The 230,686-nt window shown below is 44.2% G+C and carries 200 protein-coding genes, 1 pseudogene, 1 riboswitch and 2 other annotated features (1 of these 204 running past the window's edge); of the genes and pseudogenes, 41 read left to right on the top strand and 160 right to left on the bottom strand.

Translation table 11 applies throughout. The features are described from left to right. A protein-coding gene (locus IGJ25_RS03515; RefSeq protein ID WP_081117122.1) for a hypothetical protein crosses the window boundary here: on the bottom strand, positions 1-631 show its 5' portion. Its footprint begins 218 nt before the window's first position; only the first 631 of its 849 coding nucleotides appear in the window; the start codon lies at positions 629-631; the stop codon falls past the left edge of the window. Between the two features lie 169 nt (positions 632-800). On the opposite strand from IGJ25_RS03515, the gene IGJ25_RS03510 reads away from it, so the two are divergent. Next, positions 801-2,636 carry a DUF2264 domain-containing protein gene (locus tag IGJ25_RS03510; protein ID WP_081117123.1) on the top strand — a complete coding sequence of 612 codons (1,836 nt, stop codon included), beginning with the start codon at positions 801-803 and terminating at the stop codon, positions 2,634-2,636. Between the two features lie 244 nt (positions 2,637-2,880). On the opposite strand, the gene IGJ25_RS03505 is transcribed toward IGJ25_RS03510, so the two are convergent. Beyond that, entirely contained in the window at positions 2,881-3,366 is a 486-nt protein-coding gene (locus tag IGJ25_RS03505) for a hypothetical protein (protein ID WP_060792616.1), read from the bottom strand. A 91-nt stretch (positions 3,367-3,457) separates the two neighbouring features. Continuing rightward, a complete protein-coding gene (locus IGJ25_RS03500; RefSeq protein WP_225000886.1) occupies positions 3,458-4,225 on the bottom strand; it encodes an AraC family transcriptional regulator in 768 nt (255 codons plus the stop codon). A 101-nt stretch (positions 4,226-4,326) separates the two neighbouring features. Here IGJ25_RS03500 and arfA point away from each other — a divergent pair, with 101 nt between their 5' ends. Continuing rightward, a complete protein-coding gene (arfA, locus tag IGJ25_RS03495) occupies positions 4,327-5,859 on the top strand; it encodes an arabinosylfuranosidase ArfA (RefSeq protein WP_225000887.1) in 1,533 nt (510 codons plus the stop codon). A 241-nt stretch (positions 5,860-6,100) separates the two neighbouring features. On the opposite strand, the gene adhE is transcribed toward arfA, so the two are convergent. From adhE to IGJ25_RS03445, 10 genes and pseudogenes are all read right to left on the bottom strand, one after another. Then, a complete protein-coding gene (gene adhE, locus IGJ25_RS03490) occupies positions 6,101-8,692 on the bottom strand; it encodes a bifunctional acetaldehyde-CoA/alcohol dehydrogenase (RefSeq protein WP_010748754.1) in 2,592 nt (863 codons plus the stop codon). Positions 8,693-8,920: 228 nt separating this feature from the next. Beyond that, positions 8,921-9,422 (bottom strand): annotated as a pseudogene (locus IGJ25_RS03485) (NUDIX hydrolase). Between the two features lie 153 nt (positions 9,423-9,575). After that, positions 9,576-10,682 carry a M42 family metallopeptidase gene (locus tag IGJ25_RS03480; RefSeq protein WP_061053712.1) on the bottom strand — a complete coding sequence of 369 codons (1,107 nt, stop codon included), beginning with the start codon at positions 10,680-10,682 and terminating at the stop codon, positions 9,576-9,578. Positions 10,683-10,694: 12 nt separating this feature from the next. Then, entirely contained in the window at positions 10,695-11,765 is a 1,071-nt protein-coding gene (locus tag IGJ25_RS03475) for a M42 family metallopeptidase (RefSeq protein ID WP_225000889.1), read from the bottom strand. Positions 11,766-11,778: 13 nt separating this feature from the next. Next, positions 11,779-12,300: a GrdB-related putative oxidoreductase gene (locus IGJ25_RS03470; RefSeq protein WP_167822683.1), complete on the bottom strand. Its 522-nt coding sequence runs from the start codon at positions 12,298-12,300 to the stop codon at positions 11,779-11,781. A 13-nt stretch (positions 12,301-12,313) separates the two neighbouring features. Next, complete coding sequence (locus IGJ25_RS03465) at positions 12,314-13,660, bottom strand: PTS sugar transporter subunit IIC (protein ID WP_010748749.1); 1,347 nt, start codon at positions 13,658-13,660, stop codon at positions 12,314-12,316. 54 nt (positions 13,661-13,714) lie between these two features. Continuing rightward, positions 13,715-14,662 (bottom strand): N(4)-(beta-N-acetylglucosaminyl)-L-asparaginase, encoded by a 948-nt coding sequence (locus tag IGJ25_RS03460; protein WP_225000890.1) that lies wholly within the window; start codon positions 14,660-14,662, stop codon positions 13,715-13,717. Positions 14,663-14,786: 124 nt separating this feature from the next. Then, entirely contained in the window at positions 14,787-16,088 is a 1,302-nt protein-coding gene (locus IGJ25_RS03455; protein WP_225000891.1) for a Sapep family Mn(2+)-dependent dipeptidase, read from the bottom strand. A gap of 25 nt (positions 16,089-16,113) precedes the next feature. Beyond that, positions 16,114-16,842 carry a GntR family transcriptional regulator, LSA1692 subfamily gene (locus tag IGJ25_RS03450; RefSeq protein ID WP_016609636.1) on the bottom strand — a complete coding sequence of 243 codons (729 nt, stop codon included), beginning with the start codon at positions 16,840-16,842 and terminating at the stop codon, positions 16,114-16,116. A gap of 26 nt (positions 16,843-16,868) precedes the next feature. Further along, on the bottom strand, positions 16,869-17,711 hold the full coding sequence (locus IGJ25_RS03445; protein ID WP_225000892.1) for a YitT family protein: 843 nt from the start codon (positions 17,709-17,711) through the stop codon (positions 16,869-16,871). Positions 17,712-17,958: 247 nt separating this feature from the next. Here IGJ25_RS03445 and IGJ25_RS03440 point away from each other — a divergent pair, with 247 nt between their 5' ends. Continuing rightward, positions 17,959-18,390: an Hsp20/alpha crystallin family protein gene (locus IGJ25_RS03440; protein ID WP_005227339.1), complete on the top strand. Its 432-nt coding sequence runs from the start codon at positions 17,959-17,961 to the stop codon at positions 18,388-18,390. A gap of 131 nt (positions 18,391-18,521) precedes the next feature. On the opposite strand, the gene yajC is transcribed toward IGJ25_RS03440, so the two are convergent. Both yajC and tgt read right to left on the bottom strand, forming a co-directional pair. Continuing rightward, entirely contained in the window at positions 18,522-18,863 is a 342-nt protein-coding gene (yajC, locus tag IGJ25_RS03435) for a preprotein translocase subunit YajC (protein WP_005232170.1), read from the bottom strand. An 83-nt stretch (positions 18,864-18,946) separates the two neighbouring features. After that, the gene (gene tgt / locus IGJ25_RS03430) at positions 18,947-20,092 is read right to left on the bottom strand and encodes a tRNA guanosine(34) transglycosylase Tgt (RefSeq protein WP_005227333.1); all 1,146 of its coding nucleotides are present in this window, start codon (positions 20,090-20,092) and stop codon (positions 18,947-18,949) included. A 198-nt stretch (positions 20,093-20,290) separates the two neighbouring features. Between tgt and IGJ25_RS03425 the strand changes: the two genes are divergently transcribed. Further along, positions 20,291-21,001: a DUF975 family protein gene (locus IGJ25_RS03425; protein WP_010748743.1), complete on the top strand. Its 711-nt coding sequence runs from the start codon at positions 20,291-20,293 to the stop codon at positions 20,999-21,001. Positions 21,002-21,450: 449 nt separating this feature from the next. On the opposite strand, the gene queA is transcribed toward IGJ25_RS03425, so the two are convergent. After that, positions 21,451-22,482, bottom strand: coding sequence for a tRNA preQ1(34) S-adenosylmethionine ribosyltransferase-isomerase QueA (gene queA, locus IGJ25_RS03420; RefSeq protein WP_010748742.1), 1,032 nt, complete (start codon positions 22,480-22,482; stop codon positions 21,451-21,453). Between the two features lie 350 nt (positions 22,483-22,832). Between queA and IGJ25_RS03415 the strand changes: the two genes are divergently transcribed. From IGJ25_RS03415 to IGJ25_RS03400, 4 genes are read left to right on the top strand one after another with little or no spacing between them, the layout of a single operon-like run. Then, positions 22,833-24,008 (top strand): betaine/proline/choline family ABC transporter ATP-binding protein, encoded by a 1,176-nt coding sequence (locus tag IGJ25_RS03415; RefSeq protein WP_005227327.1) that lies wholly within the window; start codon positions 22,833-22,835, stop codon positions 24,006-24,008. A 3-nt stretch (positions 24,009-24,011) separates the two neighbouring features. After that, positions 24,012-24,647 (top strand): ABC transporter permease, encoded by a 636-nt coding sequence (locus IGJ25_RS03410; protein ID WP_005227319.1) that lies wholly within the window; start codon positions 24,012-24,014, stop codon positions 24,645-24,647. After that, entirely contained in the window at positions 24,647-25,567 is a 921-nt protein-coding gene (locus IGJ25_RS03405) for an osmoprotectant ABC transporter substrate-binding protein (RefSeq protein ID WP_016619676.1), read from the top strand. The genes IGJ25_RS03410 and IGJ25_RS03405 overlap by 1 nt, the downstream gene beginning before the upstream one ends. A gap of 4 nt (positions 25,568-25,571) precedes the next feature. After that, positions 25,572-26,234, top strand: a complete 663-nt coding sequence (locus IGJ25_RS03400; protein ID WP_005227316.1) for an ABC transporter permease — start codon at positions 25,572-25,574, stop codon at positions 26,232-26,234. Positions 26,235-26,364: 130 nt separating this feature from the next. On the opposite strand, the gene IGJ25_RS03395 is transcribed toward IGJ25_RS03400, so the two are convergent. From IGJ25_RS03395 to IGJ25_RS03355, 9 genes are all read right to left on the bottom strand, one after another. Then, the gene (locus IGJ25_RS03395; RefSeq protein ID WP_225000894.1) at positions 26,365-29,196 is read right to left on the bottom strand and encodes an endo-beta-N-acetylglucosaminidase; all 2,832 of its coding nucleotides are present in this window, start codon (positions 29,194-29,196) and stop codon (positions 26,365-26,367) included. A gap of 174 nt (positions 29,197-29,370) precedes the next feature. Next, a complete protein-coding gene (locus IGJ25_RS03390; RefSeq protein WP_225000895.1) occupies positions 29,371-31,311 on the bottom strand; it encodes a glycoside hydrolase family 127 protein in 1,941 nt (646 codons plus the stop codon). A gap of 49 nt (positions 31,312-31,360) precedes the next feature. After that, on the bottom strand, positions 31,361-31,993 hold the full coding sequence (locus IGJ25_RS03385) for a DUF624 domain-containing protein (protein ID WP_438779097.1): 633 nt from the start codon (positions 31,991-31,993) through the stop codon (positions 31,361-31,363). A 4-nt stretch (positions 31,994-31,997) separates the two neighbouring features. Next, on the bottom strand, positions 31,998-32,891 hold the full coding sequence (locus IGJ25_RS03380; protein WP_016609627.1) for a carbohydrate ABC transporter permease: 894 nt from the start codon (positions 32,889-32,891) through the stop codon (positions 31,998-32,000). A 12-nt stretch (positions 32,892-32,903) separates the two neighbouring features. Further along, complete coding sequence (locus IGJ25_RS03375) at positions 32,904-33,827, bottom strand: ABC transporter permease (protein ID WP_016609626.1); 924 nt, start codon at positions 33,825-33,827, stop codon at positions 32,904-32,906. Between the two features lie 102 nt (positions 33,828-33,929). Beyond that, complete coding sequence (locus IGJ25_RS03370; RefSeq protein WP_016609625.1) at positions 33,930-35,516, bottom strand: extracellular solute-binding protein; 1,587 nt, start codon at positions 35,514-35,516, stop codon at positions 33,930-33,932. A gap of 121 nt (positions 35,517-35,637) precedes the next feature. Further along, the gene (locus tag IGJ25_RS03365) at positions 35,638-37,188 is read right to left on the bottom strand and encodes a response regulator (RefSeq protein WP_225000896.1); all 1,551 of its coding nucleotides are present in this window, start codon (positions 37,186-37,188) and stop codon (positions 35,638-35,640) included. After that, entirely contained in the window at positions 37,163-38,806 is a 1,644-nt protein-coding gene (locus IGJ25_RS03360) for a sensor histidine kinase (RefSeq protein WP_153883003.1), read from the bottom strand. The genes IGJ25_RS03365 and IGJ25_RS03360 overlap by 26 nt, the downstream gene beginning before the upstream one ends. Before the next feature lie 40 nt (positions 38,807-38,846). Further along, entirely contained in the window at positions 38,847-39,746 is a 900-nt protein-coding gene (locus IGJ25_RS03355) for a helix-turn-helix domain-containing protein (RefSeq protein ID WP_225000897.1), read from the bottom strand. A gap of 120 nt (positions 39,747-39,866) precedes the next feature. Here IGJ25_RS03355 and IGJ25_RS03350 point away from each other — a divergent pair, with 120 nt between their 5' ends. Further along, on the top strand, positions 39,867-41,132 hold the full coding sequence (locus IGJ25_RS03350; protein ID WP_413118795.1) for an alpha-galactosidase: 1,266 nt from the start codon (positions 39,867-39,869) through the stop codon (positions 41,130-41,132). A gap of 123 nt (positions 41,133-41,255) precedes the next feature. On the opposite strand, the gene IGJ25_RS03345 is transcribed toward IGJ25_RS03350, so the two are convergent. The 10 genes from IGJ25_RS03345 to IGJ25_RS03300 all read right to left on the bottom strand — a co-directional run bounded on the left by IGJ25_RS03345 (position 41,256) and on the right by IGJ25_RS03300 (position 52,169). After that, on the bottom strand, positions 41,256-43,256 hold the full coding sequence (locus IGJ25_RS03345; RefSeq protein WP_225000899.1) for a glycoside hydrolase family 31 protein: 2,001 nt from the start codon (positions 43,254-43,256) through the stop codon (positions 41,256-41,258). Positions 43,257-43,289: 33 nt separating this feature from the next. Further along, the gene (locus tag IGJ25_RS03340; RefSeq protein ID WP_225000900.1) at positions 43,290-44,216 is read right to left on the bottom strand and encodes an AraC family transcriptional regulator; all 927 of its coding nucleotides are present in this window, start codon (positions 44,214-44,216) and stop codon (positions 43,290-43,292) included. Between the two features lie 136 nt (positions 44,217-44,352). Next, positions 44,353-44,619: a DUF6171 family protein gene (locus IGJ25_RS03335; protein ID WP_005232191.1), complete on the bottom strand. Its 267-nt coding sequence runs from the start codon at positions 44,617-44,619 to the stop codon at positions 44,353-44,355. Between the two features lie 4 nt (positions 44,620-44,623). Further along, positions 44,624-46,069 (bottom strand): alpha-N-arabinofuranosidase, encoded by a 1,446-nt coding sequence (locus IGJ25_RS03330; RefSeq protein ID WP_225000901.1) that lies wholly within the window; start codon positions 46,067-46,069, stop codon positions 44,624-44,626. A 10-nt stretch (positions 46,070-46,079) separates the two neighbouring features. Then, positions 46,080-47,702, bottom strand: coding sequence for a glycoside hydrolase family 43 protein (locus IGJ25_RS03325; protein WP_225000902.1), 1,623 nt, complete (start codon positions 47,700-47,702; stop codon positions 46,080-46,082). Positions 47,703-47,720: 18 nt separating this feature from the next. Beyond that, positions 47,721-48,677 (bottom strand): glycoside hydrolase family 43 protein, encoded by a 957-nt coding sequence (locus IGJ25_RS03320; protein ID WP_086299048.1) that lies wholly within the window; start codon positions 48,675-48,677, stop codon positions 47,721-47,723. A gap of 15 nt (positions 48,678-48,692) precedes the next feature. After that, the gene (locus tag IGJ25_RS03315; RefSeq protein ID WP_008376104.1) at positions 48,693-49,109 is read right to left on the bottom strand and encodes a hypothetical protein; all 417 of its coding nucleotides are present in this window, start codon (positions 49,107-49,109) and stop codon (positions 48,693-48,695) included. A gap of 8 nt (positions 49,110-49,117) precedes the next feature. Continuing rightward, entirely contained in the window at positions 49,118-49,969 is an 852-nt protein-coding gene (locus IGJ25_RS03310) for a carbohydrate ABC transporter permease (protein WP_005227285.1), read from the bottom strand. A 12-nt stretch (positions 49,970-49,981) separates the two neighbouring features. Then, positions 49,982-50,872, bottom strand: coding sequence for a carbohydrate ABC transporter permease (locus IGJ25_RS03305; protein ID WP_438779096.1), 891 nt, complete (start codon positions 50,870-50,872; stop codon positions 49,982-49,984). 46 nt (positions 50,873-50,918) lie between these two features. Then, positions 50,919-52,169 carry an extracellular solute-binding protein gene (locus IGJ25_RS03300; RefSeq protein WP_005227283.1) on the bottom strand — a complete coding sequence of 417 codons (1,251 nt, stop codon included), beginning with the start codon at positions 52,167-52,169 and terminating at the stop codon, positions 50,919-50,921. A 315-nt stretch (positions 52,170-52,484) separates the two neighbouring features. On the opposite strand from IGJ25_RS03300, the gene IGJ25_RS03295 reads away from it, so the two are divergent. Beyond that, positions 52,485-53,375 (top strand): ArsR/SmtB family transcription factor, encoded by an 891-nt coding sequence (locus tag IGJ25_RS03295; protein ID WP_005227282.1) that lies wholly within the window; start codon positions 52,485-52,487, stop codon positions 53,373-53,375. A 73-nt stretch (positions 53,376-53,448) separates the two neighbouring features. Here IGJ25_RS03295 and IGJ25_RS03290 read toward each other — a convergent pair whose 3' ends face one another. The 12 genes from IGJ25_RS03290 to IGJ25_RS03235 all read right to left on the bottom strand — a co-directional run bounded on the left by IGJ25_RS03290 (position 53,449) and on the right by IGJ25_RS03235 (position 68,247). Further along, positions 53,449-55,272, bottom strand: a complete 1,824-nt coding sequence (locus IGJ25_RS03290; protein ID WP_225000920.1) for an APC family permease — start codon at positions 55,270-55,272, stop codon at positions 53,449-53,451. Between the two features lie 217 nt (positions 55,273-55,489). Further along, entirely contained in the window at positions 55,490-58,195 is a 2,706-nt protein-coding gene (locus IGJ25_RS03285) for a YhgE/Pip domain-containing protein (protein ID WP_225000903.1), read from the bottom strand. A 287-nt stretch (positions 58,196-58,482) separates the two neighbouring features. Then, entirely contained in the window at positions 58,483-59,157 is a 675-nt protein-coding gene (locus tag IGJ25_RS03280) for an HAD family hydrolase (protein ID WP_225000904.1), read from the bottom strand. A 46-nt stretch (positions 59,158-59,203) separates the two neighbouring features. Then, positions 59,204-60,004, bottom strand: coding sequence for a pyrroline-5-carboxylate reductase (proC, locus tag IGJ25_RS03275; protein WP_010748724.1), 801 nt, complete (start codon positions 60,002-60,004; stop codon positions 59,204-59,206). Between the two features lie 61 nt (positions 60,005-60,065). After that, on the bottom strand, positions 60,066-60,767 hold the full coding sequence (locus tag IGJ25_RS03270; protein ID WP_005232219.1) for a GntR family transcriptional regulator: 702 nt from the start codon (positions 60,765-60,767) through the stop codon (positions 60,066-60,068). 41 nt (positions 60,768-60,808) lie between these two features. Further along, entirely contained in the window at positions 60,809-63,247 is a 2,439-nt protein-coding gene (locus tag IGJ25_RS03265) for an FtsK/SpoIIIE family DNA translocase (protein WP_010748722.1), read from the bottom strand. Positions 63,248-63,377: 130 nt separating this feature from the next. Then, entirely contained in the window at positions 63,378-63,815 is a 438-nt protein-coding gene (locus IGJ25_RS03260) for a type II toxin-antitoxin system VapC family toxin (RefSeq protein WP_010748721.1), read from the bottom strand. 7 nt (positions 63,816-63,822) lie between these two features. Beyond that, positions 63,823-64,140: an AbrB/MazE/SpoVT family DNA-binding domain-containing protein gene (locus IGJ25_RS03255; protein ID WP_010748720.1), complete on the bottom strand. Its 318-nt coding sequence runs from the start codon at positions 64,138-64,140 to the stop codon at positions 63,823-63,825. Positions 64,141-64,316: 176 nt separating this feature from the next. Then, positions 64,317-65,120 (bottom strand): amino acid ABC transporter substrate-binding protein, encoded by an 804-nt coding sequence (locus IGJ25_RS03250; RefSeq protein ID WP_010748719.1) that lies wholly within the window; start codon positions 65,118-65,120, stop codon positions 64,317-64,319. A gap of 13 nt (positions 65,121-65,133) precedes the next feature. Further along, a complete protein-coding gene (locus tag IGJ25_RS03245) occupies positions 65,134-65,766 on the bottom strand; it encodes an amino acid ABC transporter ATP-binding protein (RefSeq protein WP_438779095.1) in 633 nt (210 codons plus the stop codon). Between the two features lie 12 nt (positions 65,767-65,778). Beyond that, positions 65,779-66,423, bottom strand: a complete 645-nt coding sequence (locus IGJ25_RS03240; RefSeq protein ID WP_010748717.1) for an amino acid ABC transporter permease — start codon at positions 66,421-66,423, stop codon at positions 65,779-65,781. A 308-nt stretch (positions 66,424-66,731) separates the two neighbouring features. Then, positions 66,732-66,966, bottom strand: a binding site (T-box leader). 126 nt (positions 66,967-67,092) lie between these two features. Further along, positions 67,093-68,247, bottom strand: coding sequence for a cobalamin-independent methionine synthase II family protein (locus tag IGJ25_RS03235; protein WP_438779094.1), 1,155 nt, complete (start codon positions 68,245-68,247; stop codon positions 67,093-67,095). Positions 68,248-68,373: 126 nt separating this feature from the next. Between IGJ25_RS03235 and IGJ25_RS03230 the strand changes: the two genes are divergently transcribed. Next, positions 68,374-69,294, top strand: coding sequence for a LysR family transcriptional regulator (locus tag IGJ25_RS03230; protein WP_005227268.1), 921 nt, complete (start codon positions 68,374-68,376; stop codon positions 69,292-69,294). Positions 69,295-69,423: 129 nt separating this feature from the next. On the opposite strand, the gene IGJ25_RS03225 is transcribed toward IGJ25_RS03230, so the two are convergent. The 5 genes from IGJ25_RS03225 to IGJ25_RS03205 form a co-directional block, all read right to left on the bottom strand. After that, positions 69,424-71,790 (bottom strand): phosphoketolase family protein, encoded by a 2,367-nt coding sequence (locus IGJ25_RS03225; protein WP_438779093.1) that lies wholly within the window; start codon positions 71,788-71,790, stop codon positions 69,424-69,426. A gap of 197 nt (positions 71,791-71,987) precedes the next feature. Continuing rightward, complete coding sequence (araA, locus tag IGJ25_RS03220) at positions 71,988-73,412, bottom strand: L-arabinose isomerase (protein ID WP_225000907.1); 1,425 nt, start codon at positions 73,410-73,412, stop codon at positions 71,988-71,990. A 19-nt stretch (positions 73,413-73,431) separates the two neighbouring features. Beyond that, a complete protein-coding gene (locus IGJ25_RS03215) occupies positions 73,432-74,127 on the bottom strand; it encodes an L-ribulose-5-phosphate 4-epimerase (RefSeq protein ID WP_010748713.1) in 696 nt (231 codons plus the stop codon). Positions 74,128-74,146: 19 nt separating this feature from the next. Next, entirely contained in the window at positions 74,147-75,742 is a 1,596-nt protein-coding gene (locus tag IGJ25_RS03210) for a xylulokinase (RefSeq protein WP_081116183.1), read from the bottom strand. 4 nt (positions 75,743-75,746) lie between these two features. Next, positions 75,747-76,853, bottom strand: coding sequence for a GntR family transcriptional regulator (locus IGJ25_RS03205; protein WP_081116182.1), 1,107 nt, complete (start codon positions 76,851-76,853; stop codon positions 75,747-75,749). A 149-nt stretch (positions 76,854-77,002) separates the two neighbouring features. Here IGJ25_RS03205 and IGJ25_RS03200 point away from each other — a divergent pair, with 149 nt between their 5' ends. The 3 genes from IGJ25_RS03200 (at position 77,003) to IGJ25_RS03190 (ending at position 80,122) form a co-directional block, all read left to right on the top strand. Further along, positions 77,003-77,869: an SHOCT domain-containing protein gene (locus IGJ25_RS03200; RefSeq protein ID WP_081116181.1), complete on the top strand. Its 867-nt coding sequence runs from the start codon at positions 77,003-77,005 to the stop codon at positions 77,867-77,869. 205 nt (positions 77,870-78,074) lie between these two features. Beyond that, positions 78,075-78,905 carry a helix-turn-helix domain-containing protein gene (locus IGJ25_RS03195; protein WP_010748709.1) on the top strand — a complete coding sequence of 277 codons (831 nt, stop codon included), beginning with the start codon at positions 78,075-78,077 and terminating at the stop codon, positions 78,903-78,905. 107 nt (positions 78,906-79,012) lie between these two features. Next, entirely contained in the window at positions 79,013-80,122 is a 1,110-nt protein-coding gene (locus IGJ25_RS03190; protein WP_005227260.1) for an ABC transporter ATP-binding protein, read from the top strand. A gap of 512 nt (positions 80,123-80,634) precedes the next feature. Here IGJ25_RS03190 and IGJ25_RS03185 read toward each other — a convergent pair. From IGJ25_RS03185 to chvE, 4 genes are all read right to left on the bottom strand, one after another. Next, a complete protein-coding gene (locus IGJ25_RS03185; protein WP_010748708.1) occupies positions 80,635-80,970 on the bottom strand; it encodes a PTS sugar transporter subunit IIB in 336 nt (111 codons plus the stop codon). A 12-nt stretch (positions 80,971-80,982) separates the two neighbouring features. Continuing rightward, a complete protein-coding gene (mmsB, locus tag IGJ25_RS03180) occupies positions 80,983-82,179 on the bottom strand; it encodes a multiple monosaccharide ABC transporter permease (protein WP_005227258.1) in 1,197 nt (398 codons plus the stop codon). A 1-nt stretch (position 82,180) separates the two neighbouring features. After that, positions 82,181-83,710, bottom strand: a complete 1,530-nt coding sequence (gene mmsA / locus IGJ25_RS03175) for a multiple monosaccharide ABC transporter ATP-binding protein (protein WP_005231476.1) — start codon at positions 83,708-83,710, stop codon at positions 82,181-82,183. Positions 83,711-83,856: 146 nt separating this feature from the next. Continuing rightward, entirely contained in the window at positions 83,857-84,957 is a 1,101-nt protein-coding gene (gene chvE, locus IGJ25_RS03170) for a multiple monosaccharide ABC transporter substrate-binding protein (protein ID WP_005231478.1), read from the bottom strand. A 232-nt stretch (positions 84,958-85,189) separates the two neighbouring features. Between chvE and IGJ25_RS03165 the strand changes: the two genes are divergently transcribed. Genes IGJ25_RS03165 through IGJ25_RS03155 form a run of 3 tightly spaced genes read left to right on the top strand, consistent with a single transcriptional unit; the run spans position 85,190 to position 89,184 of the window. Then, positions 85,190-86,194 (top strand): ABC transporter substrate-binding protein, encoded by a 1,005-nt coding sequence (locus IGJ25_RS03165; RefSeq protein ID WP_016609598.1) that lies wholly within the window; start codon positions 85,190-85,192, stop codon positions 86,192-86,194. 10 nt (positions 86,195-86,204) lie between these two features. Next, positions 86,205-87,653 carry a sensor histidine kinase gene (locus IGJ25_RS03160; RefSeq protein ID WP_010748706.1) on the top strand — a complete coding sequence of 483 codons (1,449 nt, stop codon included), beginning with the start codon at positions 86,205-86,207 and terminating at the stop codon, positions 87,651-87,653. Next, the gene (locus IGJ25_RS03155; protein WP_010748705.1) at positions 87,631-89,184 is read left to right on the top strand and encodes a response regulator; all 1,554 of its coding nucleotides are present in this window, start codon (positions 87,631-87,633) and stop codon (positions 89,182-89,184) included. Before IGJ25_RS03160 ends, IGJ25_RS03155 begins: the two co-directional genes overlap by 23 nt. 81 nt (positions 89,185-89,265) lie before the next feature. Here the strand turns inward: IGJ25_RS03155 and IGJ25_RS03150 are convergent, their stop codons facing one another. After that, positions 89,266-91,338 (bottom strand): DNA topoisomerase III, encoded by a 2,073-nt coding sequence (locus tag IGJ25_RS03150; RefSeq protein ID WP_438779092.1) that lies wholly within the window; start codon positions 91,336-91,338, stop codon positions 89,266-89,268. Next, on the bottom strand, positions 91,271-91,648 hold the full coding sequence (locus IGJ25_RS03145) for a DUF1033 family protein (RefSeq protein ID WP_005227251.1): 378 nt from the start codon (positions 91,646-91,648) through the stop codon (positions 91,271-91,273). Before IGJ25_RS03145 ends, IGJ25_RS03150 begins: the two co-directional genes overlap by 68 nt. A 311-nt stretch (positions 91,649-91,959) precedes the next feature. Between IGJ25_RS03145 and IGJ25_RS03140 the strand changes: the two genes are divergently transcribed. Beyond that, a complete protein-coding gene (locus IGJ25_RS03140) occupies positions 91,960-92,820 on the top strand; it encodes an AAA family ATPase (protein ID WP_010748704.1) in 861 nt (286 codons plus the stop codon). 57 nt (positions 92,821-92,877) lie between these two features. On the opposite strand, the gene IGJ25_RS03135 is transcribed toward IGJ25_RS03140, so the two are convergent. The 6 genes from IGJ25_RS03135 to IGJ25_RS03110 form a co-directional block, all read right to left on the bottom strand. Then, positions 92,878-93,168, bottom strand: a complete 291-nt coding sequence (locus tag IGJ25_RS03135; RefSeq protein ID WP_010748703.1) for a hypothetical protein — start codon at positions 93,166-93,168, stop codon at positions 92,878-92,880. Positions 93,169-93,319: 151 nt separating this feature from the next. Then, the gene (locus IGJ25_RS03130) at positions 93,320-94,072 is read right to left on the bottom strand and encodes a class II aldolase/adducin family protein (protein WP_010748701.1); all 753 of its coding nucleotides are present in this window, start codon (positions 94,070-94,072) and stop codon (positions 93,320-93,322) included. A gap of 17 nt (positions 94,073-94,089) precedes the next feature. Beyond that, on the bottom strand, positions 94,090-94,341 hold the full coding sequence (locus tag IGJ25_RS03125; RefSeq protein ID WP_008376154.1) for a hypothetical protein: 252 nt from the start codon (positions 94,339-94,341) through the stop codon (positions 94,090-94,092). A gap of 28 nt (positions 94,342-94,369) precedes the next feature. Then, positions 94,370-95,761, bottom strand: coding sequence for a PTS galactitol transporter subunit IIC (locus IGJ25_RS03120; RefSeq protein WP_010748700.1), 1,392 nt, complete (start codon positions 95,759-95,761; stop codon positions 94,370-94,372). Positions 95,762-95,797: 36 nt separating this feature from the next. Then, positions 95,798-96,097: a PTS sugar transporter subunit IIB gene (locus tag IGJ25_RS03115; RefSeq protein WP_005227245.1), complete on the bottom strand. Its 300-nt coding sequence runs from the start codon at positions 96,095-96,097 to the stop codon at positions 95,798-95,800. A gap of 20 nt (positions 96,098-96,117) precedes the next feature. Further along, positions 96,118-96,579, bottom strand: a complete 462-nt coding sequence (locus tag IGJ25_RS03110; RefSeq protein ID WP_005227244.1) for a PTS sugar transporter subunit IIA — start codon at positions 96,577-96,579, stop codon at positions 96,118-96,120. 281 nt (positions 96,580-96,860) lie between these two features. Between IGJ25_RS03110 and IGJ25_RS03105 the strand changes: the two genes are divergently transcribed. Further along, on the top strand, positions 96,861-97,622 hold the full coding sequence (locus tag IGJ25_RS03105) for a DeoR/GlpR family DNA-binding transcription regulator (RefSeq protein ID WP_005227243.1): 762 nt from the start codon (positions 96,861-96,863) through the stop codon (positions 97,620-97,622). Continuing rightward, positions 97,619-98,575, top strand: a complete 957-nt coding sequence (locus tag IGJ25_RS03100; protein ID WP_010748699.1) for a 1-phosphofructokinase family hexose kinase — start codon at positions 97,619-97,621, stop codon at positions 98,573-98,575. The genes IGJ25_RS03105 and IGJ25_RS03100 overlap by 4 nt, the downstream gene beginning before the upstream one ends. A 123-nt stretch (positions 98,576-98,698) precedes the next feature. Here IGJ25_RS03100 and mnmA read toward each other — a convergent pair whose 3' ends face one another. Then, positions 98,699-99,817 carry a tRNA 2-thiouridine(34) synthase MnmA gene (mnmA, locus tag IGJ25_RS03095; protein WP_034695311.1) on the bottom strand — a complete coding sequence of 373 codons (1,119 nt, stop codon included), beginning with the start codon at positions 99,815-99,817 and terminating at the stop codon, positions 98,699-98,701. A 412-nt stretch (positions 99,818-100,229) separates the two neighbouring features. Between mnmA and IGJ25_RS03090 the strand changes: the two genes are divergently transcribed. After that, entirely contained in the window at positions 100,230-100,943 is a 714-nt protein-coding gene (locus IGJ25_RS03090) for a C39 family peptidase (protein WP_010748697.1), read from the top strand. Positions 100,944-101,028: 85 nt separating this feature from the next. Here IGJ25_RS03090 and IGJ25_RS03085 read toward each other — a convergent pair whose 3' ends face one another. The 21 genes from IGJ25_RS03085 to IGJ25_RS02985 all read right to left on the bottom strand — a co-directional run bounded on the left by IGJ25_RS03085 (position 101,029) and on the right by IGJ25_RS02985 (position 123,462). After that, positions 101,029-101,547 carry an Asp23/Gls24 family envelope stress response protein gene (locus IGJ25_RS03085; RefSeq protein WP_005227237.1) on the bottom strand — a complete coding sequence of 173 codons (519 nt, stop codon included), beginning with the start codon at positions 101,545-101,547 and terminating at the stop codon, positions 101,029-101,031. Between the two features lie 56 nt (positions 101,548-101,603). After that, complete coding sequence (locus IGJ25_RS03080; protein WP_005227236.1) at positions 101,604-101,798, bottom strand: DUF2273 domain-containing protein; 195 nt, start codon at positions 101,796-101,798, stop codon at positions 101,604-101,606. A gap of 11 nt (positions 101,799-101,809) precedes the next feature. After that, entirely contained in the window at positions 101,810-102,373 is a 564-nt protein-coding gene (gene amaP, locus IGJ25_RS03075; RefSeq protein WP_060792382.1) for an alkaline shock response membrane anchor protein AmaP, read from the bottom strand. Between the two features lie 205 nt (positions 102,374-102,578). Beyond that, positions 102,579-103,184 (bottom strand): metallophosphoesterase, encoded by a 606-nt coding sequence (locus tag IGJ25_RS03070; protein WP_005227234.1) that lies wholly within the window; start codon positions 103,182-103,184, stop codon positions 102,579-102,581. A 41-nt stretch (positions 103,185-103,225) separates the two neighbouring features. After that, positions 103,226-104,071 (bottom strand): aldo/keto reductase, encoded by an 846-nt coding sequence (locus IGJ25_RS03065; protein ID WP_010748695.1) that lies wholly within the window; start codon positions 104,069-104,071, stop codon positions 103,226-103,228. Positions 104,072-104,248: 177 nt separating this feature from the next. After that, entirely contained in the window at positions 104,249-104,590 is a 342-nt protein-coding gene (locus tag IGJ25_RS03060; RefSeq protein WP_005232263.1) for a DUF1831 domain-containing protein, read from the bottom strand. A 68-nt stretch (positions 104,591-104,658) separates the two neighbouring features. Then, complete coding sequence (locus IGJ25_RS03055) at positions 104,659-105,798, bottom strand: cysteine desulfurase family protein (RefSeq protein ID WP_015508865.1); 1,140 nt, start codon at positions 105,796-105,798, stop codon at positions 104,659-104,661. Positions 105,799-105,997: 199 nt separating this feature from the next. Further along, positions 105,998-106,951: a mannose-6-phosphate isomerase, class I gene (gene manA, locus IGJ25_RS03050; protein WP_170920124.1), complete on the bottom strand. Its 954-nt coding sequence runs from the start codon at positions 106,949-106,951 to the stop codon at positions 105,998-106,000. A gap of 45 nt (positions 106,952-106,996) precedes the next feature. Beyond that, positions 106,997-108,013 (bottom strand): serine hydrolase domain-containing protein, encoded by a 1,017-nt coding sequence (locus tag IGJ25_RS03045; protein WP_225000908.1) that lies wholly within the window; start codon positions 108,011-108,013, stop codon positions 106,997-106,999. Positions 108,014-108,212: 199 nt separating this feature from the next. Next, positions 108,213-109,034, bottom strand: a complete 822-nt coding sequence (locus tag IGJ25_RS03040; protein WP_010748692.1) for a VOC family protein — start codon at positions 109,032-109,034, stop codon at positions 108,213-108,215. Between the two features lie 175 nt (positions 109,035-109,209). Continuing rightward, a complete protein-coding gene (gene argB, locus IGJ25_RS03035) occupies positions 109,210-109,971 on the bottom strand; it encodes an acetylglutamate kinase (protein ID WP_015508861.1) in 762 nt (253 codons plus the stop codon). A 35-nt stretch (positions 109,972-110,006) separates the two neighbouring features. Next, complete coding sequence (gene argJ, locus IGJ25_RS03030) at positions 110,007-111,197, bottom strand: bifunctional glutamate N-acetyltransferase/amino-acid acetyltransferase ArgJ (protein ID WP_010748690.1); 1,191 nt, start codon at positions 111,195-111,197, stop codon at positions 110,007-110,009. Between the two features lie 77 nt (positions 111,198-111,274). Continuing rightward, positions 111,275-112,297, bottom strand: coding sequence for an N-acetyl-gamma-glutamyl-phosphate reductase (argC, locus tag IGJ25_RS03025; RefSeq protein ID WP_438779091.1), 1,023 nt, complete (start codon positions 112,295-112,297; stop codon positions 111,275-111,277). A gap of 146 nt (positions 112,298-112,443) precedes the next feature. After that, positions 112,444-113,589 (bottom strand): acetylornithine transaminase, encoded by a 1,146-nt coding sequence (locus IGJ25_RS03020; protein WP_081116173.1) that lies wholly within the window; start codon positions 113,587-113,589, stop codon positions 112,444-112,446. Between the two features lie 203 nt (positions 113,590-113,792). Beyond that, positions 113,793-115,673: an ABC transporter ATP-binding protein gene (locus tag IGJ25_RS03015; RefSeq protein ID WP_225000910.1), complete on the bottom strand. Its 1,881-nt coding sequence runs from the start codon at positions 115,671-115,673 to the stop codon at positions 113,793-113,795. Next, on the bottom strand, positions 115,670-117,397 hold the full coding sequence (locus IGJ25_RS03010; protein WP_005227218.1) for an ABC transporter ATP-binding protein: 1,728 nt from the start codon (positions 117,395-117,397) through the stop codon (positions 115,670-115,672). The genes IGJ25_RS03015 and IGJ25_RS03010 overlap by 4 nt, the downstream gene beginning before the upstream one ends. Next, entirely contained in the window at positions 117,390-118,058 is a 669-nt protein-coding gene (locus tag IGJ25_RS03005; RefSeq protein ID WP_005227217.1) for a TetR/AcrR family transcriptional regulator, read from the bottom strand. Before IGJ25_RS03005 ends, IGJ25_RS03010 begins: the two co-directional genes overlap by 8 nt. A gap of 266 nt (positions 118,059-118,324) precedes the next feature. Next, positions 118,325-119,356: an LPXTG cell wall anchor domain-containing protein gene (locus tag IGJ25_RS03000; RefSeq protein ID WP_010748686.1), complete on the bottom strand. Its 1,032-nt coding sequence runs from the start codon at positions 119,354-119,356 to the stop codon at positions 118,325-118,327. 128 nt (positions 119,357-119,484) lie between these two features. Next, positions 119,485-121,497, bottom strand: a complete 2,013-nt coding sequence (locus tag IGJ25_RS02995; protein WP_010748685.1) for a glucose PTS transporter subunit IIA — start codon at positions 121,495-121,497, stop codon at positions 119,485-119,487. Continuing rightward, a complete protein-coding gene (gene murQ / locus IGJ25_RS02990; protein WP_010748684.1) occupies positions 121,497-122,405 on the bottom strand; it encodes an N-acetylmuramic acid 6-phosphate etherase in 909 nt (302 codons plus the stop codon). Before murQ ends, IGJ25_RS02995 begins: the two co-directional genes overlap by 1 nt. After that, the gene (locus IGJ25_RS02985; RefSeq protein ID WP_438779090.1) at positions 122,398-123,462 is read right to left on the bottom strand and encodes a DUF871 domain-containing protein; all 1,065 of its coding nucleotides are present in this window, start codon (positions 123,460-123,462) and stop codon (positions 122,398-122,400) included. Before IGJ25_RS02985 ends, murQ begins: the two co-directional genes overlap by 8 nt. A 246-nt stretch (positions 123,463-123,708) precedes the next feature. On the opposite strand from IGJ25_RS02985, the gene def reads away from it, so the two are divergent. Continuing rightward, positions 123,709-124,272 (top strand): peptide deformylase, encoded by a 564-nt coding sequence (def, locus tag IGJ25_RS02980; RefSeq protein ID WP_005227211.1) that lies wholly within the window; start codon positions 123,709-123,711, stop codon positions 124,270-124,272. A 78-nt stretch (positions 124,273-124,350) separates the two neighbouring features. Here def and IGJ25_RS02975 read toward each other — a convergent pair whose 3' ends face one another. The 7 genes from IGJ25_RS02975 to IGJ25_RS02945 form a co-directional block, all read right to left on the bottom strand. After that, on the bottom strand, positions 124,351-125,559 hold the full coding sequence (locus IGJ25_RS02975; protein ID WP_010748682.1) for a M20 family metallopeptidase: 1,209 nt from the start codon (positions 125,557-125,559) through the stop codon (positions 124,351-124,353). Between the two features lie 59 nt (positions 125,560-125,618). Further along, the gene (locus IGJ25_RS02970; protein WP_010748681.1) at positions 125,619-126,458 is read right to left on the bottom strand and encodes a MetQ/NlpA family ABC transporter substrate-binding protein; all 840 of its coding nucleotides are present in this window, start codon (positions 126,456-126,458) and stop codon (positions 125,619-125,621) included. A gap of 52 nt (positions 126,459-126,510) precedes the next feature. Beyond that, complete coding sequence (locus IGJ25_RS02965; RefSeq protein ID WP_010748680.1) at positions 126,511-127,191, bottom strand: methionine ABC transporter permease; 681 nt, start codon at positions 127,189-127,191, stop codon at positions 126,511-126,513. After that, complete coding sequence (locus tag IGJ25_RS02960; RefSeq protein ID WP_438779089.1) at positions 127,192-128,268, bottom strand: methionine ABC transporter ATP-binding protein; 1,077 nt, start codon at positions 128,266-128,268, stop codon at positions 127,192-127,194. It abuts the gene before it with no gap. 360 nt (positions 128,269-128,628) lie between these two features. Then, positions 128,629-128,867, bottom strand: a binding site (T-box leader). Positions 128,868-128,988: 121 nt separating this feature from the next. Then, complete coding sequence (locus IGJ25_RS02955) at positions 128,989-129,513, bottom strand: transcription repressor NadR (protein ID WP_005227206.1); 525 nt, start codon at positions 129,511-129,513, stop codon at positions 128,989-128,991. Further along, complete coding sequence (locus IGJ25_RS02950; protein WP_005227205.1) at positions 129,510-130,358, bottom strand: chorismate mutase; 849 nt, start codon at positions 130,356-130,358, stop codon at positions 129,510-129,512. The genes IGJ25_RS02955 and IGJ25_RS02950 overlap by 4 nt, the downstream gene beginning before the upstream one ends. Positions 130,359-130,371: 13 nt before the next feature. Next, the gene (locus tag IGJ25_RS02945) at positions 130,372-131,064 is read right to left on the bottom strand and encodes an NAD-dependent protein deacylase (RefSeq protein WP_081116171.1); all 693 of its coding nucleotides are present in this window, start codon (positions 131,062-131,064) and stop codon (positions 130,372-130,374) included. Between the two features lie 157 nt (positions 131,065-131,221). On the opposite strand from IGJ25_RS02945, the gene IGJ25_RS02940 reads away from it, so the two are divergent. Continuing rightward, positions 131,222-131,890 carry a response regulator transcription factor gene (locus tag IGJ25_RS02940; RefSeq protein WP_015508850.1) on the top strand — a complete coding sequence of 223 codons (669 nt, stop codon included), beginning with the start codon at positions 131,222-131,224 and terminating at the stop codon, positions 131,888-131,890. 13 nt (positions 131,891-131,903) lie between these two features. Further along, a complete protein-coding gene (locus IGJ25_RS02935; protein ID WP_015508849.1) occupies positions 131,904-132,809 on the top strand; it encodes a sensor histidine kinase in 906 nt (301 codons plus the stop codon). A gap of 75 nt (positions 132,810-132,884) precedes the next feature. Here the strand turns inward: IGJ25_RS02935 and IGJ25_RS02930 are convergent, their stop codons facing one another. Together IGJ25_RS02930 and IGJ25_RS02925 are read right to left on the bottom strand one after the other, a co-directional pair. Continuing rightward, a complete protein-coding gene (locus IGJ25_RS02930; protein ID WP_010748673.1) occupies positions 132,885-133,646 on the bottom strand; it encodes an ABC transporter permease in 762 nt (253 codons plus the stop codon). A 1-nt stretch (position 133,647) separates the two neighbouring features. Beyond that, complete coding sequence (locus IGJ25_RS02925) at positions 133,648-134,565, bottom strand: ABC transporter ATP-binding protein (protein WP_010748672.1); 918 nt, start codon at positions 134,563-134,565, stop codon at positions 133,648-133,650. Positions 134,566-134,881: 316 nt separating this feature from the next. On the opposite strand from IGJ25_RS02925, the gene IGJ25_RS02920 reads away from it, so the two are divergent. From IGJ25_RS02920 to IGJ25_RS02895, 6 genes are all read left to right on the top strand, one after another. Next, the gene (locus tag IGJ25_RS02920; RefSeq protein WP_005227198.1) at positions 134,882-135,184 is read left to right on the top strand and encodes a hypothetical protein; all 303 of its coding nucleotides are present in this window, start codon (positions 134,882-134,884) and stop codon (positions 135,182-135,184) included. Positions 135,185-135,331: 147 nt separating this feature from the next. Continuing rightward, positions 135,332-135,505: riboswitch (Lysine riboswitch) on the top strand. A gap of 115 nt (positions 135,506-135,620) precedes the next feature. Then, positions 135,621-137,210, top strand: coding sequence for an ABC transporter permease subunit (locus tag IGJ25_RS02915; protein WP_016609561.1), 1,590 nt, complete (start codon positions 135,621-135,623; stop codon positions 137,208-137,210). Positions 137,211-137,221: 11 nt separating this feature from the next. Then, the gene (locus IGJ25_RS02910; protein ID WP_005227196.1) at positions 137,222-137,956 is read left to right on the top strand and encodes an amino acid ABC transporter ATP-binding protein; all 735 of its coding nucleotides are present in this window, start codon (positions 137,222-137,224) and stop codon (positions 137,954-137,956) included. A 204-nt stretch (positions 137,957-138,160) separates the two neighbouring features. Then, positions 138,161-139,513: a branched-chain amino acid transport system II carrier protein gene (gene brnQ, locus IGJ25_RS02905; RefSeq protein ID WP_081116168.1), complete on the top strand. Its 1,353-nt coding sequence runs from the start codon at positions 138,161-138,163 to the stop codon at positions 139,511-139,513. A gap of 118 nt (positions 139,514-139,631) precedes the next feature. Beyond that, positions 139,632-141,137, top strand: coding sequence for a helix-turn-helix domain-containing protein (locus IGJ25_RS02900; protein WP_005227194.1), 1,506 nt, complete (start codon positions 139,632-139,634; stop codon positions 141,135-141,137). Positions 141,138-141,497: 360 nt separating this feature from the next. Continuing rightward, positions 141,498-141,857 (top strand): iron chaperone, encoded by a 360-nt coding sequence (locus IGJ25_RS02895; RefSeq protein WP_010748669.1) that lies wholly within the window; start codon positions 141,498-141,500, stop codon positions 141,855-141,857. 63 nt (positions 141,858-141,920) lie between these two features. Here IGJ25_RS02895 and IGJ25_RS02890 read toward each other — a convergent pair whose 3' ends face one another. From IGJ25_RS02890 to IGJ25_RS02725, 34 genes are all read right to left on the bottom strand, one after another. Continuing rightward, positions 141,921-142,274, bottom strand: a complete 354-nt coding sequence (locus IGJ25_RS02890) for a hypothetical protein (protein WP_005227192.1) — start codon at positions 142,272-142,274, stop codon at positions 141,921-141,923. A gap of 108 nt (positions 142,275-142,382) precedes the next feature. Further along, positions 142,383-142,841, bottom strand: coding sequence for a low molecular weight protein-tyrosine-phosphatase (locus tag IGJ25_RS02885; RefSeq protein WP_438779088.1), 459 nt, complete (start codon positions 142,839-142,841; stop codon positions 142,383-142,385). A gap of 3 nt (positions 142,842-142,844) precedes the next feature. Next, positions 142,845-143,414 carry a TetR/AcrR family transcriptional regulator gene (locus tag IGJ25_RS02880; protein ID WP_005227190.1) on the bottom strand — a complete coding sequence of 190 codons (570 nt, stop codon included), beginning with the start codon at positions 143,412-143,414 and terminating at the stop codon, positions 142,845-142,847. A gap of 208 nt (positions 143,415-143,622) precedes the next feature. Continuing rightward, positions 143,623-145,083: a helix-turn-helix domain-containing protein gene (locus IGJ25_RS02875; protein WP_010748665.1), complete on the bottom strand. Its 1,461-nt coding sequence runs from the start codon at positions 145,081-145,083 to the stop codon at positions 143,623-143,625. Then, positions 145,061-145,552, bottom strand: a complete 492-nt coding sequence (locus IGJ25_RS02870) for a hypothetical protein (protein ID WP_015508844.1) — start codon at positions 145,550-145,552, stop codon at positions 145,061-145,063. Before IGJ25_RS02870 ends, IGJ25_RS02875 begins: the two co-directional genes overlap by 23 nt. A 44-nt stretch (positions 145,553-145,596) precedes the next feature. After that, positions 145,597-146,397 (bottom strand): class A sortase, encoded by an 801-nt coding sequence (locus IGJ25_RS02865; protein WP_074934425.1) that lies wholly within the window; start codon positions 146,395-146,397, stop codon positions 145,597-145,599. After that, on the bottom strand, positions 146,387-147,469 hold the full coding sequence (locus IGJ25_RS02860; protein WP_225000912.1) for a DUF916 and DUF3324 domain-containing protein: 1,083 nt from the start codon (positions 147,467-147,469) through the stop codon (positions 146,387-146,389). The genes IGJ25_RS02865 and IGJ25_RS02860 overlap by 11 nt, the downstream gene beginning before the upstream one ends. A gap of 67 nt (positions 147,470-147,536) precedes the next feature. Next, positions 147,537-148,277, bottom strand: coding sequence for a WxL domain-containing protein (locus tag IGJ25_RS02855; RefSeq protein ID WP_010748661.1), 741 nt, complete (start codon positions 148,275-148,277; stop codon positions 147,537-147,539). Between the two features lie 11 nt (positions 148,278-148,288). Further along, positions 148,289-149,089 (bottom strand): WxL domain-containing protein, encoded by an 801-nt coding sequence (locus tag IGJ25_RS02850; protein WP_010748660.1) that lies wholly within the window; start codon positions 149,087-149,089, stop codon positions 148,289-148,291. Positions 149,090-149,134: 45 nt separating this feature from the next. Continuing rightward, positions 149,135-149,848 carry a WxL domain-containing protein gene (locus IGJ25_RS02845; RefSeq protein WP_404850171.1) on the bottom strand — a complete coding sequence of 238 codons (714 nt, stop codon included), beginning with the start codon at positions 149,846-149,848 and terminating at the stop codon, positions 149,135-149,137. Continuing rightward, complete coding sequence (locus IGJ25_RS02840) at positions 149,781-150,149, bottom strand: LPXTG cell wall anchor domain-containing protein (protein WP_010748658.1); 369 nt, start codon at positions 150,147-150,149, stop codon at positions 149,781-149,783. The genes IGJ25_RS02845 and IGJ25_RS02840 overlap by 68 nt, the downstream gene beginning before the upstream one ends. A gap of 14 nt (positions 150,150-150,163) precedes the next feature. Next, entirely contained in the window at positions 150,164-155,032 is a 4,869-nt protein-coding gene (locus IGJ25_RS02835) for a hypothetical protein (protein WP_317725919.1), read from the bottom strand. Positions 155,033-155,665: 633 nt separating this feature from the next. Further along, the gene (locus IGJ25_RS02830; protein ID WP_010748656.1) at positions 155,666-156,625 is read right to left on the bottom strand and encodes a LacI family DNA-binding transcriptional regulator; all 960 of its coding nucleotides are present in this window, start codon (positions 156,623-156,625) and stop codon (positions 155,666-155,668) included. Between the two features lie 13 nt (positions 156,626-156,638). After that, positions 156,639-159,929: a GH36-type glycosyl hydrolase domain-containing protein gene (locus tag IGJ25_RS02825; protein WP_010748655.1), complete on the bottom strand. Its 3,291-nt coding sequence runs from the start codon at positions 159,927-159,929 to the stop codon at positions 156,639-156,641. A 15-nt stretch (positions 159,930-159,944) separates the two neighbouring features. Continuing rightward, entirely contained in the window at positions 159,945-162,095 is a 2,151-nt protein-coding gene (locus IGJ25_RS02820; RefSeq protein WP_010748654.1) for a glycoside hydrolase family 3 N-terminal domain-containing protein, read from the bottom strand. A gap of 6 nt (positions 162,096-162,101) precedes the next feature. Next, positions 162,102-162,881 (bottom strand): endonuclease/exonuclease/phosphatase family protein, encoded by a 780-nt coding sequence (locus IGJ25_RS02815; protein WP_225000915.1) that lies wholly within the window; start codon positions 162,879-162,881, stop codon positions 162,102-162,104. Further along, complete coding sequence (locus IGJ25_RS02810; protein WP_413118802.1) at positions 162,872-163,792, bottom strand: acetylxylan esterase; 921 nt, start codon at positions 163,790-163,792, stop codon at positions 162,872-162,874. Before IGJ25_RS02810 ends, IGJ25_RS02815 begins: the two co-directional genes overlap by 10 nt. Then, the gene (locus tag IGJ25_RS02805) at positions 163,785-164,387 is read right to left on the bottom strand and encodes a DUF624 domain-containing protein (RefSeq protein WP_010748651.1); all 603 of its coding nucleotides are present in this window, start codon (positions 164,385-164,387) and stop codon (positions 163,785-163,787) included. The genes IGJ25_RS02810 and IGJ25_RS02805 overlap by 8 nt, the downstream gene beginning before the upstream one ends. Before the next feature lie 298 nt (positions 164,388-164,685). Then, positions 164,686-166,287 carry a sugar ABC transporter substrate-binding protein gene (locus tag IGJ25_RS02800; RefSeq protein ID WP_010748650.1) on the bottom strand — a complete coding sequence of 534 codons (1,602 nt, stop codon included), beginning with the start codon at positions 166,285-166,287 and terminating at the stop codon, positions 164,686-164,688. A 14-nt stretch (positions 166,288-166,301) separates the two neighbouring features. Beyond that, positions 166,302-167,183, bottom strand: coding sequence for a carbohydrate ABC transporter permease (locus IGJ25_RS02795; protein WP_005227173.1), 882 nt, complete (start codon positions 167,181-167,183; stop codon positions 166,302-166,304). Between the two features lie 11 nt (positions 167,184-167,194). Further along, complete coding sequence (locus IGJ25_RS02790; protein WP_005232388.1) at positions 167,195-168,106, bottom strand: ABC transporter permease; 912 nt, start codon at positions 168,104-168,106, stop codon at positions 167,195-167,197. A 353-nt stretch (positions 168,107-168,459) separates the two neighbouring features. After that, entirely contained in the window at positions 168,460-169,461 is a 1,002-nt protein-coding gene (gene ruvB, locus IGJ25_RS02785) for a Holliday junction branch migration DNA helicase RuvB (RefSeq protein ID WP_010748648.1), read from the bottom strand. 14 nt (positions 169,462-169,475) lie between these two features. Then, positions 169,476-170,066 carry a Holliday junction branch migration protein RuvA gene (gene ruvA / locus IGJ25_RS02780; protein WP_005232405.1) on the bottom strand — a complete coding sequence of 197 codons (591 nt, stop codon included), beginning with the start codon at positions 170,064-170,066 and terminating at the stop codon, positions 169,476-169,478. 181 nt (positions 170,067-170,247) lie between these two features. Next, the gene (gene msrB / locus IGJ25_RS02775) at positions 170,248-170,679 is read right to left on the bottom strand and encodes a peptide-methionine (R)-S-oxide reductase MsrB (RefSeq protein WP_008376288.1); all 432 of its coding nucleotides are present in this window, start codon (positions 170,677-170,679) and stop codon (positions 170,248-170,250) included. An 88-nt stretch (positions 170,680-170,767) separates the two neighbouring features. Further along, a complete protein-coding gene (locus IGJ25_RS02770; RefSeq protein WP_010748647.1) occupies positions 170,768-171,166 on the bottom strand; it encodes a GFA family protein in 399 nt (132 codons plus the stop codon). A 2-nt stretch (positions 171,167-171,168) separates the two neighbouring features. Continuing rightward, a complete protein-coding gene (locus IGJ25_RS02765) occupies positions 171,169-171,729 on the bottom strand; it encodes a Maf family protein (protein WP_081116165.1) in 561 nt (186 codons plus the stop codon). After that, a complete protein-coding gene (gene mutL / locus IGJ25_RS02760; protein WP_010748645.1) occupies positions 171,726-173,834 on the bottom strand; it encodes a DNA mismatch repair endonuclease MutL in 2,109 nt (702 codons plus the stop codon). The genes IGJ25_RS02765 and mutL overlap by 4 nt, the downstream gene beginning before the upstream one ends. Before the next feature lie 15 nt (positions 173,835-173,849). Further along, positions 173,850-176,402, bottom strand: a complete 2,553-nt coding sequence (gene mutS / locus IGJ25_RS02755; protein WP_225000917.1) for a DNA mismatch repair protein MutS — start codon at positions 176,400-176,402, stop codon at positions 173,850-173,852. Continuing rightward, positions 176,386-176,775 (bottom strand): YlbF family regulator, encoded by a 390-nt coding sequence (locus tag IGJ25_RS02750; RefSeq protein ID WP_010748643.1) that lies wholly within the window; start codon positions 176,773-176,775, stop codon positions 176,386-176,388. Before IGJ25_RS02750 ends, mutS begins: the two co-directional genes overlap by 17 nt. Before the next feature lie 7 nt (positions 176,776-176,782). Then, on the bottom strand, positions 176,783-177,580 hold the full coding sequence (locus tag IGJ25_RS02745; protein WP_010748642.1) for a TIGR00282 family metallophosphoesterase: 798 nt from the start codon (positions 177,578-177,580) through the stop codon (positions 176,783-176,785). A 150-nt stretch (positions 177,581-177,730) separates the two neighbouring features. Further along, complete coding sequence (pepT, locus tag IGJ25_RS02740; protein ID WP_005227162.1) at positions 177,731-178,966, bottom strand: peptidase T; 1,236 nt, start codon at positions 178,964-178,966, stop codon at positions 177,731-177,733. 37 nt (positions 178,967-179,003) lie between these two features. Further along, positions 179,004-179,426, bottom strand: coding sequence for a methylglyoxal synthase (locus IGJ25_RS02735; protein ID WP_008376307.1), 423 nt, complete (start codon positions 179,424-179,426; stop codon positions 179,004-179,006). A 118-nt stretch (positions 179,427-179,544) separates the two neighbouring features. After that, on the bottom strand, positions 179,545-180,321 hold the full coding sequence (locus IGJ25_RS02730; protein WP_005227160.1) for a Cof-type HAD-IIB family hydrolase: 777 nt from the start codon (positions 180,319-180,321) through the stop codon (positions 179,545-179,547). Positions 180,322-180,538: 217 nt separating this feature from the next. Continuing rightward, positions 180,539-181,336 carry a formate/nitrite transporter family protein gene (locus IGJ25_RS02725; RefSeq protein ID WP_005227159.1) on the bottom strand — a complete coding sequence of 266 codons (798 nt, stop codon included), beginning with the start codon at positions 181,334-181,336 and terminating at the stop codon, positions 180,539-180,541. Positions 181,337-181,703: 367 nt separating this feature from the next. On the opposite strand from IGJ25_RS02725, the gene rpsD reads away from it, so the two are divergent. Further along, complete coding sequence (gene rpsD / locus IGJ25_RS02720) at positions 181,704-182,315, top strand: 30S ribosomal protein S4 (RefSeq protein ID WP_005227158.1); 612 nt, start codon at positions 181,704-181,706, stop codon at positions 182,313-182,315. A gap of 147 nt (positions 182,316-182,462) precedes the next feature. Here rpsD and spx read toward each other — a convergent pair whose 3' ends face one another. The 4 genes from spx to IGJ25_RS02700 all read right to left on the bottom strand — a co-directional run bounded on the left by spx (position 182,463) and on the right by IGJ25_RS02700 (position 186,692). Further along, on the bottom strand, positions 182,463-182,912 hold the full coding sequence (gene spx, locus IGJ25_RS02715; protein ID WP_010748641.1) for a transcriptional regulator Spx: 450 nt from the start codon (positions 182,910-182,912) through the stop codon (positions 182,463-182,465). 50 nt (positions 182,913-182,962) lie between these two features. Beyond that, complete coding sequence (locus IGJ25_RS02710; RefSeq protein ID WP_005227156.1) at positions 182,963-183,364, bottom strand: Asp23/Gls24 family envelope stress response protein; 402 nt, start codon at positions 183,362-183,364, stop codon at positions 182,963-182,965. Between the two features lie 286 nt (positions 183,365-183,650). Continuing rightward, entirely contained in the window at positions 183,651-185,096 is a 1,446-nt protein-coding gene (locus IGJ25_RS02705; protein WP_270286655.1) for a peptidoglycan DD-metalloendopeptidase family protein, read from the bottom strand. A gap of 234 nt (positions 185,097-185,330) precedes the next feature. After that, positions 185,331-186,692, bottom strand: a complete 1,362-nt coding sequence (locus IGJ25_RS02700; protein ID WP_010748638.1) for a citrate/2-methylcitrate synthase — start codon at positions 186,690-186,692, stop codon at positions 185,331-185,333. 235 nt (positions 186,693-186,927) lie between these two features. Between IGJ25_RS02700 and acnA the strand changes: the two genes are divergently transcribed. From acnA to IGJ25_RS02680, 4 genes are all read left to right on the top strand, one after another. Next, on the top strand, positions 186,928-189,624 hold the full coding sequence (gene acnA, locus IGJ25_RS02695; protein ID WP_081116163.1) for an aconitate hydratase AcnA: 2,697 nt from the start codon (positions 186,928-186,930) through the stop codon (positions 189,622-189,624). Beyond that, on the top strand, positions 189,617-190,867 hold the full coding sequence (gene icd, locus IGJ25_RS02690; protein WP_010748636.1) for an NADP-dependent isocitrate dehydrogenase: 1,251 nt from the start codon (positions 189,617-189,619) through the stop codon (positions 190,865-190,867). The genes acnA and icd overlap by 8 nt, the downstream gene beginning before the upstream one ends. Before the next feature lie 104 nt (positions 190,868-190,971). Beyond that, positions 190,972-191,826, top strand: a complete 855-nt coding sequence (locus tag IGJ25_RS02685; protein WP_010748635.1) for a helix-turn-helix domain-containing protein — start codon at positions 190,972-190,974, stop codon at positions 191,824-191,826. Positions 191,827-191,931: 105 nt separating this feature from the next. Next, positions 191,932-192,471, top strand: a complete 540-nt coding sequence (locus IGJ25_RS02680) for a biotin transporter BioY (protein WP_005227150.1) — start codon at positions 191,932-191,934, stop codon at positions 192,469-192,471. Between the two features lie 91 nt (positions 192,472-192,562). Here IGJ25_RS02680 and IGJ25_RS02675 read toward each other — a convergent pair whose 3' ends face one another. The 6 genes from IGJ25_RS02675 to IGJ25_RS02650 form a co-directional block, all read right to left on the bottom strand. After that, positions 192,563-193,129 (bottom strand): nucleotidyltransferase family protein, encoded by a 567-nt coding sequence (locus IGJ25_RS02675; protein WP_010748634.1) that lies wholly within the window; start codon positions 193,127-193,129, stop codon positions 192,563-192,565. Positions 193,130-193,159: 30 nt separating this feature from the next. After that, positions 193,160-193,909, bottom strand: coding sequence for a 3-oxoacyl-ACP reductase (locus tag IGJ25_RS02670; protein WP_010748633.1), 750 nt, complete (start codon positions 193,907-193,909; stop codon positions 193,160-193,162). Next, positions 193,906-194,127 carry a DUF2829 domain-containing protein gene (locus tag IGJ25_RS02665; protein WP_005227147.1) on the bottom strand — a complete coding sequence of 74 codons (222 nt, stop codon included), beginning with the start codon at positions 194,125-194,127 and terminating at the stop codon, positions 193,906-193,908. Before IGJ25_RS02665 ends, IGJ25_RS02670 begins: the two co-directional genes overlap by 4 nt. A gap of 85 nt (positions 194,128-194,212) precedes the next feature. Further along, entirely contained in the window at positions 194,213-195,106 is an 894-nt protein-coding gene (locus IGJ25_RS02660) for a metallophosphoesterase (protein ID WP_010748632.1), read from the bottom strand. A gap of 1 nt (position 195,107) precedes the next feature. After that, a complete protein-coding gene (locus IGJ25_RS02655) occupies positions 195,108-195,485 on the bottom strand; it encodes an iron-sulfur cluster biosynthesis family protein (RefSeq protein ID WP_005227145.1) in 378 nt (125 codons plus the stop codon). 15 nt (positions 195,486-195,500) lie between these two features. Further along, positions 195,501-196,070 carry a GNAT family N-acetyltransferase gene (locus IGJ25_RS02650; protein WP_010748631.1) on the bottom strand — a complete coding sequence of 190 codons (570 nt, stop codon included), beginning with the start codon at positions 196,068-196,070 and terminating at the stop codon, positions 195,501-195,503. A gap of 107 nt (positions 196,071-196,177) precedes the next feature. Between IGJ25_RS02650 and IGJ25_RS02645 the strand changes: the two genes are divergently transcribed. Further along, a complete protein-coding gene (locus IGJ25_RS02645) occupies positions 196,178-196,630 on the top strand; it encodes a YueI family protein (protein WP_010748630.1) in 453 nt (150 codons plus the stop codon). Between the two features lie 14 nt (positions 196,631-196,644). Continuing rightward, on the top strand, positions 196,645-197,064 hold the full coding sequence (locus IGJ25_RS02640) for a hypothetical protein (protein WP_010748629.1): 420 nt from the start codon (positions 196,645-196,647) through the stop codon (positions 197,062-197,064). 220 nt (positions 197,065-197,284) lie between these two features. On the opposite strand, the gene IGJ25_RS02635 is transcribed toward IGJ25_RS02640, so the two are convergent. Further along, positions 197,285-198,703, bottom strand: coding sequence for a LysM peptidoglycan-binding domain-containing protein (locus tag IGJ25_RS02635; RefSeq protein ID WP_225000919.1), 1,419 nt, complete (start codon positions 198,701-198,703; stop codon positions 197,285-197,287). Between the two features lie 903 nt (positions 198,704-199,606). Next, positions 199,607-201,871 (bottom strand): bifunctional glutamate--cysteine ligase GshA/glutathione synthetase GshB, encoded by a 2,265-nt coding sequence (gshAB, locus tag IGJ25_RS02630; protein WP_438779087.1) that lies wholly within the window; start codon positions 201,869-201,871, stop codon positions 199,607-199,609. A 246-nt stretch (positions 201,872-202,117) separates the two neighbouring features. Between gshAB and IGJ25_RS02625 the strand changes: the two genes are divergently transcribed. Continuing rightward, complete coding sequence (locus IGJ25_RS02625; protein WP_005227140.1) at positions 202,118-202,486, top strand: BlaI/MecI/CopY family transcriptional regulator; 369 nt, start codon at positions 202,118-202,120, stop codon at positions 202,484-202,486. A gap of 281 nt (positions 202,487-202,767) precedes the next feature. On the opposite strand, the gene ftsY is transcribed toward IGJ25_RS02625, so the two are convergent. The 14 genes from ftsY to IGJ25_RS02555 form a co-directional block, all read right to left on the bottom strand. Next, the gene (ftsY, locus tag IGJ25_RS02620) at positions 202,768-204,060 is read right to left on the bottom strand and encodes a signal recognition particle-docking protein FtsY (protein WP_010748626.1); all 1,293 of its coding nucleotides are present in this window, start codon (positions 204,058-204,060) and stop codon (positions 202,768-202,770) included. A gap of 1 nt (position 204,061) precedes the next feature. Further along, positions 204,062-204,880, bottom strand: a complete 819-nt coding sequence (locus IGJ25_RS02615; RefSeq protein WP_010748625.1) for a Cof-type HAD-IIB family hydrolase — start codon at positions 204,878-204,880, stop codon at positions 204,062-204,064. Between the two features lie 12 nt (positions 204,881-204,892). Further along, on the bottom strand, positions 204,893-208,471 hold the full coding sequence (smc, locus tag IGJ25_RS02610) for a chromosome segregation protein SMC (protein ID WP_225000633.1): 3,579 nt from the start codon (positions 208,469-208,471) through the stop codon (positions 204,893-204,895). Between the two features lie 15 nt (positions 208,472-208,486). Continuing rightward, positions 208,487-209,179, bottom strand: coding sequence for a ribonuclease III (rnc, locus tag IGJ25_RS02605; RefSeq protein ID WP_005227136.1), 693 nt, complete (start codon positions 209,177-209,179; stop codon positions 208,487-208,489). 212 nt (positions 209,180-209,391) lie between these two features. Continuing rightward, on the bottom strand, positions 209,392-211,179 hold the full coding sequence (locus tag IGJ25_RS02600) for an oligopeptide ABC transporter substrate-binding protein (protein WP_010748623.1): 1,788 nt from the start codon (positions 211,177-211,179) through the stop codon (positions 209,392-209,394). Positions 211,180-211,195: 16 nt separating this feature from the next. After that, positions 211,196-212,065, bottom strand: coding sequence for an ABC transporter permease (locus IGJ25_RS02595; RefSeq protein WP_153883525.1), 870 nt, complete (start codon positions 212,063-212,065; stop codon positions 211,196-211,198). Between the two features lie 63 nt (positions 212,066-212,128). Beyond that, a complete protein-coding gene (gene opp4B, locus IGJ25_RS02590) occupies positions 212,129-213,085 on the bottom strand; it encodes an oligopeptide ABC transporter permease (RefSeq protein ID WP_005227132.1) in 957 nt (318 codons plus the stop codon). Further along, positions 213,085-214,029, bottom strand: coding sequence for an ABC transporter ATP-binding protein (locus IGJ25_RS02585; RefSeq protein ID WP_005227131.1), 945 nt, complete (start codon positions 214,027-214,029; stop codon positions 213,085-213,087). The genes opp4B and IGJ25_RS02585 overlap by 1 nt, the downstream gene beginning before the upstream one ends. After that, positions 214,030-215,037: an ABC transporter ATP-binding protein gene (locus IGJ25_RS02580; RefSeq protein ID WP_005227130.1), complete on the bottom strand. Its 1,008-nt coding sequence runs from the start codon at positions 215,035-215,037 to the stop codon at positions 214,030-214,032. Positions 215,038-215,361: 324 nt separating this feature from the next. Continuing rightward, the gene (gene acpP, locus IGJ25_RS02575; protein ID WP_005227129.1) at positions 215,362-215,604 is read right to left on the bottom strand and encodes an acyl carrier protein; all 243 of its coding nucleotides are present in this window, start codon (positions 215,602-215,604) and stop codon (positions 215,362-215,364) included. A gap of 110 nt (positions 215,605-215,714) precedes the next feature. Continuing rightward, positions 215,715-216,734, bottom strand: coding sequence for a phosphate acyltransferase PlsX (gene plsX / locus IGJ25_RS02570; RefSeq protein ID WP_010748622.1), 1,020 nt, complete (start codon positions 216,732-216,734; stop codon positions 215,715-215,717). A 45-nt stretch (positions 216,735-216,779) separates the two neighbouring features. Further along, on the bottom strand, positions 216,780-218,810 hold the full coding sequence (gene recG, locus IGJ25_RS02565; protein WP_015508817.1) for an ATP-dependent DNA helicase RecG: 2,031 nt from the start codon (positions 218,808-218,810) through the stop codon (positions 216,780-216,782). Positions 218,811-218,921: 111 nt separating this feature from the next. Beyond that, positions 218,922-220,604 (bottom strand): DAK2 domain-containing protein, encoded by a 1,683-nt coding sequence (locus IGJ25_RS02560; protein ID WP_005227126.1) that lies wholly within the window; start codon positions 220,602-220,604, stop codon positions 218,922-218,924. Between the two features lie 46 nt (positions 220,605-220,650). Next, the gene (locus tag IGJ25_RS02555; RefSeq protein WP_005227125.1) at positions 220,651-221,013 is read right to left on the bottom strand and encodes an Asp23/Gls24 family envelope stress response protein; all 363 of its coding nucleotides are present in this window, start codon (positions 221,011-221,013) and stop codon (positions 220,651-220,653) included. A 266-nt stretch (positions 221,014-221,279) separates the two neighbouring features. Here IGJ25_RS02555 and rpmB point away from each other — a divergent pair, with 266 nt between their 5' ends. Together rpmB and IGJ25_RS02545 are read left to right on the top strand one after the other, a co-directional pair. After that, the gene (rpmB, locus tag IGJ25_RS02550) at positions 221,280-221,468 is read left to right on the top strand and encodes a 50S ribosomal protein L28 (protein ID WP_003128045.1); all 189 of its coding nucleotides are present in this window, start codon (positions 221,280-221,282) and stop codon (positions 221,466-221,468) included. Between the two features lie 162 nt (positions 221,469-221,630). Beyond that, positions 221,631-224,279 (top strand): YfhO family protein, encoded by a 2,649-nt coding sequence (locus tag IGJ25_RS02545; RefSeq protein ID WP_413118748.1) that lies wholly within the window; start codon positions 221,631-221,633, stop codon positions 224,277-224,279. Between the two features lie 209 nt (positions 224,280-224,488). Here the strand turns inward: IGJ25_RS02545 and IGJ25_RS02540 are convergent, their stop codons facing one another. Beyond that, positions 224,489-225,475: an Rgg/GadR/MutR family transcriptional regulator gene (locus IGJ25_RS02540; protein ID WP_010748619.1), complete on the bottom strand. Its 987-nt coding sequence runs from the start codon at positions 225,473-225,475 to the stop codon at positions 224,489-224,491. A gap of 311 nt (positions 225,476-225,786) precedes the next feature. Between IGJ25_RS02540 and IGJ25_RS02535 the strand changes: the two genes are divergently transcribed. Next, the gene (locus IGJ25_RS02535) at positions 225,787-227,100 is read left to right on the top strand and encodes an MFS transporter (protein WP_081116104.1); all 1,314 of its coding nucleotides are present in this window, start codon (positions 225,787-225,789) and stop codon (positions 227,098-227,100) included. A gap of 57 nt (positions 227,101-227,157) precedes the next feature. Here the strand turns inward: IGJ25_RS02535 and truA are convergent, their stop codons facing one another. The 4 genes from truA to IGJ25_RS02515 form a co-directional block, all read right to left on the bottom strand. Further along, positions 227,158-227,904 carry a tRNA pseudouridine(38-40) synthase TruA gene (gene truA / locus IGJ25_RS02530; protein ID WP_010748617.1) on the bottom strand — a complete coding sequence of 249 codons (747 nt, stop codon included), beginning with the start codon at positions 227,902-227,904 and terminating at the stop codon, positions 227,158-227,160. Positions 227,905-228,059: 155 nt separating this feature from the next. Next, positions 228,060-228,857, bottom strand: coding sequence for an energy-coupling factor transporter transmembrane component T family protein (locus IGJ25_RS02525; protein WP_005227113.1), 798 nt, complete (start codon positions 228,855-228,857; stop codon positions 228,060-228,062). Next, entirely contained in the window at positions 228,847-229,713 is an 867-nt protein-coding gene (locus IGJ25_RS02520; RefSeq protein ID WP_005232516.1) for an energy-coupling factor ABC transporter ATP-binding protein, read from the bottom strand. The genes IGJ25_RS02525 and IGJ25_RS02520 overlap by 11 nt, the downstream gene beginning before the upstream one ends. Beyond that, the gene (locus IGJ25_RS02515; protein WP_225000636.1) at positions 229,689-230,525 is read right to left on the bottom strand and encodes an energy-coupling factor ABC transporter ATP-binding protein; all 837 of its coding nucleotides are present in this window, start codon (positions 230,523-230,525) and stop codon (positions 229,689-229,691) included. The genes IGJ25_RS02520 and IGJ25_RS02515 overlap by 25 nt, the downstream gene beginning before the upstream one ends. Positions 230,526-230,686: the final 161 nt, after the last annotated feature.

Here is a 230,686-nt window from a genome sequence, read left to right as displayed (position 1 = left end):
CATGGGGAAAATCCGCCCGTAACGCAAGCGCACATTGGTCGATGCGGACCTCATGACCAAAGTCGATCGTCAAAGCGGCATCTGCTTGTTGATTGATCCCCCATGAGCCATAGGGATAATTGCCATGAGACGTATTGGCAAAAATGCCATCAATAGCGTTACAAGCGAAAAACGTCGCATCATCTCTTGTTTCAACATTGGCATGGGCATGCGGATAGGCACCCAAGAATTCTTTTTGATCATGAGGGTTTAAGGCGACGTTGCGGTAAGCCGCTAGTTCTTCTTTTGTTGCTACCCGCACACTCAAATAATGGCTTTTCCCAGCAAAACGGCCTTCTGGCGCGGCTTCTTTGGCATTTTCACTAAGGTGTACGGGGTAGATCCACTCGTTGCCTTTGATGTACACCAAAGTAGTCGCCAGCGTTTCATCGAGTGTGACCCACACAAATTGTCCACTGCGTGAGAGCGAGACAACGATTTTATCTCCGTCCTCGTAACAATACTCTTGGGATGCCAACGTGACAAAGTCTTCCGCCGTCGCTTGAAGAAGGGTAGGTTCACTTTCAGGTGTTCGTTTGCCTTTTTTTACTTGATGCTTTTGGTCATAAATCGTTAAGGAAATCTGGGTCATTGCATGTAGCTCCTCTCGTATTTTCTCCATTATAGCGATGTCGACAAAAAAATGTAACTGGTTCCAGCTATTTTTTACTATTTTTTTACTTAAAATCGAAAAATGTAACAGTTTCCATTTCTTTATTTTACTAAATAAAGTAAAATAACAAATAAAAGGAGCTGTTTACATGAGAAACTTCCAAGAAGCATTAAGTAAGAACCCTCTTCGAACCAAAACCGATCTAGAAGAGGCCCTTGTTGATCTGGTCACTCCCGTATACGAATGTATGGCACAACAAGGAACTCCCGGGAGGGTCCACCTAGGAAATTCAGGAGCAGTGTACACTCAGGAAAAGAGTGACGTCGAAGGCTTTTTACGGACACTCTGGGGATTGGGCCCATTGTTCAGCCAAGAAGAAGCGTGTATTCGTTACCCAAAACTTTTTCAACAAGCCAATGCCGGGATCGTTGCAGGCACCACCCCGACCTCTCAGGAGTACTGGGGAAAACTGCATGACTACGACCAATTGTTTGTGGAAATGGGTGCCCTTGCTAGCTATTTGATTTTTACCAAACCCGTCTTTTGGGATCTCCTCACACCAAGAGAGCAAACAAATCTCTTTGATTGGCTCAATCAGATCAATCAGCACACGATCCCTAAAACCAATTGGCTCTTCTTTCGGATTTTAGTTAATATCTTCTTTGAAATGGCAGCATTGCCTTTTTTAGAAACAACCCTTTTGGCTGATCAAGAAGAGATCGAGAGGTATTACTTAGCAGACGGCTGGTATTTTGATGGCTATGAAAACCAAATCGACTATTATATTCCTTTTGGGATGCAATACTACGGACTCCTTTACAGTGTTCTTACTTGTCGTTCCCAATGCCCTTATCAGTTTAACTACCGTCAAAGAGCCGCTACGTTTGCGCAATCCTTTAAGCAGTGGTTCACAAAAACCGGTGCGGCATTGCCTTTTGGTCGTAGTCTAACGTATCGGTTTGCGCAATCAAGTTTCTTTGCTGTCGGTGCTTTCGCCGATATAGAATATGAAGGCTTCACAAAAAATGAAGGAAAATATTTACTGTTACAAAACATGCGTTACTGGTTTCGCCAACCAATCTTTACGCAAGAAGGCTTTTTAAGTATTGGCTATGCCTACCCCAACCTAAATATGGCTGAAGGCTATAACGCACCAGGATCGCCTTATTGGGCTTTCAAAAATTTCTGTGTATTGGCCATCCCAGCGGATGCTGAATTTTGGACGCTTGAGGAGCAAGTGCCAACCTTTGCCACACCGGTGCGCAATCCGCATAGTCGGATGCTTTTGGTGCATAACCAAGAAGGCACAGAATTGCAAGCTTTCACTGCGGGGCAACATTCCCACGAACATGCTCACGGCAATGCCAAATACGAAAAGTTTGTCTATTCGACAACGTTTGGGTTTAGCGTACCGAAAGCAACCGTTTTATTGAAACAAGGTGCCTATGATAATACATTGGCGATCTCAGAGGGGCAGACGGATTTTAAAACAGCTTTTGGTTACGAAGCCTTTGCGATTGAAGATGACTACGTCTATAGTCGCTGGCGCCCCTACGAGCAGGTCGTCATCGAAACCTTTGTGATTCCGATGTATCCTTGGCATCTGCGTTACCATCGGATTCAAACGGATCGAAGGTTGCAACTGGTCAATGGCAGCTTTGCAGCACCAGCTGATGGTGCTGCGCTTTCTAGCAAAGAAGGCACCTTTTATCAAAGCTCGGTTGGCTGTGTCGGTATCAAAAGCTTCCCGACGCATCAAGAAGGTACCCTCTTGATGCCAGAACCCAACACGAATCTACTTTATAGTCGAACAGTCATCCCTCAAATAAGCAAAACCGTTCTCGCCGGACAACAGGAATGGCTCGTTGCGTGTTTAGGCAATGCCTTTTCTGATCAAATCCCACCCTTTGATGTCACTATCACAGCGGACAAAGTAGCAATGAGCCAAGGGGATCAGAGAAAAACCATTCAGCTTAGCTACTAGCAAAAAATTACTGGCAAATGCTAGTAGAAAAGCTACCGAAAACACCTTTCTGATTTACGGGATTGAAGAATGTCCCCCCAGAAGTTCGATTTCAGTCTAAGGTTTCAGCATCGGTACCTTCTGATCCCTCCGTCTCTATTGGCAAAAAGCAAAAAAATACTTGTACCACAAAACGGTGCTTCACGTATTATGAAGTGCCGTTTTTTGGGTACAAGTGATTCATGTTTTGATCGACGATCAGTGCTTATTTCCCAAAAAGCTTTTGGAGAAACCCTTTTTTCTCAGGGACTTCCTTTGTTTCAGTCACCTGAAGCGGTCCAGTTTCCTTCACGACTTGCTGAAAGCCACGATTGTCTTGCAGCAACAGACCGTTTAGTTCCAGGATCCCAGACAGACTGCCAATCATCCGCCGCACTTCTCCCGCACTTTTGCCGAAAAAGCGCTGGTCGTCATTTGCTTCGGCTTCTTCCAAAATAACCAGCAGCTGCTGGATGCTTTGATTTTGTTCACCTAAGACGTACGACAACTGGTCAACTTCCGCTGCTGTAGTTGCCGCTGACGGTACTAAATCCGTTACGAGCTTTAAGCTATCTAAATAATCCTTTAAGTCAAAAATGAACGTTTGTGCCGCTTCATTATTCATTAATTGGCTTTGACTCAATTTTCTTTGTAGCGCTTCCAATTCGCTTGAACGTTTAGAAAGTTCGCTTACGATCGTTTCTGTATCCATACGCCACCTCCTAATGACATTGTCCCGTTTTCTCTTTCATCCGTCAAGAATTCGTCGGACTTTTTTCTGCGTTTTTACCGATCAGACCTGCCTATTGCTCCTGTTGGTACTTTGTCGGTGCACAGCCATAGCGCTTCGAAAAGAGCCGATTAAAATGGTTGATATTTTGGAACCCAGATTGAAACGCCGCCTCTCGAATCGTCAGTGTTTCGTTGCTGCGTAAATAAAAAAACTTTTGAAACCGAGCTTGCAATAAATCTTCTTTGGGCGTGGTATGAAAAAACTGTTGATAGAGCTTATAGAATTGGCTTTTACCGATGGAAAGCTCTCGGCTAAACTGGTAAAAATCCCATTGCTGTTCGCAATTGACTAACATTTTCAATCGCATCGCTTGAAACAGTTGATAGTGTTCGTTTTGTGGTTGCGGGATGCTTTCTTCAAAATTGCGTTCAAGTAAGACCAATAGATTTGTCATATACGCCGCGATCAATTCTTCCGTGTGCCGTTGTGGCAACAAGGATTCATGATTGATCTTTTGGATCAATTTGTTGATTTGTTGAATATTTTTCGGCCGGAACAGTTGGTTACAAGGGATCGCATAGGTTTCTTCGATCACCTGATCCGTTTGAAACTCAACAAAGCTATTAAAAAAATCTTCTTTGCCACGATAATCTTGATAGACGGTTGGAGGAAAAAGAATGCAGCTACCTTTTTCACTAATTTTTTGATGACCATCTTCAAAAGTGAAAACCATTGGAGACAACGTCAACACGAAAAGATAATGCTTTAAGCCAGAGGGTCGATAAATATGATCGGAAACAGCATTGTGCATTTGAAATCCTGAATAGGTTACGTTCAACTTCTCACTCCTTCCTACTTGCCTTTAGTATAAAGAAAACGGACAAAACGTCAATAGAATAAGACAGAATGTAATGTTTATTTTCATGGACTATCGCTACAATGAAAGAAAAGAAAGGGGTTGCAACATTGAAGAAAACTACGATGTATTTAGACAAACACTTTATTTTGGCACCAGTCGACGAACGGATCTACGGCTCTTTTGTGGAGCACTTAGGGCGCTGTGTGTACGAAGGGATCTATCAACCAGAAAGTCCTTTTGCCGATGAGCAAGGCTTTCGTCAAGATGTCGCTGCCTTGATCAAGCAGTTGAATGTGCCGATCGTCCGTTACCCAGGAGGCAATTTCGTCTCTGGGTATAAATGGGAAGATAGCGTCGGCCCTAAAGAGCAACGGCCAGCAAAAATCGATTTGGCCTGGCGGGTGATCGAAAGCAATCAGTTTGGCTTAAACGAATTTATGGATTGGACCAAGCAAGTCAATACGGCACCGATGATGGCGATCAATCTTGGGACACGAGGAATCGAAGCAGCGAAAAACTTGATCGAATATACCAATTTAAAAGGCGGCAGCTATTATAGTGACCTTCGGCGTGCCCATGGGGTGGCCGATCCTCATGACATCAAACTTTGGTGTCTAGGCAATGAAATGGACGGTCCTTGGCAAGAAGGACATAAGACAGCCGATGAATATGGACGTCTCGCAGAAGAAGCTGGCAAAGCGATGCGTCTGGTGGACCCAACGATCGAAACCGTCGCTTGTGGTAGTTCTTCTCTCACGATGCCGACCTTTGGCATGTGGGAAGATACAGTATTAAGTCATTGTTACGATCAAGTCGACTACATTTCCATGCACCAATATTATGGCAACCGTAACGGCGATAGCCAAGATTATCTAGCAAGCAATGTCGCAATGGATCAGTTCATCAGTCAAGTCGCAGCAATCTGTGATGCAGTGAAAGCCAAACGCCGAAGCAAGAAGACGATCAATATTTCCTTCGACGAATGGAACGTCTGGTATCACTCAAATGAACAGGATCAAAAAATTGAACCTTGGAGTCAACACCCACCACAATTAGAAGACGTCTATCACTTTGAAGATGCGTTACTCGTCGCAAGCATGATGATCACGATGCTCCATCACGCAGATCGCGTTAAAATCGCCTGCATGGCACAGCTGGTCAACGTGATCGCACCGATCATGACTTCCGATACTGCCGCTTGGAAACAAACGATTTTTTATCCCTATGAAATGATCAGCAATTATGGTCGCGGTCACGTGTTGCATAGCATTCTTCGAGGGGCTGATTTCGATAGCAGCCACGGAAAAGCTTCTTATGTGGATGCCATTGCGATCGAAAATGAAGATGACTATTTGACCTTTTTCTTAGTAAATAAGGATTTGCAGGATGCCAATGAATTCACTTGCGACTTGCGTCAATATGATTCATTGCAAATCGCTACCCATCAAGTCTTGCACCACCCAGACTTGCATGCCGTCAATACCGAAGCAACCCCGAACAACGTTGTGCCCGTCAATGGAAAAACAGCGGAATTGAATGACGGCATTTTGCGTGTCGTCTTGGAAAAACAAAGCTTCCAGATGCTACGCTTGAAGAAAAACGTCAGCAAGTAACGAGCGTATCTGTTTGAGCAAAAAAAGCAGCAGCCTTGGTGACATCCTGAAAAAACGAGACTTTTACGGAGTGGAGACATCCACTCCTTTTTTATGATCCCCCCTGTTCAATTGCTATTTTTCGCATTATTAACTGATCTGGGCAAGAAGGCGGCAACTGCCAGCTTGTTTTTCAAAAAAAAGACGACAAAAGAACACCCTGCGGCAGCTAAGATACCGCAGGGTGTTCTTGATTCATTGTTTAGCCGTTATAGGCATCAACGATGATTTGTTTCAATTCAGAGATTAGTGGTTCTTTTGGATTTGCTGTTGTACATTGGTCTTCGTAAGCCAATTCAGCCATGCGATCAACTGTTGTATCTAGTGTTTGTTGAGTGACGCCTTGCGCTTTCAAGCTCATGTCGATACCAACAGATTGTCCTAATTCGTAAACAGCTGTTGCCAATGCTTCAACCAATTCAGCCGTTGTTTTGCCTTTAAGGCCTAAGAATTTCGCAATGTCTGCGTAATCTGTATCGGCACGGAAGAAGTCATATTTAGGGAACATTGCATGTTTTTGTGGGTCTTTGGCATTGTAACGGATAATGTGCGGTAAAAGAATCGCATTTGTACGTCCGTGAGGAATACCATATTCACCACCGATTTTGTGGGCTACTGAGTGACAAATACCTAGGAATGCATTGGCGAAGGCCATACCTGCCATTGTTGAGGCATTATGCATTTTTTCGCGAGATTCCATATCAGGTGTTTTCACTGATTTTTCTAAGTAGTCAAAGACTAACTTGATTGCTTGTAAGCTCAATCCACGAGTGTAATCAGATGCCATTACGGACACATAAGATTCGATCGCATGAGTCAAGACGTCCATTCCAGTATCTGCTGTAACAGAAGCAGGTACTGACATTACGAATTGAGGGTCAACGATTGCTACATCTGGTGTCAATGCGTAATCAGCTAATGGGTACTTCACGTGTGTTTCACTGTCAGTGATAACCGCAAATGGGGTTACTTCAGAACCAGTACCAGACGTTGTTGGGATACAAACGAATTGCGTTTTTTCTGGTTTGTCGATCTTGTATGTCCGTTTACGGATATCTAAGAATTTTTGTTTCGCGCCGAAGAATGAAGTATCTGGGTGCTCATAGAACATCCACATGCCTTTGGCAGCATCCATTGCTGATCCACCACCAAGGGCGATCACTGTATCTGGTTTGAAATCAACCATCATTTTTGTTCCAGCGTAAACGGTGTTTGTTGATGGGTTTGGTTCTACGTCAGAGAAGACTTCGATTTTCACGTCATTTTTACGACGAGCAAGTACTTCACGAACCGTATCGCAATAGCCGAATTGAACCATACCAGGGTCACAAACGATCATGACACGTTCAACGTTTTCCATTTTCTCCAAGTACATTAGAGAGTTCTTTTCAAAGAAGATTTTTGGTGGCAATTTAAACCATTGCATATTATTTCTCCGTTTCGCTACAGTTTTCACGTTGATCAAGTTCACAGCAGAAACATTTCGTGATACAGAGTTTTTCCCGTATGAACCACAACCAAGTGTCAATGATGGAATCATTTCGTTGTAGATATTTCCGATACCACCTTCTGCAGATGGTGTATTAACTAAGATACGGCAAGCTTTCATGCGTAGGCCGAAGGCTAATTGCAAGTCTTCGTTTTCAGTGTGGATCACTGCTGTATGGCCTAATCCGCCTAAATCAAGCATTGCTTCACATTTTTCGAACGCGTCTTCTGTGTTGTTTGCTTTGATCATTGCTAAAACTGGAGAAAGTTTTTCTCTTGATAGTGGGTAATCAGCACCGACACCGTCAAGTTCAGCAATCAATAATTTTGTTCCTTCTGGTACGTTGATGCCTGCTAATTTCGCGATTTCCATTGCTGAATGTCCAACGATTGCTGGATTTACGGCATATTTTCCTTCGTTCATCACGGCATCTTCAAGTTTTTGTAATTCTTTTGCTTTTACAACATATACTTGATGTGCTTCAAATTCTGCTTTCACAGAGGCATAGACTTCTTTATCAACGATCACTGCTTGTTCAGAGGCACAGATCATTCCGTTATCAAAAGTTTTTGATACGATCAAGTCATTGACTGCTCGTTTCACTTTCGCTGTTTTTTCGATATAAGCAGGTACGTTCCCTGGTCCAACACCTAATGCAGGTTTACCAGTTGAGTATGCTGCTTTGACCATGCCAGCGCCACCAGTTGCTAATACGATCGCAATTCCTGGGTGGTTCATCAATAAGCCAGTCGCTTCGATTGATGGATGTTCGATCCATTGCACACAGTTTTCAGGTGCCCCAGCAGCGATGGCTGCATCACGAACGATACGTGCAGCTTCTGCTGAACATTTTTGTGCAGATGGGTGGAAAGCAAAAACGATCGGGTTACGTGTTTTCAAAGCGATCATTGCTTTAAAGATCGTTGTAGATGTTGGGTTGGTTGTTGGTGTTACCCCACAAACGACACCAACTGGTTCAGCGATTTCGATCAAGCCTTTTTGTTTGTCTTCATTGATCACGCCGACTGTTTTGTCATGTTTGATACTGTTCCAAATATATTCTGAAGCGTACATGTTTTTGATCGCTTTATCTTCATAGATACCACGGCCAGTTTCTTCTACTGCCATTTTAGCTAAAGGCATATGTTTGTCTAATGCTGCCATTGCCATTTCATGAACAATGTGGTCCACTTTTTCTTGATCAAAGCTTTCCATTTCCTTTAACGCCACATTTGCCTTCGTTGCTAAATCGTCGATCATTGCTTGTACGTCGATTGTCACTTCTTTTTCCAATGTCTTAGCCATTGTATGTCCTCCTAGTTTTTAAACATGTTTTGTTTGTTAACTACTTCACATACAGATCATACAACATCTTTTTTCGTTTGTAAATAGTTTTTGTGATTTTTTTCACAGTTTTATTAAACTCCCATTAAATTAAGCGTTTTCATCGTTTTGCACCGCTATATTCCTTGAAAAAACTGTCCTAGGCAGTAAGAAAAATGAATGTGTTATATTGAACAATATCTAAATTATTTATAAAGATTCGTGAACATGTGGCTTACTTAAAACGGACCATTCCGTAATCCGCTGCCCTTTCTCAATGAATTGTTTTTTACGTCCGTACTCACAAGCCTTCAACACTAGCGGTGAGGCATTGGCGGCGTGAAATTGTTCTTGCGGCAAAAAGACACAGCCTAACGAATCTTGTCCATCAAACTGCGGGGCATGTGAAATTGGTGTTCCTGCTGTTTCTTCGATTTGAAAAAAAAACACAGATATGATTGTTCATTGTTGTCTCTTTGTATCGCCAAGGATAGAGAAAATTAATTGTTCCTAATTGATGATAGCTAGTGACGGTCATGCCGGTTTCTTCTTTAAATTCTCGGCACAGCGTGTCTTCCAGCAATTCACCTGCCTCCATGCTGCCGCCTGGCAAATCATAGCGGTTTTGATAAGGTCCCGCCTTCTTTTTGATGACGGCCAAGCAGTTGCCTTGAAACAAAATTCCATATACTCCAAATGCGGTATGGTACATCTTCTCAACTCCTTTTATTGATCATATATCTTCCAGAAGCAAGAAGCAACAGATTGCCAAGTTTGGCTTAATCCGCTGCTTTTGCATTCCTAGTCGATGAACTAAAAAGACTGCTGACGAATCCTCTATCGCCAGCAGTCTTCTATTAATTGCCTAATCGCCTGAAGGAAAAACCCCCGCCGATTCTTTAAATTCACGAATATCGGAAGCTGAAAGTACATTCAAGAAGGCGCATAGCAAGTGAATGGTTTGACGATAATCTTCTTTATGAATCACCAAGCGGGAAGAATGCATATAGCGGGTGGGGATCGACAGGGTCATTGCTGGGATGCCTTTCATTGCTTTATGGATATTGCAGGCATCGGTGCCGCCAACAGTCATAAAATCGTGTCGGAAAGATAGCTGCTGCTCAAAAGCGAGTTCTTCCATTTTTGCCACAAGACCGGGGTTGCCGATCGTCAATGAATCAAGTACGGAAAGCACGGTCCCTCCGCCTAATGTCAATCCGCCCTGATCAAACAAGGTATCTTCAGCTGTCGTCACATCCAATGCGATCGCTAAATCCGGTTTGATTTGGTGTGCGGCCGTGCGTGCACCGCGAATACCGACTTCTTCTTGAGTTGTAGCAGCAAAATAAACATCCACTGCCAATTCTGAAGAAGCTAAGTTTTTCATTACTTCGATACAAGCTGCTACGCAAACGCGATCATCCCAAGCTTTACCCAGCAAAAAATCAGGATCATTCATTTCACGAAACATCGTATGCGGCGTGACCATATCCCCAATGGCGATCCCCAGATCTTTTACAGCTTCTGCCGAGGCCACACCGAGGTCTAAGTAAAAACGATTTGCCGGAATGACTTTGTTTTTCTCGTCTGTCGGCATACCATGAGGCGCACGGCTTCCGATGACGCCCACAAATTTCTCTCCAGATACTGTGGTGACACGCATTTCCTGTGCCGGCATGACGTGTCCCCACCATCCGCCTACCGGCAGAAGTTTTAGATAGCCCGCATCTGTGATTTCTTTTACCATAAAACCTACCTCATCCATGTGAGCAGAAAGCATGACTTTCGGTGCATTTTTCTGTGTGCTTTTTTTGACGAGGATCAGCGAACCTAAGGCATCATAGAACAAGTCATCAACATATGGCTGTGTATATGCTTTGACGATACGAGACACTTCTTTTTCCCGCCCGCCTATACCATCAGCTTCACTTAGGGCTTTCAGAAGCTGAATATCTATTGTTTGATTTGTCATTAAAATCGTCTCCTAGCGGTTTTCTTCTTTGAAAGAACGGATTGCTTCTTCGTCAAGCTCAGTCAAAAAACGCGCCAATGCTTGCAGTGCTGTTTCATAGTCGCGGCGGGCAACGACTTGAGAAGCAGTGTTCTTGTTCCGCACAGACAAACTCGCTAACAAAATAGGACATCCGGTACGCAATTTGTTGAACCAAGCCCCATCTGATGCTTCAAAGGAAAAATAACTCTGACATGGTAGATTCGCAGTTTGACAAACTGCTTTCAACCGCTCCAGCGGCAAGCGATTTGGCAGAACGCTCGGATTGTAATACGTCAGCAGAAGGCCTTTACCCAAAAAACCTTGCTGATCTTCTTGTTCGTTTTGGTAATCCATTGCCTGGGCAGTATCAAGAACGATCGTAAAATCCGGTGCTGTTACATTGGCTGCTGTCTGAGCTCCTCTGGTACCGACTTGTTCCTGCACCGTACAGCCGATCATCAGATCGTAGGGCAATTTGACACTAGCAGCTGCCATTGTTTTGACTAAATCAATGGTTTGACTAACATTGATGCGCCCATTCCAATTGGACGCAATCCATGCTTGTCCATTGCTGGTTTCTTTCATTTTCGGCGCAAAGGTCACCATGTCGCCTAAAGTGATTTCCTCCGCTAAAACCGCATCTTTTGATGAAAAACCAAAATCCAACAGTACTTCATCTTTTTGACTTTTGCCATGATTGTCTTTATCGATGCCTAAAACCACCCCAAAATACTTTTCACCGCTACGGGTGATTAGCCGAACTTCTTGCCCCAGCAAGCTGTTGGCTTCGATTTTTCCCATGATGAGTCCGCGGATCAGTCCATTTGCTTCGATTTTTTTCACGAAAAAGCCTGCTTCATCCATATGAGCGCTCACCAGCACTTTAGGAGCCGCCGGTCTTTCTGATCGAATGACGGCATAAATAGATCCTAGATTATCGTAGATGATTTCATCGCAATAAGGCGCATACTTTTTTGCCAGTAATGCGGCTATCGGCTTTTCTCGTCCGGAAACACCAGGTGTATAAACGACTTCTTCTAACTGACGCATTAATTCTTCCATATTCTCGCCCTTTCTAATAGCAGTGCTGTTCAGCGAAGGCAGTGATCTCTTGGTGTGCTGCTTTCATTTGGCAAAGCGTCAGCATATCATTCATTGCCTCGGTCAATCCAGTACCGCCTTTTTTCGGCATCTTCACGATAGTGACTTGGTCTTTATATGTTTCAATTGCCTGCTGGCACTCTGGCGACATGGCGGCAACTGCTGGGATCTGTACTTTTTCTTCAATGATCTGCGCTGTTCGGGCAGCCATCTCGCCATACTTTTCATAGTTGAAACAAGGTCCGCATAAGACCGCATCTGCTCCGAGTTTTTGAGCCATAGCAGCAATTTTTAGTGACGATTCTTTCGGATTTTGTAAATAATAGTCATCTCCGCAATAAATAGTGGCGAGAACATCGATTTCCTTTTGTTTCAGCAATTTCTCAAACATTTTGACTGATCCGATCGCCGTTTTTTGTCCGCCAAGCGGCTGATCACCATGCTCCTTGCCGCCTAATCCTGCTTGAATCTGATCTAATAGAAAAATAATTTTCATGGTTGCATCCTTTCTAAAGCAAATGATCGATGGAAAGATCATCAAAAGATAATTCCAAAGCGTCATTTTTGGCTTTTTCTGCTTCACGTTCTTCCTTCAGATATTGTTTGTCCAGCGTCATAATAAACGGATAATAGATCAAGCATCCAATGGCTAACAAAACAAACTGCCAGATTGACGCTACCAGACTACCGGTACTCAAGTAGCCGGAAAAACCGATCGGAGTTGTCCATGGTAAAGATACCCCTGTTGTATAAGGAATCAATCCAAGATTCGTTACGAGAGTCGACAGCAAAAGATTGATCATCGGCACGGCAATAAAGGGAATAATGATAATTGGGTTCAATACGACCGGCAAGCCGAAAATGATTGGTTCATTGATCCCGAAAATCCCCGGCACTAGTGAAAGTTTCCCTAATTCTTTGATTCGTTTTGATTTACAAAACAGCACCATGATGATGACTAGTGACAACGTCGAACCGCCGCCGCCAAAATTGGTAAAGAAGTTTGAAAATGGATCGGTAAAGATATTCGGTAACGCTTGTCCCGCTTGAAATGCATCTAGATTTTCCATCGTTAAAATACGCAAAATAGGTGAAAAGACGGAATTGGCGACTGCTGGACCATTGATACCGAAGAACCAGAAAATCGTACATGCCAGACTGTAAATCAATTGGGCAGTCAAGGTATTGCCCGCTCCCTTGAGAGGCATTTGCAAGACATTAAAAATAAAGTCATGTACGGTACCATACGCGGTCAATCCAAATAAAATGTTGATAATAAAGAATAAAAGCATAACGAGGGCACTCGGAATCAATGCGGCAAATGATTTTGTAACAGCAGGCGGAACCCCATCTGGCATTTTGATCGTCCACCCTTTTTTCGTTGTATAGGCATAGATTTCAACAGAAAGGATCGCTGTCAGCAAGCCGACAAAAATACCGTTTGTTCCTAAATGATTGAAAGAAAGCCCGCTTATTGGGTCCGCAACGCCTTCAACTACCAATTTATTCGGCGTCAAGATCAAAAAGGCGATGACAGCAACGGCTGCTGCTTGGATTGGGTCGGTCTTCTTTTCTCTTCCGTAGGCATAGGCTGTTCCTAAGCAGGAGAAAAAACCGACCGTATTAAAGACAGAACCGGAAACTCTAGTCACCCATGATTCCCACCCGCTGCCAAAAAGACCTGCCCAAAATTCTGACCATCCTGGTATCGGGAAATTGGCAAACAGCAAGAAGATCGAGCCAACGATTACCAGCGGCGTTGTGATTAAAAAACCATCGCGTACAGCGATCAAGACTTTATTTTGTCCGAGTTTGACTGCCAGAGGCATCAAAATATTTTCAATTTTATTGAACATTCCATTCTTCCTTTCATCTTGTGTCTTTCATGGTAAAGCTGGTTGATTCCTTGATCAGACCGGCGCTTTGATCCGTTTTTCATAAGCCTCCAACCATTCTTTCGTGATGGGTTCGATCACGGTTGTCTGCTCAGGTCCTGGTGTTGCCATAAAAATAGCAGGCGCTTGATTGGTGGTTGCGACACTAAAGGTAAATTCTACATTGGTTGCCACCCCCCAGCGACCCTGTTTATCTAAGGCGATCAGCGAGAAGGCGCCGGCTTTGCCGTAGCGCTTCTTCAATCGCGCTTCAAAGTCGTAAACGGCTTGATCACATGCTTCTTGCGGTGCTAGCCCTTCTCCCATCAAACGAACGATTTCGTAGGAAAGGCAGCCTTTCATCAAGTCTTCCCCTAACCCTGTGGCAGCGGCACCGCCGATTTCACTATCCACATAAAAACCAGATCCAGACAAAGGTGAATCGCCAACACGACCGCTTTTTTTCATAAATAAACCAGAACTAGAGGTTCCTGCTGCCATGCTTTGGTGTTCATCCAGCGCAACTACTCCCACTGTATCGTGGCCGTCATAGGGATCGAGGTTGTTGGTAGCGATCTCTGCTTTGCGCTTTTCCCAAATGGTTTTGGCTCGCGGTGTCAGCATCTCTTTGGGCTGGAATCCTTCGGCAAGCGCATAAGCGACCGCTCCTTGGCCGATCCGAAAACTATTGAATTTCTCCTCACTTAGGCTGCGTGCCACGGAAATAGGATTTTCCACATCGACGATCCCAGCGACGGCACCAATTTTGAAGGTATCACCATCCATGAAGGCAGCGTCCATTTCCAACACGCCTTCTTCGTTTGGCAGTCCGCCATACCCCACCGATTTATAAAATGGATAATCTTCCACTGCTTTAATGGCTGTTTCTACTGCATCTTGGCAGGAGCCTTGTTGCTCTAATATTGCTTTAGCAGCGAGCACGCCATCGTGTGCCATCCGCCATGTAGCAATCATTCCCCACATAAATATCCCTCCATCTTTCATAGCGCTTTCAAGTATATTCTATACGGTATATACTACTATGTCTATACTAAAAAAAGAGTTTCTCAAAAAAATTGGAAAAACTCTTCTTCGTTCGTGTCTTCGCTTATTTTGACAGTGCTTGTAAGCTGCGCAAATAAATTTCAAGATTCGTCCGTAGATCGGCAACCGCCATGTACTCATCTTGGTTATGAGCGATCCCTTTTTGCCCTGGAAAAGACGGACCAAAAGCAAGGATGTTTGGCATCTTGCGGGCATAGGTTGCTCCTGTAGTCGTCACGGGGGTTGGATCATTGCCCGTTACTTGGTGATAGATCGTCGATAGCTTTTGGATTTCGGGAACATCTTTTGATCGGCAGAACCCTGGAATGCTGCGAAGGATCGTAAGGCTTGCCCCTTTTGGCAATGCCTTTTGCACCCCAGCGAGCACTTGTTCCTCCGTTACCGATACAGGATAGCGAAAGGCCACTTCTAACGCTAGTCCACTGGCGGATTTTTGGAGAACCACAGGGGTCAAGATCAATTTTCCTGAGTCGGCATCTTCTAGTACTAAATCAAGGCCTTCGCCATAGTGCTGCTGGTGAAAACTTTGGGTGATCCACTGCAAAGCTGCTTGCAATGACGGTGTCTCCGCTAGTCGCGGTGCCGCTTGCTGCGCAAGTTTTGTAATGGCATTGTCCCCTAGCTCAGGGGCATTGCTAGGGGAGCGTTTGCCTAGTGCTTCAAAGGACTGGCTGCCTACGGTTACCGATAGGTGGTCTGGCACATGATCGCGGAATTGATCGCCAGAAAACGCAGCTAACAGCTGCTGTTCTTGGACGGGCAATGGAAAATCAAGTTGCACATTGACGACACCCCGTTCGCCGTAAACCACTGGATACTTGCAGTCTGGCGTAAAACCAAAACGCGGTGGCTGCTCAACCGCTAGATAATGCGGGATATCCGACATGCCGCTTTCTTCATCTGTACCGAAAATGATCCGCAACGGTAATTGCGGTTGATGACCAAGGTCTTTCAATAATTTCATGGCAAACAAACAGCTGATGATCGGCCCTTTATTATCTAAGATCCCTCGGCCATAAAAGTTGCCGTCTTTTTCAGTTAGTGCAAACGGTGGGTAGCTCCAGCCAGAACCTGCCGAGACGACATCCAAGTGTCCTAACACACCGATATAGTCGGTATCCGTTGGTCCCCAATGGGCATAGCCGATCGCATCATCGATGACCGTTGTTTGAAACCCGTATGCTGCGCTTTTTTCCATGACGTATGCTAACACTTCTCGTGGTCCTGTGCCATAAGGCGCATGAGGCGCCGGCTCACCTTTGACGCTTGCGATCTGCATCACCTCGCTCAAAAGCGTGAGAAATTCTGACCAATTGGCTTCAATACTTGCTGTGAGTGGATCCATTGTCTTCACCTCTAAAGGATTGATTTTATTTTTGACGCACTAATGTATTTTTGAAGGTATATTTGTCTGCTCGGTAATAGGATGTATCGTATAAGATCGGTTTGGCTGATGCGGAATAGGTCATCGAATGGACCAAAAGCATCGGTTCCTCTTGAGGCACCTGTAAAAGTTTCGCAATATCGGCAGGACTTTTCACAGCTTCCACCTCTTGATGGGAATAACCAATCTCGATGTTGGCTTCAATGACTTGATACAAAGACGACTCTAATTGAGCTTTCGTGAGTTCTGCGGTGTCTTCTTGCAGATAGCGTTTCAGTACGTAAAGATTTTCCACCGTCATCGGCTCATCATCAAAGTAACGCAAGCGCACCAAATAAACGATTGGTTCCTTAGCGTAATCGCCAAACAGCTGACCAATCTCTATCGGGAGCTCTTTGACGGTTTCGATATGCAAAACTTCCGTACGGGTCTTTTTCCCTTGGATTTTGGCGGTCTCGGTAAAACTTTGGAGCCCGCCAGAGCCGCTTTGGATCTTGGGCTGTTTCATGACATAGGTTCCTTTGCCTTTTTCTTTCACTAACAAATTCTGGCCAATCAATAGATCGATGGCTTTGCGCACCGTTAAACGGCTGCACTGAAATTCCTCTGCTAAATCATAATCGGAAGGAAGCTTTTGGCTCGTCACGTACGTACCTTCATGAACCCGTTGCGCAATCTGCTGGGCAACTTCTTGAAATACTGCTTGTTTTTTCAACGTCTCTCCTACTTTCTTTCACTTTGCTACCATTCATAAAACGATCGATTGGCACTGACGCCAGAAGAAACACTGACAAACGCTTGTTCATCGATTCCTTGGATCATGCCTTCGACGGTCTTGAGTTCTCTATGGGAAATGACCAGTAATAATAGTTTTTTCTGTTGATGATCAAATCCACCTTCGACATCGTTGATGACCGTGATGCCTCTCTGCAAGGCACATTGCAACGTCGTAATGACGGGTTCTGCTTTTTCTGTAACGACCAGCAGCTGTACACGCCGCTGCTTCAGGTTGACGTAGTCGACCATCCGCCCACTGATGAAGAAGGAAATGGCACTATAAAAAGCATAAGGCCAGCCAAAGATCAGCCCAGCTGCTAGCTGCAAACTGACATTGAAGCCGATAAAGAAACTGCCGATACTTCTATCAGTGGCTTTTTTCACTAAAATCCCTAAAATGTCAAGCCCACCCGTTGAAAAATCGTCGTTCAATGTCAAGCCCACCGCCCCCCCGTGCAGCAATCCGCCAAACACGGCACAGATCACCGGATCGGTCGTTAAAGCAATGACCGGAACCACCTTCATCATAACAGAAGACAGGACGACGGTACAAACCGTCATGATGGTAAATTCTCGATCGATTTTGACCCAAGCAACCGCTAACAATGGCGCATTAAAAAAAAGCACCAAAAGCGGGATCGAAAGCTGCAGATTCAACTGCTCATCTAAAAGCTGCGACAGCAATTGCGACAAACCAGTGATCCCACTCGCATAAATATTTCCCGGCAGCCAAAAGAGATTTAGGGCAATCGACGACAGCAATGCATAGATCAAAGCAACAAGCATTCGTTTTCTATAACGTGCCATGTTTTTCCTCCTCCACTTCGCTTTTAGTATATATCATTAAGTATATACTGTCACGCAGAAAAAGCAGGCGAAATGAGGGGAAAAACAGGAACGAAGCAATGTAAAAACACGCCAAAATCAAGGAGTAAAACGTTGGTATCAAAGGTTTTTTAAGATTTTTTTAAAGCGAGTAAATCACTTGAAATTCGCTAAAAAATGAATAAAATAAAAAGTGTAAAAACAAAAGAATAAAGAAAGGATGATTCTTATGACACATGAGATTGTGCCACGCCGCTCAGATTCATACAGTATGACACCTTTTGATTTCTTTGAAGATTTTGGCCGCAGTTTTTTTGATGGGTTTCCATCGAACCTGATCAAAACCGATATTCACGAGAATGACAAGGAATTTCTCGTTGAAGCAGAACTGCCTGGCATCCCTAAGGAAAATATTCAAGTAACCTATGAAAATGGGGTTTTAACGATTACGGGACAACACCAGACGGATCATGCGACCGAAGATGAAAAAGGACGTCTGGTTCGCAGCGAGCGCAGCTTGACAAGCGTTCGGCGGCAATACCTGTTAGAAAACGTCAAAGAGGATGAAATCAAAGCCTCTTACGCTGAAGGAATTTTGAAATTGACGTTGCCAAAAGACCAAGGCAAACAAGCGTCAAAGAAACTGATTCCGATCGAGTAACGAAGGCAATCAAAGCACCGCAGCAAAACGAGCGATCTCTGTTTTGCTGCGGTGCTTGTTTTATTTTAGAAACTGTCCGACTACTAAAAAAATGCACCATCGCTTCTGAGAAAGCGACGGTGCGTTTGTGCTTATTCTTTGGTTTCGTCTTGGATGCTCGTTGCGTCTTCGACATCAGCTGGTTCGATTTGTGTTTCAACGGATGCAACAGTTCCAGGTTTCACTGTGCGGATCGCTGAACGATCAAACTCTAAGAAAATTCCTTCACAGTCGATGATCACGGTGCTTTTTTCTGTGTTGACTTCAGAAAGAACGCCGTGGAGTCCGCCGATGGTTACGACTTCATCGCCAGCTTTCATATTTTCTAAAAGATTTTTACGCTCTTGCTGTTGTTTCTTTTGTGAACGACTCATAAAGAACCACATTGCCACTAAAGCAACCAGCATAAAGAGCATTGGTAAAGATTGTGCCATTTTTTTCACCTCGATTTATTTTCTTTCCTATAAGATACTTTATCAGAATTCCTCTATTATTCCCACCATTTTAGTAGAGAATGTTAGAAATTCCTCGCATTTTCCTTGTTGAACCCATACTCTTCAATAAAATGCTCACGGAACTCCAACAAGTTGTCATCCATGATGGCTTGACGGACATTTTTCATCAGATTCAATAAGAAGTAGACATTGTGGTAAGACGTCAAACGCATACCAAAGGTTTCATCACATTTGATCAAGTGGCGGATGTACGCACGAGAATAGTTTTTACATGTATAGCAATCACACTTCTCGTCAATTGGTCGAAAGTCACGGGCATATTGCGCATTTTTCACGACTAAACGACCTTTTGAAGTCATGCAGGTACCGTTTCTTGCGATCCGTGTTGGTAAAACGCAGTCGAACATATCGACACCGCGAATCACGCCATCGATCAAGGAGTCAGCTGCCCCAACGCCCATCAGGTAACGTGGTTTGTTTTCTGGAATCCAAGGAGTCGTAAATTCCAACACGCGATTCATTTCCGCTTTTGGTTCGCCAACTGACAGGCCGCCGATAGAATAACCTGGGAAGTCCATACTGATCAAGTCTTGGGCACTTTGCTTGCGCAAGTCTTCAAAGCCTGCACCTTGAATGATCCCAAACAAGCCTTGACGATCTGGATTGGCATGGGCTTTCAAGCCACGCTCCGCCCAGCGAGACGTCCGTTCCACCGATTTTTTGACGTAGTCATAGCTTTCATCAAATGGCGGACACTCATCAAAACTCATCATGATATCTGACCCTAATTTGTTTTGGATATCAATCGCTTTTTCAGGAGATAAAAACATTTTCGACCCATTCAAATGGTTTTTGAAATGGACACCTTCTTCGACGATGTTGCGCATTTCGGCTAATGAAAAGACTTGGAAGCCACCTGAATCTGTTAAGATCGGTTGATCCCAATTCATAAATTTATGTAAGCCGCCTGCTTCTGCAACAATGTCTTCTCCTGGACGTAACCACAAGTGATAGGTATTGCTTAAAATGACGCCTGCACCCATTTCTTTCAACTCTTCAGGGGCAAGGGTTTTGACCGTTGCTAATGTGCCGACTGGCATGAACATTGGCGTTGGAAAGGTTCCGTGAGGCGTGATCAATTCGCCTAAACGGGCACCGGTATGCTTTTCTTTCTTTATCAGACGATAACGAATGGCTGGTTCCGTCATTCATTTCCCTACTTTCTCTCTATACTCGATTAACTGTGCAACGCTATCTATGATAAGGGTTGCCCTTACATTTTGCAAGGAAGTTTAAAGAAACTAAGAGTATTTTCTCCTAGTCATGCGAAACATCTATTACTTTTTTTTGAAGATTTAGCGAAAGTTTGCTATCATGTTATTTATATTGAAGGGAGGTTTTTTGAAATGAAATCAAATAGAGAACTAAAAGCAGAAGCAAAAGCAATGCTGCGAGGACGCTGGAAAGACAGTGTTTTGATGTGTATTGTACCGACTTTGATCTCGATCGCTATCGCATTCGTCATTATCGTCCTTACTGTTATTCCATTGTATCAAAGCGGTATGTTCAATGATCTTGGTTCTACCGATGCAGTCAATTCCGCTAGCGGCAGTGGTGGCAGTGGCGGCGGCGGTTTGATCAGCGGTCTATTTTCTGCCTTATTCGGTGCTGGGATCTCTTGGACTTTCCTTGATCTTTTACGCGGTAAAAAACAGTCGATCCAACCCTTTTCTGATGTCTTTCGTGGCTTCAGTGGTGCTTTCGTGTTAGGGATCATCGTCATTTATATTCTGTCGACTATTTTCACGACGTTGTGGACGTTCCTGTTTATCATTCCTGGGATCATCAAAGCTTATTCTTATTCTCAAGCATATTTTGTCTTTTATGATACCTATGAAGAAACGGGCATGCGACCAGATTTTCTCAGCTGCATCACAGGTAGCCGTCATTTAATGAGAGGCTACAAAGGGCAACTGTTCATCCTTGATCTGAGCTTCATCGGCTGGCACATTTTGGCCATCATGACAGCAGGAATCGGCTACTTATGGTTGACGCCATACATCAGTGCAACCAAAGCAGCGTTTTATGACAATCTACCTAAACGAGCACTTGCTTAAAAGATCGGTTCGCCGGTCTTTTTTTTTGAGGAAAACGACCTTTTTCTTTTGCAAACGTTTCCGTTTCGTGTTATAGTATACGTGTAAGGAAGGTAGCAACTCTGTTGGTGGTTTTCGTAAATATCGCAAACTCAATCTACTAAAAGTTGTTGAACGTACAAGTTTCACCTAGTACCAAACGTGTAAAGTAACAAGAAGAAAAACGTAACAAGGATCGAACATTTCCATATCGAAAAATGATACGTCTCATTTTGTATCGGAATACACGAAACATGTGTAAGTTTGTAAATGAAAACAAATTTTCGAGAAACATTGCTTTGCATGGACCACAAAAAGCGACCACCACTTATACCTTCCTCTAGTAGTAAGCTGGGCGACAAAAAAGCAGTTCTAAAAGTTGAGAAATTGTTTCAACTTAAAGAGCCGCTTACGTCGCTCAGTTTTTTTGTTTATTTTAAGAACATCGCATCGCCAAAGCTAAAGAAGCGATACCGCTCATCGATAGCATGCTGGTAGGCAGAAAGTGTTAGGTCGCGTCCTGCAAAGGCACTGACTAACATCACTAAGGTTGATTTTGGTAGGTGGAAGTTGGTAGAAAAAGCTTCCACGATTTTAAACTGATAGCCTGGCGTGATAAAAATACTCGTCCACCCACTATCGGCTTTGATTTGCCCATCAAACTTAGTCCCAATGGTTTCTAACGTACGGATCGAAGTCGTACCGACTGCAACGATCTTGCCGCCATTTGCCCGAACCTCGTTCAATTGCGCGGCAGCTTCTTCTGTCAAACGGTAAAATTCGCTGTGCATCTCATGATCAGCGATATTATCGACACTGACTGGACGAAACGTTCCTAAACCAACGTGCAAAGTCAGATAAACCAGCTTGACGCCTTTTGCTGCGATCTGCTCCAGCAATTCTGGGGTAAAATGCAAGCCGGCAGTCGGTGCAGCAGCTGAGCCGTTTTCTTTGGCATAAACCGTTTGATAGCGGTCTGGGTCTTCTAGCCGTTCTTTGATGTAAGGCGGTAACGGCATTTCGCCAAGTGATTCCAGAATCTCTAAAAAGATTCCTTTGTATTGAAAACGAATGATCCGGCCGCCGTGATCGAGCTCTTCTTCCACCACTGCCTCTAATCGTCCGTCGCCGAAGGTGATCTTCGTGCCGACTTTGGCTCTTTTGGCTGGCTTGATCAAGGTTTCCCACGTATCCCCTTCAATATTGTTCAGTAAAAGGATTTCCAGATGAGCACCTGTTTCTTGTTTTTCGCCATAGATACGAGCTGGTAATACCCGCGTATCATTCATCACCAAAGCATCCCCTGGTGCCAATTCATCAATGATGTTATAGAAGTGCTTGTCCTCAAATTTGCCAGTCTCGCGGTCAACCACTAATAAACGGGAACTTGAGCGATCACTTAATGGCGTTTGGGCGATCAGTTCTTCCGGTAATTCAAAATCAAAATCTTCAGTTGTAAGCATGTTGTTCCTCTCTTTCCCTAAATTCTTCTCTATTCTAGCATGTTTTTATAAAAATTGAAAAAACAGCTTTTAATTCTGCCCTTTCTTAGAAAAAAAAAAAGACTGCTGCCAAGGCTTTCAGCAAAAAAGCCCCCTTTTTCCCAATGAAAAATAACGACATATTTCCGCTGCTTCTTTTCTCTATGCATCGCTCCTTAATTTGGACTTGCTTATGGCGCTATTTTCAGTTTTGTCTATACAATTATGAAAAAAATGGGCAGATTATTTGAATAACACGTGACTTTTCGGCATACTTAATACAGATTCTAAGCCATTATTCAGATTGCTTAAATAAAAATAGAGGTGACATCATGATTGAGTTTCAGCAGGTATCCAAAATTTACAAAGGTGGTAAAGTCGCTGTTGAAGATGTGAATCTTTCCTTTGAAAAAGGCGAATTCATTTGCTTCATCGGGACAAGTGGTAGTGGAAAGACGACTTGTATGCGGATGATCAACCGTATGACGGATCCTTCTAAAGGAAAAATCTTGATCAATGGAAAAAGCGTTACAGAGATCAACCCCGTGGAATTACGCCGTCAAATCGGCTATGTGATCCAAAGCATCGGTTTGATGCCTCACATGACGATTCGGGAAAACATCACATTGGTTCAAAAATTGTTAAAAGTCAGCCAAGAAGAACGCAACAAAACTGCCGAACGCATGATCGACTTGGTGGAATTGCCGCGAGAAATGCTCGACCGTTACCCCAACGAATTATCTGGGGGGCAACAGCAACGGATCGGTGTTGTCCGTGCCTTGGCAGCTGACCAAGATGTCATTTTAATGGATGAGCCTTTTGGCGCACTAGACCCAATCACTCGTGACTCCTTACAAGATTTGGTTAAAGACTTGCAAGAACGGCTTGGAAAAACCGTCGTCTTCGTTACCCATGATATGGACGAAGCATTGAAGCTTGCTAGCCGTATCGTGATCATGAGTGAAGGAAAAGTCATTCAATTTGATACACCAGAAAATATTCTGCAACACCCAGCAACACCGTTTGTGGAAGAGTTGATCGGTGAAGACCGCTTGTTGCAAGCAAAACCTGACACAACGCCAGTCAAAGACGTGATGTTGAATACCCCGATCGCTATCACACCAGAAAAATCCTTACAAGAAGCGATTCATTTGATGCGAGAAAAACGGGTCGATACCTTGCTGGTTACCGACAATAGCAACGTGCTAAAAGGCTACATCGATGTCGAATCCATCGACCGCAACCGTGGCAAAGTTACTAGTGTCGGCGATATCTTGAACAAAGATGTCTTTTTCGTTCGTGAAACCGCCTTGTTGCGGGATACCTTGCAACGCATCTTAAAACGCGGCTTAAAATATGTCCCAGTAGTAGATGCCGACAAACATTTAGTCGGGATTTTGACCCGTGCTTCCTTAGTTGATATCGTTTATGACGTGATTTGGGGCGATGAGCCATCGATCATGGAAGCCATTGAGTCGGCGAAACCTGAAGAAACTGAGGAGGTCTAGCGCATGCAAAGCTTCTTTAATGAATATGGCGGCCAATTGGTCACCAAAAGTCTTGAACATTTGTATATTTCCTTTGCGGCTTTGCTCTTAGGGATTCTTGTTGCCGTACCGATCGGTGTGATCTTGACCCGTTTCCCAAAAGCAGCAACGATCGTGATCGGCATCACCAGTGCGCTGCAAACCGTGCCTTCTTTGGCACTATTGGCATTGATGATCCCGATTTTAGGTGTCGGAAAAGTCCCTGCTATCGTCGCTCTTTTCATTTATTCCTTGTTGCCGATTTTGCGAAATACCTACATTGGAATGAAAAAAGTCGATTGGAATTACCGCGATGTTGCCAAAGGGATGGGAATGACCAACTTACAGTCGATCATTAGTGTGGAATTACCCCTAGCGATCCCAACGATCATGGCAGGGATCCGCTTATCGGCCGTGTATGTTTTAGCCTGGGCTACCTTGGCTTCTTACATTGGTGCCGGTGGACTTGGTGATTTGATCTTTAGCGGACTAAACAATTACCAACCGCCTTTGATTTTTGCTGGGACGATTCCAGTGACGATCTTTGCTTTATTAGCTGACTGGTTACTGGGTTTGTTAGAAAACAAACTGACACCAGCTGCCTTAAGGGGGGATGCGTAATGAAAAAAACTTCAAAATTAGCGCTGTTGTTTTCCTTAAGTGTCGCTTTACTGTCCGGCTGTTCCTTTCCCGGTTTAGCTTCGACTTCTGATGAGAATACCGTGGCGATCACAGGTGGGATCACTTCCGAAGCCCAAATTCTTGGCGCGGTGGTTGCCGGTATGGTCGAACACTATACGGATAAAAACACAACCGTCATTAACAACTTAGCAACAACGACCATCAATCACCAAGCGATGATGAATGGCGATGCCTCGATCTCAGCTGCTCGCTACACAGGAACTGACTTGACCACGACGTTAGGATTGGAGCCAGAATCTGATCCGCAAGCCGCCTTTGACAAAGTCAAATCAGAATTTGAAAAACGGTACCAACAGACTTGGTTCCCTTCTTACGGCTTTGATAACACATATGTCTTTCTTGTCAGGAAAGACACTGCCGAAAAATACGGATTGGAAAAAGTCAGTGACTTGAAAGATGTCGCAGATCAATTAGTTGCAGGAGTCGATACCGCGTGGATCACACGGGTCGGTGATGGGTACGATGGCTTCCAGAAAGCCTATGGGTTCTCTTTCCAAAATATCCTACCGATGCAGATCGGTCTCGTTTATGATGCTGTTGATAACGGAAAAATGGATATCGTTTTAGGATACTCAACCGACGGCCGGATCGGCAGTTACGATCTCGTGATGCTAGAAGATGATCTAAACTTCTTCCCGCCTTATGATGCCGCACCGATCGTCGATGACAAATTATTGAAAGAAACACCTGAAATCGGCGATGCCCTGAACAAATTAGCAGGCAAAATCGATACCGAAAAAATGCAAGAATTGAATTACCAAGTGGATAATGACCTTCTAGAACCAACGGTAGTTGCCGAACGTTTCTTAGAAGAAAATAATTACTTCGAAGGAGAGTGACGAAATGGCAGACATGAATTTATTCCAACAATTTCTTTTCTATTTTCAAGAAAATGGCGGCTATGTTTTTGCCCAGTTCATTCGTCACTTCTTGATTTCAATCTACGGGGTACTTTTTGCCTCGATCGTCGGCATTCCAATCGGGATCTTGATTTCTAAAAAAATGCGTTTGGCAGATTGGGTGATTCGTTTCGCCAATATCATCCAGACGATTCCATCTTTAGCGATGATCTCGATTTTAATGATCGGCATGGGCTTAGGTGTGAATGTCGTGATTTTAACGATTTTCCTTTATTCTTTGTTACCGATCATCAAAAATACCTATACCGGCATGCGCCAAGTCGACCGCAATACGTTAGATGTCGGCAAAGGGATGGGGATGACTAGCTGGCAGCGATTGTATATGATCGAATTGCCATTGTCTGTTTCGGTGATCATGGCAGGGATTCGAAACGCCTTAGTCGTGGCGATCGGTATCACCGCCATTGGCGCTTTCGTTGGTGCTGGTGGACTGGGGGACATCATCATCCGCGGAACCAATGCGACGGATGGTGCATCGATCATCTTAGCCGGTGCTTTACCAACTGCCTTGATGGCGATCATTACGGATCTTGGGCTAAGCTTTATTGAACGCCGCTTAGATCCAGCCAGCCGTACTTCACGCTAAACTTATTGGGAAAAAGCAAAAGCCGTTGTGACCATTTATTGGTCGCAACGGCTTTTTTGGTTCGGTCATTTTTCAGGAAAGTATCGCTTCAGTCGCTTCCCTTCTTAGGGTTAACGCCCTGCTCTTTTCGCTATTTATCTATTCCGTATACTTCGACTTCATAGATTCGGGCTGCTGAGTCTGCTCCTTGTGTTGGTTTATCGATACTGATTTTTACATATTGCACCTTCTTGACGGCAAACGTATTGGTGCTAGTGCCAGCTTCATTTTTCAACGTTCGTGAAACTGGCTCATAGTCTTTGCCATCTTCACTGACGAGCACCGTATACGCCCGCGTATTCATGTCTGGGCCTTCTCCACCAGCTTCCGCATGGGCGAGGCGTACTTCACTGACCGTTTGTGGTCGACCGAGATCGATCATCAACTCATGAGGCGCATTGCCTGTCGCACACCACTTCGTACTCAAATCACCATCGAGGGCAAAAGCTGGTGCTTCGGCATCATTGACAAACGATGAAGCAGTTGCTTCGGCATCTTTTGAAAGCAGCAGCAACTCTTTCGGCGCATCAGCAGAAATCGTGATCAATCCCGCCATTTCCAGAGGGGTCTCTCCTGCTTCGTTTTTGGCAACAAGCGTGACTTTGTAGGTACCTGGTTCCGAATAGGTCACTTGGGGATTTTCTTCTGTACTGCTGGTGATATCGCCACCTTCAAACGTCCATTCAAATGCTTCAGCATTCGCAGATGAGGTATTCGTGAAGGTGATCGTTTCCCCCGGTGCCGCTAAAGTTTTAGAGGCTGTAAAGGCTGCTTTTGGCAGCTGATTGTTCGGCCAAGTGATCTCCACCGTATCGGATAGCTTGCCACGATTGCCATAGCGATCCACTGCCACCATCGCGAACTTGGTTTTCGTCCCTTTTGGTCGTTCAACGGCATTCAAATAGTGGTTGGTTGCTGGCGTAGCTGCTAAGAAGGAGCGTGAGCCGTCATCGTTCAATTGGTAGACCTCATAAACCGCAGCTGTCTTGTCCTTGGCAGCTTCCCACGTCAAACGGACACCCGCATAGTTGCCCTCTTCTTCATCAAAGAGCACATCCTCAACCGTCAATGCTTCGGCAGCGAATTTCTCCGCTTTCTGATCTCCGATCGTTAATTGCCCTAGATTCAACTCATAGACATCACTGGTTTCTTTCGTGGTTATGTCATAACCGATCGCTGTCACTTCTCCTTTGATGTCTTTCAATGAGTAGGTGATCGTCGTCCAGTCTGTTGCGACTTCCTTGTCTCCTTTGATCATTTGTGTTGAACCATCGGCTAAGGTCACGACCAAATCAAGCGCTGTCGGTACCGTTGCTTTGACAGTCGTTGTCAGCTTCGTCTTTTTCGTCACAGGAAATGCTGTCTGATACAATGCCATGTGACTGGTACTGCCTTTTGTCATCTGTCCACGTAGTTTCAGTGCATTTCCGCCATTATAGGCATCCGCATAATTGATTGATACAGCCAAATCATTGTCTTTTCCATGGTCAAAGACCCAACGATAGGTCGGCAAAACAGCTTGCAAACTCCGGTTGTTCCAATTGCGGCTGGACACTTTTTCTCCCTCGATAAAATAGTTGTAGCCATTCCCCAGACTAAAATTCGTCACAAAAGGCAGCTCTGTGATAGCGGTCTGTTCCAGGGCATAGGTGGAGATCCCAGGCCACTCTGTCGCTTCTGGTAGCTGGCTTTCTCGAGGATCGCCTGTGTTATTGACCCAAAAAGCATTCTCTTTGCTTTGGAAATCATCCGGCGTACTAGCAGAAGAATAGGTCCAGCTTGGCACATACAGGCCTAATGAGGTATAAGGAACGCCTTTTTCATCCGTAAACAGATCCCAGCGTACAGGCGTTGAATAACCATTTTCTTGCACATCGATCCCAGCAAAAAGATCGTAAGGATCGACACCCATTTCACGGGCTTTTTCATTGGAGGCCTTCAACAGCTCTTTGTCCGCCAGTTTGTCAGTGGTCCACCAGAAATTCAAGAACATACTATCTGCCAATGGGTTCATCTCTGCATCCACCAAATAAGCTTTGTTCTTATCCGTCAAAGCGTTTTGCCAATCCATTTTCCCATCACTCGTCATGGAATCATACCACATGATCTCTAAATGCTCGTCGGCTTGTTCTTTGAATTGGGCGATCAATTCTTGCATCGCTTTGGCGTGGCTTTCATTTAGTCCTTTACCATCAGCCCCCGATTGTTCGACACCTTCCGCTGCATCATCAAAACTAGTGACCGCCGTATCGGTTTCTTGATTGATGAACCAGCCATCAAAGCCATACGTATTGGCAACTTCGATCATCTTTTCTACGATCGGAAAATTGCCATCCTCATCCTTAGCTAAAAACGTATCTAGCCATTCCAGTTTCCCACCATGGGCAGTTTGCGGAAAGAAGATCGTTCCTAAAACCGGCACGCCATTCCTATGAGCAGCATCCGTTACATCAGGACTTGGTGGTACGATGATCCCTTCGCCAGAAGAGCCGCCCCAATAAACCAATTGATCGATGTATTGCCAATAAGAAAAGACATTGGCATCAAAGGTATTGATCCCACGTGGTGCATTGCCGCTCGTACTGCTATTCATGATCGAAAGCGCCACGACTTTGGTTTCTGCCGTTTGCGTGTCATTCATCTTCGGCAACGTCTCTTTAGCTGCCCGCTGCGCTAATGGAACAACGCTGGTATTGTATTTCGCATCTGGATCTTTTTCAAAAGACCATGCCAACAAATCCTCTGGGAACCAATAAGACGACTCCGGTTGATTGTCCATCGCTTTTTCCAAAGTACTTTTGGATGTTTCTTGGTAAACGACTTTTCCAGTTGTCTTCGCCTCACTTTGGGTGCAGCCACCGATTGCCGTTGCCGCTGCCAATACCAACAAAGATGCGCCAACTTTACTGATTTTCCTTGTCACACTTCTTCCTCCTTGTTTTACATAAATCCGCCAACATTCCTACACTAAAACGATAACGCTTTCAAAGGTCGGAATATAGGAACAAATTAAAGAAATCATGCAACAAATCCAAGAAGGTTGAGTTTAGAAAAAAAGAGCCTCCTTTTAGGGAAGCTCTTTGGCCCTGCTTACTTCTTACTTCTTTCCAACGAGCGGCAGCCAAACGCGCATTTCGCCTATGCCCCGATTGCCCCATAAATGGTATGGGATCAGTTGCCACGTACGAGGTATGACCGTTTCCGCTCGTTCTTCGTAAAGGGTTGTTCCCGACCATTCTTCGCTTTGGTAGCCTTTGATCGCCAAGCGTAAAGTAGTTGGCAACAACGTATCCTCTTTCGAAAAGGTCGCCTCCAGCGCCTGTGGGTCGATGCGGCAACGCCAGAGTGCTTGACCATTGTCGGCTTCTTCTATGCAATACACGAAGGGGCCACGTTGCAATGCGACTTGATTGATAGCTTGAATAACTTGAGGATTCGCACGTAAGATTTGCAATGGTTGTTCAAAACGGATATTGGCCGTCACGTTTTCGACTGCCTCAAAGATGATTGCCTCGTTCGTCTCCTGCCATTCGTGTTCACTATCGATTTGAAACTTACTTAGTCCGTTAGGTTTGTGGATGATGAGCGTCTTTGGAATGCCTTGATAGCGAATCGTGAGGTCCTCTGTAAAAGGAAACCCGCCCGTTTGTTCAAACGTAAATTGATCAGGTTCTTCTAAACGGCTTGCTACAAATAAATTCACGTAAAGCTTCTCTTGATCGCAAGTGTAAACCAAGCGCTGCAGCGAAGCGACCATCCGTGCAAAATTGGGCGGACAACACGCACAACCGAGCCAATCGGGTCGTTGGGCTTTGACGTGACCTTTGCCAGGATTTTCTTGATCTCGTTGGGGATTGACCTCCAAAGGATTCACGTAGAAAAAGTGTTTACCGTCAATTGCCGCACCAGAAAGGACGCTATTATACAACGCTCGTTCCATCTTCGCTAAATATTTTGGTTCATTGGTTAGTTTGAACAGCTCAAAAGAAAATTGGACCAATGCAATGGCTGCACAGGTTTCACAATACATCGTATCATTTGGCAAATCATAGGGACCGACAAAGGCTTCCCCGTGAACGGTTGAGCCGACGCCACCGGTCACATACATTTTCTTACAGGCGATGTCTTCCCAAATCGCTTCACAAGCATCGATTAATGCTTGATCTTGGGTATGCTGGGCGACTTTTGCCATCCCGCTTGCCATATACAGCATTCGTACCGCATGACCTTTGGCTTCATGCTGCTTTTTAGGTTGATCGTAGGCTTGTAAATAGGTGAGGTCTACCCTTGGCGTTTCATCCGATAAGCCATCCGCTTGGTTTTTCAAGATTTCTTTTTCGTAAAAGGCAGGATCTTCCCCACGTACTTCAAGAAAGAAATCAGCTAATGTCAAATAGGTTTGTTTACCGGTGTATTCATACAAACGCACCAGAGCCAATTCGATCTCTTGATGGCCATCAGCACCTTGAATTTTTCCAGGCTCCCGCCCAAAATACGTGCAAATATTGGCGATATTTTTCTCTGCCACGGTCAGTAATTTATCCTTGCCTGTTGCTTGATCATAAGCGATAGCCGCTTCGACTAGATGCCCGGCACAATAAAGTTCATGACTGAAATACAGCTGACGGTATTTTAACTTCGGTCGGGTCAATTGAAAGAAGGTATTTAAGTAGCCGTCCGCTTCTTGCGCAGCAGCAACTAAGTCAATCACTTCATCTACTGTCTTTTCCAATTGCGGATCGCTAGTATTCAACAAGCTATACCCAGCCGACTCGATCCATTTGTAGACATCACTATCTTGGAAAAACCAGCCAAAATGTTCCCCTTCCATTTGCCCTGCAGCGATGCGAAAATTCGCCAATGCATGGCTTTTCCCAGCTGGCAAATTGGGATCTTCCCGTTCTGCTTGAACATCTACATCGATTTCATCATTTAGGACTTGGTATTGGTAAGGAATCGTTTCTTTGCGAACAAGCTCTTGGTATCCTTGCCAAAACTCGTCCGTGAGCTGGATCTTGTTTAATGCGAATTCTTTCATTTCGTTCTCCTGTTCTTTTATTTTAAGATTTTATGGTAAATGTACGAGCTTAGACAGTCGTATGCTTTTTTTTAGGTAAAAAGACATACGCATCTTTTTGTTTAAACAAATTAAGTTGAAAATAAACCAGCGGTGTAACACCAAATACGAAGAATAAACCCGGTAGTAGGTAGTAGCAACAGCTGATCCCGACCATAAGGACGAAAATTTGACCGGTCAATCCAGGTTTGCCAAGCATTAGAATCAAACTTTTTTTAAGCATGGGTCTCCAAGCTCGTTCGTGTTGAAAAAACCAAAAGAGATTGGCTAAAAAAAGGAGACTAATCACTATCAGAAGTTGGATCAACAAATAAACAGTTGTATCGGCTTCGGTAAAGACATAGTGTCTCATTAGCATCAAGTCAATCGAAAAAAGGGCTGCTAAAGGAAGGATAAAGAGTCCTAATCGATTCATTCTCCAAAAGTTTTTTCGAAAGCTTTTTGCAAAGGACTGAAACAATTTTATCGCATTTGCTTCTTGATATTTTTCATCATTGCAAAGTTCGTAAACCGCATTGGTTGCTGGCAATAGTCCGAAAAGAACTAAGCCGAATAAGGTAAACAGCAGCCAATAGCAATGCAACAGAAATAACAGTAAGCCTTTTATCCCAATGCTCACATGTAAATCGACTAGCTTATTCATGTACTCACCCTTTCATTGCACCAATCATGACTCCTTTATCAAAGTATTTCTGTAGGAAAGGATAGATCACCAAAATCGGTAAGGTCGAAACAATGATGGCGCCATATTTGATCTGATCTGCATATTGTTGTCCGTAGCCATCACCCAAAGCGCCCGCACCACCTGCAGATGCTTGATTTGATAATAAAATATCTCGCAGAACGATCTGTAAAGGTTGTTTTTCGTAGTCGCGAATAAATACGAGTCCTGTAAAGAAATCGTTCCAATGTTGGACCAAATAGTAAAGACCCACCACAGAAATGACTGCTTTGGATAGCGGTAGCGCCACAGTAACAAAAAATTTTGCATAGGAGCAACCATCTAGAGCGGCTGCTTCATAGAGACTATCCGGAATGCTTGTCTCAAAAAAGCTTCTTGCAATGATCAAGTTATAGACATTGACTGCTGAGGGAATAATAAAGACCCACATACTATCGATCAACCCCACATCTCGATAAAGTAAATACGTAGGGATCAGGCCACCATTGAAAAACATCGTAAAGGTAAAGAGAAACATCAAAAGTTTTCGAGGTTTAAATTCCTTTCTCGATAAGGCAAAAGCTGCGGGCAAAGTAAAAATTAAATTGACCGCCGTTCCTCCTAACGTATAAATCAAGGTATTGCGATAGCCCGTCCAGATCCTAGCATCTTGTAAAATTTTTTCAAAACCAAAAAAGCTGATATTCCTAGGAAAGAGTGTGACTAATCCTTTAGAAACCATGTTGGAATCACTAATTGAAGCGATGACGACAAAAAAGAGCGGATAGACGACAATCAAAAAGATACTCAAGCAAAGTATGATGATCGCTAGGTTAAAAAGAAGATCTGATTTAGGTTTGTTTGTTAGTGATAGATTCATATAGCCACCCCTTTACCATAAACTACGGTTCGTGTATTTTTTCGAAAGACCATTTGCTAAAACTAAAAAGAGAAAATTAATGATGTTATTGAATAGCCCGATCGCTGTTGAATAACTAAATTGACTGTTCAAGATCCCAATTTTATACACATACGTAGAAATGACTTCTGAGACGCTCAAATTCAAACTATTTTGCATCAGGAAAATCTTCTCAAAGCCAGCATTTAAAACCCCACCCATATTCATAATCAACAAAATAACCATCGTTGGCACTAATGCTGGTATATCAACATGGAGGATTTTTTGAAAACGATTGGCGCCATCGATATCTGCTGATTCATAGAGTTGCGTATCGATACTCGAAAGTGCCGCTAAGTAAATAATGCTGTTCCAGCCACAGTGCTGCCAAACCTCAGAAATGACATAGACGGGCACGAACGTACTGTCGCTCCCCATTAAGTTGACAGAAGAATCCAAGTTCAAGAGGTTGACTAAAACACCTGTTTCTGGTGAAAGAAAGACTTGCAATATCCCTACCATCACGACCGTAGAAATGAAGTGAGGTAAATAAACCGCAGTTTGCATGACTTTTTTTCTTTTAGGGTTTCTGATTTGATTGATGATCAATGCCAATAAAATGGGAGCAATGAACCCAAAAATCAGCGTTGTCACACTGATCCGCAACGTATTGACTATCACGGTTTGGAACATCGGGCTTTCGAAAAATTGTTGGAAATACTTGAAACCGACAAATTCGCCACCAGTGAGTCCCTTCGTAAAATCGAATTCCCGAAATGCTAGTTGGATACCATACATTGGTATGTAATTAAAAACTAAAATGATCGCTAATGCCGGTAAAACCATCAACCATAGCTGCCATTGTCGACTGAAATGAGAAAGTAGCCGATTATTTTTTTTCACGAGAACTGTGTCCATGATCTTCACTCCTTTGATAGATTTAGGTAAATGGCTGGTCTTTGTTATTCAAGCATGAACTTGCGATTGCTTTACTCAACTCTGACCAGCCTCACCACTCACTTAATTCCCGTAATATTGATCAAATCCTTTTTGAACGATCTCGATATTTTGATCTAAGCCGCTATTTTGCAAGGTTGTGACATATTGCTCCCACTCATCTTCAATGCCGCCTTTTGTCACCCATTTAGCAAATTTTGTCATTGCTTCATTGAGGATCGTTGTATTGTTGTTTGCTAGTGTTGTGGCATCCTCATTACTAAATTTCAAGAGATTGAATGGTACTACTTGTTCTTCAGGAACGATTTTATCCACGTAAGGATGCAACACTTCATCTTGGACCTCATTGGCTTTCATATCTGCGCCCAGTTCGACATCAAGAGCGTCTGAAATATACATTGGACTATTGTCCGCCCAAGTTGTTGTCCACTTCCATGTCCCTGGATCGACATTTTCATCTGCAGGTGGCAAGACGCGGTAAGTGTCCCCGTCTTTTTCGATGTTAGTGCCCAATGACCCAAACAATGCTTGGATTCCGATTTCTGGATCGTATAGCGCATTGACGAATTTTAAGGCTCCGTCCATATTTTTGGTTTGAGAGGAAACAACGGCAAAGTTTACCCCATAATTAAGCGAGGTTTCATAGCTCCATGTCGGTTCCACTCCAGCTTTTTGAATCAATGGTGCCATGGATGTATATTGATCTGCTAACTGATTACCAAATCGGTCTGAAGCTTCCCAGCCCCAAGTAAAACCGACTTTTGCCGTCTCGCCTTCTCCTCTACCAGTGGACTGATAGGCACTATAATCTTGAGAAAAAGCCTTAGGATTAATCAAGCCAGCTTCCCAGCACTTGTTCAAAAATTCCACTGTTTCTTTGTAACGCTCATCAACAAAGAAGTTGCCTACCTGTCCATTTTCAGCAAAGTAGCCGGTATTTCCTCCTTCAGAAACAACGATACCCGTACTTGCTAAAAGCTGCATTGGTTGGAAATAGCCAAAACCGCCGGTTCCAACTGGACTCCAATCCATTGGAATTTCATCGCTAGCATCCCCATCTCCATTCGCATCGTTTTCTTTGAATGCGACCAACACTTCGAATAGTTCATCCCATGTTTCAGGTACGTCTAACCCAAGATTGTCCAGCCACGTTTGATTGATATATTGACGAGAAGCAGATTTAGGCCAAAAACGCTGGTATTTTGGTAAGCCATAGATCTCTCCATTCAGTTGAGTAGCAAGTGCTTTTGTTTCTGGTTTTTCTTCAAACATCTTTTGAACATTTGGCAGGGCATCTAAGTGATCAGATAAATCGGTGAACAAGCCAGGAAACTTCGCAAATTCCGCATCCGTCACAACATTTGGTCCCAGAATCAAATCGGGAATATCTCCAGAAGCCAACATTGGGGCTTTTTTCTGATCCCAATCAGCGGAAACTTCCTCCCACTTTATGGTCAGCTCAAGTTCTTCTTCTAGTTTGTTCAACCACTCAATATCTTTGTTCTTTTGCGTCAAGCCATGTTTTACCACTAACACATTTAACTGGTTGCTTGACGACTCCCCATCTCCCTCACTTGAAGATCCTCCCCCGCATCCAGAGAGCAATCCGATCAATGCTGCGGAACAAAACACCAAACCTAATTTTTTCATTTTCTCATCCCTTTCACTCTTGTTACACTAAGTATAACGTCGAAAATGAAAACGCTTTTATTAACAATTTTTACTTCTACTCTCTTTTTTTTACTCGCCAACCATTTTTACATGATCCGCTTCATTCATAGTCCATAATGTTGCGGTTAAACTGATATGGAGAGATTCCTACACGTTCTTTAAAAACACGGAAAAAATAATTATAGTTCGCAAATCCGCTTTGCCTTGCGACTTCATTGACACTACAAGACGAGATACTCAACAATAATTTTGCATAATCGATCCGCAACTCAGACAAGTATTTTGAAAAAGACTGTCCCCATTGCTGCTTAAACACCCTACTTAAATAGGAATAATTTAAATCAATCGCTTCGGCGCAGGTCTGCAAGCTGATCGGTTCTTTGAAGTGTTGATGAAGATAAAGAATACATTTTTTTACCGGCTCGTCAACAGGCTTAAAGACTTCTTTTTGGAAATTTTTTACACTTAATGAAATGGCTTCAAAAAAATCTGCTTCGATTCTTAGTAACGTATCGAACTGTTGATAATAATTGATTTGAATCATCGTTTCCATCGGCTGTCTATAGCTATTACTCATCGCTAAACTGATTTGAAAATCAATTTGTGCAATTAGCTCTAAGGCCAGCGAACGTGCGACCCGTTTTTCTCTTATATACTCAAACAGTTTTTTACTATAATATTCGATGTTTTCTGGTTCGATGTATTTGGTATAAAAATAGATTTTTTTCAGATACAAAGCGATCTCATGCTGTTGAAAGACGTTTTTGCTGCATTCTTGGCTTGAAAAATGCAGCAACTCATTCGGACGTGAAAAAAAGAGTAAATCTGAGATTCGTTCATCGCTCTTAAATAGTTCTAATACCTCCGACAGTTGATTGCTTACTGGGGATCGCAGGAGAAAAAGTTCAACATCTAGTAAGCGCTTAGCAGCATGGTAGCACTTGGTTTTGATTGTTTCCAAGTAATCATTGATCGCTTTATAGGATTTGATTTTTGCAAACGAGTAAAGCATAAAAAGCTTCCCATCATCAGTCACGAAAGAGAGCATTTCTATGGTTTCATTCTTTGTGTCTAAAATCAATTGCTCTAAAACAGCGCTCACTTTTCGTTTATACTTTTCTTTGTCCCAAACATTTTTGCTGATAGAGATAGGTATCATAACAAGTCCTACCATTTTTTCAGTTACAAAATGCGGATACTGTTGCATCAAGAAGCTTGTATTTCCATGAAAAAAGTCTCGTAGAGAGGGTGTCTCGTAAGCAGGCGCAGCCATTGGCTCGTCTGTAAAAAAATTGATTTTTTTCAGCGCTTCCGAAATCACTTCCTCGCTCAATTCATGTTTCAAAAGATAGTCAACGACTCCATATTTCATGCTACCACTCGCATAATTAAAGTCGGCGTAGCCACTCATCACGATCACTTTAGTCGTGCGATCGATCAGTTCCAATTGTTCTAAAAAGGCTAAGCCATTCATAATTGGCATATTCATGTCTAAAAAAATGAGATCTACAGAATAAATCTCCAGATAATTTAACAACTCGTAAGGATTTGCCGTACTGAGTACAATTTCAAATTGAGGGAAATTTTGTAAAATAGTACTTATTTTGTTGCGTGAAATCAACTCATCATCTAAGAGGGCTATTTTCTTCATCGTCTTTTTCTCCAATCATAGGAAGCTCAATAATGACCCGGGTATAAACCCCTAACTCTGTTTCATATGTGATCCCATAGTCTGGACCATAGTAGAGCTTGATTCGTTTATCGATATTATGGATACCAATTTTCGAATAGTGTTTTCCATTGCTTTTTTCTCGTTCGTTTATCTGTTTTATCGCTTCTTCTGTTAGTCCATTGCCATTATCTTCAACCATTAAACAAAGCTTATCTCCCTTTTTTTCTCCACTTATTTTTATTTGCCCTTTTTCGCTATTCGTTCCAACAAAATTGTGCAAAATGCTATTTTCAACAATGGGCTGCAAAATAAATCGAAGGATACGGCAAGATAAAATCGCTGGATCAAGCGCCCAATGAACATCAAAGCTATCAATATAGGCAACTTTTTGGATGGACACATAGCTTTTGACATGGGCTACTTCTTCAGACAAAGGAATCAAGTCTTGTCCCTTATACATCGTGGCATGCAACAATGATACAAGTGATTTCGAAAGATGGGCAATATTGTTAGCCTGTTGTAATTCAGCCATCCAGGTAATCGAGTTTAGCGTATTGGACAGAAAATGGGGGTTGATTTGAGCTTGTAGAAAGTCGATTTCAATTTCTTTTTTCTCTTTTTCTCTGGCTTTATTTTCTTCCATTAAAGTATTGATATTGGCAACCATCGAATTAAAGACTATACTCATTTGTTTTAATTCATCATTTCCTTGAATCTCAACAGTGGTCGATAAGTCCTTATTCTTGACCCGCTCCATTGCTTGGTTTAATTGATCGATTCGTTTCGACAGTTTTAATATAATCAGCGTAGCCACAAAAATACTCATACTGACGATCACGATACACAGGAAAATCATCAGTCGCAAATTCTGTGTCAACGGTCCCAAAAATGGTTTTTTGGGGAGATGGAGATGAAACCACGCTTCGACTTCTTCACTATAAAATGATTTCTCATACAAATTGGCTTGGTCTTCATCAATGGTGCCAACTTCAGCAAGCACCGTTTGCTTTTGATCTAACAAGGCGATCTGCGTCCCAGCTGGGAGGTTTTCTAATTGATCATTAAGAAACTCGCTTGTATGAAGAAATCCCACCAAGTGCCCTAGGACTACTTGACCGACTTTGATTTCATTTTGGATATAAACAGTCGAATCATCAATTTCTCTTGCATAAGCAGCCTCATTGGTGTAACCAATCAACGTTTCTTCAACAACTGGATCAACTAACCCAAACGACATCAACCGATTTTCTTTGGAATAAATCGCCATTCCCAGCAAATAAGGTTGAAATTGATACAATGGTTCCACGATCTCCTTCAATTCCATAGTCAGTTTGATGCTCTCAAAGGTGTCTCTCGTAATCCGTGGTTGTTCACTGGCCTCTTTCAACGTGTCGTAGCCATCCATAATCAATTTATAATTGATATGATTAAGATCCGTACTGATCGTATGGATATTACGTAAAATAGAGACCTCGATCTCTTTCGCTTGGATCTCCATATTTTTATCAATGATCTTATTCGCGGTATTAGAAAAAAAGAGAATGATCAGTGACGAAGTAACGACATTCGCAATAATGATCGTTACCATAAGTTTCATTTTTATCTTCAATGGCTTCACACTTTCTAACTATCTGTCTTTACTTCATTCTTAAAAAAGCTGTATGTTCCCCTAATATATGTTGTCCTGCTTCTTCTTTGATTTGATGGGTGTAGATTTGACGATAAACTTTAGGACTCATGCCTTTTTTCTGTTTAAAGGTATTGGTAAAGTGCTGCCTACTGTTGAATCCTGCTTGAGCGGCAATTTCGACGATTGGCAGCTGACTATTGCTTAGTAAAAATGCTGCCTGCTTCAGACGCTCACTAGTGAGAAAATGGTTGACCGTCACTGCCAGTTGCTCATGAAAGAGTTTATGCAAGTAGGCTTTCGTAATCCCCACAGCCGCTGCGATTTGGGAGACTTGAATATCTTCATCAAAATGCTGTTGAATATAGTTGACCGCAGCGTTCACATAGCAATTGCCCCGTTTGGTTTCTTTCGTACGTAATGAAAAGGCTAATTCCATCAACATCCGCTTAAACAAGAGCTCGATCGTAAATTGCCGTTCAGCAGACGGTTGCTCTTGAGTATCATCGATCATTAGCAGCTGCAGCAATGACTTGATCGCTTGTCCAAATTGGCGGACATCGCGACTTTTCGCGTAAGGCTCATTCAATTGTACATTTCCTTTGATGTATGCAAAAACATCACGAACACAAAGGCCGGACGGTGTCTCACTCAGAAGAAATTCAATATTCAGTAAGGTGCAGGAATCTCCTTCACCGAGTAAGGCGTGTTCCACAAACGCGTTTATGAAAACGAAATCATTTCTTTCCAGAACAATTACTTGATCTTGCACCTTTATCTTACACTTCCCTTTGGTCACAAACATGATCTCACACGCTGGGTGTTGATGTGGATCCATGGAAAAACGCTCAAGGGCAACACTATAGTATGCTGTAATCTTCGCATAGTTTGTTTCTTGTGGAAACACCATTGATCAACTCCTTTTTCATTCGTTGACGATTTCTTTCTTTTTTATTTCTAGTAGACAAAACTTTCCCTCTCTTTTTTATTGCTTACTATACTATAAGAAAAACGTACTAGGAGGAAATCGATGTCTTTTTTACATTTTGCACAAACACCCCCAATGGGATGGAATTCTTGGGACTGCTATGGCGCTTCTGTAACCGAAGCAGAAGTGATCGCCCATGCTGATTTTATGGCAGAGCATTTGAAAGCTTATGGTTGGGAGTATGTCGTCGTGGATATTCAATGGAGCGAACCAGAAGCAAAGTCTACAAGGTACAATGATTTTTATCCGTTGTGTATGGACGACTATTCTCGCTTGATTCCTGCTGAGAACCGTTTCCCTTCAGCAAAAGATGGCGCTGGTTTCAAAAAACTTGGTGACTATCTGCATCAAAAAGGGCTGAAGTTTGGTATCCATATCATGCGCGGCATTCCACGACAAGCAGTTCATCAAAATACGCCGATCAAAGGAACGGATAAACGGGCACGGGACATTGCTATGAATTCAATCTGCCCTTGGAATTCCGATATGTATGGGGTCGATGTTTCATTGCCTGAAGGACAGCTTTATTATGATTCTTTGCTCGAATTATATGCTTCTTGGGGTGTTGACTTTATAAAGGTGGATGATATCGGCGATTCGAAAATTTACGGTGATGCCCATAAAGCAGAAATCAAAGCGATTCGCCGTGCGATCGATCGATCGGGTCGAGAGATCGTCCTTTCTTTATCTCCCGGACCAGCTGCCCTCAAAAATGGTAGTTTCTTTCAAAATCATGCCAATATGTGGCGCTTGACGGATGACTTTTGGGATCATTGGGACGCCCTTTACGCCATGTTTGACCGAGCAGCAGTGTGGGCACCTTTCGTCCGTCCAGGTAACTGGCCTGACTGTGATATGCTGCCGTTGGGTCATATCGGCATTCGGGCAGTTGATGGTGGCGGTGGTGATAGCTGGACACGTTTTACGGAAGACGAGCAATACTTATTGATGAGTTTATGGACGATCTTCCAATCTCCATTGATGTTCGGTGGTACTTTACCAGACATCGATCCCTTTACGTTACGTTTATTGACGAATACTGAAGTCTTAGAAATGTATCGAAGAATCCATACGAAAAAAGAGTTCTATCGTGATCAAGAGTGGATCATTTGGGAGGCGTTGAGCGACACAGCCGTCTACTATGCCATTTTCAATGTTTCTGATCAAACGCAAACCATCCCAAAATCGATCGCTGCTTTACTACCAATTAAAAGCGGCACTGAGTTATGGCAACAAAAAGAACAAACAATTGCCGATGCTGAGGTTCCTACTCATGGTGTCTTGTTACTCAAAAGCCCATTACAATAGTCCTCTCAATGAAAGCAACACAATGTGCCGAGCACATTGTGTTGCTTTTCTATTCATATGGTTCTTACCCTCTCAACAAGGTACCTACTAGTCTTACAAACAACTCACCGTAACCATTTCCAGTTACACTTCATGAATCAAGTAACTCTGTTTTCCCTCTCGTAAAAAGATTGGTAAGGAATCAATTTGTGCCTGTGCGACAATCCATTGTCCACCTTCATAGATAGTTCCATCTCGAGCATCGGTCCATTTTGCTCCTGTTGGCAAATATACCTCACGATCAGTAGCATGCGCTACAACGATGGGCGCTACTAGAATATCAGAACCATAGAGATACTGTGTTGTCAGTTCCCATGCCTGGTGATCCTCTGGAAATTCATAAAAAGTTGGGCGAATGACTGGCGTTCCTTTTTCATGAGCTGCGCGCATCAATTCACGCGAGTAGTCCCGCATCAATTCACGAATTCCAATAAATTTTTTCATAATCTCATAGTTCTTTTCCCCAAACGCCCATATTTCGTTAGCTGCTCCGGTTTGCTCTGTTTCTTCACCATCTGCCTTGAAGATTTTTTTATGGGGAGTACGTGAACCATGCAATCGCATGACTGGACAAAAAGTCCCGTATTGAAACCAGCGGATCAATAAATCTTGAAAATCTAGACTTGTCACAGAACCACCATGAAATCCGCCGATGTCACTTGTCCACCACGGGATGCCTGCTAACCCCATTTGCATGCCAGCAACGATTTGGTTGCGAAAGTCTTGATAAGTCGAATGAATATCGCCGGACCAAACCAATGCCCCATATCGTTGGCTGCCCGCCCAAGCACAACGAACCAATTTGATTGAATGTTCTTTTTGTGAGGAGGCTTCTCCCTCATCAAAACCACGAACATACTCACGGGGATAAATATTGCCTTTTTGCAACACACTCCCTACATAATAACGATAGGAATCATAGTCATACGTACCAAATTCTGGTTCAGCCTCATCCAACCAAAACAAGCGAATGCCGTTATTGACATAATTTTTTGATACTTTCTCCCAGACATAGTTTCGAGCTTTAGGATTTGTTGGATCATAAAAAATGTTATTCCCATGAAACAACATCTGTACATCAATGCCGCGATCCGTTTTGACTAATAAGCCTTTTTCTTTCATCTCTTGAAAATTCTCACTACGCGTGTCGATTTGGGGCCAGATCGATACCATTAGCTCGATTCCATATTTATCTCGTACTTCTTCTGCCATCGCCTTGGGGTCTGGAAAGAAATTTTCATCAAAGCGAAAATCACCACAGCGCGGCCAATGATAATAATCGATCACTAGTACATCAACGGGAATGTTCCGCTCTTTGTGTTCCCTAGCGATCGCCACTACTTCCGCTTGTGTCGCATAGCGAAGTTTACATTGCCAAAATCCTAGACCATATTCGGGCATCATAGGTGCCCGTCCTGTCACTTGGCTAAATTGTTCTTCGATTTGAGCTGGTGTCTCTCCAGCAGTGATCCAGTAATCCAATTGCTTCGTACTTTCGGCACGCCATTCGGTCGTATTTTTACCAAAAGAGACCGAACCGATTGCTGGATTGTGCCAAAAAAAGCCGTATCCTTTGTTTGATAAATAAAAGGGGATCGAAGCTTGTGAATTTCGATGCGCTAATTCTAAATTACACCCTTTTAGATCAAAAATATCCTGTTGATATTGCCCCATACCATAGATTTTCTCCTCATGATTGGCTTCGAAAGTAGCTTTTAGTTGAAAATCTCCTCCAATAATCGACTTAAAAAACCGCGCCTTTTTCAAGAGCGCACCGCCAGATGCTGCTTCTTTCAAAATCACTTCGCCTTTTTGATTGCAAAAAGTGATCTTGCCATAGTTGTTCCAGCCTGACTCTTTGGTGACTATTGCGTGGATTTTTCCATTACCGATAGATCCTACATCCCCCTCAATCGCAACCTCGGCCTTAGAATCTTGTGTTAATAATGCACAGCAGGATAAATCTAGTTCACCAGACGGTGCACTCACCACCCGCAAACTGTTCGTGCCCCAAGCAATAATGCGCACGACTTCATTTCCATTTTGAAATTCGAGGTAATTCTCACCTATTGAAAAAAACGACATTTTTGAACCCTCCTTTTTTTCAGTATAGCTGGATTACAGAGGGCTATCCTTCGATTTTATGGCGTGTTCTATCGTAATCATGTCATTTTTCCGATATTGTGTAGGGGTCTCACCAAACATCTTTTTGAAGCACACAGAAAAATGATTACTATTACAAAAACCGACAGCTTGAGCGATCGCCACCATGGTCAAATCAGTCTCTCGCAACAATTCTGCCGATCGGATCAAGCGATAATGATTTAGATAAGCCATTGGGGAAGTTCGAAATGATTGTTTAAAAAATCGTGTAAATTGCTCTTTACTTAAGGAAACAGAATCGGCCAAATCTTGTAATTGGATCATTTCATGATAATTACTATGAATATAAGATAAAACCATTTTTTCCCGTTTTTCTTGGAGGCGCTCGCTTGATTTTTTTGCTGGCTGGTCGGTCCCAACTTCTAATAGATATGACAAGAGTTGGATAACAATCCCTTTCAGACGTAATTCACGATAGGACGATTTCCCCATAAAGCATTGATCAAATAGTTGAAACAAGGTGAGACTTTGTTGACTTTTATCTGGAAAATCCACATAAGAAGTAACACCTTCTTGTCTCAAAAAAGGATCGATTTGTTGGCTTTGAATTCTATCTGATTGTCGACTCGTGATTAATTGTTCAGAAAAAACGATACACGAAAAACGGCAGCTTTGTTGTGCGATTCGATAGGCAGTGTGTAAAGTGTTGGGAGGAATCAGTACGATCGTATTTGCCTTAATCTTGCGTGAGACTCCATTAACGACTAATTCTAGCTGTCCTTGATGGACACATAAAATTTCGATTTCTTTATGCCAATGTGGCACAAAAAAGAATTCTCGCCAAACACTCACTAAATTAGGATAATATGCTAATGGGAAATCTTCTGTGCCATGGTTCGCAGCTTCATAATAAGCAAGCGCTGCAGGTTGATTTATTTTCATTGAATCACTCGCTCACTTTCCACTTTGTTAACAGTGTTTTTCGTTTTATCATAGCGTATCTACAACGATTATGTAAGCGTAATCAAAAAATAGTTTATCTGTTAATCCTTCTGACCAATTGAAACAAACAGGACAGCTACTTGACGAGCTGTCCTGTTTGTTCCCACATTCCTGCAGGACAGTTTTTCTTAGCTAAATTTGCGCGAAACCGATAAAAGCAGCCGCATTTGGTACAGGTATGATTCAATCGCAATGGACAAGTCTCACAAACAACGATTCTCCTACTGACGATCTCCGGCGAAGCCAAGTCGCTTTCTAAAGAAAGTTGTTCTGCAATCAAGGATTCAATGTCTTCCTGTGCTGCTGCAGCAGCATCTTTCACTTCGCATCCTTTACAAGTCATGGGATCAGACTGTCAATGAGATCGTTAGAACACTCATTGCTGGCACCCGCAAGCTGACTTTGTTCTCTTTAACATCGTAAGCGGTGAAGTCTTGGATCACCACATCTTCAGGATGATCAAAATCATTATGTGCGTTCATTTTGTCCCCCACGATATAACGAGCTTCTTTCACTTCATTGATCGCTGTTTCCAGGGAGAAGGATAATTCTTCCGTGCCTTGGGTAGCAAAATTACAAACCGATAGATGGATCGCATCCTCTTTTTTCGAAATCGTATACGTAATGGTATCACTGCTAGTTCCATGGCTATCAATGGTTTCAGCATCTTGATGGACTTTGTACAAATCAAAGACATGATAGCTTGGGGTTTTCACCATTTGTTCGCCATCTGTCAAAATCATCGCTTGCAGGACGTTGACGGTTTGTGCGATATTTGCCATATGCACTCGCTTGGCATGTTTATGGAAAATATTCAAGGTGATCGCTGCGACCATGGCATCACGGATCGTATTTTGTTGGTATAAGAAGCCTGGATTCGTCCCAGGTTCTGCTGAGAACCAAGTGCCCCATTCATCAACAATGATTCCCACACGCTGTTCTGGGTCATACTGGTCCATAATCGCGCTGTGGCGGGTCAATAATTCATCCATGTAGGCTGCTTTTTCACAGGTCACTTGCCACTCTGCCTCATCAAATTCCAAGGCGCTACCTTTTTCTTCCCAGCCTTGCGGATGAACGTAGTAGTGCAAGCTTAGGCCGTCCATCAACCAATGGGCGTTTTTCATCAGCGTTTCTGTCCAATGATAGTCTGCGACATTCGCTCCGCCGGCGACTTTGTAGATTTTTTTGTCGCCGTATTGGCGGACATAGGTTTGATAGCGGCGATACAGATCCGCATAGTACTCTGGCCGCATATTGCCGCCGCAGCCCCAGTTTTCGTTTCCTACGCCAAAAAATTTCATTTCCCACGCTTCTTCATGGCCATTTTCTCTGCGAAGATCAGCCATCGGAGAAATGCCATCCATCGTGATGTATTCCACCCATTCCGACATTTCTTGCACCGTTCCGCTGCCGACATTGCCGTTGACATACGCATCACATTCCAGCTGCTTGATCAATTCAAAAAATTCATGGGTCCCGAAATGATTGTTTTCAGTCACGCCGCCCCAGTGAGTGTTGACCATCGTTTTGCGGTTTTCTTTAGGACCAATCCCGTCTTTCCAATGGTATTCATCGGCGAAGCAGCCGCCTGGCCAACGAAGCACAGGGATTTGAATGTTTTTCAGTGCTTCAACCACATCGATCCGCATCCCATTTTTATTTGGGATCTGCGAATCTTCTCCAACGTATAATCCTTCATAGATACAACGGCCTAGATGCTCTGCAAAATGACCGTAGATATATTTGCTGATCGTTGTTCCTGATTTTGTGTTTTGAATGTTAATCGTCATTGTTATACTCCTATTCTTTGATTCCCCAAATGGATTCATTATTATCGCCAATCGTTGAAAACGTTAATTTTTGCTGCTCAAATTCTGTTATTTCCTGACTTAATAAGATACCTTTGAAGGTCGCTTCTTCAAAAGTCAATGCCAAGTATCCCGCATCGTACGTCCAAGTTCCGGTCAAGTCACCAGTAACGCTTCCATCTTTTTGAAGCTCGATCGTCTGCGTTTTTAGCATGGTCGTTCCATTGTCGGTACCATGGTTAATGATTTCATAGCGCCCGATAATGTCATCTTCTGACAAAGCATCTGCTACTTGTTCATTGCCTCGATACTCGTAGGGTGCTGGAACTGGCCAGCCCTCCTCATTCATATACATTCTGTTGACCCGCACTTCATGGGCTTCGGTTCCATTGTTAAAGCGCGTATGGTACACCAAGGACCACTGACCATTCTCATCGATGATCGCCGAATTGTGTCCCGCTGCTCGATACCCCATTTGTTGAAACGAGAATTGGTAGTTGCCAATCAATTTGATGCCGTAGTTTGAATTTTGGTCCCCTTGTTCGAAGATTGGGCTATTTCCTTGGGCATCAAGGTAAGGTCCTTCTGGTTTTTCAGCGCGAAATAGTCGCATATTGTAACCACCTTTTGCTGCTAAACCACCATAAGTGACGAATAGGTAATAATAATCGGTTTCCTCATCATAAACAATATAGGGACCCTCTCCTGATTGATGATAGCCGCCAAAAAGCTTGATCCCGAAATAGCGATCAATGATACGCCCATCTTCCGTCGTGCTATCTTTCCCAGGATACATTGGTTTTCCAGTGGCTGGATCAACTTCCAATAAAAAGATACCGCCAGACCAAGAACCATAGGTCATCCATAGTTTCCCTTCTTCATCATAAAACAACGCTGGATCAATGGCATTTGGCGCATAATCGGTGTTATACGTCAGACCATCTTCGATCGCCCAGTTTTCACTGAACCCACTGATTTTCCCCTCTTTGATCAATTTCGCCAAATGGGTATTTTGATAGTTGGTATTGCGTTCACTACCATCTGTCGAATCTTTTTCTGTAAAGCCAGAATAGATCACGGTATCCGCATAGCTATAGGGTCCTTCGATTGTTTTAGCTACGGCCAATCCAATCGCTGAACGCCGCCAAGTAGAACTAGCTGAGTAGTAGAGCATATAGGCTCCTTTGTCTCCATTTGACCATTCATAATCAGCATTCCAAATGACATCTGGTGCCCAAAGGCTGTAACCACCTTGTGAATCGGCATCATCGTAGCCTGCCCATTCAAAAGTCTCAGCTAGATTTTCTTTTGTGTTACCATAGATCATATTGTCTTCCATTGATTCATATTCGTGAGTGAAAGGTACTTCCCAAGTTTGTAAATCTTCTGTTTTCGCTTGGGCGAGATGCGAACCAAATACGTAAAACAGCTCTTGGTCACCAACATGAATAGAAGTAATCGATGGGTCATGAATCGACACTCGATTTTTTGTCGTTGTTTCCCACTCCTTTTGTGAAAGTTGCTCAGCAGCATCTCCTGTTTGACAGCCAGCAAGAAATAAACTAGTAAAAAAAACGGACATGGTTAAACAGAGCATTTTTCTTTTTGTATTCATTTTTTCCCTCTCTTTTATCTATCCTTTGACTACACCGGGTTCGCCAAAATCAGGCAATCCATTTTTCTTCCAAGTAAACGGTTGGACGTACGCATGTCGATTGGGATTTTCTAAAGGATTACTGTAATCATTTTTTTCTGGTCTTGCATGATACACTAAGATATCTTGTTTCCCCTCCTCATCGACTGTAAAGGAGTTATGTCCTGGTCCGTATAGGGAATTTTGTTCAGAACTTGAAAAGACTGGTTCCTTCAACTTATGCCAAGAATACCCATTCAATAGATCACTATCCTCATCTGCCCACAACAGTCCCATCGCGTAGTTTTCATCCGTCGCACTGGCTGAATAAGTAATGATCACTTTTCCATTTCTAATCAAAGCAGCTGGAGCTTCGTTCACTTTGAAGCCGATTTTTTCCCATTCATAATAAGGAATGCTCAGCAGAATCTGCTTTCCTTTCAATGTCCAAGGATTTTCCATCTCTGATAAATAAAGATTGGAATTGCCTGGAATGTTTGGATCTGCTTGTGCCCAGACATAATACAATCGGTTCCTGTGTTCAAATACCGTAGCATCTAAACTGAAACTCTCAAATTGCGTCTCGATCTGTCCTTTTTCTACCCACTCGCCTGCAAAGGGATCTTCATTCGCATTTTCGATCGCAAACATCCGATGATGATGCTGATCATTTCTGACTTCTCCATGATCTGCAGCAGCAAAATAGATGTACCATTTTCCTTGAATAAAATGAATCTCTGGTGCCCAGATCAGCTCACTCATGGGACCTTCGGCATGAGCCGTCCAGATGACTTTCACTTCACTGTCAGCCAGACCTTTCAAGGTTTTCGCACGCCTTAATTCGATTTCCTGATACCCTGGTTTTGATCCAGTGAAGTAATAATATCCATCGGTATGCTTGTATATCCATGGGTCTGCACGTTCTAATACAATCGGTTCCAAATAATTTTCTGCCATAAATTCTACACCTTCTTAAAAAATTCCATTTTCCGTTTTTAGTATTTTTATTGCTTTGTTTTTAGACATATACATCGTCGTAGCTAGTAAATAGAGGACGACACCGATCACATCATAGATGATCAAATGAATGATGACACAGGCGATCATCCAACGTATCGTTCCTTTGTTTATTTGTTTGTCTCGCATATTCTTCGCGTTGATCCAACTGATAACGCCCATCAAAATCGTCGCTAACGCAACGATCATAACTACCTTCGATATCATTCCTACCAGACTTGACTGCAAGTATTCATACTGATTTTGATTTTGAAATGCTGCGATCCCTTGTTCTTCAAACCAAGGATAATACCCAAACATCGTTACAAGACCAATACAGACATCCCAGACCGCACTGGCACGTAGTAAATTTCTTTCCAATTTTCGATTCATGATCTTCACTATCCTTTTATTCCTGCATTTAAGTTCATAGATTCAATGAAGTATTTTTGAGCAAATAGAAACAGCATGACGGTGGGAATGATCGCAATCAATGCCGAGCCCATCAATTGACCAATCATTCGGTAGTTGCCATAAATGTCTTGTAGTAATAGCAAACCGGCTGTGATCGGCATTTTACTAACATCCGTATACACGATCACTGGCCACAAGAAATCATTCCATGAACCTGTGAAAGAAAAGAGGCCTGCAACGATCAACACAGGTTTGATCAAAGGAACGATGATCTCTGCAAAAATTGTAAATTCATCTGCACCATCCATTCGTGCTGACTCGTCAAATTCAAGCGGGATACCTTTCATAAACTGTCGCACAAGAAAGATATTTCCCATCCCTGCTAAGCCTGGAATGATCATGGCAAGAGAAGAGTTGACCCAGCCGAAGGTTTCAATGATTTTGTAAGACGGAATCAAATTCACTACACCGGGAAACATCGAGATCCCCATCAAAAGATAAAAGATACGATCACGGTATTTAAACCGCATTCTGCCATAGCCATAAGCAGTCACTGAAACAACGATCACAACTAAAACAGTGTGCGTGACTGCGATAAACATTGAATTCCATAACCACTGCATTATTGGTGCAGTAGACGTATTAGTCAAAATCGCTACATAGTTATCTAATATCCAGTTTACGGGTAATAAACGAAACCCAGTGGAGACGATTTCGGTTTGAGAACGAAAAGAAGTGGCGAAGCTAAAAATCAATGGAATAACCCAGATGATACATAAAACGATCAGAAACAAATATGCGATGACCATACTAGGTATATGTTTCTTTTGTGTATTCATTTTTTTGCCCCCTTAAGTATTGCTTCTATCTAAAAGAAAATATTGAAATACGGACACGCACATAATGATCAATCCTAAGATGACTGCCATTGCCGAAGCCATTCCTGCAATTGATTCTCCTTGACTAAAAGCCAGTGAGCGGATATACATCATCAATACAGTCGTGCTTTGGTTTGGACCTCCACCTGTCATCATCAAAGGCTGTGCAAAGACATTAAATGCTCCAGCAGTTGTCATCACGATCGTATATAACAGTGGAAAGCGAATAGATGGCAAGGTCACATTCAAGAATTTTTGGAATGCTCCCGCTCCGTCGATCTCTGCCGCTTCATAAAGGTCTTCATTGACACCTGCTAAAGCTGAACGATAAATGATCATGTTACCACCGATCGCTCCCCAAATGCTGACAACAAAAATTAAGATCCATGCATAGGGTTGTCGCGAAGCCCAAGAGAAATCGAACCCAAAAATATTATTGACGGCACCTAATCGAGAGTGGAAAATCAATGACCAAATCAAAGAACCTGCTGAAACAGAGATAAGACCTGGAATATATAGAATTGCTTGAAAAAGTCCTTTCAGCTTCACTTTTTTATGTTGCAATGCAGCTGCAATCATCAGTGGAATGATGATTTGTAACGGCACCATGATCAAAACGAAAATAAAGGTATTTTTCAAACCATTCCAAAATTGGGTATAGAACGTCGAGGAACTATCAAACAATAATGTTTTATAGTTGTTAAAACCGACCCAGACTGGATCAGAGATCAAATTCCATTGCGTAAATGAAACATAAATACCATAGATCGTTGGAATACATACAAAAATAATAAAGAGTACCATGTGTGGTCCAATGAATGCGATCGATGCCCAGTTAATGCTCTTTTTTTTCATTCCTTTCATTCCCTTCTAAAAATTGGAAAAGGGGATAGAATTATCCCCCCTTCACTTATCTAGCTACTTCTGCAATCTTATCTTCGACATATTGTTGCATCGTTTCTAATCCTTCATCCATATCTAATTCACCGTAAGCGATATCTGTACTATAAACATCTAATGCTTCTAAGACATAAGAGAAATAAACGTAGTCAAAGATGTAAAGTGTTTCTTCTTCCTCTGGTGTAGAAGTAAAGAATGATTGTGGGTATTGTTGGTAATCATCACTTTCTAAAATATCTTTACTTGCAACGATTTGACCGGCTTTTGCCCATTCGATCGAGTTTGTACGAACGAATTCTAAAAATTGTGCGATTACTTCTTCTTTTTCTTCTGTTCTGCTTTCACTCTTCAACATGCCAAACATATGAGAAGCTGCTCGGTTGGTTGCGATGTCATCTGAAGTCGAATAAATATTTGTTACGCCCCAATTCAAGCCCTCAACCGCATCATGAGCGGTAGAAGTCCAAGTACCATCTGTTGATAAGAGTACGTTTCCGCCTTGGAACATCAAATACCCATCTTCTCCATAGGGTGTCATCAGGCCTGCATCTGTTAACGCTTTAATTCTTTCTAACGCTTCTTTCATTTCTGGCGTATTCACCGTCGGGTTCCCAGCATCGTCAGAAATCGCGCCGCCTAAGTTACGGATTTGCGCTAAGATAACCCAAGAAAGTAACGCATTATTTACGACATAATCGCCTTCTTCCATCTGCCCTGCTAATGACATCATTTCATCAAACGTCACGATGTTATCGTCTAACCAAGAAGTGACATTGTATTTTTCTAAAAGATCTTGATTGTAATACATGGCACTGGCATGAATATCTAATGGGATCGTATATTGAGTATCGCCGATTTTCCCTGCATTCCACGCCGTATCTAAATAATTGCTTTCTTCTAACTCAGGTTGATAAGAAACCAGACGATCAACCGGATCAATAATATCGGAATTGACAAATTCCTCTACTTTATAAGAATGCATCAAAGTCAAATCTGGAATCCCACTTTTAGAACTTACAACCGTACTTAATTTAGTGTACATATCAGACGTGATCACATGATTGATTGTATAATCGGAACCTGATTGTTCATTGAATTCATTTACGATCTGATCCATATAAGCGCCATCATCACCAGTAAGGGGTGACCAAAAATTAATCGTGTATTTTTCTTTTTCCGCTGCCTGATAACGATTAAAACCAATAAGGGCAACTGCAACGACTGCAACTAAAGCACCAATAATAATAAGTTTCTTCTTCATGTTTTTCCCTCTTTCATAGAAATTGAATTTTGGTCTTTGAAGCCGAACACGCCTATCCTCCTTCTCTTATTTGCTATCCCAGCATTTATAATTGCATTATTCATTTCTAGCGTTTGCAAACACTTTCAATTTACAAATAAATCATAACTTGATTTGTAATCGCTGTCAACAATATTTTGATTAATTTATTTAGGATAATATCTATATTAATTAATAAATATATTAATAACTAGCGAAATAAACAACGCTATTTACACAAATTAGCAAATATGTTAACATTCAAGTAAATCAAACAGTTTAAGCGGAGGTGACACGATGCAATTAGAAATCAATCAAGAAGCATTGCCTGTCTATGAGGCACTTGCCAGTAACGTGCGAATCAAAATCATTCAATTGCTGGCTAAAAACAAGATGAATGTCAAAGAGTTGGCACAGGAGTTGGGCTTAAGCAGCGCTATCATTACGATGCACATCAAAAAATTAGAAGAAGCCAAAATCATCAAAACAGAGCGTGTGGGACAAAAAAAGATTTCCAGTTTGAGAGTGGATCATATCGATATCAACTTTCCTGAGAAAATCTTTAATGCCTTTGATACGAAAGAAACGGCGATACCGATCGGTCATTATACAAATTATTCGGTAGAACCAACGTGCGGGCTTGCTACTTCAGCTGATTTTGTGGGAATGGTGGATGAACCGAAGTTTTTCATGGATCCCCGACGAATGGATGCCCGCATCTTGTGGTTTACGAAAGGATTTGTTGAATACCAATCGCCAAACTTCTTAGCAAGAGAAGAAAAACTTGAAATGATGGAGATTTCAATGGAAGTTTCGTCTGAATTTCCTTTTTCCAATAACAACTGGCCGTCAGACATCACCTTCAGCTTAAATGGTGTGGAGCTTGGTACATGGACTAGCCCAGGGGATTTTGCAGATATTCGCGGCAAGTATACACCGGATTGGTATCCAGACAATCTCAATCAGTACGGGTTATTGAAGACGATCCGCATCATGGATCACGGAACCTACATGGAAGGTGTTCCTCTTTCCGACATTACGATCAAGGATATACCTGCCTACGAAGATACGTGGCACTTAAAAGTGGAAGTCAAAGAAGATGCCGAGCATGTCGGCGGTTGTACCCTCTTTGGCAAGGGGTTTGGGAATTACGATCAGGATATCAAACTGAAAATGTTTTATAGCTAAAAAAAAAACGCTAGTCTTAGCGGCTGACCCAAACATTTCTTTTGGGAATCAGGTCGCTAAACTAGCGTTTTTGTTATTTCTTCAAATGGTAACTGTACGTACTTACAATGATGTTCTCACGCCAAGAGAGTCTGAAACGCAAGCGCAGGCTTGTTTGGTTGTGCAAAATATTTTGCCAGCGACGTCTTGGGACAAACTGTGGAATGATGACGGTCGTTGTGTAATTGTGTTTGGCTGCATTGCGGCTGACTAGATCCACATAACGCAAGATGGGATTTTCAATCGAACGATACGAAGAATGAACGACGGAGAAACGCACGTCTGGGAATTTTTGCTTAAATTCTTGTTCGATCTCTTTTTCTTTCTTCACATCTTCATCCAACGAGACGTGCATCGCCACGACATAATCACCAATCGATTGGGCATAGTTCAATGCGCCGATATTTACTCGGGTAACATTTCCGACGAGAACGATCACGGTATTTCCTTCATAGACATGCAGTGCTTCTTGTTTTTCCAATCGCAGCTGTTCTGCGACTTTTTTATAATGATCATGGATCTTGTAAAAGATATACAAGAGGATCGGCATGATAATGAAAAATGGCCAAATATCGCCTAAGCGATACACGAACAAGATGGCAATGATCGCAAAAGAAATCAAAGCCCCAATGATGTTGGCGATCGATTTAAAGAACCAGCCTTTGCCTTCTTTTTTCCATTTGACGACCATTCCGCTTTGGGATAGTGCAAAAGGAATGAATACCCCGATGGAATACAACGGAATCAAACGCTCGGTCGATCCTTGGAAGATAAACAATAGGACGATGGAACCAGCAGCTAAGGTGATGATCCCGTTTGAGTAGCCGAGACGATCCCCACGGTCTTGATACATGTGTGGCATATATTTGTCTTTGGCTAAGTTATACGCCAACACGGGGAAGGCGGAAAATCCAGTATTTGCGGCAACTGCTAAAATCAGCGCTGTGGCAAATTGCAAAACGTAGTACATAAACCCATGACCAAAAACAGCAGAGCCGATTTGAGATAGGACGGTCACTTCTGCTTCTGGTACGATACCGTACCAATAGTTGATAAAAGTGATACCGACGAAGAAGAACCCTAAGATCGCAGCCATGATCGTCAAGGTCGCAGCTGCATTTTTCGCCCGTGGTTTTTTGAAAAATGGCACCGCGTTACTGATCGCTTCGACCCCCGTCAAAGAAGAGGAACCTGATGAGAAAGCCCGTAAGATCAAGGCTACGGATACCCCAGGCACCACAGCTCCCGGCAGTGCGGTTGCATTCAACGGTTGCGCACCAGTTACGATGTTGTACAAGCCGGCCACGATTAAGACTGTGATCACTGCGATAAAGGTGTAGACTGGAATCATTAAGAAGCTAGCTGATTCTCGCAGCCCTCGCAGATTCATCATCATGATCAAGAGTACGATCACGACAGAAATGGCCACTTGATGGCCGAACAACGCTGGCACAGCAGAAGTGATGGCTTCCGCCCCTGCTGAGACGGATACTGCTACTGTCAGCATATAATCGATCAACAGTGAGCCGCCGGCAATCAGGCCCGCATTTTTCCCTAAATTTTCACTACTTACTACATACGCCCCACCACCGTGAGGGTATGCATGAATGATCTGACGGTAAGACAAGGTCAATGAAATCAAAAGAATAATAACAAAAGCAGCGATCGGTAATGAATACCAGATAGCAGCAGCGGAAAGTGCCACTAATACGACAACGATCTGCTCTGTCCCATAAGCAATCGAAGACAAAGCATCAGAAGATAGCAACGCAAGGGCCGCCGTCCGGCTCAGTTTTTGTTCATCATTCTCTGCGGATTTCAATGGACGTCCGACCAACAAACGTTTCAAATACTCCACTTTTTCTACACTCCTTTTCATGAAAAAATCCTTCGTTAAACTTGTAACGATATCCTCACAAATATTGAATTATCAAGACTGTATGCTACTCTTGTAACCGCGAAAAGTCAATGAAAATCAGATGAAAAAACGGCCCTTTTTCCCTCTTTTGATTATTAGAAATTTCACGTGATGGCACAAAAGCAGAAAGAACAAATGCTCTTTCTGCTTTTCGATGTTAGTGGAAGAAATGACTTTCTTTTGAAATGTCGCTTAATTTCTTCGTAGAGTTGACTAGATAAGGATACGCGTAGGTACCGACGATCCCAAAGACCAGGAACAAAATCGTTAAAATAACCAATTGTGGTACGGCATTTGGCCAATAGATCCCGCCAGCTGATTCTCTTAACAGATTGACTGCATGGGTAAATGGCAGCAGCGGATTAATGAATTGGAAGAACTTCCCAGAAACTTGGATCGGGTAGTTTCCTCCCCCACCTGAGATGGAGAGAACCAAAATGATTATGGCGATCCCTTTCCCGAGGTTGCCGAACAGTCCTGCCAGTACGTAAACGATCATCATAAAGGCGAGTCCGACGAGTAATGCGAAGAAGACACTGTACACTGGATTGTGGACATCAACGCCTAATAAAAACATATTTCCTAGGGTCACGATCAAACTTTGGGCGACTGCCATCGTCAAGAACGTCAGCATTCGTGCCACAAAGGTTTCACGTTGGGTAAAGCGTTTTTTGTCTTTCTTCTCTAAATGATACTCCGTTGTAGCGACACTTGACAACAATAATGCCCCTACCCACAAACACAATGCGGTATAAAACGGTGTGCTAGCTGAACCATTGTTGGCGATTGGATAGATTTCATTGCTTTTTAATTCCACTGGTTGTTTGAAGAAGTCGGCTTCATCGGTGGCATCAAGTTTCAATAATTTGATGACTTCCCCGAGATCGACTTCATTTTCGCCTGCTCGGATCGCATCAGCGGCTTTGTGGATGCCTGCTTTGATACTTGGCCAATCGTTATTGATCAAATCGACAGCCGCATCCAAGGCTTTTTCAACTTCTGGCAGTTTTTCATCCACCATTGCCATCGTAGAGCTGATTTCTGATTTGATAGTTGGCCAGTCGTTTTGCAAGAAGTTTACGGCCAACCCTAATTTCTCTTCGACAACTGGCAATTCGTTGTTGTATAGGTCGGCTCCTTTGTTGATGGCATTGACGATTTCATCCATGTGACCATTCAGCATCGTATTGGCATCGTGCAATTCTTGCTTGATGGCAGGCAATTCTTTTTGGTATTTTTCCAAAATCGTCACGGCATTGCTGACCACTGATTTGGTGGAAGACAGCAACGAGTCAAAATCGATCTCTTGGGCTTTTTTCAAGACATCTTCGGCGGTGGTGATGGTTTTGATTAGTTTGGTTAGAATGTCGTTGATGGTGGTGGTGATTGAATCAACATTGATGCTGTTCATGAGATTGGCAACGTTTTGAGCAGCTGCGGTAACTTGATCGAGATACGCTTTAATTTCATCAACAGACCCATTTTGAACAAGGTTATTCAATTGCGATAAGCGGTCAGATAAAACACCTAACGTTGTTTTGGCATTGCTTAGTTGTGCAATGATGCCTTCTAGGTCGGCGTTACTACCAGAATTCTGAATATTGGTTAAAAAGGCAATCAAGGAATCCAAGGCGGCTTGTTGTTGTTGGATGTTCTTTTGAAAGTCAGTGATCGTTGCACTGATTGCTTGACGCTCTTCATCCGTTAGTTCATTGTCAGCCAGCGCTTGGCGAATCGTACTTGTTAGACCGGCAGTGGTGGTTGCCACTTGACTGATCGACTGAATCGTCACCTTCACACTGCTAGAAATACTTGGCAGGGCATCTTGCAATTGTTGCGCCCCATCTTTGGTCGCGGTGGCGAAGCTGGCGGCTTGGTCGCCTAGTTGTTCGATCTGTGGTAAAGCGGCTTGCACTTGTTCAATGACTTGCAGTCCTTGCTTGGCGGTGTCGATGCCATCCGTCATAGTGCTGGCAATGTCATCGAAATCATCGTCGATCATCTTCAATTGTTTGCCAGCATTTTGGATCTCTGGGATCTTTTCTTGCAAGGTCAAAATGATGCTGGCTTCTTTCTTCAATGCAGGCAGCTTATCGTTTAAGCCGATCAGTTTTTCCCCCATGGCATCCACTTGTGGGATATAATCGGTGAATTCTTCGGCTTTTGCGATCTTTTCTTTGATTTCTGGAAACTTATCGTGCAAGGTGACGATCTCTTTCGTATAGCCATCGATCGTAGCCAAATTGTCATCGGTGTCTAAGATCATCGATTTGACTTTGTTGATGCTAACTAAGTTGGAATCAATGTCATAGCCGATTTCATTGAAGACTTTTATCAACGTGGAGCTGGCGGTTTCAATAAAGTTTTGTGAGATCTCTTCTTGAAGGCTGCTGGCTCCTTTATCGGTGATTTTTGGTGCGATAGCGTTGATTTTTTGGTTGCTATAATACTCGATGGTCGGTTTTTCGATTTTCCCGCTGGTAAAGCTGATCAGATCATCTGAAAAATCCGCTGGCAGATAAATACCCGCGTAATATTTTCCTGACTTGACCCCTTCTACTAAGTCCTCTTTTGAATCCAAGAAACGCCAGCCCAACTGCTTGTTTTTATGGAGGGTATCGATGACTTCATCACCGATATCGATGTGCTTGTCTTGAAATTCTGCCCCTTTATCCGCACTGTAAACGGCAATCGGCAATTCACTGGTGTTGCCGTATGGGTCCCAGAGGGCTTTGATATTGAACCACGCATAAAGCGAGGGTAAAATCATTAAGGCAATGATCAAAAATGCAGAGATTGGATTGCTGAAAATTCGTTTCCAGTCCAGTTTATATAAATAGAAAACATTCTTTAGTTTATTCATTTTTTCTTCCCCCACTAGTTCTTCGTCGAAGGATAATTTACCATGTTTTTCCCCTGCCGCCAACGGCTAGGATCGACCAAGAAAAGTCCTTTTGACAAATGGACGTTTTTGTCAAAATGAAACCCCTTTACTTTTTGTTTTTTTTCGCTTATTGTTAAACTTTCTTTAACTTTACCATGATGGCGAAAAACACACCACTCATATCCTTTGATCTGTTTTTTTACAGGTCTTTCCTATACAAAAAAAGCTTCCTTTTTCTGCAACGAAAAAGGAAGCTTTTTTAGGTATTATTTCAGTTGATCCTGTGCCAATAACTCATACACATATTTCAATGAGGTAGCTTCGCCATATAACTGAAGTCCGGTCTTCTCTTCTGGGGAGTAGACTTGATCAAAGCTTTGATCGGGAATCAGCACGACATCGATGCCCGCACGCGTCGCGGCTGTTGCTCCCACAAGAGAATCTTCCATGACTAAAGCTTTTTCTGCTGCGACTTGCGCTTTTTCTAAAGTCAGCAAGTACGGTGCTGGATCAGGCTTATGGGCGGAGACATCATCGCCAAAGGTCTGATAGTCAAAGGCCTGCAACAAATCGAAATGCGTCAACAATTCAGAGGCTCTTTTTTTCATCGTCGAGGTGGCTAATGCCGTTTGGAAGCCTTTCTCACGAGCCAAGGCGATGGTTTCTTTCGCATAAGGTTTGGTTTTGAAGGTGCCATCGGTTATTTGCTGGGCAATATAGACTTCCCGTTCTGCTCGTAATTCCTGCACCCGCTGCTGACCGCCTACGAGGTCGGCTAATTTAGTGGCAGTCTGTTGCCAACTTTGACCACGCCAACCAAAAATATCAGCGGCTGTAATCGGAAGCTCATACTTTTTAAATAGCGCCAACCACCCATCAAAATAGACTCTTTCGGTATCGACTAACAATCCATCAAAATCAAAAATCAAAAGTTCTTTCATAAACGCTCCTTCGTTTTGCTAAGATTTTTTCCTCACTCACTGGGGATCAAGACATCTCCCGACTTTTGTCAGCAGCGGCTTGCACTGCTTTGATGACAGCCGCCCGAAAGCCATTTTCCTCTAAGGTTTTGACTGCTTGGATCGTTGTGCCCCCTGGCGAGCTGACACGATCCTTTAAGACACCTGGGTGTTCCTTCGTCTCTAGTACCATCTTCGCTGCGCCTAATACCGCTTGAGCAGCAAATTCATACGCCATCGGACGCGGCATTCCTTCTGCTACTGCTCCATCTGCCAAAGCTTCGATGAACAAATACGTGTAGGCTGGTGAAGAACCGCTGACACCAATGACTGCATCGATCATGCTTTCTGGTACTTGCTCGGCTTTCCCTAGGCTTTCAAAAAGCTGTTTGACTTCGTTGGCTTCGGCTTCCGTCACTTGACCGTTGGGACTGATAGAAGACATCCCTTCCCCCACCAGTGCAGGGGTATTTGGCATGACCCGCACGATTTTGTGCGCACCAATGATTTCTTCCATTTGCGCGATCGTCACGCCCGCGGCAATGGATACTAGCAAATGCTCCTTGGTCAAGCCGTCTTTTAAATCAGCAAGCAAGCGGGGAAAGACAAAAGGTTTGACTGCTAAGACAAGGATCTCTGCTTTTTCGGTGACATCTGCCAGCTTAGTTGTCCCAGTGATCCCGGTTTCTTTTTCTAATTGTGCCAAAGTCGGCTCGTAGCGATGATTATAAACCAAGATCTCTGCTGGTTCATACAGGTTTGCTGCAATCAAGCCGTTGATGATGGCTTTTGCCATGTTACCGGCTCCTAAAAAGGCGATTTTTCTCATAGTTTTCACGCTCCACTTCTGATTTTGGTACCACTTTTTGCTAAAAAAGCCTAATCAATGACTAGGCTTCAAACTCGATCATATACGGATGCAAGGCGGTGTTATAGATCCCTTCTGTATATTCTACCACTTCTCCTTGTAGATCATACGAATAACGGGTTCGTTTCAAGGCAGCGACCTCTGGCGTGATCATAAACTTCTGTTGCTCTTCGGTCAAGGTCGTTGCCACGAACGCATCTTGAAAGCGATCGATGATCATTCGATGTTCATCCAATAGGCGATACAATGATTTTTCTTCAAAGACCTCGATGGAGGTACCCTTTAGCTGCTTTGGCAAATGGTACTCATAGTAAATAAAGGGTTGGTGGTCAAAATAATACATGCGACGTAAACGCATGACTTCTTTGCCCATCAAGGAATACGCTGGGTGTTCAGGCGCAAGTTCAACTAATTCATAGCTGAGGTTTTTCTTCGTGTATTCCTTGCCAGTCTTTTCAAGCAATTGGCTAAACGTCGTGCCTTTTGACAGCTTGTTATAAGGGCGATTGCTTAAAACCGTCGTCCCACGTCCGCTGCGTTTTTCCACATACTCATCTGCCGCTAACAATTCGATGGCTTTGCGGACAGTGATCTTGCTGACATTGAAGGTGGCTTCCAATTCTGTTTCCGTCGGTAAAAATGAACCAATCGGGTAGCGACCCGACATGATGTCTTCTTTGAGCTTATCGGCAACATCACGGTAAAGAATGTGTTTGCGTTTCATTGCTATCTCGCCTTTCTCTCATTGGATTGGTCTTGTTCTCCTTATTCATCAAAGGTAGGAATGTCTTCTGGTTGCGGCTCGATCAAGACTTTCCGTGGCTTGCTGCCTTCAGAAGGGCCAACGACACCTTGATCTTCTAATTCATCCACTAACCGAGCCGCTCGGTTATAGCCGATGCGAAAACGTCGCTGCAAGAGAGAAACGCTGGCGGTCTGCATTTCCACCACAAGGGCTTTGGCATCTTCGAATAGCTCATCTTGCGGTTGTCCGCTGCTGCCGGTACTCGTTTCTTCCTCAGTAACCATCATTTTTTCTTCATAATTGGCTTCTTGCTGATCGGTCACGAATTCAACCACTCGTTCGACTTCTTGGTCGGAGATAAAGGCCCCTTGGACCCGAATCGGTTTGTTCTCACCCATCGGCAGATACAGCATGTCGCCGCGTCCCAGCAGTTTTTCGGCTCCGTTCCCATCAATGATGGTCCGCGAATCGACACCGCTGGAAACCGCAAAGGCCATCCGTGATGGAACATTGGCTTTGATGATCCCTGTAATGACATCCACACTTGGTCGTTGCGTTGCTAGGATCATATGGATACCTGCTGCCCGTGCCATTTGCGCCAAACGAATGATGGCATCTTCGACTTCGTTGCTGGCAACCATCATCAAGTCGGCTAACTCATCGACGATCACTACAATGAATGGCAAGATCGGACGATTTTCACCGTCTTCTAAATTCTTATTGATCACTAAATCGTTGTAGCCAGTAATGTTTCGGACCCCAGTTGCCGCAAATTTTTCGTAGCGCTCTTCCATTTCCTTGACCACTTTTTGCAACGCTTGCGCCGCTTTGCGGGGATTGGTCACGACAGGTGTCAAGAGATGGGGAATCCCATTGTAAACATTTAATTCAACCATTTTCGGGTCGATCATCATCAGTTTGACTTCATGGGGTTTTGCCCGCATCAAAATACTGGTGATGATACCGTTGATGGCTACGGACTTCCCGCTCCCGGTCGATCCGGCAATCAAGAGATGGGGCATTTTCGTTAAGTCTGCCGTTTGGACACGGCCAGAAATATCGCGTCCTAAAGGTACTTCTAATAGTTTATCTGGATGATCCGGTTGGGCTTCGATCACTTCTCGGAATGAAACCATGCTGACTGCACTGTTTGGAACTTCGATCCCAATCAATGATTTCCCTGGGATCGGCGCTTCCATCCGCACATCTTTGGCAGCTAAGGCCAAGGCGATATCGTCGGTCAACCCGACGATTTTGCTGACTTTGACCCCTACTGCTGGTTGAACTTCGAATTTGGTTACTGCTGGTCCTAAGCTGGCTTTGACGACTTTTGCATCAACACCGAAGCTTTGGAAGGTGGTTTCTAACACACCGATATTTTGTTCGATCTTTTTGTACTCGCTGCTTTGATCCGTTGAAGGGATCGAATCGAGTAATTGCGCTGAAGGCAATTCATAATCACGATTTTCAGCTTCTTCCGAAATCTCAAATTCCAATACTTCACCATCATCATCGAGGATCTCTCCGTCTTCATTGACCTTTTTGCTTGGTCCCGGTTTGTTTCCTGCTGGATGTGGTGCTTGAGCGGCCTCTGGTCCCGCCGCTTGCGGCAATTCCTGGAAGTGGTCGATGGGTACAAAGCTCAGCTGCTCTGGTTCAAAATCAGCTGGCGCTTGCATCTGTTGTTCTTTTGCTGATTTTTCGTCTTCTGTCATTGGTCGGACTTGATTCTTTTCTTTGATCTCCGCCATGACTGCTGCTCGTTCGGCTTCTTTTTTGGCTTCTTTCGCAGCTTGCTTCTCTGCTGCTCGTTCCGCTTTGCGGGCTTCTCGTTCGGCTTGCTTTTCTGGAGAGCCTTCTAACAACCGCTGCAGCTTGTCACCAGCTGCTTGCAGGTGCTCGACTAACTCGTGGCTGCTCATTTGGCTGAACAAGAACGCCCCGATCAGCATGAGTAAAACAGCGATGATGTAGCTGCCGATCTGGGAAACAAGAAAATAGGTCGCCCCATAGAGCATGGCGCCAATCATTCCGCCCCCGACATTTTGGGTCACTTGGCTACGCCGAATATCGCCTAACAGCGTCATCCACGTCGTTTGGAAGATATTGGCTTGTTCTCCCACCACATTACTAAAGATTTGCGCATGGAGGATGATCAGTAAACCAAAATACACCAATACACAGCCAATCACTCGCCGAATACTCTTAAAGCGAGCATCGGTCGTTTTGATCGCTAACCAGACACCATAAGCGGCTAGGGCAACACTCAAAAATTGGTACGTGTTTCCGCCAACGATCCGAAACCCGTTGGCAATCAAGGTTCCTAAAAAACCTAAATGGAAAAAGCCAAATATCGAAAACAAGACAAAGAGCAGGCCGACGCCGACCAGCATTAATTTCTCTTGCTGTTTTTGTTGTTTTTTTGTTTTGCGTTTCTTTGCGCGTTTTTTTTGCGCCATTTCTATCCCTCTTTTCATCTTTCCCTATTATAACGAAAAAAGAAGGCGAACAAAAGTTTTCCTGTGAGAAATTTTGGTTCGCTGTTGGAATTTAAGGAAAAAAGAGGATGTCTGCCAGATATAGCAGTGATCATCCTCTTTTTAGCTGCTGCACAAATCCAGCGACTGTATAGACAATCAGTCCCGATGATTCAAAATCAGCTGTATTGGTCGTTACTAGACTGTCGATTTGATTTCGCTTCGCACAAGCTGCTAAAACAGCATCCTCAAAATCTGTCATTGTTGAATCAAGCGCCTGAAGGCAATCTGCTTCCGTAACTGTTAAGACGGTATGCACTTGGATCAGTTTTTTGACTTCCCTCCGAGCATCGACTCCTGCTGCTCCATCGAGAATATAGAAAAGATCCGTTAAGGTACTTGCCGTAATCACGCCCTCGCAAAGTCCATAAATGGAACTGTTGTATATCTGTTTGATGGCTTCTTGATGTCTTTTAGACCCTCTTCCTAATAAATAGTCAAGGATCACATTGGTGTCAATCACGACTCGTTTGGCTTTGTATTTGGTCATGCTTATTTTATTCTCCCAGATATTTTTTTCTACGCCGTTCGTTTCTTACTTTTTTGATGTCCACAACGTCAGGTGTTTCAAATGAATCTGCTAAAATGCCTTGCAATGAATCGACTAAACGAAGTTTCTCCTCTGGGGACAACGCTCCTACTGACTGCTTTTCTGTAATAACTAACTGTTTTTTGCCATTGACTTCTTCTGCCAGTTCCATTTCTAGTTCAGAACCTACCTGGAGATCCAATTTCTGAATCATTTTCTTAGACAAGCGAACCCCCTGTCCGTTGCCCCACTTAATCAAATGAGCGGTCTCTTTATAATGTTCCACTAGGCTCCCCCCCTCTTAATCGGATTTTCCTTACTACCTATCATTATAACATGAGCAAGCATATGTATACACAAGTATATACTTCAATCGTTCCTTCTTTCCTTAAATACGCAAAAGAAATGAATGTATAAAAAAACACCAACTGCTAAGCAGCCAGTGTATCTTGTTGACTTGTTTTAGTTTGGTGTGACGTCTTCGCCAAACCACTTTTCAGAGATTTCAGCAAAGGTGCCATTGTCTTGCAATTCTTTCAAGCCATCATTGATTTTATCTGCCATGGCTTGATCGTCTTTACGCACACCTACAGCAAAATCTTCTGCTTCAAAGGGGCTTTCAATTTCGTTGAAGTCATCGGTTTTGCCTGTTTGAGTCAAATAATATTCTGCGTAGACGCGGTCGATCAAAAGACCGTCGATCCGACCGTTTTCTAGATCGATAAAGGCTTCATTAAAGCTGGCATACAAGGTTGCGTCATTGCCGTCTACGAGATCCTTCAAAACTTCCGGTTGGTTATTGAAGGTCTCATAACCAGAAGAACCTTCTTGGGCGCCTAAGACTTTGCCCTCCATATCATCAAAGCTAGTAATGCCGCTGGTTTTTGCTGTGACTAAGACTTGTTTGTTTTCCATATAAGTATCTGTAAACAATACTTTTTCTTCACGAGCTGCGGTTTTGGTATACCCGTTCCAGATCATATCGATGGTGCCATTGCTTAGTTCGGTTTCTTTCATGGACCAATCGATTGGTTGAAATTTGACTTTGGTTCCTGTTAGATCCAAAATCGCTGTGGCTAAATCCACATCAAACCCAACGATGTTGCCTTGGTCGTCTTTAAAGCCCATCGGTACGAAGGTATCGTCTAGGCCGACGATCACTTCTTCTTTGTCAGCGGCACTGGTTGTGGTGTCATTGCTGCTGCCACACGCCCCTAATAAAAATACACTTGCTGCTGCGATTCCCGTCAATAGTAATTTTTTCATTTTGTTCTCCCCCTTATTCTCCTGCTACTTTTAATAATTGATCACCGATATTTTCGGCAAAAACCAAATCATGGGTCACCACGATCTGGGTCACTCCTTCTTTTTTCAGATCCAAGATCAGCTGTTCGACTTGCTGTCTCAAGTCTGGATCTAAGGCGCTGGTAGGCTCGTCATAGGCCAACACTTTGGGATTCATCGCCATCGCTCGTGCGATAGCCACCCGTTGCCGCTGCCCCCCGGACAATTGGAAGGGATATTGGGCTAGTAGGTCACTTAATCCTAGTTTTTCTGCCAACTGTTCGGCTTTTGCTGTATACGCGGCCTTGTCTTGTTTTAGCACCATTTTTGGCGCCAAAGTGATGTTTTCAAAAACTGACAAGTGCGGAAACAATTGGAAGTCTTGGAAGACGACACCGACGACTTGTTCTTGTTCTTTTGTGTCGGTGGGATCAAAGGTTTTGCCATCCAGTAAAAAGCTTCCAGAATCGATCGTTTCTAAACCAGCCAGTGTCCGAAGCAAGGTGGTTTTCCCGCCACCGGAAGGACCGACCACCGCTAAGATACTGCCGTCTTCGATCGTCAAGTCTAGCTGATCGATGACTTTTTTAGCGCCAAATGACTTTGATACTTGTTTTAGTTCTAACATATGTGGTTCCTCCTAACGGTAATAGTCCAGTTTGGTCTCGATTTGTTTTAACAATAACGTAAAGACGCCCGTCATCACCAAGTAGATCAAGCCGACCCCAACTAACGGAAGCAAGGTACTGTCTCGCTCCATGGCGATTTTCCCGATTCGCATCACGTCTGACAATCCTAAGATGTAGACGAGGGATGTGTCTTTGACAAGATTGATGACTTCATTGCCGACAGATGGCAGGGTGATCTTGACGACTTGTGGGATGATGATTTTTTGGATCGTTTGGATCGGGGACAAACGCAAGACTTTCGCGGCTTCATATTGTCCTGCTGGAATCGATTGGATCCCTCCACGGAAAATCTCGGCAAAATAAGCAGCGTAATTGATAATAAAGGCGATCAAGGCTGCTTCAAAGCGGTCAAAGACGATCCCTAAGATCGGCAGACCGTAGAATACGAAGATCAGCTGTAGCAATAAAGGCGTTCCTCGCATCAACCATACGTAGACTTGCACGATCAATTTCAAAATACGCAGGCGACTGGCTAAAACAAAGGCCAACAAGATGCCTAAGGGAATGGACCCGATTAAGGTCAGTGCGAACAATTTAACGGTGATTCCAGTTCCTGAAATCAGTTGGGGCATAACATTGACTAAATACTCAAACATGGTGACTTCCTCCTTGATAGGTTTCAATTTCGATTAGCAGCGATACAGCTTAGCGACGGTTTGCTCCGACGCTTATGTGACGCTGGGCGTTGGCTGGTGAGGGGCAACTGGCAAATTTCATTTTTCTAAAAAAGAAAAACAAAAAAAGCGCACACTGGCATTTGCCAGAGGACGCTTGATACGTGGTTCCACCTCAATTTGCCTTTCCTTCACAGGAAAAGGCCTCGTGCAGTCCTTGTGATCCTTCCACTTTCGGTTTTCGGTGAGATGCAAAAAAAGAGAAAAAAAACGTCCCCTAGCCATTACAGCTAAAGGACGTTATCAACGCGGTTCCACCTTTGTTTATCAGTGCTTCACAGCAACTGAACTCAGAAAGTCATCAATCAATGACTGCTGCTGTAACGGGCAAACCCGGTCTCTCCTACTTTTCTTTCGGAAAAACGACTCCAAGATGTGTTTCACAACCATGCGTTATCTCTTTGCACCAACCAGAGACTCTCTTCAAACAGCAAGCCTTGCTACTCTTCTTTTCGATGTCTGTTTCATTAAGTTGTGTCTTACTTTACTCGCTCTTAAAGAAAATGTCAAACATTTTTTCTGAAATTTTCGAAACTTTGTCGCATGCACCGATTTCGAAGGGAAGATTCAGGGAAAAGAAGACGCAGCTGCTTAACCGAAGTACGCTTCAGCTAAGGCTTGTCCTTGCTTGATTTTTGCCCATTGCTGTTCAGTCGAAAGCTCATTGCCGCAGTCACAAGAGGCAAAGCCGCATTGATGAGAAAGATAAAGCCGCTCCTTAGGAATGATTTGGCTGGCTTCGTCTAATAAAGCGATCACTCGCTCTTCATCGTCTAATGTGGCGGTTTTGCTGGATAATAAGCCTAAGACAACCTCCACTTCTGGACGGTCTTTCAGCGCTTCTAAAGCCGAGATATCACCAGCACGGTCATCGTCCCACTCTAGGAAAAAGCGGTCATAATGCTGATCACGCAAGAATTTTTCGGCGATCGCTTTGTAGGTACCGCTGGCGGCCGCGCGGCTTTGGTAATTGCCGCGGCAGTTGTGGGTCCAGACTTTTAATCCTAATTCGTGGGCGTAGTCAGCGACTTCGTTGTTGATCGCCACGAATTCATCGGCTAACGCTTCTAAGCCGTCATTGCCTTGGGTGAAGAAGCTCTTGTCATTGTCTTCGGCGAATAATTCCCATAAACAATCATCGAACTGAACGATCTCACCACCGGCTTCTCGGTATTCCTGCAAGAATTCCTTGTAGGCGTTAAGCAGCCCTTCCCGCAAGGCTTCTTTCGTTGGATACACCTGACCTTCACCAACGAGGTCGTTAAAGACAGTCAGCTCGGTAAAGGCGTGGGCAGCCCCCCAGACGGTGATTTTGACTGGCAGGTCGCCAGCTTGGCGTTTGGTTTCTTTAAATAACGTCAAGTAATGATGGTTTTTGCCAGATAATGGTTCTGTGATTCGGATGCCGATGTCTTTACGTGTCTCAAAATGTCCACCGTCCAAATCTTCAAAGGCATACCCATGATCGGAGATATAGCGTTCAACGCCTTTTAATCCCCAGAGAAAATCCAGGTGCCACATTGAGCGGCCATGTTCGCCGTCTGTGATGACTGTAATGCCGTGTTCTTTTTGCGCTGCAATGATGTCAGCGATCGCTTTTGCTTCCGTTTCTTGGTAGCCAGGAAACGCATCATAAAACGGGTAGCGGATATCCTCCCGATGCTCGATTTGATTTTTGTAGTCCAATAAATCTTGTGGTCGTAACAATGACCCCACAAGCTGAAATTTGTCTGTTGCCATATCCATTCCTCCTATACAAAGTTTTCAAAATTGTTAGATTTATTCTAGCAAACATCTTATACTATAGATAATACTTATAAACTTGTATATTCCATAGGCAATACCTATAACATAAAAAGGAGGTTGTATCCCATGCGTATCCAGCAGCTTGAATATTTGGAAAAAATCGTAGAAACTGGCTCTTTCAATGAAGCCGCCAAACAGCTTTTCATCAGTCAGCCCTCCCTCTCTCAAGCCATGAAAGAGTTGGAAAAAGAGTATGATCTGCAGCTGTTTTACCGCAGTAAATTAGGGGTGACCTTGACCGATGATGGCCGTTCCTTTCTCAACTATGCTCGAAATGTTTTAGACCAAGTCAATCTCTTGGACGAACGCTTTCGCAAAGACAGCCATCGCAAGCATGTTTTCAGTGTTTCCGCACAACACTATGCCTTCGTCGTCCACGCCTTCGTGGAGCTGGTCAAACAGTTAGGGGAAGATGAATTTCAATTCACCTTGCGGGAGACCCAGACACAAAATGTACTGGATGATATCCAGACGTTTAAGAGCGAATTAGGGGTCATTTATCTGAATGATTTCAACACAACGGTCTTGACCCGTTTGATCCACGAAAAAGACCTGCAATTCATTCCTTTATTTGAAGCCAAACCCCACGTCTTCATCGGCCGAGAAAATCCCCTGACTCAGAAAAAAAGCATCACATTAGCTGATTTGGAACCATATACCTATCTGTCGTACGAACAAGGGGAAACCAATTCCTTCTACTTTTCTGAAGAGATCTTAAGCACTTTACAGCGCAAAAAACATATCCGCATCAGCGATCGTGCCACGATCTTCAATTTGATGGTGGGTCTCAACGGCTATACCATCAGCTCTGGGATCATCAGCAGTGAGCTGAATGATGAAAAAATCGTTGCGATCCCTTTGGAAGTCGATGATGCGATGACACTAGGTTACCTAAAACACAAGAAAATGGAACTGAGTGAGATGGCTTTGGACTATCTCGCCTTGTTGAAGCAGCATATCAAAAACTACGGTTTCGACGTCTTTTAAAAAAAACGATCCGCAGACAGTCGATCGGGCTACCTTAGTAAGGTGTCCCGACCCTGTTGCGGATCGTTTTGTTTCTTTTGTGCTTTTTTTGTTCTTAAACTGTCTTACGTTGGCGTTGTGGAGAATAAATCAACGCAATGGTTTCCATTCCCACTCTTCGACTTCGGCGATATCATAGCCGTTTTCTCGAATAAAGTCATGGTGATACGCAACGGTGTCTGCCATTTTTTGGGCAAAGTCCGTTGCTTTTTCTCCATAGACCCATTCGGCGGCGTCTTTGGCTAAGTGGAAGCGATCCAATTCAGAAAGGATCCGCATATCAAACGGTGTCGTGATGTCGCCATTTTCTCGGTACCCATGAATATGAAGCTGTTGGTTGCGACGGCCAAAGAAGATATCGCGAATCAGTCCTTCATACCCGTGGAAAGCAAACACGATCGGTTTGTCTTTCGTAAAGTAGGCTTCGAATGCTTCATCGCTCAACCCACGAGGATCGACTGCTGGACGACGCAATTTCAATAGATCAACCACATTGATGAAGCGGACTTTCAACTCTGGGAAGGCTTCAATCAGCAAGGAAACAGCGGCTAAAGCTTCCAAATTCGGTTCCGTCCCAGCAGCTGCGATCACAATATCGGGTTCTTGTTCTTCATCTGTCGATGCCCAGTCGATGACTTTCAAGCCATCTTTGACAAGCACTTTCGCTTCATCCGCCGAATAAAACTGCGGACGTGGGTGTTTTGAAGAGACCACTAGATTGATCTTTTCTTCAGAAGCGAGCGTTTCTGCCATGACAGCCATCAAGCTATTAGCGTCGGCTGGCAAGTAGACCCGCACAAAGTCGGCTTTTTTCTCTGCAATATGGGTCATGATCCCTGGATCTTGGTGGGTGTACCCATTATGGTCTTGTTGGAAGACCGTTGATGAAGCAATCAAATTCAATGAGGGGTACGGGTTGCGCCAGTCAAGATCATGGGCTTTTCGTAACCATTTGAAGTGTTGCGTGATCATAGAATCAACGCCTCTTAAGAATGACTCGTAGCTGGCAAAGAAGCCATGACGACCCGTCAGCACATAGCCTTCCAAGAAGCCTTCTGCTTGATGCTCTGATAATTGTGAATCAATCACACGGCCCACTGAAGACAGCCATTCATCGTAATCAGGATGTTTTGGCTCCAACCATTGGCGATCCGTGACTTCAAACACATGGTTCAACCGATTGGATTTGGCTTCATCTGGGCCAAAGATGCGGAAGTTGTCAGGATTTTCTTTGATGATGTCACGGGCAAATTTCCCAAAGACCATCATGTCTTGGGCAGTCGTTTCCCCAGGTGTCTCAATCGCAATGGCATGTGCTTGCCAATCTGGCAAGCGTAGCGGTTGCGGATCGATCCCCCCATTGATGATCGGATTGACCGCCATCCGTTGCTCCCCTTTTGGCGCCAATTCTTGAATCTCAGCTTTGATGCGGCCGTTTTCGTCAAAAAGCTCTTCTGGACGATAAGACTGCAGCCAATCCGTCAAAGCATCCACGTGTTCCATATGTTTCGCATTGACCGGGATCGGCACTTGGTGGGCACGGAAGCCCCCTTCAATCGGCTCGCCATCCCAGACTTTCGGTCCAGTCCAGCCTTTCGGTGTGCGAACGATCAAAACAGGCCAATGAGGCATAGCGGCTTCTTCCGCAGAACCTTTGCGGGCTTCTGCTTGGATCGCGTGGATCTGTTCGATGGCTTGATCCATTTTCTGTGCCAATTGCGGATGAACGGCTTCTGGATCGTCCCCTTCTACGAAATAAGGGGTCCAACCCATGCCTTCAAAATATTTCGTGAGATCTTGATCGCTTTTACGAGCCAAGATCGTTGGATTGGCAATCTTGGCGCCATTCAAATGCAAGATAGGCAAAATTGCGCCATCATTGACTGGATTGATAAAGGTATTTGAAAACCAGCTGCCCGCTAATGGTCCAGTTTCGGCTTCGCCATCACCGACCACTACTGCTGCAATGACATCGGGATTGTCTAAAATAGCTCCAGTAGCGTGGGCGATGGAATAGCCTAGCTCGCCGCCTTCATGGATCGAACCTGGCGTTTCAGGTGCCGCATGAGAAGCGATCCCACCTGGGAAAGAGAAGGTTTTGAATAGATGTTTCATCCCTGCTTCGTCTTGGGTGGCTTTTGGATAGATCTCGCTGTAGCTGCCGTCTAAATAAGCATTCGCAACCATGACTTGTCCGCCATGGCCTGGTCCTTCGATATAAAACATGTTTAAGTCGTACTTATTGATGACGCGATTGAGATGGGTGTAAATAAAATTTTGTCCTGCGATCGTTCCCCAGTGACCAATCGGATTCACTTTCAAATCTTTTTCTTCGATGGGGCGGCGCAATAAGGGATTGTCTTTCAAATAAATCTGACCAACGGAAAGGTAGTTGGCTGCTCGCCACCAAGCGTTCATTTTCTGATAATACTCTGGTGTATCGTAGGTTGTCTTCATTGTGCTCCTCCTTTTAGTCCATTGTTCCACTCTTACATAAAAGTCTATGCCCCCTATATTTAAAAGTCAATTTTGCTGATTGCTGGTGCTTTCAGGGGTCTGCTTATCCGCACTTTGCAGATAGAAGGCAAGAAAGCTTAAGAAAAACGCAAAGAAACCGCCGACCATCGCCAACGGTTTCTTTTGTGATTGGGTACTTATTTGATCGTTACGTATTCTAATCCCACAAGCTTCGCCCATGTTTCGATCTGATCAGAATTTAGGACAAGTGAGACGACGGTGTGATGGCCACCGCCTGTTTCGATCCACTGTTTGACGCCATCGTGGAAGTTTGGTTTTGGTGTCCACATTACTCGTGCAACCGGTAGTTTTGGTGCTTCTTCAGTTGGCTCAAAGGCATCGACTTCATTGATCAATAATTTGTAGTGGGTGCCAAAGTCTGCCATCGAAACCACGACACCTTCGCCGCCTTGGCCGTCAAAGACGAGTCGGGCTGGGTCTTCACGATCCCCCATCGACAATGGCGAAACCACGATTTTTGGTTTGTTGGCTGCTAATACTGGATCGACTTCCATCATGTGGGATTGCAAGATGGCTTCTTTTCCTGGTGTCAGCTCATAGGTATAGTCTTCCATAAAGCCAGTCGCCTTATTGTGGGCCATGATTTTCATCAAGCGGTCAATAGCGGCGGTTTTCCAGTCCCCTTCACCAGCAAACCCATAGCCTTCTGCCATCAAACGTTGTACAGCTAAACCAGGCAACTGCTGCATACCATATAGGTCTTCAAAGTTCGTGGTAAATGCCGTATAGCCGCCTGTTTCAAGGAAGCGGCGCAGACCGATTTCTTGTTTGGCTTGGGCTTTGACATGACGTGCCCATTCTTCTTTGTCGTAATCGCCATAATCGAAATCATACAGCTGGCTGTATTCTTCAAAGAGTCCATCGACTTCTTCGTCAGTCACCGCATCGACGACTTGAACCAAATCGCCGATCCCAAAATAATCAACGGTCCAGCCAAATTGGATCTGTGCTTCGACTTTATCGCCTTCGGTCACCCCAACGTTACGCATGTTGTCGCCAAAACGAGCGACTTTGATTTGGAAGCTTTCATTGTAGCCAACTGCCACGTCCATCCAAGCAGCGATTTCTTTTTGGATGGCTTCATTTTTCCAATAGCCGACAACGATTTTGTTTTGCTTTTTCAAACGAGCATTGATAAATCCATATTCTCGGTCACCATGAGCCGCTTGGTTCAAGTTCATAAAGTCCATATCGATGGTTTCCCATGGAATTTGTTCATTGTATTGAGTGGCAAGGTGCAGCAATGGTTTTTGTAATAATTTCGTGCCGCGAATCCACATTTTTGCTGGTGAGAAGGTGTGCATCCAGGTGATCACCCCAGCGACTTCATCCCGATAGTTGACTTCTTTCATGATTTTCGTAATCGTATCGGCAGTAACAGCGAGTTCTTGTAAAACGACTGGATAAGGCAGCTTTGAGCTGTCATTTAAGCTTTTGACCATTTCTTCTGCATGGTCCCGTACTTCTTGTAACGCTTCTTCTCCGTATAAGTGCTGTGATCCTACGACGAACCAAAATTCTTTTTTCCCGATTTCTAACATTCTACTTGCTCCTTTTTCGTTATTTTTGCCCGTAATAGGCATTTTCTCCATGTTTGCGTAAATAATGTTTGTCTAAGACCCGCTGCGGCAATTCGGGTGCGTAACTGTTCAGCTGACGCGTGATAAAATTCATCTTAGCGACTTCTTCTAAGACCACTGCGTTCATCACCGCCGCATCCGCCGTTTTGCCCCAGGTAAATGGTCCATGACCGTGAAGCAAGACACCAGGAATTTCTTCTGGCGTGATGCCGCGTTCCTTAAAGGTTTCGACGATCACCTGTCCTGTTTGTGCTTCATAGCCTTCATCGATCTCGGTTTGCGTCAAAAAGCGGGCACAGGGGACTGCTCCATAAAACGTATCGGCATGGGTTGTGCCCATCGCTGGCAAATCGAGTCCTGCCTGAGCCCAGCTCGTCGCCCAAGTAGAATGGGTATGGACGATCCCACCAATTTCTGGAAATGCTTTGTATAAAACGGCATGCGTTGGCGTATCGGAGGAAGGATTTTTCGCTCCTTCCACTACGTTGCCCTCAAAATCACAAACCACCATATCACTGGCTTGCATGGTTTCATAGTCAACACCGCTAGGTTTGATGACAAACAATTGCTGTTGGCGATCCACTGCTGACACATTGCCCCAAGTGTATTTGATCAATCCTTGCTTCGGCAATGCCAAATTGGCCTGAAAGACTTCTTCTTTTAATCCTTCTAACACAAAATTCCCTTCTTTCTTTTTAAATCAACGCATCGATTGCCGCTTGCTCGATCGGCAACCCTGCTTGGTAACGTTGGGTAAAGACGGTGAACCCTTGAATGTCGGCTTCTGTCGGGGCTAAGGTCACGCCGTGGTCATTTTTAAACACTTGATCTGCTAAGAATGCGGCCAAGGATTGTTCTGGCGTGTGACGGCGAAGGTACGCTGCTAAAAGGGCGATCCCCCAGGCGCCGCCTTCACCAGCCGTTTCCATGACCGTGACTGGGGCTTCCATGACAGCTGCCAAGACACGTTGGGCAACTTCTGGCGTCTTGAAGATCCCACCGTGACCAACGATTCGATCAATAGCGACGTCTTCGGCTTCCAGAATCTTCATCCCGATCTTCATCGCACCAAAGGCACTAAACAGATGTAAGCGCATGAAATTTGCTAAAGTAAAAGAACTTTCTGGCGATCGGACGAAAAGCGGCCGTCCTTCAGGGATCTTAGTGATATTTTCACCAGAATAATAGCCATAAGAAAGCATCCCGCCACAGTCTGAATCCCCTTTCAATGCTTCGTTGAATAAGGTCGCAAACAATTCTTCCGTGGAAAGTTTCATTCCAGCTGCATCGGCAAATTCGCGGAAAAGTTTGACCCAGGCATTGATCTCCGAGGTACAGTTATTCGTATGGACCATCCCCACCAAATCACCAGAAGGCGTCGTGACCAAATCGATCTCTGGATACACTTTAGTTAAGGGTTCTTCTAAGACGATCATGGCAAAAGCAGACGTCCCGGCTGAAACATTCCCGCTTCGCTGTGCCACACTATTCGTGGCAACCATGCCAGTGCCCGCATCGCCTTCTGGCGGACATAACGGGATGCCAGCTTGCAAAGTACCAGTTGGGTCGAGTTTTTTTGCCCCTTCTGCCGTCAATGTGCCGGCTGGTTCGCCTGCTGTCAACACTTGCGGCAAAAGGTCTTTGATCTGCCAAGGATACCCCTGACTGCTGATTTGTGCATCAAATTGCTGCAGCATATTCGCATCATAGTTTTTTGTCGTACTGTCGATTGGGAACATCCCTGATGCATCGCCGATTCCGATAACTTTTTCCCCTGTCAGCTGCCAATGGACATAGCCGGCTAAGGTAGTGAAAAAAGCAACCTCTGGGACGTGGGCTTCTTGATTCAAAATCGCTTGATACAAATGCGCGATACTCCAACGCTGCGGGATGTTGTATTGGAACAATGCCGTCAAGGCTTTTTCTGCTTCTTCCGTGATCGCATTGCGCCATGTCCGAAAAGGTACCAACAGCGTGCCTTGCTGATCAAAAGCCATATAGCCGTGCATCATTGCAGAAAAACCGATACTGCCGATCGTCGTCAAAGGTACCTCGAATTGCTGTTGGATGTTGTGCGCCAACTCTTGGTAGCTGGCTTGCAGTCCTTGCCAAATCGCCTCTAGTGAGTAGGTCCAAATCCCTTGCTCCAATTGATTTTCCCATTCAAAGCTACCTGAAGCGATCGTCTGAAACTGCTCATCGATCAAGACAGCTTTGATCCGTGTCGAGCCTAGCTCGATCCCAAGAGACGTGCGCCCGTCAATAATTGCTTGCCTTACTTGTTGCGTCATCTTCTTATTCTCCTTTTTGGTTATTGACTGAACCGCGAACGATCAGCTCCGGTTCAAAATAAAAGCGTTGCGCTTCTGTTGCCTTACCTGTAGTGATCCATTGTGCCGCCAATTCCCCCATCGCTTCTTTCGGGTGAGTCAGTGTGGTGATCGTCGGTGTGGACAAGGTGCTAAGAGGCGAGTCATCGTTACCCACGATCGAAAAATCAGTAGGAACGTTCTTCCCAGCAGCCGTCAATGCTTGAATCAAGCGATGCGCGATCTCATCGTTGTAACAAACGATGCCTGTGACTTGATTATCGGCAGCCGTCAAGCGCTGGATCGCTTGTTCAATAACGGCTTCTTTCGTCTCCGTCGTATACGTCAAGACGTCTTCTGCTGCAAACGTCCGCTTGGCTTGGGTCAATGCTTTGACAAACCCTTTCATCCGATATTTCCCTTGTAAGTCATCGATTTTCGTGATCATCATCAACTGCTGATGCTGTTGTTCTAATAAATAATTGGTTGCTAAAAAACCAGAACGTGTATCGTTGACACAAATATGCGGCAAGTCTAGTTCTTCATAATAGGCATTGATCATGACGAGAGGAATCCCAGCTTCTTGGAGGGCGACATAATAGGCAAGATTCGGGTTGTACTGGCTGCTCTTCGTTGGCTCAACGATCAACCCGTCTACCCCTTGATCCATCATTTGCTGCAAGCACGCTCTTTCTTGCTCATGGTCATTGTTGGTTGATCCTAGAAGCAGTGAATAACCTTGCTCCCGCAATGTCTGTTCCACGCCGCGCATGATCGAAGGGAAAATATAATCAGACAAATAGGTCATGATGATCCCAATCGTTTTGCGGTTTTTATGATTGATAGTCTCAGGTTTTGAAACGTAGGTGCCTGAGCCCCGTTCTTTTCTTAAATAGCCTTCATTGACCAAAACAGCGATCGCTTGGCGCACCGTGTGGCGGCTATAATGAAATTCTTCCTGTAAGGTTGCTTCTGAAGGGATCGCATCGCCTTCTTGATAGGTGCCTAAGCGGATCTTTTCTCTTAAGATATCCGCAAGTTGTTCGTACTTATTCGCCATTTTAATCCCATCTTTCAAAAGTTGTCCGTACATCTAAGATATCAAGAAACCGCTTCCGTGTCAATTGCTGCTATGGCTTTTTTTCTAAAAAAACCTAACGAAAAGAAGATAAATGATAAATTCCCTTTATTTTCATCAGAATAAAACGAATCAAAACACTATTTGTTGTATAATTGAATAAAATGTTGCTTATTACGTTTAAGGAGGTAAGTATTTTGACGAGAACACCTAATGAAACCTACGAGGAACCCATTATTTTGTATTCAAAAAAATATCGAGAAAATCGCAGACATGATGCCAGCTGTCGTTGGATCATTACGAAAAAAGGCGTCTGGATAAACAACACCCATCCAAAAATCCCAGATGAAAAGATCCCCATGGCAAAAATTGCCGATGTGGAATTACATATAGGCAAAGGTCTCTTAGTGGACTACCTCCGACTGCAGGTACCAGGTAATTCTCAATTGCTCTATTTCACCAATCGAATCGATGCCCAAAAAGCCTATGAATTTTTAACGGATCATTTGGCAGCACTTGGTGGGCAATCAGCCAAAAGTTACGTGGATGAAGAGGCTGGAAAAATCAAATTACTTTCCTATCATTATCGTGATGCTTGGGTCATTTCAGAAGATACCCTCACAATCATCGATTACAAGAAGAAAGCGAAACAGGTTCTGCAGATTCCCCAAATTACCAGTGTCAATTTGAAAGAAGTTGCTGAATCAGGTCTTTGGAAAGGCAATGGCTTTTTAGAATTGTATATTGGCGGCGGAGCGATCAGAGAAACCCATTCCTTCAGACGAATGGAACCGAATCACTCTCTTTGCTTTGCCGAAAAAGACCTGGTGATTGCTCGGATCATACAGCGCTACCTCACCAACTTCCCTCGGGAGCGGTCGGTCCCGTTAACGAACCCATCGCCGCCGCCAGCTGCGAAGCCGACGGAAGCGCTCATTGCTGAACTACGCGAACTAAAAGTGCTGGTCGACGAAGGAATTTTGACTGAAGAAGAATTTGCATTCAAGAAAAAACAACTGTTAGGATTATAGAAGCAATCACTTCGGAGAAAAAAGCCGCCCTCCTGCCATGAGAAGGCAGAGCTTTCGGTGAAGGGCTGTGCTTTTTTCCTGGGAAAATTTTGAACGGTTTTTTTAGAACATGCTATACTAAATGAAGAATACGTAGAGTATCTCAAAGGAGGTCTTTCTCATTTTTTCTTTTAATGACATCAAAGCACGTTTCCCCCAGGCAACGTTGCATGACAAAGTTGCCACAACGAAGGATATCGAATCCATCGCATTCGGCAAAAAATATATTTGGCTGCCAACTGACCAATTAAGTGACAGTGAAAAATTGCTGATCCAACTGGGAAACGGCTCTTTGCAACCAGAAATCGATAACCGAAACCATCCATGGTATCCGATTTTATTTGAACATCAGCCCGTTCAAGAGCCGGAGTGGATTCGCCTGCTGCAAGTTCATTTCACCCGAACCATCGACTCTTTGCAATCCGAATGGCTCGCAGAGATTCAGCAAATGCTCCCTAGCGTGGTGGATCTTTTTTTCCTCACCGAAGACCATGCAGTGATCGTAGAAAAACAAGATGGTGCCAATTTGCCCATCGAAGATCTCGACGGCTTATTCGTCGCTTTGGATATGGATTTCGACTGCTATTCTCAGCTGTTCGTCGGTCCCTTCCATCATCCGCGCCACGATTTCACTACCTTATGGGCAAGTGAGTCTACCCTGTTCAAAAATGAGTTAAAAACGAAAACCACCAGTAAAAGTATGGATCTGCCCAAAGTGGTCTTCTCTCTTTTTCGCAACGGCTTTTCCGAGTATATTTCCTTGTTTCGTACCTTATATCTAGATTGGTTTGAAGAAGAGACCGAAACGATCATTCAATCACTGTGGCGCAATCAAGGCAATGCAAGCTCCACAGCCAAAGAACTGTTCATGCATCGGAATTCTCTCCTATATAAGATCGATAAGTTTCAAACACTGACACGTTTAAATTTAAAAAATATGGATGATCTGCTGCTTTGCTATTTATTGATCGATCAGTTCACCCATCAGAGCAATTAAACAACATGCACAAGAAAACGTTTTTTTCTTGTGCATGTTTCCGTTGCACCTTCGAAGCGTTTTCATTTATGATGTTCATGTAAACTAAATGGAAAGAGGTAATCCCAATGGTAGAAATGGCCTTAAAAAATATCCACAAAAAATATGATAATAATGATGCGTATTCGGTAACTGATTTTAATTTAGATATCGCAGATCGCGAATTCATCGTTTTCGTTGGACCTTCTGGTTGCGGAAAATCAACAACGCTTCGAATGATCGCTGGTTTAGAAGATATTTCTGAAGGCGAATTGAGCATCGGTGGAAAAGTAATGAACGATGTGGCACCAAAAGACCGCGACATCGCGATGGTTTTCCAGAACTACGCATTGTATCCCCATATGACTGTTTTCAACAACATGGCATTTGGTTTGAAATTGCGTAAATACGACAAAGAAGAAATTAAAAAACGGGTAGAAAATGCCGCTGAGATCTTAGGATTGACAGAATACTTAGATCGTAAACCAGCTGCCCTTTCAGGTGGTCAGCGTCAACGGGTTGCCCTAGGCCGTGCCATCGTCCGTGATGCCAAAGTCTTCTTGATGGATGAGCCGTTGTCAAACTTAGATGCGAAATTGCGGGTTGCCATGCGTGCGGAAATCGCAAAATTACACCAACGTTTAGAAACAACGACGATCTATGTAACCCATGACCAAACAGAAGCGATGACCATGGCTGACCGGATCGTTATCATGAAAGATGGCTTCATTCAACAAATCGGTTCACCAAAAGAAGTCTACAACACACCGAAAAACATTTTCGTTGCCGGCTTTATCGGTTCACCAGCAATGAACTTCTTCAATGTTACGTTGAAAAACGGTATGATCTCTGATGGACAAAGCTTGAACTTACGTATTCCTGAAGGCAAGAACAAGATTCTTGTGGAAAAAGGGTACGAAGGCAAACAATTAGTCTTTGGTATTCGTCCAGAAGATATTCACAGTGAACAAATCGCATTGGAAGCTTCTCCTGAAGCAACTGTACGTGCCGAAGTAGTCGTATCTGAATTATTAGGTGCAGAAACGATGCTTTATACACGCGTAGGTGCGACTGAATTTATCTCGAAAGTTGATGCTCGTGACTTCCACCGTCCAGGTGAAACAGTTGATTTGGCTTTCAACATCAACAAAGCACACTTCTTCGACAAAGATTCAGAAAATGTCATCACACTTCCTTAATTTGTAGTTACCATGCACTGTTCTCGGATTTGCCCCCTAGGCAGTCGCATTTAACTAATATCCACTTTTATTCCTTATTTGTATCCCCTAAAAACAGACAGTCAGCAGACTGTCTGTTTTTGGGTTTCGTTGTGTTTCCTACGAAACGCTTAGTTACGAACGAGAAACCAGAAGCGGTGTAAGCAGCTCATTTCCCCCCTTCTACCGCCCACAGCCTCGATGCTTTAAGTACGTGAAACACTCGCCCATCACTTGCCTTTAGACAACATACGCGTGGTGTCAGCTTCGTCCTCTTCCCCCTCAACTTCTCTTTTGTTTGTCTATGATGCGATGTCCTAAACACGAGAAAACGAACCAACGGGCTTGCCACGCATTGCTGCTTAAGAGGGGCTTTCTTGGCTAGTGTAGGCAAAAAAGCACCACAAAAAGAGTAGTGCTTGTAGGGGATGACAAGCACTACTCTGGGGAGCCTATTCAACTGCTGACCACCTAGCTTTTTGCCAAGCTGCTGGTTAGCGATCGTTTTGCAAGAGGGTCAGGCTGTCTGCAAGGACAGCTTCGCCATCTAACAACTCGTAATCTGTTTCTTTGATCAATTTATAAGGCACCGCTTTGACCATGAGAAAGTCTTTCAATCGATTGACTTCGTACTTCGACTGCGGACCGATCAGCAAGGCATCGACAGTCTGCTGCTGCAGGATCTGTTCAGCAATGATGGCTGGTGCCGAATAGATATGCACGGCTAATCCTTTTTCATCTGCAGCTCGCTGCATATTTTTCACTAAGAGACCCGTAGTGATACCTGCGGTACAAATCAATAAAATCGTCTTTTGTGCTTGTTCCTCCATAAACAGGCCCTCCTACGATATTTTCTTTTTCTTATTGTAGATATCCAACACGACGGCCAGCAGCAAAATCAATCCTTTGATGGCTTGCTGCCAATCGACACCGACTCCTAAGATCGACATCCCATTGTTTAAGACACCCATCACGAGCCCACCAACGATCGCGCCCATCACAGTACCAATACCGCCTGAGGTGGAAGCACCGCCGAAATACACTGCGGCCATTGCATCTAATTCCATTGACGTTCCTGCTTGCGGGGTGGCTGCGTTCAACCGAGCGGCTAAAACCAAGCCCGCCAAAGCTGCCATCATCCCCATGTTCACGAAGACCCAGAAGGTGATTTTCTTCGTCTTGATCCCAGAAAGTTCGGCTGCTTTTTTGTTGCCGCCGGTTGCATAGATTTGACGACCAGCAACGGTTTTGTTAGTCAAAAAGCCATAAGCAGCCACGATCACCCCTAAGACGATCAAAATGATCGGATACCCTTGATAAGAGGCAAAGATATAGGTAGCGCCGAGAAATACGACCGCAGTAAAGACGGCTTTAAAGGCAAATGCTGCCATTGATTCCACTTCAAAAAGATTTTTTTTGCGACGCTCACGGGTCCGCCATTGGCCTAAAATCAGGATGCCCGTGATCACTACACCTAAAATCATGGAAAGTAAATGGATCTGACCGCCTGCAATATCTGGCAAATACCCAGTAGAAATTTGTTGGAATGCCTTGGGAAACGGCGCCAATGATTGACCACCTAAGACGACTTGGGTCAGTCCTCGAAACATCAGTAAACCAGACAAGGTCACGATAAATGCTGGGATACCGACATACGCGACCCAGAAGCCTTGCCAGGCACCGATCACTGCGCCCATCAGTAAGCAAAGAGGCACTGCCAGCCAAGGACTGATGCCGTTATTGACCATTAAGACGCCTGCAATCGCACCGACAAACGCCATCACGGACCCTACGGATAAATCAACGTGTCCTAACAAGACGACCAAGAGCATACCAGCTGCCAAAACGAGAATATGACTGTTTTGCAACACGAGGTTGGTGATATTCAGCGGCCGCCAGAAAATCCCGTCGGTCATGAGCTGAAAGGCCACCAGCAGCACTGCTAAGATAATGATCATACTGTATTTGCTAAAGATTTCCAGTGCCTTTTCTTTCAGCGAATGGCTGCGTTCTTTTTTTAATTTATTGGTTGTTTCCATCTCAAACCCCACTCTCTTCTAATGTCATTAGATTCATCAATCGTTCTTGGTCCGCCTCTTCCCGCAGGACCTCGCCAGTGAAGCGGCCTTCGTTCATCGTATAGATTCGGTCACACATGCCTAATAGTTCTGGCAGCTCCGAGGAGATGATGCAAATGGCTTTGCCAGCTGCTGCCATCTCTTCGATGATCGTATAGATTTCGTATTTCGCCCCGACATCGATCCCACGGGTCGGTTCATCTAAAAATAAGATGTCTGGTGTGGTCATCAGCCATTTTGCCAAAACGACTTTTTGCTGATTCCCGCCGCTCAAGCTGCCGACGTTTTGATAGATCGAATTGGTTTTCGTCCGCATTTTTTTGCGGAATTCTTCAGCCATCGTGACTTCTTTTTCTTTATCGATGACCCCTTGGCGGCTGATTTTGGCAAGACTAGCAATGGTGGTATTCTCGCGAATATCCATCAGCAGATTCAAACCCAGCGCTTTTCGATCTTCCGACACATAGGCTAACCCATTTTTGATGGCGGTTGGCACGTCTTTGACAGAAATCGGTTGGCCGTCTTTATAGACTTCCCCCGAAATCGAACTGCCGTAGGAATGACCGAAGACACTCATGGCAAACTCTGTCCGTCCCGCACCCATCAAACCGGCGATGCCGATGATCTCTCCTTTGCGGATCATCAAGTTCAAATTCTCATTCACCACACGGGTATGGTCGATTGGATGATGGACCGTCCAATTTTTGACTTCAAAAAACGGTTCACCAATAGTGGGGTTCCGCTCTGGGTAGCGATTGGTCAAATCTCGGCCAACCATGCCGCGAATGATGCGCTCTTCAGAGATTTCGGCACCACTCAGCGTCTCGATCGTTTGCCCGTCACGTAAAATCGTGATGCGATCCGCCACATTGACGATTTCATTCAACTTGTGGGAGATGATGATCGAGGTGATCCCTTGGTTGCGGAACTCTTTGATCAGCTCTAACAGATTGGCACTTTCTTCTTCATTCAACGCCGCGGTTGGCTCATCTAAAATCAACAATCGGACGGATTTTGAAAATGCTTTGGCAATTTCCACCAGCTGTTGATGCCCGACACCGATTTGTGAAACCAGCGTATTCGGGTCTAATTTCAAGCCAACAATCTTTAAGAGGTTGTCTGTTTTCTTTTCGGTCAGATCCCAATCAATGATGCCGTGTTTGGCTTGTTCGTTTCCTAGAAAGATATTTTCTTTGATCGACAGGTAAGGACTTAATGCTAACTCTTGATGAATAATAACGATTCCTTTGTCCTCACTGTCTCGCAAATCTTTGAACTTGCATAACTCCCCTTCATAATAGATCTCTCCGTCATAGCTGCCGTAAGGATAGAGTCCGCTTAAGACATTCATCAGCGTGGACTTGCCAGCGCCATTTTCTCCACACAGTGCGTGGATCTCTCCTCGCTCGATCGAGAGGTTGACGTTATCAAGGGCGCGAACCCCTGAAAACTCTTTGACGATGCCTTTCATCATCAAAATATTATCTGCCATGTTCTTTCACCCTTTTCCATTTTATGTAAAAGTGGTGCGCTGCCTTTGTAAGAAAAGCGGAAAGAACGAATATTGGGGATGATTCGTTCTTCCCTACTGCTTTCGGGGAAACTAGTATCTTTTCTCGCTGGATCAGCGCTTCTTGCTTAAATGCCTAGCTCTTCTTCTGTATAGTAATCGGTATCGATCAGTTCTTCTTTGTAATTGTCGCTATCCACAGAAACGGGATTTGACAAGTAGGTTGGTACGACTTTGACGCCATTGTCATAGGTTTCCGTATCGTTGACTGGCACTTCCTCGCCATTGGTGATGGCTTCGATCATTTCGATCGTGTTTTTCGCCAACACCCGTGTATCTTTGAAAATCGTTTGGGTCTGTTCGCCCGCGATGATCGATTTCACCCCTGCCACCGTCGCATCTTGACCGGTAATCACAGGTAGTGGTTTATCGGAAGAACCATAGCCAACGCCTTTAAGCGATGAAATGATTCCTAGGCTGATTGGATCATAAGGTGAAAGAACGGCATCCAATGTTTGATCCGTATAGTTGGCACTCAACAAGTTGTCCATCCGAGCTTGCGCAGTTGAACCATCCCAACGCAAAGTAGCGATTTGGTTGAAGTTGGTTTGACCAGAAGGAACGACTAGCTGTCCGCTGTCAAAGTATTGTTGGAAGACCGAAAGGACCCCATTATAATTGATCAGTGCATTGTTATCATCTGGAGAGCCGCCGAATAATTCAATGTTAAATGGTCCTTCACCGTCTTTGAGACCCAATTTGTCTTCAATATAAGACGCTTGCAGCACGCCGACTCCAAAATTATCAAAGGTGGCATAATAATCGACGTATTCCGAGTTCATCAGTAAACGGTCATAGGCGATGACTGTGATATCTTCGTTATGGGCTTTTTCCAACACGTCTGTCAGTGCCGAACCATCGATCGAGGCGATCACTAAAGTATCAACGCCTTTGGTGATCATATTCTCAATTTGTGCCACTTGGTTTTCTACTTTGTCTTCTCCATATTGCAGGTCAGTTTTATAGCCGAGCTTCTCTAATTCTTCTACCATGTTGTCGCCATCTGCGATCCACCGTTCTGCCGATTTGGTCGGCATCGCGATCCCAACAAATCCTTTGTCTCCGTCACCGTTTGCCCCGCTGTCTGATCCATTCCCACAAGCTGCTAACAATCCGCCAACCAATAAGGTGGATGCTAGGACGACCAATTTACCAAAAGTACCTTTCATTGTGATCCCTCCATGTCTTTTTCTTACATTCTCAGTATAGCCAGTTAAGGAATCGCTTACATTTAGATTTTTTCGAGGTTTCTTGGATTTCTTGAGAAAAAACGACTCAGTTGCCCCCATTTCTTTTCGTAATCTTGGATTTTTTAAGATTCCCTTGGTTTTTATTTGATTTGATATTTTGTGTAAAGCGCTTCCGTATTTTTTAGTAGAATAGACCATAGAGGTGAAAAAAATGAGGAATATAAAAATTGGGTTACTCCTTTGTTTGTGTTTGTCTTTCTTGGCTGGTTGCCAAGCAGTCAAAGAAACGACCGCTGAAACATCGGAAGAAAGTATCGTGATCGGTTTTTCTCAATCGGGAACAGAAAGCAGCTGGCGCAAGCGCCACACCGAATCGATTCGCACTGAATTAGAGAAGGAAGGCTATGAAGTGCTCTATCGTAACGGCTATATGAATCAAGAACGTCAGATTCAAGATATCCGCAGTTTTATCGTGTATCAAGTCGATGCCATCGTCTTTACCCCGATTCAGGAAAACAATTGGGAACCGATTTTGGAAGAAGCTGCGCAAGCGGGGATTCCCGTTTTCGTGGTGGACCGTCATGTCAACGTCAGCGATCCCTCCTTGTTTCTGACTCATATCGGGCCAAGCTTCAAAGCCGAGGGCAATCGTGCAGGTCTCTACGTCAGCAATTATTATAAAGAACATCAAAATGAAACGATCAATGTTTTAGAATTGACGGGACTGGATGCTACTTCTCCGACGTATTTGCGCTCAGAAGGGTTCCGAGAAACCATCAAGCGTGATTATGCCCACAACAATGTAACGATCCAAGTCAAAGATGAGCTAAATGGTGACTTCATTCGCCGCAAAGGCAAAGAAGTCATTGAACAATACATCGCAGAAGGCAAAATGGAGCAGATCGATGTCTTGTTCAGTCACAATGACGAGATGACTCTTGGCGCTCTTGAAGCCCTCGAAAAAACCGATATTGAGCCAGGGAAGGATTTGGTGATCGTATCGATCGATGCCCAAAAAGAAATGATCGACAAATTGAAGCAAGGGATCGTCAATTGTGTCGTTGAATGCAACCCAGATGCTGGTGTGTTCGTCAAAAATGCCATCTCGCGCTACTTGGCTCGCGGCGCCGATGCCATTCCTCGTGAAATCTATGTCCATGAAACAGTTTTTTCCAGTGATATGGACTTTGATCAGATTCCACCGAGAAATTATTGAGGAGATGAAGATGAAAACAAAAAGTATCAAGGGCATCTTCCAGCAGACCAACAAACTGATGATCCTCGTCGCCTTTATCCCCCTCGTAGTAAGCAGTGTCTTTTACTCGCGGCAGATTTTTATTTACCAAAACACCATCAACAATATTGAAGAAGCCAATCAATTATCGGAAAAAGTCGATGCCATTGTCTTGGAAGAAATGTGGGATTTAGTCTTTGGTCAAAAAACCGTCGCACAAGTTCAAGAAACCAATGTGATCGATGAACTAAGGAGCGATCTGCAGCACATTCAAGAAAATACCAGCACTGCCAAAGAACTCAATATTTTAGCAGTCGCCTTTCGGACGCTCGATTCTTTAGAAACCTATCAGCAACAGTTGATCGATAATATTCTCAACGATGAACCGGTGGAACAAAACCAATACGTCATGATCCAAGTGGATTCGGTGATCGATTTGCTATCCGATATTTTGCAGCAGTTTGTCGGAGTAGAGATCAGCTTAGCCAGCCAAACCAATCACGAACTGGTCCAATCCGTGTTGCTGCTGATCCTTTTTCAAGTCGTGTTACTTTTGATCATCTTTGCGATCATCAATAAAAACCGCCGCTTTGTTCGAGATAATCTGCAATACCCGCTGGATCGGTTGTTAGACCTTTCCAATGAACTATCCCAAGGACATTTGAGCTACCGAGCAGAACTGCCCGAAACCCCAGAGCTGCGGACTCTGACGAGTAGCTTGAATCGAATGGCAGATGACTTGACTCGGCTCTTGGAAGAAAATGCCTTGAAGCAGTATCACTTAGCCCAAAGTGAGGTGCGGGTCTTACAAGCCCAGATCACTCCACATTTCATCTATAATAGTTTAGATGCGATCGTTTCTTTGATCGAAGCTGCCCGTTACGAGCAAGCAACCGAAATGACTTATGCGCTGTCAGATTTTTTCCGCATCTCCTTAAGCAAAGGGCAAGACTGGATTCCGCTGGAAAAAGAATTGCGGCATGTGGACGATTACTTGAAGATTTTGCAGATCCGCTATGGCAGGATGCTGTCTTACACCATTGAAGATCAAACCGTCAGTCCAGAACTACAGGTTTTGAAAATGGTCCTGCAGCCCCTTGTTGAAAACGCCGTATATCATGGCACCAAGTTTGTCCGTCGTGTCGGCATGATTCGAATCACAGTGTCAGAATTGCCTCACCAGATTCAAATGACCATCAGTGACAACGGCGTTGGGATCGACCCTGAGCGTTTGCAGGAGATTCGTCGTAACCTTAAAGAAACCACTGATCCCGCCTCTGAGAGCGGCTATGGCCTATATAACGTCTATCGCCGTCTCCAGCTGAACTACGGCAGCGAAGCGCAACTGACGATCCACAGTCAATACCAAGAAGGCACCACGATTAACGTCACAGTACCAAAAAGGGAGGAACCCAACCATGTACAAAGTGTTCATAGTTGAAGATGAACATCTGATTCGCGATAGTTTGCGCCACCAAATCATGACTCTTGCCAAACAATACCCGATCGTTTATAGCGATGAAGCCGCAGATGGCGAATTGGCGCTGGCTTCGATCCTTGATCTGCGTCCTGATATTATTATCAGTGATATCAAAATGCCGTTTATGGACGGCTTGGTCTTTGCGAAAGAAGCCAAGAAATTATTGCCGCAAGTTCGCATTATTTTCGTTAGCGGCTTTGATGATTTTGACTATGCAAAAACGGCACTGCAGCTGCAAGCAGACGATTACTTGCTCAAGCCCATCAAAAACGAAGAATTAGAACAAGCCATCAAAACCGTCGTTCAACACTTAGATGAACAACAAGCCACTCATCAGCAATTATCCAAAGAAGACGATTTATTCGAAATGGAAATCAAAAAGAATCACTTTCTGAATCACCTCTTTAAACAAAAGATCACGATCTCAGAAGCCTTTTTGCAAGCAGAAGAACTGGGCCGGCGCTTTTCAGGCAAACAGTTTTGTGTGCTATTAGCAAAAACCCCCTTCAATCAAAGCTTTTCTGACTACACTCGCTTTAGCCAGCAGCTGACCAAAGCCTATGAACAAGATGATGCCGTCTTGTTCTCCAGTGTGTCCAGCCGCTTCATCAAGTTTTTGCTTTTTGACCATGACCGAGAACAAGTTTTAGAAAAAGCCTATCAGATCGCTCAAAGCCTCGTTCATGGTTCTGGGGAAGAAGTAGCAGTGGCGATCGGACCGGTAGCAGATCGCTTCTCGGGTATCTCTCTTTCTTATCAGAAAGCTCGTGACATGCTAAAAACCTATGGTAGCATCCGCAAGGAAAAAATCATCAGCTATGAAGACGACATTCGCGAAGGGGAACTATCCCCCACCAATCCTTTCAAAACCGACCTTGCTTCACGGCTGGCAAATGCTGGGAAACAGACGATCCCTGAGCTGATCGCTGAATTGATGGCGCCTCAAGGAACCGTTGAGCGAACGCAAATGTACCGTTTGTTCGTCTTAGTCGAACTGCTGGCATTGTTGAAGAAAAGAGACAGTCATTCGTTGCCCCAGATCGTTCAACACGCCCATGACTTAGACTATCTAGCGGCATTGACCCATGAGCCAGAGAACTATCAAACGACTCTGGCAGAACTGTTGCCATTATTAACCAAACAACCCATCAATCCTGCAATGGCGAAATATCAAAGCGTCATCAATCAAGCCAAAGCCTTTATTAGTGAGCACTTTTCTGATCCCAATATTTCCTTAAATGTAGTTGCTGAAAAAGTTCATTTGAGTCCAGCACATTTCAGCACCATCTTCTCGCAAGCCACTGATTCTACGTTTATCGAATACTTGACCGAGCAACGGTTGACCTTAGCTAAGGAACTGCTGTTAACGACCAATCTACGGCTATCTGAGATCGCCTTTGATGTTGGCTACAATGACCCAAATTATTTTTCCTTTTTGTTCAAGAAGAAAGAAAAAATCTCACCGAAAGAATACCGTCAAAAAAATGCCTAGATGAGTGAATGAATGGATGCAAAAAAAGAGTGAGGGACAGCAAAATCGTCCTCACTCTTTTTCATTTTCTACCTCATGCAGTTATTTCTTCTCCATAGCAGCTTTTAAAGCAGCTGCTAATGGGCTTTCTTGCGGTTCTTCTTGATTGATTTTGTTCATCAAGCGGCGTTCTTCGTGTTTCGACAGCTTTTTGCTGCGTTCCTTTTTATCCGCCATTTTTTCGGTGGTCCCATCGAATTTACAGCGGAAATAGGCGCCGTTTTTGCCTTCAATGATCTCCATCTTTCGGTGGCATTGCGGGCAGCGTCGGTTTGAAACTTTCGGGTCTTTCCGACGACGGTACTTGCAGGTGCCACTGGAGCAAACATAGATCTTGCCATCACGGGTATTTTTCTCCCGCAAGGGTTCACCGCATTCGGGACAACGTTTTTGGGTCAATGAGAAATCTTGGTACTTGCTTTCGCTTTGCTTGATTTCTTTGACCAGTTGTTTTGTGTCTGCTTCGATTTGTGCAAGGAAGGTTTGGGCAGAATAGGTGCCTTTCGCAATGGCTTCCAGTTCCTTCTCCCATTTTTCCGTCAATTCTGGTGTCACCAAGGATGGATTGACTAAGACTAACAGCTGCTTGCCTTTTGGCGATACTTGTAAGCCGCTTGGGGTCCGCTCCATCAGCTCAGATTTGATCAGCTTTTCAATGATCTCCGCACGGGTTGCCGGCGTACCGAGACTATGTTTTTCCATTTTACCTAAAAGAGTTCCTTCATTCAACGGTTTAGGTGGTGTGGTCAACTCTTTCTGGATGGTGAACTCAGGCTTGACGATACTGCCTTTTTGCCAAGCTATGTCACTGGTTTCTTCTTCAGAAGTCGTTTTCCATCCCGCTTCTAACACGGTATTGCGGTTGAATACAAAGGTTTCTGAACCAAAGGTCACGGTCACTTTCTGCTGCTGCTTTTTATGGGGTTTCGCAAAGAGCATCAAGAAACGACTAACGATCATTTGATAGATCCGTTGTTCATCGGTAGTTAATTTTTCATAACGTGCCCGCTGTTCCGTTGGCAATAAGGCATGGTGATCGGTAACTTTTTTATCATTGAAGACAGCTTGCTGCACCACTTGTCCGCCATTTTTCAAGTATCCTTTGACTTCTGGGGCAAAATCCGCAACTGCCTGCAGGCGTTCCTTCATGGTTGCCTTCATATCATTGGTCAAATACTTGGAATCCGTCCTTGGGTAAGTGACGATTTTATGGGTTTCATACAAGCTTTGAACAAGCGACAAGGTCTTCTTGGCTGAAAATCCATAACGCTGATTGGCTTCTCGTTGGATCTCGGTCAAATCGTATGGCAATGGTGCACTTTCTGTTTTGACCTTTTCTTCGATCGCTGTCACGCGACCATTTTGTTGACTCATTTGCTTGACCAATGCTTCGGCGTCGCTGCGTTCTTTTAGTTGATAGGGATTTTTTTGCTGCAGGCGGGCCTTGGCATCGCCTACGTTTAGGGTAATCACATGATAGGTTTGCGGACGGAAACTCTCGATCTGCATTTCCTGACTGCGCACCAAAGCTAAGGTAGGGGTTTGGACCCGACCCGCACTAAGATTGTCTTGATATTTGACCGTCAATGCCCGGGTGACATTCAACCCTACCAGCCAGTCGGCTTTTGCCCGCGCAAGGGCGGAGTAGTAAAGATTGTCGTAGTGCTTGGCTGACTGCAATTTTGCAAAGCCTTCTTTGATGGCTTTAGGGGTTTGCGAAGAAATCCACAAACGTTTGACTGGTTTGTCAAAACGAACCCACTCCAAAATCCAGCGAGCGACTAGCTCCCCTTCTCTTCCCGCATCGGTAGCGATCACGACTTCCCCGACATCTTTTCTTTGAGCCAGTTGTTTGATGGCTTTTAGTTGATGACCGGTTTTTGGTAACGGTTTGATCCCGATGGACTTAGGAATCATCGGTAACGTTTCCATCTGCCATGATGCCCACTCTTTGTTTAAATCTTCAGGCATTTTCAAGCCCAATAAATGACCAAGGGCCCAAGTAACGATCGCCTTGGGTCCTTCGTAATAATTTTTATGTTTTTGCTCACAGCCCAAAACTTTGCTGAGGTCTTTGGCAACGCTTGGCTTTTCCGCTAGAATTAGTTGTTTCATAAAAATCTTTCCTGCTTTCATCGACGACTTGCTGATATTCTTTAAGCAATGCCAGTCCAATATATTGTTGGAGGTAATCGTCGCATTCTTCGCACCAGCGTTCGTCTTCTTCATTCCAAAAAGCCGTCATAAAGTTTGATTTTGCATTTATGTACGAATACTCTTCTCTGATTTCTTGCCATTTTTGTTCATAAAATGACTGCGCCTCGCTGAAAGTTGCAAATGTGAACGCCTCTTGAATATCTGACTGCCATCCCTCAAAAAACCACCACGGTTCATTGTCCCCATACATGACTACTACTTGATACATTCCATTGCTCCTTTCACGATTCCTTCCTCATATTAGTCACTTTTACTTAAACTTGCAAGGAATAAGTTTCAGCATTTAAACATTGCTTTAAAAATTCATTAAACCCTCGTTTTTTTGTACGATTTATCGGTTGTTTAAGATTACATCATTTCTATGCCCCTATAGTCTAGCATAGATGTTTCCTATTGTGAATATAACATCAAAAGATTAAAAAAATATCAAACAAGATTTATTTTAACCTCGTAAAAAAAATTTGTCTGCGATGGATATGCTACAATAATGACAACCACGAAATTGCCAGGAGGTGCCCCATGTATCTCGAACAAATCACTTTTCCCGATCAAGAGACCGAGTTTGATTTTTTCCTTTCCATCAAACGAACCGTTTATGATTCTTACTACCCTTTTCAGATTCTCAGTGCCCGCCTTTTTCAGCAGATCGATTTTGAACCGGTCACGATCTTATATGGCGGCAATGGTTCTGGCAAAACCACCGCATTGAACGTGATTGCCGAAAAGATCCACGCGCAGCGCTTTGCTGCGTATAATCGCTCGAATTTTTTCGAGGACTACTTAGCCTACTGTACTACTGGCAGCATCGACGAACCGCAAGAAAAAGTACTTTTGACCAGCGATGATGTCTTTGATTACATGCTGGCTATTCGAAACTTGAATCAAGGGATCGATCATCGCCGAGAAGAAGTATTCCAAGAATACTACCAAGCAAAGTATGCAGACTTTCGTTTCACGGGTTTTGACGATTACCATGAATTGAAGAAAATCAATCTTGCACAATCTAACACACAGTCCAAATTCACCCGTAAGCACTTGATCGACAATGTCCGAGAATATTCCAATGGTGAAAGTGCCTTTCGCTTCTTTCAAGAAAAGATTCGTCCCAACAGCCTTTACTTATTAGATGAACCAGAAAATTCTCTTTCTGCTGAGCGTCAGCTGGAACTGGTGCAGTTACTGGAAGATTTTGTTCGCTATGAACAGTGTCAGTTCATTATTGCTACCCATAGTCCTTTCGTTTTGTCTTTAAAGGAAGCCAAAATCTATGATTTGGATCAAACGCCCGTCGATGTTCGGAAGTGGACCCAGTTAGCTAGTGTCCAGCAGTATTACCGCTTTTTTCAAGCACACCAAGCCGAATTTGATGATCGATCATGAGCCAAGCAACCCAGTTTCCGTCAAAGATTTCTTTTGGCGGCTTTTTTTCCGCCACACTCACACAAAGACCAAAATCAAATTGATCAGAGCAATAAAGAAGGCGATAACTCCCGCAATCTTGCCCCACTTGACTTCTGCTTGATTATACTGATCGGAATGCCCCGCAATTTGAGAGGACAAAAAGTAGAACTTTTTAAAAACAAGCAAATACCCGGCTAAACCCAATAGTACGGCTAAGGCAAGATGGTTGATTTGGCTTGAAACGACCTGAGCCTGATGAAGCATCACCACCCCTACGACACTAACGACAAACCCCGATTTCATGAGATTGGCTTTGGTACGATTCATGCTCCTCCTTTCTTTTAAAAATGCCAATGCATCAAAAAAATTCATTTTCTACCTAAATTATAGCATAATTTGACTAAAAAAATAAAATCCAAGAACTCGTAAACGAATGTTCTTGGATTTTTATCAATCGAAAAAGATGATTACTTGCTGGCTAATCACCACCAGCAAAAATTTCTTCTTTATTATAAATCGGTGTATGTTTTTTCAAGTCTTCAAGGGTTCCTACTTGTCTCCCTTTGGAGTAAAAACCATCTAACAAGCCTAAAGATTGGAAAATCGTTTGCTTATAGGCAATTTCCGCATTCCATTCCGTGGTATCTAGTATTTGCAAAGCTTTATGGATTGCTTCGATGCCAGATGCTCCTGGCGCACTGATCAGTACCCCATGACTGTTGAGGAGTAACATATTCGGTAAGGCAAGTTGTTCTTTTTTCATATAATCAGAAACTAATTCTGCTAATTCTGGTGAGCAATTAGGTTCAAAGTCTAGTACAGGAATATAGCCAATTTTTTGGGTCGCTTCCGTTAAGTTAGGCATATCCAATCCGGCGGTTGCCCAAAACATTGAGTGAGGAGAATGGGCATGTAAGACTGCTTTTATCGCTGGATTCGTATCATAAACCGCTTCGTGTAAGTTGATTTCTCGTGTCAGCTGTCCTACCCCATCAATCACCTTTCTCGTATGAGGCTCAACGACTAAAATCTGGGCTGGTGAGACTTCTCCTAAATAGGCTTCTGACATCATAGTTGGTGTCATAATAATGTATTCTTTTCCAGTTTCATCGGTTGTTTTAAAAGAAAAATTACCGCCTGCAACATTTGTATTCTTCCTGGTAAAAATCAATTTTACGATTCGTGCTAAATCTTCCCGTTCTCTTTCAAAAATCATCCGTCCATCTGACATATTCAAGACCACCTTTTTTATTTTTCAAACGTTTTGTTGCGTAAGATTGTTTGAACAGCTTCTCTTACTTTTGCTGCTTCTTCCTCTTTTTTCTTTTTCCGTTCATCATATTCTTTAAAAAGTACTGGACTGCCATATTTATACACACAGACTGCTAGACCAATCGCTACGACATTAAATAGGTACTGTTGTGTCACCAAAGCTAAGAGATAGCAGCCAATTGCTAGAAAAAGAAGCAATTGCCATTTTATTTTTTCGCTCTTTCCCATTCCTGTCGCCCTTTCCTTTTTGAAAATATTAGCCATTCGTCGCACGCACTTGCGTCGATTGGGTCCCTTGTTCTTCATATCTTTGACTTGGTACCTTTACCTTACTCATATATTTATACAACCAGACAAACATTGCGATAAACACAACGGAACCGACGATACCCAAGATATTTCCTTTAAACGCTTCTGCAAATAAAATTCGAAATTCTGGTCCTTCGATCGAAGACCAAGTGATTTGCTGCCCTTTTTGTATTCCTTCTACTGCGCCGGTTCGATCTGCTAAGCCCGTTAAGATCGGCGTCAAATACGTAGCTGCATATAGATAGATTGGCATCGAAATAACCCCCATGATCAGCATACGAACCAAGTTTCCGCCGGTAAGCAATAATCCACCTACTGCGATCGAATAGTTAATGATTCCTGCTAAAGGCAACACAGCATTTCCTGGCAAGATGATGGCATAGCCAATAAATACAGGTACCAACAAGATAGCAGTGACCCAAATCTCAGAGCGACCAGCTAATACAGGCCAATCTAACCCAATGTAAACTTCCCGATCTTTAAAGCGTTTTTTCATCATTTCCGACATTGCATCAGCAAGTGGTGAAAGGGACTGCATAAACATTTTTGAGATCATTGGGAACAAAGCCATTGCCGTCGCGATTTGAATAGCTAAATTCAATGAACCTGACACGCCATAGGCTGCGGCTAACCCCAAGCCTAAGCCTATGAGAAAGCCCATCACCGAATTTTCAGAGAAGATGCCGATTTTCTTTTTTAAGGCTTTGGTATCGGCACGTCGATTAAAGAAAGGAATTTTATCCATAATCACATTGATCGGTAATAAAAGTACTGCTGAAATATTCATCAAGTGGGTCACTGTTACTAAAGGAATACCAGTCAAGTCCTCAATGTGGCGTTGGAACATATCCCCCATCTTAAGTTCCAAGATAACCTGTACGACGGCGGTGATAAACCCAGCAAGTAAACTCCCACTGATAAAGTAGACTAGATAGGCAGTCAGCGCTTTGCCCCATACATTCCACATATCAACATTCAACGTCTTGGTCCAGTTCAAAATCAACATGACAAAATTCACACCAAGAACGACGGCAAAGAAAACAAATGCATAAGACCATGACCAGGTGATACTTGCTGCTCCTGTCCAACCTAAATCTAGCGCAGGCAAGTTCAAGCCAGTATTTTTCGCCAATGCTTCGGAAGCTGGACTAACTGCATTTGACATAAAGCCGATGACCATCGACATCCCAGTAAAAGCAATACCTAACGTGATCGCAGACATAAAGGCTTTTTTGAATTTCATCCCTGCAACCAAGCCTAGGATTAAAATGATTAGCGGCACAAAAATAGCGGAACCTAAACCTAAAATATAATTGATAATGTCTTGAAATACTTGCATTTTTTTCACTTCTTTCTTTTGATAGGATGTTTTGTGCTAGCCAATCAATTCTTTGATTTCTTCATAAATCGTATCCATACCCATACCTGTAAGAAACGGAATTCCAGCAAAAACGTGTACACCTAGCTCAGCCGCTTTTTCCAATACTTCATCATCTGGCTGTGCAACATACACATAAATTCCTGTCGACGGCAATTCGTTTTGGATCGACTTGTAATCAACTGCTTCAACGGGGAAATCGATCCCGTCATCTTCAAGCATCCCAGCAATTTTACTTGCGATCGTTTGACTTGTTGCAACGCCACTTCCACATGCTACGATCAATCTTCTTTTCATCTTGAATCCCTCCAAAAATTTTATTTTGTATACTGTGTAACTAATTGATAAATTGCCTGTACTTCTTGTGTCCCAATGAATGCCTTTACAAATCCTTCATCCATAAATAATGCCATTAACGATTGCAGTAAGCCGACTTGCTCTTTTGGTTCTTTGATCCCTAGAAAAAAGAGATTCTTGACCTGCATTTCTTGACTGTCACCCATTTGCTTCATCTTCACCTCGTTTTTCAGACGCACGATCGCTATAAAAGGCTTTTCGACATACGCTGGTTCTGAATGAGGCAAGCCAATATTCAAATACTGTGTAATCAGCCCAGTTGGAAAGGCTTGTTCTCTTGCTAGTAATCCTTCTACATACTGTTCATTCACAAAACCTTGTTCCTGTAATCGTTTGGCTATCTCTTCAAATAGTTCTTTCAAATCCTCTCCTTCCACGTCGAGAAAAATCAGCCTTTCATCAAACATGCTCGTATAGCCCACCTATTCTTCCTCCTTGTTCAACTTTAATGATAAATATTGTTAAACTTTGTTACAATGTGTTTTACAATGTAAATATACAATAGTTAATTTTTCTTGTCAACGCTTTCTTTTCGTATTTTTTCCAAAATAATTACTTTTATCGATACATAAAATTATCAAACTTTAACAAATATGAACATTTATCCTTGCTTTTTCCAAAAGTAAATGCTATTAATTAATGTATAAAGAAGACAGTTGAAAAAGAAACTTAAAAAAATCGTTAATCAACCAGAGGTGAAACTATGTTAAAGAAAGAACGGCAAGAAAAAATTCTAGCGCTAGTGAATCAGCACGATTACTTATCCATTGCAGAAATAGCCAAAACATTAGACGTTTCCGATATGACCATTCGTAGAGATATTACAGAGTTAGCGAATCAATCTTTATTGGTAAAAATCTATGGTGGCGCCCAAAAACTCGAAAAAATCGAACACGAGCTTTCTACTCAAGAAAAAATCGATACGAATGTTGCTGAAAAAAAATTCATCGGAAAAGTGATGAACAGTATCATTTCAGACAACGATACTATCTATATCGGTGCTGGAACTACGATGCTTCACGCTTTACCTGAACTAAAAAAAGCAAACTTATTCGTGATCACAAATAGTTTGCTTGCTTTTAATTATTTGATTTACAACACAGACTATCGTGTCTTATTGACAGGCGGAGAATTTTCCCGCACGACGGAAGAATTTTATGGGGAAACGGCAGAGAAGAGTTTTGAAAATCTAAATATCGATATCGCTTTTGCTGCTACAAATGGGATCTTTGAAAATAATATCACCACTGCGAATCTTGTTGAAGGTTCGATTCAACGAGTCGCTTTCAAGCATTCCCGCAAAAAATGCATCGTTGCGGATAGTTCCAAGTTTAATCGCTCCGACGTTTACACCTTTTACTCACTTTCAGATATCGACTATTTGATCACTGATGATAAACTTTCTGAGACTACTTTTGAGTATTATCGCTCCTTTACAGAGATCCTCAAGGAGGAACAAAAATGATTTTAACCATCACAATGAACCCTTCCATGGACTACAACTATTTGGTTCCTTCGTTGAAATTGGATCAAGTAAATCGGGTAGATAACCCACATACATCAATTGGGGGAAAAGGTATCAATGCTGGCAGAGTCATCGCACAATCTGGGGAAGACGTTTTATTGACAGGTATTTTAGGTGGACCTGTAGGCAAAACGATCCTTGATTCTTTACTAGCCGAAGAACGTTATGTATTGGATTTCCTAACCATCGATGGTAATTCTCGCAATGCGATCACGATCATGCATGACGGTAACACCCATACAGAGCTAGTAGAAAAAGGACTTTATCTATCGGAGAAAAACGAACAACTTTTTTACCAACACCTTGCAGCATTAATTGAACAACATCCCATCACGGTCGTCTGTATTTCTGGATCAGTAAATTCTGATAATGGGCATTTTCACGATCAATTGCTTCAATTCATCCGTAAGACATTAGGTGAGCAGGTACCAATCCTCATGGATATAGCAGGTGAACAACTAAAAAATTGTTTGACTCAAACGAATGCTCGTCCGAATTTTATTAAACCGAATCAACAGGAATTGGAAGAACTAATAGGTCAAAAATTACATTCATCTCAAGACATTTTCTCTGTCTTAGAGAGCACTCTTTTCGAAGGAATCGACACCGTCATGGTATCTCAAGGCGGCGATGGGGCAATCGTTAAACATCAGTCGACTTTTTATAAGATTGAGATTCCTAAAATCGCCATCGTTAATACGACTGGCTGTGGCGATTCAACTGTTGGTGGCATGGCTGTTGCATTGAATAAACAGTATCCAATGGAACAAGCATTGACCTATTCGATGGCTTGTGGCATGTCTAATGCGCTTTCGAAAACAAACGGTACGATCGATCCTGCACAAGTCGCTGCATTTAGCGAACAGATCCACCTTTTCAAGATCAAAGAATAATCGGCTACCTATTTTTTGGTTCTCTTGATTACGCAAAACATTCGTTGGTACAAATAAAAAAAGCCCTAGCTAAGTGCAACTGATTGGTTCAGTGGTCTTAGCTAGGGCTGATTGTGTTAGTGGTTAAACATATTGTAATTCTTTGGCTTCTTTGTAGGCTGCATCGATCAAACCGCCGCCCAAGCATTCCATCCCGTCATAAAAAACGACTGCTTGTCCAGGAGTGATGGCGCGGACTGGTTCGTCAAAAATCACTTCTGCTCGATCTCCATCTAATAGACGCACCGTTACCGGTACATCTTGTTGACGGTAGCGGAATTTTGCTGTGCATGAAAATTCCCTGCCGCGGTCTTGTTCTGTAGTAAAGTGGATTTGGCTTGCTTCCAAGCGATCTGCATACAATGCGGGGTGATGGAATCCTTGTCCCACATACAAAGTGTTGGTCGCTAAGTCTTTTCCTACGACAAACCATGGTTCTTGAGTGGCACCGCCGCCGCCAATGCCTAAGCCTTGACGTTGTCCGATGGTGTAGTACATCAAGCCATCGTGTTGTCCTTTGACTTCGCCATCTAATGTAACCATATTGCCTTTTTTCGCTGGCAAGTAATTACTCAAAAATTGTTTGAAATTCTTTTCTCCGATAAAGCAGACACCCGTGGAATCTTTTTTCTTGGCTGTTGCTAGTCCTGCCCGTTCAGCGATCGCTCGTACTTCTGATTTTTCCATGCCGCCTAGTGGGAACATGGTTTTACTCAATTGTTCTTGTGACAATTGGCTTAAGAAATACGTTTGATCTTTGTTGTTATCCACGCCTCGCAACATATGGGTCACGCCGTTTTCATCAACGGTCACTTGCGCATAATGGCCAGTTGCTACATAATCGGCACCAAGATCCATCGCATAATCCAAAAAGGCTTTGAACTTGATTTCCTTGTTACACATGACATCTGGATTTGGTGTCCGTCCGGCACGGTATTCTGCAAGAAAATATTCAAATACACGGTCCCAATATTCTTTTTCGAAATTCACTGAATAATAAGGAATCCCTATTTGCGCAGCCACTTTGGCTACGTCTTTGTAGTCTTCTGTTGCGGTACAAACACCGTTTTCATCGGTATCATCCCAATTTTTCATAAAGATCCCGACAACATCATACCCTTGTTCTTTCAGCAAAAGTGCTGTTACTGACGAGTCTACCCCGCCACTCATTCCAACCACCACACGGGTGTTTTCGTTAGACATGATCGTTTCACCATCATTTCAATTATAGATTCTGAAATCATCTACGATTTGAAGGTCGCAACTTTTCAGTAATTTGCATTATACAACAAAACACAAAAAAGTTCACTGTTTGCTGTCTTTTCTTATAAATTCCTTTTTTAGAAAAGTCATCTGGAGGATACCCGCTGTCTGTTCTCCCCCCATTCAGCCCAATAGAAGAAGCGCTGCTTTTTGTGTATCTTATCGACAACCATCCAAACGACTCCCATTGTTCAAAGACAACTAGATAAGCGAATGCTAAGAAGCCGCATTTTACCTTTTAAACGGTCGTTTGTCATAAAATCGTATGGAATTCTTCAGGAAAAGCAGAAATGCCGCTATCAGAAAAAGACTATACTTCTTTTAGATACTACTTTATGAGGAGGGGCATTTCATGAGATCACACACAGGGATATCGAAAACTAGGAGAAACAACGGAAAGAAAAGAAAGAGCCTTGCGCTACTGCTTTTTCTCATCGGTGGTGTTTTTGTCATTCATTACGTGATTGATCAGGTCAGGGATGCTGCGTTTGATCAGACAGCGCTTGTCTCAAAAGAGTTCACTCACCAAGCCAATCAAGCGATTCAACAAGCGATGGCAGACACGCAGCAAGTGCCGTTGATTGTACAAACCGATCAACGCTGGGGCAATGACACATATGGATATGGAGAAACGCAAAATACGTTTGCAGCAAACGGGTGCGCTATTGCTTCTTTAGCGATGATCGATTCTTTTTGGACGGATCATCCGTCGAATCCTGACAAACTATTAAAGTGGGCTGGCGATCAATTTTATCTTCCCAAACAAGGAACGAGTTGGCAAATCTTTCCTCAGTTTGCCGAAGCTTTTGGTTACCAATTTGCCGATTTAGGAAGTTCCTTTGCGGCTGCCTATGAGAAAATGACACAAGGCATCCCCGTTGTGGTCTCGGTTCAATCAGGAACCTTTACGACCTCAGGACATATCATGGTATTGGCTTTGAACAAAGAAGGAAATGTTCAAGTATTCGATCCTAATGATTCCCCCAAAAAAGCTCATTATGAGAAAAGCTATCCTAACGATGTCTTTCAAGCAGAAGGAATCCATTATTGGAGCTTTTGGCTTTGATGTTCTGACCGGCTGAAGCTGCAAAAACACGCCATTTTTGCGACAAAAAAGACTAGCCGAAGCTAGTCTTTTGCTTATCTTACTATTATTGAACGCGTGGTTCGTTGTTTTCTTGAATACGCGTCGTTGTTCGGTTGAAGGCACCTTTGGCTTTACGTGTTTGTTTTGACGCAAAGTCGCCAGTTGTTTCTGCCGCACTGCTTACTTTGTCTTGAACTGTTTCAGAGTCTTTTTCGAATTGTTCACGTGTTTTGACATCTGCTACGTTCACGTTTACTTCGATGACGTCTAAATTCGTCATTTTGTTGACTTGTGTTGAAACAACCTCTTTGATTTGGTCGTAGATCGTGGTCATGTCGCTGCCGTATTCTGCAACGATATCAAGATCGACTGCCACTTGTTTTTTCCCAACTTCAACGTTGATCCCTGAAGTCACATCATCGGTGTTGACTAATTTACCTGCAATATTTGAGAAGAAACCGCCATCGACTGTTAAGAGTCCGTCTACAGATTCTAATGCAATGCCTACGATTTTTTGAATCACTTTATCTTCGTAAGTTAATTCTCCTTTAACACCTGTTGTTGGTTTTGTTTGGTTTTCCATCGTACATTCCTCCTACTATAATCTTGATATAAATTAAACTAATAATGTTACCAAAGTTAACGGCGCGGTCTTTGAAATTGTTCAAAGAATCCGACTTCTTTGAGATAAAATCCCAGATACATACCTAGTGCCGTAAACAGCACCAGCAGTATGGTTTTCAAAAAGCCGATCGTTAGAAACAGGATCGCTAGGATCAAACCGAAGCCTGCAAAGATAAGTGGGATCTTATAGTGGTAGAACCATTCACTCATACCTGTTCCTCCTAAACTACACGCGGCTGGTCATGGGCTGCTGGCGTTTCTTGCGTATCTTTTAAGACAACTTCCGTTTGGATATTGCTTTCGATACCGAAAAGCTGCTGCAGACTGCTGCTGATCTCACCAACCAATGCTTCTTGTTTTTGCGGGATGGCTGCTGTTTGTTTCATTTCTCCATCGATTTTTACGGATACTTTATTCTTGACGATTTTGATTTTTACGGATGGCTGATGGATGAAATCTGCTTGTTTCACCCGTTCAAGCACAAAATGCTCTAACGCCTTCTTCTGAATCACTAAATCGCCTGTCTTATGGGAAATGATCAAGCGGTCCGAACGTTTTGGATAAAACAAAACGACAAAGAGCGCGATCACGGTAAAAATGGCAAAGCCAACAGATAACCAAAAGAGCAGCATACTCATGGAAGATCCGACCCAAGGATATTCATCCAAAGGAATCAAGTAAACAGGCAATGAAGCCGCTTGCTGATTGGCGATGATCCCAAAATAAAAGACAAGTAAGAGTAAAAGCAATCCGATGATAAAAATCACTTTAGAAATCTTACGCATTGGCAACCTCCTTTACTGCTTTCTACTTAAAGCATACACATTTCTTAAATATCCATCAAATAATAACTCTTGGAATCGATTATTTTTTACATATAAAGTTTATTTTTATCAAAAAAATTTCCTTAATCAAAGCTTGCTGTCAAAGTCATCACAAAAAAAGCAAGCCGCCCAAATCTGTTTGGACGCTTGCTTTTTTTGTTATCTGTTAACGAGCCAGCTTAGTAAGTTCTTGTTGTTTTGCATGATACAACACCGCCAGTTCATTTTCGGAAACTGGCCGACCAAAAGGACGCGGCTGTGGCAGAAACGCCAATTCTGGTGCATCGACTCCTACGTTGAGATTCTCAGCGATCGGTACACTGTGATGATGAATATGCCCATGCAGATTGCGGCTGTTTTTGGTGATCCCCAGCAGCATAGGATAATGGGTCAGTATAAATTGCTGATGAGCAAACTTCAGCAAGACACCGACATCTTCAAACGCATACTTTTCGGCTCCCAAACAACCAGGATCATGCTTGCGCAAGTACGCAAAGAAAGCTCGGGTATCATGATTGCCTTTGATAAAAACGATTTTGCCCTGCAGCTGTGCTAACAGCGCAGCAATTTCTGGAAAGCCCGCTTCGTAATCAGGGTGCATCGCGACATCCCCTAAATGATAGACGACATCTTTATCCGCCACGACCTCATTCCAGCTGGCGATCATCGTTTCATGCATTTGCGTCACTGTCTCAAAGGGGCGTGGGGCAAAGTCATTGTCCCCGAGCAAGGCTGCATGAAAATAGTGGGTATCAGACGTAAAAAATTTCATAGTCGCTCCTTACCTTGGTGCTTTTTCTGTGATCAGCGTCTTCAAATCATCGCTAGCGGCTGCTTTTTCGTCGGTGCAGGAAACCGCGCATCGATTGCTGCCAATTCGCTTTTGGAAAAAACGATTTTGCAAGCTTCAATGTTCTGCAGCATATGCAGCGAGTCACTGGTTTGGGGGATCGCTAAGACGTGGGGTTGTCGAAGGGTCCATGCCAAAAGCAGCTGAAAAATCGTGCAGCCTTTGGCTTCTGCCAGCTCTTTCAACACTTCATCATTTTTGAAGTGGTGCCCTAGCCGATCGCCTTGAGCAATGGGTGAGTAGGCAATCACAGGAATCTCAGCCTCTGCCTGCCAAGGCAAAAGATCGTATTCGATCCCCCGGGCACCTAAATTATAGAGTACTTGGTTGGCGGCACATTGATCGCCGTTTTCTAACCGCAACAGCTCCTCCATATCTGCCACGTCAAAATTAGAGACGCCCCATGCACGAATCTTTCCAGAAGCTTTGGCAGCTTCTAGTGCGTCAACTGTTTCTGCTAACGGCACATCTCCTCGCCAGTGGAGCAGATACAAATCAAGATAGTCGGTGCCTAAACGCGCTAAGCTGCGGTCTAAAGCTTTCGGCAATTCATCTGCGGAGGCATTCCAAGGATAGACTTTTGAAATCAAATAAAGATCCCCTCGTGTAAAGGGCTGGATCGCCTTGCCAACTAGTGTTTCTGCGTTTCCCTCGCCGTACATTTCTGCGGTATCGATGACAGCCGCTCCAGCTTTGATGCCCGCTTGCAACGCATCGATCTCGGCTTTTTCCTTGGCTGGGTCATCCCCCATATGCCAAGTCCCCATGCCGACGGCTAGCACTGATTGCTTGTTTAAGGATCGTTTCATCTTGATTCCCTCTTTCTCGTCTTAACTCATCCTGTTCCTGCGAACACCTAGGGTTTGTTTTCTATAGTATAAAAAGAAACCGCCAAAGATACAAAAGAAGTGTATCAATCCCATGCCTGCTTGGCGGAGTGACACACTTCTTGCCCTTTGAATGATATAGCTGCTTTTGACAAAAGCTTACGCTTTGACAAACAACCCGCGGCTGATAAAACCATCCATTAAAAAGTAAAATTTTTCTTGCAACATTTTGTGCTGTTCATCTTTGAAAATATTGACTGCTTTTAACCCATTGGCTGTCGTGATGGACATCTTGAAGGTTTGCAGATCTTTTGCAACAGTGATTTTTAATTTAAAGCCTTCTTTGCTTTGGGGTGTTGCTTCAAGGCCGCGAATCAATTGGAAGTTGCCGCCGTTCGTTTCTGTAAAGCCATTGTCCCGCAACGTATATTTTTTTGCTTCAGGAGCAATGCGGTATTGGGTTGCTGCGCCTAAAACGGTTGCTGTTGTTTCAAATGCCATGTTCTTCACCTCTTTAACATCATTTCTTTCATTATAAATAGTTTTCAGCGAGATTGCTAGCTGTTCTCCTACTTTTTCGTGGCTAAGACAGTTTCTGCTAATAGCTGAGCAAATGCTTCGATTTCCGCCAATGTGTTGCCATAGCCAAAGCTGACTCTGACCGATTCCCGAATAGCTGGATGCTCTTTGCCCACCATCGCTTCGAGCACATGGGAGGGCTCCACATTGCCCGCCGTACAAGCGCTGCCTGTCGAGATCGCAGCCCCTTTTAAGTCCAATTTCATCAGCAGCAAGTCACTGCTGACACCTGGGAAACGCAGATTCAAAATATGCGGCAATTTGTGTGCTGGATCACCATTCAACTGAACATCGACGCCTTGTGCTGCTAAGGTCTCCATCAGCACATCGGCAAACGTTTGATATTGTTCCGCCGCTGCTTGCTGCGCTTCGGGGGTATGCAAAGAAGCTGCTTTGGCCATTCCCATGATGGCTGCTAAGTTTTCCGTCCCTGCTCGCCGTTTTTCTTCTTGCTCGCCGCCATGGAGTAGCGCAGGCAGCGACAAGCCATCTCGTTTATACAAAAAGCCGATCCCTTTTGGTCCGTTGATTTTGTGAGCAGAAATGCTTAGAAGATCAATACTGTTTTCATTGATTTCAAGCGGGATCTTGCCATAAGCTTGCACGGCATCGGTATGAAACACGGCGGGATGCTCCCGTAAAAGGGCCCCAATTTCTGCAATCGGCAGCAAATTGCCCGTTTCATTGTTTGCCGTCATTATGGATACTAAAATCGTATCGGGACGTAAGGCAGCCTCAACTTCACTGACGGCCAATTGCCCCTTTTGATCTACGGGCAAATAGGTCACCTCAAAGCCTAAGCCTTCTAAATAGCGCATACTCTCAATGACCGCCGGATGTTCGATCTGGGTCGTAATGATATGTTTGCCTTGTGCTTGTTTGCTAAGGGCTGTACCGATGATTGCTGTATTATCACTTTCGGTACCACCACTATTAAAAATGATCTCATGTTCTTTGACTCCTAGCTGCTGAGCGATCGCTTGACGAGCCAATTCTAATTGGGTGTGGGCGTCTCGACCATAATGATGAATGCTTGATGGATTGCCAAAAAATGTCTGCATCGTTTCACTCATCACTTTGATCACTTCTGGATGCAGCGGTGTCGTTGCTGCATGATCTAAGTAAACCATTCTTTTCACCTATCCTTCATTACTGCCATTATAACAAATCTTCCTCAGACGTCTATCGTGAGTGTCCATACGAAAAAACCTGTCAGTCAAAAGCGGAAAAATCGCCAATGATGACAGGCAGCTGAACGAGTTCAGCCTTACGAAAAATCAGGAACGTGTGCTGTTTTGCTTGTGCGGCTCACGTCACTTACTGATCGTTTTATTTTTTTCCAGGTTCAGAGGCAATGACAGTCAATTCACCAACCAATTCCCATTTCTTGATCGGGTTTGGCAAAATGCAGCTCGTGCCCATTTTTAGTTCATAGGAATGACCGTCGATCATCAAATGCCCATACCCATCGATCACGGTCATCAAAGTATAATCGGCCTTTTGTGCCAACGATAATTTCCCACGTACTTCCCACTCATACACATTGAAAAATGGCGTTTCAAGATAGGTAACGACTGCTGATTGTCCTTGTTTGACCTCACGGATCGATAATTCTGGCGTCCGTGCAGGAATCGTCGTCACATCGATCGATTGTTGGATATGCAGCTCCCGAGTTTGTCCTTGATCATCGGTACGATCATAGTCGTACACCCGATAAGTCGTATCCGAACTCTGCTGGGTTTCCAAGATCATGATCCCTTTTCCAATGGCATGGATCGTTCCGCTTGGCACATAGAAGAAATCGCCTTTTTTCACAGGGACTTTTGTTAACAAATCATCCCAACGACCCGCTTCGATCATTTCCGCAAGTTCTTCTTTGGTTTGGGCATGGTGGCCATAAATGATTTCCGCACCTGGTTCGGCATCAATGATGTACCAGCATTCCGTTTTCCCTAATTCCCCTTCATGGGCTAACCCATATGTGTCATCAGGATGGACTTGAACGGATAGATCATCTTCTGCGTCTAAAATTTTAATTAATAATGGAAAGACTGGTTCGTCTGAATGACCAAATAGTTCTTGATGGTCTTGCCAAAGATCCGCCAATGTTTTGCCTTTAAACGGCCCATTTTCAATGACGCTCACCCCATGAGGATGCGCACTGATCGCCCAATCTTCACCGATCTTGTCGCTCGGTAAATCAAAACCAAAAACAGAATGCAGGCGACTGCCGCCCCAAATTTTTTCTTGAAAAACAGGTTTCATAAACAATGGTTCCATAATTGTTCCCCTCTCTAGTTGTTCGTGCATATTATAGCATGAATCCGCTTATTCGGCAGTTTCTTTTAAGTAACATTGCAGGATTTCGTCACGATGACCCAAATAGCTTTCTCGATGATCCACTGGATGGACCCGATTCGATAAGAAAATAAACGCTTTTTTGTTAGGGATATCTACTGCGAGAAACGTGCCTGTATAGCCTGTATGAAATAATTGATACGGTGCACCTAACAAGTCCCAACCATAGGTGCGAGGCTTTGTGCTTTCAGGCGTCTGCCTGTGAGTCAGCGCCTGCATGACTTTTTCTGAGAAAAACGGCGCTCCTTGCTGCTGACCATTTGCCAGTAACAGTTGAACGAAAAGCGTCAAGTCATCCACGGTAGAAAACACCCCTGCGTTGCCGGCATGGTTTCCCAACACTCGTGCCTTAGGATCATGGGTGATTCCTCTAAGGATGCTGCCGTCTGGCTGCTGCTGGGTAGGAACGATCATTGGCAGCTGTGAGGGAGGAAAAGGCGGAAAGCCGCTGTTCTTCATGCCTAAAGGCGTCAAGACTTCTTCTTGAAAAATCTCGGTCACTGGTTTTTGATACAGCTCCTCCAATAAAAAGCCCAGCAAAATCGTCCCAGTATCCGTATAGTTGACCGTTTGACCGATCGTATCACTGCTTTCAAGCTGCAAATACGCCTTGCGCAAGGCAGCAGCATCCAACTGGTCTCGATGAGGAATCCACGTGTTGATGGCTGCCGTATGCGTCAGCAAGTGCTTGATCGTTACCAGATCGTCTTTAAACGCTGGCAGCCAACGAGTAAGCGGCGCCTCCATCTCGATTTTTCCTTGATCCCACAATTTTAACAGAACACTCGTTGTACAAACGACTTTCGTCAATGAGGCTAAATCAAACAAATGATCTTTCGTCATAGGTTCGGTTTTCGGAAGAAGCGCTGCCTGTCCGAATACATGGGTCTCTTGGGTTTCACCAGCGATAAAACGCAGCACCGCTCCTGGGAAAACGGTCGGCATTTTTTCTTGAATGAGCTGTACTGTTTTTGGGTACATTGTCATCGTTCCATACTCGCTCCTTTCAGGCTTGTCTTGCTTCTAACTTTAGCACTTTTTAGCAGCAAACAAAACTCGTTATCCCCTTTTTTCCTCCAACTATCCGACTCGATCAGCTAGTCGATTCGCTTGCTTGGTTTCTTAGTCATCAAAAAACATCGACTACTCAAAAGAGTTTCCGATGTTTTTTCTTATCTATTTAGATTTATTTTTTAACGATAAACCACCATTCGATACCGATCGCATCGTAGGTCGTCAACAACTTCCGTTTTTTGTCGATGAAAAACTCTTGCTTCTTCTCAGACAAGTGTTTTTCCAATGTATCGATATCTTCTTGACTGATGGAGATTTTCAAGAAGTCTAAGCCAAGCACCTCATGGGTCGGCAAATCGATCGTACCACCTTGTGCTTCAGTCAAGCCGACTTGGAAGTCACCATCATTGAGGATAAATTCCTTCGTTTCGGCTTCTTTTGTTTTCAAGCCTAAGCTTTCTTCTAAGAAAAGCTGCTCTTTGGCTAGATCACTGACGTTTAAATACAGCTTGCCAAAATGAGCTTCTTTTGATAAGCCAGCCGCTTTTGCAGGTGCCGCTTTGATCAATTCTGCTTCGTCTTTTGGTACCGCAGTTCCTGCGGGTGCTGTAAATAAGACTTCAATTTTGTTCCCTTCTGGATCAGCTATAATAAAGCCTAATTGATTCGCTTCATAACGAGCTTCTTCGAAAGCAATCGCTTTTTGTTGGGCATTGCTCGCGATAGTTGCCGCTTCTTCTAATGAGGATACGGCTAAGACGATGCGCTGCATTTTTTTGATCTCGCCGAAGTGATCGTTGGCACGCGGGCTTTCTTCCAACCATAAAACTTCTCTATCTAATCCTTTTAGACCAAAGATGGCCAATTCATTTTCTTCTCTTTTCAACTCAAAACCAAGTACATCCCGATAAAAGGCAATCGCTTGATCGCGGTCTTTTACCCGGATTGCAACAGTCAGCAACTTCGTACTGCTCCCCAATAAGAAATCTGTCATTGTTTCTCCCCCTACTTACATATGTACTCATTGTACTGATAAAACGAAATTCTAGCAAATGAAATCCCTACCTATTTTATTCTTTTTTTAGAGAAAATAAGAAGAAAAGCACAGAAAAGTCAGAATTTTGCATTTTTATGAGTAGAGAAGAGGCATTTGGGTGTTGCTAATGACTTCAGCTACAGACAGCTGCGGCTGGACTTGCCGCGAGGATCTGGGTTCCTAAACGATCGATTCGATCGGTGATACAAACGGCAGCTACCCCTGCTTTCAAGGCTTTCTGCGCACTTTTTAGTTTTGGCAGCATGCCGCCTGTGACTACTTCTTCGGTGATCAAACGGGGGATCTCTTCAAAAGAAACAGCTGATAACCACTGGCTTTCTTGCTTGATCCCAGGGACATCCGTCAACAAATATAGTTTTTCTGCTTGTAAACTAGCAGCAACCTGACACGCTACTTCATCGGCATTGATGTTCAGCCATTGCCCCTCTGGGGTAATTCCTAGCGGTGCCAGGATCGGGACATGTTTTTTCTCTGTCAAGAGCTTCAGGAAAGCAGCGTTGATTTGTTGAACCTTCCCCACCTGTCCTAATTTTTCTTCATCAATGACTTCTCCTTGAATCAGTTGATCACAGCCAGCATTCAGTCCTACGGCATGGAACCCAGCTTGCTGGAAAGCGGTCGTGATCAGCGGTTGAACTTGTCCCAAAAGGACCATTCTAGTTACTTCAAGCGTCTGGGGGTCGGTCACCCGCAGGCCGTCTTTGATCGTGACTGTCAACGCCATTTTCTCCATCATTTCTGAGATGTAGTGACCACCGCCATGGACGATGACTACTTTTTTGCCCGCAGCTTGCCAGTCTGCTATCGTCTCAAAGAATGACGGGGTTAAATTGTCTGAGGCGACACCGCCGATTTTTACTACGATCGTTTCCATCTACTCGCTCCTTTTTGTCTAGTACCTGATTTCTTTCAGGTATGATATAGTGCGTTGATTTTCACATAGTCATACGTCAGATCACAGCCCCAAGCGGTGCCAACACCTGCCCCTTCTTTCAGCTCGACAACGACTTTGACTTCATTTTCCGCCAATTGTTCTTGCATGATGGTTTCGTCAAAAGCTACCGGTGTCCCTTGGACAAAGACGGGAATGTCGGCTAATGCAATCGATACCGTTGCTGGATCGATCGGCTGCCCACTATAGCCCACTGCACATAAGATACGCCCCCAGTTCGGGTCTTTGCCAAAGAGAGCTGTTTTGACCAGTGGCGAACCGACGATGGTTTTGCTGATCATTCGGGCTGCTTCATCGGTCACAGCTCCACTCGTATGAGCTTCGATCAATTTGCTGGCGCCTTCTCCGTCCTTTGCAACTGCTTTGGCTAGTGCGGTCAGAACTGATTTGAGCATCCCTTTAAACTCATGATAAGCTGGCGTGTCAGCTTCGATCGTTGGATTTTTGGCTAACCCGTTAGCTAAAACTAACACCATATCATTGGTGGATGTATCGCCATCGACCGTGATTTGATTGAAGGTAACGTCGGTTAATTCTTTCAGCAGTACTTGCAAGAGTGCTGGAGCGATCGCCGCATCCGTCGTAACAAAGGCCAGCATCGTAGCCATATTGGGATGGATCATACCAGACCCTTTGGCACAGCCCGCAACAGTCACCGTTTTGTCAGCGATCGTTGATTGGATGACACTGCTTTTTTCAGTCAGATCCGTCGTCAAAATCGCTCGTTGAAATCGGTGGGCATCCCCTTGCCTGTTTAGTTGCTGAATCCCTGCAGTGATTTTTTCCATCGGTAAGCTCTTACCAATGATCCCGGTGGAGGCTACCGCAAAGGCTTCGGGACTCGTATGCAGCTGGGCTGCTGCCAATTCTGCCATCTCTTGTGCATCTTTTAAACCTTGCTCCCCGGTACAAGCATTGGCATTACCCGCATTGACGATCACACCTTGCAAGGTGCCTGCTTGCATTTTTTCCTTTGTAACGAGAATGGGTGCTGCTTGTACTTGATTGGTGGTAAAGACTGCTGCAGCACTGGCTGGCACTTCAGAGACGATCCAACCAAGATCGACTTTCTCTTTCTTCAGACCGCAATGCAGACCGTCGGCAAAAAAACCTTTGGGGGTTGCGATCGTTCCTTCGATTTCTTTCATTTTCTTTCCTCCTACTGCCACCTTTTGCGGATTGTCCACTGGCTGACACGAGTATCCTCACGCGTCTGTTGGCTATTTTATGGATATAACGGTGCTTGCATAAGACCAGTCGTTTCTGGTATCTTTGCCCATCGATTGAAGTTTTGGATCGCTTGGCCAGCAGCCCCTTTGCCTAAATTATCGATCACTGCGATAACGGTCAACACTTGGGTCAGCGGATTGAAACATATGCCAATGTCACAAAAATTCGTTCCCGTCACTTGCCGCAGCTCGGGCAGCTTTCCTAACGGTTGCACTCGGACAAACGGATGGTCTTGATACGTTTTTACGTACTGCTCATAGATGTCCTCTTGCGAAATCGCGTCTTTGATAGGCGCATAAAGCGTCATAAAGATCCCTCTTTTGACAGGCAGTAAGCTGGTAGAAAATTGGATCGGCGGCATTGCCTGATCCCATTGCTTAAACTGCTGCATGATCTCAGGAATGTGCTGATGCTGATTTGGCTTATACATCGTCATGTTATCCGCAGCGGTTGCAAAGTGACTGCTGTCCGTCAATTTCTTACCAGCACCCGACAAACCCGACTTGCCATCAAAAATCAACGTACCGCTGAATAGTTTTTGCTGAACCAACGGCGCAGCAGCTAAAATGGCAGCAGTCGCATAACAGCCTGGATTGGCGATCAAATTGCCAGGAGTCGGTGCAAACTCAGGCAGCGAATAGGTCGCTTGTGCCAACAACTCGGCAGGTGCAGCTTCTTGGTGATACCATTTTTGATAGCTATCCCGATCCTTCAATCGCAGATCACCAGAAAGGTCAATCACTGGAAAGTCATTTGCGACAAGAGTCGCTGCGAGTTCTTTGCTGATTCCAGCAGGAGTCGCAAAAAACACGAGTTGATTTTCCTTTTGGATTTTTTCTGCATCAAAAGGTTCGATCAGCCGCTCTGTCAGTCCAATTAAATGAGGATACAAAACAGATGAATTTTCATGCATAGAATGACTATGCAAGGTGCCCACCTCCAATTGGGGATGTTGCTGGATCAAACGAATCAATTCAATTCCGGTATACCCTGTTACACCAACGATTGCTGCCTTCAAACACGTCACTCCTCAAAAGAATTTACTTAAGATTATAAGAAACTCCCATCGCTCTGTCAATGATTATTTATAAAACTATTCAAAATAAATTCACTATTATTCGGTTTTTATAAGAAAAAAAGCCCGAAAAATCTATTTTTATGCAATTATGCTAAGACAGCTTGCAAAATCGCCAAGGCTGCTGTCGTTTCCTCTTGCGAGATCGTTAAAGGCGGCAGCAAGCGCAAAACCTTGGATCCCGCTTTTAATGCGAGGAGGCCTTGGTTCCGCAGTTGGGTCAACACGGATTGCAAGCTTTCCGAATCGGCTAATTCGATACCGATCATCAATCCTTTCCCACGAATCGCCTGCACCTTAGATAGTCCTTGCAATCCGTCGAGAAACTGCTGCTGGCGCAAGTGAACATTGACTTGAATGTCCCCTTCTTGCAACACACTGCAAACAGCACTAGCAGCAGCCATCGCTAATTTATTGCCACCAAAGGTCGAACCGTGACTACCGGGTCCAAAAGCCGTTTGCAAATGGCTTTTGCCTAGCATCGCTCCGACAGGGATCCCGTTACCAAGCCCTTTTGCTACGGTAAAAAGATCAGGTTCAATGCCATATCCTTCAAAAGCAAACAGGGTTCCTGTCCGTCCCATCCCGGTTTGGATCTCATCCACCACCAGTAGTACCCCCAACTCCTGACAAAGGGCTGCCACCGCTTGGACCCACGCCACCTCAGCAGGGATCACACCGCCTTCGCCTTGGATCAATTCTAAAAACACGGCTGCCGTCTGCTCATCTAAAACGGCTTGCAATGCCTCAAGGTCATTAAAGGGTACATACACCATCTCTGGTACTAACGGTCCAAACCCATCATGGATACTACTTTGCCCAGTCAAAGACATCGCCCCAAAGGTTCGACCATGGAAAGATTGTTCAAAACTAATGACTTTGCTGCGGCCAGTCGCTTTGCGAGCCAGCTTTAAAGCAGCTTCGTTCGCCTCAGCGCCACTATTGCAAAAATAAGCCAGATACGGTTCGTCTGAGGCGCTCTTTTGATTTTGGGTCAGCTTCTGGGCAACTTCTTCTTGCAACTGGCTGTCATACAAATTCGGCACATGCCAAATCTGCTCTGCTTGGGTCATCAACGCGGCTTGCACTTTGGGATGCCCATAACCGAGATTAACGACCCCGATGCCACTTGTTAAATCTAAATATTGGTTGCCTTGCGAATCTACCACATAGCTGCCGTTTCCTTGCTGGATGTCGATGGGTAAACGGCTGTAATTAGGAAAAAGATGACTCATTGGTTTCACTCCTTGTCTTGGATCATTCGAAATTATGTATTAATATACATTTCAATCCAATAAATTGCAATAAATATTTAAATTAAAGCGATAAAAATTCATAAAAAAAGAAAGCAGTGACAATCACTGCTTTCTTTCAGTCAACCTTTGGCGGTCTGTTTATCATCATTTGGGGAAGAATTTCTTTCATTACAAACAGTGGATCACGCCACTTCTTCTGAAAATTGACTGTTATACAGGTCTGCATAGAAACCGTTTTGTGCCATCAATTCCTCATGATTTCCAGTCTCAACAATGGACCCGTGATTCATCACGATGATATTGTCAGCATCACGAATCGTAGAGAGACGGTGAGCAACCACAAAGCTGGTCCGATTTTCTAACAAACGACCCATTGCTTTTTGGATCAAGATTTCCGTCCGCGTATCGACACTAGAAGTTGCTTCATCCAAAATCAAAACGTCGGGATCCGCTAAGAAGGCGCGGGCGATCGTGATCAGCTGACGTTGACCTTGGGAGATGTTGCTGGCTTCTTCATTCAAGACCGTATCATAGCCTTCTGGCAATTTGCGAACAAAATCATCCACATGGGCAGCTTTCGCCGCAGCGATCACTTGCTCTTTGGTTGCTTTTTCATTTCCATAATGAATGTTGTCATAGATGGAACCAGTAAACAACCACGTATCTTGCAGCACCATCGAGATATTACTACGCAACTCATCACGAGTCAAGTCTCGGGTATCTTTGCCATCGTAACGAATGCTACCGCCAGAAACATCATAAAAACGTTCCAAGAGATTGATCAGCGTGGTTTTCCCAGCGCCGGTAGGTCCTACGATAGCCACCATCTCACCAGCTTTGACATCCAGATTAAAATCGGTCATCAATAATTTGTCTGGCGCATAACCAAATTGAACATGATCGAAACGAACTTTGTATTCACTGTCTTCCACTGGCAATCCAGAAGGCTCATCAGTCATTTCTTCTTCATCCAAGACTTCAAAGACCCGTTCGGCAGATGCAACGGTTGATTGGATGGTGTTTAGTAAGCTAGCGATTTGAGTGATTGGTTGAGAGAATTGATTGGTGTATTGCAAGAATGCTTGCACATCCCCTAACGTCATGTTCCCATTCGCCACTTTGATCCCACCAAGGACAGCCACGAAGACATAGCCTAAGTTTTTAATGAAGTTCATCAAGGGCATAATGATCGCTGAAATAAATTGGGCTTTCCAACCAGCGGAATACAGACGGTCATTTTCTTCTTCAAAAACGACTTGATCGGCAGCTTCATGGTTGAAGGTTTTGACAACGGTATGACCGCCGTAAGTTTCTTCGACTTGGTCATTGAGCAATCCTAAACTTTTTTGTTGTGCCGCAAAGAATTTTTGCGATTTTGGTGCGACGATCATCACGACGATCAAGCTTAAAGGAACCGTTGCTAAAGCAACCAAAGTCAGTTGCCAACTGATCGTCAGCATCATCCACAAAACCCCGATAAAGGTCACGACACTCGTAATAAATTGGGTCAAGTTTTGTTGCAGGGTACTTGCGATATTATCCATATCATTGATCGCCCGTGACATGATATCCCCATTTGAGTGAGTATCATAGTAAGAAATCGGCAAGCGGTTCATTTTTTCATCTAAGTCACGACGCAGCTCATAAACCGTCCGTTGCGAGACACGGGTCATAATAAACTGTTGTAGAAAGTTGAAGACGGCTGAAATCACATACATGCCGATCGCGATCAAAATGATTTGACCAACTTTCTCAAAATCGATAGGAAATTCTGTTACCTGTTGGCCGGCTTGCATCTGCTGCGCACCGATCATGACACCTTTAAAAATTTCAGTGGTCGCTTCCCCTAAAATTTTCGGTGTTTGGATTTGGAAGATCACGGCTGCGATCGCTAAAACGAAGACGGCAATGATAGCGATGGAGCGTTTCGACATGTACCCGAAAAGCCGTTTGACCGTCCCCCAAAAGTTTTTTGGTTTTGGTCCTTTGGCACCGATGTTACGGCCTGGACCGCCGCCCATTGGTCCGCCACGGTGTTGTGTTTTTGTTTTCTTTTCACTCATGCAAGATCCTCCTCTCTCAATTGTGAAGAAACGATTTCTTGGTAGGTTTCATTGTCTGCCATTAACGATTCATGGGTTCCTTTTCCTACGAGTTTTCCTTCATCCAATACTAAGATCGTATCGGCATCCATGACGGTGCTGACCCGTTGGGCAACCACGACCATAATGCTGTCTTGCATGTCGCGTTTCAGCGCTGCTCGTAAGTTGGCATCGGTTTTGAAGTCCAGTGCGGAGAAGGAATCATCAAAGACATAGACATCTGCTTGTTTCACTAACGCACGAGCGATCGCTAAACGTTGACGTTGTCCACCAGAGAAGTTGCCGCCGCCTTGTTCTACACGGCTATCTAAGCCATCTGCCAGTTCGGAGACAAAATCTTTGGCTTGGGCGATCTCTAGTGCTTGCCAGATTTCTTCATCTGATGCATCGGGTTTTCCGTATTTCATATTTTCACGAATGGTACCAGAAAACAGTACCGCTTTTTGCGGAACAAAGCCCACGACTTCTCGTAGATTGTGCTGGGTGACTTCTGCAATATTGACCCCATTGATTTTGATTGCACCAGACTCCACATCGTACAAACGAGGCAAGAGATTGACTAAGGTCGTTTTCCCTGAGCCCGTCCCACCGATGATGGCAACAAAATCACCAGATTTTGCTTGAAAATCGATATCTTCCAACGCCAATTTCTCAGCGCCTTGGTAGCGATACGCCACATGGTCAAAGGCCAAGGTTGCTTGGTCCCCTTGTAAGCTCAATGTCGCTGGTGTTTTTGGATCGAGAATTTCATCTTCTTCATTTAAGACTTCGTTGATCCGATCAGCTGATGCTTGGGCTCTTGGCACCATCACGAAGATCATGGACAGCATCATAAAGCTGATCAAAATTTGCATTGCATAGGTCATAAACGCAATCAAGTTTCCGACTTCTAAGGTCATTTCGGCAATATAATGACCCCCAAACCATGTGATGGCAATGTTCGTCCCACTCATGATCAACGTCATCAATGGCATCATCAATGCCACGATGGTGTTTACTTTAATCGCGGTGTGGGTGTAATCTTTGTTGGCTTCATCAAAGCGATTCGCTTCATAATCCGTCTTGTCAAATGCCCGAATAACGCGGACCCCCGTCAAGCCTTCACGAAAGACTAAGTTCAAACGGTCGGTTTTCTTTTGCATACTTTTGAATAAAGGAACGGCAAAATACATAATACCGCCGACCAATACTAGCATGATAGGAATAACGACTAAAAAGATTCGGGTTAATTGGGCATCTTTTTGATAGGCCAAGAAACTCGCCCCAATCAGTGTGATCGGTGCATTGATCATCATACGTAAAAACATTTGCGTCACCATTTGAATTTGGTTGACGTCGTTGGTGGTTCTTGTAATCAATGATGCGGTCCCAAATTTATCAAACGATCGAGAAGAAAAATTCTCAACTTTTTGGTAAATGTCCGAACGTAGTTTTTGTCCTAATTTTTGTGATTCTCTTGTTGCGAAATACGTATTTCCTAAAGCGGCGATGATACTGATCAATGAAAAGCCGATCATGTAAAAGCCGGTTTTCCAAATGTAATCAATGTCGCCTGTCGCCACCCCATTGTTGATAATATTGGAAGTCAATGTCGGTAGATACAAATCAGAAACGACTTGGATCACCATAAACACCACTGCCATGATTATAGAAATGACGGATACGCGTTTTATCAGCTTAATCATAGGTTTCCCCTCTTTCTTTTTTTGCGCCCTCTCTTAACCAGCGGACTTTACTGTTGAAATCAGCGATCGCTTCGGCAGGATCATAGTCTGGATCAAACGCTGATTGGCGATAGGCTTCGGCAATCGTCGAAAAGACGGTATGCATCAGCAGCTGGATCAGCATTTTCAACTCATGGTCGTCTTTGACTTTCAATAAATCTTTGTCGACCTCTGACAAAAAGATGGCTTGCTGCTTCTGCCGATCGGCTTTGTTTTCTTGATGCATCTTGTGCTGCATCTCTGGCACGACTTTATGGAAGGAACGATAATCCATACTCATAAATAAATTGCGGTAAAAGTTTGCGTTTTTGCCTTTGAAAACCTCGGCGATCATCCGTGAAAAGTACCATTCGAACCCCGCAAACAGATCCCCGTTTTCATGTTGGATCGATTTCAGCAGATCTCGCTGACTATTTTTTTTCAACGTATGGAAATAATAGTAATAAAGATCTTCTTTGTTTTCGAAGTATTGGTAAAAACTCCCGCGAGGAATCTCGGCATCTTTGATGATGTTGGCGATCGAGGCGTCTTTCAGCGGCAGTCTTGAGAATTCTTTTTTCGCCGCATTTAAGATGCGCTTTTGTTTTTCTGGCGGCAAGTGAAAAAATGTATCGGTCGGCATCACAAGCAACTCCTTTCTAATTTAAAATAAATCACAGCTCTCGATATGACACGTTGTCATATGACACTGTGTCATTATACACCCCTCACCAGAGAATGCAAGAATTTAAATTTGACTTTTTTATGAAGGAATCGATTCTGGTCTTTTTATAAAGGGCGTTATTTGAAAAGAAATAACCAATGAAATTTCTGAAAACAAAAAACCTTCGTTTCCCTGATGGAAAACGAAGGTTGCTATTTTTTCATTCTGACGATTATAAATAACAATCATTTTTTCTTGCGGCGCCATAGAATCAAGAAAACGATCAGCAGCAGGATAACACCTGCGATCAGTAAGGTATAGCTTGGCGCTTCATTGGTTTTAGGTAATGTTTTTTCACCATCGGCAGTAGCGTTGGCCTCTTTCGAAGAAGTCGTTGTCGCTGTTTCTTGAGCACTCGTCGATGTTGCGGTCGCTTCTTCAGACGTACTCGTTTGCGTGCCTGTAGGCAGATACATGGAATCATTTGCCGCTTGAATGATATAAGAGATCCGTCCTGGGACAAAGGCATCTGGATCGACTTGCATCTCTTGTTCCATCTGATTTAAATTGGTCAAAATTGAGATCATCCATTCGTTGGAAACGGCTTGATTCAAATGTAAAAAGACTCCGTCTGCTGGATAGACGACCCGTAAATATTCTTGCAGCTGATCCACAACAGGAATCAAGTCAGCAAAACTGGCGTAGCTATTTGCATCAAAAGCCAGTTGCGGCTCAATGGCTTCCCAGGATAACGTCTGATCGACAAACAAGGCACCGATGATTTTTGCTAAGTAAGCAATATCAAAGCCCATCGCATCACTGGAATAACGTAGCGCCAGACGATTGCCATTGGTCAATTCTTCATCTGTCAACTGGTCCAACTGTTCTTGGGTAAATGCGGTCACACTTCCTTCAGTGATCCCTTGGGTTAAGGCGCTACGCAGCGAACTAGGTTCATCGGCTAACGTGTTGATCTCACTGACATCTTGCGTCCCCGTCTCTGCTTGGATCGAGGCAATAACAGCTTCGGAATCGACTGGTTCTTGATTCTCGGTAGTCGTAGTTTCTGAAGCAGCGGATTGATCCGTCTCTTGATTTTCTACTGTACTTTCTTGGACAGCAGCTTGTGTCTGATCCGTTCCTGATTGCTCCTCTGATGAAAGCGTCTCGCTAACGGCAGCCTGATTGCCACTTTCACTCGTAGCTGTTTCATCTGCATGAACCATCAGTGGTGAAAAAGCCAGCGTCATTAGTCCGAACCAAATTATTTTTTTCATCCTCATTGCCTCCTCGAATGGGAACACTCCCTTTGTAACGAAACTGTAACATAAAGGAAAATTTTTCGCAATCTATTTAGTAACTTCTTAAAAAAAACCTCTATCTTTATCCGATAGAGGTTTTAACATTATTTTATCGTTGCCACATGCATGACGGCTTGACCCGCTTTTGTTTCTGTTCCTGGTAACCCTTCGATATTGGCTACTTGCTCCATATTGGTGATGATCACGAGCATCTCAGAAGCTTTGCCTTTAGCCGTCAACTGTGCCAAATCGACTTGGGCAACTTGGGTAGCTGGTGTCACGGCTTGGCCTTCCTCCACCAGGATCTCAAAAGGTGCTCCTTGCAATTCGACGGTGTCAACACCCATGTGCAGCAGAATCTCTAGCCCGCTGGCAGTCTTGATCCCCAATGCATGTTTCGTGGGAAAAATCGTCGTGACGGTTCCTGCTGCTGGTGCATAGATCGCACCATTGTCTGGCAAGACGAAATACCCGTCGCCCATCATTTTTTGCGAAAATACCGGATCACTTGATGCACTGATCGCTTTTGTCGTGCCTGTGGCTACTGCGTATAAAGGGGTATCGATCGGTTCTTTTGATGGATTTGCTGTCATTTCCTTTGCAGCCGTTTCACTCGTTTCTTTTGGTTGCGGTTGCACAGTAACGGTTGCAGCTGGTTTTGCTTCTTCTGCCTCGCTTTCTTTGACTGCTTCTAAGCGATCTTTCGGAATCCCAAAGAAGTAGGTGGCAACGAAGCCGCCAGCATAGCCTGCTAACAAGCCGAAAATATAGCCCATCCAACGGCCGTTGGCAATCAAGGGGATCAAAGCTAGCCCTGATGGTCCAATCGCCGTTGCGCCGATATTTGTCAAAGCGCCAATGACCGCACCACCGATCCCACCACCAATACAAGCAGTGATAAATGGTCGACCTAATGGCAACGTCACTCCATAGATCAATGGTTCGCCGATGCCTAAGATCCCAACTGGCAATGCACCTTTGATCATTTCAGAAAGCTCTTTGTCTTTACGTAGTCGTACCCATAAGGCTAAAGCTGCACCGACTTGACCAGCACCAGCCATGGCTAAGATCGGTAATAATTGCGTGCTGCCTGTTGCTTCGATCATTTGAATGTGGATCGGGGTCAAAATTTGATGCAAACCAAACATGACCATTGGTAGGAAGGCCGCCCCTAAGACAAACCCAGAGAAAGCACCGCCCACGTTCAAGACCCAAGTGATCGAACCGACTAAGCTGTCAGAGATCAGACCTGCCAATGGCATGATCAAGAAAATCTCCGTCAAACCGATGATCAGCAAACACAACGTCGGGGTCACGATAATATCGATCGCTTCAGGAATCACTCGATGCAGCACTGCCTCTAATTTCGCCAAAAGCCATACAGCGAAGATCACACCGATGATCCCTCCTTGGTTGGCAGCTAAAGCTTCGCCAGTGAACAAGTTTTGGATCGGGGCTTCTGGGTTCATACCTGTCAGCAAGATGATCGAACCGATCACGCCACCAAGGGTTGGATTGGCTTTAAAGACCTGCGCTGCATTGACCCCAGTAAAGATCGCTAAATAGGTGAACATCCCATTTCTGAGGACGTTTAAAATCATGACATAATAATTCCAAGTATCTCCATCTAATCGGCCAGCCGTGATCATATTGGTCAGGACAGAAGCGATCCCTGCGACGAGTCCTGCACCAACGAAGGCTGGAATCATTGGAACAAAGATATTAGAAATATCTTTCAGCAGCGACTTTAATGGTGATGATTTTTGTTTGGCTTTTTGGGCTGCTTTCATCTCTGCCGTTTTTTCTGATAACGCCTCTTTGCCTGATTTTTGCGGTGGGATCTCTTGCCCTAAATCAACACCAGCTTTTGCCACCATTGCATTGGCTACTTTGTTGACTTTCCCTGGTCCGATAATGACTTGCAGCTGCTCATCATTGACCACACCCATTACACCGGGAATCTCTTTTAACCCTTGTTGATCGACCTTGTCGTGGTCGCGGACGGTCATTCGTACGCGAGTCATACAGTGATTGACTGTTTCTACGTTGTCCATTCCGCCGGCTTCTTGAAAAATCTTCTCCGCTAACTCTTCTACCGTCAGTGTTTCTTTTGCCATTACTTTTCTCCTCCTAACGCCGTTTTGACAAACCCTTGTGCCGTGGCAAGTTTTGCTTGTGCTTCGTCTTTCGTGCTATCAGTCAACAGCATCACGATCGCCAATTTGACATTCTGATCTGCTTCTTCAAATGCCGCGGCGGCTGTTTCATAATCAGCTTCAGTCGCCTGCATGATGATCCGTTTTGAGCGTTCCACCAATTTTTCGTTGGTCGCTTTCACGTCGACCATCAAATTATTGTAGACTTTGCCGATCCCTACCATCGATAACGTCGAGATCATATTCAAAATCAGTTTTTGGGCAGTCCCAGATTTCAAGCGAGTCGAACCTGTCAGAAATTCTGGTCCACAATCGACCTCGATTGGAAAGCTGGCATGCTGAGAGATCTCCGCGTCTTTATTACAAGCGATCGTAGCCGTTGTGGCACCGAGCTCATTGGCATAGTCAAGCGCCCCAATCACGTAAGGGGTTCTGCCACTGGCAGCGATCCCGATCACCATATCATTTTGGTTCAACTTCAAATCGACAAGGTCTTGTTTGCCTAGCGTTAAGGAGTCTTCTGCTCCTTCGACAGCGACCGTCATCGCTTCTTCGCCACCGGCGATCAGACCGACCACCATCTCAGGTGATACCCCAAAGGTTGGGACACATTCGGCCGCATCCAAGACGCCTAATCGACCACTTGTCCCAGCGCCAAGATAAATCAAGCGTCCGCCCTTTTTAAAAGCGACGATGGTTTGTTCAATCACTTTTTCAATACTAGGAATTTCTTTTTCCACCGCATAGGCAACTTTTTGATCTTCTTGGTTCATTTTTTGACACGCTTCTAAAATCGTCATTTCATCTAAATTGCTCGTTTCACTGTTGCGTCGTTCGGTCGTTAATTTGTCTAAATTGATTTTATTCATCGGAATCATCTCTTTCTAATTTAAATCGCATCCCTGCTTTGATTTGTTGGATCAACGGCAGATCGGCTGGTATCACCTGAGCGGCGAGGTTGACTTTTGGGTCTGTCGGCAAAGGTCGTTTGCACACCTGGATCTCTCCCATATAGCGCAAGTACTCTTGGTTATCGATCGTCACAGCCCCCACTGGCCGCTCTTGGCTAAGTTCAGGTGTGACTTCTGGAATGGCATTGAAACGGGCATCGGCGCTGCGCAAGACATCCCGAGCTTCATCGTAACGATTTTGGTGATTCCCTAAGACGTGTTCAAAGTAAGTGGAACCAAGATCTTTGACCCGCAAAACGATCCGCGCTTCTTGCAGATACGTCGCAAACTGCTGGGCACTTTTTTCAGAAACCATGCCATCGCCAATGTAAACAGCATCGACTGAGCCAGTTGCCAATAAGTCGATCGCTGCGGCAAAAGGCGACCAGTTGCGGTGTTTTTCCAGTGTGGGTAATCCTTGAAATAACGGTCTGCGTTTCTTGGCATCCCCTGGAACAAAGGCTTGGACGAAAAAGCCTTGTGCTTTCAACCAGCGGTTCTTCTCCTGAAACCAGCCAACATCCAGTCCCGTTTCTGGTCGGGGGTAATAATTGTGCCAAGCTTCCAAACGAGTAAAATCGGCTCCATACGCCTGCAGCTCTCGAATGTCTTTTTCCGTCAATGTACTGGCATTCAAACTGATGGTCATTTCTTTTGAAAAAGCTGCGATTTGCTGATTGTCGATCGCATAATCCATTCGTAAACCAGTGACACCGATCTCCCTTAGTTCCGCCAGATTGTCGATGGAAAAGCCCGCTTCTGCTAATGCGTTTCCAGAAATATCTACCATTAAAGACAGCTGATGGTCTTTTGCGAAACCTCCCAAGTCCGTCAAACGCTGCCGATAAGTACTGCGATCATCTTCTGGTATGTGCATGGAGGTGAAAATCCCTTTAAAGCCTGATGCCATCGCAGTCATCTGCTCAAGTTCTGCTGCCGTCAAGTCTTCGTTCATAAATACAGAAAAGCCGAACATCTCTTTGCCTCCTTGATGGGTCACTTTCGTGATACCGTTTTCTATAAAAGCATTATAACTGATTCTTTTCCCATTCGCAACTATATTTCATAATTAAATCATTAATATAGAAATATTATTTCATTTAATAAGAAAGCTTTACCGTTTAAACTTTCTTATGCCCTTCTTTCTACACTTATGGTACACTTTATTAGGAACGAAACTTGCTTTCGTCATTTTTACATAGTAGGAGGAATCACATCATCAATGATTACAATGGATGATATTATTCGCGAAGGCAATCCAACCTTGCGTGAAGTAGCAAAAGAAGTACCTTTTCCTTTGAGCGAAGAAGATATCGCACTGGGAAAAGAAATGATGACCTTTTTAGAAAATAGCCAAGATCCAGTCAAGGCAGAAGAACTTGAATTAAGAGGCGGCGTTGGTCTAGCAGCTCCTCAATTAGATATTTCAAAACGAATCACAGCGGTCCTCGTCCCTAGCAGCGACCCAGAAAAAACAGAACCTGATTTTAAAGATGTTCTATACAATCCCAAAATTTTAAGTCATTCCGTGCAAGAAGCTTGTTTGGGTGAAGGCGAAGGCTGTCTGTCCGTGGACCGTGAAGTCCCTGGCTACGTGGTACGCCATGCCCGGATCACGATCAGCTATTACGACATCAACGGCAAAAAGAAAAAAGTTCGTTTGAAGAACTATCCTGCGATCGTCGTTCAGCATGAGATCGATCATTTGAACGGGGTCATGTTCTACGATCATATCAATCAACAAAATCCTTTTTCATTGAAAGAAGGCATTTTAGTCATCGACTAACTAAAAAGTCTCTACCGACATTTTGCGGCAGAGACTTTTTTTCTATACTATTGACTATCTTCCTTCACGGTTTTGGCATTAATTGCCTTTCGCTAGGCTTTCTTGATGATCGGCTTTGATTTTTTCTAATAACGCTGGCTGTTCAAAAAGGTCTAATGCCGTCAGCGCTAAAAGTTCCGCCGCGATGGCGATCGATTGCAAGCCTTTTTCACTCTTGGCAGCGGCTTTGAATTCTTCCGAATGACCCGCAATGTAGTCATCTGAAATCGAAACGGTGGGTTGGATCGTCGGGATCACTTGACTGACATTGCCGACATCAGACGAACCAAGGCTTGTTTTGGCTTCCGTATCGATCTCATCGGCAGGTACGCCCGCTTCTTGGGCATGGGCGAAGAAGATCTCATCAAAACTTGGTGTCACGATCACATCGTCGACGGAGTTTTGGAACAAACCAAATTCATAGGTCGCTCCCGTAGCTAAAGCTGCTCCTTTTACGATGTTTTCGACTTTCTCGTAGACATCATTCAAGGTTGCTCGATTGGCAGCTCGTAAATAAAAACGACCGGCTGCATATTCTGGCACGACATTGGCTGCCACGCCGCCATCGGTGATCACACCATGAATATTGACGTCTTTTGGTAAATGCAGGCGCAACCCATTGATCCCGTTAAAGACTTGCAGCAATGCTTCTAACGCGTTGATGCCTTCTTCTGGTGCCGCTGCCGCATGGGAAGCCCGACCATAGAACTTGATATCCACTGGATCATTGGCTAATGAAGCCGTCGTTTTGCCATAGCGATGGGCTGGATGGACACAAAGAGCGGCATCGACATCATCGAAGAACCCTTCACGGACAAAACTGCCTTTAGCGGAACCATTTTCTCCACCTTCTTCTCCTGGCGTCCCATAGACTCGAATCTCCCCGCCTAGCTCATCGATGAAAGGTTGCAGAGCACTGGCAGCTAAGACGGAATAAGTCCCGAAGAGATTGTGTCCGCAGGCATGACCGATGCCAGGTAACGCATCATACTCGGCTAAAAAGGCAATCGTCGGACCCGGTTTTCCACTGACATAGCGGGCATCAAAGCCGGTGCGATGGCCTGCCACATCCTTTTTGACAGCAAAGCCTTCTTTTTCTAATTGGGCGATCAGGGCATCGGCTGAATAAAACTCATAGTTGCTGACTTCTGGGTGATTGTGGATATCTAATGCCAAGGCTTGATAAGCGGCTAAACGCTCTTGGATAAATGGTTTGATGGCTGCTTTCGTAATAGTTGCTGTTGTCATAATCAAATCTCTCCTTTTTATACATGCTTTTTCAGTTTTTTTATCAAATTACATGGTGCTTATTTTGCCCCAAAGGTTTCCCAAGCAGGAACGCTTGATCCTTTTGACGTTTCCTCGATGACTTTTTTCGTATCCTCTGTTTGGTAAGCAGCGACCACTTTTTGGTAAACTTCATTGTCTTCCTCTTCTTTACGGGCGGCAATGATGTTGACGTAAGGACGGGCCGTTTCATCAACAGGCTCTAAAAAGATCGCATCTTCGGTTGGTACAAATCCTGCATCCACCGCCATGCCGCTATTGATGACCGAAACATCGACATCCGAAAGTGCCCGGGCGGTTTGCGCTGCATCAAGTTCTGAAATTTCTAAGTTCAAACGATTTTCTGTAATATCCGCGACCGTTGGTGTTTGTCCGGCTGCTTCATCCACTTTGATCAATCCAGCTGATTGTAATAAAAGCAATGCCCGACCACCATTGGTCACATCATTAGGGATCGCAACTTTAGCTCCTTCCGCCAAATCGTTGACATCCGTCACTTTGTCGGAATAAATGCCTAATGGCGCATTGACTGTATTGCCGATCGATACGAGATCAGTACCAAATTCTTCATTATAGTTGTCCAAGAAAAATTGGTGTTGGAATGAATTAAGGTCGATGGACCCATCAGCTAAAGCTGCATTGGGTTGATTGTAATCAGAGAATTGGACATATTCTAAATTGATGCCTTCGTCTTTCAAACGATCCTTGACATCATCCCAGACGTCGGTGTCCGCCCCGATCATCCCTAATTTCACCGTCACTTCTTCTTGGTCATTGGCTGCGGCACTGCCATTGTTTCCGCATCCTGTAATAAAGAATAATGCTGCCCCTAAAACGATTGATTGTACGATTTTTTTCATTTTTGCTTCCTCCATAGACTTGCTTGTTTTTTTATTTGTACGTAAGTAGTGGTCAGTGTGATACTCGTTTAATGAGTAGGTTGCTGACAAATTGACTGATAAAAACGAATACCAAGATGATCAAGGTCGCCATGATCGTGACATCGGTCTGGAATCGGTTGTACCCGCGGGTGATGGCTAAGTTGCCTAAACCACCAGCGCCAACAGCTCCTGCCATGGCGGTCAATCCGATCACATTGATCACAGTCAATGCAGAGACCCGAATGATTCCCGCCACGCCTTCTGGTAAATAGACCCGAAAAATGATACCGAAAGGACTGGTGCCCATCGCTTCAGCTGCTTCTACGACACCGGGGTCAACTTCTAGCAAGGCGATCTCGATCTGCCGAGCAAAGAAGGGGATGATCCCAGCAATCAGAGGAACCAATGCTGCTGTTTCGCCGATGGTCGTTCCAACAAGGAATCGGGTAAAGGTTCCTAGTAACGTCAATAAGATAATAAAGGGGATCGAGCGGACCACATTGATGACTTTATCGAGAAATTCAAAGAGCGGTCGATTTTCTAAAATCCCATTCGGTCGAGTTACTACCAAGACGATCCCTAACAAGATACCTAAGATGCCCGCAATCAAAGAGGTCCAAAAAACCATATACAAGGTTTGGATCGTTGCTGTCACAAATTCATCTTGGATCGCAACAACATTGGGAAAATATCTTTCTAATAAGGCAGCCATCTAAAATCCTCCTATAATCACATTGTTTAATGGTTCTGCATGATTTTCTTTTAAAATATTGGTGTAAACTCCTTGAGCCTTCAAGTATTCTAAGGCATGTTTACGCTGATGGTATTCGCCAGATAAGCTAACGACTAAGCTGCCGATCGGCACTTCTTGCAAGATCTCCACGTTGCCGTAAAGAATATTGGTGGTCACTTTGTAGCGGCTGTACAATTGGGCGATCAGTGGTTCATTGGTTTGATCGCCAACGTAGGACAGCTCCACCAGCCATTCATTTGGTGCCAAGGAAGAAAACTTCGAACTGCCAAGGATCGTTTCTAAGGCCTGGTCGATGTGCGTCGCCGTTCGGATGAAATCTTTGGTCAATGGTTTTTCTGGTTGACTGAAAATCTGAACGCTTGAACCTTGCTCGATGACTTCGCCGTCTTCCATCACTGCCACTTTGTTGCAGATTTCTTTGACGACTTGCATCTCATGAGTAATGATCACGATAGTCAAGCCGAGGGTTCGATTTAATTTTTTCAACAAAGCCAATATCTGTAAGGTCGTTTTCGGATCAAGGGCGCTGGTTGCTTCATCACAAAGCAAGATCTCTGGATCATTCGCTAACGCTCTGGCAATCGCGACCCGCTGTTTTTGTCCTCCAGATAGTTGGCTAGGAAACGCTTGGGCTTTTTCTTCCAATCCCACCAATGCTAACAGCTCGGTTACTTTTTGATGACGTTCCTGTTTGGACCGTCCCCCATATTTTAAGGAGAAATCCACGTTATCAAAAACATTGCGGCTGTCCATCAAGTTGAAGTGCTGAAAGATCATTCCGATCGTTTTCCGTTTTTCTCGCAGGGCTTTCGCAGAAAGCGTGGTCAGCTCGGTACCATTGACGACGACGCTGCCGCTACTTGGGCGCTGCAATAAGTTGATCACACGGACGAGTGTACTTTTCCCGGCGCCTGAGTAGCCCACGATGCCGTAAACGTCCCCTTTGTCGATCTCGATCGATACGTTTTTGACCGCTTGGATCGCGGGTTTCTTTGGTTGATTGAATGTTACTGATATGTCTTTTAATGAAATCATCGTCTTCCCCCTAGTTCTTGTCTTTTTCAATAAAAAAAAGGCATCCTCAAACAAGTCACCTGTGACTTGTTTGAGGACGCCTTTTTGCGTGTTACCACCTCAGTTTAAGCTGCACTCACATACAGCTCCTTTTCGAGTACGATCATACTCTAGCCAGATAACGGTCGCTACCGTCGTCGCCTTGCAAACTACTGCTCGGAACGAATCACTCCTTGGCCATTTTCTAAAAGTCGTTTGATGCTTCTTTTCAGCTACCGAAGCTCTCTGTTGAAAAAACGTGCTTTTGTACTTACCAATTCTTCGTGTGTGGTGCTATTTGATTTTGGGTATAAAAAAAGTCCTTTTACCAGCGTTTGCTAGTAAAAGGACGAATACTCGTGTTACCACCTTTTGTTTAGAAGGTTTCCCTTCCCTCAACCCAACGTCTAGTCGTGCTAGAGATTGGTGCACTTTGTAACGATAGTGCGCATCCGTGATTGCCTACTTATCGACAATCAATCCTCCAAGGCCATTTTTCATCGCTTCTGACTTGACTCTTTCCACCAACCAGAGTCTCTCTTTGAAGTATCCGCGGTTACTTTCCTTCTCAACAGATTCATTATTCTTGTTGAAGAGTACTTTACTGGAAAATGAACGCCTTGTCAACAAAAAATCACAATTTTTTCATCTGAGGATTTGCCAAGACTTCCGCAAAGCGTCCTTGCCAGAATGGTTTACGCCTCAATTTTGATAGAGCATGCCTTTTTCTGCTAACTGTTGTTTGGCTTTTTCCAGAGCCGCAGGATCGGTGTAGCGCAACGTATGCAAGTGTACCCCATTGGTTAAATCTGAGAGCAAGCGGGCTTCTGCATGTTTGGTTTTGTTGATGAAATCAGTCACGTCTTGGTCTGTTTGAATCTGCAAATTGCCAGTGATCTCTCCATAGATCTCATGCTCAACGATGACATCGACCACTTCCACACCACAAGCGACAAAGATGCGCAATTCTTCTTCCGTTTGTTCAGGTCGATGCTGCACTGCTAGCTTACTTACATGTCCTGCCTCATCCAACAGCGCTTGCAGACGATAGCCGCGAGCCGTAGCCACAATCGCTTCACCAGCTGCTCGCAATAAGGCAATGTCTCCAACGATGATTTGACGGCTGACTCCGAGGGATTCTGCCAGTTTGCTGGCACTGATCGCTTTGTCCGCTTGCTTCAATGCCGCTAAAATGTTTTCTCGACGTGTTCCTCCATCCATACTCATTCCTCCAATTGATTCTCTTGATAGGTTTTTGAGTGGTTCATAATTGATTGAAACATAGCCAAAATCGTTTCTTCATAGGCTTGATTAGAAATCGCCTGCCGAATGTTTTCCAGCACTTTCTCTTCACGATTTTCATCTAATACTGGCAATTGACTGCTTTTCTTCAATTGTACGATTTCGTTGACCGTGCTCATACGTTTTTCCAAAAGATGCGTGAGTTGCCAATCAATGTCATCGATCGCTGCCCGCTGAACAGCCAAGGGATCTTGCTGGTTGTTTTCTTCTTCTAAGTCGATCGTCTTGATGACCCGTGCTGGATTTCCCGCCAGCACGACATTGTCGGGGAATGATTTGGTAACGACACTGCCAGCCCCCACCACGACATTGTTGCCTAAGCGGACCCCTGGCAAAATCGTGGCCGCGCCACCGATCCACGCGTTATCGCCAATCACGATCGGTGCCCCTAATTCTAAGCCGCTATTTCGTTTGACCGGATGTAATGGATGAGTCGCCGTAAACAACCGAACATTGGGTGCCAGCATACAGTTGTCACCAAAGGTAATTGGACAAACATCTAATAGCACACAGTCGTAGTTAGCATAGAAGTTTTTGCCGACAGAAATATTGTAGCCATAATCAAAGCGGACATTCGGTTCGATATAGATTCGACCAGTCACAGAGCCGAAAGTTTCTTTTAGTAACTGCTCTTTGATTTTTGTATCAGTTTCTTGGTTGATCAGGTTCATTTGTTCACGGGCATATTTTCGATCTGCCACCAATTCTGGATCTGGGGAAAAGTACAATTCGCCAGCAATCATTTTCTCTTTTTCGGTACGTTGTGTCATATCATAAACTCCTTCATTCAATTTTCTGGAAAAACGTTTCGGCTGCTGCGGTCAACATGCCATATTCATTCGGGATCGCCAATGGTTCCTTATTGATGACCAACACCTGCTGGCTGTAATCGACTAGCCCTGCAAAAGGATAGACTTGCAGCGAAGTCCCCACGACCACCGTCAGGTCGGCTTGAGCAACGGCTTGAATGGCTCCTTCAATGGTTTCATCAGTAAATCCTTCCCCGTAAAGCACGATCGCTGGCCGAATCTGACCACCGCACCCTGCATGGTGCCAATCTTGCAAATACGCTTGCCAAGGTACCGAATTGCCGCATTTTCGGCAATAACAGTTGTACAAGGAGCCGTGAAAATCGATTCTTTGGTGATTGCCTGCTTTTTCATGCAAGCCATCGATGTTTTGCGAAACGACCCAGACGGTTTTCTTCGCTTGCAGCTCAGCCATTTTTTGATGAATGATATTAGGCTGTGCTTGAGGATGGTAGAGGTGCTTGACGAATTGATAAAATGTTTCCGGTTCGTTTTCTAAACAGTCATGGCTTAACAAATACTCTGGCTGTGCCACTCCTTGATAGACCCCTTTTAAGGAACGGTAATCAGGAATGCCCGATGGGGTCGAAACACCAGCCCCCGTCAAAAAGGTCACGGATGATGCGGCGGTGACCGCTGCGATTGCTTGCTCAATAGATACCTTCATCGTTCTAACTTCCTTTATGGCTTTTCTCTTATTCTAACCGAAAAAGAACCGTTTTTGCGAAAAATCAACCATTTTCTTTTTTAAAAGCAACTAATGCTTTTTCGTGCGGAATTGCTTATAATAGATGCAACAAATGCAAGGAGAATGGGAAAACCAAATGAAAATTTTGATTATCGAAGACAACAATGAGATCAGCGAAATGTTGGCTACTATTTTAGCAGCTGACTATACTGTCCAGCAAGCCTATTCAGGCACGGAAGGTCTGCTACTTTTTCAGCAAGATGCTTTCGACTTGATTTTGCTAGATCGAATGCTCCCTGGTAAAGATGGGACACAAGTCTTGCAAGAGATTCGCCAAACCTCTACGGTACCCGTCATTATCTTGACTGCCTTAGATGAACCAGCTGATGTTTCCACCCTTTTGTTGGCGGGTGCCAATGATTACTTGACCAAACCCTTCAATGTCGAAGAATTAAAAGCCCGTATCATTGTTCAGTTGCGCACAAATAAACAAGCCCCTCCTGTTGCCAGCAGCCTCTCGTATAAAAACATTCAACTGTTGCCTGACTCGTTTCAGCTGCAACGAGGAGAAGCAACGGTTCAGTTGAAGAAAAAGGAGTTTGAAATTTTTTCCCTGCTCTTAGCCAACCCCAAAAAAGTTTATACGAAAGAAATGCTCTATGAAGCTGTTTGGCAAGAACCCTATTACGGCGAAGAAAACACGATCAATGTCCATATCAGCCATTTACGCAGCAAAATCAAAACACTCGATCCAGAGGAAGCGTATATCGATACTGTCTGGGGTATCGGCATCAAGTTAGCTTAAAAGGAGGAACCCCATGCATATACTTCAGTTTTTCGCTGCCTTGATCGTTGCTTTATTGATCGGTTACTGGCTATTTTTACTGTATGATCTGAAAAAGTACCACCAACAATTAGCAAGAATCAGCGAAATCGAAACAAATCAAGAGATCCATTTGCAGACCCGAGTGCCCGCTTTAAAAGCGATCGCCTTGTTAAACAATCAGATACTTAGAAAAAATAAGCAGCAGCACTATCAAATGCTGCAAGAAAACCAGCAATTGGAACAAGCCATTCAAAATATCTCTCACGACTTGCGCACACCTTTAACGGTCGCCAGCGGCTACACACAACTGCTGCAAGCCGATACGACCCTCAACAACCAACAGCTGCAGCTGTTGGAAAAAGTCAGCAGTAACCTAGAAAAAGTCGAAAATCATCTGGAACAGTTATTGACCTATCAGCGCCTCAAAGACAATCAACTGGCTTTGACCTTAGAAGAATTCGATCTTTCTCGTTTGCTGGAGGAGGAACTGCTCCAACTCTATCCTTCTTTTGAGGAAAACCATTTATCACTGACGGTTGCGATCCAACCCAATATCATGATCATTTCAGATAAAAAAAGTTGGCAGCGTATTTTTCAAAATGTCCTTGGTAATCTGCTGGAACATGGCAATGAAACGGGAACGATCCGCTTGAAACAACAAGGAGACCGCATCGTTTTCCAACAGGAAAATCAGCTGAGGACACCGATTCAGCACCCAGAAAAATTGACTCACCGCTTTTATACGGAAGACCTTTCACGGCACAAACAGCAAGCTGGACTTGGTCTGTATATCATCGCGGCATTGACTCATGCATTAGAGGGCAAGATTCAATTGGATACAACCGAAGAGACGTTTCGTTTGACTTTGGCTTGGCAGCAGTCTGCTAAGTCCCATTAAACACTGGCTACACGGACAAAAACGCCCAACAGTCTGACCTTTTGCGGTCGGTCCTGTTGGACGTTTTTCTTTTCTTTATAATTCTTGTCTCTTAAACACCAGATGTGCAGCCAAAAGACAAAGCAACAAACTAATCAGACTCCCAACAAAAATTGGTTGAACCATTTCCCACGTTTTGAAAGTGGTCATAGTCACCATCTCTAATCCGCCTTGGAAATCCAAGTATTCTAAGAATTTCCAGGTTGGCAAAGAAAAACGTGCAATCGCAAAGCCCATCGGAATAAAGATCGTCGCCAACACGCTGACTGCTGTATTTTTGGTCAAATACAACACCAACAAGGCAAAGGATGAGGTAGCCAATAAGATCAATACAAAGCCAGCGAAATAATACACTAAGTTTTCTAGCTGAGAGATGTCTTCAAAGCCGGTACCGCCAATGATCGTTCCAGCAACAAAGCTCACTAAGCAAATAGCCAAAATTTGCAAGACAAGTACCAACGCATACACCAAGAATTTTCCAAAGAGATAGGCGGGTTTAGAAACACCGACGGTAATGATATTCTTCATCGTCCCTTTCGTGTACTCACTCCCTAAAACTTGCATCACTAACGGCAGTGAATAATACAATAACATGGAAGACAGGCTGGTCTGGATCGCAAGAAAGCCCGTCATTTCGGCAAGGCTGCCTGTGGTTTGCGTACTATCTCCCAGGGTGACTCCCACGTCACCATTTGAAACAACCGCTAAAATCACCAACAATAAAATAATTCCTTCTGTGATCCAAAAACTTTTACTTTTAGATAAACGATACAAATCTGCTCGAATAAAATTCAACATCTTAATTTCCCCCTTCACTTGTCACTAACTCTTTGAAATACGACTCTAGGTTTTCCCCTTCAAAAGAAATCTGGTCGATAGCGATCCCTTCATAAACCAATTGACGGATTAGATCACGAATCAATACATTTTCTTGGTAGATGTGGATCTTGTGGTCACTGACAACTTTATATTCAGAAATCAGCTGACTGTCCAGTAAGCGGCTAGCTGTGGCTACATCATCGACTTCTAATTGAATAAACCGTTTCGCCATCAGATCGAATTCGTGTTTGGTCATCTCTTTGATCAGACGCCCCTCACTAATGACCCCAAAGCGTGTAGCCACTAAGTACAACTCTTCTAAAATATGGCTGGAGATCAAAATCGTCATGCCGCGTTCTTGATTCAATCGTAAAAGCAGCTCTCGAAATTCAACGATCGCGACAGGATCCAAGCCATTGATCGGTTCATCTAAAATTAGAAAATCTGGCTGATTCAACAAAGCAATCGCTAAGCCCAGTTTTTGTTTCATCCCTAAAGAAAAATCACGGTATTTCTTGTTGCCGACATTGGTCAAACCAACAAATGCCAGTGCCTTACTAACGGCATCAGGTTCCACCACCCCGCTGATTTTGCAATAATAGTTCAAATTTTGTTCTGCGGTCAATTGGTCGTAAGCGACTGGGGTCTCAATCACATTACCGACCCGTTTCAGCATCTGGATGTATGCTTTGCCGCCTTCAACACCAAACAACTGCAGACTGCCACTGGTGGGTTGGATCAACTGCACGATCGCTTTTAGTAAGGTCGTCTTCCCAGCACCATTTCTCCCTACCAATCCATAAATATCTCCTTTGGCGATCGTTAGATCGACATCATGCAGCGCCAGCTGTTTGCCGTAACGCTTGTTTAATCCTTTGATTTTAAGAACATTTTCCATTTCTACTTCCTCCTTGCTTGCTTCTGTGATCATTCTAGCAAGCAGATCTAAATCAGCTATTAACTAATTATTAATTGATTCTTAACTCGTAGTTTTTTGCAAAAAAACAACTTATTTCTATTATACACAGCTGAAAATGCACCTTTTGAAGAAAATCCCTCTTTGGCAGCAACCCCTCTAGCAATAAATATAGCAAACGATCATTTTGCTGCAGCTTTTGCTCTTTGTTTTTTGCCTCACAAAGAAAGAGATTCCTTCATGACAAGGAACAAAAAACGTGGTAAACTAGTCACGAATCAAAGTGAGGTGAAATACATTGGTAGCAGCTATTATTTATTGGGCAATGATCATTATCAGTTTCGGTTGGTTGGCAGTCAGCTTATATTTCTCTATCTTCTATTTAGCACGTAAAGAAAATGGCAATTTATGGGCATTCGGCTTTTTAAATGTCATCACAGCAATCATTCAAGCCATCGTCCTTGTGGTTTACCGTACCTTAGGACAAGATTGGGGCGTTACACAATACTCAAGCCTCATCTATCTAGCACTTGGCTTATTGCTTGGCTTGACAGTCATCCAAGCTGTTTTAGGCCGTGAACCAAAAGCGAAAGTCGCTTAAGGGTTCCAATAGACACTCGTAAAAACGATCCGCTTTCTCTTTGATAAAAATAGGGAAATGGTCGTTTTTTTGTTAAAAAGAATTGACATTTGGGTGCTTTTCTTCTAAACTCTGAGAAGAATCAAATTAAATACGAGTACCCTTTAACATTTAGGTAGAGGTCGCGAGGTTCATTAATCCTGCTGAGTGAAGCAACACGTTTACAGCAGAGCTAGGGAACATCGCCGAAACAAGATCGGTTTTGCTTGCATCGATTTTGTTGGGCCGCAAATGAACAATTTGCGGACTGTCTTAGCTTGTCTAAGTTGCGCTATGTTTTGTGAAAGGTTTGTCGACGATGACCTGTCAACAGCCGTTTTCCAATCATGGAGTACGGCTGTTTTTTTGCTTTTTCATCCTTACCTGCTTGTCCAACTCGTGAAAGGAAAGAGATAAAATGAAAAAAAATAATTGGATCTGGGCGGTCTTCGCCCTCTGTCTAACCCTCATTCAGCTGCCCCTAACCGTGCAAGCGGATGACCAAACGCCTGCGGAACAATTCCGTGTCGGTATGGAGGCAGGCTATGCCCCCTTCAACTGGACGCAAACGACGGACGCCAATGGTGCCGTGCCGATTTCCGGGGAAGAAGGCTCGGCGTTTGCCGGCGGTTACGATGTCCAGATCGCCAAACGAATCGCTGAAGGTTTAGGCAAGGAATTAGTGATCGTTAAAACCCAATGGGACGGTCTGCCGCCAGCATTACAGGCGGGGACTATCGATGCCGTCATCGCTGGTATGTCACCAACGGCCGAACGCCGCGAGCAAATTGATTTTACTGATCCTTACTATGAATCCGACTTGGTGGTCGTAGTACGTAAAGATGGGGCATTCGCCGATGCCAAAAGTCTCGCCGATCTTTCGGGGGCAAAAATCACTGCTCAGCTGAATACCTTCCATTATACGGTCATTGATCAAATCCCTGAGGTCCAAAAAGAACAAGCCATGCGGGACTTCTCCTCCATGCGCGTTGCTTTAGCTTCGGGCATCATTGACGGCTACGTCAGCGAACGACCAGAAGGCGTCACTGCCGTCGGAGCAAATCCTGATTTGAAGATGGTCGAGTTCGATGAAGGAGCAGGTTTTGAAACCAATCCAGAAGACGTCCAAGTAGCAGTCGGGATGCGCAAAGGCGATCCCGATGTTGAAAAAGTCAATGAGATCCTTGCAGGAATCTCTGAAGAAGAACGGGTTTCCCTGATGGATCAAGCAGTCTTAGATCAGCCTGCAGATGCCAGCGGAGAAACGGCGGATCAAGGTCTGATCGCTGATTTCAAAAAAATCATTGATGATTACGGCATGCTCTTTTTACGAGGCGCTGGCTTGACCTTATTCATCGCGATCCTTTCAACGATCATCGGATTGATCATCGGTCTTTTAGTCGGTATCTTCCGGACACTGCCGCTTTCAGAAAATCCAGTAGGACGTTTCTTCCAACGAATCGTCAACGGCCTGCTGACCATCTATATCGAAGTTTTCCGCGGTACCCCAATGATGGTTCAGGCAATGGTTATTTTCTACGGAACGGCTCTAGCCTTTGGTGTCTCCATGAATCGCACGCTGGCAGCTGTGCTGATCGTTTCTATCAATACGGGTGCCTACATGTCTGAAATCGTTCGTGGAGGGATTTTTGCTGTAGATGACGGCCAATTTGAAGCAGCTCAAGCCATCGGAATGACCCATTGGCAAACCATGATCAAAGTCGTGTTGCCGCAAGTAATGCGCAATATTTTACCAGCTACCGGAAATGAGATCATTATCAATATCAAAGATACTGCCGTCTTAAGTGTCATCAGTGTTGCGGACCTCTTCTTCCAAGGTACATCAGCCGCTGGAACGAACTTCCAATACTTCCAAACATTTGCGATCATCGGTGTGATCTACTTAGTCTTGACCATCAGTGCCACCCAGATCTTGCGCTTTGTTGAACGCAAAATGGATGGTCCCAGTGCGTATGTCAAATTAGAAGACATCAACCCGAACGAATAAGGAGGCAGAACATGTCAGCAATCATTGAAATTGACCATTTAAAAAAGAGTTTTGGCGACAACGAAGTCTTAAAAGACATCAGTTTGTCTGTTAATAAAGGAGAAGTTGTCACGATCATCGGTTCTTCTGGTTCAGGAAAATCCACACTTCTTCGCTGCATCAACTTGTTAGAAAAACCTACCAGTGGGCAAATCATCTACTTAGGTGAAAATGTGCTGGAAAAAGGCTACGACTTGCCGAAATACCGTACGCATCTAGGAATGGTTTTCCAATCCTTTAACCTATTCAACAATATGAATGTATTAGAAAACTGCGTGACGGGACAAGTCACTGTTTTGAAACGTGATCGCAAAGAAGCAGAAGCGACTGCCAAAGAAAATCTGGAGCAAGTCGGTATGGCTCAATATGCCAACGCCAAGCCTTCCCAGCTTTCAGGCGGACAAAAACAACGGGTAGCCATTGCCCGTGCCTTATCGATGAATCCCGATGTCATGTTGTTTGATGAGCCGACTTCTGCACTGGATCCAGAAATGGTCGGTGAAGTGTTGAAAACCATGAATACGTTAGCTCATACTGGCTTGACGATGGTGATCGTTACCCACGAAATGGGCTTTGCCAAAGAAGTATCTGATCGGGTCATCTTTATGGATCAAGGTGTCATTGCCGAACAAGGGACACCTGAAGATATCTTTATTCATCCAAAAGAACAGCGCACCAAAGAATTCCTTTCCCGTGTGTTGAATTAATTTTCTGTCTTGAAACACTTAGCGGTCTTCTTCCGAGCTTTTTCGTCCTTTTTCAGTACGCTTGGAAGAATTTAATGCTAAGTGTTTTTTTATTCTCTAAACAACAATTGTCAGAATTTATCAAAAAATCACAAAAAACCATTGCTATTTGTTAGAAACTTTGTTATTTTTTTTAAAACTAAGGAATTATAGGAGCTTTCATTTATGGAAAAAAAGTTACAGTTTAAGGATTATATGTATGTTGGATCAATGCTTTTTGGTCTTTTCTTTGGTGCGGGAAATCTGATTTTCCCAGTCCACATGGGACAAGAAGCCGGTGCGAATGTCGGCTTGGCCAATCTTGGCTTTTTAGTAACAGGGATCGGCTTACCGTTTTTAGGGGTGATCGCCATTGGGGTTTCCCAGAGCAGCGGTGTTTTTGAATTAGCTTCTCGAATCAATCGCCGCTACGCACTTATTTTTACGATTTTGCTTTATTTAGTGATCGGGCCGTTCTTTGCTTTGCCCCGTTTGGCTACCACTTCTTATGAGATCGGGATCGCTCCCCATGTTTCATCTGACATGCAAACTTGGTTATTGGCGTTGTTTTCTGCCCTCTTCTTTGGCGCTGCCTGGTGGTTTTCTCGTAAACCAAGCAAAATCTTAGATTATGTAGGGAAATTTTTGAATCCATTATTTCTGGTCTTACTAGGCGTTTTGCTGTTTTTTGCTTTTTGGCAACCTCTAGGAACCATCAGCGATGCGCCGATCTATCCTAGCTATCAAAGCGATGCTTTCTTTACTGGTTTCACCAACGGCTACAATACCCTTGATGCGCTGGCATCTTTAGCCTTCGGGATCATCATCGTCTCGACGATTCGCAATATGGGGGTTGAAAAACCTACGACGGTCGCAAAAGACACGATCCTTTCTGGTTCTGTCAGCATCGTGTTGATGGGGATCATCTATACCTTACTTTCTTATATGGGAACCAAAAGTCTAGGGCAATTTCCTATCAGCGAAAACGGGGGGATCGCTTTGGCACAAATCGCCAACCACTACCTTGGCACTGTTGGCAGTCTGCTGTTGACTTTGATCGTTATCTCCGCTTGTTTAAAAACTGCCATTGGTTTGATCACGGCTTTTTCCGAAACCTTTGCTGGATTGTTTCCCAAGCAAAGCTACGGGTTCTTTATCGCTTTGACAAGTATCTTGCCAGCGATCTTCGCCAATGTCGGCTTGACCAATATCATCGAGTTTTCTATTCCAGTCTTGATGTTTATCTATCCACTGGCGATCACGTTGATTTTGTTGGCGATCATCAGTCCCTTGTTTCATCATCGTGCCAGTGTCTACCGAATGACGACATACTTCACGTTGATCGCTGCAATCATCGACGGCTTAAATGCAAGTCCCGCACTGATTACCAACAACGCTTTCGTGCAAGGAATCTTGTCTTTTGCGTCAGATTATCTGCCCTTCTTCCAAATCGGGATGGGGTGGGTCGTACCGGCTGCGATCGGATTTTTGATCGGTTTGCTATGGTCGTGGTTCAAAAAAGACCCTGTTTCAGCCTAAATTAGTTAAAAAGATGAAAATAACCTACCTTTTTTTAAAGGGTAGGCTATTTTTTTGATTAAAAAGACTGACAGTTTCGTAAAAAAAAGATACAATAGAGCCACAAAGGAGGATACCTATGTTTTATGAAGAACTTATGATGGACCCGCAAACATTAATTAAATTTAAAATATTCCGGCGTATGCTGACTCTGCAAAACCCTAGCCACCCAATCGCACAATTGGCAAAGGAAATGGAGTTAAGCTACCAACAAGCTTTTATAGAGTTGACTGAGATCGACCAAGATCTAACTGAGTTAACTCCGGATCATATGTCGATACTCGGTCGTGGCGGTAAATTACAGCCTCAGAATATCGCGGTAACGATCGATGAATACCGCTTCTATTTATTGAATAAAAGCGTTCCGTTCTTATATGTTCTTTACATGCTGAATGAAGACCATCCTACGATCACGGATTTTTGTGCAAAATACGATGTCAGTCGTTCAACGGTGTCTCGCAAATTTGAACATCTAAAAAAACATTTGAAGCAATTTCAGCTTCGCTTTACGTACACTGAATCAAACTTGGTGGGCGATGAGCGTCTTGTGCGGCTCTCCCTATTCAATATCATTTGGTTAGGTACTCGTGGAATAGAATGGCCATTTGCGATCGCTGAGAGTGAGACAGAAAAAATGGTGGATCGATTCACGGAGTACTTCCCAATGACTCATTCTTATCTTGGCCGATTAGAGTTGAAGTATTTCGCCGCCTTGATTCTTTTACGAATCAAAAAAGGAAATTTTGCCAAATACGACAAGCGGTACAATTTCCTAATGAAAAATAATCCATATTTCGATTTTGAGCGTTTGACACAAGTCGTTGATCCTGAAGTTTCAATGACAGACAAACAATTAAAAGGCGAATCAGGGTTTATTTACTTGATGGCGCAAATCTTCCCATTCTATTTGAGTCCTGAAGAAGAAGCGTTGCAACAAACCTTGCAATTCTTTTCAAGCAAACAAAACCCAGTTTATCCATTAGTCGCAGACTTGTTAGCAGAGATGAAAGCAACCTTCTTTGCTTCACAACCTGGCCTGTTAGATGAGCCATTGGTCGTGGGTAATTTAATCAATGTGACTTTCGGCAACTACGTTTTCCGTCAGCCGTTTCCAAATATCTATCGCTTGCTGACGCCATCGATCAATCGCGGGTCTGCTGAAGAGCAGCTGCAGCAAAAAATCGATGAATTCTTAACGAGTTATCGTGAAGAATCCGCGGTGGACTATATCAACGATGAAAACCAAGAGCAGATGGCAACGATGTATACCCACGCCCTGCTACCGTTTTATGATCAAATCCGTTATTCGAATCGTTTACGGGTAGGGGTTGCGTTAGAAGACAATTTCTTAGTCGTTCAAGGATTGAATCAATTCTTACATGACTTGACCTTCGTAGCAGCAGAACCTTATGATCTAAACCAGCAAGAAAACTATGATGTCATCGTTAGTTCCAATCAGTTGATGAAAAAACTCAAACCAGAAAAAATGAGTTATATTTGGGATTATGCGGCAGATGATCGGCAATACATTGATTTGTATCGTACCTTGAAAAACCGTTTTGATGAAAAGAACCTTTCTCTGTAATCAAACCGTTACGGTTTCTTAAGAACTTCCGAAAAGATTTGTCACAAAATATTCATATTTATCTCGTATACTCTATGTATACCAACAAACAACCCTAACTAACACTTTTTCATTTTTAACTCCTTCCCGTCGGCCACCCACCGACGGGTCTTTTTTTGCTTCTTTTCGCAGCCAGCAAACTTAAACACTTTCCAATCTTTTCTCCACAAAAAATTCATATTTGAACAGTATAGTATACATAACCCAACAAACAACCCTAACTAACACTTTTCATTTTTACTCCTTGCCTGTCAGCTACCCACTGACAGGCTCCTTTTTTTCTTACGGGGTTTGCCGTATACTAAAGGCAGGAGGTGTCCTATGACAAAAGCCATTACGACAGTTGACCAATACATTGCAACAGCTCCAGCAGAACGACAAGCGATTTTAAGAAAGGTCCGTCAAACCATCAAAGCCGTTTTACCTGAAGCGGTTGAAAAAATCAGTTATCAAATGCCTACCTATCATCAGGGAGAAAATATCGTGCATTTTGCCTGCGCCAAACAGCATCTTGGCTTTTATCCCACGCCTTCTGCGATCACGGCCTTCACAGAAGACCTACAACCCTACAAAACCAGTAAAGGGGCGGTTCAGTTTCCTTTTGCACAGCCGATCCCTTACGAACTGATCGCTGTGATGACCGCTTGGCGACTCGCAGAAGTCAAAAACAAGCACGCTTAACCAGCAATAAAAAAACCGCTGTGTCTAATGACGCAGCGGTTTTTTTGCTATGCACAGGCTTGTCTACAAGCCAGGTTTTGTATTCAAGGTGCTAACTTTCAGCACATGATGCAGGGGAATAATCCGCAGCTGCTGACGGTCGCTTTGTAATTTCAAGACAACTTGTTCTTTTGCTACCGTTTTGCCGACGATCCAGCCGGTAACGGTTTCAAAACCACCCAATTTCTCTGTTTTTACTTGCAGCACGACCAGGTGCTTGGCAGCGGCTGCCTCTTGCAGCGTTCGCTGGATTTCTTTGACTTTTTCAGACTGATTCTTCTTGTCAGCATCATCACTGAAAAAGGTATCCAGCAACGTTGTGGATGTCATCACAATGAGTTTGCCCAATTGTTTGATGGGCGATGGTTTCTTTTCCATTGGACATTCCTTTCTGCGCGTTGCAGCAGTTTATAAAAACCACACATACGTTCGCATTTCCATGGTTCTATTTTAGCAAATTTTTGGTAAAATACAAGCGAACACGCCTTATTTTTCAGAAGAAATAACCTCTAGCCAAAAAGGAATTCCTTCTTGTAGCAGTTGATAGGTCTCTTCGAAATCTCCTGTATAATAAGGATCTGGTACTTCCGCGGTTTCTTTGCCAGGAACAACACTCAAATACGAACGAATATTTGCGGTGGTATCGGCAGGTGCCAGCGCTTGAAGTGTTTCAACATTACTTTGATCCATACCGATGATCCAGTCAAATTTGGCAAAGTCTGCTTCTGTGATCTGCCGTGAAATGAGTCCCTCGCTGGATAAGCCTGCTTGACGCAATCTTTTTTTGGTTCCGGGATGAGCAGAATGTCCGACTTCCCATGAGCTGGTCGCTGCCGAATCGATCTGCCAATCCAATTTGCGTTTTGTTATTTCTGCTTTATAAATAGCTTCTGCCATGGGGGAACGGCAAATATTACCTAAACAAACAAATAAAACTTTCGTCATCGCTCACTGCTCCTCTTTTTCATAGATTTGGTGGCCAAAAAATTCCACATCCTTCGCCAAACGAAACAATTGCGTTGCAATCTCTAAGGGGGTCTCTGGAAAGTCGTTGTGAATCCAATTTTCCAAAATGCCTCCGCAGCCGTAGGAAAAGAACCGGCTATAAAATAGAATGTCTTGTTTCGTCAATTGCTGCTCTTGATCGACCTCCAAGAACAAGCGCTGAAAAAGCGGTTCTGTGATCTGTAGAAATCCGTTCATTAAGATTTCGCGGTCATAAGCCAGTGATTTGCGGTAAAAGGCCGGCGCTTGTTTCATTGCTTTCAGCATGCGCAAGGCGGCTTCTTCCCAGTTATCAAGGGAGACATCTTCTGTCGTCAAAAAAATCAGGGCATCTTGCCGATAGATCCATTGGATCAAAGCTTTTTTATCAGGAAAATGGTAGTAAAACGTCTGCCGATTGACTTGCGCCTTTTCGGCGATCTCCTGTACGCTGATTTTATTCACTTCTTTGGTCTCACAAAGGGTGATCAATGTCTGGCCAATCACAGCCTTCGTTTGTTTCCCATCCATCATAGGGCACCTCTTTTTCTTCTCTTTCTATCATACCAAATTTTCCTGCAAAAAAAAATCCTATCAAATGGTCCTTTTTCACAGACCTTCCCCGAAACCTTCATCAGAGCAATAGATTCCTGGGCGCTTTTTAAATAGGACAGGTTTCTACAAAAAACGCCTGCCTCCATTTGAGGCAGACGTTGCTTTCGATAGTTAAACGGCGGGTTGCTCATTGTGCCATTTTGGTTTGAAACTGTTCTCTTCGAATCACACTGACTTTTTCAGTGAAATTGGCCCAGTCGATGGGTCTAGGTGGTGCCAGCCATAAGATATGGTCGATCCCCAATGCACCATAAAAGGGTAAGTTTGAAAGAATCAGATGCGTATGATCATCTGGGTAACTTTGGAATTGGACATTTAAATCGAGGATTTTTTCGATATTCTTTTGGATCATCTGATTGTAGGAATCGCCAAATGAAAAGTCCACGCAGACATACAAGGGAACCAAAATCTCTTTTAGCGGAATCGTGGAAATCAACAGAATCAGGTACCTGAAAAACAAAAACTCTTTATTGTTCCATAAGATCGGCCGGTTGCGGCTTTCTTCCAGATAGTTACGGCAAAAGGCAGCATATTCTGGATAGGTTTCAAGAAAATACGTCACATCCATATATTGGTATTCATAGCGAGAACTAAAGGAAAACGACAAGAGCTGATAATGGATCGTTGTCGTTTCAGCATGAAGAAGTGCCAACGTGTCCGCGGTTAAGGAAAACTGCTGTTGGACGGCTTGAATAAAATGCTCGTTTAATTGTTGGATATAGGTTTGTTCTTGATCGATGTAGCTATTGTTGTCGATCAGCCAGCCCTCAACGATCAAAAAGCGCAAAATATCTCGAGCTTCACGCTCTAGCACTTCTTGATCGGTGATCGTCAAAATCTCCTGCAGCCAGCGTTTCAATTCCTCAATGATCACGAGATGTTTGGGCAAGACTAAATCATTTTCCACGCTGTTTTGCAGGTAATGACCATTCGTCATCCGTGCCAAAACGATTCCTAGATAATGTTTCTTGCGAATCCGCATGCGAGCAGACTGTTCTGGTTTAAGCCAGGTGCTTTCATTAAAACGATCAAAGGTCTTTTCTTTTTCTAGGATTTCTTTTGGAAAAGGCGAATGATTCAGATAGTATTCCTTCATAAAAAAGAGAAAAATAAATTCCCTGATCTCACTTTCCTCCCCAACCAGCTGAAATTCTTTCGTCACTTCAATATCATATTCTTTCAAGATCAGTTTGAACTGTTTAAATTCTTTATAGACGGGATTATGGCTTAAATAGTGATTGGTGGCAAATTCGTATAAAGAAGACAATTGCTCAAAAAAACATTCTTTCAACATGGAAAATTTCAACGCTTGATCCAAATAATAGGTCAGCAGTGTATCGGAAGTTGCCAGCCCCGAGGCATTCAGTTTAATGACCGTCCCATCGGTCACGATCTCAAATTCCTCGTTCAATCCGAGTTCATAAAAATCAAGATTCAATTCTTGAACGGTTTTGTTGATCAAAAATTCTGACATGGTCAATTGATCCATCAATGTTTCCTTCGTTTCCGAAAGAGCGACTGCGTTTTCCAAATATTGCAGCATCACCAATTTTCGTTTGTCCGCCTTATTCAAAAATGTCACAAACATGCGTTTTCAAGCCTCCATTGTTTTTTTGGCCATAAAGGACGTTTCCTGAAAATAAGTAGCACAAGCTGGCAAGATAAGAAGGCTTATCATCGCCATCACCATCTGTATTATTTCCTGGCAGTGCTAGATCGACGTTCAAACGATCCGGCGCAAAGACATCCTCCAGCATGACTCGTTGGGCAAAATGTTTTTGCTTTTCCAAAAAACTGCTTTCTGACAGTGAGGATCGCTCCGGCTCTTTTTTCGGAACGGTTTCTGGTTCAGGCGCGGGTTGTTCTTTGGATTCTTCCATTTCAGTTGGCGGTTCCTCCACTTTTTCTGGTATTTCTTCTGGTGGGTCCGTGGGGACGATTTCTTCTGAGGGGTCCAGCGGATTATAAATGGTCGCAAAAACGACTTGTTCTGTAACAAGATCGATCATTCCGATAATCATGCACGCACCAATGACAAAGCCAAATCTGCGTTTCATTTTATTCACCCTCCTTATCATCAGCGCATCTTCTGATGATGTTTCTACGACGCTGAACGGTCCAACAACTTATGGGCGCCCAGCAGACATCCACTAATTATAAATAAAATAACAAATAAAAGAAACCAATTTTTCATTGATTGTTGTTTCCATACCGTTTCTTGTTTTTCAACCATCACTTTTGCTGCTTTCGGCGTGCTGATTGTCGCCGCTGGTTTTTGTGGATGATCGGCAGTTGCCTGCTCAACAGGAATTGCTGTCAGCACGTACCGTTCTTCTGTTCGAGTAGGCGTAGGACAAGTGATCAAGGTCAATTTTGGTGTCTGTTCTTCCTCTAGCACCGACAAGTCCGACTCGTCTACGATTTTTTTATCCGTGATGATATACTGTTGACTCTCCTCGAGATAGGTCACTGATACTTCCATCCCCACCTGTGCTTCTAGCAATTGACCAAATAACAAACTTTGTCTCCCAAGATGATGCCCTAAAACGACAAAATTGCTATTTTTCAACGAACGTTCGGGAAACATCACGACGCCGCCTCTCAGCAGCTGTTGATTCGTTAGTCCCACCAACAGCGGCTGCTGGAAATCGATCGCCTCGATTGCGACAAAGCCGTACCCAGTGATCGTTGTCGGCTGAGGCGCCATTACATCTGACAGAGCTGGCATTTGGATCGTTTCTTCTTCTGGGATCGTTGCCGGCAGCTGGGTGGCTATCGTCAATTGCGTGGTGCGTAATTGCCAACTGACGATGCTTTCTTTTAGAAAAGGCAGTGCCAGCAAAAGAATACCTACGATGATCAACCCATCGATCAAGCATTTCTCAAGGTGCTCACGCTTCATCCGTTTCATTTTTTTTCTTTCGTCGGTACCATAAAAGCAGCAGCAAGGCGAGTAGTAGCAACAGTCCGCCGATCAAGAAGTAAAGCCATGTGTAATCTGTTTCGATCGTCACATCCTTCTTATTAAGATCACGTGCGACCTCTCCCGTCACTGTAAATTCTTTTTCGAAGGTCCATTTATAGAGATAGCTTTCTTCTTCGCCTTCTTCATTTTCAATTTTGTATTGCCCTTCATCGCTTTTTCCACCATAGGCAACGGAAGTCAACACGTAGGTCCCTGCTTCTAAACGTTGTCCTTCTAAAGAGATTGGGTACGAGAAGTTGGAATTAGGTGCCATTTGCATTCGTGAGGTATCCGAAGAATACAAGACGTCGCTATCACCTTTTTTCTTCACTTCATTGATCAGGCGTAATGAATTCAAGTAAGCTGCTTCAGGATTTTGAAGAGTGACATTGATAGTATTTCGGGCGTTGACTTGACCTGGTCCAACATCCAGCAGTTTTAGATCCGGTGAAACTTCTGTTGTGTTTTGACGCAGTAAAATCGCAACGACATAGGCATACTCATTCTTGATAGCTAACCCTTGCTCTTCTTCACTGTCAGCAGTATCGGTTTCCTCTGTCGTCTCTTTTAAGGTCAATCCGCCTGCGATAACCCCTTCAAAGGATTCTGAAGGCATGGTGATCTTTAAGGGCAAGGTGATTTGGGATTGTTTGGGGATCGTGATCTCTTCATCCACTTCAATCAAATCAGCCATATCATAAGGCAAGGTTTCGTCCGCTTCGATGTCGTTTTCGCCATATTCCACGACTCCGTTTAAGTTTGTGGTAGCTGAAGCGATCACTGGTGCGATGACGACCTCTTGATCGGTGTCATTACGCAATTGAACTTCAACGGTTTGTACCGTACCCGGCGCCATTTTCAAGTCAAAGTACATTTTTTCTTTATCGATTTGATTTTCTGGAATTACGGGATTGACGGCAAAGTTAAATTCAGAAGCGGTTCCTATCGTTGGTACAAAAAAGAAAATACTTGCGAATAGGAGCGCCAAAAGCTGGTTGATTTTTTTCATGATGGATGTCCCTTCTTTCTATGTATTCTCCTTAAACCACGAAAGGGTTCAAGGAGAAAGCTGGTACTTATGGGTTTGTTGGTGTGTCTGTCAGTAACCAAGTAAACGTGGTGTTGTATTGGCTGGCATATTTTGTCGTTGAGCCTGGAACTTCCAACTCAATGCTATCCATAGCTGCAGCTAAACTATCGCCCCAGCTCATTAGATAGGTCCCTGCCCCTTCGCCATCTTGGGCACTCATCACTAAGGATTGAGCACCATTTGGATTCAATGTGATCGTTGAACTTACATTTGATGGTTTTGGTGACAAGGAAGGTGTTACTACAGTTCCCTTCGTCAAACGAATTTGCGCGGCGGTCAATTCTTGATCTTCTGCTGTTTTGAACTGACCATTTTGGCGAACATTCAATGTCCAACCGCTCTCTGTTCCCCGATTGTCTGTCACTTGGACAAAATTTGGTCCTTCTTGATTCACATTTGCTGAATCTACGTATTTTTGGGTTTCCGCATGGTAGATCTCTGTTTTTGAGGTGATTTTTTGCGTACCAAAGTAAAGGCTTGAAGCAAAATCAATCGATAACGGTCCGTTGGTTCCTGGATTTGGTCCATCTGGGTCCGTTGGGTCAACTGGTTTGATCGGATTTTCTGGATCTGGGTCTGTTGGACTGATTGGATTGGTTGGGTCTGTATTTGGTTCAAAAGTGATCTGTCCGTTTGAATTGTATTCTGCGCTGTCCGCTGCTTGTGCCAGCGCAGGAGCAGCGAAGCTTAGCCCTAATACTGAGAGAAATGCTAGTGTTTTTTTCATGTCTATACTCCTTATCCTTCCGTTCCTGGTGTATCTGATAATACCCAAGTTAGTGTAGTCGTGTAGCTAACGGCATCTTTTGGTGTGCTGCCGGGTACAGAAAGTGCGACCGCTTTGGTAACATCTGCTTGTACTTCTTGGCCATCCTTATCTATTTCAGTGACCGTCTCAACGCTTCCCCAAGCGTTGACCCATGTTCCAGCACCCGTTTGATTTGCTGCGGTCATCACCACTGATTCAGCACCTGCTGCATCCAATATGATCGTCGCTTCTGCCACTGGAGCAGTAACGCCGATCGCATTTGATTTAACGGCAGGACTTGTTAGGGTAATGACAGAACCAGTCAATTCTTGATTCAACGTCGATTCGTTTTTGAATTGACCATTTTGCTTCACAGACAACCGCCAACCAGCATTACTACCGCGATTATCCGTTACTTGAACATAATTGGCAGTTTTTAATGTAGAAACTGTGTCATCGTCATTCAAATACCCTTGTGCTCGTGCATAATAGACTTCGTTTTTATTGGAGATTTTATTGACACCAAAATCTAAGCTAGAGGCATAATCGATCGATAATGGTCCATTCGTTCCAGGGTTTGGTCCATCTGGATCGGTTGGATCCACAGGATTGACTGGGTTTTCTGGATCTGGATTTTCTGGATTGACTGGGTTCGTCGGATCGGTATTTGGAATAAAATCAACCGCCCCATTTGAGGTGTAAGAAGCCGCTTCAGCTGCTGAAACCTCAGTTGCTGCACTCGCTGCTGCCAATACGGCAAGACTTAAAAAGACCCATGCTGTTTTTTTCATTTCTATTTGACACTCCTTTATCTGTTTTACTGAAAATCAGTGATTTTAATTGCTTTCAGGGACATTCTTTAAATTCCAAGTCAATGTCGTCCGATACCCTTTGGCTAATTTTACGGAACTGCCTGGTACATTTAATTTTACTGCCGTTGACCCTTCCGTTGCATCGTTCCCAAACTTGTAGATCCAAGTGCCCATTCCTTTTCCGACAGGTGCGTTGACCAATGTGATTTCACTATCGGGTACAAAGGTATGACTTGCCGTAACCGTTGGTGCATACTGCATATCGGTGACCGAAGTTGCTGCACCTGAGGCGATCGATAATGAAGCCCCGACTAGTTCTTCGTCATCAGCCGTTTTGAATTGTCCGTTTTGCACAACGCTCAATGACCAGCCTTCTTGCGTTCCTCGTTTATCTGTTACTTGCACATAGTTTGGTCCAGCAGCGCCAGCTGTGAACTCTTGCAGCTGTGCGTAATAATCTTTTGTTTCGGAAGTGATCAGTTGGTTGCCAAATTGAAAACTTGAAGCAAAATCGATCGATAATGGTCCAGCTGTTCCAGGGTTTGGTCCATCTGGATCGGTTGGATCGACGGGATCCACTGGTTTTTCTGGATCGGTCGGATCAACTGGATTGGTTGGATTCGGGTCCGCTTCAAAAGTGATTGCTCCATTTGAGGTGTATTCAGCGGCATTAACGGTTGTTGGTAACAGAGCAGTGCTCATCAATAGAATGCCTGCCGTCAAGAAAAGTTTTTTCATTTTTTGTTCTCCTTTTGATTAAAATGATTCCTGCTGCCAACAAAACGACAAGACCACTGCTTTGATAGCTATTAAAGTGATCCGACCCTGTTGCCGGCAGAATGTTGTTGCCTTTTTGATTTACTTGTTTATTCCCTGGCTGTTCTTTTACGGGCTCTTCTGGCTCCTCAACTGGTTCTTCATAGACACCGAAAAAGGAAGTAATGCCATTGCTGTCATAGGCACCTGCTTCGGCTGCTGAAACGAGCTGAGGAAACATTAATAGACAGCCAGCAATAATACCGATCATGATTTTTTTCATTTATTTTCCTGCCTTTATGGGTTGCCAGGTGCCGAAACTAGCTGCCAGCTCAAGGTTCCTTGATAGTCCCCGACTTTTTGCTGTTCGACTGGAACGGTAAGCTTGATTCCTTCATTCTGACTTTCGCCCCAGTGCTGGTTCACGACGTATGTGCCATTTTCTGTCAATTCCGTTTCCTCGATGATCATTTCCCCACTGGTTATCATCTGTTCTTGACCGTTTGTCACAAAGCGGAAGACATCGGTTAATTGATCTGTCCCATCCGTTAATGGCTGTTGCTCTTTGACCGTCAAGCGCCATGGACTCCGTTCGGACCCTCTCGTATCTTTCACTGCTAGCTCGCCTGTGATCGTTGGCCAATAATCTTGTGTTTCTGTGGCAACTTTCTGCTGCCCAAAATCAAAGTCTGTTGGCACACTGCTTAAAATAAGCTCGCCGGCAACTGCGACATTGACGACTTTTTCTGCCCGTTGACTGCCTGCTTCATAATGGTAAGCCGTTGACACATTTTTCAACAGCTCAGCTTCCGTTGCTTGCTGGATCGCGGCAAAAGCTTGCGGATCGACAGTCGGTGGTACATTTGCCCGATTATCTGCAAAAATCGTGGTTGCTTGGGTATAGTCTGCCAAAGCGGCTTCATCTGTCAGTGCCGTTGCTTCTGGTAAGGTCAAACGGACATCTTTTGCATAGACGGCAAATTGCCGATCAGCAGAAATGACACTTTCATTTTTGACCACCACCAGATTCACGGTAGTTTCTGCCTGATTCTGATCGTTTTCCCCTACGGAAAAAGTGATCGCTTGTTTGCGATAGACCGCTGTTTCTAACGGTTCTTGAATCGCAGCTAAGACCTCATCTGTCAGTGTATCCTTAAAGAAAGGACGCCCACTAGCTTCGAGATAAGTCACAGCTTGTTCTTTGGTCAGCGATTGTGCCTCTTGCTCTGTAAGGATCACATTGCGTGCTTGGACTTCCGCCTTATTTGAGTAGCGGACGCTGATATCGTAACTATATTCCCCATCAGGACTCGTCCAATCAACTGGTTCTGAATCTGGTTGTTCCGTCAACTGCTGATCCGTGCTATCCAGCTTGCTGGATTTGATTTGACCCCCATAGACCCATGAACCGGACGTTTGGGTTTCTGGTGTGAACGTCAATGTTGGCAATTCCGTTACCGTGTAGGGAATCAATAAACGCCCTTTTTGCACCTGCGTCCCCGCCTGCTCAGTTCCCCATGCTTGCAAGGTCAGCGGCGTATTGTTCTCTTTGACTGCCGTTACATTGTGACTAATGGCACCGATCCCATTCGCGACTCCCGGTGTTTCGACTTCGTAGTTAATGATCGAACCTGGTATCGCAATACCGTACCCATTGGCTGCATTGGTGACATCGTTGTCCCCAATGAAGGTTTTCCCAGTCGCTTTTTCGATCCCACTGAAATTGATTGGCGTGATCGCTGCAGCATTAGCAGCAGTTGGATTTATGGTCAGTACTTGATAGGCACTAACCGCCCCAAACCACGTTCCTTGACTGTTGACTCGAGAACCTGCATCATTGGTCGTCGTTTTCAGCCACATTAAGTGATCTTTGTCCGTATCTGGTGTGGCGAAATCTGACAGATTGATTCGTCCCGTTCCCGGCGGCGACTCGATCGTCCCTTTGTCTTCTACCGTTAACTTCGCCCCTGAAATCAAATTCGTTGCGGAAGTAATCCCGATACCAGCATCTTTGGAAAGATGGATGTCACCGAACTGATGATAGGTCGTTGCGTGATTGGCAGCAGTCGCTGAACGGCCATTTTTGATGTCTCCCCCATTGGCCATCAGCTTGATACCGTTTGTCACATTCAATTCGGTAAAGTTGACGATCCCCAGACCCGTCACAGCGATTGGATCAGTTTGATAAGAAGCTGTCCCATCGACATTTTCACCAAAGTTCATCTTCACTTGATTACTGCTGTTGGCTACGATCGTGTTCGTAAAATTATCTGACGCGTTTCCGCCTGAGATCCCATTGATACTTTTGGCTCCTTGAAGTCGCATCTCGACATCTCTTAAAATTTGACTGGAAGAAATATTGGAATAATACGTGGTGTATAAATTCCCGATACTTGATCCTTCCGCCTGGATATTCATATAAATTTTGCCGCTTCTCGTATTGCTAGCAGTCCGTCCGCCATCACCATAGATCGTCGCCCCATTCAGTGCATCTGACCCCGGCTTTGTGTATATGTTCAATGTAATCGTATTGGAGCTGTCGGTCCCAACGATATTCGTACTGTTAAACGGATTTCCGCCTGAGATGTTCGTTCCAGAAGGAAGGGCAAACTCACCATCGTAATTTCTCAAATCCAATGTCAAACTGGCATTTCCTAATAACCGTCCATTGTTCGTAACACCGCCTGAAAAACCATTAGACCCTGTACGCGGAGTACCTGAGAAGTTTCCGCCAAACACTCGATTATCTGAGTTTCCGTTAATGGTGTGGGAAGAAGCGACACCATAAGAGGCACCGAGTGAGGCATTGATCACCCCATCATAAACCGTTACTGCGACATTGCCGGTCACTAATAAGTCATCCCAGCCGCCACCAGATAAAAACCAGTCTACTTGCCCATTATTTACGGTCGTTCGTCCATCTCCGTAAACACGGCGTCCAGTATAGCCTGTTCCTTCTAGCGTATCGACGATCCCAGAGTTCAAAGTATTGGAAGAATTTCCCTCAATGACACCTGAGAAGGAACCACCGTAGGTCCAGCGAGCAACCGTGTTATTCAAGATCGTTTTGGTATTCCCTTTAATATAGATATCCCAAGCTGTTCCTGGATAACCGCCGCCACCAACGATATCCCATCCAGATGAATAGCCTCTCGTTTTATTGCTCGTTGAGTAATCTAGATTTGTCGGTCTGGATCCTGTGTAAGCAATCCCATCTCCCCCAGGACTACCATCCGAAGTGATCGTACCAACTTCAATCGTCGTATTTCCCTCAACATAGCCGCCTCGACCAGCTGCCGTCGAATAAATCGCACCGTTTGAAAAGGAACCGCTGACTAGATGAGAAGTGATATCGCCATAAACTTTAAAACTTGCCGCTGCTTCTGCCAGTGCTGCTCGTTGTTCCGGAGTATAATTGTCATACGTCGTCGTATTCGAAGCCCCCATTGAACTTTGAGTCAAGGTACTAACGTTGTTTCCCCCACCGCCGTTAAAATCACCAATTCCGCCGACGCTGGCACTCGGTCCGGCTTTCACGGTGTTGACGATGTTTCCTGTGATGGTACCAGTATTCCGATTGCCACCTTCAAATTCACTCCGTCCAGTGGAATAGCTGCTGGCATCAAGGTTGGTCACGATGGCATCCTTAGAACGGTCAGAGCCGATGTTGCCATAAAATGAACCGCCTACAAACCGATTGGATATCCCTGACCAACCGCCTGCACCCGAGATCGTACTGCGGATCGTTCCATTGATGTTGCCATATTGAACGCCACCAGCAAAAGTACTTAAACGGAAGCTTGCATTGGTGGTTTGAATCGTCGTTTCAACATTGCCTGTCACATTGGCTGTATTGGAAGCGTTTGTTCCAAGACCACCGCCATAATAACTGCCTAATGTGCCATTTAAACGATTGATCGTGACACTGGTATTCCCATCAATCGTACCAATATTGGCACCTCCAGCGATCGTACTGATATTACCTACTGTATTATTTACGACAATTGCTGTATTCCCGGTCAATGTACCACCGTTTTGATTCCCCCCATAAATATTCCAAGTTCCTGAACCTGTCGCATTCAATGTGATTGTTGGGTTTCCCGAAAGGTCGCCATTGTTGCTTCCCCCATAAATCGCAAGACCGTTCCCGGTGGACCCACCGTTCAATGAAAGGCTATACCCATTCATGTACATCCTCGTACCACTATAGTTGAGGTTTCGAATCACTACATGAGAACCGAAGTAAATGTCCGTGCCAAGTGCAACCGTGCGACTCCCAGTGGTCAACGTTGTTGCATCTGTGATGGGATCATCACTATGCCCTGTGATGATCAAGCGGCTGACTTTTCCTTGCAGCGCATAAAAAGTCATGTTCGTATTATCGACTGTGGCTGGAATCGTCTTTGAAGTCAGATTCGTTGGCAGTGATAACGATCCACCCGAGCCAACATACAAAGCAAATTCTTGGCCATTGCCGTTTTGATACATATCAAACAACGCTTGACGAATGCCTTCAGCACTATTGGTGTATTCCGCATATGCTGATCCATCTCCAGCTGGGCTTGGTACAGCGATCACTTTCGTTTTATCGGCTTCTGCAATGATCTCTTTGATCGATTGCTCTGCCAACGAGATGTCCGCCGCTCTTGCCTTAACCGTCGGTTTAAAAACAGCAGTTAAGGTTTGGTTCTCCGTGAGAATCAATTCGGTCAACGCTTGACTTGTATAGACCGTGCCATCTAACGACCAGCCTTCAAAAGCAGTATCATCTTCGAAAACTGGCAACTCACTTTCTTTTAGTGCTTCCCCTTTGTTTTTGCTGATCTGAGTGCGGGTTTCCCCGGTAGCAAATAGATGCTCCGTGTCTGTCAGAAAGGTCACCTGTACTTCTTCTGCAGCTTCCGATGAAGCTTCTGTTTCAGATGAAGCTGTGTCAGTGGCTCCTGTAGACGAATCTGTCGAAGCAGGTTCACTAGATGCTTGCACTTCAGTTTCGTTCGTCTCTTCCAGACTGTCGATCGATGAAACGACAGGGTCAGAAGAAGACATACTTTGTTCTTCACTTGTTTTTGTAACACTTTCGGCTTGTGCCACTACCATTGCATATGAAAAACACGGACCTGATGTTAGTAGAAAAACAAGTAAAGTTGTTAAAAACCGTTTCACTTTATCCCTCCTATCTTAAAAAAATAAACGTATCGCGCAGTGCACGCCCTGTGTTACAACTCTTAGTTTAGCGAGTTGGCGAAAGAGAATTATAATTCTTTTTTTCTTCCATTCAAAATTATGATTATAATTGATTTTTCATAATTCCGATTTTTGTAACTTCCACATCTTAGAGCTATCTGTTACTCATCGATTGAAAAAAAGCGCAAATTATCAGGATGAATCATCGATTCTTTTCAAAAAACTGCTTTTCTCTTTCATAAATCATACAAAAAACGAGGGATAAATCAACACTCATAATTAAATTAAGATGAGAAAAATAAATAAAAAGTTAGAATATTTGACAAAATTCAGCGGCACAAAACTCTTTTCTAACGACCTAAAATAATAAGTTAAAAGAACGCTTCCTATCTTCTGACTGTAGATAATGATAATGTTATAATCAAAAATGAATAAAAAACGTTATTTAAAAATTCCATTGCATATAAAATAACAAAATAAAAATTATTATTTTTTTATAAATCACTGATTTTGATAAAATAAGTAAAGTTATTTTTGAAATAACGCAAAAAAAGCCTCAAACAGTGTTCTCTGTTTGAGGCTTTTTCAACTCTTTTTCCTTTAATGGATCAATTAAATAAATGATCCGCCATCCACAAAAGTGGTATAAATATGCTCGTCCGCCACTGGATCCCCTTGGATCGATTGTACGATTTTCTCAGCTGCCACCATGCCCCATCGATGTTTCGAATAGGAGATCGTCGCTAAGCGCGGCTGCACAAAAGCGCCTAATTCCGTGTTATCAAACCCGATGATGCGGATCTCTTTTCCGATGCGATAGTCGGTCTCGCGGACATATTTGTAGACCCCGATCGCCATCTCATCATTGAAGGCAAAGATATCAATGGGAAACTGGGGATCATTTGCTAAGAGCTGTTTTGCCGCTCGATAACCAGAAGGTTCCGTGAAGTCACCAGGAATGACTTCATAAGGAATACCAAAGCGCGTCAATTCTTTCGTACTGGCTTCCAAGCGCTCCCGACTGTCGTAGCCTTTTTCTGGCCCTGCTAAGAGGAAGACTTTTTGGCTTTGTCCAGCGATCAAGCGATCGATCGCCAGCACAGCCCCTCCTTTATTGTCTAACAAGACTTGATGGATGTTTTCATGAGACAAGACACGGTCTAACACGACGATTTGATGCCCTCGTTGGGCGTATTGCTCGATTTCCTTTGCTGGAAACGTCCAATCCAAAATGATGGCACCGTCCACCATCCGCTCAGGAATAAACAAGTGTGACTTCTTGCCGCTGCAGACGATCATTTCATAGCCGAAAAGTTCCAGCCCTTTCTTGATACCATCTAGCAATTCCCCATAAAAACTTCCGGCATAATCGGCGAGATAAACACCGATGATGTTGGTTTGTCTGCGTTTCAGTGTGCGAGCAGCCATGTTCGGAACATAGTTCAATTCGTTTGCGATCGCTTGAATCCGCGCGCGGGTTTCCTCGGTCACTTTTGGACTGCCATTCAATGCATACGAAACGGTGGATATGGAGACACCCGCTTTTTGGGCAATATCTTTGATTCCTACCATGGCTTCTCCTTTCTTAACGATAAATATCGATCGTATTGGTTTGGTTTTCGTTTAATTTGGCGCAAAGTGCTGCTTTCTTCAGGACAAGCGCACCTTGACGGTAGCGATTTTCCGCAAACTCAGTGGACATTTCTTCCCCGTTGATCAATACTTTCGGCGTACTTGCCGAATGATAGACGATTTCGACCGGCCGATCAAAGAGTCGATACGTCAGTGTCAACCCTGCTAGCTCCGCTGGCAAGACGGGATCAAGTTCAACGTGATCAACAAAGGTACGAATGCCTAACACATTGCTGATCAACTGATTCATATAGATCCCCGGTCCACTAGAATAGATGCGCCAGCCGCCTTTGACGCCGACTGCTGCCTCCTTAAGTTTACCAAAATTTTCTTGGGCTTCAACCCTTGTTTTGAAATCGCCATCAGAACTGCTGAAATACGCATTTGCTTGACGAATCTCCGCGTTTTCGACCCGTTGAGCGATCTGGATCGGATTGATGACCCCAAGCGCTTGCCAAGTCTCTTCTTCTCGACCTAATTTCGCCATCGCTTCGGTAAAGCGGATGTGGGCGTGAACGTACTGCAAACCGATTTCTCGTCCAAAGTTGGCTGCTTGTTCTGCACGCTTGAAATTGGTGCTGACACCACCCGCATAAGTCGCTGGACGATTCATCAAGCGCACCCCATCTGGAAATTGCAAATGCTCCTTGATGATCGCCACATGATGATCGGCTTGTTCGGGAGATAACAGCTCACCGATCATGCTTTGTTGCATCGGCAGCAAGCGGTATTGGATACCAGTTTTCTTGTCAGTCGGATGGACCATCAGTTCCACGTGCTCGCTATCTTCCATATAGACAAATCCTGGCAACGTGCCATCAGCTAACATGTATTTTTCAAAGTCGTGTTTGATGCCCTTAGACAGTTCTGTTAAATGTTTGGCATACTCTGGGTCAAATGCCTGCAACTGGCTGGCTAATTTTTTCAATACTTCATAGGTCAAGGCAACGGTCCAGCTGCTGGCCATTTGTTTCTTCAACTTACTGTTATTTGGCTGCAAGGTGTCATCCCAATCGCCATCGCCATAACAAGACAGGTACGTTCCTTCCAAGAAGTTCGCTTCGATATACGCCACTTCTTTTTTCAAATGATCAAACAATGAAGCTTTGGTCTTGGTTTTCAGGAAGGTCGCGCGATCCGTATAAGGCAGTTCTTTTTCCAAAATCGCGAAATCTTTGGTTTTTTCGAGATAGTCACTAACGACTTTCATCGGCCAGACGATCACATCTCCGTGGCTCTCATCGGCTTTTTGTTTCTCATAGCGATCAAACATAAACCATTGTGGCCAGTTGCCGTCATCTGCAAATTGATTTTCAAACAAATGCTCGATGATGGACGCCACCATTTCAGGACGATTAAGTGCTAAGAAATACTCAGTCGGTCCTTGGGAAACGTCTCGAGTCCCCCAAGCAGCACCACCGTACTGTTCAAGACCATGAGGAGACAGGTAATGAACAAGCATATTGTGGGTGTACCAACGTGCCAAGTGATTGAAGGATGTAACGTCCGCCTGCGAATGTTTCAATTCAAACTGATTCAACAAATCATCGACAAAGGCCGTATAGGCAGTGTCTTCTTGCTGGCGATCTAACGTTTCGGAAACAAAGGGTTCACCAGTCAGTGTGCCTTGGATCACGAAGGAAACCGTCGCCTGTTCTGCAAAGGTCAATACGGTCGTGCTATCAGCAGCGGCCACATTGAAGATTGCTTCATCGGTCAGTTCAAAAGGTTGAGCTGCATGGAGATAATACGTCAATTCTGGATAAGTTTCCGCAATCGGTGAATCCGCTGTTCCTTTGATGGTGAGCAATTGCTGGTCTTGCGTAACAGTAGCAGTCGGTGCGGCTTCATCGATCCCCATCACAAATTGATTGGTGATGGCCCAGGTGTAGGCACGTCCTGCTTCACTGGTGATGGTGGTTGCGATCGTGCGTCCGTTTGCTTTCGTGAAGGTCGTTACTTGGATGACATCATCCGCTGTTTTGTAGTACCACGTCGCCGAATTCAAGCCCATTTCAAAAGCAGATGGCATCGTTAAAATCCGCCATTGATCGCCGTCTTTCAGATAGATCCGCTGACCAGAACGTTTGAACAGATTCAATGAGTTGCGGCTATTACTCAACAATTTATTCATGTTCGTATTGCCTAATACGATTTGGGAGTTAAACATCCCCGTCATGTAAACAGTCGTGCTCAAAATGGGGTGATCGACGATCAACTCTTGTCCGCTCATCAAAATATGCCCATGGGAGCGTTCCATCTGTGCTTCTTTTTCCTTCAACACGACATGGTGATAGTCAGGGGTAAAAAAGGAATAAAGCTGCTTATCAACGATTTCCACTGCTTCTTGCTGCGGGAACCGCTCGTTGATTTCTTCTGTGGAAAATGTCAGCCCTGTGAGCGGTCGACCGAAGTTTTTTCGTGGCTGCGCCGTTGCTTGCAACGAGTCAAAGGACAAGGCTTGATAAGTTTCTTTCAGCGTTTCAAGCGCAAACTGCGGTTCATTGACTGCCGTCGCTTGATTGGCTTTGACCGCTGCGTAAAAAACGATTTCCGTAGGCGTCTCACTTACCGTCAACCATTGCGTTTGCAGTGCCGTATAGGCAAATTCGTATTGATACACTTCATTGGCTAACGTTTCTTGGCTAAGTGCAGCTGGTTGATTCTTTTCTTTGTAGCTGCGACCGAAAAATTGATAGCCATCCGTCGAGAAGCCTTTTAAGGCTTGGAAGCTGCCCTGTTCCACCAATGGAAATTGACCATTTTGTGGTTGATTTTGGCGCGAGGAAAGCACGATGCGATCCTTATCATGGCTAACATGATGGTCGATATATTGCGAAACATAGGCTTCATTGGATTGAACAGCACCTTTGGCGGCATTGCCAAGGTCTTGCCCGTAAACCAGTTCCGCTTCCCCAGAACCACTCAATTGAACCCGCCAGAACCAGCAATCTTGTGCCAATTGGAAATCAACTTGGTAATCGATGGACTGGTACGTCCCAGTCCAAGTCAGCTGTTTTTCTGAGTAGGCAAAGGCACTGTTAGCATTTGAACCGATCAAGGGAATAAAGGACAACTCCCCCGCCTCACGCAGACGTAGATAGATTTGATTCAAACTACCATCTAGCGCATTTCCGATCAACTGATTGATCATCACACCGTGACTTTGGATCTCATATAAATCACCGTTTGGTAAAAACGTCACGGTCGTATTTGCGTTATTCATCACTATTTTTTTCGTCATAGAAACCTTCCTATCTTACCTAACTAATTGCAGGGTTGTTTGTTGGGTGTCTCGGCTGTTCCCACCAATCATGATGTGGAATTTCCCTGGATCACTGCTTACTTGTTGGTTGCTGTGGACATAGCGCAGCAGTTCTTCCGTGATCTCAAATTGAACGGTTGCTGATTCGCCAGCCTCTAGCCAAATTTTCTTAAAGCCTTTCAGTTCTTTCACTGGGCGAACCACTTCACCGACTAAATCGCGAATGTAGCATTGGACCGTTTCCCAGACCGCTGCTGTTCCTTGGTTCGTAACAGTGATGGAAGCCGTGACCGTTTGATCTTTGGTCATAGTCGGCTGATCCAACGTCACCGCAGAATACGCAACTGGGCTATAACTCAAGCCAAACCCAAATGGATATTTGGCATAAATGGAGACATCCAAATATTTCGAGACATATTTTTCATCCGGTGCACTTTCATAAGGACGACCGGTATTGTCAACGTTGTAATACACAGGAACTTGTCCAACGGTTTCTGGGAATGACATGCTCAAGCGACCGCTTGGATTGTATTCTCCCCACAGGATCTGAGCAAGTGCGTTTCCGCCTTCGGTTCCAGGGAACCAAGCCTCGACGATCGCTTTGGCTGCATCCACACCTTGCAAATCAAGAGGACGACCGTTATAAAGTGTTACGATCAATTGCTCGTTGTATTCTTTTAAGGTTTCAACCAAGGATAATTGGGCTTGCGGCAAACGAATGTCGCTGCGGCTGGCAGCTTCACCGCTCATCCATTCCTGCTCTCCTAGTGCTAGGACCACTTTATCGGCTGCCTTCACTAATTCGATCGCTTCTTGGATCGCCGCTTCAGACGGTGCAAAATAATCAAAGGGCTCTTGACCGATCAACAGATCCGCACCCAAGGCTTGGGCACCCTCCACTAAAGTCACTACTTCTTCTTGTTTCCCTTGCCAAGACCAAGCCCCTAATAGATCACGGGAGTGAGCACCTGGGCCTACGATTGCGACTTTTTCGGTTTTCTGCAACGGCAGGACACCTTCATTTTTCAACAACACCATTGATTTCTTTGCGATATCGCTGGCGATCTCTCGGTGTTCTTGAGACAAAACAGTGGCTGCTTCAGCGGCTTCATCAGCGCCGCGGTATGGATTTTCAAATAGCCCCAGCTCATTTTTTAAGGTCAAGATTCTTAGCACCGCTTCATCGACTAAGGCTTCCTCAACGGTGCCTTCTGCGATCAACTCTTTCAAGTTATCGGTGTAGCAAGTCGTCATCATCTCGATATCGACCCCAGCTTTGATGGCTAGTTCAGCGGCATGTTTTTCATCCTCCGCTGCGCCATGAGCGATCACTTCTTTGATTGCTGCCCAGTCAGAGATCACAACGCCTTCAAACCCGAATTCTTCTCGCAAAACATCGCGGAAAAGCCAGCGATTGGCCGTTGCTGGAATGCCGTCTACCGTATTAAAGGAGGTCATCACCAGCTTGGCACCAGCATCAAGGGCTGCTTTATAGCCTGGCAAATAACTTTCTCGCAGTTGGCGTTCTGACATATTGACCGTGTTGTAATCGCGACCACCGATAGCCGCACCGTAAGCCGCAAAATGTTTGACGCAAGCAGCCACGCGGTTGAAATCCGTTCGCAGATCATCCCCTTGATAGCCTTTGACGAAGGCTTCAGCGAAGCGACTGTTCAAGTAAGGATCTTCCCCCGTCGATTCCATGACACGGCCCCAGCGTGGGTCTCTTACTAAGTCCACCATCGGTGAAAAGGTCACATGCAAGCCAGAAACAGCTGCTTCTTTGGCAGATACTTCCGCCATTTTCTCCGCTGCTGCCAAATCCCATGAACTACCTAATCCTAATGGAATCGGGAAAATCGTCCGAAAGCCGTGAATGATGTCCGCCATCAATATCGTCGGGATATTCAAGCGGTTATTGGCGATATACTCTTTTTGGACGCGGATCGCTTCTTTTGCACCAGAAACACCTAGCGTTGTTCCCGCATTGTTGATGTTTTCTTGTGTCAGTCCTAAGTCGCCCATCGGACCTGTTTTCTCTTCTGCTTTATCTGAATAAAAAGCCGCTGCCAGTTGCAGCAACTGATCGATTTTTTCATCTAAGGTCATTTCTGAAAGTAGTTCGGTTAATTTCTGCTGTTCCATTTTTATTCATCCTTTGCTTTCTTCAAATTGGACTTCTGCTTCTAAAGGAAAATGATCGGAGGGAAAACGACGATCACAAGAATCCGTTAGACAGGCGGTTTTGACCACCGTGAAGCCTTTCGTATAGATATAATCAATTTCTTCTAGTTCTTGCCATGGTAACGTATAAATAAAATTTTGATAGGAGCCTTTTGGCCCATGATGCGGCTTTTGTCCATGTTCTTTGGCATTTTGAAAATGCTGCTCTAAGTACCGATGCACCCGCTCCGTTGGCTCCGCATTCAAGTCGCCCATCAGCAATACAGGATAGCGTTCGATCTGATCTGCCAGCTGCTCAAGGATCACTTTCATCCCTTCAAAACGAGCCATTTCTGAAATATTATCTAAATGAGTCGTGATAGCAAGAAACGGCGGAATCTTTTTTTCCTGCAAGACTGCCCAAACACATAAGCGTGAATACGCAGCTTCTGGATGAATACTTGGTTCAGTCGGTGTCAATGACAACCAAAACGAACCTGAATCTAATAACTCGAAAGCCTCTTTTTGATAATACAGTCCGATGCCTTCGCCTAAGCCATCACCGTCACGTTCAGCCGTGACGGAAGCATACTGCGCTAACTTTGCTAAATCCGCAAATTGGCTGGGACGAGCTTCTTGGATCGCCAGAACATCCCAGTCGTAGTAATCGATCAAGGAGCAGACCGCCTCCGATCGATAGTGCCATTGCCATTCTTGGTCATAGTCGGTATCGACTCGTAGATTGTAGGTTGCTGCTTTCATCTGCATTCATTTCCTTTGAGTAATTTTGTGATTTGCTGCATTTCACGACGGATTTGTTTCGCTTCGCCGCCACCATGCCCTTTATTTAAGTAAATACGCAATTCTTTCGGTCCAGGAATCTTTTTATAGGAAACGAAGAAATCTTCCATGGGACAGATGGGATCAGCACTGCCGACCGATGTATAAACAGGACCAGTTATCTGATGAGCAAAATACTTCAAATCAAAATAACTCATGACTTGATAGATCGTTTCCCGCGTTTCTGGAAATTGTTCAATATACTCTTGAATCACCTGGTAACTTCCTGTTTTTTGTTCGATCCGATGGACAAGATTGGAGTGGCTTGGGACATCGGCAAACGTCGCAAAAATCGGGACGTTCGTTAATGCGTTGACCAATAAGGCGATGCCGCCTCCTTGTGAGCCGCCTCTTAAAATAATGCGCTGCGGATCGATTTCCGGTATCTGTTGAAGGACTTCTAGTGTGCGCAAACTATCTGCGACCAATCGCTTCATATAAAAATCTTCTTTTTTCAAGATGCCGCGTCCAAAAGGTGCTTCATGCTGCGTGGTCTCATAGGGAACCTGATCTTGCGTGCGTCCCCCTTGTCCGCGATTGTCGATGACAAGACAGCCGCAGCCGATCAATAACCAATGAGCAAATTGGAACGGTTCTTGCACATGATTCATATAGCCTAAAAAATCAATCACGATTGGACAATCTGCCGCTTGTTCTGGCAGCAGCAGATGCCCATAGATCGTTTCATTACCAAGACTTTGAAAAGAAATCGTAAAACAATCGATCCCTTTCAGCAAAGGCGCTTGTTTGGTTCTTTCAAAGGCTAGCGGAATGGTGTCAAGTTCTTGTTGGACCGAAGCCCAAAAACAGGATCGATCCGTCGCTGTGGATTCAGTCATTTGTCTCTTCCCCCTTCGCTAATACTTTATTGAAAAACAACACTTGGACAAAGGCTGAGCCTGAGATCCCTAAACAAACAAATAAGAATAGGTTCACTTTGCTGCACAATACAAAGACAATGATTGGGACCACCAATAAAATGATCGCATTCGCCGTACTGCTAAGAACCGCATAGGCCGTTTCTTTTGCTGTTTCTTGCAATGATTGGGCAAACAAGCTGTACAAGAGAACGAACACGACGAGATACAGCGCAGCCAAGCTAACGAGGATCACGGCTAAAACGCCAAAGTAAGGTGTAATCATCATCAAGGAATAGATCAACCCAGCAAAGACTGCGACATACGCAATAATAAGACCTTCTAAGAAGAGCCCACGTTTGAGATTGCTTAAGAATGCTTGCTTGTATCGCTGCCAAATCGGGACATCCCGTTCCTTGTACAATTGATCGATCGTCTGATACAGCGCGATCAATGCTGGTCCTGCGAGAATCAGCGTCATTGCTGGAATCATAAAGAGAAAACTAACAATGATCATATCTGCTAAAAAAGCAAAGACCCGATAGTACCATCCTTCATAAGAAAATAGTCGATTCATTATGATCCTCCAATCAAAACTTGCTGATTTGTGCTGCGGGTGCTACGTAAACTTGTTTCTTGCCTTCTTGTGAATTTGGGTCGTTTCTCAACGTACAGTTTTCTGGGTTGCAGGTTGCAGCTTGCATGTCTCACTACGTGAGCCAATTGCAGTGATTCTTTGTACGGTCACTACGCTCCCTGCAGTCGCCTAGTACTTTGAAACATCAGATTTTGCGCAAAGTACGCGCAAAACCTGTGTTTCAAAGCAAAGGAGAGGAAAGGTCTTTTTTTTGGCTTCCTTTCCTCTCCTATGGGGGTTATTTTAGTCGTTCGCGGTTTTCGGCCATTTTTTCAGTTTTAATGTCTTTGATTGCATCCCAGTTGTTTGAATCTAAGAAGCTTTCAAAGTCGGTTAGTGTGCTGTCAAATGTTCCTTCATCTTTTGAACGGATCAATGAGATGATCGTGCTGTTGATTTTGGTTTTGATGGCTGTGTTTGAACGTGCTTCAGCAGTTCCAGCATCTGGATCCGTATTTTCGATCACAAAGTGTGGATACAATTTGCCTTCGCCCCACTCTTGCATTTGAGTCAACGCATTTTCGGTTTTGACTTTCATTGCATTGACACGGTCATTATTAAAGTAGTTGAAACGGCTGATACCATATTTTTTGTTGTAGCCTTCGTTGTCGGTTTGTTCCATTTCTTTGATTTCTGGCAAGTAATCGATTTTGCCTTCATCGTTGTATTCATACGTCACGCCTTCAACACCGAATTTTGTCAAAATTTGTCCTGGTTCATCGATCAAGTACGTGAAGAGTTGGGTTACTTTTGCTGGATCCGCCGCATCTTTTGTGATGTAGTTGATCAACCAGCCAGAGATTCCTGTTTGGTTCAAGGTTGCTTCACGACCAGACGTGCTGGCAGGGCCATCGATTGCGATGTAGCGTGTGTCAGAGTTTTTCATGAATTCAGTGAAGTTCCCACCTTGTCCGCTCGTTCCTGCGACTAAGATCGTTGCATAGTCCCCTTGTTTTACTTTTTCATCATAGGTTGGACCGTCATCGGTAAAGCTGTCATCACTGATGTTGCCGTCACGATACACTTGATTGAAGGTTTTCAACCATGAGATATATTCTTCATCTAAATTACGGTCGTAGAACGCACCATCTTCATCTTCTAATGGAACACCTAAGAAATCTTGCAATTTATCTAAGAATGGTCCTGCTGTTTCGCCGATCGTTGTGAAGCCCATTGGTGTCAAATCAGGGAATTTCTCGCTGATTTCTTTCATGACTTTCACATAGTTTTCTGGAGTTGAAACATCTGGTTTGCCTAATGCTTCATAGACATCTTCACGGATCACAAAGTTGTCGTTGACGGGAATATTGCCGCTTTCGTAGTCTGCTGCTGTGTTGGAATAGTTTGGATAGCCATAAGTTTTGCCATCATCTAAAGCAAACCATTTGAAGGTATCTTCGGTCACGACATTCATCAAATACGGATCGTATTGTTCCGCTAAATCGTTCAATGAGTATGCCCAGCTATCAGCTTTTGTGGCTGCTTGACTGGTTTTATCCATCAACGTCACGATATCAGGCATATCACCACTTGAAATCAAAGCGTTTAATTTCGAATCATCCCCTGAAATAAATTCAATATCAATGTTCAAATCTTTTTTGATTTGGGCTGTCGTCACATCTTCACCAAATGGCAAAGCTGTCCAGTCAGAATTGATGTACCATGTGATCTTGGTTGGTTCTTCTTTGGTATCGAGTTTCCATGCTGGTGTCTTTTCATCTAACTCATACCGATCTTTGATAGAAAAATCCGAACTGCTGGCATTGTCTGAGCTGCCGCCACATGCTGCTAAGCTGAGTAATGCTGATGCTGCCAATAAACCGCCTACTACTTTTTTCATGTCTATCCCTCTTTCTATTCTTTTACTGCACCGGCCATCATACCGCCGATAAAGTGTTTTTGAAGCAATGGATATATAATTAAAATTGGCACTGTCGTGATGACGATCGTAGCCAACTGAACCCCACGGGTCGTTGCTTGGACGATAAAGTCGGTACTACCGCTTTCAGTCATCGTACTCAAGTTGGATTGGACGATGATTTCATAAATCTTCATTTGCAGCGGATAGAGATACTCTTTTGTGATATACAGTTTTGTCGTCATAAAATCGTTCCATTGGCCAACCCCGTTGAACAAGATGATGGTTGCCAAGGCCGGTTTCGTTAATGGTAAGAAGATTTTATAGAAGATTTGGAATTCACTTGCACCGTCGATCTTCGCAGATTCTTCGAGTGAAGGCGGAATCTCACGGAAAAAGTTCATTAAAATTACGACATCATAGTAGCTGAACAAGGCTGGAATAATGTAGACCCAGAAAGAATCCAGTAATCCTAGCGAGCGAATCAGCAAGTATGTTGGAATCATCCCACCACTGAAGTACATGGTGATGACCCCCATCGTTGTATAGATGTTGCGGCCGACCAAGCGTGATTTACTCAATCCGTAAGCCACGATCGCACAAAACAAGGTATGGGTCGCAGCCCCAAGAACCGTTTTTAACACTGAGATCAAGAAGGCACGGGGGATACTTGCGTCGGAAAAAACTTTCCGATAGTTTTCCCAGGTAAAGCCTTTGGGCCATAACACGAGGCCGTTGCCCGCTAATCCAGAACTAGAAGACACGGAGGAAACCAAGATATTCCAAATCGGTACGATGATCATCAATGAGAATAAAATCAAGATCACGGTATTGAAGAAGTAAAACCACGTGTTTTCTTTTGCTTTTCTTTTGATCATGTTTTTTCCTCCTATAAGATAACTGAATTGCCGTTGTTCAACTTGCGGGTCACTCGATCCGTGATCACCAATAAGATGACGGAAATGACCGCGATCCCCAAGCCGACAGCAGTTGCATAAGAGAAATCACCTTGCGTCAACCCCATTTTATAAACGAAGGAGTTGATGACTTCTGAACGGTTTTGGTTCTGTGAATTCATTAAAACTAATGTTTGATCTAGGTTTGACCCTAAGATACCGCTCACATTCAGAATCAAGTTTAAGGAGATGATCGGTGTCAGTAATGGCAATGTGATCGAACGAATCTGTCTTAGCTTGCTGGCACCATCGATTCGTGCGGCTTCATAAAACGTTGGATCGATCCGCGACATACCTGCCAAGTAAAGGATCGTTCCCCAGCCGACTTCTTTCCATAGATCAGAAAGGACCGCGATCCACCAATATTTGCTTGGATCCAACAGATGATTGACCCCTTTGTCCATCAATCCTACGGACATCAGCACTTGGTTGATAAAGCCGTTCGTTGACAGCCAAGAAATCATCATCCCACCTAGCACGATCCATGAGAAAAAATGGGGAATGTATGAAACCGTTTGAATAAATTTCTTCAAGCGGCCATCTTGCATTTCAAAAATCATAATGGCTAACACAATCGGGATCGCAAAACCTAAACCTAATTTCAATAAGCTGATGGCTAACGTATTTCTAACCGCTTCCCAGAAAAAACTGTCATTCATAATGATACGGAAATTCTCTAACCCGACCCATGGTGCTGATGAAATCGTGTCAATCACCGTATAGTTTTTGAAAGCGATTATAATTCCGTAGATCGGAATATAATTAAATACGATCATAAATGCCACGCCGGGAAAAACCATCCAGTGAAGCTGCCGTTGACTATAAAACTTTTGCAGTTTACTCATACACAAAATCTCCTTCTTTCTATCCTCGCAACACTACCTATATCTCCACATTTTGGTGAAACGTTTCTACAAAAAGATTATATCCGCTGCCAATCGAAAATGCAAGCCTTTCCAATTATTTTTTTCAGCTTTTCTTTTTTCACAAATTTTGTTGGGTTCCTCACAAATAAAAAAGCTTTCATATCAGCTTTTTTCAGAAGAAATCCTTTTTCAAAATATTTCCTTCTAATCAAATTTCACAAACGCTGTATTTTTTCAACATCGATTGATTCTCAGAAATCATTAAAAAATAAAAAGAAACGTTTCACCAAAAGTACAAAAAAGCAGCAATTATCGTTGATTGCTGCTTCGTTCTATTCACTTCTTTGCGGATAGCCAAAATGGTCATAGGCTAACGGCGTTGCGATCCGCCCACGCGAGGTGCGTTTCAAAAATCCTTTTTGGATCAAAAACGGTTCGTACATATCTTCCACTGTTTCGGTTTCTTCCCCGATATTGACAGCGATCGTACTTAATCCCACCGGGCCGCCTTGATACAATTCGATCATCGTGCGGATCAATTTCTGATCGATATAATCCAAGCCAGCATGATCGACTGCCAAAAGCGCCAATGCCTGATCAGCAACGGCGCGATCGATCAAGCCATCCGCTTGCACTTGCGCATAATCGCGAACTCGTTTAAGCAACCGGTTGGCGATCCGTGGAGTGCCTCGGGATCGGCGGGCGATTTCGATCGCCCCTTCTTCCACGATATCCGTTTCAAAAATCGACGCAGTCCGCTGCACGATCTCTTTTAAATCATGGTCTTCATAATATTGCATATGAGAAATGATCCCGAAGCGATCCCGTAGCGGCGCCGAGAGCATCCCCGCCCGCGTCGTTGCGCCGACTAAGGTAAATGGCGGGAGTGGAAAATGAACCGGGTGAGCCGTTGTCCCTTGCCCCACCATGATATCTACATAAAAATCTTCCATTGCCGAATAAAGCATTTCTTCGGCGACACGAGGCAAGCGATGGATCTCATCGATAAACAGAACATCCCCTGGCTGTAGCTCATTCAAGATCGCAATCAAATCCCCTGGTTTTTCGATCGCAGGACCGCTGGTCGTCTTGATTTGGACCTGCATCTCGTTGGCGATCACCATTGCCATCGTTGTTTTCCCTAAGCCTGGCGGACCATATAAGAGGACATGATCCAACGCTTCTTCTCGATTTTTCGCCGCTTGGATATAAATCGAAAGCTCCTGCTTGACTTTGTCTTGTCCGATATATTGGGCAAGGGTTTGCGGACGCAAGGATTTTTCGATGATCTCTTCTTGTTCAGTGCTTTCTGGCGAAACAATTCGTTCATCCATCGTCTACTTGCTCCTTACTTTTTCATCATCAATCGGAGAGCTTCCCGCAAGTACTCATCCGTCGATTTTGTGGTATTCGCCGCTAATTGTTTTTCGGCTTTCTTGACTTCTTTTTCGCTATAACCCAATGCTTTCAAGGCTTCCATTGCTTCATCTAAAGCAGTCGTTGCTACGCTTAGAGGAACGATCGCTTCTTCTCCAACCAGTTCAGCCACTTTGCCTTTCAAGTCTAGGATCATTTGCTGCGCCGTCTTTTTACCGACACCTGGGAACTTAGTCAAATAATTGACGTCCCCATTTTCGACTGCCGTGATCAACCCTGTATGGTCTTCATTGGCCATGATTGCTAACGCACTCTTTGGTCCAATACCTGAGACACTGATCAATTTTAAAAACAACTGCTTGCCTTCGATCGTGGCAAAGCCGTAGAGACTATGAGCATCTTCACGAATCACTTGGTGCAGATAGATTTTTACTTCTTGGTTCAACTTGCCGCTAAATGAATACGGATTGCCAAAAGCGATCTGATAACCGATGCCATGGGTCTCAACGACGATATACGCCGGAAAGATATCCGTTACTTTTCCTATGATATATTCGTACATGTGCTTTCCTTTCTGTACATATGTTCCCTTTATTGTAGCACAGACGAGAGGGCAAAAAAAGGACTGTGAACGAAGGAAAAGGCTTAGCAGGAAACAAACGGAGGAAAAACCGTTGTTTCAGTCGCATTTTTTCAAACGAGACATGCTGCTGCGTCTTTTTTTCGCACACAGTTCCTAATACTTACTCAACGAGTGATTTGAATTCGCCATAGCCTTTTTCATCCATTTCTGCTAAAGGGATGAACTTCAATGCTGCCGAGTTGATACAATAGCGCAAACCGCCTTTGTCCTGAGGACCGTCTGAAAAAACATGTCCTAAATGAGAGTCAGCTTCTTTACTGCGGACTTCTACCCGATGCATGCCGTGAGAAAAATCGGCTTTTTCTTGAATATCTTGGCGACTGATCGGTTTCGAAAAGGACGGCCAGCCACAACCTGCGTCATATTTATCAGTAGAAGCAAACAATGGTTCTCCGTTGACGATATCAACATAGATCCCTTTTTCATAAAAATCATCATACTCGCCAGTAAAGGGGCGTTCGGTTGCATTTTCTTGGGTCACCGCATATTCGATTGGCGACAATTTTTCTTTTAATTCTTTTTTATCTGTCATTTTTTCACCTGCTTTTCCTCTAGACTCATCCTGTATGCTCTATCATGCCTTTTTTCTTAGCAAATGTAAAATGACTTGCTCAAATTGTTTAAGGGTTTTGTAGCTTTTGCCAACGAGTCGTTGGTTCCGCAAAATGGTAGAAATGCGGTTGATCTTTTGTATAGATTTCTTCGCTTAAGACAGCTTCTGGCATGTTGCCAAACAACCCAGCCGCAAAAAAATAGGTGTGTGCTTCTTTGAGGTAAAAGAACAGGCTCGAGCCGCATTGACTGCAAAATCCTCGCTGTGCCCACTCAGAAGAATCGTAACGTCGCAGCCACTTCGCTCCTTGAAGAGTCATCTGGTCCTCAGCGCATGGCGCAAGAGCAAACATCGGTCCGCCGTGAAATTTTTGACAGAGACTACAATGACAAACCGTGATTTCTTTCGCAACTCCCGTCAAGTTGATCGTGACTTTGCCGCAAAGACAACTACCAGAAACATCCATCCTTATTCCTCCTCCGTAAACTCTTGCAACAACTGATAGACCGTAGCGACAGGAAATCCTACGATCGTATAAAAATCGCCGTTTATCGATGAGACAAATATTTTGGCTGCCCCTTGGATCCCATAGGCGCCCGCTTTGTCTTGGTACTCATCTAAGGCAAGATACTTGTCGATCTCTTGATCCGTCAAAGGACGAAACACAACTTCCGTCGAAACCACTGCTTGGCGTTGCTGTTTGCCTTTTTGCAAAACGACGGCGGTATGCACCCAATGGGTACGTCCGCTCATTTTTCGCAACATCGACAGAGCATCTTTACGGTCGACTGGCTTTCCTAAGATTTCTTCACCCACCACGACCGTCGTGTCGCTCGCGATCACCAGATCTTCAGGATAGGTTTGCGCAATAGCCGCCGCTTTTTCTGCTGCCATCCGTTGGACATAAGGGATCGCAGCTTCGTTTGGTCGGACCGACTCGTCGATATCTGCTGGTATGACCGCAAATTCCGAGACTAACTCTGCTAGTAATTCTTTGCGCCGCGGCGACTGTGAAGCCAAAATAATCATTCCATGCCACTCCTTGCTCGATGAGGATCTTGAATCCGTTTGAACATCCGCTCCATGTCGCTGTTGGTGAAATGGATCAGCACCGGACGACCATGGGGACAGTTGAAGGGATTCTCGCATTTCGCTAAATCTTGCAACAAGATCCTAGCTTGTGCTTCATTCAAATAGTGATTGGCTTTGATGGATCGTTTGCAGCTCATCATGATCGCGGTTGCTTCACGAAACTTTTTGACACTGACACTTCCTGTCGTCAATAACATATCGATCATTTCGCGGATGATGGCTTCTTCTTCACCGCTAGGGTACCAAGTCGGGTGCGCTCGGACGATGAAACTATTGGTCCCAAAAGATTCCAGATGGATCCCGACTTCTGCCAGCTTGTCGCTTTGTTCTTGTAATTGCAGTGCATCGCTGTTGGGATAATCCAAAACGATCGGCACCAACAATTCTTGCAGGTCATTGGTCACTTCGCCGATTTTTTCGCGGTAATACTCGTATTTGATTCGTTCTTGCGCCGCATGCTGGTCGACGATATATAGCCCCGCCTCGCTTTGGGCAAATAAATAGGTCCCATGCATCTGCCCAAAATAATCCAATTGGGGAAAACGCTCCTTCGCTGGTTCTTCTTCCAGCAACCGTTCGACCGTTTTTAGGTAGTTGCGGTCATCCCCATGCATTTCAGGATGCAGAGTCGCTTGACTTTGCAGATCCTGCGCCGTAAGCTCTGGCGTCTCATCTGGGAGAAAGACTGGCGCTTCTGGCAGCGACGCTTTTGTTTCCGTCTGGCCTTCCACAAATGGTTTTCGGACAGGCTTATTTGGCAGCGTCTCTTCCAAACTGCGAAAGGTTTCCTCGGTTTCTTCCAACAGGTTGTCGCTAGATTCCTGTGGCATTTCTGGAAGTTTTCCACCTTCCTCCACAGGTTTTTCCACAGAGTTATCCACAGTCTGTTGATAAGTGTTGCCCTGCACCTCAAATTTCCCTGTTTCGCGATTATAAGACAACCCAGAAGTCGAATTTCCTGCTGACTCCAGTTCCAAGCCAAGCTGCTGGGCTTTTGGCTGATCGGCCACTTTTTTCTTGAAACGCAGATTGTCAGCGGCGTTAGGAATCAAATTGATTTCCCGCAGCGCCTCATTGATGGCTTTACTGATTAGCTTGGTCAGTTCTTCTTCTTTTGACAAACGAACTTCTTGCTTAGTCGGATGAACGTTGACATCGACTAATAAGGGGTCCATTTTGATTTCAAGGACAGCTAATGGAAAACGACCGACCATCAATTTTGATCCGTAACCAGCAACGATCGCTTTATTCAAAGCAAAATTGCGAATATAACGACCATTGATGATCGTGGATAAATAGTTGCGGCTGGCTCGGGTGACTTCTGGCAGTGACACAAAGCCAGTGACTTTAAAGTCGAGGTCCTCAGTATCGATCGCGATCATTTTTTTGGCGGTTTCCACCCCGTAGATCCCTGCGATGGTTTGTTTTAACTGCCCACTTCCAGTGGTGCTCAACATCTTATTGCCTTCATGAACGAGACGAAAAGCCACTTCTGGGTGGCTCAGGGCGATCCGATTGACGATATCGCCGATGTTCGCTAGTTCCGTTTGCAGCGTCTTGACATATTTCAAACGTGCCGGTGTATTGTAAAAGAGGTTTTCCACAGTGATCTTGGTTCCTTGCCGCAAGTTGGCAGGCAGATGCTCTTCAACAGCGCCGCCTTTTAAGCGCACAAAGGAGCCTTGTTGGGCGCCTTTGACTGCCGTTTCAATCGAGAGGATCGAAACCGAAGCGATACTAGGCAAAGCCTCCCCGCGAAACCCGAGGGTACGTATTCGAAACAAGTCATCCCGATTGTGGATTTTGCTGGTGGCGTGGCGTTTAAAGGCAGTCAAGACATCCTCTTCTGCAATTCCTTCGCCATTATCGATGACTTGGATTTTACGCAAGCCCGCTTCTTCAATAAAAATATCGATTTGGGTACTGCCGGCATCCACGGCGTTTTCAACTAATTCTTTGACGACAGAAGCCGGTCGCTCAACGACTTCTCCTGCCGCGATTTGGTTCGCCAGACGTTCGGATAACTCTTGGATCTTTCCCATCTGCTGACCTTCTTTCTAAATTCGTTTTTGCAGCTCGTACAATGTATTCAGAGCGTCCATCGGGGTCATTTCCAACAGATTCAATTTCTTCAACTGATCGATGACGCCGATTTCTTCCGTAGATACTTCACTAAACAACGACAACTGCTGACTTTCTTCGACGACGGGTTTTGGCTGTACCGTCGGTTCATGTTCTTCCAGCGCTTTTAAGATCGTGGCTGCGCGCTGTAAGAGTGCACTTGGCAGTCCAGCGATTTTGGCTACATGGATCCCATAGCTTTTATCTGCGGGCCCTTCCATCATCTTATGCAAGAAGACGACTTCGCCTTCTTTTTCAACGGCACCAACATGGACATTGCGCAAGTGCGCCAATTCCTCATCTAACACCGTCAGCTCATGATAATGGGTGGAGAAAAGTGTTTTGGCATGAACTTCTTTGTGGATATATTCAATGATAGCTTGTGCCAATGCCATGCCATCATAGGTCGCAGTCCCACGCCCTAACTCATCAAACAAAATCAAGCTGTTAGGCGTTGCATGACGCAGCGCTTGGTTGGCTTCCATCATCTCCACCATAAACGTGCTTTGACCGGCGATCAGGTCATCGCTGGCACCGATGCGAGTAAAGATCCGATCAAAAATCGGCATCTCTGCAGATTGTGCGGGTACGAAACAGCCGATCTGCGCCATAATGACTAGCAAGGCAAACTGCCGCATGTACGTACTTTTCCCAGACATATTTGGTCCTGTGATCAACAAGATCTCTGTTTCTTCATCCATCACGATACTATTCGGAATGTACTCTTGGTGACCAAGGACTTTTTCCACTACAGGATGACGGCCGTCGATGATCGATACCGCTCGTTTTTTCGCTACTGTCGGCCGCACGTATTGGTAGCGTTCCGAAACTGTGGCGAAACTTTGTAAGACATCGACCGCACTGACGGCTTTGGCTAACTTTTGCAGACGGGTGATACTCTTTTTCACTTCTTCACGGACGTCAAGAAACAGGCGGTATTCCAAATCCACCGATTTCTCTTCGGCTTCTAAAATCAAAGTCTCCAGTTTTTTCAACTCGGGGGAAATAAACCGTTCCGCATTGGCTAACGTTTGCTTGCGCTCGTAGCGAGAGGTATCTAAATTCACTAGATTGGCTTTCGTGATCTCAATGTAATAGCCAAAGACGCGGTTGAACCCAACTTTCAGGTTTTTGACTCCCGTCGCTTGGCGTTCGTTGGCTTCTAATTCCGCCAGCCATTGCTTGCCGTTACGCATCGCTGTACGGTATTCATCTAATTGTTGATGGAACCCGTCTTTGATGATGTTGCCTTCCGTGATCTGTAACGGGGCATCTTCATCGATCGCAGCTTCGATCAGTGCAACCAAATCATCTAAGGGCGTTAATTCCAGCAGCAAGTCATTCCACTCGCCACGGTTGATGCCTTGCAGCAATTGCGCGATCAGAGGCACTTGCTCCAAAGAAGATTTCAACTGCAGCAAATCGCGGCCATTGACATTTCCGAAGGCGACCCGTCCGACTAAGCGTTCCATGTCATAGACTTTCGTCAACGCTTCTTGCAGATCTGCTCGCTCAAAGAAACTGTCCAGTAACGATTGGACCATTTCTTGGCGGGCAGTGATTTTCTTTGGCTGGATCAAGGGACGGTCTAACCATTGCTTTAACAAACGGCCACCCATTGCGGTTTTTGTCTCGTCCAACAACCACAAAAGAGTCCCTTGTTTTTTGCCAGTTCGAATCGACTGCGTCAATTCTAAGTTGAATTTGGAATAATGATCCATTTTCAAGGCATGATCGGGCTGATATTCCACGGCTTGTTGAATATGCGCTAAACTGCGTTTTTGGGTGATCGCCAAATAACTTAGCAACTTCCCTATGACTACTTTTTCTAACTCTTGGGAGAGAGGTTCTGTTAAAAATTGAAATTCGGCATTTTCTTCCAACGTTTCTTGCTTAGAAAACACGACATTCAAGCGATTGGTCAGTGTTGTTTGCAATGACTCAGGGATCTCGCTGCACAAAACGACTTCTTTCGTTTGCAGAGCGGCGGCCTCATTGACGACAGCTTCTTCATCTTCCAATTGCGCTGCTTTTAATTCACCGGTACTTAGATCGACATAGGCAAAGCCAAAACGCTCCCCTTGCTGCAAAACAGCTGTCAAAAAGTTGTTTTCTTTGGCGGATAGGCCTTTGCTGTCCATCACCGTTCCCGGCGTGATCAGTTGAACGACTTCGCGTTTGACCATTCCTTTGGTGGTTTTTGGATCTTCCACTTGCTCACAAATCGCTACTTTGTAGCCTTGCTCGATCAAGGTGTCGATGTAATTGCTGGCAGCGTGGTAAGGCACCCCACACATAGGGATCGGTTCCTCCGCATTTTTGTTGCGGCTGGTTAACGTCAGTTCTAAAATTTGTGCTGCCTTGACAGCATCCTCATTAAATAATTCATAGAAATCCCCTAAACGATAGAATAAAAAAGCATCTTGGTACTGAGCCTTGATGCTTAAATACTGTTCCATCATCGGGGTATTTTTAGTTTTTTGAGGCATTGGTTTCATCCTCCTCGATGGCTTTATTCATTTTCTTTTGGATCTCCGTCGTGACATATTGCAGCAATTCATCTGCTTGCAGTAACGCTTGGCGATAAGCAACCACTAAAGGATGCTGCTCGTATTCGTTTGTCAATGACGCATAACGCTGCTCGGCAGCTTTTTTTGCTTCGGGTTTCTCATAATGCTCAAATTGAACGATTTCTTTTTGCGCTTGCTTCAACGCTTCTTCCAGCTCCAATAGCCCTTGGTTTTGCAAGGCTCGTGCTTGAATTTCTTGAAATTCTTGAACGATCGGATGATCAGACAAGAGCCTTTGCAAAGCAGCCAGCTCTTGGGCAACGTGTGGTTCCTTGGCTAATTGCTCTTCCATGCTTCTCCTATTCTGTAAACGGGCGATCTTCACTGATTTGGATCGGACGGATCGATTTTGCTTTACCAGTGGCTTCATCAATCTCAAGCAAGCAAGCCGACAAAATACTGCGGCCTTTTTCAATCACTTCAAACCGTTGCGGCAACGCCGTCAAAAATTTTTCAATGACTGGTTCGCGTTTCATCCCCAAGATCCCATCATAAGGACCAGTCATGCCGACATCTGACAAATAAGCCGTTCCTTGGGGCAAAATCCGCGCATCATTGGTCTGGACGTGGGTATGCGTGCCGACGACTGCCGAAACACGGCCATCCAAATACCAGCCCATCGCTTGTTTTTCGCTGGTGGTCTCCCCATGAAAATCCACAAAGATAAACGGTGTGCGTTTGCGGGCAATCGCAACCAGTTCATCCATTTTGCGAAACGGATCATCAAGGTCTACCATGAACGAGCGAGCTTGCATGTTGATTACCGCTAATTCAATGGTGTTGACTTTCACAAATACCATGCCGACGCCCGGTGTTCCCTCTGGAAAATTGGCTGGACGAATCATTTTCTTCGCATCGCCAATAAATTCAAAAATGTCACGGTTGTCCCATGTATGATTGCCTAGTGTCACGACATCGACACCATCTTGCAAAAATTTCTTATAGATTTTACCAGTGATCCCACGACCCGCCGCCGCATTCTCGCCGTTTGCGATCGTCACCTGTGGCCGATACGCCTTTTTTAATTTTGGAAGGTACTCCGTGATCGTTTCTCTTCCTAATGAACCAACTACATCTCCAATGAATAATACCCGCACACATTTTTCCTCTTCTCTTTTAGCTTCTTTTCTATTATAAGGGTTTTGGTCCAGAAAAAAAAGGTTCTTTCACTTGCGGTTCTTCCCTGCAGCAGAACAAAAAAACACGCTAGACTCTTTCGCATCAGTCTAGCGTGTCGCTTAATTCTCTTAGGAAACAGTGGTGTCCTCTTGTCCTACATGTTCTACGATCGCCACGATCAAATCACGGGCTTTTTCCATCGCTTCCACGGTAATAAATTCATACTGGCCATGGAAGTTTTCACCGCCGACAAATAAGTTCGGTGTTGGGATCCCTTTATAGGTGATTTTCGAGCCATCGGTCCCGCCACGAAACGGTGCTTCGATCGGCGTCACGCCAATCGCTTGCATCCCTGCTCGGGCAGCTTCGATACTGCGGGGATCTTTCTTGATCAAATCCCCCATATTGTAATATTGATCATACAGCGTATAGGTGATACGTTCTTGCCCATAGGCTGTGTTCAGTTCATCAATGATCCCCACGATGTTGGCTTTTCGCTGTTCAAAAAGCGTATGATCGTGATCACGAATGATATAAGAAACTTCTGCTCGACCAATATGTCCCGTCAAATTGTGCAGCAGGTAGAAGCCTTCATACCCGCGGGTGCGTTCAGGAACTTCCTCTGCTGGTAAGGCATCATCGATTTGATGCGCGATTTTCAAGGCGTTGACCAAACGACCATAGGCAGTCCCAGGATGCACACTCGTACCGTCGATCGTTATATCGATACGAGCCGCATTAAAGGTTTCATACTCCATATGGCCCACGCGACCACTGTCCATCGTGTAAGCAAATGCTACTGGAAAATCCGCCGCATCAAAGCGATCAGCGCCAGTCCCGATCTCTTCGTCCGGACCAAAAGCGACCCAGACATCGCCACGCTTATGCGCATCCATCGTTTGTAAGATCCGCAGCGCATCAATGATCTCTGCGATACCAGCTTTATCATCTGCACCCAGCAGGGTCGTTCCATCCGTTGTGATCAACGTTTCGCCGACATAGTCTTTGAGATTAGGAAATTCAGCAGTTGTCATATAAATGGCTTTTTCTTTATTTAAACAAACATCCTTGCCATCGTAATTTTCATGGATCTGCGGTTGAATATTTTCAGCTTCGAAATCTGCCGTATCTACATGGGCAATAAAGCCGATCGCCGTTTTTTCAGGATTACCAGGTAGACGTCCGATCACAAAACTATTCTTTTCATAGTAAGCAACATCCGCTAATCCCATCTCGATCAACTGATCTTTCAATAAAAGAGCCAACTCAACTTGTCCCTGCGTCGTTGGGATGGTCTGACTCGTGGCATCCGAGCGAGTATTCATTTTTGCATAGGTCAAAAAATCCTTTAAGATTGCTTTCAATTCTGCACGTCCTTTTTCTTCAATTCTTCTACTATCTTTATAACGACAGGGGACGATTGTCCGTTTCGTGGATCACTTGTCGAAAATCAGCAAAGCCAGCTGCTAAGCCGCGCAGCAAGATCTCTGCCGTTCCCATATTGGTGGCTAAAGGAATCTCGTACACGTCTGACAAGCGAATCAATGCCGTTACATCTGGTTCATGGGGTTGTGCGGCTAAAGGATCGCGCAAAAAGATCACCATGTCCAAGTCATCTTGCGAAATCATGGCGCCAATTTGCTGGTCTCCTCCCAGCGGCCCTGATTTGTAGCGGTGGACAGGCAACTGGGTTGCTTCTTCGATCCTCTTCCCCGTAGTTCCTGTTGCGAAAAGTTCATGCTGCGCTAAAATTTCTCGATAGGCAGTCACTAATTTTACCATTACATCCTTTTTTCGATCATGAGCAATCAATGCGATTTTCATTTGCTGCATTCCCCCTTTTTTCTATTGTACCAATTTATTTTCTTTGCGACCGAGAAAAAACAAAAAAACATAGCACAGATGCCGCAAATCGACTGTGCTATGTCTAAAGGATTCCTTTTTAAATCAGTTGTAATTCTTTCAAGGCTAACCAGATGCCATCTTCATCATTGCTAGCGGTCACCATATCTGCGACTTGTTGGATCTCAGGGACCGCATTGCCCATTGCCACACCGACACCTGCGGCAGTCAGCATTTCACGATCGTTTTGGCCATCACCAAAACAGATCACATCTTCTTGTGCTATCCCTAATTGTTCTGCGACACACAAGATCGTTGCTGCTTTGGAGCCTTCTTTTGGAACGACATCCACACTGTTTTCATGCCAACGTACAAAACGCAGTTTGCTGTATTTCTCGTCAAAAAAATGCTCATACTCTTTTCCGTAAAAAGCCAATGCTTGATAGACTTCTTTTTCTTCAGGAAAGTCCATGTCCAGCTCAGGAAGTTGGGCACCAAAGGAATGCATCGCTGCTTCCATTTTAGCAATATCCAACGAAGACGCTCGTTTCGCTGTATCCATCCCGACAAAGGCCGTATCGATCCCAAGCTCTTGGGCTTCTGCCACGAAAGCAGCCAATTGCGTTTCATCGAGCAAATTTTTATACACCTGCTGATGCGAAAGAAAGGCGGCTGCCCCATTACATAAAATGTAATTATCAAAGGACAATGAACGAATAATGTCTTGGGCGTGAAAACGACTGCGCCCAGTGGCAACGGTCACGAAATGGCCAGCATCTCGCAGAAGGTCAAGGGCTTTTAGCGTACTGTCTAGTGGCTGTTTGTTCGAGTCAAGCAAGGTTCCATCAATATCAAAGGCAAAGAATTTCCGATTCATAAAAGGTTAAGGCTCGCTTTCTATTAAGAAGTAACTAAGATTTTGGTCTTGGTTGCGGTCATTTTTACAAAAAACAGCAAGAAAAACCGTACATACTTATTCTTAACACAAATGACCGCTGATTTCAACGCTCCGTTAAGGGATGATAGCTTCTTCCTAGAGAAATGTTAGAGAAAAGAAAAAAAGAAGCATCGCTGCTTCTTTTTGTAGGTTCTGATTAGTCGACATAGGTCGATTTTGAGTTGTTCAACCATGCATAGCCAAGTCCCATGACCAAGCCACCGCCGATATAGTTACCAATAAAGGCAAAAACTAAATTATGGATCACACTGCCGACAGTCATGCCTGCCAAGTGTCCCCCTGAAGCCCAGAAAGCTAAGGTAAACGCTGGGAAGTTAGCGATGACGTGTTCGAAGCCTAAGAAAGCAAAGATGAAGATGATGAAAATGATTGCTGCGACTTTTCCAGCATCGTCTTTCATCCGCATGCTTACCAACACGGCTGTGTTTACCACGATATTAGCGAACATCGCTTCCACTAAAATTTGGATAGTGGATTTTTCTAATTTTGCAGTGATCGAGGTCAGCATAAAGTTGTCTGCGGTCAGCCCTTGAAAAGGTCCGGTTAGCGCAACGATCGAGCCGAAGATCACCCCGCCGATCAAGTTGAATAAGACACACGTAAGCAAAATTTTCAATGCCAAAGGAATACTTAGACGTTTACGGTAAACCCCAACAGTCATATACAACATATTCGATGTTCCTAATTCTGCGTTCATATAAAGAATCATGACTAAAGACCAGCTAAACATAAATGCATACAAAATTTTTCCTAACCCGTGAACCATTGATTCACCTTTCATAGCGATCGCAAAAGCAATAGCTGTTCCGAGGGTCAAGAATAAACAAGCCATCATCGCACGTACAGCGTAACGCAAATAACTACTCTTGATCAAATCGATTTTCTTTTCTATGGATGAATCGATCTTCTCAAATAATGGGGATACTGGATTCATTTTTCTACTCCTTTTATGAAAAATTTTACTTCGTTATAATTTGCACAATACTTCCATATTCTAATGACGAAATGCTGATTTGTAAAGAGATATTTGAAAATATAAGTAATTAATGAAAAATTTCAAGCTTTGTTTTCATCAAATCCAAAGCCAGCTCCATCTTGACTTTTGCCCCTAGTTTGTCGTATACTATTCCTTGTGTAAAATAATGCAGCAGGAAAATAACAGCTCGTCACCAGTTCGTTGCCCCTCGGGTGCAATTGCGTAACCGCGGCTGCAAAGGTGAAGATTGAAGAACGAACTGCACGAATGTGAATTTTTCAACGGATTATTTTACTCCAAACTATTTTATTGGAGGAACTAAATTATGTCTCGTTATACAGGACCATCATGGAAAATTTCTCGTCGTTTAGGAATTTCTTTATCAGAAACTGGAAAAGAATTGGCACGTCGCCCTTACGCTCCAGGTCAACACGGACCAAACAGCCGTGGCAAAAAATCAGAATACGGCATGCAATTAACTGAAAAACAAAAATTGCGTCATATGTATGGCATGAACGAACGTCAATTCCGTACATTGTTTATCAAAGCAAGCAAAATCAAAGAAGGTAAACACGGTGTTAACTTCATGATCTTGCTAGAACAACGCTTAGATAACGTTGTTTACCGTCTAGGTTTAGCAACTACTCGTCGTCAAGCACGTCAATTAGTAAACCACGGTCACGTTTTAGTTGATGGCAAACGCGTTGATATCCCTTCATACCACGTTGAAGTTGGACAAGTCATCAGCGTTCGTGAAAAATCACAAAACATCTCAACAATCAAAGAAGCAGTTGAAGCAACAGCTGGCCGCGCGTCATTTGTAAGCTTTGATAGCGAAAAATTAGAAGGTTCATTAACTCGTTTACCTGAGCGTGATGAATTGTCTGCAGAAGTTGACGAAGCACTAGTCGTTGAATTCTACAACCAAAAACTTTAAGATTTCAACCGACACGATTCCTTTTGGGAATCGTGTTTTTTTGTGGACTCAACGGATTTACGGATCCCTTTAAGAAGACCCTTAAAAAATACCAAAAAAACCGACAATGATACATCGCTGTATTCATTTGCCGGTTTTGTTCCTATTTTAGATAAAGTTCGCAACAGATTCGCCTTCTTCTTGCTTTTGGCGATAATTAAACATGAGCAGCTCTGTTTGACGTCGTTTGAAAATGATCTTTCGTAAGTTTCGTGGCACGAATTTACGAATGTCTTCTTCATTGTATCCCACTTGGAGCTTGTTCTCATCTAAGATAATTGGTCGTTTCAATAAGTTCGGGTATTTTTCGATCAATGAAAGCAGCTCCTCTAGCTTCAACTCTTCTAAATCAATGTCTAGCTTTTGGTACACTTTCGAACGAGTAGATATAATGTCTTCCGTTCCATTTTTCGTTAAAGAAAGAATCTCCATTAGTTCATCACTATTTAATGGATCGCTAAAAATGTTTCTCTCTTTAAATGGTAGTTCATTTTCGGTCAACCATGCACGGGCTTTACGACATGACGTACAGCTGGGTGTTGTATATAGTGATATCATTTGTTCATTCTTCCTTTCTCTTTGATGTACTTCGATTTTTTGTTTGGTGCTCAACCTTCGATTTGATCGATCGTTTCCTGTTTGACGATATCGGCGATTCGAATATTGATCTCTTTGACTTTCAAAGAAGTCAAGCGGCTAATTTCTTCTAAGACCACTTCTTGGACTTGCGCAAAGAGTTTGGGGATATCTTTGCCGTAAGCCACGATTACTTCCAAGTCAACTGCAACCTCTTCTTTGCCAACTTCCACATCAATGCCAGAAGCGACTTGCGGCTGTTCTTCAAGGTTTTCGGTCATATCTGAAAGAAATCTGCCATTTACACTAATCAAGCCATCAATTGACTGCAAAGCGACACCAACAATTGTTTCAATGACTTTCTCTTCAAAGGACAGTGGACTTGCTTGCGCTGCTTCATTAGACACATTCGTTGTTTGCTGATCGTCAGTCATTTTTCACACTCCTTGGTTAAATAAGAAAGGATACTAGAGACATCGCAAAGTCGCATACACGACCTTGTCTAAAGTGGACATTCCTCTTGGGAATTTTTTTCCCTACCTTTTTAGCATAAATTCTTTTTGTTTTTTTTACAAAGAAAAACACTTGTTTTCGGAATAAATTTATCGTGCAAGATAAAATGAATGCGCTAAAAAAATCTCAAAGCATAATTTTCCTGAAATAATTCGTTTTTCTTGACAAAAAAAAAGAAAGCATCTACAACGCTCTCTTTTTTTCGTGTTATTTTGACAAAACTTCCAACGGATCAATCAGTTGGTGTCGCGCTAAACTTGGTGAAAGACTGACTTCAAAATGCAAGTGCGGGCCTGTACTGTTCCCCGTACTTCCCATAGAAGCAATCACCTCGCCTTGTTCGACCGTTTGACCGACTTCCACTAAATTGCGATGATTGTGGGCATACAATGTCGTCAGCCCATCTTTGTGCTCAATGGCAACATAATTTCCCCATGAAGAATGATATTCTGAGCGGATCACCGTTCCTGAAAGACTAGCCATGATTGGCGTTCCTTGTGGTGCGGCGAAGTCCACTCCACGATGAAACCCATTGCCTCGCGGACCAAAGACAGAGGAGACAACTGGATTGCTGACAGGATAGATCATCTTTTCGCTGCCTGTCGGTAATTCTGGTTTCTCTTTGTCATAACTCGTCAGTGCATACGCTTCGATCAGCGCATTCAGCTTCTCATTGTATTGTGTATCTGATGCATAACGTCCGGTCAGATATTCCGTGGCGTCTTCATAAGATTCCGTTTCTGATTTCCAAACACCTTTATAAAAATTCGGATTGTGGTCCAATCCTTCTTTCAACAATTTCGCATAATCTTTCAAAGAAGATTCGATGCTGTCATATTGGCGAAAAGTGGCATGAACTGTGTATAAATTACCAGAACCATCGTCTTCTTGCGTTTGGAAGGAAATCCCATTCCCTTCATAAAGTCCCTTAATACCAAATAAGTTATAAAAAGGCTCCTGGCTCAGACGGCTTCTTCCGCTGCCAGACTCTAAAATCGCTTGGGCAATCATGACCGATGCGTAAAGATCTTCTTCTTGTCCAACTTTACGAGCATCTTCTCCAATCTCCATAATAAAGTCCCACGTTTCTTTGACTGGCGTGACTTCAAATTTTGCTGGCTCATCTTCTTGCGGCGGCGTTACCGTCAACTCTGGTACATTCGGTACTTCTTTGATGTCAGGCGAAGGCTGGCTTGGTGTTGATTCTGGCTCAGGATTTGGTGTTGTCTCTGGTTCTGGTTCTGGATTTGGTGCTGGATTTGGTGCTGGTTCTTCTGGTTCTGGCGCCGGCTCAGGTGTTGGTTCTGGTTCTGGATTCGGCTCAGGATCAGGATTTGGTGTCGGCTCTTCTGGTTCCGGTGTTGGTTCTGGTGTCGGGGTTGGTTCTGGTTCTGGCAAAGGTTCTGGTGTTGGCTGTTCAGGAGCAGGTGTTGACTCTCCTGGAACTACTTCGCCGTTTTCTCCTGGTACCGTTGCGGCATCTTCAGGAACCAAGCCCATGGTTGGCCCGTTCACTCCCGGAACCGTTGACTCAGCTGTATTTTGACCTGCAGTAGACTCGTTCGTCAAAACAGATGCCGCAGCCGATACTGGCAGCATTGTTGAAAATTGACTGGTAATAATGGCAATCGCCATCCATTTTTTTATTTTCATTCGTGAACTTTCCTCCTTTATTCCTCCCTCTATCATACAAAAAATGCAAGAAACTTTGTAATCAATTTTTGCATTCCTATATGAAAAACGAGAAAAACTTGAATTTTCTAATGAACGAATGATCCAAGCCATTCATTTTCTCTCTAGTAAAAATACGCAAAAAAAGGCTCAATCCTTCTCTTTTCGAGTGTCCAAAACAAAAACAGCAGCGAGCTTCCTCCCTGCTGTTTTGATCTATCTTGACTCTATATCGATATATTCCCGATCGTTTGACACTTCTTTGTAGGCGGGACGCATGATTTTTTGTGCGTTGACCAGCTCTTCGATCCGATGGGCGGACCAGCCGACGATCCGCGCGATAGCAAACATTGGTGTATACAGTTCTTCTGGCAGATCCAACATGTTATAAACAAACCCGCTGAAAAAGTCGATATTGGCACTGACTCCTTTGTAGATTTTGCGCTTTTCATTGATGACTTGAGGAGCAATACGTTCGACCATCGTATACAATTGATATTCTTGCCAAGCTTCTGATCCTTTTTCTTGGGCCAGTTTTGCCACATAATTTTTAAAAATCGCCGCACGGGGATCGTTGTCGCTGTATACCGCGTGGCCCATGCCATAAATCAATCCTTTACGGTCAAACGCTTCTTTATCTAAAACTGCTTCCAAATAGCTGCGGATCGCCTGTTCATCGGTAAGGTCAGCAACGTTACGCTTCAAATCTCCCATCATTTCTGTCACTTTGATATTAGCACCACCGTGTTTAGGCCCTTTCAAAGAACCTAGCGCTGCAGCAATCGTTGAATAGGTATCCGTCCCACTGGAGGTAACGACTCGTGTCGTAAAGGTCGAATTATTCCCGCCGCCATGTTCCATATGCAAAACCAGTGCCATATCCAATGTTTGGGCTTCTTGGAAGCTATATTCTTTCGTTGGACGTAGCATAGTCAAAATCGTTTCAGCTGTACTCAACTCTTCGGTCGGTCGGTGGATATACATACTCTCCCCTTGATTGTAATGATTGTAGGCATGATAGCCGTAGATTGCCAAGAGCGGAAAGACACTGATCAGCATCAGACTTTGTTCCAATACATTTTCAATGCTGATGTCATCTGCTTGTGGATCGTAACTTGCCAGTGTCAAGATACTGCGAGATAAGCTATTCATGATATCAGAAGAAGGTGCTTTCATAATGACGTCACGAACAAAATTGGTCGGCAATGTACGTTTTTCTGCTAATAGGCAATGAAAGGCCGCAAGTTCTGTTTTGTTTGGCAGTTCGCCGAAAAGTAATAAATATGCAACCTCTTCAAAGCCAAAGCGTTTTTCATTGACGAACCCTGCAACTAACTCGTTGATGTCAATTCCGCGATAACGCAGCTCGCCACAAGCTTCAATTGGCTTACCAGCAATGATTTTTTCTGGATAAATGGTGGAGATCGTCGTAAGCCCTGCTAAGACCCCCGTGCCATTTAAATCCCTCAGTCCACGTTTCACATCATATTCTGAATAAAGATTCACATCTATCAAATTGTATTTCTGACATTGCGATGCAAGATAGGACATCTTCTCTTTCTTTTCTAATCTTTCCACGGTGATGTTACCTCCAATCTTTCTACAAACTATCGATTACAATGTTATTTAACCGTATACAAACATCGTTAAAATAGTCATCCTATAAAATCGTTGCTTTTTAACAAACTTTCACACATTATAGCACGATGTTTATAAAATGAAATATTTTTCATAAATTTAATTGATTTTTTAAATTATCAACGTATAATTATTCCTAATAAGTACGTTTATCTTCGTAAAAAGGAGGATTCTTATGAAGTGGCAATCTCAACTCACCGTCAAGGATACGCAATACACGTATATTGACTTAGCGAAAATCACCCAAGACTTAGGGGCTGATTTATCTCGCTTGCCCTACTCCATTCGAGTTTTATTGGAAAGTGTTGCTCGTCATCAAGACGAGGAAATTACAGAGGATTATTTACCATTTTTAGCGAACTGGCAGGCAGAAACCCCTACTGGTGTCGTGCCATTCAAACCAGAGCGGGTCGTTTTGCAAGACTTTACTGGGGTACCCGCAGTCGTTGATTTGGCTGCCATGCGGGATGCGATGGTCGCTTTAGGCGGTGCCGCAGAAGACATCAATCCTGAGATCCCCGTCACACTCGTCGTCGACCACTCTGTGCAAGTCGATCAAGCCGGTACTCCTGGGGCGATCGCTTTTAATACGGAGCGGGAATTTGAACGCAATGCAGAACGCTATCAATTCTTGAAATGGGCGCAAGGTTCTTTCGACAATTTCGAAGTCGTTCCACCTGAAACAGGGATCATTCATCAAGTCAACATCGAATCGTTGTCTGATGTGATCTTGCAAAAAACACACGAAGATCAACGACTGCTGTTTCCTGATACATTGCAAGGAACCGATTCTCACACCACGATGATCAACGGCTTGGGGGTTCTCGGTTGGGGGGTTGGCGGTATTGAAGCGGAAGCTGCGATTCTTGGCGAACCTTCTTTCTTCCCTACGCCTGAAGTCATCGGGGTGAAATTTATCAACGAGATGCCTGCAGGTACCACCGCCACCGATTTAGCACTAAAAGTAACTGAAGTGCTGCGGATCGAAAAAGTGGTCGGAAAATTTGTCGAATACTTCGGTCCTGGCTATCGTCATTTAAGTTTAGCTGATCGAGCAACGTTAGCAAACATGGCTCCCGAATATGGTGCGACTTGCGGTTTTTGTCCGATTGATCAAGAGACCTTGAACTACTTAGCAACGACCGGTCGCTCCAGCGAGCTGATCGAACTCGTTGCCGCTTACGCCAAAGCCAACCATTTCTTTTATGATGAAGCGATCGTGCCAACCTATACTAAGACGATCACCATCGATCTAGCAGAAGTTCAGCCAGCATTAGCAGGGCCCAAGCGCCCGCAAGATCGGATTTTGCTTCCAGCAGTCCGTCAGGATTTTGAACAATCGGTCACGGCTGCCGTCGGTCCCAAGGGCTTTGGTCTTTCAGAGGACGAATGGCAAAAAGAAGCCAGCGTTACCTGGTCAGATGCTGCACCTGACAAATTAGTGACCGGCGATATCGTCTTGGCGGCGATCACTAGCTGTACGAATACGAGCAATCCCTTCGTCATGCTCTCGGCAGGCTTATTGGCTAAAAAAGCCATTGAAAAAGGTCTGACCGTCTCTCGTACGGTCAAAACCTCCCTTGCACCTGGCTCCCAGATCGTGACCACCTATTTGCAAAACAGTGGTTTGCTGCCGTATTTAGAGCAACTCGGCTTTTATTTGGTGGGCTACGGTTGTACCACCTGTATCGGAAATTCAGGTCCTTTAGAAGCGCAGGTCGCTGAAGCAATTGAGGCAGACAATCTACTGGCGGCATCGGTTCTGTCAGGCAATCGAAATTTTGAAGGAAGAATCCATCCACAGATCAAAGCCAATTATTTGGCTTCACCGCCATTAGTTGTTGCCTATGCCATCGCTGGCAGCATTCGCAAAGATCTCACAAAAGAACCGTTAGCTATCGTCAATGACGAGCCGGTGTATTTGTCTGATATTTGGCCTAGCAATGAAGAAGTCAATGCTTACGTTCAAGAGTACGTCGGACCAGAAGCATTTCGCGCTGCCTATGAGCATCTTTTTGATGCCAATGAACGCTGGAATGCGATCGAAACCACCACGAGCGCATGTTATGAATGGGAGGAGCAATCCACTTACATCGCTCATCCGCCCTACTTTGAAACATTGACCAAAGAGTTGCCTAAACCAGATGTCTTAGCTGATCTGAAAGTCTTGGCAAAATTGGGTGATTCCGTCACCACTGACCATATTTCTCCTGCTGGCAGCATCAGTATGGATTCTGCAGCTGGAAAATTTTTACAAGAAAAAGAAGTTCCGTATCGTGAATTCAACTCCTTTGGTTCGCGACGCGGCAATCATCAGATTATGATGCGGGGGACTTTCGGCAACATCCGTCTGCAAAACCAGCTAGTGCCTGGCAGTACTGGCAGTGTCACGCATTATTTTCCAACAGGGGAAACCCTGTCGATATTTGACGCAGCTATGAATTACCAAAAAGCTGGTCAAAGCTGTATCATTTTAGCTGGTAAAGATTATGGCATGGGTTCTTCTCGCGACTGGGCCGCCAAAGGAACACAATTGTTAGGCGTTAAAGTCGTCTTAGCAGAAAGCTTCGAACGAATCCATCGCAGCAACTTGGTCATGATGGGGATCATTCCGCTTGAATATCTTGCTGGTGAAAGTGCTGCATCATTTGATTTGGACGGCAGCGAAACATTCTCGATCGCTTTGCCAGAAGAGCCAGTGGTCAAGCAGCTGATCGAAGTCACTGCGCAACGGATCGACGGAGGGACTGTCTCCTTTATGACCCGCCTGCGCTTTGATGCCCCTGCAGATATTCGCTATTGGAAGCATCAAGGAATTTTACCGATGGTCATTCGAAAAAAAGCTGAATTAGGAGGAACTGCCCATGCCTAACCAAACAACCCATGAAGTAACGACGATCACCATTCCTTACATTGCAGGAGACGGCATCGGTGCCGAGATTTGGCAGGCTGCGCAACCTGTGATTGATGCCGCTGTAAATAAAGCCTATGACAATCAACGCCGTATCGAATGGCTGGAAGTTTTAGCTGGAGAAGCCGCCTTTGAACAGACGGGGGAATGGCTGCCGCAAGCAACCATCGATACGATCAAGGCTCAACAATACGCCTTAAAAGGACCGTTGACTACCCCAATTGGCGAGGGCTTTCGCTCCTTGAATGTCACCTTGCGGCAAACGCTGGATCTTTATGCCTGTGTCAGACCTGTTCGCTATTTTACAGGGGTCCCTTCGCCTTTAAAGCAGCCAGAAAAAACCGATATGGTGATCTTTCGAGAAAATACTGAAGATGTTTATGCTGGCATCGAATTTGCCAAAGACGACGACGCAACGCAGCGTCTGATCCAGACATTGCAAGCAGACTTTGCTGTCAAGGCGATTCGTTTTCCTAAAACTGCCGCTATCGGCATCAAGCCGATCTCTTTAGAAGGCAGTCAGCGCTTGATCGCTGCTGCCATTGAGTATGCGATCGCTCAAAAGCGGCCCACGGTGACACTGGTGCATAAAGGCAATATCATGAAATTTACAGAAGGCGGCTTTAAAAACTGGGGCTATCAGCTTGCAGAGACCACATACACCGACCAGTGTTTTACAATGAATCAATACAACAAAATCAAAGCAGAAAGCGGCTCAAAGGCAGCCGAAGCCGCTCTTGCCTCGGCAAAAGCGGCTGGGAAAATCGTTGTTAACGACGTGATCGCAGACAACTTTTTACAACAGATCCTTTTGTATCCAGAAAAATTCGACGTCATTGCCACTTGTAATTTGAACGGCGACTACATTTCTGATGCACTTGCTGCACAAGTCGGCGGCATCGGGATCGCCCCCGGTGCCAATATCAACTACGCTACTGGGGCAGCCATCTTTGAAGCTACCCACGGAACAGCACCGGATATCGCAGGACTTGGCAAAGCCAATCCCTGTTCGCTGCTGCTGTCAGCGTGCATGCTATTAGAACATTTGAACTGGCCAGAAGCAGCCCAAATCCTAACACAAGCCATTGAACAAGCCTTGCAAAGTCAACACGTCACTGCCGACTTCGCGCAGTTGATGCCAGAAGCGGTCTGTTTAACGACACAAGCGTTTGGTGAACACCTCCTTCAGTTGATCCATTCGTAAACTCAAGCTGTGATTGAGTCGGCATTTGCCTGCTCAATCACAGCTTGATTGCGTTTTCACCTTTTGAGAAACTATACTTAGAGCATGAAAGGGGGAATTCATTTATGAGTGAATTCAACATGAGAAAAATCGGTCAGCAGATCGCTGCCAAACGCAAAGAAAAAAATCTGACCCAAAGCAACTTGGCCGACCAGTTACTTGTCAGCTATCAGGCGGTCAGTAATTGGGAGCGGGGCAACTCACTGCCGGACATTGAAAAATTGCCGCAGCTAGCAGCGATTTTAGACCTATCCATCGATGAGCTGTTAGGGAAGCCAGCAGCTGCGGTGCAACATTATCAAGCAGGAACCGCACAGCCAGAAGAAATCGCCGAACTAGCTCCGCTGATCAAACCGCAAGAATTGTCAGCGTTGATTCAAGAAGAACCGTTTCAAGAAACTTCTTTAGATTTAGACTTATTGCCTAGGCTAGCACCTCATTTGACCAGCGCAGACTTGCAGCACCTGCTAAATGGTGCCGAGAATATCCCAGAAGAGGTACTGGAAGAACTCCTGCCTTTTTTGAAAAAGCCCCAAGTAGAAGAGCTCCTGAAAGGTAAGCACTATTCCATGGCTTTTTGGGAAGAGGCGGCGCCCTTTTTACCCCCCAACTTTTTGGCGGGAGAAATCAAAGGCTGGCTTGAAAATCCTGACTTCCGCTTTTCTGAGATTGAAGAACTGCTGCCCTTTTTACCTGCGCCTTATCTGGATGAACTCCTGCTGACTGCCCTGGAACAGCCAAACGTTGCCGCATCAGAACGCTTGGCTTATGATGAAATCGAAGAACTGCTGCCGTTTCTAACAGAAGCAACGATCTGCCGGCTCGTTCAAGCACTGCCCTTCTCAACAGATGAGCTGGAAGAGATCGCCCCTTTCCTCTCCTCAAAGAACTTGATTGTCCTTTTAAAAAAAGAACACTAAAAAAACAAGATTCTTCTTTACTTTTGGTAAACCACCGTTTATAATTTCGTTAACCAAATAATTTATTTTTAGGTTAACGAAATTATTATTAGAGAGAAGGATTCGATGAAATTATCATTACGTGAACAAATCCATGCCGCTTTATTTGCGATCATTATTGCTGGTCTTTCCCAACTGACGATTCCATTAGGTTTGATCCCATTGACAGGACAAACCTTTGCGATCGGGCTGGCGGTGACTTTCCTCGGCACGCGAACTGGAACGATGGCGATCATCATCTACTTGCTGTTAGGATTGATTGGTTTGCCCGTTTTCGCTGGTTTTTCCAGCGGTGTCGGTGTTTTGTTAGGACCAACTGGTGGCTATTTAGTCGGCTTCCTCTTTAATGGATTGCTTACTGGATTGATCGTAGAAAAAACAGCGTTTCGCTACACAGGAGCAGTGATCGGCAATATTGTCGGTGCGCTGGCAACTTTGTTGTTTGGTACATTGTGGCTGAAATGGAGCACGGGCATGGCATGGCCGGCTGCCTTTAACGGTGGCTTTGTTCTGTTTATTATCCCTGGGATCATCAAAGCCGTTGCCGCAGCTTATCTAGGTATCTTTTTAAGAAACCGCTTGGCGCAACCATTGGCTTTACGTTAATAAAAAACACTCGCGTCATATGCAGCGATTCCCATCAGTTAGCTTTCTCGTCTAACTTTTGAAAATCGCCGCATCACGCGAGTGTTCTTTTTTATTTCTTCCCCTCTTCAATCGAGAGCTGCGGCCAAATTTTCTGCCACTGCTTCATCGCTTGGCGTTGTCGATAAACCGCAAGATACTGTTCATTTTGGGCAAAATGCGGTGTTGGACGCACCCGAAAACTGCAAATATCCTGCCAGCCAAAAGGCGCCATCAATTCAAGCTTGCCTTGATTCATTCGTGCCGCTACCGCTGTACAACGCTCTGGAAACTTCGTTAAAGCATCGAAGGTACTTGTATAAGGCGGCTCCTCGGCAAAATTATGTTGGTGCATCAACGCTTGGTTTCGAACCTCCCAAGGAAATTCGGGAAACGAGCGGCGCAGTTGCGCTTCGATCGCTGCTGTTTCTTCTATGCTTACAGTCGGATCATAAAACACGACATCAATATCGGTCAGCGGCACCTCCGCTATTTTCCCACTGAGAAACCCCCATAAATAATTCCGCAGGTACCCAGCACACAGCCAGCAATCCGACAGCTGCAACGCTTCAATGATCGTAAGCAGTTGTCGACATTCACGATTTTTTGCAAACAAGTTCTGGATCGCTTGTTCCTTCATTGGCGTCCTCCTCTAATGGGTTCAGGCTAGTTATTTCAAGGTCCAACCACCGTCGATGGGCACGATCGCCCCCTGCAAGTAACTAGCTTGCGGACTGGCAAGAAAAAGGGTCAGCGCTGCAACTTCTTCTGGTTGCGCCCAACGCTTGACTGGCGTCTCTTCTGCCACCCATTGCGCCATTTTCCCGTCACCCGCAAAATCAGCCGCATTCATCGGCGTTTGAATCGCACCGGGCGCGATGCCCTTCACCGAGATCCCTTGATCTGCAACATCCAATGCCAACTGTTTGGTAAACCCGACGATCGCGTGTTTTGCGGTTGTATAGGCGATCCCGCCCCCACCTGCGACCATTCCAGCGATGGACGCCATATTGATGATCGTTCCGCCGCCATTGGCTTGCATCAGCGGCAAAATTTCTTTCGTTAAATAAAACATGCTGGAGACATTGGTTTGAAATATCTCCTCCCACTCCATTGACGTCGTCTCAGCGATCGTATGATAGCCGTCAAGCTTTCCTGCTGTATTTAACAAGACCGTGATACCGCCAAAGTGCGTCACACAAGCTTGGACCGCTGCAAGACAATTTTCTTTCACCGCTAAGTCACAACATGTGCCGAAAAAGCGGGGCTGGGCTAAAAGCGTATCAGGAAACGATTGGCAGTCAACACCAAATACTTGAGCGCCTTCTGCAAGAAACACCTCTGCTTGCGCTTTACCGATACCTGAAGCAGCCCCTGTGACAAACACAATCGTTTTGTCATCGATCCACGCTGCCGTCATTCCACGATTTTCCAATCTTCCGCAAGAATGTCGCAAACAGTCGGTGCGAAACTCGAGAATCCCTCGTCTGCTGTTTTGATCAAAAAGTAAGGGGTGACTGGGGCATTGTCGTACACTTCGCCTTCAACGAATGTCACATAAAGTTCAAAGCCGCCCCAACCTTCACGAATGATTTTTTTGCCAGCTTTTAATTCTGGTAAGATTTCTTCAAATGTCATGATTTTTCTCCTTTGTGTGTTTCTTCTAATGGTTTAAATTGCTTGGAAATTCAATCACGAAAACAAGCAGGACTCGTTTGCTGCGCTAATACGGCAGCAGCGTGATCGCTTGCGCCAATTCCTCTACAAGATGCGCCGTTTTATAGTCCTCAAATGCCTCATGATGGTTTCGCAGCAGCGTCCGAACTTTCGTTGGAGAATATGCTTCTGCTAAGTGATTTTCCAAAACGAAGCGTCGGGTCAACTGCCATTCATAATAGTAGCCGAAGGGACGGCAATAGTAGCTGGTTCCCGCAAGCTCCTTTTTCTCAAAGCGTCGATGGGTATGCCCAAAGACGACTGCCCGCACATTGGCGTACTGGTCGATCACTGCGCCAAAATCGGGCGACCCCAAAAACGCATTTAGGTGGTTCCAGCGGGCGTACTTGCCGGTCTGCCGCACAATAAACGCTTCTTGGGGCACAAAATGCGTAGAAAGAAAAATTTCTTGGTCTTGCGGCAAATGGGCCAATGTTTCCGCTAAACGCTCATTGATGGCTTGGCTGATCTCCTTATCCGATCCCTTTCGTTGAATCATGCGGTCATACCAAAACAAATTTTTCAGCCGCAAGATCTCAGCTTCACTGGTCAGATCAGAATATTGGTAGTCATACCAGCCATTGATTCCCAACAGCTGTGTTTTTTCTGATAAGCGATACGTCTGAAAATTAAGAAAGGCGGGATCATCGAAAGCCTCGATCTCTTGTTCCGTCAAGTCCACCATTTCATGATTGCCCCAGTGAAAGGTCGTTGGCACCTGTCGACTTTGAAAAAATGCGACCACGTCTAATAGCCGTTGTTTTTTATTCGCCACATCTCCTGCCAGATGCAGATGGGTCACCTGATTTTGCTGCAAATAATCAGCGATCAGCTGCAGATGGGGATCAAATAATTGGTTGATATCGACGTGCAAGTCGCTAATAACCGCCAACGTGCCCATCTCAGCGGCCCGCCGTCTGCTTTTCGATCCGTAACAATTGGACATCGTTAGCTAAGATCCCGCTATTTCCCACCAATTGCAACCGTTGATAGGTCGGTTCCACCTGCATCCGAGTCTGTTCTTCTAAATACACCTGAGCCCCTTGCTTCAACCAAATCGTGCCTAAGGGTGTCGTTAAAGGGGTGTCGTAGATCGCCAATCCTTCTTCTGGATAGCTTTGCGGCACGATGATCAGGCGAAAATGGATGTCCAAACGGCAGGTGATCTCCGTTGCAGGAAACGGACCAACGCCGTCTTCAAAATCCAAGTAGAGACGATCATCTGGCTGCACATAAGGGGTTATTTTTTCAATTGCTGCTGGCTCAATGTTCAGTTCCATGACGAGAGCCCTCCTTTACATGATAGGTTTTTTCCATTCCTCAAGGGTGATGCCACGCGTGACTTCATCGATGATTTCTTCACCCGATTTGCGGGCAGCTGGGATCGTTGCTTCCAATTTCATCCCAATTTTCTCCATGACCCGTCCAGACTTGGGATTTCGGGCATCATGTCGAGCAAAAATTCGAATCAATTCGAGTGTTTCAAAACCGAAATGCAGCAGTGCCATTGCCGCTTCTGGCATGATCCCTTGCCCCCAATAATCGCGACTCAATGTATAACCGAGCTCAGCGATCTCTTTTTCTGATTCTACCCGCAAATCGATGGTCCCGATCATTTTTCCTGAGTCTTTTTCTTCGATCGCAAATTTTCCTAAGGGTGCAGCAACAAAATACTCGGCGATGCGTAGTTTTGTTTCTTCAACCGACCCATGTCTAGCAAAGACGAAGGTCGTCGTTTCTTCATCATTTGCATAGGCAAACATGTCCGCTGCATCCGCCAAGGAAACAGGACGCAAGAGCAGCCTCGGTGTCTCCAACCGTTGATTTTCTGCTAACAATAGCAAATGTCGTTCTTTTGTTGTCATAGGATCCCTACTTTCTGTCAATACTCTCTCACGATCGCACCCCTCTTTTGCTATTTGCTGGATATGCTATAATAAGCATAAGTAAACGCTTTGAGGAGGATACTTCAATGTCAGACGAATTAGAAAAACGCCTTGATACAGGAATGTATGGGACGCCTCGCGTCAACCCAGATGAACAGCGCAAGTATTTAGGCACGTTTCGTGAACGGTGTTATCTTAGTATGACAGTAACAGAAATGAAGAAGAAGGACAACCAGAAAACGCTCTTGAACGCCTTACCAGATTATCAAGGAGCGCTCGTGCTGCTTAATGGAAAATTGCCAGAATCGATCCAGACCGATTACATCACTTTACTGACCAAACAACAGATGGAATTTCGGATCGTCTCCGATGCCCAAGATGCTGGTCCAGACAGTATCGGCTTGCTGATTGCTGGGAAAGAAGCCGTCAATGAAGACGTCATCGATATCGAAAAAAAATTCCCTGCAGCTGCCGCTCCATCGGATAAAGAGCAGGAACAACCAGAGAAAACGTCATTTTGGAAACGTCTTTTCCATTAAAAGGAGGAACTATCATGGAACAATCAACACCGCCCTACCTTTCATTAAAGAAAGAACTGCTTGATGCTTTGGATCTGCATATCGATTTGTTAAAAACGGCACCCACGATCGAATCCAGCCATCTAGATGGCGTATTGTTCATGATGCGCAGCTTGGGTTTTATGCTGGATCGCGCTCCGAAAGTACTCCTGCTGGAGGATAAGAATGAAATGAACTTTATGATGTTTCAATATTATAGCCTCCTGTCGGAACTGAAGTACAATCTGGTTTTAAACTTTCCCTACGCCTCGATTCAAGGCGTACCGTTATTAACCTTGATCCAACGTTTTCCTACCACTTATGAAAAAGAAATGAAACAATGGTGGGAAGCCCGAACGGGTCTCAAGGTGGAAGAAACAAAACAAACGATTGAAATCGCTGCTTTTGAAGGATAAGAACATCCAAAAAAGGCTCGCGATACTTCCTGCAGATAGAAAGTACTGGATATAATAGTTTGCTAGTAAAGCGAACCATAAAGCAGGACGTTAACGTATTTCTCATGATTTCTTCAAAGAAAAACCAGTCAGAGGCAGTTTCTGACTGGTTTTTATTAGTTTTAAGTTGTATTCTTCTTAATTTATTTGATACATCAAAGAATCAACTTATCTTTTTTATTTAGTAAAAATCAACTGTAAAACCAATTGGATCTCCATTTGCATTTAGCGCTGGCCGAATAACAAAGCGTGTAAACTCTAAAAACTTCCCTTCAGCCCATAAAGAATATGCACTTGCACTCGCTTCTGCACTAGTAGCTGCAAAAATGCCGCTATTGCCCAGATTGACTGGAATATTCACATCTGTTTCGCCATCGCCAGAGCCATCTTCTCCGCCATCTACATCTGTATCTCCGCCACCAGAACCATCTTCTCCACCATCGGTATCTGTGTCACCGCCACCAGAGCCGTCTTCGCCACCGTCTACATCTGTATCTCCGCCACCAGAGCCATTTTCGCCGCCATCTACATCTGTATCTCCGCCACCGGAACCGTTATCTCCGCCGTCTACATCTTTATCATCTTCGTCTTTATTAAATACACCAAATTCAATATAGATATAATCGCCTACAAAATGAACTTCATGCCCCTTAACTACTTCTGGATAATTTTCATGCTTCCAAGCAGTAGCTTCCTCGTTACTTAGGAATGGTCCGACACGTAGACGAGTATAATATGAATTCTCATAGACAACTTCAACTACAATTTCACGGTCAGTCGCGCCTCCATTATCAGGTGTCGGAATATTGAACTCAATATAGATATAGTTTCCTTCTAGATAGATTTGTAGGTCTGAAACTAATCCAACATAGTTTTCAAGCAGCCATGCCGCCACTTCATCGGTAGTTAAGAATGGTCCGACACGGAGGCGTGTAATTTCTTCATTTTCTGCAACGACTGTCACTTCAAACTCTCGATCAGCTGGTGGATTAGTGGAACCATTATCTCCACCTGAACCATTATCCGTTGCTGGTGGTGTTGGGTTTGTGGAGTCCTCTCCTGATCCATTATCTGTTGCAGGCGGCGTTGGTTTTGTTGATCCGTCTCCTGATCCGTTATCTGTTGCTGGAGGTGTCGGTTTTGTAGAGACATTTGATCCATTATTACTGTTTCCAGGATTTGTATTGCTTCCTCCCCCAATTGGTTTGGTCGGATCAATTTTGTCAGTATCTTGAATCACTGCTTGACTAATCGTATTACCCTCTGCATCCTTTAGAGAAACCACATTTCCATCAAACACTAATTTGTTGCCAGCATAAATCAAGTCAATATTGTAAATATTATTCCATTGTGCTAGACGTTCGATCGTAATATTTGTCGCTTTACTGATGGCGCTAAGTGTATCACCCCAAACAATCGTATATTCATTCCCAGTAATATCAGCTTTGATTTGTTCGGGTGTTCTGGCAACCCATACGCTTGCGGAAATAGGGGATGCTGTTTCTTCTGATGCCGAAACTTGATTTGATAATGCACCAGCCGTAAAAATTGTTGCTAGTAATGCCAACGTTTTAACAATCTTACCATTAAATTTTTTCATTCCGTACTCTCCTTTTTATAATGCTATTATATTCAACTTATTACACACCATAACCTGATTAAAATTTCAGGATGGATCTGTATAATAAATTTAGTATACTTATCTACGCAGAAGGGCTCGTGTGAATCATAGCCCGTTGAAAGACAGAAAAGAGCGGCTAAAGAAAAAGTGATTCCTCGGTTGGAAGCACTAAAACCATTGATTTAAGCCTACGAAAAAAGCCTGCACACTGAATGAAGAACCGACAAAGCACTGTCAAACATTCGCAGGGATCGGAAAAAATCATCCATATCCTTTGTGTACCTATAAGGTGCTGCCAAAGGACCGTTCCGCAAATTCTTAAAGCAATGCGCCTATGTTTAGGAGTCACTCATCGAACCACAATCAGTTTCGGCTATAAAACCTGCCTTACTTCCAAATAACTTGAACATTGAGTATCGATTCAACTCAGTTTCCGATGATGAACTTTCGTTTTTGATTCAATTGAAAACAATCTTTGCACTTCTTTTGTCACTAACAAAGTTAAGAGAATCCGTCTGCCTTTGCCGCTTTTTTGATGTTACTCATTTTGTTATATGTAAAAGCATAGTTGAAAGACAATATCTATGTTCATATCTTTTTTATACATGCTGACCTAATTTAGCGGCTCTTCAAAAAACGATAGTTATTTAATCGTGTATAAAAAAACTAAAACTTCCTCTCTTTAGATTACCAAAAATACAATTATTTTTCCAGTATTCATATTAAAATAAATATTATTTGATAAATAAAGACAAAAAACGAGGGGATTAACTATTATGCTAACTGTCAGATCAGGAATCAAACAACGATATAAAAAAAACTGCACACTTTGAAAGGAACTCTCCTTCCAAAGTGTGCAGTTCTTTGCTTTTTGTACTTCCATCAGCTCTCGAAGACTTCAGGGAACAACAGGCGTAAAACAGACATAGTTAAGCGTCGGCCTTTCCCGCTGTATGGATAAACGTGCATATGCATCGCTGGGTTGAAATTGGCTTCAATGATTCCATAAGCCCCCGGTTCATTGGCTGGCTTGGTTTTATCTGGAATAATCAGATCGATTCCGCTGATAGATGCTTGTAATGCGGCTACCGCATCGACTGCTACTTGTTTGTAATCATCGTTGAAGTCATCCGTCACATCGATAGAATCACCGCCAGTACTGATATTCGAGTTTTCTCGCAAATAAACGATCTGCCCCTCTTCGGGTACTGAATCCACTTGATACCCTTGCTCTTTTAACATCAGTTGTTCCAGTTCCCCTAATTGGATCAGCTCTAATGGGGTCCGATGATGGGTGCCGCGCAATGGATCGAGATTTTTCTCTGCGACGAGTTCCGTGATCGTGCGCTTGCCGTCACCCACGACATTGGCAGGGATACGTAGTAAAATCGCATCGACTCGCCCATCGATCACGAAGAACCGATATTCCGTCCCTGACAAAAAAGTCTCAACGAGGATCGAATCATCTTCCGCAAAGGCAATGGCGACCGCCGCTTGATAATCCGCTAAAGAGGCACCTTCTTTGAAAATCGAGATACCGATCCCATAGTTGGTGGTTTTCGGTTTTACCACAAACCCGCTGTGGGCAATCTGAGGATAAAACGTGATCGCTTCTTCTGCCGAAGCGAACTCAGCGCCACTTGGTACATGAAAGCCATTTTCGGCTAAGATTTTTTTAGTGACCGTTTTATTCGCCATGATCAATGGGACGATGTACTGATCCTTACTGGTCATATTGGCATTTTTAACATATTCGATGTGGTCTCTCACGGCTAATTTCAAGAATTGATCCGTTTCATCCAGTACCGTCACTTCGATTCCTTTTTGGATCGCATCGAACAAGAGAATCTGGGTCGACAATTCCATTGCTCGAAAGCCAGCTAATTGATACGGTTTTTCCCAAGCAGCTTGATAATACTTTTGTCCCAGCAATGTTGCTGTCTGGGCTTGACTGGTTGCTTGACTTGCTGAGAAAAGACGTCCCGCGAAGGTTCTTTCTGGTTCAGCCAGCATTTCTGAAAGCTGATCCAAAAATGGTGGATGCGGCAGCTCAAGGGCTTGGGCAAAGTCCATCATTTCAGTAATCAGCGCTTGCGCTTCTTGCTGATAAGTCAAAGGTGCAAGCGGATGTTCTAATGCGACCTGATCATTTTTCTGATTGCCCTCTTCGATCCACGCATCCGCATCGCTGCCTTCTTCTTTTGTACTTAAAAACAATAAGAAGAAATGCAAGAATGCGACTTGCTCTTTGGAAATCCCATAGCGGGCAAAGGGATCGATGTCAATATTTCTTAACTCAATATAACGGATACCCGCTGAGGCTAAATCTGCGACCCGTTTTCCCCCACGTAGACGCACTGGCGCATAAAATTCTTTTTCTTCTGAAAGCTTTCCCGTCTCCACTAATTTGGCAATATCTGCAAGATAGGTCTCTAACGAAGCGTAAGATACCTTGACGTCTTCGTGATTCGTGTACCCATAGCGGCTATTGCGAATACTGCGGACTGGTTCTTGCGGTCCGTTTTCTGTCGTAAAATAATTGGCTTCTGAAGCAGGAGTCGCCCCAAAGAAATACGTCAAAAACCAGCGATAGTGCAAATAATTGCGAGTTACTTTCAAATAAAGTGCCGTTTTAAACGTCTGGAAGCTTTCCTTCGTTTCAGACAAAGCATACAGCTGCTGCAAAAAGTCTTCCGCAAATTCGAAATTGAAATGAATCCCACTGACCATTTGCTTGCGGCGACCATATGTTTTAGCTAAATAGCGGCGATAGAGCACATCTTCAAATTGATCTAATTTAGCAATGACGATGTCTTCTTCTTTTTCTGGTAAAGCCGGTGGCATACTCAATGGCCAGAGCATTTCTTCTGCTGACATCGAACGATACGCCACATCATGAATCGCCCCTAAAAAACGGAACAATTCATCCACGGAATCAGCGACGGGCGTAATCAGTTCCAGTTGATTTTCGGAAAAATCCGTTTGGATATACGGATGGAAGCGCCGATTGCCTAACGTTTTAGGATGATCGGTACCTGCAAACGTCCCATCAAGCCGCACCCGCTGCGTTTCACGCTCAATCCCGTAGCGTCCTTTCAATAAATAGGGAAAAAGCTCTTTATGTGATAACAATGTTTTTATTTTCATTCGACTGCCCTCTATGTTCTTCTACTAAATTTTTTCTCAAATGCTATTTCTTTCCATCTATTATAGTGAAAACTGGTGAAAAATGCAGAAATTTGCTCCTCACTTGTAATATCTCTTACTAAAATTACCAAGAATTTATAAAATACTTGAATAAATTTGATATTTACCTTCAAAATAAAGTATACTGCTTATAGAACAGTAAATTATTATGTCCATATTACTCTTTTTTGAAAGGAAGAATAGTGAATGAAGCCACTTAATCTTACCAAACGCGAACGTCAAATCATGAATATCTTTTGGAATTCAGACAAACCTCTTTCTGCAAATGACATTGCTGTCCAACAGCAAGATCTAAGCAAGAATACCATTCAAGCAGTCGTACGTAAACTAAAAAACCACGACTTATTGAAAGTAGCGGATATCGGCTACAGCGGTACTGTTTTGACTCGGTTGTATTCTCCGAATGTGACCCAAGAAGACTTCTTAGCAGCAGAATTGTCTGATCAATCTTTATTGAATTTGATTACGAACTTTATCGAAACCAATAAAGATATCGATACATTGAACAACTTGGAAAAAATGATCACTGAGCGCCAAGGGGAACTTAAGAAATAATCTTTCCCCATCGTTCAACTCGTTGTATTCTGCCTGATACTTCCCAAAGTTTTTAGACAGCGCAGAAGAAAACGAAGCCTTCAAACTGCTTTTCCTGATTTTTGGCAAAGTCGTGCATCGCTGTACCCACATTTGCCACGCCAAGTGTTCTCAGCTTTACGTCACAAGTCAAGCTCGTGGAAAGAGACGACGACCCGTTTTCTCTTCCCTTTGATCTCACAAAAGCAACAATAAAGGAGAGCCATGTGTAGGTGTATCACCTAACACAGGGCTCTGTTTTTTTATTCTTTGATCAAGCCTTTGAATAAGCCAACGACAAATTCATTTGGATCAAATGGTTCTAAATCATTGATGCCTTCTCCGAGTCCCACTAATTTGACGGGCAGCCGCAGCTCGTTACGGATCGCCAAGACGATCCCCCCTTTAGCCGTTCCATCAAGTTTGGTTAAGACGAGACCAGAAACATCCGTCGTTTCTTTAAATTGTTTTGCTTGATTCATCGCGTTTTGACCCGTTGTTGCATCCAACACGAGCAGGACTTCATGAGGGGCCGTTGGGTCCACTCGTTGAATGATCCGTTTGATTTTTTCTAGTTCGTTCATCAAATTGACTTTGTTTTGCAAACGACCCGCGGTATCTACTAATAAAACGTCAGCATTTTCTCGTTTTGCGCGCTCCATCGCATCAAACACGACTGCTGCTGGATCGCCTCCTGCATTGCCACGAACGACTTCAACACCAGCCCGTTCACCCCAGACCACTAATTGATCGATGGCACCGGCACGGAAAGTATCCGCTGCTGCCAATAAGACTTTTTTGCCTTCGGCTTTGAATTGATGGGCTAATTTCCCGATGCTGGTGGTTTTTCCAACACCGTTCACGCCAACAAATAAAATGACGGTCAACCCCGACTGCATATTCAACTCGTTAACTTCACCGACACCCGCTTCCCCATATAGGTCAACCAATTTTTCGATGATGACATTTTGGACATCTGCCGTTTTCTTCACATTACGTAGTTTGACTTCTTGTCTCAATGCATCCGCGATCTTCATCGCCGCATCAAAGCCGACGTCTGCGCCAATCAGCGTTTCTTCCACTTCTTCGAAGAAGTCTTCGTCCACCGTACGGAAGTTGGCAAACAATTCGTTCATCCGTTGCCCAAAGGTTTTCCGTGATTTCGTCAATCCTTTGGTGTATTTATCCTGCACACTTTCCGTTTCTGGCGCTGGTTGAAGGATTGGTGTAGCCGCTGGGGTTTCCTCTGATGGTACATCCTTAGCCACTTCTTCTGGAATACTTGGTGCTTCTTCTCCTTTGTTCGCTGTCGTTGCTTCTTGCTGCAGGGACACTTCAGCAGTTTCTTGCTCTGCCTCCAAATCACTGGAGTCGGCGGTTTCTGCAGGTGCCACTGGTTCTGAAGCGCCTTGTTCAGCAGGAGTTTGTGCTGGCTGGCTTTCTTCTGAACGCTGTGCCTCTGGTGAGTCAGCATCGACTAACGGTTTGTCAATTTCTTGCTCTGCTTCTTTGGTTTCTCCAATCAGCGCTTTTTTGATTTTGTCAAAAAATCCCATCTTACGCACCTCCTTTTAAGACATATTCTTCAATCACTGCTGCCACACCGTCTTCTTGGTTTGAAACGGTGACAACGTCAGCCGCTTCTTTAATGATTGGCACGGCATTGGCCATCGCTACGCCAATCCCTGCATAGCGAATCATCGGCAAGTCATTTTCTTCATCACCGATCGCCATCACTTCTTCTTGCTTGATCCCTAAATCTTGCGCCAATAGGCTGATACCATAGGCTTTGGTGATTCCTTTAGGCATAAATTCCAACAGGTTATTCCGGCTTTTGATGATTTCATATTTCTCGCGGATCTCTGAGGAAATCTCAGGGATCTTAGGATCCAAGACTTCCTGATGGTAGGCGATCACCGCTTTATTATAGAGCATCGATTCATCCAGATCAGCTACGGCAAAAGGACGACAATCCAATAAAGGATTCAACGAGCCATAAATCGATGGATGCGCTGCTGAAGTGGGTAAACTCAAGACAACCTCTTCGGATACCACGTCTAGAGGCAAATTCAAGTCTTCCGCCACTGAAACCAATTCATGGATATCTGCCAGCTGCATCGCTGCTTTTTCAATGATCTCGCCAGTCTCATTTTTTTGAACCAAACCGCCGTTAAAGGTGATGCTATAGTCGCCGGGTTCTTTCAGCGATAATTCTTCTAAGTACGGACGGATCGCCCGTAATGGACGTCCCGTACAAATGACGATTTTTACGCCTTGTGCTTTGGCACGAGCAAGTACCTCTTTGTTGCGAGGAGTCACTTCTTTTTTGTCATTCAATAACGTTCCATCTAAATCGATCGCAATCAGTTTAATCATATCATTCCTCCTCTATGCTTGATCTGCTGTAAAACTACCGCCTTCACGCACTTCTTCTAAGCGCACGGACACGGTCTTCGACACTCCAGATTCTTGCATGGTCACACCATACAACACATCTGCTGCCTCCATCGTTCCTTTACGGTGAGTTACGACGATAAACTGTGTATCATTTTGGAAAGCACTCAAGTAATGACCGAAACGAGAGACATTGGCTTCATCCAATGCTGCTTCCACTTCGTCAAGCACACAAAACGGTACTGGACGAACTTGAATAATGGAAAACAATAACGCAATCGCAGTCAGTGCCCGTTCGCCCCCTGATAGCAAGCTGAGGTTTTGCAATTTCTTGCCCGGTGGTTGGGCTTCGATCTCAATCCCAGTGTTCAATAAATCTTTCGGATCTGTTAAGACTAATTCCGCATGACCGCCGCCAAACATATTAGGAAAGACTTGTTTGAATTGCAGACGGATCGCATCGAAGACTTCGCCGAAACGGGTTTTGACTTCTTCATCCATTTCAGACATCGTATCAAACAGCTGTGCTTTAGCCGACAGCAGATCGTCTCGCTGACTCGTCAAGAACAAATGCCGTTGATTGACTTGCTCATATTGTTCGATCGCATTTAAATTGACTGGACCAATTTGCTCGATCGCTTGTTTTAGTTCCTGAATGTCGACTTTGGCTTGTTCTGCATCCTCGATTTCAGGGAAATCTTGCGCTGCCTTTTCAAAGGTGAGATTGTATTCTTCTTGTAAATACAACAAACGATTATCCATCACCAATTCTGCGCGATTTTTTTCGATCTCAACTTCGGTTTTTTCTGACAGCTTTTCTTTTTGCGTTAAGTTTTCAGCACTCAGGGCTTCGTCTAATGCACCGATTTCTTGTTGAACGACTTGACGTTGTTCACGAATCACCGTCAATTCCGCTGTTACCTGCTGCTTGGTTTTTGTGAAGGCTTCAATTCGCTGAAGAATGCTTTCTTCTGAAAACTCATGATCGCTGACGTTGCTTGTCAAGGCAGCTAACTGCCGTTCTAAGGAGAGTTGACGCGCTTCGTTTTCTTCTAATGCTTGATTCGTAGCGGCAATTTTTTGCTGCAAATGCGCCACTTGTTCTTTTTGAACTGCGAAAGCTGCCTGCAAGCGCGCACTTTCTTGTGCTAAGGTTTGGCGTTTTTCCTCGATCAAGTCTTCTTCGGCATTCATTTGATGAATATCTTGGTCGATTTTCGCCAATTGCGCTGCAATATTCTTTTGCTGTTCTTCCAAGCTCGTCTTCTTCTCATCATATTCCTCAAAGAAGGCTTGCACTTCGCGATGTTCAAAATCAAACACTTGCTGCTCTTGCTTCAAGCGGCTCAGGTCATTCTCAAGATTTTGTAAACGGCTTTGCAGCTCATGCTCCGTCATGCGAGCCTGTTCTCCTTGCGTCCGCAATTCTTCTAATGCTGCTTGTGCTTCTTTGGTCGCTGCTTCAAAATGCTGGACTTGCTTTTCCGTTTTTAAAAGCCGCTCATCCAGTTGCGCCGCTTGTGCCGTCAATTGTTGCAGCTCGTTGCTTTGGCTAAACAAACTACCGGCATTTTTCTTCGTTGCGCCACCCGTCATGGAACCTCCAGCATTCATGACATCCCCTTCTAAAGAAACGACCCGATAGCTATAGTTCAATGCCCGTGCTAACGCATTAGCACTTTGCAAGTCTTCGGCAATCAAGATACTGCCTAACAAGTTATCCGTAATCGTTTGGACGTGTTCGGGCGACTGGACCAATTCGCTGGCAACGCCGATAAATCCAGACACTTGCTTGGCTTGATTGCGGGCATAATCTGGCAAATGACGGGCTTTGATGGTCGTCAGCGGTAGGAAGGTTGCACGACCCCCTCGATTTTCTTTCAAATACGTGATGGCTGCTCGCGCATCCCGCTCATTTTCAACGACGACATGCTGTGCAGCGGCGCCTAATGCGGTCTCGATCGCCACGGTATAGTCTTGTGGCACATCGATCAACTCCGCTACTGCGCCAACGATACCGCTGATCTGCTGTTTGTTTTTCAAAATCAAGCGAACGCCTTGATAAAAGCCGCTATAATTTTCTTGAATGTCTTGCAGACTGCGCTGTTTCGCTCGTACCTGCTGCACTTGACTCATTAACTGATACATTTTCTTTTGTTCTTCATCAAAGCGTTTTTTGTTGGTCTGAGCTTTTTCTTGAAGATGGATGTATTGCTTGCGTTGTTCTTCTAAAATCGCTTTAGCCTGCGTCAGCTGCTCTTCCACGATTTGCGCTTCCGTCGTCTTTTCTTTCAACGACGTATTCATTTGCGTCTGCTTGCTTAGCGCCGTTTGATTTTTCGCGGCTTCTTGTTGGTATTGACGCTCCAAGTATTTCAATTCGTTTCCAATCGTTGCCTGCTCCTGCATGGCTTCGACATATTGGCTGCGCAACTCTTCAATGATTTCTTTTGCTGAACGTTGGTACTTTTCCTGCTCTTGCTGACACGCCAGCATCGCTGCTTCAACTTCCTGCACACTACGATTCTTTTGTGAAAGCAAGCCGATCAGTTCCGTTTTTTCTTCATTTAAAAGTGTGACCCGCTCTGTGACTTCCTCTAAAGTTTCTTGGTATTCGGCAGAGCTTTTTTGCGTATGCTTTGAACGTTCATCCAAGACTTCTTTTTGCCCTTCGGCTTGCTTCAGTCCTTCGGTGACCTCTAAAAGCTGCTGATTCAAACGCTCCAACGTTTCATCAAAAGCAGTACGTTGTTGCCGCAAAGAATGTAACGACAGTTCCCCTTGGTTGATCTTTTCGGAAATCTGCGCCAGTTCTTGGTTAAAGGTACTCAGTTGAGCTTTGGCTGTCTCCCACGCTTCTTTTGCTTTCGTGATCTCTAAGACCGCATAGGCCACATCGACCGTCGTCAATTTTTCTTTTAACGCTAAAAAGCGGTTGGCTGCTTCACTTTGGGCTGCCAGAGGCACCAACTGATCTTCTAGTTCATAAATGATATCTTGTAGACGGCTTAAATTGTCTTCAGTTTCAAACAATTTTTGCTCGGCTTTCTTTTTCCGCTGTTTGTATTTCAATACCCCCGCCGCTTCTTCAAAAATCCCACGACGGTCTTCTGGTTTGCTGCTGAAAATTGCTTCTACCTTGCCTTGGGAAATGATCGAAAATGATTCTTTCCCCAACCCAGAGTCCATAAACAACTCTTGGATATCCTTTAAGCGGCAAGCTTGTTTATTTAAGAAAAAGTCGCTTTCGCCGGTTCTTCTCAAGCGGCGAGTCACGCTGATCTCACTGTAATCCATCGGCAAGTAATGATCGCTATTGTCTAAAACGATCGTCACTTCCGCTATATTTAGCGCTCTGCGGGTGTCAGAACCTGCAAAAATAACATCAGGCATTTTGCCACCACGTAGATTTTTGGCAGATTGTTCTCCTAAAACCCAACGAATCGCTTCGGTAATATTGCTCTTGCCGCTGCCATTTGGTCCGACGACTGCAGTCACTCGATGTTCGAAATCAATGACTGTGCGGTCGGCAAAGGATTTAAAGCCGGCAATCTCTATTCGTTTTAAATACACTCCGCCAGTCCTCTCTTACTGTTCAAGATCCGCCAAGGCATTCGCAGCGGCGTCCTGTTCTGATAATTTCTTCGATTTTCCTTGTCCTTTTCCGATCAAGGTATCATCGCAATAGACTTCCGTCCAAAAAATCCGTTCATGGGCGGGGCCTGCTTCTTTGATCAAACGATAATTGATGGAAACATCGCCGCCGCGCTGCAAGACTTCTTGCAAGCGGGTCTTGTGATCCATCTCATGGGAAAAAGCACCTGCTTTTACTTTTGGAAAGACAACTTTCGTCAAAAAGCCGCTGACACTTTCCAGACCTTGGTCCAAGTATAACGCACCTAAAAAGGCTTCAAATAGATCACAAAGCAAAGAAGGTCGTTTACGACCGCCAGAGTTTTCTTCCCCTTTGCCTAGACGAATGTATTCATCGAATCGGCAATCTTTGGCAAACATGGATAAACTGTCTTCGCGAACGATTGCCGCCCGTAGCTTCGTCAGCTTACCTTCGGGCAGATCTGGCAATTCACGATACAAATACCGTGAAACGATCAACTCTAAGACAGCATCGCCCAAAAACTCTAAACGTTCGTTATCTGACAAGTGCAAGTTGCGGTGCTCATTCACATAAGATGAATGCGTAAACGCTTGTTCAAGCAGATCTACATCATGGAACACAATATCAAACTTTTCTTTTAGTTCTTTCGTTAATTGTGTATTCATTTGTCACATTCCTTCATTAGTTTATCGACACTTCCCTATTATACTGGTTTTTGCCGAATTATGAAATGTTTCCTCCAAATTCTTGGAAAGACTGTAATAAAATTTTATTTACTTAATCTTCTCCTGTATAAAAAAGCCTGTTTTTCTCAGATACCCGCAAAAAAAACAGAAAAAAGACGTCCTGGAAAGGACGTCTTTTCATCGATCATTGATTAACGAGATTCAGCTGTAACTGAAATTGTTGCCCAAGGATTGTAATTCACATCATAAGCCCATGTGAAGTCTTTGACGCGATTTGATACAGGTAACACCGCACTACGGTAAAGTGTTGGGATAACAAACGCTTCATCAGCAGCATATTCTTGCCATGCATCAAATGCTTCTTTACGTTTTGCTTCGTCAAACGAATCTTTTGAATCGATTGCTTCTAGCAATTTCGTATTTTCTTCTGATTCAAAACGAGTGTAGTTGAACGCAGAGTTAGGTCCATACAAGCCCATTGGTGATGGGTCATAACCAGTATTCCATGCACCTTGGTAAACATCAATCTCAGGATCATCATTTTCCAATTTGTCATAGAATGCTTGGAAGTCGATCAAGCGACCTGTTGTGTATTGTACATCAAGTCCGATTTCATTCCATTGTTGGATGTAGTAATCTGCTAATGGTTGTGCTGTTTCGCCACCTGACATTGAAGCAAAGTTAATGGTTAATTTCTCACCATTTTTGTCTTCACGCATACCGTCGCCATCGACATCTTTGTAGCCAGCATCATCAAGTAATTGATTTGCTTTGTCGATGTTTAAAGTATAACCTTCAACATCTGTATTGTGTAATGAGCCAAATACTGGTGGGATCAATGTCGTTGCATTTGTACGCAAGCCATTGTAGAAACGGCTTCCGACAGCATCATTATCTAATGCATAACCCATTGCTTGACGCAATGACTTGTCAGCCATTTTTGAATCAGGATTGTATTCAACTTTACCTTCATCGGCATTCCATTTACCTAATTTGAAACCTAAATAAGTGTAAGCAGTATCTGTTCGGCCTAAGATTTGATAACCGTCAGTATCCTTATAAGTAGGATACGTATCTGTCGGCATTGATAAAGCCATATCATATTGTTTTGCGTTCATCGCTTCAACAATAGATGAAGTTGGAACTGCTTTAAATGATAATTTATCTAGTTTTGGCTTATCTCCATAATAGTATTCGTTTGGAACGTACTCTACGGATTCACCAGCTACGATATTTGACATTACATAAGGTCCGAAGACGATTGGATTTTTACGAACTTGATCGCTTGATTCCATATCTTTGACTTCGATTCCTTCAAAGGCGTGTTTTGGTAATGCTGAAGCCCAAATACCACCACCTGCTTGCATCATACCAGGGTGAACTTCTTTGTATTGAATTTTAACGACTTTGTCACTTTCTTTGGTGATACCAGAAATAGTATCAGCTTTACCATCATGGTAATCTTCCATACCAACAATGTTAGTAAAGTTACTATCATAACGAATACCAGTATAATCTTTGTTACCAATTACTTCGTAAGTGAAGATGATATCATCTGCCGTAACATCTTCGCCATCAGACCATTTCAGGTTGTCGCGTAAAGTAATTGTTGCTGTGTTGTTGTCTTCATCTAGCTCAAGGTTTGCAGCCCCGCCGTCAACAATTTTGAAATCAGCGTCATTGACGAATAAACTTTCATTACTTGGCAACATAAATTGTGCATCATAGTTATCTTGATAAAATTCTGTTTGGAACAACCCTTGGAATTGCGTATCCATCACTACTGCAACATCCAAAGTACCACCTTCGATTGCCTCTGCATCATTGCTAACTTCGATTGGGAAGTTGCTTACATCTTCCGTATCGTTTGCTGCATTGCTGCCGCCACCAGAAGAATCGGTTCCGCCGCCGTTGCTGCCACAAGCTGCCAATGCTAACACTGACAAAAGAGTGACCATACCAAAAATATTTTTCTTCATCCTGTATCCTCCTTGTTTATCCTAGTCGTTGACGCGCATCCGCTGAACGCTTAAATGCTTGACCAACGTAATTGATACTCAACATCAAGACTAAAATTAGAATTGATGCGGGTAACCAGATCCACTGTCTGTTGACCAGCACATCACCGCTGCTGGCATATCCGATCAGTGTTCCCAAACTTGGAACATTGGTCGGCAGACCAAAACCTAAGAATGTTAGTGTCGTTTCAATACCGATATTCGCTGCAAAGTTCATTGTTAAGTTGGTGATGATCAATGAGCTAAGGTTCGGCATGATTTCGCGGAACATGATGACGAAGTCATTGGTTCCGAGGGTTTTCGATGCACTAACATAGTCGCGACGGCCTTCTGAAAGGGTCTTACTTCGGAAGAGCCTTGCTTTTCCGACCCAGTAAAAGGCACTCATGACCCATATAAAGGTCCAAACGTTATAACGAGGTACGATCGATACGATAACGATAATGATCAACATGATCGGCAAAATCATAACGAAGTCAACGATACGCATCAAAATGTTATCAATGATGCCACCATAGTAACCTGAGATGATCCCTAGTCCGACCCCAACGATCGACGTAATGATCGTGATTGAAAAACCAATCAAGATTGAGTTACGCGCACCGATGATCAATTGTCCCCAAACATCACGGCCACCTTCATCCGCCCCTAAAAGGTAGGTGCCGCCGTTTGGCGAAATCGCGCCGGGTACAGCGTATTTATCAAGGATGCTGACACGCATCACTTGTGATTGGTCGATAACTGCTGAGCCGATAAACACGAACAATAAAACTGCGACTAACAAAACTAATGAAAAGATCGCCATTTTATCTTTTAAGAATTCGCGAAAAATCATTTTTAATCCCATAGGCGGGATGCTCTCTTGTTTTAGTACTTTTTCTTTCTTTTCAGACACATTTATCCCCTCCTATTACTGGATTCTGATTCTTGGATCGACAATACTCATGATGATATCTGATAGCAGCGTACCGATCAAGGTCGCTAGTCCTAAGATCAATGTCAGTGAAGTGATCACGGCATAGTCCCGTTGGACGATACTATCGATAAACAGTTTTCCGACACCTGGGTAAGCGAAGATTTTCTCAATGACCACAGAACCTGCGATCAATGAAGTGATCTCGTAGCCCATTTGTGATGCGATCGGCAACGATGCATTACGGAAAACGTGACGTGAGAAGACTTTATTCGTTGGTACCCCTTTTGAACGAGCGGTACGAACGAAATCCAATGATTTCGAATCAATGACTTCACTTCGCAAGTATTGGATCGTCACTGCTGTTCCTAATAATGCAGAAGTGATCGCCGGTAATAGTAGGTGATACAAGCGACTCCAAAACTCAGCCATGCCGCTGACCCCCGGTGCAACGGAACCACCCGTTGGGAACCAAGCCAATCGGTAACCGAAGATGAACAATGCGATCAACGCAAAGATAAACAACGGTACGGCGAAACTGAAGAAGTTGTAAACAACGACGACTTTATCAAGCAATGAATTTTGGTAACGTCCTGCCCACATCCCTAAAGGAATGGCAATCACGTAAGTCAAAATGACCGTCAATAAAGATAACCACAATGTATTGCTGATACGTCCTGCTAATAACGTTGAAACAGGTAATTTAAAGATGAAACTTTGACCAAAGTCCCCTTTTAAGGCATTTCCGATCCAACGGAAATACTGGGTATACCATGGGTCATTCAAACCAGCGGCTTCACGCATCCGCTCAATAACAGCTGGATCTTGGTTTGGATTGATCAAACCGGTAAATGGATCCCCAGGCATTGCTTGTGCGATCAAGAAAATCAAGATACTCAAAATAATGACTTGCGGGATCATCAACAACAAACGACGTAGAATTGTTTTCCACATTATTCAGCACCCCCGTTTTTCAATGCGACTTGGTGCGACTCGGTGATTTTACGCAAGTCATACACTCTGCCAGTTTCGTCGTAGTAATCTTTTTGATGGGTCACATATTCCAACTCGACCTTGCGGCGGTTTTCTTTGTGAGCATCGCGATTTTTTACGTCGATTTGAGGAATCGCTGATAATAAACGTTTTGTATAGATGTGACGCGGGTCTTGATAGATGTCTTCCCGTGTCCCGATCTCAACGAAGCGGCCTTTGTACATGATGGCGATATTGTCACACATGTGTTTTACGACCCCTAAGTCATGAGAGATGAATAAGAAACTTAAGCCAAATTCTTGCTGGATCCGTTTCATAAAGTTCAGCACCTGCGCTTGCACGGATAAGTCAAGGGCTGAAACCGGCTCATCGGCGACGATCAGTTTTGGATTGGATGCTACCGCGCGGGCAACCCCTAACCGCTGACGTTGTCCACCAGAGAACTCGTGAGGATATTTGTATAGGGCATCTTCTGGCATCCCAACGATATCCAGAAGGCTTTTCACTCGTTTTTTCTCTTCTTGATCGCTTAAGCGTTCAAAGTTGCGTAATGGTTCGGCGATAATGTCGACCACGCGTTTTTTAGGATTCAAGCTGGACATTGAATCTTGGAAAATCATTTGGACATCTTTGTTGTAGTTCATTTTTTTGCGGACGGAACGTTTGGTCACGTCTTGCCCATCATAAATGATTTCGCCACTGGTGATTTTTTCTAATCCAACGATGGCTTTCCCCGTCGTGGATTTACCAGAACCAGACTCACCAACCAATCCGTAGGTTTTTCCTTTTTCTATGATGAAGTCCACACCGTCAACGGCATACACATGGTCTGTGACGCGGTTGAAAAATCCGCTGCGAATAGGATAGTGGACTTTCAGATCTTTAATTGTAATTAATTCTGTCATCTACACTTCTCCTTCTTCGTCTCTAAAATGAAAATGCTTGTAGCATGTGCAACGGACCAAATGATCAGGTGCTACTTCATGCAAGACTGGGTTTGCTTCGTGGTCGCTTTCAGGAATCCAAGGAATCCGTGCGGCAAACCGACAACCCGTCCGTGGCATATTTTTCAATGAAGGAACTACGCCTTCGATCACGTGCAGTTCACTGTCTTGTGAATTTTCTTGAGGGATCGAGTTAAGCAATGAGCGGGTGTATGGATGTTTTGGATTGGCAAACAACTCTTCGGCTGTTGCGACTTCCACAAACTGACCCCCGTACATCACGGCTACTCGGTCGGCCATCTCTGCTACGACACCTAAATCGTGGGTGATCAAAATGATCCCCGTCTGTGTTTCTTCTTGCAAATCTTTTAGTAGATCAAGGATCTGTGCTTGGATCGTCACATCCAACGCGGTCGTTGGTTCATCCGCAATAATAATTGGTGGTTTACAAGCAATCGCGATCGCAATGATGACCCGCTGACGCATCCCACCAGACAATTCATGAGGGTATTGACGTCCTACTCGCGGTGGATTGGGAATCCCCACTTGTTCTAATAATTCTAATGCTCGTGCTTGACGCTGTTCGGCGGTCATATCCGTATGGTAGGATAACCCTTCTTTGATTTGATCTTCGATCCGCATCAAAGGATTCAGTGCAGACAATGGATCTTGGAAAATCATCCCAATATCATTTCCGCGAATTTTGTTGTACAGCGTTTCGTTTAAGTTTGACAAGTTTAAATCTTTATATAAGATTTCTCCGGTGATTTTCGTGTTGTTTGGGTCATGCAGCCCCATGATCGTTGTAGCTAACGTACTCTTGCCGCAACCAGATTCTCCTACGATCGCTAAGATCTCATTGCGATCCAGTGTAAAAGAAATACCATCTACTGCGTCATAGTAATCGTCTTTAATACGAAAACCTGTGTGAAGGTTTTGAACATCTAGTAATTGATTATCTCTGGACAATCGAATACCCCTCTCTACTTTCTAAGATGTCTTGCAATTTAATGTAAAAAAAGAAGGAACATGCATTTCATTTCCAAAAGCTTTCTTAACATTGTATAATATATTCTTAATAATTATATAGAAATGCCACCAATAATGCAAGTCCCAGAAAAGTTAATACACTGAATTTTCAGAAAATTTACATTATGCTTTCAACGCCGTCATGTCAGGTTTAACGACCGTTTTTTAGATTTCACTACCAAAGAAAAGCCGCTCAAAATCACTGCGGATCAATTATGAGAAAGAAAGAGCTAAGTCATCTAGGACTTAGCTCTTATGTCTGTCTTAAGCAAGATGGCTTGAAATATAATCAACCGCTCCACCGACTGTTTCGATCTGCTCGGCATCTTCATCAGAAATCTCGGTACCAAATTCATCTTCTAGTTCAAGGACGAATTCCATCACACTGATCGAATCAGCGTTCAAGTCGTCTTTAATGCTCATCGTATCCGTTACGTTCTCTGCGTCAATTTCAAAATGATTGGCGATCACGACCGCAACTTTCTTGAATACTTCATCTCGTGTCAACTGGCTTCACCTCCACGCGTTTGCACAAAACATAGAATGGCTAACAAACATTGTACTGCTTTCTATGCTTTTTGTCTAGATATTTTTGCAATTTCATTACAATCATTGCATTATGATTGCGTTTCGTCTTTGTCAGTCGGCATTTCTTCAAAATGGGCGACCAATTGTGCCACGACATCTGTCGCTAACATCGTATGGATCTGCTTGATGGTGTACGCCACCGCTTCTGGTCCTGTCGCACCATGGGTTTTGATGACTGGGGCTTTCAAACCAAACAATACGGCACCGCCGTGTTTCGCATAATCCATTTCATTTTTCACTTTCCGCAACGCATCTTTTAATAATAATGCGCCTAATTTCCCTTTGGCACCAGAATCGAGAATCGACTGTTTCAACAGCGCCATCAAATTCAAGGCGGTTCCTTCGATCGATTTCAAAACAGCATTTCCAGTAAAGCCATCTGTCACGACGACGTCAGCTGCACCATCCAATAATTCCCGAGCCTCGACATTGCCGATAAAGTGGATCGTCGGGTCTTGCGAAAGCAGTTCAAAGGCTTTTTTCGTTAATTCACTGCCTTTGGTTTCTTCCGTTCCGTTATTTAACAAGCCGACCCGTGGTCGATTGATCCCGCGAACTTTTTGGGCATAAAAGGACCCTAAGACGGCATAGTTTGCCAAATGTTCTGGTTTATTGTCGGCATTGGCACCTAGATCCAGCATGTCAAAGCCAGCATCTTTGCCGATCACTGGCATTGTGGACATCAATCCGGGACGGTCGATCCCTTTGATCCGACCGACGATAAACAAACCAGCCGCTAATAAGGCCCCAGTGTTTCCAGCTGAAAAAATCGCATCTGCCTCACCATTTTTGACCGCTTGTGCTGCCAAGACCATTGAGGCGTTTTTTTTTCGTCTGATCGCTTTGACAGGCTCATCATCACTATTGATTTTTTCATCCGTGTGGATAATGGTGACATTCTTATCATCCGTCATGTATTTTTTGATTTCATTTTCTTTTCCGTAAAGGAGGAATTCAATCTCTGGAAAGTCTTTTTTTGCCAGCATGACTCCTTCTACGATCGCTTTTGGGGCGTTGTCTCCGCCCATTGCATCAACAGCAATCCGCATCTCGCTGCCACTCCCTTCATTTTCCCAATCAGTATAGCATATTCTTTAATCAAAAAATTGTTTGTCTGCTTTTTTTGCTGCTAAATAGTTTGCCAATGCCGAAAATTCTGGCAACAGCTGCCAGCCATTTTTTTGCCAAAGCTGGGCAGCTTCGACTTGTGCCACTTCTAGAATATGGGCATCCGCGACCAAATCGGCAGCCGCAAACTCTGGCAAGCCCGATTGTCGATTGCCGAAGACTTCTCCTGGTCCTCGCAACTGCAAATCTTTTTCGCTGACTACAAAGCCGTTGGTGGTTTCTGTCATGATCTTCATTCGCTCGACCCCTGTCTCATTCTTCGGGTTTGCGATCAATATACAGTAAGAAGCATCGGCACCGCGCCCTACCCGTCCACGCAATTGATGAAGCTGGGCTAACCCGAAGCGATCGGCGTCAATGATCAGCATCACTGTCGCATTGGGGACATTGACCCCTACTTCGATGACCGTCGTGGAAACCAAGATCTGCAGTTGATTTTCTTTGAAAGCTTCCATGATGCTGTCTTTTTCTTGATTCTTCATTTTCCCATGCAGCATCCCCACTTGATAAGTAGGAGAAAAGTAACTTTGCAGCTGCTCATAAATCTCCGTGGCATTCTTGACATCCAGCATTTCGGATTCTTCGATCAAAGGACAGATGACATACATCTGATGCCCTTGTGCCAATTCTTTTTGCGCCCACTCTAAGATCGATTCAAACTGCGGCGGACGGACCCAGCGAGTCTCTACAGGAATCCGTCCTGCTGGCATTTCATCGATCACCGAAACATCCATTTCGCCATAAGCCGTGATCGCTAACGTACGAGGGATCGGTGTGGCGGTCATAAAGAGCACATCAGGCAGATAGCCTTTTTCCCGTAAGACTTTTCGCTGATTGACGCCAAAACGGTGTTGTTCATCGGTGATGACTAAGCCAAGATGTGCAAAGTCCACCCCTTCTTGAATCAGCGCATGGGTCCCAACGATGATGTCGATCTCCCCGGCTGCTAATTGTTCTAAGATGACTCGCCGTTCTTTTGGTTTGGTCGAGCCTGTCAAAAGAGCGGTGGTCACTTCTAAGGGGTCAAAGAGTTGATTCAAGCTTTCTAGGTGCTGCTGGGCCAAAATCTCAGTCGGCACCATCAGTGCGCCCTGAAAGCCAGCTGTCATCGTGGCATAAAGGGCGATCGCCGCCACGACTGTTTTCCCGCTTCCTACATCTCCTTGCAAGAGTCGCTGCATGTGCTGCGGACTTTTCAGGTCATGGCAGATTTCATTGGTCACACGCTTTTGCGCATTCGTCAATTCAAAGGGCAGTTTACGAGTAAACTCTTTCAAGCGTTGCACATCATAATCGATCGCTAGACCGTTTTTCTCGGCTTTTTCGCTTTTCTTCAGTCCTTGGATCTGCATTTGGAACAAAAAGAACTCTTCAAAAATCACCCGACGCTTCGCTTGATGACTCTCTTGGGGATCTTTAGGAAAGTGCATCGCAAACATCGCGGATTTCCGATCCAACAAGCGATATTTTTCGATCAATGACAAAGGCAAGATCTCTGTGATCTGATCACCAAAATCAAGGAATGCCTGTTTGATCAGTTCGATCAACACACTTTGACGCACGGCTTTATTGACATGATAAATGGGGGCAAAGTCTTCTGCGCTCTTGCTGCCGAGAATTTTCATCCCCGTCAGTCCTTTGCGTTTGGCGTCCCATTTGCCATAGACGGCGATCTCTTCTGAAACCTCTACTTTATCCTTCAAATAAGGCTGATTGAAAAAGGAGACATTAAAGACATCGTGGTCTTGCATCATGCGAAATTGCAACCGACTTTTCTTATAGCCAAAGCGATTGACGACCGGCGGGGAAACGACGATCCCCTTGATCGTTACTTTTTCTTGGTCTTGAATCTCCGCTAATTGCCGTTCTTGAATGTCTTCATAACGAAACGGATAATACTTCAGCAGGTCTTCAATGGTTTCGATCCCTAAACTCGCCAAGTCTTGGGCGCGTTTTTCTCCGACACCCTTTAATACCGTAAGTGGCTGATTCAGCATAGGTACCCTCCTTTTCCAAAGTAATTTTATTTATTGCAGAGATTCCTGCATTCATAGAAAAAGACGGAGCCAAAAATCATCTACGATTTTTGCCCCCGCCGCCTAATTTGTTTATTCTGCTGAGAAAAGATACGGATAAACTGGCTGATCGCCTTGATGGATCTCTACTTCGATCTCAGGATGCAGCTCAACGATCGCTTCTTCAATTTTCGCTGCTTCTTTGGCTTTGCCTTCTTCACCGATAATGATGGTGACGATCTCAGTATCTTCTGTGATCATTTTTTCTAAGGTAGTCATGGAAGCAGAGAAACGATCAGGAACAGAAACAACGATTTTGCCGTCGACCATTCCTAAGAAGTCGCCTTCTGTGATTTCGATGCCATCAATTGATGTATTACGGATCGCATGAGTCACTGATCCGCTGACAACACTTGCTAAGACATCGGTCATAGCTTGCTGATTTTCAGCTAGTGTGGATTGCTCGTGGAATGCCAGCATCGCTGTCATCCCTTGTGAGATCGTCCGTGTTTCAACAACCGCTACTGGAATCTCGGAAACTTCCGCTGCTTGCTGTGCAGCCATAAAGATGTTTTTGTTATTTGGTAGAACGATCACTTGGTCGGCATTAACTTCATTGATCGCCAACAAAATGTCTTCCGTACTTGGGTTCATCGTTTGGCCGCCACTGATGACATATGAAGCACCCAGGCTAGTGAACAATTCTTTCAAGCCTTCGCCAGCCGCGATCGCGATGATCGCAAATGGTGTCCGTGGACGTTTCACTGGTGCAGGTTTTGCACCTTGCTGGTCGTGTTCCAAAATCGTTTCATGCTGAAGACGCATGTTGTCAACTTTGATTTTCACCAATGAGCCGAATTTTTGACCATAATTCATGACTTCGCCAGGATGTTCCGTATGGACATGGACTTTGATGATCTCATCGTCGTTGACCACTAATAAGGAATCCCCTAACTCATTTAAGTAATTACGGAATGTTTCATAATCAAATTCACTATCTACAGTCGGACCTTCACCGATCTTCACCATGATTTCTGTACAGTAACCAAAGGTGATATCTTCTGTCGCTAAGTGTCCTTGAACGCTGCGATGATGTTCGGCATTGACCATTTCATCCATAGCCGCTGGGGAAGGTTCGAAGATTTCATCGGCTGGGTATTCACCCGTCAACGCATTTAAGAAGCCTTCATAAATGAACAACAATCCTTGACCGCCGCTATCTACCACGCCGACTTCTTTTAAGACGGGCAATAGATCTGGGGTTTTCGCCAATGAACGTTTTGCACCGTGAACCACGGCTTTCATCACTTCGATACAATCATCGGTAGTTTGTGCTTTTTTCTCGCCATATTCAGCTGCGATGCGTGCCACAGTCAAGATGGTTCCTTCCACAGGTTTCATGACTGCTTTATAGGCGGTTTCTACTCCATGAGTAAAGGCTTGAGCCAATTCTGGTGCAGTGAGTGTTTCTGCGGTCGGGATAGCTTTAGAAAAACCGCGGAATAATTGAGATAAAATGACGCCAGAATTCCCACGTGCGCCCATCAATAGTCCTTTTGAAAGTGTAGCGGCAAGATCGCCGACGTTTTCTGAAGTCGCATCTGCGACCGCTTTTGCTCCACTGGTCATGGATAGATTCATGTTTGTCCCAGTGTCTCCATCTGGAACAGGAAACACATTCAATGAGTTGACAAACTCTGCATTAACTTGTAGACGAGCCGCGCCTGCCTGCACCATTTCTTGAAACTGACTTGCGCTGATATTCGTTACCTTCACTTAGATAGTCCTCCTTAAAATCATCCGCCATGAACGGATCCCTTGCCTAATCTGGCAGTACACGTACGCCTTGAACAAATACATTTACCGAGTTCGCAGATACACCTAGCATCGTTTCTAAGTTGTATTTCACTTTTTCCTGCACGTTGCGGGAAACTTCGGAAATCTTTGTTCCATAGCTGACGATCGTGTATACATCCACTGCAATGCCGTTTTCTTCTTGGCGGACAACGACACCGCGAGAATAATTTTCTTTTCGTAAAATTTCATTGATGTTATCTTTGATTTGTTTCTTGCTAGCCATACCAACAATGCCGAACACATCTGTTGCTGCGCCTCCGACCACTGTTGCAATGACTTCATTGCTGATTTCAATAATACCTGATGAGGTTTGAATTTTTACAGCCATTTTATAGCCTCCTTCAATGGGCATGACCCATCTTTCTTCTTACATATTTTATCATAGCTGTACCGCAAATAAAAGGATGAGACATATGAAAAGGGGCTTTCTGACCAAACGTCTTGCATTTCGACCTTGTTTAATTTACAATGTTTACCGGGAAAAGTCAATGTTTCTTGAAAATTACTCTTGCTTTTTTCACCTTTCTGTGATAAATTCAGATGGTATGAGCTGAAATAGCGCTCCAACATCAAGGCAAAGGAGGAAATAACCACATGGCTAAAGTTTGTTACTTTACTGGACGTAAAACTACAAGTGGAAACAATCGTTCTCACGCAATGAATGCGACAAAACGTACTGTGAAACCTAACTTGCAAAAAGTTCGCGTTATGATTGACGGAAAACCTAAAAAAGTTTGGGTGTCAACTCGTGCTTTGAAATCTGGAAAAGTTGAGCGCGTATAATTAGACCTTTTCGGCCGTTCGTTTTGAACGGCTTTTTTTGTACCCTTTTTTCTTTGGTGCGCTTTCACTTAGGTTTTCATTAAAGAAAACAGGTCTTTGTTTTTTTAATCGATTCACCTGTGGTAAACTAAGAAAAAATTGATAAAGAACAGGTGACTTCTTGTGACGAAAATAAAAACATTTGCCAAACAACATTGGCCTTATATGCTTGCTAGTTTCTGCTTGCCGTTTCTTATCATGGCAGTGATCTATTTGACCATCGGCATCTACCCTGGCAGCAGCCGCAGTGTCTTAGCCAGTGATGCCTTTTCACAATTCTCAAACTTTCATGCCAGCTTTCGCAATATGCTCTTAGGCAAGCAAAGTATCTTTTATACATGGAACGCCTCTTTAGGCTTGAATTATCTGGCACTGATCTCCTATTACTTAGGCGGGATCTTCACTCCTCTGGTCTTGTTTTTCCCAAATCAGCTGATGCCAGATGCGTTGTACTTCTTGACCTTGATCAAGATCGGCAGCGCGGGCTTGGCGTTTTGGTTTTATGCCAGCCAAACCTTTAAGATCCAACGTTGGCAGCATGTGACCTTAGCTGTCTGTTATGCCTTGATGTCCTTCATCACCGCCCATTCGGAACTGATCATGTGGCTTGATGCCATGATCTATCTACCGCTAGTGATTTTAGGTATTGACCGTTTAGTGAAAAAGAAAAAACCAGTCGTGTTATTTATCAGTTATCTGCTGTTATTTTTATCCAGTTTTTACATGGGCTTTATGATCGGTCTCTTTTCCGTGATGTATTTCTTGGTTCAGTTGGGCCGCAACTGGAAGCAAGCTCGGGGGGCGATCATCCCATATGGCATCACCTCCTTGTTAGCTGGCGGCGCCTCAATGGTAATCATCTTACCTGCCTTATTGGATTTGCGCTCAAACGGGGAAGAATTAACAACGATTTCTTCCTTTAAAACCGAAGCCACCGATGTCTTTGATCTCGTGATGAAAAACATGATCGGTGTTTACGATACGACAAAATACGGCTCCATTCCCTTCATCTATATCGGTTTATTGCCGTTGCTGTTGTGTATTTTATATTTTGTTTCGAAGAAAATCCGCTTGAAGGATAAATTCTTATACGCTGGCATGTTTGCTTTTTTGATCGCCAGTTTTTATATCGTGCCGATGAATCTTTTTTGGCACGGGATGCATGCCCCAAATATGTTCCTTTTCCGCTATGCCTATTTGTTCTCCTTCTTAGTGATCATGCTGGCGGGATACGGGTGGGAGCAGCTGCAGCAAAAAGATCGCGGCTTGTTTCTCATTATTGGTCTTTCTACGATCGTGGTGTTTGCCCTCTCCTACGCATTGAAAGGACCTGGAACCTATGAATATGTTTCCGCTACTTCTTTTGCGCTAACGATCGTATTCTTTGTTCTTTACTTGTTATGTATTGGGTTCGGGCAATTAGGTCTTTTAACACAAAAACGAGTGACGATCTTGATGCTAATCTTCGTCTGCGGAGAAATGGCCGTCAATACGAGCGGCATGGTTCGCGGAATTTTGAATGATTGGAACTATGCTTCTCGCAGTTTGTATACAGAACCTTATCCGGACATCAAAAAACTAGTCACTCAAGCCAACGAAGACAATGATACCTTTTTCCGATTAGAAAACCTTGATCCTGTTTCTTCCAACGACAGTATCAATTATGGCTACAGCGGTGTCAGCATGTTTTCTTCGATCCGTAACCGCAATTCCTCAAGCTACCTGGATAAGCTGGGCTTTCGGTCCCGCGGCACCAATTTAAATATCCGCTATCCGAATAATACCTTGCTGATGGATGCTTTTACAGGGATCAAATACAATATCTCCAAGCCAAATCTCACCAAATACGGCTTTCAACGTGTGGGGGAATCTGGTGAATACAAGCTTTATGAGAATCAAAATGCGTTACCGCTAGGTTTCTTGGCTGAACCAACCATTGAATCGATTGATCAGCCGCAAAATGACAACTTGACGAGCCAGAAAAATCTTTTCAATGGCTTGGCGGATTTAAATTTAGAGTATTTTGCCTTTCAGCCGATCACGGTGATCCATAGTAAAAATACAGATATCACCAATGACGGCATGTATATGAAATTTACCGAGCAAGAAAGCAATGTCGCAAAAGAAGTGACTTGGCAAGTGGAGGTTCCAGCGAACTCGCAAGCATACTTGAGTCTTTTCCCTGCCAACTTTGGGGAATTGGAAAGCTCATCTGCCACCGTGACAGTCAACGGTCAGCAGCGAGAAACGCAAATCAGTATCAACGGTCAATACTACGACTTAGGGCACTATGAGACCGATACGACGGTTCAATTCACCGTCAGCTTCTACGGAACGCCTGAAATCTCCTTCCAAAACCCGCAAGTCGTGACCTTGGATACCAACGCTTACCAACAAGCAATTGATGCGATCCAAGATCGAGGGGTCGCTATGACGGTCGGCAAACGCAGTGCCAAAGCCGATATCACGACTGAAAAAGAGCAGCAGCTTGTAACGACCATCCCTTATGACAAGGGCTGGACTGCTACGCTTGACGGCAAAGAAGTTCCAATCACCGCCTTTCAAGACGGCTTTATCAGTGTGACGATCCCAAGTGGCACCCATCACTTGGAACTGTCCTTCTTGCCGCAAGGCTTTGTTATCGGTGTTTGCTTGTTCTTCGGCTGCATCGCATTGTTTATCCTGTTTGCTTGGTTTTACCAGAAACAAGTAGCCAAAAAGCAAGTTTTAGACGACCAACGTCAACTCATGGATCAACCACCAGAAACCTAATCGAAAAAGAACCAACTCGTCTTTTTGAGGCGCTCCCCATAAGTTAGAGCAAACGCTGACTTATGGTTGTCGCTCAATGATCGGTGAGTTTGGTTCTTTTTTTGTGCTGGCGTTCCACAGTTGTTCGCTCTAGTGGCCTTAGCCTCCACTACCGACTAGGTCCCCTTCGATGCGGGGCCAAATGCCTAGCCCGTTAGCCCTTAGAGCGTTTAGCGAAACATAAGATAACTGTTAGGTTCTTCCGCATTTTTCTTGATGGAGTGCAACGATCGCTCCCATAATTTAACCATTTTGGTTTGTTTCAAGACGCGAAAGATCGAAAGCCCTTGGTCGATTTTCAACAGTCCTTTTTCTTGATCGCCATAAATATACCAGTACCACCCTTGATAGCAAAGAAGATGCGTGCTGTTTAGCATATCTCCGCGATCTGCCAATAATTCCTCTGCAATGGTCAACACCTCTTTTGCCCACTCCAGGCGGCGAAAATTGACAAACGTCGTAAAACAACTAAAAATCAAATCCATTTGAATTTCTCGCATCAAGGACAAGCCTTGTTCTTTTTTGGTGCGGGAAATAGCGATCTGCAGTAAGTGATAGGAGGTTTCGACAGGAAACAAGAATTGAAAATACCGAAACAGTAAAATCTCATAAACGCCCCAGTTGTCTACTTTCGTAAGGTAGGAAATGACGGGGCGAGTTTTGGTGCGCAGCTTTTCCATGTAGTCACCAGAAGAGTGATTGGGTTTAAGACCTGAGAGATTGATTTCATGTATCTCCTTTGTGATCTCAAGGTACAGAAAAACAAAAGAATGCTGTTTGGAAGCGGCGATCAGTTCGCTGCGCATTTCCTCCAGCCCTTCTTTGCTTCGCTGGGCGTGGACGTTACTCAAGTAAGCTTCTTTGTTGATCCCTAAAATTCGATCCAGTAAATCCATAAATTCGCTCGTCATATAGCTGGGGAAGCTCATCAGGTTGTCGTGACTTTTTATGCCTTTTTGCTGCGCACGTAAATAATAAAACTCCTCCACCGTAACATGGATATTTTCTAATAAGCGTTCCAATCGATGAATACTGATACTTGAAGCACCTTGCTCAAATTTACTGATAAACGAGCGACTGTTTTGTTCATCCGCCACTTGAGCGATCGTATAGCCGCGCTCTTTGCGCAATTGTCGGTACAGTTTTCCTTCTTCCATAACCATCCTCCTAGCGATCAGTCTGCAAACGCCAAACCAATCTTGCTTTGCGAATGAAGCTCTGCCATTAAATGCTACTATTTTAGATTCAAATCTAGATTCAAATTTAGATTCAACCTTATAAAATGTTGAGGAACAAAATCTACGATCCCCTATTTACATACCACTCTTTTAGCTGTTAGCCACTCGTGACAGTAACCTCTGGTACGCTCCTGGTACATTTAAATTCCACTATAGTGGATTATTTTCTCTTCTTAGTATAAAGCATCCTATACTGGTTTTACAACGTAGAACGTGAAAGGATGATTTCGATGAAAGAATATCAACAAAACAAAGGCTATCGTGCCTTAGTCAACGCCGCCTTACTCAGTGGCATCGGCATGAGTTTATTTAATATCGTGTTCGTGGTTTACGCCAGTACATTACCCTTTAATGCCCTTGCTGTTTCCTTAGCCTCCATGGCACTGCTGATCCCTGATCTCTTACGGATCCTGACCGGCTATCTAGCCGATCGTACCAAAAACAAAGTGCAATGGATGATCAGCAGTCGACTATTACAAGGAGTCCTTTTTGTGGCACTCGCTTTTTTGATCCAACTGCCGCCTAGTTTATGGTCTTTCTTCCTTTTGCTAGGCATCAACATTGTATCTGATTGTTTGGGCGCTTATTGTTCTGGGTTACAGCTGCCCTTTGTTCGCCGTCTTGTGCCTGCTGATTCCTTAGACAGTGCCATGGGCTTTCAAATGGCGTGTCAAACCACCGTTCAAATCGTCTTTCAAGGCATCGGTGCTTGGGGGATCATTTTACTGAATAATAATTTTGCGGCTTTTGGTTTGATCAATGCCGTGACGTTTTTCTTAGCCGCCATCGTGATCTTCTGGAACCGCTCGCTCTTTTATGCGGTGCCTGGGAAAATCAATCAAGCACCAACACCACTCTTTCAGAATTTCTCGGAAACCTTTAAATTATTGACTGGTACAGCTTTTCTTAAAAAGATGATCCTCTTTGCCTTACTGATCAATACCTTAGCTGCTAGCACGAGCGGTCTACTAAATCTCCAGCTGTTGGATGACCTTGCGCTTTGGTTTGCCACTTATGGCAACACCGTTGCGATGGCAGGCATCGCCACTTCCATCGGCATGGTCGCTGGCGCCTTGTTTGCTGCCGACTGGTTCAAAAATACTGGTCTGGTTCGCTTGATTGCGTATACCTCCTTCGTTTTATGTCTATTGACCTTGAATTTTCTCTTCCTGCATAATCGTTGGCTCATGATTGTGCTGCTCTTTGCTGAAGGCTATCTGATTGGAAAAATCAATCCTCGCTTTTCGGCACATCTGATTCGTGAGATCGATGAAGAACATCTCGCCATCAGCAGCGGGATCTTTTCCACCATTGTGATGCTAGGGGGACCCGTCGGTCAAATGGTCTTTTTAGGCATCGGCAATCGCTATCACGTTGCTTGGAGCTGGCTGCTTTACTTGCTTTTTGCATTTTTAGTAGCGATCGCTGCCTTAGTCGCTGCCAGTACCTTAGAAAAAACACCCACCACTGCTGCGCCTAAAAATGCTGCGGAAAGGACTGAAGATTGGCAAGAAACTGCCCCTGTTTTGCCTGAGAAAAAATAAAAACACAAGCTTTCGCTTTCTCTTTTTGGACAAGAGCAGCGAAGCTTGTGTTTTTCCTTATTCATAGGCAACGTGAACCAAATACAATCCTTCTGGATGAGCTGTGGGACCTGCTGCATTTCGGTCTTTTTGCGCAATGATCGCAGGAATACTGTCAGGTGCGAGTCGTCCATTGCCGATTTTCAACAATGTGCCCACCATGATTCGGATCATCTTGTACAAAAATCCATCGCCGCGAAAGGTGAAAATCAACTCATCTCCAGCGTCATTGACCGCCATGGACGCCTCATGGATCGTCCGTGTTTTGTCATCGACGGAACTGCCCGTCGCGCAAAAACTGGTAAAGTCATGGGTGCCTAAAAAATCTGGCAACGCTCGTTGGATTTTTTCCAAATCTAGCGGATACGGATAATAGCTGGCATAATGGCGACGGAAAGGACTGCGAGGTTTCCCAATGTCTACTCGAAACTGGTAGGTTTTTTCAACGACTAAGTAGCGGGCATGGAAGGTATCGTCAACGATCTCCACCGATTTTACCGCAACATCTTCTGGTGTTTGGGTATCTAAACCAAAGCGCATTTTTTCCAGTGGGCGCTTTTGAGGGAAATCGAAGTGGATCACTTGTCCTTGCGCATGGACCCCCGCATCGGTGCGGCCAGAGCCATGAATCTGAATCGGCTGACCATTGTTCATCTTCGTTAATGTCTTTTCAATCTCTTCTTGAACCGTTCTGCCATTGGGTTGACGTTGAAATCCTTGAAAATTCGTGCCATCATAAGCGATCGTCGCTTTATAGCGGACCATTGAATCACCTGTTTCTTTCTATTTTTTCAAAAAAAGGCCTATGAGAAAAGTCTGATCGGTCGACAGGCCTTTTCGAACCAGCCGCTGGGATCGCCAGCAGCCTCGATGCTTCGTTAAGAACCTTTCGTGGGTTGACTTCAATCATAGGTCTTCGATTATCCTCTTAAGAACACTAACGCTACTGTAAAGAGCGCAAAAACGATGACAACCAATGTGTCCCGTTGATGCCAATGTAAAATCCGATACTTGGTACGCCCTTCGCCGCCTTGATAGCCTCTGGCTTCCATAGCGGTAGCTAGATCTTCCGCACGGTTAAAGCTGCTGACAAATAAAGGAATCAATAAAGGAACGATCGCCTTCATCTTCTGCAACAGTCCCCCTTCGCCGAAATCGACCCCGCGGGCACGCTGAGCATTCATAATTTTTTCTGTTTCATCCATCAAGGTTGGCACAAAGCGCAACGCGATCGACAGCATCAGTGAGATTTCATGGACAGGGAAACGGATCGCTTTTAACGGACGCAAAATGTATTCGATCGCATCTGAAAGCTCTAATGGAGGCGTCGTTAACGTCAACAAGGTCGACATGAAAATGATCAAAACAAAACGGCAAAAAATAAAAATCCCGTTTTGGACACCAAATTCTGTGATGTTAAAGATCCACCAAGACCAGTAGACGTCGCCGCCGGTAGTAAATAAAATCTGTAACGCCACAGTAAATAAAATCAGCCAAATCAAAGGACGCACGCCTCGAATAAAGAAGCCAAAATCGATTTTTGAAAAGGAGATACAAAAGAGCGTAAAAGCACCCGCTAATAAATAGCTTTGCCAATTATTCGCCAAAAAGATAATCGCGATAAAATAAAAACTAGCAATCAATTTGACTCGTGGATCTAAACGGTGGATCAAGGAGTCCCCAGGAATAAAACGACCGAAAATCAGTTTATTCATCATGGGCAGTCGCCCCCTTTGCTACTAAAACATCCGCCAGCTCATCAGCTGTTAGCGGCAACTGCTCAAATGCCAATCCTCTGGCTTGTAGTTGCTCCGCAAATGCGGTTGCTGTCGGTACCCCCAACTGCTTTTCTTGCAGCCAGGCAGTATCTTGAAACACAACGGACGGCGTGCCTGCTTTGACGAGACGTCCTTTTTCTAACACATAGACATAATCAGCATAGTTTGCCACATCATCCATCAAGTGGGTCACTAAAATGATCGTCATGTTCTTTTCCCGATGCAGGCGATCAAACATTTCCATCATCTCTTTGCGTCCTTGTGGATCTAAGCCAGCTGTCGGCTCGTCTAAGACCAAAACTTCTGGTTCCATAGCCAAGACCCCAGCAATCGCTACACGGCGCATTTGGCCCCCTGAAAGGTCAAATGGTGAACGTTCCAGAAAACTTTCATCTAAACCTACCAATTGAATGTATTCTTGGGCTAAACCTTTGGCTGCTTCTTCGGAGACCCCAAAGTTTTTCGGTCCAAAAGCGATATCTCTCGCAACAGTTTCCTCAAATAATTGGGATTCAGGAAATTGAAAAACGATCCCGACTTTTTTACGTAACGGTTTTAGATTTTTGTTGTCTGTCTCGGGTTTGATGACTCGCTCACCGATCGTGACCGTACCAGTCGTTGGTTTTAATAATGCATTCAAGTGCTGCAACAACGTAGATTTTCCGCTACCCGTATGACCGACTAAGGCGGTATAAGAGCCTTCTTTGATCTCTAAATCGATATCGAACAAAACCCGCTGTTCAAACGGAGAATGCGGTTGGTAGGTGAATCCTACTTGTTCAAAACGGATGTCCATAGCCAATCCACCATCCCTTCTTCAGTTAAGTACGCTTGCGGTACCGTGACGCCCCGCTGTTTTAGTGCCGCCTTTATTTTTTCAGGAAACGGCAGATCTAAGCCTAGCTCAATCAGTTCCGGACCTGCAGAAAAAATCTCTGCTGGTGTCCCTTCGCGGACGAGCTTTCCTTGACGCATCACCAGCACCCGATTGGCGTTGGCTGCTTCATCGATATCATGGGTGATCGAAAGCACGGTCAAATTGTTTTTCTCTTTGATTTTTTTGATCGTTGCGATCACTTCTTCACGACCTTCTGGATCTAGCATACTAGTGGCTTCATCAAGAATGATGATATCTGGGCGCAATGCAACTACGCCAGCAATGGCTACCCGCTGTTTTTGACCACCAGAAAGACGCGCGGGTTCCCGGGTCGCAAACTCGCTCATCCGTACTTGTTCCAGAGCGTCTTTGACACGAACCAGCATTTCTTCTCGCGGGATTCCTTGATTTTCCAAACCGAAAGCCACATCATCTTCCACCGTCGAACCAACGAATTGATTGTCAGGGTTTTGAAAGACCATACCGACCATTTTTCGAATATTCCAGATATTTTCTTCATTCAAAGGCAATTCGCCGACAGAAACACTGCCTTCTTGTGGCAAGATCAAGCCATTGATGGTTTTTGCTAAAGTTGATTTACCAGAGCCGTTATGGCCGATCAACGCCACCCATTCCCCTTTGTTGATGGAAAAGGATACGTTATTTAACGCGGCACGCTCTTCTTCGCTATAACGCACAGTAATAGCATTCAATTCAATGATTGGCTTCATGATAGACTCCTTCATTTGCGATTAATTCTTTCTAACACTACCAAAAAAGCGCACGTTTTTCAATGATTCACGCACGATTTGTCTCCAGATCTTTTTTTCACTTGCCATTACCTGTCTTGACAGGTAATCGAAAGTAAAAAAAAAGCACTTTATGATGAGTG

This window comes from Enterococcus sp. DIV0240d (assembly GCF_051711245.1).
In the GTDB taxonomy this organism is placed as follows: domain Bacteria; phylum Bacillota; class Bacilli; order Lactobacillales; family Enterococcaceae; genus Enterococcus_D; species Enterococcus_D casseliflavus.
The sequence above is the reverse complement of the archived record's forward strand: the minus strand, read 5'-3'. Positions and strand labels throughout refer to the sequence as shown.

Bases quoted from the DNA above. Each gene is read 5' to 3' on its own strand.
- IGJ25_RS03510 (WP_081117123.1), top strand. From the start codon at position 801: ATGAGAAACTTCCAAGAAGCATTAAGTAAGAACCCTCTTCGAACCAAA.
- IGJ25_RS03505 (WP_060792616.1), bottom strand. From the start codon at position 3,366: ATGGATACAGAAACGATCGTAAGCGAACTTTCTAAACGTTCAAGCGAA.
- arfA (WP_225000887.1), top strand. From the start codon at position 4,327: ATGAAAGAAAAGAAAGGGGTTGCAACATTGAAGAAAACTACGATGTAT.
- adhE (WP_010748754.1), bottom strand. From the start codon at position 8,692: ATGGCTAAGACATTGGAAAAAGAAGTGACAATCGACGTACAAGCAATG.
- IGJ25_RS03480 (WP_061053712.1), bottom strand. From the start codon at position 10,682: ATGACAAATCAAACAATAGATATTCAGCTTCTGAAAGCCCTAAGTGAA.
- IGJ25_RS03475 (WP_225000889.1), bottom strand. From the start codon at position 11,765: ATGGAAGAATTAATGCGTCAGTTAGAAGAAGTCGTTTATACACCTGGT.
- IGJ25_RS03470 (WP_167822683.1), bottom strand. From the start codon at position 12,300: ATGAAAATTATTTTTCTATTAGATCAGATTCAAGCAGGATTAGGCGGC.
- IGJ25_RS03465 (WP_010748749.1), bottom strand. From the start codon at position 13,660: ATGTTCAATAAAATTGAAAATATTTTGATGCCTCTGGCAGTCAAACTC.
- IGJ25_RS03460 (WP_225000890.1), bottom strand. From the start codon at position 14,662: ATGTGGGGAATGATTGCTACATGGCGGATGGCACACGATGGCGTGCTC.
- IGJ25_RS03455 (WP_225000891.1), bottom strand. From the start codon at position 16,088: ATGGATCCACTCACAGCAAGTATTGAAGCCAATTGGTCAGAATTTCTC.
- IGJ25_RS03445 (WP_225000892.1), bottom strand. From the start codon at position 17,711: ATGGCACGTTATAGAAAACGAATGCTTGTTGCTTTGATCTATGCATTG.
- IGJ25_RS03440 (WP_005227339.1), top strand. From the start codon at position 17,959: ATGACACATGAGATTGTGCCACGCCGCTCAGATTCATACAGTATGACA.
- yajC (WP_005232170.1), bottom strand. From the start codon at position 18,863: ATGGCACAATCTTTACCAATGCTCTTTATGCTGGTTGCTTTAGTGGCA.
- tgt (WP_005227333.1), bottom strand. From the start codon at position 20,092: ATGACGGAACCAGCCATTCGTTATCGTCTGATAAAGAAAGAAAAGCAT.
- IGJ25_RS03425 (WP_010748743.1), top strand. From the start codon at position 20,291: ATGAAATCAAATAGAGAACTAAAAGCAGAAGCAAAAGCAATGCTGCGA.
- queA (WP_010748742.1), bottom strand. From the start codon at position 22,482: ATGCTTACAACTGAAGATTTTGATTTTGAATTACCGGAAGAACTGATC.
- IGJ25_RS03415 (WP_005227327.1), top strand. From the start codon at position 22,833: ATGATTGAGTTTCAGCAGGTATCCAAAATTTACAAAGGTGGTAAAGTC.
- IGJ25_RS03410 (WP_005227319.1), top strand. From the start codon at position 24,012: ATGCAAAGCTTCTTTAATGAATATGGCGGCCAATTGGTCACCAAAAGT.
- IGJ25_RS03405 (WP_016619676.1), top strand. From the start codon at position 24,647: ATGAAAAAAACTTCAAAATTAGCGCTGTTGTTTTCCTTAAGTGTCGCT.
- IGJ25_RS03400 (WP_005227316.1), top strand. From the start codon at position 25,572: ATGGCAGACATGAATTTATTCCAACAATTTCTTTTCTATTTTCAAGAA.
- IGJ25_RS03390 (WP_225000895.1), bottom strand. From the start codon at position 31,311: ATGAAAGAATTCGCATTAAACAAGATCCAGCTCACGGACGAGTTTTGG.
- IGJ25_RS03385 (WP_438779097.1), bottom strand. From the start codon at position 31,993: ATGAATAAGCTAGTCGATTTACATGTGAGCATTGGGATAAAAGGCTTA.
- IGJ25_RS03380 (WP_016609627.1), bottom strand. From the start codon at position 32,891: ATGAATCTATCACTAACAAACAAACCTAAATCAGATCTTCTTTTTAAC.
- IGJ25_RS03375 (WP_016609626.1), bottom strand. From the start codon at position 33,827: ATGGACACAGTTCTCGTGAAAAAAAATAATCGGCTACTTTCTCATTTC.
- IGJ25_RS03370 (WP_016609625.1), bottom strand. From the start codon at position 35,516: ATGAAAAAATTAGGTTTGGTGTTTTGTTCCGCAGCATTGATCGGATTG.
- IGJ25_RS03365 (WP_225000896.1), bottom strand. From the start codon at position 37,188: ATGAAGAAAATAGCCCTCTTAGATGATGAGTTGATTTCACGCAACAAA.
- IGJ25_RS03360 (WP_153883003.1), bottom strand. From the start codon at position 38,806: ATGAAACTTATGGTAACGATCATTATTGCGAATGTCGTTACTTCGTCA.
- IGJ25_RS03355 (WP_225000897.1), bottom strand. From the start codon at position 39,746: ATGGTGTTTCCACAAGAAACAAACTATGCGAAGATTACAGCATACTAT.
- IGJ25_RS03350 (WP_413118795.1), top strand. From the start codon at position 39,867: ATGTCTTTTTTACATTTTGCACAAACACCCCCAATGGGATGGAATTCT.
- IGJ25_RS03345 (WP_225000899.1), bottom strand. From the start codon at position 43,256: ATGTCGTTTTTTTCAATAGGTGAGAATTACCTCGAATTTCAAAATGGA.
- IGJ25_RS03340 (WP_225000900.1), bottom strand. From the start codon at position 44,216: ATGAAAATAAATCAACCTGCAGCGCTTGCTTATTATGAAGCTGCGAAC.
- IGJ25_RS03335 (WP_005232191.1), bottom strand. From the start codon at position 44,619: ATGACTTGTAAAGGATGCGAAGTGAAAGATGCTGCTGCAGCAGCACAG.
- IGJ25_RS03330 (WP_225000901.1), bottom strand. From the start codon at position 46,069: ATGACGATTAACATTCAAAACACAAAATCAGGAACAACGATCAGCAAA.
- IGJ25_RS03325 (WP_225000902.1), bottom strand. From the start codon at position 47,702: ATGAATACAAAAAGAAAAATGCTCTGTTTAACCATGTCCGTTTTTTTT.
- IGJ25_RS03320 (WP_086299048.1), bottom strand. From the start codon at position 48,677: ATGGCAGAAAATTATTTGGAACCGATTGTATTAGAACGTGCAGACCCA.
- IGJ25_RS03315 (WP_008376104.1), bottom strand. From the start codon at position 49,109: ATGAATCGAAAATTGGAAAGAAATTTACTACGTGCCAGTGCGGTCTGG.
- IGJ25_RS03310 (WP_005227285.1), bottom strand. From the start codon at position 49,969: ATGAATACACAAAAGAAACATATACCTAGTATGGTCATCGCATATTTG.
- IGJ25_RS03305 (WP_438779096.1), bottom strand. From the start codon at position 50,872: ATGAAAGGAATGAAAAAAAAGAGCATTAACTGGGCATCGATCGCATTC.
- IGJ25_RS03300 (WP_005227283.1), bottom strand. From the start codon at position 52,169: ATGAAGAAGAAACTTATTATTATTGGTGCTTTAGTTGCAGTCGTTGCA.
- IGJ25_RS03295 (WP_005227282.1), top strand. From the start codon at position 52,485: ATGCAATTAGAAATCAATCAAGAAGCATTGCCTGTCTATGAGGCACTT.
- IGJ25_RS03285 (WP_225000903.1), bottom strand. From the start codon at position 58,195: ATGAATAAACTAAAGAATGTTTTCTATTTATATAAACTGGACTGGAAA.
- IGJ25_RS03280 (WP_225000904.1), bottom strand. From the start codon at position 59,157: ATGAAAGAACTTTTGATTTTTGATTTTGATGGATTGTTAGTCGATACC.
- proC (WP_010748724.1), bottom strand. From the start codon at position 60,004: ATGAGAAAAATCGCCTTTTTAGGAGCCGGTAACATGGCAAAAGCCATC.
- IGJ25_RS03270 (WP_005232219.1), bottom strand. From the start codon at position 60,767: ATGAAACGCAAACACATTCTTTACCGTGATGTTGCCGATAAGCTCAAA.
- IGJ25_RS03265 (WP_010748722.1), bottom strand. From the start codon at position 63,247: ATGGCGCAAAAAAAACGCGCAAAGAAACGCAAAACAAAAAAACAACAA.
- IGJ25_RS03260 (WP_010748721.1), bottom strand. From the start codon at position 63,815: ATGACCAAATACAAAGCCAAACGAGTCGTGATTGACACCAATGTGATC.
- IGJ25_RS03250 (WP_010748719.1), bottom strand. From the start codon at position 65,120: ATGAAAAAATTACTATTGACGGGAATCGCAGCAGCAAGTGTATTTTTA.
- IGJ25_RS03245 (WP_438779095.1), bottom strand. From the start codon at position 65,766: ATGTTAGAACTAAAACAAGTATCAAAGTCATTTGGCGCTAAAAAAGTC.
- IGJ25_RS03240 (WP_010748717.1), bottom strand. From the start codon at position 66,423: ATGTTTGAGTATTTAGTCAATGTTATGCCCCAACTGATTTCAGGAACT.
- IGJ25_RS03235 (WP_438779094.1), bottom strand. From the start codon at position 68,247: ATGGATATGGCAACAGACAAATTTCAGCTTGTGGGGTCATTGTTACGA.
- IGJ25_RS03230 (WP_005227268.1), top strand. From the start codon at position 68,374: ATGCGTATCCAGCAGCTTGAATATTTGGAAAAAATCGTAGAAACTGGC.
- IGJ25_RS03225 (WP_438779093.1), bottom strand. From the start codon at position 71,790: ATGAAGACAACCTACGATACACCAGAGTATTATCAGAAAATGAACGCT.
- araA (WP_225000907.1), bottom strand. From the start codon at position 73,412: ATGTTAGAAATCGGGAAAAAAGAATTTTGGTTCGTCGTAGGATCACAG.
- IGJ25_RS03210 (WP_081116183.1), bottom strand. From the start codon at position 75,742: ATGACGCAACAAGTAAGGCAAGCAATTATTGACGGGCGCACGTCTCTT.
- IGJ25_RS03205 (WP_081116182.1), bottom strand. From the start codon at position 76,853: ATGTACGGACAACTTTTGAAAGATGGGATTAAAATGGCGAATAAGTAC.
- IGJ25_RS03200 (WP_081116181.1), top strand. From the start codon at position 77,003: ATGTTGCTTATTACGTTTAAGGAGGTAAGTATTTTGACGAGAACACCT.
- IGJ25_RS03190 (WP_005227260.1), top strand. From the start codon at position 79,013: ATGGTAGAAATGGCCTTAAAAAATATCCACAAAAAATATGATAATAAT.
- IGJ25_RS03185 (WP_010748708.1), bottom strand. From the start codon at position 80,970: ATGGAGGAACAAGCACAAAAGACGATTTTATTGATTTGTACCGCAGGT.
- mmsB (WP_005227258.1), bottom strand. From the start codon at position 82,179: ATGGAAACAACCAATAAATTAAAAAAAGAACGCAGCCATTCGCTGAAA.
- mmsA (WP_005231476.1), bottom strand. From the start codon at position 83,710: ATGGCAGATAATATTTTGATGATGAAAGGCATCGTCAAAGAGTTTTCA.
- chvE (WP_005231478.1), bottom strand. From the start codon at position 84,957: ATGAAAGGTACTTTTGGTAAATTGGTCGTCCTAGCATCCACCTTATTG.
- IGJ25_RS03165 (WP_016609598.1), top strand. From the start codon at position 85,190: ATGAGGAATATAAAAATTGGGTTACTCCTTTGTTTGTGTTTGTCTTTC.
- IGJ25_RS03160 (WP_010748706.1), top strand. From the start codon at position 86,205: ATGAAAACAAAAAGTATCAAGGGCATCTTCCAGCAGACCAACAAACTG.
- IGJ25_RS03155 (WP_010748705.1), top strand. From the start codon at position 87,631: ATGTACAAAGTGTTCATAGTTGAAGATGAACATCTGATTCGCGATAGT.
- IGJ25_RS03150 (WP_438779092.1), bottom strand. From the start codon at position 91,338: ATGAAACAACTAATTCTAGCGGAAAAGCCAAGCGTTGCCAAAGACCTC.
- IGJ25_RS03145 (WP_005227251.1), bottom strand. From the start codon at position 91,648: ATGTATCAAGTAGTAGTCATGTATGGGGACAATGAACCGTGGTGGTTT.
- IGJ25_RS03140 (WP_010748704.1), top strand. From the start codon at position 91,960: ATGTATCTCGAACAAATCACTTTTCCCGATCAAGAGACCGAGTTTGAT.
- IGJ25_RS03135 (WP_010748703.1), bottom strand. From the start codon at position 93,168: ATGAATCGTACCAAAGCCAATCTCATGAAATCGGGGTTTGTCGTTAGT.
- IGJ25_RS03130 (WP_010748701.1), bottom strand. From the start codon at position 94,072: ATGTCAGATGGACGGATGATTTTTGAAAGAGAACGGGAAGATTTAGCA.
- IGJ25_RS03125 (WP_008376154.1), bottom strand. From the start codon at position 94,341: ATGGGAAAGAGCGAAAAAATAAAATGGCAATTGCTTCTTTTTCTAGCA.
- IGJ25_RS03120 (WP_010748700.1), bottom strand. From the start codon at position 95,761: ATGCAAGTATTTCAAGACATTATCAATTATATTTTAGGTTTAGGTTCC.
- IGJ25_RS03115 (WP_005227245.1), bottom strand. From the start codon at position 96,097: ATGAAAAGAAGATTGATCGTAGCATGTGGAAGTGGCGTTGCAACAAGT.
- IGJ25_RS03105 (WP_005227243.1), top strand. From the start codon at position 96,861: ATGTTAAAGAAAGAACGGCAAGAAAAAATTCTAGCGCTAGTGAATCAG.
- IGJ25_RS03100 (WP_010748699.1), top strand. From the start codon at position 97,619: ATGATTTTAACCATCACAATGAACCCTTCCATGGACTACAACTATTTG.
- mnmA (WP_034695311.1), bottom strand. From the start codon at position 99,817: ATGTCTAACGAAAACACCCGTGTGGTGGTTGGAATGAGTGGCGGGGTA.
- IGJ25_RS03090 (WP_010748697.1), top strand. From the start codon at position 100,230: ATGAGATCACACACAGGGATATCGAAAACTAGGAGAAACAACGGAAAG.
- IGJ25_RS03085 (WP_005227237.1), bottom strand. From the start codon at position 101,547: ATGGAAAACCAAACAAAACCAACAACAGGTGTTAAAGGAGAATTAACT.
- IGJ25_RS03080 (WP_005227236.1), bottom strand. From the start codon at position 101,798: ATGAGTGAATGGTTCTACCACTATAAGATCCCACTTATCTTTGCAGGC.
- amaP (WP_060792382.1), bottom strand. From the start codon at position 102,373: ATGCGTAAGATTTCTAAAGTGATTTTTATCATCGGATTGCTTTTACTC.
- IGJ25_RS03070 (WP_005227234.1), bottom strand. From the start codon at position 103,184: ATGAAATTTTTTACGTCTGATACCCACTATTTTCATGCAGCCTTGCTC.
- IGJ25_RS03065 (WP_010748695.1), bottom strand. From the start codon at position 104,071: ATGAAACGATCCTTAAACAAGCAATCAGTGCTAGCCGTCGGCATGGGG.
- IGJ25_RS03060 (WP_005232263.1), bottom strand. From the start codon at position 104,590: ATGGCATTTGAAACAACAGCAACCGTTTTAGGCGCAGCAACCCAATAC.
- IGJ25_RS03055 (WP_015508865.1), bottom strand. From the start codon at position 105,798: ATGGTTTACTTAGATCATGCAGCAACGACACCGCTGCATCCAGAAGTG.
- IGJ25_RS03045 (WP_225000908.1), bottom strand. From the start codon at position 108,013: ATGACAATGTACCCAAAAACAGTACAGCTCATTCAAGAAAAAATGCCG.
- IGJ25_RS03040 (WP_010748692.1), bottom strand. From the start codon at position 109,034: ATGACAGATTTCTTATTGGGGAGCAGTACGAAGTTGCTGACTGTTGCA.
- argB (WP_015508861.1), bottom strand. From the start codon at position 109,971: ATGGAAACGATCGTAGTAAAAATCGGCGGTGTCGCCTCAGACAATTTA.
- argJ (WP_010748690.1), bottom strand. From the start codon at position 111,197: ATGAAAGAAATCGAAGGAACGATCGCAACCCCCAAAGGTTTTTTTGCC.
- IGJ25_RS03020 (WP_081116173.1), bottom strand. From the start codon at position 113,589: ATGAGTCATCTTTTTCCTAATTACAGCCGTTTACCCATCGACATCCAG.
- IGJ25_RS03015 (WP_225000910.1), bottom strand. From the start codon at position 115,673: ATGAGTGAAAAGAAAACAAAAACACAACACCGTGGCGGACCAATGGGC.
- IGJ25_RS03010 (WP_005227218.1), bottom strand. From the start codon at position 117,397: ATGATTAAGCTGATAAAACGCGTATCCGTCATTTCTATAATCATGGCA.
- IGJ25_RS03005 (WP_005227217.1), bottom strand. From the start codon at position 118,058: ATGCCGACCGATACATTTTTTCACTTGCCGCCAGAAAAACAAAAGCGC.
- IGJ25_RS03000 (WP_010748686.1), bottom strand. From the start codon at position 119,356: ATGAAAAAAATAATTTGGTTCGGACTAATGACGCTGGCTTTTTCACCA.
- IGJ25_RS02995 (WP_010748685.1), bottom strand. From the start codon at position 121,497: ATGGCAAAAGAAACACTGACGGTAGAAGAGTTAGCGGAGAAGATTTTT.
- murQ (WP_010748684.1), bottom strand. From the start codon at position 122,405: ATGAATAAAATCAATTTAGACAAATTAACGACCGAACGACGCAACAGT.
- IGJ25_RS02985 (WP_438779090.1), bottom strand. From the start codon at position 123,462: ATGTTCGGCTTTTCTGTATTTATGAACGAAGACTTGACGGCAGCAGAA.
- def (WP_005227211.1), top strand. From the start codon at position 123,709: ATGATTACAATGGATGATATTATTCGCGAAGGCAATCCAACCTTGCGT.
- IGJ25_RS02975 (WP_010748682.1), bottom strand. From the start codon at position 125,559: ATGACAACAGCAACTATTACGAAAGCAGCCATCAAACCATTTATCCAA.
- IGJ25_RS02970 (WP_010748681.1), bottom strand. From the start codon at position 126,458: ATGAAAAAAATCGTACAATCAATCGTTTTAGGGGCAGCATTATTCTTT.
- IGJ25_RS02965 (WP_010748680.1), bottom strand. From the start codon at position 127,191: ATGGCTGCCTTATTAGAAAGATATTTTCCCAATGTTGTTGCGATCCAA.
- IGJ25_RS02960 (WP_438779089.1), bottom strand. From the start codon at position 128,268: ATGATTTCATTAAAAGACATATCAGTAACATTCAATCAACCAAAGAAA.
- IGJ25_RS02955 (WP_005227206.1), bottom strand. From the start codon at position 129,513: ATGAGTATGGATGGAGGAACACGTCGAGAAAACATTTTAGCGGCATTG.
- IGJ25_RS02950 (WP_005227205.1), bottom strand. From the start codon at position 130,358: ATGACACAACGTACCGAAAAAGAGAAAATGATTGCTGGCGAATTGTAC.
- IGJ25_RS02945 (WP_081116171.1), bottom strand. From the start codon at position 131,064: ATGAAGGTATCTATTGAGCAAGCAATCGCAGCGGTCACCGCCGCATCA.
- IGJ25_RS02940 (WP_015508850.1), top strand. From the start codon at position 131,222: ATGAAAATTTTGATTATCGAAGACAACAATGAGATCAGCGAAATGTTG.
- IGJ25_RS02935 (WP_015508849.1), top strand. From the start codon at position 131,904: ATGCATATACTTCAGTTTTTCGCTGCCTTGATCGTTGCTTTATTGATC.
- IGJ25_RS02930 (WP_010748673.1), bottom strand. From the start codon at position 133,646: ATGTTGAATTTTATTCGAGCAGATTTGTATCGTTTATCTAAAAGTAAA.
- IGJ25_RS02925 (WP_010748672.1), bottom strand. From the start codon at position 134,565: ATGGAAAATGTTCTTAAAATCAAAGGATTAAACAAGCGTTACGGCAAA.
- IGJ25_RS02915 (WP_016609561.1), top strand. From the start codon at position 135,621: ATGAAAAAAAATAATTGGATCTGGGCGGTCTTCGCCCTCTGTCTAACC.
- IGJ25_RS02910 (WP_005227196.1), top strand. From the start codon at position 137,222: ATGTCAGCAATCATTGAAATTGACCATTTAAAAAAGAGTTTTGGCGAC.
- brnQ (WP_081116168.1), top strand. From the start codon at position 138,161: ATGGAAAAAAAGTTACAGTTTAAGGATTATATGTATGTTGGATCAATG.
- IGJ25_RS02900 (WP_005227194.1), top strand. From the start codon at position 139,632: ATGTTTTATGAAGAACTTATGATGGACCCGCAAACATTAATTAAATTT.
- IGJ25_RS02895 (WP_010748669.1), top strand. From the start codon at position 141,498: ATGACAAAAGCCATTACGACAGTTGACCAATACATTGCAACAGCTCCA.
- IGJ25_RS02890 (WP_005227192.1), bottom strand. From the start codon at position 142,274: ATGGAAAAGAAACCATCGCCCATCAAACAATTGGGCAAACTCATTGTG.
- IGJ25_RS02885 (WP_438779088.1), bottom strand. From the start codon at position 142,841: ATGACGAAAGTTTTATTTGTTTGTTTAGGTAATATTTGCCGTTCCCCC.
- IGJ25_RS02880 (WP_005227190.1), bottom strand. From the start codon at position 143,414: ATGATGGATGGGAAACAAACGAAGGCTGTGATTGGCCAGACATTGATC.
- IGJ25_RS02875 (WP_010748665.1), bottom strand. From the start codon at position 145,083: ATGTTTGTGACATTTTTGAATAAGGCGGACAAACGAAAATTGGTGATG.
- IGJ25_RS02870 (WP_015508844.1), bottom strand. From the start codon at position 145,552: ATGAAACGCAGATTTGGCTTTGTCATTGGTGCGTGCATGATTATCGGA.
- IGJ25_RS02865 (WP_074934425.1), bottom strand. From the start codon at position 146,397: ATGAAGCGTGAGCACCTTGAGAAATGCTTGATCGATGGGTTGATCATC.
- IGJ25_RS02860 (WP_225000912.1), bottom strand. From the start codon at position 147,469: ATGAAAAAAATCAACCAGCTTTTGGCGCTCCTATTCGCAAGTATTTTC.
- IGJ25_RS02855 (WP_010748661.1), bottom strand. From the start codon at position 148,277: ATGAAAAAAACACTAGCATTTCTCTCAGTATTAGGGCTAAGCTTCGCT.
- IGJ25_RS02850 (WP_010748660.1), bottom strand. From the start codon at position 149,089: ATGAAAAAAACAGCATGGGTCTTTTTAAGTCTTGCCGTATTGGCAGCA.
- IGJ25_RS02845 (WP_404850171.1), bottom strand. From the start codon at position 149,848: ATGAAAAAACTTTTCTTGACGGCAGGCATTCTATTGATGAGCACTGCT.
- IGJ25_RS02840 (WP_010748658.1), bottom strand. From the start codon at position 150,149: ATGAAAAAAATCATGATCGGTATTATTGCTGGCTGTCTATTAATGTTT.
- IGJ25_RS02830 (WP_010748656.1), bottom strand. From the start codon at position 156,625: ATGGTAGGAATCAAAGATATTGCCCAAAAAGCGGGTGTCTCCATATCC.
- IGJ25_RS02825 (WP_010748655.1), bottom strand. From the start codon at position 159,929: ATGACGAAAAAAATAGTGATGAATAACGCAAATACGACCGTGACGTTT.
- IGJ25_RS02820 (WP_010748654.1), bottom strand. From the start codon at position 162,095: ATGGAACAGCAGAAATTAACCGAACTACTTTCAGAAATGACCTTAGAT.
- IGJ25_RS02815 (WP_225000915.1), bottom strand. From the start codon at position 162,881: ATGCAGATGAAAGCAGCAACCTACAATCTACGAGTCGATACCGACTAT.
- IGJ25_RS02810 (WP_413118802.1), bottom strand. From the start codon at position 163,792: ATGACTGAATCCACAGCGACGGATCGATCCTGTTTTTGGGCTTCGGTC.
- IGJ25_RS02805 (WP_010748651.1), bottom strand. From the start codon at position 164,387: ATGAATCGACTATTTTCTTATGAAGGATGGTACTATCGGGTCTTTGCT.
- IGJ25_RS02800 (WP_010748650.1), bottom strand. From the start codon at position 166,287: ATGAAAAAAGTAGTAGGCGGTTTATTGGCAGCATCAGCATTACTCAGC.
- IGJ25_RS02795 (WP_005227173.1), bottom strand. From the start codon at position 167,183: ATGATCAAAAGAAAAGCAAAAGAAAACACGTGGTTTTACTTCTTCAAT.
- IGJ25_RS02790 (WP_005232388.1), bottom strand. From the start codon at position 168,106: ATGAGTAAACTGCAAAAGTTTTATAGTCAACGGCAGCTTCACTGGATG.
- ruvB (WP_010748648.1), bottom strand. From the start codon at position 169,461: ATGGATGAACGAATTGTTTCGCCAGAAAGCACTGAACAAGAAGAGATC.
- ruvA (WP_005232405.1), bottom strand. From the start codon at position 170,066: ATGTACGAATATATCATAGGAAAAGTAACGGATATCTTTCCGGCGTAT.
- msrB (WP_008376288.1), bottom strand. From the start codon at position 170,679: ATGACAGATAAAAAAGAATTAAAAGAAAAATTGTCGCCAATCGAATAT.
- IGJ25_RS02770 (WP_010748647.1), bottom strand. From the start codon at position 171,166: ATGGATGTTTCTGGTAGTTGTCTTTGCGGCAAAGTCACGATCAACTTG.
- IGJ25_RS02765 (WP_081116165.1), bottom strand. From the start codon at position 171,729: ATGATTATTTTGGCTTCACAGTCGCCGCGGCGCAAAGAATTACTAGCA.
- mutL (WP_010748645.1), bottom strand. From the start codon at position 173,834: ATGGGAAAGATCCAAGAGTTATCCGAACGTCTGGCGAACCAAATCGCG.
- mutS (WP_225000917.1), bottom strand. From the start codon at position 176,402: ATGCCTCAAAAAACTAAAAATACCCCGATGATGGAACAGTATTTAAGC.
- IGJ25_RS02750 (WP_010748643.1), bottom strand. From the start codon at position 176,775: ATGGAAGAGCAATTAGCCAAGGAACCACACGTTGCCCAAGAGCTGGCT.
- IGJ25_RS02735 (WP_008376307.1), bottom strand. From the start codon at position 179,426: ATGAAAATCGCATTGATTGCTCATGATCGAAAAAAGGATGTAATGGTA.
- IGJ25_RS02730 (WP_005227160.1), bottom strand. From the start codon at position 180,321: ATGAATCGGAAATTCTTTGCCTTTGATATTGATGGAACCTTGCTTGAC.
- IGJ25_RS02725 (WP_005227159.1), bottom strand. From the start codon at position 181,336: ATGAATCCAGTATCCCCATTATTTGAGAAGATCGATTCATCCATAGAA.
- rpsD (WP_005227158.1), top strand. From the start codon at position 181,704: ATGTCTCGTTATACAGGACCATCATGGAAAATTTCTCGTCGTTTAGGA.
- spx (WP_010748641.1), bottom strand. From the start codon at position 182,912: ATGATATCACTATATACAACACCCAGCTGTACGTCATGTCGTAAAGCC.
- IGJ25_RS02710 (WP_005227156.1), bottom strand. From the start codon at position 183,364: ATGACTGACGATCAGCAAACAACGAATGTGTCTAATGAAGCAGCGCAA.
- IGJ25_RS02705 (WP_270286655.1), bottom strand. From the start codon at position 185,096: ATGAAAATAAAAAAATGGATGGCGATTGCCATTATTACCAGTCAATTT.
- acnA (WP_081116163.1), top strand. From the start codon at position 186,928: ATGAAGTGGCAATCTCAACTCACCGTCAAGGATACGCAATACACGTAT.
- icd (WP_010748636.1), top strand. From the start codon at position 189,617: ATGCCTAACCAAACAACCCATGAAGTAACGACGATCACCATTCCTTAC.
- IGJ25_RS02685 (WP_010748635.1), top strand. From the start codon at position 190,972: ATGAGTGAATTCAACATGAGAAAAATCGGTCAGCAGATCGCTGCCAAA.
- IGJ25_RS02680 (WP_005227150.1), top strand. From the start codon at position 191,932: ATGAAATTATCATTACGTGAACAAATCCATGCCGCTTTATTTGCGATC.
- IGJ25_RS02675 (WP_010748634.1), bottom strand. From the start codon at position 193,129: ATGAAGGAACAAGCGATCCAGAACTTGTTTGCAAAAAATCGTGAATGT.
- IGJ25_RS02670 (WP_010748633.1), bottom strand. From the start codon at position 193,909: ATGACGGCAGCGTGGATCGATGACAAAACGATTGTGTTTGTCACAGGG.
- IGJ25_RS02665 (WP_005227147.1), bottom strand. From the start codon at position 194,127: ATGACATTTGAAGAAATCTTACCAGAATTAAAAGCTGGCAAAAAAATC.
- IGJ25_RS02660 (WP_010748632.1), bottom strand. From the start codon at position 195,106: ATGGGCACGTTGGCGGTTATTAGCGACTTGCACGTCGATATCAACCAA.
- IGJ25_RS02655 (WP_005227145.1), bottom strand. From the start codon at position 195,485: ATGGAACTGAACATTGAGCCAGCAGCAATTGAAAAAATAACCCCTTAT.
- IGJ25_RS02650 (WP_010748631.1), bottom strand. From the start codon at position 196,070: ATGACAACAAAAGAACGACATTTGCTATTGTTAGCAGAAAATCAACGG.
- IGJ25_RS02645 (WP_010748630.1), top strand. From the start codon at position 196,178: ATGTCAGACGAATTAGAAAAACGCCTTGATACAGGAATGTATGGGACG.
- IGJ25_RS02640 (WP_010748629.1), top strand. From the start codon at position 196,645: ATGGAACAATCAACACCGCCCTACCTTTCATTAAAGAAAGAACTGCTT.
- IGJ25_RS02635 (WP_225000919.1), bottom strand. From the start codon at position 198,703: ATGAAAAAATTTAATGGTAAGATTGTTAAAACGTTGGCATTACTAGCA.
- gshAB (WP_438779087.1), bottom strand. From the start codon at position 201,871: ATGAAAATAAAAACATTGTTATCACATAAAGAGCTTTTTCCCTATTTA.
- IGJ25_RS02625 (WP_005227140.1), top strand. From the start codon at position 202,118: ATGAAGCCACTTAATCTTACCAAACGCGAACGTCAAATCATGAATATC.
- ftsY (WP_010748626.1), bottom strand. From the start codon at position 204,060: ATGGGATTTTTTGACAAAATCAAAAAAGCGCTGATTGGAGAAACCAAA.
- IGJ25_RS02615 (WP_010748625.1), bottom strand. From the start codon at position 204,880: ATGATTAAACTGATTGCGATCGATTTAGATGGAACGTTATTGAATGAC.
- rnc (WP_005227136.1), bottom strand. From the start codon at position 209,179: ATGAATACACAATTAACGAAAGAACTAAAAGAAAAGTTTGATATTGTG.
- IGJ25_RS02600 (WP_010748623.1), bottom strand. From the start codon at position 211,179: ATGAAGAAAAATATTTTTGGTATGGTCACTCTTTTGTCAGTGTTAGCA.
- IGJ25_RS02595 (WP_153883525.1), bottom strand. From the start codon at position 212,065: ATGGGATTAAAAATGATTTTTCGCGAATTCTTAAAAGATAAAATGGCG.
- opp4B (WP_005227132.1), bottom strand. From the start codon at position 213,085: ATGTGGAAAACAATTCTACGTCGTTTGTTGTTGATGATCCCGCAAGTC.
- IGJ25_RS02585 (WP_005227131.1), bottom strand. From the start codon at position 214,029: ATGACAGAATTAATTACAATTAAAGATCTGAAAGTCCACTATCCTATT.
- plsX (WP_010748622.1), bottom strand. From the start codon at position 216,734: ATGCGGATTGCTGTTGATGCAATGGGCGGAGACAACGCCCCAAAAGCG.
- recG (WP_015508817.1), bottom strand. From the start codon at position 218,810: ATGCTGAATCAGCCACTTACGGTATTAAAGGGTGTCGGAGAAAAACGC.
- IGJ25_RS02555 (WP_005227125.1), bottom strand. From the start codon at position 221,013: ATGGCTGTAAAAATTCAAACCTCATCAGGTATTATTGAAATCAGCAAT.
- rpmB (WP_003128045.1), top strand. From the start codon at position 221,280: ATGGCTAAAGTTTGTTACTTTACTGGACGTAAAACTACAAGTGGAAAC.
- IGJ25_RS02540 (WP_010748619.1), bottom strand. From the start codon at position 225,475: ATGGAAGAAGGAAAACTGTACCGACAATTGCGCAAAGAGCGCGGCTAT.
- IGJ25_RS02535 (WP_081116104.1), top strand. From the start codon at position 225,787: ATGAAAGAATATCAACAAAACAAAGGCTATCGTGCCTTAGTCAACGCC.
- truA (WP_010748617.1), bottom strand. From the start codon at position 227,904: ATGGTCCGCTATAAAGCGACGATCGCTTATGATGGCACGAATTTTCAA.
- IGJ25_RS02525 (WP_005227113.1), bottom strand. From the start codon at position 228,857: ATGATGAATAAACTGATTTTCGGTCGTTTTATTCCTGGGGACTCCTTG.
- IGJ25_RS02520 (WP_005232516.1), bottom strand. From the start codon at position 229,713: ATGGACATCCGTTTTGAACAAGTAGGATTCACCTACCAACCGCATTCT.
- IGJ25_RS02515 (WP_225000636.1), bottom strand. From the start codon at position 230,525: ATGAAGCCAATCATTGAATTGAATGCTATTACTGTGCGTTATAGCGAA.